The 224,004-nt window shown below is 60.8% G+C and carries 219 protein-coding genes and 4 tRNA genes (1 of these 223 only partly in view); 137 read left to right on the plus strand and 86 right to left on the minus strand.

The window, feature by feature from the left end:
• Nucleotides 1-149: 149 nt before the first annotated feature.
• The 50 genes from birA (at nucleotide 150) to bfr (ending at nucleotide 36,767) form a co-directional block, all read left to right on the plus strand.
• On the plus strand, nucleotides 150-1,103 hold the full coding sequence (birA, locus tag N8H74_RS17775; RefSeq protein WP_262149178.1) for a bifunctional biotin--[acetyl-CoA-carboxylase] ligase/biotin operon repressor BirA: 954 nt from the start codon (nucleotides 150-152) through the stop codon (nucleotides 1,101-1,103).
• Nucleotides 1,093-1,842, plus strand: coding sequence for a pantothenate kinase (locus N8H74_RS17780; RefSeq protein ID WP_217834828.1), 750 nt, complete (start codon nucleotides 1,093-1,095; stop codon nucleotides 1,840-1,842). The genes birA and N8H74_RS17780 overlap by 11 nt, the downstream gene beginning before the upstream one ends.
• Nucleotides 1,843-1,849: 7 nt before the next feature.
• Complete coding sequence (locus tag N8H74_RS17785) at nucleotides 1,850-2,284, plus strand: hypothetical protein (protein ID WP_262149181.1); 435 nt, start codon at nucleotides 1,850-1,852, stop codon at nucleotides 2,282-2,284.
• A gap of 143 nt (nucleotides 2,285-2,427) precedes the next feature.
• Nucleotides 2,428-2,512, plus strand: a tRNA-Tyr gene (locus N8H74_RS17790).
• A 25-nt stretch (nucleotides 2,513-2,537) separates the two neighbouring features.
• Nucleotides 2,538-2,611: transfer RNA gene (locus tag N8H74_RS17795), tRNA-Gly, on the plus strand.
• A gap of 26 nt (nucleotides 2,612-2,637) precedes the next feature.
• Nucleotides 2,638-2,713, plus strand: a tRNA-Thr gene (locus N8H74_RS17800).
• An 84-nt stretch (nucleotides 2,714-2,797) separates the two neighbouring features.
• Complete coding sequence (gene tuf, locus N8H74_RS17805) at nucleotides 2,798-3,991, plus strand: elongation factor Tu (RefSeq protein ID WP_262149183.1); 1,194 nt, start codon at nucleotides 2,798-2,800, stop codon at nucleotides 3,989-3,991.
• Nucleotides 3,992-4,044: 53 nt separating this feature from the next.
• Nucleotides 4,045-4,120 (plus strand) — tRNA-Trp (locus N8H74_RS17810).
• A gap of 45 nt (nucleotides 4,121-4,165) precedes the next feature.
• Nucleotides 4,166-4,534 (plus strand): preprotein translocase subunit SecE, encoded by a 369-nt coding sequence (gene secE, locus N8H74_RS17815; protein WP_007916493.1) that lies wholly within the window; start codon nucleotides 4,166-4,168, stop codon nucleotides 4,532-4,534.
• A 9-nt stretch (nucleotides 4,535-4,543) separates the two neighbouring features.
• Complete coding sequence (gene nusG, locus N8H74_RS17820; protein ID WP_217834789.1) at nucleotides 4,544-5,077, plus strand: transcription termination/antitermination protein NusG; 534 nt, start codon at nucleotides 4,544-4,546, stop codon at nucleotides 5,075-5,077.
• 117 nt (nucleotides 5,078-5,194) lie between these two features.
• Nucleotides 5,195-5,626, plus strand: a complete 432-nt coding sequence (gene rplK, locus N8H74_RS17825; RefSeq protein WP_217834790.1) for a 50S ribosomal protein L11 — start codon at nucleotides 5,195-5,197, stop codon at nucleotides 5,624-5,626.
• Nucleotides 5,626-6,321, plus strand: coding sequence for a 50S ribosomal protein L1 (rplA, locus tag N8H74_RS17830; protein WP_217834791.1), 696 nt, complete (start codon nucleotides 5,626-5,628; stop codon nucleotides 6,319-6,321). The genes rplK and rplA overlap by 1 nt, the downstream gene beginning before the upstream one ends.
• 197 nt (nucleotides 6,322-6,518) lie before the next feature.
• The gene (gene rplJ / locus N8H74_RS17835) at nucleotides 6,519-7,019 is read left to right on the plus strand and encodes a 50S ribosomal protein L10 (RefSeq protein ID WP_010220297.1); all 501 of its coding nucleotides are present in this window, start codon (nucleotides 6,519-6,521) and stop codon (nucleotides 7,017-7,019) included.
• Nucleotides 7,020-7,097: 78 nt separating this feature from the next.
• Nucleotides 7,098-7,463 carry a 50S ribosomal protein L7/L12 gene (gene rplL / locus N8H74_RS17840; protein ID WP_007957596.1) on the plus strand — a complete coding sequence of 122 codons (366 nt, stop codon included), beginning with the start codon at nucleotides 7,098-7,100 and terminating at the stop codon, nucleotides 7,461-7,463.
• A gap of 220 nt (nucleotides 7,464-7,683) precedes the next feature.
• Nucleotides 7,684-11,757: a DNA-directed RNA polymerase subunit beta gene (gene rpoB / locus N8H74_RS17845; RefSeq protein ID WP_217834792.1), complete on the plus strand. Its 4,074-nt coding sequence runs from the start codon at nucleotides 7,684-7,686 to the stop codon at nucleotides 11,755-11,757.
• A gap of 63 nt (nucleotides 11,758-11,820) precedes the next feature.
• Complete coding sequence (rpoC, locus tag N8H74_RS17850) at nucleotides 11,821-16,020, plus strand: DNA-directed RNA polymerase subunit beta' (protein ID WP_217834793.1); 4,200 nt, start codon at nucleotides 11,821-11,823, stop codon at nucleotides 16,018-16,020.
• Between the two features lie 216 nt (nucleotides 16,021-16,236).
• Complete coding sequence (gene rpsL, locus N8H74_RS17855; protein WP_003186084.1) at nucleotides 16,237-16,608, plus strand: 30S ribosomal protein S12; 372 nt, start codon at nucleotides 16,237-16,239, stop codon at nucleotides 16,606-16,608.
• A gap of 108 nt (nucleotides 16,609-16,716) precedes the next feature.
• Complete coding sequence (rpsG, locus tag N8H74_RS17860; protein ID WP_007957592.1) at nucleotides 16,717-17,190, plus strand: 30S ribosomal protein S7; 474 nt, start codon at nucleotides 16,717-16,719, stop codon at nucleotides 17,188-17,190.
• 30 nt (nucleotides 17,191-17,220) lie between these two features.
• Nucleotides 17,221-19,368: an elongation factor G gene (gene fusA, locus N8H74_RS17865; RefSeq protein ID WP_217834794.1), complete on the plus strand. Its 2,148-nt coding sequence runs from the start codon at nucleotides 17,221-17,223 to the stop codon at nucleotides 19,366-19,368.
• A gap of 34 nt (nucleotides 19,369-19,402) precedes the next feature.
• Nucleotides 19,403-20,596, plus strand: a complete 1,194-nt coding sequence (gene tuf, locus N8H74_RS17870) for an elongation factor Tu (RefSeq protein WP_262149183.1) — start codon at nucleotides 19,403-19,405, stop codon at nucleotides 20,594-20,596.
• A 156-nt stretch (nucleotides 20,597-20,752) separates the two neighbouring features.
• The gene (gene rpsJ, locus N8H74_RS17875; protein WP_003186070.1) at nucleotides 20,753-21,064 is read left to right on the plus strand and encodes a 30S ribosomal protein S10; all 312 of its coding nucleotides are present in this window, start codon (nucleotides 20,753-20,755) and stop codon (nucleotides 21,062-21,064) included.
• A gap of 80 nt (nucleotides 21,065-21,144) precedes the next feature.
• Nucleotides 21,145-21,780 (plus strand): 50S ribosomal protein L3, encoded by a 636-nt coding sequence (gene rplC / locus N8H74_RS17880; protein WP_003186059.1) that lies wholly within the window; start codon nucleotides 21,145-21,147, stop codon nucleotides 21,778-21,780.
• A 12-nt stretch (nucleotides 21,781-21,792) separates the two neighbouring features.
• On the plus strand, nucleotides 21,793-22,395 hold the full coding sequence (rplD, locus tag N8H74_RS17885) for a 50S ribosomal protein L4 (protein ID WP_003228735.1): 603 nt from the start codon (nucleotides 21,793-21,795) through the stop codon (nucleotides 22,393-22,395).
• Entirely contained in the window at nucleotides 22,392-22,691 is a 300-nt protein-coding gene (rplW, locus tag N8H74_RS17890; protein WP_002555488.1) for a 50S ribosomal protein L23, read from the plus strand. The genes rplD and rplW overlap by 4 nt, the downstream gene beginning before the upstream one ends.
• Before the next feature lie 14 nt (nucleotides 22,692-22,705).
• On the plus strand, nucleotides 22,706-23,530 hold the full coding sequence (gene rplB, locus N8H74_RS17895) for a 50S ribosomal protein L2 (protein WP_217830283.1): 825 nt from the start codon (nucleotides 22,706-22,708) through the stop codon (nucleotides 23,528-23,530).
• Nucleotides 23,531-23,546: 16 nt separating this feature from the next.
• Entirely contained in the window at nucleotides 23,547-23,822 is a 276-nt protein-coding gene (gene rpsS / locus N8H74_RS17900) for a 30S ribosomal protein S19 (protein ID WP_002555486.1), read from the plus strand.
• A gap of 11 nt (nucleotides 23,823-23,833) precedes the next feature.
• On the plus strand, nucleotides 23,834-24,166 hold the full coding sequence (rplV, locus tag N8H74_RS17905) for a 50S ribosomal protein L22 (protein WP_003103908.1): 333 nt from the start codon (nucleotides 23,834-23,836) through the stop codon (nucleotides 24,164-24,166).
• A 13-nt stretch (nucleotides 24,167-24,179) separates the two neighbouring features.
• Nucleotides 24,180-24,866, plus strand: coding sequence for a 30S ribosomal protein S3 (gene rpsC / locus N8H74_RS17910; protein ID WP_007924192.1), 687 nt, complete (start codon nucleotides 24,180-24,182; stop codon nucleotides 24,864-24,866).
• A 12-nt stretch (nucleotides 24,867-24,878) separates the two neighbouring features.
• Entirely contained in the window at nucleotides 24,879-25,292 is a 414-nt protein-coding gene (gene rplP / locus N8H74_RS17915) for a 50S ribosomal protein L16 (RefSeq protein WP_003228729.1), read from the plus strand.
• Complete coding sequence (gene rpmC, locus N8H74_RS17920) at nucleotides 25,292-25,483, plus strand: 50S ribosomal protein L29 (RefSeq protein WP_002555481.1); 192 nt, start codon at nucleotides 25,292-25,294, stop codon at nucleotides 25,481-25,483. The genes rplP and rpmC overlap by 1 nt, the downstream gene beginning before the upstream one ends.
• A 2-nt stretch (nucleotides 25,484-25,485) precedes the next feature.
• Complete coding sequence (rpsQ, locus tag N8H74_RS17925; RefSeq protein ID WP_217830279.1) at nucleotides 25,486-25,752, plus strand: 30S ribosomal protein S17; 267 nt, start codon at nucleotides 25,486-25,488, stop codon at nucleotides 25,750-25,752.
• Between the two features lie 23 nt (nucleotides 25,753-25,775).
• Nucleotides 25,776-26,144: a 50S ribosomal protein L14 gene (rplN, locus tag N8H74_RS17930; RefSeq protein ID WP_002555479.1), complete on the plus strand. Its 369-nt coding sequence runs from the start codon at nucleotides 25,776-25,778 to the stop codon at nucleotides 26,142-26,144.
• Between the two features lie 11 nt (nucleotides 26,145-26,155).
• Complete coding sequence (gene rplX / locus N8H74_RS17935) at nucleotides 26,156-26,470, plus strand: 50S ribosomal protein L24 (protein ID WP_003186046.1); 315 nt, start codon at nucleotides 26,156-26,158, stop codon at nucleotides 26,468-26,470.
• A 20-nt stretch (nucleotides 26,471-26,490) separates the two neighbouring features.
• Nucleotides 26,491-27,030 carry a 50S ribosomal protein L5 gene (gene rplE, locus N8H74_RS17940; RefSeq protein WP_003210069.1) on the plus strand — a complete coding sequence of 180 codons (540 nt, stop codon included), beginning with the start codon at nucleotides 26,491-26,493 and terminating at the stop codon, nucleotides 27,028-27,030.
• Nucleotides 27,031-27,043: 13 nt separating this feature from the next.
• Nucleotides 27,044-27,349: a 30S ribosomal protein S14 gene (gene rpsN / locus N8H74_RS17945; protein WP_007955639.1), complete on the plus strand. Its 306-nt coding sequence runs from the start codon at nucleotides 27,044-27,046 to the stop codon at nucleotides 27,347-27,349.
• A 208-nt stretch (nucleotides 27,350-27,557) separates the two neighbouring features.
• Nucleotides 27,558-27,950 carry a 30S ribosomal protein S8 gene (gene rpsH, locus N8H74_RS17950; RefSeq protein ID WP_217830277.1) on the plus strand — a complete coding sequence of 131 codons (393 nt, stop codon included), beginning with the start codon at nucleotides 27,558-27,560 and terminating at the stop codon, nucleotides 27,948-27,950.
• Between the two features lie 12 nt (nucleotides 27,951-27,962).
• Nucleotides 27,963-28,496, plus strand: coding sequence for a 50S ribosomal protein L6 (gene rplF / locus N8H74_RS17955; protein WP_217830275.1), 534 nt, complete (start codon nucleotides 27,963-27,965; stop codon nucleotides 28,494-28,496).
• Between the two features lie 10 nt (nucleotides 28,497-28,506).
• Nucleotides 28,507-28,857, plus strand: coding sequence for a 50S ribosomal protein L18 (gene rplR / locus N8H74_RS17960; protein WP_217830274.1), 351 nt, complete (start codon nucleotides 28,507-28,509; stop codon nucleotides 28,855-28,857).
• A 3-nt stretch (nucleotides 28,858-28,860) separates the two neighbouring features.
• A complete protein-coding gene (gene rpsE / locus N8H74_RS17965; RefSeq protein ID WP_007955637.1) occupies nucleotides 28,861-29,361 on the plus strand; it encodes a 30S ribosomal protein S5 in 501 nt (166 codons plus the stop codon).
• Between the two features lie 2 nt (nucleotides 29,362-29,363).
• Nucleotides 29,364-29,540 carry a 50S ribosomal protein L30 gene (gene rpmD, locus N8H74_RS17970; RefSeq protein WP_003176408.1) on the plus strand — a complete coding sequence of 59 codons (177 nt, stop codon included), beginning with the start codon at nucleotides 29,364-29,366 and terminating at the stop codon, nucleotides 29,538-29,540.
• Nucleotides 29,541-29,543: 3 nt separating this feature from the next.
• Entirely contained in the window at nucleotides 29,544-29,981 is a 438-nt protein-coding gene (rplO, locus tag N8H74_RS17975; protein ID WP_011336169.1) for a 50S ribosomal protein L15, read from the plus strand.
• A complete protein-coding gene (secY, locus tag N8H74_RS17980; protein ID WP_003228718.1) occupies nucleotides 29,982-31,310 on the plus strand; it encodes a preprotein translocase subunit SecY in 1,329 nt (442 codons plus the stop codon).
• A gap of 27 nt (nucleotides 31,311-31,337) precedes the next feature.
• Nucleotides 31,338-31,454, plus strand: coding sequence for a 50S ribosomal protein L36 (rpmJ, locus tag N8H74_RS17985; RefSeq protein WP_002555468.1), 117 nt, complete (start codon nucleotides 31,338-31,340; stop codon nucleotides 31,452-31,454).
• Between the two features lie 130 nt (nucleotides 31,455-31,584).
• Nucleotides 31,585-31,941: a 30S ribosomal protein S13 gene (gene rpsM / locus N8H74_RS17990; RefSeq protein ID WP_003186020.1), complete on the plus strand. Its 357-nt coding sequence runs from the start codon at nucleotides 31,585-31,587 to the stop codon at nucleotides 31,939-31,941.
• A 30-nt stretch (nucleotides 31,942-31,971) separates the two neighbouring features.
• Entirely contained in the window at nucleotides 31,972-32,361 is a 390-nt protein-coding gene (rpsK, locus tag N8H74_RS17995; protein WP_002555466.1) for a 30S ribosomal protein S11, read from the plus strand.
• Nucleotides 32,362-32,379: 18 nt separating this feature from the next.
• A complete protein-coding gene (gene rpsD, locus N8H74_RS18000) occupies nucleotides 32,380-33,000 on the plus strand; it encodes a 30S ribosomal protein S4 (protein WP_217830272.1) in 621 nt (206 codons plus the stop codon).
• A 26-nt stretch (nucleotides 33,001-33,026) separates the two neighbouring features.
• Nucleotides 33,027-34,028: a DNA-directed RNA polymerase subunit alpha gene (rpoA, locus tag N8H74_RS18005; RefSeq protein WP_003186012.1), complete on the plus strand. Its 1,002-nt coding sequence runs from the start codon at nucleotides 33,027-33,029 to the stop codon at nucleotides 34,026-34,028.
• Nucleotides 34,029-34,070: 42 nt separating this feature from the next.
• Nucleotides 34,071-34,457 carry a 50S ribosomal protein L17 gene (rplQ, locus tag N8H74_RS18010; protein ID WP_110965127.1) on the plus strand — a complete coding sequence of 129 codons (387 nt, stop codon included), beginning with the start codon at nucleotides 34,071-34,073 and terminating at the stop codon, nucleotides 34,455-34,457.
• Between the two features lie 238 nt (nucleotides 34,458-34,695).
• Nucleotides 34,696-36,150, plus strand: coding sequence for a catalase (locus N8H74_RS18015; protein WP_262149194.1), 1,455 nt, complete (start codon nucleotides 34,696-34,698; stop codon nucleotides 36,148-36,150).
• Nucleotides 36,151-36,299: 149 nt separating this feature from the next.
• Entirely contained in the window at nucleotides 36,300-36,767 is a 468-nt protein-coding gene (gene bfr, locus N8H74_RS18020; protein WP_065259514.1) for a bacterioferritin, read from the plus strand.
• 65 nt (nucleotides 36,768-36,832) lie between these two features.
• On the opposite strand, the gene uvrA is transcribed toward bfr, so the two are convergent.
• On the minus strand, nucleotides 36,833-39,667 hold the full coding sequence (uvrA, locus tag N8H74_RS18025) for an excinuclease ABC subunit UvrA (RefSeq protein WP_262149198.1): 2,835 nt from the start codon (nucleotides 39,665-39,667) through the stop codon (nucleotides 36,833-36,835).
• A gap of 191 nt (nucleotides 39,668-39,858) precedes the next feature.
• Between uvrA and N8H74_RS18030 the strand changes: the two genes are divergently transcribed.
• Entirely contained in the window at nucleotides 39,859-41,256 is a 1,398-nt protein-coding gene (locus tag N8H74_RS18030; RefSeq protein ID WP_217830269.1) for an MFS transporter, read from the plus strand.
• 9 nt (nucleotides 41,257-41,265) lie between these two features.
• Nucleotides 41,266-41,784: a single-stranded DNA-binding protein gene (locus tag N8H74_RS18035; protein ID WP_007966163.1), complete on the plus strand. Its 519-nt coding sequence runs from the start codon at nucleotides 41,266-41,268 to the stop codon at nucleotides 41,782-41,784.
• Between the two features lie 75 nt (nucleotides 41,785-41,859).
• Here N8H74_RS18035 and N8H74_RS18040 read toward each other — a convergent pair whose 3' ends face one another.
• The 7 genes from N8H74_RS18040 to N8H74_RS18070 form a co-directional block, all read right to left on the minus strand.
• Nucleotides 41,860-43,017 carry a glutathionylspermidine synthase family protein gene (locus N8H74_RS18040; protein WP_262149202.1) on the minus strand — a complete coding sequence of 386 codons (1,158 nt, stop codon included), beginning with the start codon at nucleotides 43,015-43,017 and terminating at the stop codon, nucleotides 41,860-41,862.
• Between the two features lie 2 nt (nucleotides 43,018-43,019).
• Nucleotides 43,020-43,706, minus strand: coding sequence for a DUF1190 domain-containing protein (locus N8H74_RS18045; RefSeq protein WP_262149204.1), 687 nt, complete (start codon nucleotides 43,704-43,706; stop codon nucleotides 43,020-43,022).
• 17 nt (nucleotides 43,707-43,723) lie between these two features.
• A complete protein-coding gene (locus N8H74_RS18050) occupies nucleotides 43,724-44,149 on the minus strand; it encodes a DUF350 domain-containing protein (protein ID WP_217830266.1) in 426 nt (141 codons plus the stop codon).
• A 15-nt stretch (nucleotides 44,150-44,164) separates the two neighbouring features.
• Nucleotides 44,165-44,815: a YjfK family protein gene (locus tag N8H74_RS18055; protein ID WP_262149207.1), complete on the minus strand. Its 651-nt coding sequence runs from the start codon at nucleotides 44,813-44,815 to the stop codon at nucleotides 44,165-44,167.
• Between the two features lie 211 nt (nucleotides 44,816-45,026).
• Complete coding sequence (locus N8H74_RS18060) at nucleotides 45,027-45,725, minus strand: PspA/IM30 family protein (RefSeq protein ID WP_217830260.1); 699 nt, start codon at nucleotides 45,723-45,725, stop codon at nucleotides 45,027-45,029.
• Between the two features lie 17 nt (nucleotides 45,726-45,742).
• Complete coding sequence (locus tag N8H74_RS18065; protein WP_262149210.1) at nucleotides 45,743-46,411, minus strand: DUF2170 family protein; 669 nt, start codon at nucleotides 46,409-46,411, stop codon at nucleotides 45,743-45,745.
• A gap of 154 nt (nucleotides 46,412-46,565) precedes the next feature.
• Entirely contained in the window at nucleotides 46,566-47,120 is a 555-nt protein-coding gene (locus N8H74_RS18070) for a cysteine hydrolase family protein (RefSeq protein ID WP_262149212.1), read from the minus strand.
• Nucleotides 47,121-47,219: 99 nt separating this feature from the next.
• Between N8H74_RS18070 and N8H74_RS18075 the strand changes: the two genes are divergently transcribed.
• The 3 genes from N8H74_RS18075 (at nucleotide 47,220) to N8H74_RS18085 (ending at nucleotide 50,272) form a co-directional block, all read left to right on the plus strand.
• Nucleotides 47,220-48,206, plus strand: a complete 987-nt coding sequence (locus tag N8H74_RS18075) for a GlxA family transcriptional regulator (protein ID WP_262149214.1) — start codon at nucleotides 47,220-47,222, stop codon at nucleotides 48,204-48,206.
• 208 nt (nucleotides 48,207-48,414) lie between these two features.
• Entirely contained in the window at nucleotides 48,415-49,524 is a 1,110-nt protein-coding gene (locus N8H74_RS18080; protein WP_262149216.1) for a DUF3182 family protein, read from the plus strand.
• The gene (locus tag N8H74_RS18085; protein ID WP_217830252.1) at nucleotides 49,514-50,272 is read left to right on the plus strand and encodes an alpha/beta fold hydrolase; all 759 of its coding nucleotides are present in this window, start codon (nucleotides 49,514-49,516) and stop codon (nucleotides 50,270-50,272) included. Before N8H74_RS18080 ends, N8H74_RS18085 begins: the two co-directional genes overlap by 11 nt.
• Before the next feature lie 54 nt (nucleotides 50,273-50,326).
• On the opposite strand, the gene N8H74_RS18090 is transcribed toward N8H74_RS18085, so the two are convergent.
• Genes N8H74_RS18090 through N8H74_RS18105 form a run of 4 tightly spaced genes read right to left on the minus strand, consistent with a single transcriptional unit; the run spans nucleotide 50,327 to nucleotide 54,313 of the window.
• Nucleotides 50,327-51,313 carry a lysylphosphatidylglycerol synthase domain-containing protein gene (locus N8H74_RS18090; RefSeq protein WP_217830250.1) on the minus strand — a complete coding sequence of 329 codons (987 nt, stop codon included), beginning with the start codon at nucleotides 51,311-51,313 and terminating at the stop codon, nucleotides 50,327-50,329.
• A complete protein-coding gene (gene clsB / locus N8H74_RS18095) occupies nucleotides 51,310-52,596 on the minus strand; it encodes a cardiolipin synthase ClsB (RefSeq protein WP_262149218.1) in 1,287 nt (428 codons plus the stop codon). The genes N8H74_RS18090 and clsB overlap by 4 nt, the downstream gene beginning before the upstream one ends.
• Nucleotides 52,593-53,390: an endonuclease/exonuclease/phosphatase family protein gene (locus tag N8H74_RS18100; protein WP_262149220.1), complete on the minus strand. Its 798-nt coding sequence runs from the start codon at nucleotides 53,388-53,390 to the stop codon at nucleotides 52,593-52,595. The genes clsB and N8H74_RS18100 overlap by 4 nt, the downstream gene beginning before the upstream one ends.
• A complete protein-coding gene (locus tag N8H74_RS18105) occupies nucleotides 53,387-54,313 on the minus strand; it encodes a DUF72 domain-containing protein (RefSeq protein ID WP_262149221.1) in 927 nt (308 codons plus the stop codon). Before N8H74_RS18105 ends, N8H74_RS18100 begins: the two co-directional genes overlap by 4 nt.
• A 181-nt stretch (nucleotides 54,314-54,494) precedes the next feature.
• Here N8H74_RS18105 and N8H74_RS18110 point away from each other — a divergent pair, with 181 nt between their 5' ends.
• Complete coding sequence (locus tag N8H74_RS18110) at nucleotides 54,495-56,609, plus strand: mechanosensitive ion channel family protein (protein WP_262149223.1); 2,115 nt, start codon at nucleotides 54,495-54,497, stop codon at nucleotides 56,607-56,609.
• 1 nt (nucleotide 56,610) lies between these two features.
• Here the strand turns inward: N8H74_RS18110 and N8H74_RS18115 are convergent, their stop codons facing one another.
• Complete coding sequence (locus N8H74_RS18115; protein ID WP_262149225.1) at nucleotides 56,611-60,909, minus strand: DEAD/DEAH box helicase; 4,299 nt, start codon at nucleotides 60,907-60,909, stop codon at nucleotides 56,611-56,613.
• A gap of 196 nt (nucleotides 60,910-61,105) precedes the next feature.
• Between N8H74_RS18115 and N8H74_RS18120 the strand changes: the two genes are divergently transcribed.
• The gene (locus N8H74_RS18120; RefSeq protein ID WP_262149227.1) at nucleotides 61,106-61,990 is read left to right on the plus strand and encodes an NAD(P)-dependent oxidoreductase; all 885 of its coding nucleotides are present in this window, start codon (nucleotides 61,106-61,108) and stop codon (nucleotides 61,988-61,990) included.
• On the plus strand, nucleotides 61,983-62,912 hold the full coding sequence (locus N8H74_RS18125; protein ID WP_262149229.1) for an NAD-dependent epimerase/dehydratase family protein: 930 nt from the start codon (nucleotides 61,983-61,985) through the stop codon (nucleotides 62,910-62,912). The genes N8H74_RS18120 and N8H74_RS18125 overlap by 8 nt, the downstream gene beginning before the upstream one ends.
• Before the next feature lie 251 nt (nucleotides 62,913-63,163).
• Here the strand turns inward: N8H74_RS18125 and N8H74_RS18130 are convergent, their stop codons facing one another.
• The 8 genes from N8H74_RS18130 to N8H74_RS18165 form a co-directional block, all read right to left on the minus strand.
• Nucleotides 63,164-63,862: an OmpW family outer membrane protein gene (locus N8H74_RS18130; RefSeq protein WP_065259536.1), complete on the minus strand. Its 699-nt coding sequence runs from the start codon at nucleotides 63,860-63,862 to the stop codon at nucleotides 63,164-63,166.
• 164 nt (nucleotides 63,863-64,026) lie between these two features.
• Nucleotides 64,027-64,545 (minus strand): DUF3299 domain-containing protein, encoded by a 519-nt coding sequence (locus N8H74_RS18135; RefSeq protein WP_217830237.1) that lies wholly within the window; start codon nucleotides 64,543-64,545, stop codon nucleotides 64,027-64,029.
• An 11-nt stretch (nucleotides 64,546-64,556) separates the two neighbouring features.
• Nucleotides 64,557-65,822 (minus strand): ABC transporter permease, encoded by a 1,266-nt coding sequence (locus N8H74_RS18140; protein WP_217830235.1) that lies wholly within the window; start codon nucleotides 65,820-65,822, stop codon nucleotides 64,557-64,559.
• Between the two features lies 1 nt (nucleotide 65,823).
• Nucleotides 65,824-66,534, minus strand: a complete 711-nt coding sequence (locus tag N8H74_RS18145) for an ABC transporter ATP-binding protein (protein ID WP_262149232.1) — start codon at nucleotides 66,532-66,534, stop codon at nucleotides 65,824-65,826.
• 92 nt (nucleotides 66,535-66,626) lie between these two features.
• A complete protein-coding gene (locus tag N8H74_RS18150) occupies nucleotides 66,627-67,220 on the minus strand; it encodes a DUF2796 domain-containing protein (protein WP_217830232.1) in 594 nt (197 codons plus the stop codon).
• A gap of 156 nt (nucleotides 67,221-67,376) precedes the next feature.
• Nucleotides 67,377-67,943, minus strand: coding sequence for a hypothetical protein (locus N8H74_RS18155; protein ID WP_262149235.1), 567 nt, complete (start codon nucleotides 67,941-67,943; stop codon nucleotides 67,377-67,379).
• Nucleotides 67,940-68,899: a CHAP domain-containing protein gene (locus N8H74_RS18160; protein ID WP_262149237.1), complete on the minus strand. Its 960-nt coding sequence runs from the start codon at nucleotides 68,897-68,899 to the stop codon at nucleotides 67,940-67,942. Before N8H74_RS18160 ends, N8H74_RS18155 begins: the two co-directional genes overlap by 4 nt.
• Complete coding sequence (locus N8H74_RS18165; RefSeq protein WP_262149239.1) at nucleotides 68,896-69,477, minus strand: PAAR domain-containing protein; 582 nt, start codon at nucleotides 69,475-69,477, stop codon at nucleotides 68,896-68,898. The genes N8H74_RS18160 and N8H74_RS18165 overlap by 4 nt, the downstream gene beginning before the upstream one ends.
• A gap of 125 nt (nucleotides 69,478-69,602) precedes the next feature.
• On the opposite strand from N8H74_RS18165, the gene N8H74_RS18170 reads away from it, so the two are divergent.
• On the plus strand, nucleotides 69,603-69,956 hold the full coding sequence (locus N8H74_RS18170) for a hypothetical protein (protein WP_262149241.1): 354 nt from the start codon (nucleotides 69,603-69,605) through the stop codon (nucleotides 69,954-69,956).
• Between the two features lie 46 nt (nucleotides 69,957-70,002).
• On the opposite strand, the gene trxA is transcribed toward N8H74_RS18170, so the two are convergent.
• Genes trxA through N8H74_RS18185 form a run of 3 tightly spaced genes read right to left on the minus strand, consistent with a single transcriptional unit; the run spans nucleotide 70,003 to nucleotide 72,032 of the window.
• Nucleotides 70,003-70,875 carry a thioredoxin gene (gene trxA, locus N8H74_RS18175; protein WP_217830228.1) on the minus strand — a complete coding sequence of 291 codons (873 nt, stop codon included), beginning with the start codon at nucleotides 70,873-70,875 and terminating at the stop codon, nucleotides 70,003-70,005.
• 39 nt (nucleotides 70,876-70,914) lie between these two features.
• Complete coding sequence (locus tag N8H74_RS18180) at nucleotides 70,915-71,571, minus strand: 50S ribosomal protein L11 methyltransferase (RefSeq protein WP_262149246.1); 657 nt, start codon at nucleotides 71,569-71,571, stop codon at nucleotides 70,915-70,917.
• Nucleotides 71,568-72,032 (minus strand): YbaY family lipoprotein, encoded by a 465-nt coding sequence (locus N8H74_RS18185; protein ID WP_217830226.1) that lies wholly within the window; start codon nucleotides 72,030-72,032, stop codon nucleotides 71,568-71,570. Before N8H74_RS18185 ends, N8H74_RS18180 begins: the two co-directional genes overlap by 4 nt.
• A gap of 128 nt (nucleotides 72,033-72,160) precedes the next feature.
• Here N8H74_RS18185 and nrdR point away from each other — a divergent pair, with 128 nt between their 5' ends.
• The 12 genes from nrdR (at nucleotide 72,161) to N8H74_RS18245 (ending at nucleotide 80,890) form a co-directional block, all read left to right on the plus strand.
• Nucleotides 72,161-72,625: a transcriptional regulator NrdR gene (gene nrdR, locus N8H74_RS18190; protein ID WP_007906838.1), complete on the plus strand. Its 465-nt coding sequence runs from the start codon at nucleotides 72,161-72,163 to the stop codon at nucleotides 72,623-72,625.
• Nucleotides 72,622-73,755 carry a bifunctional diaminohydroxyphosphoribosylaminopyrimidine deaminase/5-amino-6-(5-phosphoribosylamino)uracil reductase RibD gene (gene ribD, locus N8H74_RS18195; RefSeq protein WP_262149249.1) on the plus strand — a complete coding sequence of 378 codons (1,134 nt, stop codon included), beginning with the start codon at nucleotides 72,622-72,624 and terminating at the stop codon, nucleotides 73,753-73,755. The genes nrdR and ribD overlap by 4 nt, the downstream gene beginning before the upstream one ends.
• Nucleotides 73,756-73,802: 47 nt before the next feature.
• Nucleotides 73,803-74,465 carry a riboflavin synthase gene (locus N8H74_RS18200; protein ID WP_217830223.1) on the plus strand — a complete coding sequence of 221 codons (663 nt, stop codon included), beginning with the start codon at nucleotides 73,803-73,805 and terminating at the stop codon, nucleotides 74,463-74,465.
• A 30-nt stretch (nucleotides 74,466-74,495) separates the two neighbouring features.
• Nucleotides 74,496-75,587, plus strand: a complete 1,092-nt coding sequence (ribBA, locus tag N8H74_RS18205) for a bifunctional 3,4-dihydroxy-2-butanone-4-phosphate synthase/GTP cyclohydrolase II (protein WP_217830222.1) — start codon at nucleotides 74,496-74,498, stop codon at nucleotides 75,585-75,587.
• A gap of 91 nt (nucleotides 75,588-75,678) precedes the next feature.
• Nucleotides 75,679-76,155: a 6,7-dimethyl-8-ribityllumazine synthase gene (gene ribE / locus N8H74_RS18210; protein WP_003228649.1), complete on the plus strand. Its 477-nt coding sequence runs from the start codon at nucleotides 75,679-75,681 to the stop codon at nucleotides 76,153-76,155.
• A complete protein-coding gene (nusB, locus tag N8H74_RS18215; protein WP_217830220.1) occupies nucleotides 76,152-76,652 on the plus strand; it encodes a transcription antitermination factor NusB in 501 nt (166 codons plus the stop codon). Before ribE ends, nusB begins: the two co-directional genes overlap by 4 nt.
• A gap of 27 nt (nucleotides 76,653-76,679) precedes the next feature.
• On the plus strand, nucleotides 76,680-77,645 hold the full coding sequence (gene thiL, locus N8H74_RS18220; protein ID WP_262149252.1) for a thiamine-phosphate kinase: 966 nt from the start codon (nucleotides 76,680-76,682) through the stop codon (nucleotides 77,643-77,645).
• Nucleotides 77,642-78,145, plus strand: a complete 504-nt coding sequence (locus N8H74_RS18225; RefSeq protein ID WP_262149254.1) for a phosphatidylglycerophosphatase A — start codon at nucleotides 77,642-77,644, stop codon at nucleotides 78,143-78,145. The genes thiL and N8H74_RS18225 overlap by 4 nt, the downstream gene beginning before the upstream one ends.
• A gap of 42 nt (nucleotides 78,146-78,187) precedes the next feature.
• Nucleotides 78,188-78,919, plus strand: a complete 732-nt coding sequence (locus N8H74_RS18230; protein ID WP_217830217.1) for a transporter substrate-binding domain-containing protein — start codon at nucleotides 78,188-78,190, stop codon at nucleotides 78,917-78,919.
• Between the two features lie 137 nt (nucleotides 78,920-79,056).
• Nucleotides 79,057-79,674, plus strand: a complete 618-nt coding sequence (ribA, locus tag N8H74_RS18235) for a GTP cyclohydrolase II (protein ID WP_217830215.1) — start codon at nucleotides 79,057-79,059, stop codon at nucleotides 79,672-79,674.
• On the plus strand, nucleotides 79,671-80,090 hold the full coding sequence (locus N8H74_RS18240) for an MFS transporter (protein ID WP_217830214.1): 420 nt from the start codon (nucleotides 79,671-79,673) through the stop codon (nucleotides 80,088-80,090). The genes ribA and N8H74_RS18240 overlap by 4 nt, the downstream gene beginning before the upstream one ends.
• A complete protein-coding gene (locus N8H74_RS18245; protein ID WP_262149257.1) occupies nucleotides 80,090-80,890 on the plus strand; it encodes a cobalamin-binding protein in 801 nt (266 codons plus the stop codon). Before N8H74_RS18240 ends, N8H74_RS18245 begins: the two co-directional genes overlap by 1 nt.
• Nucleotides 80,891-80,954: 64 nt before the next feature.
• Here the strand turns inward: N8H74_RS18245 and N8H74_RS18250 are convergent, their stop codons facing one another.
• From N8H74_RS18250 to N8H74_RS18265, 4 genes are all read right to left on the minus strand, one after another.
• On the minus strand, nucleotides 80,955-82,814 hold the full coding sequence (locus tag N8H74_RS18250) for a TonB-dependent receptor (RefSeq protein WP_262149258.1): 1,860 nt from the start codon (nucleotides 82,812-82,814) through the stop codon (nucleotides 80,955-80,957).
• A gap of 146 nt (nucleotides 82,815-82,960) precedes the next feature.
• On the minus strand, nucleotides 82,961-84,859 hold the full coding sequence (gene dxs, locus N8H74_RS18255) for a 1-deoxy-D-xylulose-5-phosphate synthase (RefSeq protein ID WP_262149259.1): 1,899 nt from the start codon (nucleotides 84,857-84,859) through the stop codon (nucleotides 82,961-82,963).
• A gap of 91 nt (nucleotides 84,860-84,950) precedes the next feature.
• The gene (gene ispA, locus N8H74_RS18260) at nucleotides 84,951-85,838 is read right to left on the minus strand and encodes a (2E,6E)-farnesyl diphosphate synthase (RefSeq protein WP_262149260.1); all 888 of its coding nucleotides are present in this window, start codon (nucleotides 85,836-85,838) and stop codon (nucleotides 84,951-84,953) included.
• Entirely contained in the window at nucleotides 85,835-86,077 is a 243-nt protein-coding gene (locus N8H74_RS18265; protein WP_007894317.1) for an exodeoxyribonuclease VII small subunit, read from the minus strand. The genes ispA and N8H74_RS18265 overlap by 4 nt, the downstream gene beginning before the upstream one ends.
• Nucleotides 86,078-86,441: 364 nt before the next feature.
• Here N8H74_RS18265 and N8H74_RS18270 point away from each other — a divergent pair, with 364 nt between their 5' ends.
• From N8H74_RS18270 to lepB, 7 genes are read left to right on the plus strand one after another with little or no spacing between them, the layout of a single operon-like run.
• The gene (locus tag N8H74_RS18270; RefSeq protein ID WP_217830208.1) at nucleotides 86,442-87,233 is read left to right on the plus strand and encodes a DUF2135 domain-containing protein; all 792 of its coding nucleotides are present in this window, start codon (nucleotides 86,442-86,444) and stop codon (nucleotides 87,231-87,233) included.
• 38 nt (nucleotides 87,234-87,271) lie between these two features.
• A complete protein-coding gene (locus N8H74_RS18275; RefSeq protein WP_262149262.1) occupies nucleotides 87,272-88,984 on the plus strand; it encodes a DUF2138 domain-containing protein in 1,713 nt (570 codons plus the stop codon).
• On the plus strand, nucleotides 88,969-89,619 hold the full coding sequence (locus N8H74_RS18280; RefSeq protein ID WP_262149264.1) for a DUF1175 family protein: 651 nt from the start codon (nucleotides 88,969-88,971) through the stop codon (nucleotides 89,617-89,619). The genes N8H74_RS18275 and N8H74_RS18280 overlap by 16 nt, the downstream gene beginning before the upstream one ends.
• Nucleotides 89,616-94,190, plus strand: coding sequence for an alpha-2-macroglobulin (locus N8H74_RS18285; protein WP_262149266.1), 4,575 nt, complete (start codon nucleotides 89,616-89,618; stop codon nucleotides 94,188-94,190). The genes N8H74_RS18280 and N8H74_RS18285 overlap by 4 nt, the downstream gene beginning before the upstream one ends.
• A gap of 1 nt (nucleotide 94,191) precedes the next feature.
• Nucleotides 94,192-95,811 carry a DUF2300 domain-containing protein gene (locus N8H74_RS18290; protein ID WP_262149268.1) on the plus strand — a complete coding sequence of 540 codons (1,620 nt, stop codon included), beginning with the start codon at nucleotides 94,192-94,194 and terminating at the stop codon, nucleotides 95,809-95,811.
• A gap of 3 nt (nucleotides 95,812-95,814) precedes the next feature.
• On the plus strand, nucleotides 95,815-96,627 hold the full coding sequence (locus tag N8H74_RS18295) for a DUF2135 domain-containing protein (RefSeq protein ID WP_217830200.1): 813 nt from the start codon (nucleotides 95,815-95,817) through the stop codon (nucleotides 96,625-96,627).
• 48 nt (nucleotides 96,628-96,675) lie between these two features.
• Nucleotides 96,676-97,491 carry a signal peptidase I gene (gene lepB / locus N8H74_RS18300; RefSeq protein WP_262149271.1) on the plus strand — a complete coding sequence of 272 codons (816 nt, stop codon included), beginning with the start codon at nucleotides 96,676-96,678 and terminating at the stop codon, nucleotides 97,489-97,491.
• A gap of 3 nt (nucleotides 97,492-97,494) precedes the next feature.
• Here lepB and N8H74_RS18305 read toward each other — a convergent pair whose 3' ends face one another.
• From N8H74_RS18305 to N8H74_RS18360, 12 genes are all read right to left on the minus strand, one after another.
• Nucleotides 97,495-97,929, minus strand: a complete 435-nt coding sequence (locus N8H74_RS18305; RefSeq protein ID WP_217830196.1) for a hypothetical protein — start codon at nucleotides 97,927-97,929, stop codon at nucleotides 97,495-97,497.
• Nucleotides 97,930-97,971: 42 nt separating this feature from the next.
• Nucleotides 97,972-98,535, minus strand: coding sequence for a hypothetical protein (locus N8H74_RS18310; protein ID WP_262149274.1), 564 nt, complete (start codon nucleotides 98,533-98,535; stop codon nucleotides 97,972-97,974).
• Between the two features lie 169 nt (nucleotides 98,536-98,704).
• Complete coding sequence (locus N8H74_RS18315) at nucleotides 98,705-99,136, minus strand: hypothetical protein (protein ID WP_262149276.1); 432 nt, start codon at nucleotides 99,134-99,136, stop codon at nucleotides 98,705-98,707.
• A gap of 474 nt (nucleotides 99,137-99,610) precedes the next feature.
• Nucleotides 99,611-100,354 carry a helix-turn-helix transcriptional regulator gene (locus N8H74_RS18320; RefSeq protein WP_217830191.1) on the minus strand — a complete coding sequence of 248 codons (744 nt, stop codon included), beginning with the start codon at nucleotides 100,352-100,354 and terminating at the stop codon, nucleotides 99,611-99,613.
• A gap of 218 nt (nucleotides 100,355-100,572) precedes the next feature.
• Entirely contained in the window at nucleotides 100,573-101,100 is a 528-nt protein-coding gene (gene ppa, locus N8H74_RS18325; RefSeq protein ID WP_045881121.1) for an inorganic diphosphatase, read from the minus strand.
• A gap of 109 nt (nucleotides 101,101-101,209) precedes the next feature.
• On the minus strand, nucleotides 101,210-102,037 hold the full coding sequence (locus N8H74_RS18330; RefSeq protein WP_262149281.1) for a zinc-dependent peptidase: 828 nt from the start codon (nucleotides 102,035-102,037) through the stop codon (nucleotides 101,210-101,212).
• Nucleotides 102,038-102,041: 4 nt separating this feature from the next.
• Entirely contained in the window at nucleotides 102,042-102,692 is a 651-nt protein-coding gene (locus N8H74_RS18335; RefSeq protein ID WP_217830189.1) for a DedA family protein, read from the minus strand.
• Nucleotides 102,693-102,924: 232 nt separating this feature from the next.
• The gene (locus N8H74_RS18340; protein ID WP_262149283.1) at nucleotides 102,925-103,386 is read right to left on the minus strand and encodes a GNAT family N-acetyltransferase; all 462 of its coding nucleotides are present in this window, start codon (nucleotides 103,384-103,386) and stop codon (nucleotides 102,925-102,927) included.
• 116 nt (nucleotides 103,387-103,502) lie between these two features.
• A complete protein-coding gene (gene eutC / locus N8H74_RS18345; protein WP_217830187.1) occupies nucleotides 103,503-104,327 on the minus strand; it encodes an ethanolamine ammonia-lyase subunit EutC in 825 nt (274 codons plus the stop codon).
• 5 nt (nucleotides 104,328-104,332) lie between these two features.
• On the minus strand, nucleotides 104,333-105,727 hold the full coding sequence (locus N8H74_RS18350) for an ethanolamine ammonia-lyase subunit EutB (RefSeq protein WP_262149285.1): 1,395 nt from the start codon (nucleotides 105,725-105,727) through the stop codon (nucleotides 104,333-104,335).
• 90 nt (nucleotides 105,728-105,817) lie between these two features.
• Complete coding sequence (gene eat, locus N8H74_RS18355; protein ID WP_217830185.1) at nucleotides 105,818-107,188, minus strand: ethanolamine permease; 1,371 nt, start codon at nucleotides 107,186-107,188, stop codon at nucleotides 105,818-105,820.
• 290 nt (nucleotides 107,189-107,478) lie between these two features.
• Nucleotides 107,479-108,999, minus strand: coding sequence for an aldehyde dehydrogenase family protein (locus N8H74_RS18360; protein ID WP_262149287.1), 1,521 nt, complete (start codon nucleotides 108,997-108,999; stop codon nucleotides 107,479-107,481).
• A 298-nt stretch (nucleotides 109,000-109,297) separates the two neighbouring features.
• Here N8H74_RS18360 and N8H74_RS18365 point away from each other — a divergent pair, with 298 nt between their 5' ends.
• The 4 genes from N8H74_RS18365 to N8H74_RS18380 all read left to right on the plus strand — a co-directional run bounded on the left by N8H74_RS18365 (nucleotide 109,298) and on the right by N8H74_RS18380 (nucleotide 113,724).
• Nucleotides 109,298-111,223 carry a sigma-54-dependent Fis family transcriptional regulator gene (locus N8H74_RS18365; protein WP_217830183.1) on the plus strand — a complete coding sequence of 642 codons (1,926 nt, stop codon included), beginning with the start codon at nucleotides 109,298-109,300 and terminating at the stop codon, nucleotides 111,221-111,223.
• Between the two features lie 245 nt (nucleotides 111,224-111,468).
• Nucleotides 111,469-112,818 carry a UDP-N-acetylmuramate:L-alanyl-gamma-D-glutamyl-meso-diaminopimelate ligase gene (gene mpl, locus N8H74_RS18370; protein ID WP_217830182.1) on the plus strand — a complete coding sequence of 450 codons (1,350 nt, stop codon included), beginning with the start codon at nucleotides 111,469-111,471 and terminating at the stop codon, nucleotides 112,816-112,818.
• On the plus strand, nucleotides 112,815-113,447 hold the full coding sequence (ubiX, locus tag N8H74_RS18375) for a flavin prenyltransferase UbiX (protein WP_192559082.1): 633 nt from the start codon (nucleotides 112,815-112,817) through the stop codon (nucleotides 113,445-113,447). The genes mpl and ubiX overlap by 4 nt, the downstream gene beginning before the upstream one ends.
• Complete coding sequence (locus tag N8H74_RS18380) at nucleotides 113,440-113,724, plus strand: YceK/YidQ family lipoprotein (protein WP_217830181.1); 285 nt, start codon at nucleotides 113,440-113,442, stop codon at nucleotides 113,722-113,724. The genes ubiX and N8H74_RS18380 overlap by 8 nt, the downstream gene beginning before the upstream one ends.
• Before the next feature lie 43 nt (nucleotides 113,725-113,767).
• Here N8H74_RS18380 and N8H74_RS18385 read toward each other — a convergent pair whose 3' ends face one another.
• The 3 genes from N8H74_RS18385 to N8H74_RS18395 all read right to left on the minus strand — a co-directional run bounded on the left by N8H74_RS18385 (nucleotide 113,768) and on the right by N8H74_RS18395 (nucleotide 116,730).
• A complete protein-coding gene (locus N8H74_RS18385) occupies nucleotides 113,768-114,409 on the minus strand; it encodes an oxidoreductase (protein WP_217830180.1) in 642 nt (213 codons plus the stop codon).
• 27 nt (nucleotides 114,410-114,436) lie between these two features.
• Nucleotides 114,437-116,164, minus strand: coding sequence for a C13 family peptidase (locus N8H74_RS18390; protein WP_262149294.1), 1,728 nt, complete (start codon nucleotides 116,162-116,164; stop codon nucleotides 114,437-114,439).
• A 110-nt stretch (nucleotides 116,165-116,274) separates the two neighbouring features.
• Nucleotides 116,275-116,730, minus strand: coding sequence for a MaoC family dehydratase (locus N8H74_RS18395; RefSeq protein WP_007909575.1), 456 nt, complete (start codon nucleotides 116,728-116,730; stop codon nucleotides 116,275-116,277).
• Nucleotides 116,731-116,923: 193 nt separating this feature from the next.
• Here N8H74_RS18395 and N8H74_RS18400 point away from each other — a divergent pair, with 193 nt between their 5' ends.
• Genes N8H74_RS18400 through N8H74_RS18410 form a run of 3 tightly spaced genes read left to right on the plus strand, consistent with a single transcriptional unit; the run spans nucleotide 116,924 to nucleotide 118,603 of the window.
• Nucleotides 116,924-117,286, plus strand: a complete 363-nt coding sequence (locus tag N8H74_RS18400; RefSeq protein WP_217830178.1) for a CidA/LrgA family protein — start codon at nucleotides 116,924-116,926, stop codon at nucleotides 117,284-117,286.
• Entirely contained in the window at nucleotides 117,286-118,002 is a 717-nt protein-coding gene (locus tag N8H74_RS18405) for an LrgB family protein (RefSeq protein ID WP_217830177.1), read from the plus strand. The genes N8H74_RS18400 and N8H74_RS18405 overlap by 1 nt, the downstream gene beginning before the upstream one ends.
• Before the next feature lie 10 nt (nucleotides 118,003-118,012).
• Nucleotides 118,013-118,603, plus strand: coding sequence for an LON peptidase substrate-binding domain-containing protein (locus N8H74_RS18410; RefSeq protein WP_217830176.1), 591 nt, complete (start codon nucleotides 118,013-118,015; stop codon nucleotides 118,601-118,603).
• Nucleotides 118,604-118,615: 12 nt separating this feature from the next.
• Here the strand turns inward: N8H74_RS18410 and N8H74_RS18415 are convergent, their stop codons facing one another.
• From N8H74_RS18415 to N8H74_RS18430, 4 genes are all read right to left on the minus strand, one after another.
• On the minus strand, nucleotides 118,616-120,805 hold the full coding sequence (locus N8H74_RS18415) for a hypothetical protein (protein ID WP_262149296.1): 2,190 nt from the start codon (nucleotides 120,803-120,805) through the stop codon (nucleotides 118,616-118,618).
• Nucleotides 120,806-120,858: 53 nt separating this feature from the next.
• Nucleotides 120,859-124,299: a calcium-binding protein gene (locus N8H74_RS18420; protein ID WP_262149298.1), complete on the minus strand. Its 3,441-nt coding sequence runs from the start codon at nucleotides 124,297-124,299 to the stop codon at nucleotides 120,859-120,861.
• A 227-nt stretch (nucleotides 124,300-124,526) separates the two neighbouring features.
• Nucleotides 124,527-125,843, minus strand: coding sequence for a bifunctional DedA family/phosphatase PAP2 family protein (locus N8H74_RS18425; RefSeq protein ID WP_262149300.1), 1,317 nt, complete (start codon nucleotides 125,841-125,843; stop codon nucleotides 124,527-124,529).
• 80 nt (nucleotides 125,844-125,923) lie between these two features.
• Complete coding sequence (locus tag N8H74_RS18430; RefSeq protein WP_262149302.1) at nucleotides 125,924-126,622, minus strand: DNA-3-methyladenine glycosylase; 699 nt, start codon at nucleotides 126,620-126,622, stop codon at nucleotides 125,924-125,926.
• Nucleotides 126,623-126,799: 177 nt separating this feature from the next.
• Between N8H74_RS18430 and N8H74_RS18435 the strand changes: the two genes are divergently transcribed.
• The 13 genes from N8H74_RS18435 (at nucleotide 126,800) to N8H74_RS18495 (ending at nucleotide 139,371) form a co-directional block, all read left to right on the plus strand.
• Nucleotides 126,800-128,071: a glutamate-5-semialdehyde dehydrogenase gene (locus tag N8H74_RS18435; RefSeq protein ID WP_262149304.1), complete on the plus strand. Its 1,272-nt coding sequence runs from the start codon at nucleotides 126,800-126,802 to the stop codon at nucleotides 128,069-128,071.
• Nucleotides 128,040-128,762 (plus strand): nicotinate-nucleotide adenylyltransferase, encoded by a 723-nt coding sequence (nadD, locus tag N8H74_RS18440; RefSeq protein ID WP_262149306.1) that lies wholly within the window; start codon nucleotides 128,040-128,042, stop codon nucleotides 128,760-128,762. The genes N8H74_RS18435 and nadD overlap by 32 nt, the downstream gene beginning before the upstream one ends.
• A gap of 72 nt (nucleotides 128,763-128,834) precedes the next feature.
• Nucleotides 128,835-129,329 (plus strand): ribosome silencing factor, encoded by a 495-nt coding sequence (gene rsfS / locus N8H74_RS18445; RefSeq protein WP_217830170.1) that lies wholly within the window; start codon nucleotides 128,835-128,837, stop codon nucleotides 129,327-129,329.
• Between the two features lie 10 nt (nucleotides 129,330-129,339).
• Nucleotides 129,340-129,807 carry a 23S rRNA (pseudouridine(1915)-N(3))-methyltransferase RlmH gene (gene rlmH, locus N8H74_RS18450; protein WP_003185785.1) on the plus strand — a complete coding sequence of 156 codons (468 nt, stop codon included), beginning with the start codon at nucleotides 129,340-129,342 and terminating at the stop codon, nucleotides 129,805-129,807.
• Between the two features lie 10 nt (nucleotides 129,808-129,817).
• Nucleotides 129,818-131,713, plus strand: a complete 1,896-nt coding sequence (mrdA, locus tag N8H74_RS18455) for a penicillin-binding protein 2 (RefSeq protein WP_217830169.1) — start codon at nucleotides 129,818-129,820, stop codon at nucleotides 131,711-131,713.
• Nucleotides 131,714-131,744: 31 nt separating this feature from the next.
• On the plus strand, nucleotides 131,745-132,848 hold the full coding sequence (gene rodA / locus N8H74_RS18460) for a rod shape-determining protein RodA (RefSeq protein ID WP_217830312.1): 1,104 nt from the start codon (nucleotides 131,745-131,747) through the stop codon (nucleotides 132,846-132,848).
• Nucleotides 132,849-132,865: 17 nt separating this feature from the next.
• A complete protein-coding gene (gene mltB / locus N8H74_RS18465) occupies nucleotides 132,866-133,876 on the plus strand; it encodes a lytic murein transglycosylase B (protein ID WP_217830168.1) in 1,011 nt (336 codons plus the stop codon).
• Nucleotides 133,876-134,886: a septal ring lytic transglycosylase RlpA family protein gene (locus N8H74_RS18470; protein WP_217830167.1), complete on the plus strand. Its 1,011-nt coding sequence runs from the start codon at nucleotides 133,876-133,878 to the stop codon at nucleotides 134,884-134,886. The genes mltB and N8H74_RS18470 overlap by 1 nt, the downstream gene beginning before the upstream one ends.
• Nucleotides 134,887-135,074: 188 nt before the next feature.
• Nucleotides 135,075-136,232 carry a D-alanyl-D-alanine carboxypeptidase family protein gene (locus N8H74_RS18475; protein ID WP_217830166.1) on the plus strand — a complete coding sequence of 386 codons (1,158 nt, stop codon included), beginning with the start codon at nucleotides 135,075-135,077 and terminating at the stop codon, nucleotides 136,230-136,232.
• 80 nt (nucleotides 136,233-136,312) lie between these two features.
• On the plus strand, nucleotides 136,313-136,588 hold the full coding sequence (locus N8H74_RS18480; protein ID WP_217830165.1) for a DUF493 domain-containing protein: 276 nt from the start codon (nucleotides 136,313-136,315) through the stop codon (nucleotides 136,586-136,588).
• Nucleotides 136,588-137,235 carry a lipoyl(octanoyl) transferase LipB gene (lipB, locus tag N8H74_RS18485; protein WP_217830164.1) on the plus strand — a complete coding sequence of 216 codons (648 nt, stop codon included), beginning with the start codon at nucleotides 136,588-136,590 and terminating at the stop codon, nucleotides 137,233-137,235. The genes N8H74_RS18480 and lipB overlap by 1 nt, the downstream gene beginning before the upstream one ends.
• 25 nt (nucleotides 137,236-137,260) lie before the next feature.
• The gene (lipA, locus tag N8H74_RS18490; RefSeq protein ID WP_217830310.1) at nucleotides 137,261-138,259 is read left to right on the plus strand and encodes a lipoyl synthase; all 999 of its coding nucleotides are present in this window, start codon (nucleotides 137,261-137,263) and stop codon (nucleotides 138,257-138,259) included.
• A gap of 161 nt (nucleotides 138,260-138,420) precedes the next feature.
• Nucleotides 138,421-139,371, plus strand: a complete 951-nt coding sequence (locus N8H74_RS18495; protein ID WP_262149311.1) for an LD-carboxypeptidase — start codon at nucleotides 138,421-138,423, stop codon at nucleotides 139,369-139,371.
• Between the two features lie 92 nt (nucleotides 139,372-139,463).
• Here N8H74_RS18495 and N8H74_RS18500 read toward each other — a convergent pair whose 3' ends face one another.
• From N8H74_RS18500 to leuS, 5 genes are all read right to left on the minus strand, one after another.
• On the minus strand, nucleotides 139,464-140,786 hold the full coding sequence (locus tag N8H74_RS18500) for a lytic murein transglycosylase (protein ID WP_217830162.1): 1,323 nt from the start codon (nucleotides 140,784-140,786) through the stop codon (nucleotides 139,464-139,466).
• Between the two features lie 61 nt (nucleotides 140,787-140,847).
• Complete coding sequence (gene arfA / locus N8H74_RS18505; protein ID WP_128615297.1) at nucleotides 140,848-141,012, minus strand: alternative ribosome rescue factor ArfA; 165 nt, start codon at nucleotides 141,010-141,012, stop codon at nucleotides 140,848-140,850.
• A 172-nt stretch (nucleotides 141,013-141,184) separates the two neighbouring features.
• Complete coding sequence (holA, locus tag N8H74_RS18510; protein ID WP_262149315.1) at nucleotides 141,185-142,222, minus strand: DNA polymerase III subunit delta; 1,038 nt, start codon at nucleotides 142,220-142,222, stop codon at nucleotides 141,185-141,187.
• Between the two features lie 39 nt (nucleotides 142,223-142,261).
• Complete coding sequence (gene lptE / locus N8H74_RS18515; protein ID WP_217830160.1) at nucleotides 142,262-142,867, minus strand: LPS assembly lipoprotein LptE; 606 nt, start codon at nucleotides 142,865-142,867, stop codon at nucleotides 142,262-142,264.
• A gap of 87 nt (nucleotides 142,868-142,954) precedes the next feature.
• Entirely contained in the window at nucleotides 142,955-145,561 is a 2,607-nt protein-coding gene (gene leuS, locus N8H74_RS18520) for a leucine--tRNA ligase (RefSeq protein WP_217830159.1), read from the minus strand.
• Between the two features lie 254 nt (nucleotides 145,562-145,815).
• On the opposite strand from leuS, the gene N8H74_RS18525 reads away from it, so the two are divergent.
• Together N8H74_RS18525 and N8H74_RS18530 are read left to right on the plus strand one after the other, a co-directional pair.
• On the plus strand, nucleotides 145,816-146,139 hold the full coding sequence (locus N8H74_RS18525; RefSeq protein ID WP_217830158.1) for a hypothetical protein: 324 nt from the start codon (nucleotides 145,816-145,818) through the stop codon (nucleotides 146,137-146,139).
• 105 nt (nucleotides 146,140-146,244) lie between these two features.
• Nucleotides 146,245-147,024 (plus strand): YdcF family protein, encoded by a 780-nt coding sequence (locus tag N8H74_RS18530; protein WP_262149321.1) that lies wholly within the window; start codon nucleotides 146,245-146,247, stop codon nucleotides 147,022-147,024.
• A 72-nt stretch (nucleotides 147,025-147,096) separates the two neighbouring features.
• Here the strand turns inward: N8H74_RS18530 and lnt are convergent, their stop codons facing one another.
• The 5 genes from lnt to miaB all read right to left on the minus strand — a co-directional run bounded on the left by lnt (nucleotide 147,097) and on the right by miaB (nucleotide 152,442).
• Nucleotides 147,097-148,620: an apolipoprotein N-acyltransferase gene (gene lnt / locus N8H74_RS18535; protein ID WP_262149323.1), complete on the minus strand. Its 1,524-nt coding sequence runs from the start codon at nucleotides 148,618-148,620 to the stop codon at nucleotides 147,097-147,099.
• A gap of 16 nt (nucleotides 148,621-148,636) precedes the next feature.
• Entirely contained in the window at nucleotides 148,637-149,476 is an 840-nt protein-coding gene (locus N8H74_RS18540; protein ID WP_007909641.1) for an HlyC/CorC family transporter, read from the minus strand.
• 5 nt (nucleotides 149,477-149,481) lie between these two features.
• Nucleotides 149,482-149,976, minus strand: a complete 495-nt coding sequence (gene ybeY / locus N8H74_RS18545; RefSeq protein ID WP_262149325.1) for an rRNA maturation RNase YbeY — start codon at nucleotides 149,974-149,976, stop codon at nucleotides 149,482-149,484.
• The gene (locus N8H74_RS18550; RefSeq protein WP_217830154.1) at nucleotides 149,969-150,967 is read right to left on the minus strand and encodes a PhoH family protein; all 999 of its coding nucleotides are present in this window, start codon (nucleotides 150,965-150,967) and stop codon (nucleotides 149,969-149,971) included. The genes ybeY and N8H74_RS18550 overlap by 8 nt, the downstream gene beginning before the upstream one ends.
• A gap of 146 nt (nucleotides 150,968-151,113) precedes the next feature.
• Nucleotides 151,114-152,442, minus strand: coding sequence for a tRNA (N6-isopentenyl adenosine(37)-C2)-methylthiotransferase MiaB (gene miaB / locus N8H74_RS18555; RefSeq protein WP_217830153.1), 1,329 nt, complete (start codon nucleotides 152,440-152,442; stop codon nucleotides 151,114-151,116).
• Between the two features lie 133 nt (nucleotides 152,443-152,575).
• Between miaB and N8H74_RS18560 the strand changes: the two genes are divergently transcribed.
• Complete coding sequence (locus tag N8H74_RS18560; RefSeq protein ID WP_047736335.1) at nucleotides 152,576-152,905, plus strand: DUF1820 family protein; 330 nt, start codon at nucleotides 152,576-152,578, stop codon at nucleotides 152,903-152,905.
• A 122-nt stretch (nucleotides 152,906-153,027) separates the two neighbouring features.
• On the opposite strand, the gene N8H74_RS18565 is transcribed toward N8H74_RS18560, so the two are convergent.
• From N8H74_RS18565 to N8H74_RS18580, 4 genes are all read right to left on the minus strand, one after another.
• Nucleotides 153,028-153,582 (minus strand): tetratricopeptide repeat protein, encoded by a 555-nt coding sequence (locus tag N8H74_RS18565; protein ID WP_217830152.1) that lies wholly within the window; start codon nucleotides 153,580-153,582, stop codon nucleotides 153,028-153,030.
• Between the two features lie 225 nt (nucleotides 153,583-153,807).
• A complete protein-coding gene (hemL, locus tag N8H74_RS18570; protein WP_262149330.1) occupies nucleotides 153,808-155,091 on the minus strand; it encodes a glutamate-1-semialdehyde 2,1-aminomutase in 1,284 nt (427 codons plus the stop codon).
• Nucleotides 155,092-155,108: 17 nt separating this feature from the next.
• Nucleotides 155,109-155,732: a thiamine phosphate synthase gene (thiE, locus tag N8H74_RS18575; protein ID WP_217830150.1), complete on the minus strand. Its 624-nt coding sequence runs from the start codon at nucleotides 155,730-155,732 to the stop codon at nucleotides 155,109-155,111.
• An 18-nt stretch (nucleotides 155,733-155,750) separates the two neighbouring features.
• Nucleotides 155,751-156,548 (minus strand): hydroxymethylpyrimidine/phosphomethylpyrimidine kinase, encoded by a 798-nt coding sequence (locus N8H74_RS18580; protein ID WP_262149332.1) that lies wholly within the window; start codon nucleotides 156,546-156,548, stop codon nucleotides 155,751-155,753.
• 305 nt (nucleotides 156,549-156,853) lie between these two features.
• Between N8H74_RS18580 and N8H74_RS18585 the strand changes: the two genes are divergently transcribed.
• The 4 genes from N8H74_RS18585 (at nucleotide 156,854) to N8H74_RS18600 (ending at nucleotide 163,281) form a co-directional block, all read left to right on the plus strand.
• Entirely contained in the window at nucleotides 156,854-159,202 is a 2,349-nt protein-coding gene (locus N8H74_RS18585) for a hybrid sensor histidine kinase/response regulator (RefSeq protein WP_262149334.1), read from the plus strand.
• Between the two features lie 108 nt (nucleotides 159,203-159,310).
• Nucleotides 159,311-160,960: an acyl-CoA dehydrogenase family protein gene (locus N8H74_RS18590; RefSeq protein WP_262149336.1), complete on the plus strand. Its 1,650-nt coding sequence runs from the start codon at nucleotides 159,311-159,313 to the stop codon at nucleotides 160,958-160,960.
• Between the two features lie 113 nt (nucleotides 160,961-161,073).
• Nucleotides 161,074-162,573: an AMP nucleosidase gene (gene amn / locus N8H74_RS18595; protein WP_217830146.1), complete on the plus strand. Its 1,500-nt coding sequence runs from the start codon at nucleotides 161,074-161,076 to the stop codon at nucleotides 162,571-162,573.
• 141 nt (nucleotides 162,574-162,714) lie between these two features.
• A complete protein-coding gene (locus tag N8H74_RS18600) occupies nucleotides 162,715-163,281 on the plus strand; it encodes a pseudouridine synthase (protein ID WP_217830308.1) in 567 nt (188 codons plus the stop codon).
• Here N8H74_RS18600 and N8H74_RS18605 read toward each other — a convergent pair.
• Together N8H74_RS18605 and N8H74_RS18610 are read right to left on the minus strand one after the other, a co-directional pair.
• Nucleotides 163,276-163,485 carry a DUF2788 domain-containing protein gene (locus tag N8H74_RS18605; protein ID WP_003228500.1) on the minus strand — a complete coding sequence of 70 codons (210 nt, stop codon included), beginning with the start codon at nucleotides 163,483-163,485 and terminating at the stop codon, nucleotides 163,276-163,278. The two genes, N8H74_RS18600 and N8H74_RS18605, sit on opposite strands and share 6 nt — an antisense overlap.
• Nucleotides 163,486-163,614: 129 nt before the next feature.
• Complete coding sequence (locus tag N8H74_RS18610; RefSeq protein WP_008081091.1) at nucleotides 163,615-164,094, minus strand: Lrp/AsnC family transcriptional regulator; 480 nt, start codon at nucleotides 164,092-164,094, stop codon at nucleotides 163,615-163,617.
• A gap of 440 nt (nucleotides 164,095-164,534) precedes the next feature.
• Between N8H74_RS18610 and N8H74_RS18615 the strand changes: the two genes are divergently transcribed.
• Complete coding sequence (locus N8H74_RS18615) at nucleotides 164,535-165,623, plus strand: DUF6515 family protein (RefSeq protein ID WP_262149340.1); 1,089 nt, start codon at nucleotides 164,535-164,537, stop codon at nucleotides 165,621-165,623.
• Here N8H74_RS18615 and N8H74_RS18620 read toward each other — a convergent pair.
• Both N8H74_RS18620 and N8H74_RS18625 read right to left on the minus strand, forming a co-directional pair.
• A complete protein-coding gene (locus N8H74_RS18620) occupies nucleotides 165,617-166,525 on the minus strand; it encodes a cation diffusion facilitator family transporter (protein ID WP_262149342.1) in 909 nt (302 codons plus the stop codon). The two genes, N8H74_RS18615 and N8H74_RS18620, sit on opposite strands and share 7 nt — an antisense overlap.
• 15 nt (nucleotides 166,526-166,540) lie before the next feature.
• On the minus strand, nucleotides 166,541-166,960 hold the full coding sequence (locus tag N8H74_RS18625; protein WP_262149344.1) for a polyribonucleotide nucleotidyltransferase: 420 nt from the start codon (nucleotides 166,958-166,960) through the stop codon (nucleotides 166,541-166,543).
• A 109-nt stretch (nucleotides 166,961-167,069) separates the two neighbouring features.
• Between N8H74_RS18625 and hrpB the strand changes: the two genes are divergently transcribed.
• Nucleotides 167,070-169,586: an ATP-dependent helicase HrpB gene (hrpB, locus tag N8H74_RS18630; protein WP_262149346.1), complete on the plus strand. Its 2,517-nt coding sequence runs from the start codon at nucleotides 167,070-167,072 to the stop codon at nucleotides 169,584-169,586.
• A 47-nt stretch (nucleotides 169,587-169,633) separates the two neighbouring features.
• Here hrpB and N8H74_RS18635 read toward each other — a convergent pair whose 3' ends face one another.
• Nucleotides 169,634-171,043 (minus strand): amino acid permease, encoded by a 1,410-nt coding sequence (locus N8H74_RS18635; protein WP_262149347.1) that lies wholly within the window; start codon nucleotides 171,041-171,043, stop codon nucleotides 169,634-169,636.
• Between the two features lie 321 nt (nucleotides 171,044-171,364).
• Here N8H74_RS18635 and N8H74_RS18640 point away from each other — a divergent pair, with 321 nt between their 5' ends.
• From N8H74_RS18640 to N8H74_RS18675, 8 genes are all read left to right on the plus strand, one after another.
• A complete protein-coding gene (locus tag N8H74_RS18640) occupies nucleotides 171,365-172,384 on the plus strand; it encodes a TauD/TfdA family dioxygenase (RefSeq protein ID WP_217830133.1) in 1,020 nt (339 codons plus the stop codon).
• Nucleotides 172,385-172,388: 4 nt separating this feature from the next.
• Nucleotides 172,389-173,972: a phenylalanine aminomutase (D-beta-phenylalanine forming) gene (locus N8H74_RS18645; protein ID WP_262149349.1), complete on the plus strand. Its 1,584-nt coding sequence runs from the start codon at nucleotides 172,389-172,391 to the stop codon at nucleotides 173,970-173,972.
• The gene (locus N8H74_RS18650; RefSeq protein WP_262149351.1) at nucleotides 173,969-175,042 is read left to right on the plus strand and encodes a histidinol-phosphate transaminase; all 1,074 of its coding nucleotides are present in this window, start codon (nucleotides 173,969-173,971) and stop codon (nucleotides 175,040-175,042) included. The genes N8H74_RS18645 and N8H74_RS18650 overlap by 4 nt, the downstream gene beginning before the upstream one ends.
• 78 nt (nucleotides 175,043-175,120) lie before the next feature.
• Complete coding sequence (locus tag N8H74_RS18655) at nucleotides 175,121-175,861, plus strand: alanyl-tRNA editing protein (RefSeq protein ID WP_262149353.1); 741 nt, start codon at nucleotides 175,121-175,123, stop codon at nucleotides 175,859-175,861.
• On the plus strand, nucleotides 175,854-176,786 hold the full coding sequence (locus N8H74_RS18660) for a hypothetical protein (RefSeq protein ID WP_262149355.1): 933 nt from the start codon (nucleotides 175,854-175,856) through the stop codon (nucleotides 176,784-176,786). Before N8H74_RS18655 ends, N8H74_RS18660 begins: the two co-directional genes overlap by 8 nt.
• A gap of 107 nt (nucleotides 176,787-176,893) precedes the next feature.
• Nucleotides 176,894-178,276 (plus strand): FAD-linked oxidase C-terminal domain-containing protein, encoded by a 1,383-nt coding sequence (locus tag N8H74_RS18665; protein ID WP_262149357.1) that lies wholly within the window; start codon nucleotides 176,894-176,896, stop codon nucleotides 178,274-178,276.
• A gap of 38 nt (nucleotides 178,277-178,314) precedes the next feature.
• Entirely contained in the window at nucleotides 178,315-179,550 is a 1,236-nt protein-coding gene (locus N8H74_RS18670; protein WP_262149456.1) for an ATP-grasp domain-containing protein, read from the plus strand.
• Entirely contained in the window at nucleotides 179,547-180,728 is a 1,182-nt protein-coding gene (locus N8H74_RS18675; RefSeq protein WP_262149359.1) for an MFS transporter, read from the plus strand. The genes N8H74_RS18670 and N8H74_RS18675 overlap by 4 nt, the downstream gene beginning before the upstream one ends.
• Nucleotides 180,729-180,732: 4 nt before the next feature.
• Here N8H74_RS18675 and N8H74_RS18680 read toward each other — a convergent pair whose 3' ends face one another.
• Nucleotides 180,733-181,647 (minus strand): LysR substrate-binding domain-containing protein, encoded by a 915-nt coding sequence (locus N8H74_RS18680; protein WP_217830126.1) that lies wholly within the window; start codon nucleotides 181,645-181,647, stop codon nucleotides 180,733-180,735.
• Nucleotides 181,648-181,890: 243 nt separating this feature from the next.
• On the opposite strand from N8H74_RS18680, the gene N8H74_RS18685 reads away from it, so the two are divergent.
• The 5 genes from N8H74_RS18685 (at nucleotide 181,891) to N8H74_RS18705 (ending at nucleotide 187,745) form a co-directional block, all read left to right on the plus strand.
• The gene (locus N8H74_RS18685) at nucleotides 181,891-183,384 is read left to right on the plus strand and encodes an aldehyde dehydrogenase (RefSeq protein ID WP_262149361.1); all 1,494 of its coding nucleotides are present in this window, start codon (nucleotides 181,891-181,893) and stop codon (nucleotides 183,382-183,384) included.
• Between the two features lie 29 nt (nucleotides 183,385-183,413).
• Nucleotides 183,414-184,784 (plus strand): aspartate aminotransferase family protein, encoded by a 1,371-nt coding sequence (locus tag N8H74_RS18690; protein ID WP_217830124.1) that lies wholly within the window; start codon nucleotides 183,414-183,416, stop codon nucleotides 184,782-184,784.
• A gap of 345 nt (nucleotides 184,785-185,129) precedes the next feature.
• Entirely contained in the window at nucleotides 185,130-186,107 is a 978-nt protein-coding gene (locus N8H74_RS18695; protein ID WP_262149364.1) for an ABC transporter substrate-binding protein, read from the plus strand.
• Nucleotides 186,108-186,117: 10 nt separating this feature from the next.
• Nucleotides 186,118-186,921, plus strand: coding sequence for an ABC transporter permease (locus tag N8H74_RS18700; RefSeq protein WP_217830122.1), 804 nt, complete (start codon nucleotides 186,118-186,120; stop codon nucleotides 186,919-186,921).
• Nucleotides 186,909-187,745 (plus strand): ABC transporter ATP-binding protein, encoded by an 837-nt coding sequence (locus N8H74_RS18705; protein WP_217830121.1) that lies wholly within the window; start codon nucleotides 186,909-186,911, stop codon nucleotides 187,743-187,745. Before N8H74_RS18700 ends, N8H74_RS18705 begins: the two co-directional genes overlap by 13 nt.
• A 158-nt stretch (nucleotides 187,746-187,903) precedes the next feature.
• Here N8H74_RS18705 and N8H74_RS18710 read toward each other — a convergent pair whose 3' ends face one another.
• Together N8H74_RS18710 and N8H74_RS18715 are read right to left on the minus strand one after the other, a co-directional pair.
• The gene (locus N8H74_RS18710) at nucleotides 187,904-188,983 is read right to left on the minus strand and encodes an endonuclease/exonuclease/phosphatase family protein (RefSeq protein WP_262149367.1); all 1,080 of its coding nucleotides are present in this window, start codon (nucleotides 188,981-188,983) and stop codon (nucleotides 187,904-187,906) included.
• A 73-nt stretch (nucleotides 188,984-189,056) separates the two neighbouring features.
• Nucleotides 189,057-189,731 (minus strand): YciC family protein, encoded by a 675-nt coding sequence (locus N8H74_RS18715; RefSeq protein ID WP_217830119.1) that lies wholly within the window; start codon nucleotides 189,729-189,731, stop codon nucleotides 189,057-189,059.
• Between the two features lie 179 nt (nucleotides 189,732-189,910).
• Between N8H74_RS18715 and N8H74_RS18720 the strand changes: the two genes are divergently transcribed.
• The 3 genes from N8H74_RS18720 to N8H74_RS18730 all read left to right on the plus strand — a co-directional run bounded on the left by N8H74_RS18720 (nucleotide 189,911) and on the right by N8H74_RS18730 (nucleotide 191,947).
• Nucleotides 189,911-190,666 (plus strand): DUF2076 domain-containing protein, encoded by a 756-nt coding sequence (locus N8H74_RS18720; RefSeq protein WP_262149369.1) that lies wholly within the window; start codon nucleotides 189,911-189,913, stop codon nucleotides 190,664-190,666.
• Between the two features lie 148 nt (nucleotides 190,667-190,814).
• Complete coding sequence (locus N8H74_RS18725) at nucleotides 190,815-191,294, plus strand: NYN domain-containing protein (protein ID WP_217830117.1); 480 nt, start codon at nucleotides 190,815-190,817, stop codon at nucleotides 191,292-191,294.
• A gap of 41 nt (nucleotides 191,295-191,335) precedes the next feature.
• Nucleotides 191,336-191,947, plus strand: coding sequence for a 3'-5' exonuclease (locus tag N8H74_RS18730; RefSeq protein ID WP_262149371.1), 612 nt, complete (start codon nucleotides 191,336-191,338; stop codon nucleotides 191,945-191,947).
• A 35-nt stretch (nucleotides 191,948-191,982) separates the two neighbouring features.
• On the opposite strand, the gene N8H74_RS18735 is transcribed toward N8H74_RS18730, so the two are convergent.
• Entirely contained in the window at nucleotides 191,983-194,886 is a 2,904-nt protein-coding gene (locus tag N8H74_RS18735; RefSeq protein ID WP_262149373.1) for a KAP family NTPase, read from the minus strand.
• Nucleotides 194,887-195,030: 144 nt separating this feature from the next.
• The gene (locus N8H74_RS18740; protein WP_262149375.1) at nucleotides 195,031-195,483 is read right to left on the minus strand and encodes an Lrp/AsnC family transcriptional regulator; all 453 of its coding nucleotides are present in this window, start codon (nucleotides 195,481-195,483) and stop codon (nucleotides 195,031-195,033) included.
• A gap of 163 nt (nucleotides 195,484-195,646) precedes the next feature.
• Between N8H74_RS18740 and yedA the strand changes: the two genes are divergently transcribed.
• Together yedA and N8H74_RS18750 are read left to right on the plus strand one after the other, a co-directional pair.
• Nucleotides 195,647-196,582 (plus strand): drug/metabolite exporter YedA, encoded by a 936-nt coding sequence (gene yedA / locus N8H74_RS18745; RefSeq protein WP_262149377.1) that lies wholly within the window; start codon nucleotides 195,647-195,649, stop codon nucleotides 196,580-196,582.
• A 52-nt stretch (nucleotides 196,583-196,634) separates the two neighbouring features.
• Nucleotides 196,635-197,972 (plus strand): DEAD/DEAH box helicase, encoded by a 1,338-nt coding sequence (locus N8H74_RS18750; RefSeq protein WP_262149379.1) that lies wholly within the window; start codon nucleotides 196,635-196,637, stop codon nucleotides 197,970-197,972.
• Between the two features lie 197 nt (nucleotides 197,973-198,169).
• On the opposite strand, the gene N8H74_RS18755 is transcribed toward N8H74_RS18750, so the two are convergent.
• Nucleotides 198,170-199,411: a TIGR03862 family flavoprotein gene (locus N8H74_RS18755; RefSeq protein ID WP_262149381.1), complete on the minus strand. Its 1,242-nt coding sequence runs from the start codon at nucleotides 199,409-199,411 to the stop codon at nucleotides 198,170-198,172.
• Between the two features lie 271 nt (nucleotides 199,412-199,682).
• Nucleotides 199,683-200,603, minus strand: a complete 921-nt coding sequence (locus tag N8H74_RS18760) for a histone deacetylase (protein WP_217830111.1) — start codon at nucleotides 200,601-200,603, stop codon at nucleotides 199,683-199,685.
• Nucleotides 200,604-200,685: 82 nt separating this feature from the next.
• Here N8H74_RS18760 and N8H74_RS18765 point away from each other — a divergent pair, with 82 nt between their 5' ends.
• The 3 genes from N8H74_RS18765 (at nucleotide 200,686) to N8H74_RS18775 (ending at nucleotide 202,820) form a co-directional block, all read left to right on the plus strand.
• Nucleotides 200,686-201,255, plus strand: coding sequence for a GNAT family N-acetyltransferase (locus N8H74_RS18765; RefSeq protein ID WP_262149383.1), 570 nt, complete (start codon nucleotides 200,686-200,688; stop codon nucleotides 201,253-201,255).
• Between the two features lie 105 nt (nucleotides 201,256-201,360).
• Nucleotides 201,361-202,230 (plus strand): acyl-CoA thioesterase II, encoded by an 870-nt coding sequence (tesB, locus tag N8H74_RS18770; protein ID WP_085608733.1) that lies wholly within the window; start codon nucleotides 201,361-201,363, stop codon nucleotides 202,228-202,230.
• The gene (locus N8H74_RS18775) at nucleotides 202,227-202,820 is read left to right on the plus strand and encodes an HAD family hydrolase (protein ID WP_262149384.1); all 594 of its coding nucleotides are present in this window, start codon (nucleotides 202,227-202,229) and stop codon (nucleotides 202,818-202,820) included. The genes tesB and N8H74_RS18775 overlap by 4 nt, the downstream gene beginning before the upstream one ends.
• A 103-nt stretch (nucleotides 202,821-202,923) precedes the next feature.
• On the opposite strand, the gene N8H74_RS18780 is transcribed toward N8H74_RS18775, so the two are convergent.
• Nucleotides 202,924-203,877 carry an alpha/beta hydrolase gene (locus tag N8H74_RS18780; RefSeq protein ID WP_262149386.1) on the minus strand — a complete coding sequence of 318 codons (954 nt, stop codon included), beginning with the start codon at nucleotides 203,875-203,877 and terminating at the stop codon, nucleotides 202,924-202,926.
• Entirely contained in the window at nucleotides 203,878-204,765 is an 888-nt protein-coding gene (locus N8H74_RS18785) for a neutral zinc metallopeptidase (protein ID WP_217830107.1), read from the minus strand.
• Nucleotides 204,766-204,996: 231 nt separating this feature from the next.
• Here N8H74_RS18785 and N8H74_RS18790 point away from each other — a divergent pair, with 231 nt between their 5' ends.
• Both N8H74_RS18790 and N8H74_RS18795 read left to right on the plus strand, forming a co-directional pair.
• The gene (locus N8H74_RS18790) at nucleotides 204,997-205,773 is read left to right on the plus strand and encodes an IclR family transcriptional regulator (protein ID WP_217830106.1); all 777 of its coding nucleotides are present in this window, start codon (nucleotides 204,997-204,999) and stop codon (nucleotides 205,771-205,773) included.
• Nucleotides 205,774-205,912: 139 nt separating this feature from the next.
• The gene (locus tag N8H74_RS18795) at nucleotides 205,913-206,791 is read left to right on the plus strand and encodes a DMT family transporter (RefSeq protein ID WP_217830105.1); all 879 of its coding nucleotides are present in this window, start codon (nucleotides 205,913-205,915) and stop codon (nucleotides 206,789-206,791) included.
• Between the two features lie 48 nt (nucleotides 206,792-206,839).
• Here the strand turns inward: N8H74_RS18795 and N8H74_RS18800 are convergent, their stop codons facing one another.
• The gene (locus tag N8H74_RS18800) at nucleotides 206,840-208,186 is read right to left on the minus strand and encodes an MFS transporter (RefSeq protein WP_262149389.1); all 1,347 of its coding nucleotides are present in this window, start codon (nucleotides 208,184-208,186) and stop codon (nucleotides 206,840-206,842) included.
• A gap of 301 nt (nucleotides 208,187-208,487) precedes the next feature.
• Here N8H74_RS18800 and quiC point away from each other — a divergent pair, with 301 nt between their 5' ends.
• Nucleotides 208,488-210,389 (plus strand): 3-dehydroshikimate dehydratase QuiC, encoded by a 1,902-nt coding sequence (gene quiC, locus N8H74_RS18805; protein ID WP_217830103.1) that lies wholly within the window; start codon nucleotides 208,488-208,490, stop codon nucleotides 210,387-210,389.
• Between the two features lie 102 nt (nucleotides 210,390-210,491).
• Nucleotides 210,492-211,169: a TetR family transcriptional regulator gene (locus N8H74_RS18810; RefSeq protein WP_217830102.1), complete on the plus strand. Its 678-nt coding sequence runs from the start codon at nucleotides 210,492-210,494 to the stop codon at nucleotides 211,167-211,169.
• Between the two features lie 35 nt (nucleotides 211,170-211,204).
• Here N8H74_RS18810 and N8H74_RS18815 read toward each other — a convergent pair whose 3' ends face one another.
• The 5 genes from N8H74_RS18815 to N8H74_RS18835 form a co-directional block, all read right to left on the minus strand.
• Complete coding sequence (locus N8H74_RS18815; RefSeq protein ID WP_262149391.1) at nucleotides 211,205-212,059, minus strand: shikimate dehydrogenase; 855 nt, start codon at nucleotides 212,057-212,059, stop codon at nucleotides 211,205-211,207.
• Nucleotides 212,056-212,505 carry a type II 3-dehydroquinate dehydratase gene (aroQ, locus tag N8H74_RS18820; RefSeq protein ID WP_262149393.1) on the minus strand — a complete coding sequence of 150 codons (450 nt, stop codon included), beginning with the start codon at nucleotides 212,503-212,505 and terminating at the stop codon, nucleotides 212,056-212,058. The genes N8H74_RS18815 and aroQ overlap by 4 nt, the downstream gene beginning before the upstream one ends.
• Before the next feature lie 131 nt (nucleotides 212,506-212,636).
• Nucleotides 212,637-213,548, minus strand: a complete 912-nt coding sequence (locus N8H74_RS18825) for a LysR family transcriptional regulator (protein ID WP_262149395.1) — start codon at nucleotides 213,546-213,548, stop codon at nucleotides 212,637-212,639.
• A gap of 130 nt (nucleotides 213,549-213,678) precedes the next feature.
• Nucleotides 213,679-214,758 carry a tRNA (uridine(54)-C5)-methyltransferase TrmA gene (trmA, locus tag N8H74_RS18830; protein ID WP_262149397.1) on the minus strand — a complete coding sequence of 360 codons (1,080 nt, stop codon included), beginning with the start codon at nucleotides 214,756-214,758 and terminating at the stop codon, nucleotides 213,679-213,681.
• Nucleotides 214,755-216,050, minus strand: coding sequence for an NCS2 family permease (locus N8H74_RS18835; RefSeq protein WP_217830097.1), 1,296 nt, complete (start codon nucleotides 216,048-216,050; stop codon nucleotides 214,755-214,757). Before N8H74_RS18835 ends, trmA begins: the two co-directional genes overlap by 4 nt.
• A 221-nt stretch (nucleotides 216,051-216,271) precedes the next feature.
• On the opposite strand from N8H74_RS18835, the gene N8H74_RS18840 reads away from it, so the two are divergent.
• Together N8H74_RS18840 and N8H74_RS18845 are read left to right on the plus strand one after the other, a co-directional pair.
• The gene (locus tag N8H74_RS18840) at nucleotides 216,272-216,721 is read left to right on the plus strand and encodes a YolA family protein (protein WP_262149399.1); all 450 of its coding nucleotides are present in this window, start codon (nucleotides 216,272-216,274) and stop codon (nucleotides 216,719-216,721) included.
• A gap of 67 nt (nucleotides 216,722-216,788) precedes the next feature.
• Entirely contained in the window at nucleotides 216,789-217,340 is a 552-nt protein-coding gene (locus N8H74_RS18845; RefSeq protein WP_262149401.1) for a DJ-1 family glyoxalase III, read from the plus strand.
• A 5-nt stretch (nucleotides 217,341-217,345) separates the two neighbouring features.
• Here the strand turns inward: N8H74_RS18845 and N8H74_RS18850 are convergent, their stop codons facing one another.
• The 3 genes from N8H74_RS18850 to N8H74_RS18860 form a co-directional block, all read right to left on the minus strand.
• Nucleotides 217,346-217,633 carry a HigA family addiction module antitoxin gene (locus N8H74_RS18850; RefSeq protein WP_217830094.1) on the minus strand — a complete coding sequence of 96 codons (288 nt, stop codon included), beginning with the start codon at nucleotides 217,631-217,633 and terminating at the stop codon, nucleotides 217,346-217,348.
• 14 nt (nucleotides 217,634-217,647) lie between these two features.
• The gene (locus tag N8H74_RS18855; protein ID WP_217830093.1) at nucleotides 217,648-217,926 is read right to left on the minus strand and encodes a type II toxin-antitoxin system RelE/ParE family toxin; all 279 of its coding nucleotides are present in this window, start codon (nucleotides 217,924-217,926) and stop codon (nucleotides 217,648-217,650) included.
• A 106-nt stretch (nucleotides 217,927-218,032) separates the two neighbouring features.
• Entirely contained in the window at nucleotides 218,033-219,271 is a 1,239-nt protein-coding gene (locus N8H74_RS18860) for an MFS transporter (RefSeq protein WP_262149402.1), read from the minus strand.
• Nucleotides 219,272-219,673: 402 nt separating this feature from the next.
• On the opposite strand from N8H74_RS18860, the gene N8H74_RS18865 reads away from it, so the two are divergent.
• The 3 genes from N8H74_RS18865 (at nucleotide 219,674) to N8H74_RS18875 (ending at nucleotide 222,379) form a co-directional block, all read left to right on the plus strand.
• On the plus strand, nucleotides 219,674-221,107 hold the full coding sequence (locus N8H74_RS18865; RefSeq protein ID WP_262149403.1) for a cytochrome ubiquinol oxidase subunit I: 1,434 nt from the start codon (nucleotides 219,674-219,676) through the stop codon (nucleotides 221,105-221,107).
• 3 nt (nucleotides 221,108-221,110) lie between these two features.
• The gene (gene cydB, locus N8H74_RS18870; protein ID WP_262149404.1) at nucleotides 221,111-222,118 is read left to right on the plus strand and encodes a cytochrome d ubiquinol oxidase subunit II; all 1,008 of its coding nucleotides are present in this window, start codon (nucleotides 221,111-221,113) and stop codon (nucleotides 222,116-222,118) included.
• Between the two features lie 93 nt (nucleotides 222,119-222,211).
• On the plus strand, nucleotides 222,212-222,379 hold the full coding sequence (locus N8H74_RS18875; protein WP_217830089.1) for a DUF2474 domain-containing protein: 168 nt from the start codon (nucleotides 222,212-222,214) through the stop codon (nucleotides 222,377-222,379).
• Between the two features lie 75 nt (nucleotides 222,380-222,454).
• Here N8H74_RS18875 and N8H74_RS18880 read toward each other — a convergent pair whose 3' ends face one another.
• Nucleotides 222,455-223,579 (minus strand): class I SAM-dependent methyltransferase, encoded by a 1,125-nt coding sequence (locus N8H74_RS18880; RefSeq protein WP_262149407.1) that lies wholly within the window; start codon nucleotides 223,577-223,579, stop codon nucleotides 222,455-222,457.
• A 173-nt stretch (nucleotides 223,580-223,752) separates the two neighbouring features.
• Nucleotides 223,753-224,004, minus strand: partial view of an autoinducer binding domain-containing protein gene (locus N8H74_RS18885; RefSeq protein ID WP_262149409.1) — the 3' portion only. The gene runs 459 nt beyond the window's last position; the window shows 252 of its 711 coding nt (coding positions 460-711); its start codon lies off the right edge, out of view; the stop codon is at nucleotides 223,753-223,755.

Raw genomic sequence — 224,004 nt, forward strand, 5'->3', positions numbered from 1 at the left:
TAGGTCATCGTCAAGATTAAATTCCGAAACCCCAATTGCGAAAGCAGTTGGGGTTTTGTTTTGCCCGCAGGAAAGTTCGCCAACTTGATTTCTATGCAACGGCCCGGGGCATGGCTATCATTCGGGCCTCATTGTGAGGCGAAACCTGCATGCTGACGTTGTTGAATCTTTTGAAAGATGGTCGTTTTCACTCCGGTCAGGCTTTGGGTGAAGCCCTGGGGGTCAGTCGAAGTGCCGTTTGGAAACAGCTGCAGCACCTGGAGGCTGAACTCGGGCTGAGCATTCATAAGGTTCGCGGGCGAGGCTATCAGTTGACCAATCCGCTGACCTTGCTCGACCCTCTAAAGATCAGTTCGGGGGCTTTGGATTGGCCAATCTTTGTCTTTGACTCAATTGATTCGACCAATGCCGAGGCGCTGCGCGCTGTTGATCGTGGCCAGGCTGCGCCATTTCTGGTGATCGCTGAGCGTCAGGTGTCGGGACGAGGCCGAAGAGGGCGCAAATGGGTAAGCCCGTTCGCGGATAATCTCTACTACAGCCTCGTTTTACGCATCGATGGTGGGGTGCGTCGTCTTGAGGGGTTGAGTCTTGTTGTTGGTTTGGCTGTGATGAGTGCCTTGCGTAAGCTCGGTGTTTCAGAGGCGGGGCTGAAATGGCCCAATGATGTATTGGTTGGGCGAAAAAAAATTGCCGGTATTTTGCTTGAGCTTGTCGGTGATCCGGCGGATGTCTGTCATGTGGTTCTAGGCATTGGAATTAACGTGAATATGCAGGCGGCCAGCGAGGTTGATCAGCAGTGGACGTCTGTCAGGCTCGAGTCGGGCGTTAGTTGTGATCGTAACGTTTTGGCGGCTGAGCTGAGTCGGCAGTTGCGGGCTTATATGGCGAGGCACGAGTCTGAGGGTTTTTCGGCGCTCCAGGCGGAGTGGGAGAGAAATCATCTATGGCAAGGGCAGTCGGTTTCATTGATCGCGGGTGTCAGCCAGATCGAGGGTGTGGTGCAGGGCATTGATAGGCAGGGTGCGTTGCGCTTGAAGGTGGATGGTGTGGAAAAAGTCTTTAGCGGTGGTGAGCTCAGTTTGAGGTTGCGTGATGATTCTTGAGCTCGACTGCGGAAACAGTTTTATCAAGTGGCGAGTGCTGACTGGCGCCTCCGGTTCTGTGTTCTCGGAAGGGGTGGTTGACTCTGATCAGATGTTGCTCAGTGAGCTGAAAGCGCTTGCGGGATTATTTCTGCGCAAGTGCCGTCTGGTTAGCGTGAGAACGACGGAGGAAACCGGCGCGTTGATCGAGGCTCTTGAGCAGGCCTTCGGTGTTTCTGTTGTGTGTGCATCGCCTGCCCGTGAAATGTCAGGTGTCAGGAATGGTTATGACGATTTCGAGCGATTGGGGCTCGATCGTTGGGTGGCGATGCTTGGTGGGTTTCATCTCGCATCAGGAGCCTGTCTGGTGCTTGATTTCGGGACGGCGGTGACCGCTGACTTCATTGCGTCTGATGGCGAACACCTGGGAGGCTTTATCTGTCCTGGGATGCCGCTGATGCGCAATCAGTTGCGCACTCATACTCGAAAAATTCGCTATGGCGATTTGGCTGCCGAGCGTGCGCTGGCCAGTCAGGCACCAGGCCGGAGCACGGTTGAGGCCGTTGAGCGAGGCTGCGCTTTGATGCTGCAAGGGTTTGTGCTCACTCAGGTGGAAATGGCGCGCGGTTATTGGGGAGCGGATTTCATGGTCTTTATTACCGGTGGTGATGCGAACCTGGTTTCTGGGGTTGTCCCGCAGGCCAGGATTGTTCCCGATCTGGTGTTCGTCGGATTGGCTATGGCGTGCCCTTTGTCTTGAGGTTTGTATGCGTTGGTTGTTCCTGCTGTTGCTTGTTCTCAATGTGTTTTATTACGTTTGGCATCAGCAGGAGGCTCCTCTGCGCGCCAAAGACGTCACGCCGCTGAATCTGTATCGCGGATCCCAGCAGGACATTCGATTATTGAGTGAGGCGAGTGATGGCGTGCGGTCCAGGGCGGGAAAATCGCCGGACGAAGACTGCTTGTATGTGGGAGGGGTGGTGGGTCAGGAGTCTGTCCAGGCCTTGACTCGGCGACTGGTGGAGTCGGGTATCAAGTTTCAGCCATCGCAGGATGGCGCCTTGGGGGCTGGTTACTGGCTGCGTATCGCGCCAGAGAGCCAGCGATTGCTGGGGGATGCGCAGTTGCAAAACCTTTCCAAGGAATTCAATGAGTTAAAACATAAAATAATGCTGTGCGAGGGGGTTGCGCCTGCTGAATAGTTTGCATAGAATGGCGCCCGCTCCGCAGTGAAGACCTTTAACGGTTGAAGCAGCGGGGCGATGTCAATGCAGCTAACCTCAGGTTTTTAAATGAGAAAATGCTTGACACAGGGTTGGCATAGTATAGAATGCCGGCTCGATTAGGAGGGGTTCCCGAGCGGCCAAAGGGATCAGACTGTAAATCTGACGTCTACGACTTCGAAGGTTCGAATCCTTCTCCCTCCACCAGATTTTAGCGTGAGCTGCAGGCTCCGCGGGTATAGTTTAGTGGTAGAACCTCAGCCTTCCAAGCTGATGATGCGGGTTCGATTCCCGCTACCCGCTCCAAGTTTGCAGATTGTGCAAAGTGTTACGCTCTTGTAGCTCAGTTGGTAGAGCACACCCTTGGTAAGGGTGAGGTCAGCGGTTCAAATCCGCTCAAGAGCTCCATATAACAAGGCAGATATGAAAATATCTGCCTTTGTTTTAATGGTCAACGTAGTTCGCTTAATTCTACTCTCAGGGGTGATTTCGATGGCTAAGGAAAAGTTCGAACGTAACAAGCCGCACGTCAACGTTGGCACCATTGGTCACGTTGACCACGGTAAAACCACTCTGACCGCTGCTCTGACTCGCGTTTGCTCCGAAGTTTTCGGTTCCGCAGTTGTTGACTTCGACAAGATCGACAGCGCCCCGGAAGAGAAGGCTCGTGGTATCACCATCAACACTGCACACGTAGAGTACGATTCGAACATTCGTCACTACGCGCACGTTGACTGCCCGGGTCACGCCGACTACGTAAAAAACATGATCACCGGTGCTGCCCAGATGGACGGCGCGATCCTGGTTTGCTCGGCCGCTGATGGTCCGATGCCGCAAACCCGTGAGCACATCCTGCTGTCCCGTCAGGTAGGCGTTCCGTACATCGTGGTTTTCCTGAACAAGGCTGACCTGGTAGACGACGCTGAGCTGCTGGAACTGGTCGAGATGGAAGTTCGCGACCTGCTGTCCACCTACGACTTCCCGGGCGATGACACTCCAATCATCATCGGTTCGGCTCGTATGGCGCTGGAAGGCAAAGACGACAACGAGATGGGCACCACTGCCGTCAAGAAGCTGGTAGAAACTCTGGACAGCTACATCCCAGAGCCAGAGCGCGCTATCGACAAGCCGTTCCTGATGCCAATCGAAGACGTATTCTCGATCTCGGGTCGCGGTACTGTTGTGACCGGTCGTGTTGAGCGTGGCATCGTCCGCATCCAGGAAGAAGTTGAGATCGTTGGTCTGCGCGATACTCAGAAAACTACCTGCACCGGCGTTGAAATGTTCCGTAAGCTGCTCGACGAAGGTCGTGCTGGCGAGAACTGCGGCGTTCTGCTGCGTGGCACCAAGCGTGACGACGTTGAGCGTGGTCAGGTTCTGGTCAAGCCAGGTTCGGTTAAGCCGCACACCAAGTTCACCGCAGAAGTTTACGTTCTGAGCAAGGAAGAAGGCGGCCGTCACACTCCGTTCTTCAAAGGCTACCGTCCACAGTTCTACTTCCGTACTACTGACGTGACTGGTAACTGCGAGCTGCCAGAAGGCGTTGAAATGGTAATGCCAGGTGACAACATTCAGATGACTGTCACTCTGATCAAAACTATCGCGATGGAAGATGGTCTGCGTTTCGCTATCCGTGAAGGCGGTCGTACCGTCGGCGCTGGCGTCGTGGCCAAAGTCATCGAGTAAGTAGTTGTAATGTCTTTTTCGGGCCGGCATAATGGTCGGCCTGATTTTGTTTTAGGTCAGTAGCTCAATTGGCAGAGCGACGGTCTCCAAAACCGTAGGTTGGGGGTTCGATTCCCTCCTGACCTGCCAGATTCACTCGGTGTGTCTGGCTTTCTTTTCACAGGATCTTCATAGATGACTCCTAAAGCTGAAGCTCAAGGCTCTCGCTTCGATCTGCTCAAGTGGCTTGTAGTAGTTGCTTTAGTGGTTGTTGGCGTTGTTGGCAATCAGTATTACTCTGCTTCGCCGATCCTGTACCGCGTACTCGCACTGCTTGTCATTGCTGCCGTTGCTGCCTTTGTGGGCTTGCAGACTGCCAAGGGCAAGTCGTTCTTTGTATTGGTTAAGGAAGCTCGCACCGAGATTCGTAAAGTCGTATGGCCAACTCGTCAAGAAACCACGCAGACCACGCTGATTGTCGTGGCTGTTGTTCTGGTTATGGCGTTGCTGTTGTGGGGGCTTGATTCCCTGCTCGGCTGGCTTGTTTCCTTGATTGTCGGCTAAGGGTGTCCCGTGGCTAAGCGTTGGTACGTTGTGCATGCTTACTCGGGTTACGAGAAGCATGTCATGCGCTCGTTGATCGAGCGTGTAAAGCTGGCTGGCATGGAAGATGGCTTTGGCGAAATTCTGGTTCCCACTGAAGAAGTGGTTGAAATGCGTAATGGCCAGAAGCGCAAAAGCGAGCGTAAGTTCTTCCCAGGTTATGTGCTGGTTCAGATGGATATGAACGAGGGTACTTGGCACTTGGTCAAGGATACTCCTCGGGTGATGGGTTTCATCGGCGGTACCGCTGATAAGCCTGCGCCGATTACTGATAAAGAGGCGGACGCGATTCTGCGTCGTGTTGCTGATGGTAGCGACAAGCCTAAGCCGAAGACGCTGTTCGAGCCAGGCGAGACTGTACGTGTTATTGACGGTCCGTTTGCCGACTTTAATGGTGTTGTCGAAGAAGTTAACTACGAAAAGAGCCGGATCCAAGTGGCAGTGCTCATTTTCGGTCGCTCTACTCCGGTAGAGTTGGAGTTCAGCCAGGTCGAAAAGGTCTAGTTGAACAAGCATCCCAACCCCGCAGCCCTAGGCTGTGGGGTTTTGTCGTCACTGGGATAAACGCGCAAGTAACCGGGGAGCCTCTCGAGGCGTTCGAACCCGTAATTGGAGTGCCTCATGGCCAAGAAGATTACCGCTTACATCAAGCTGCAAGTGAAGGCCGCTCAGGCTAACCCAAGCCCACCTGTTGGTCCTGCTCTGGGTCAGCACGGCGTGAACATCATGGAATTCTGCAAAGCTTTCAACGCCCGTACTCAGGGTCTGGAAGCTGGCCTGCCGACTCCAGTGATCATCACTGTCTACAGCGACCGTAGCTTCACTTTCGAAACCAAATCCACCCCTGCTTCGGTTCTGCTGAAGAAGGCGGCCGGTCTGACCAGCGGTTCCGCTCGTCCGAACACCGTTAAGGTTGGCACCGTTACCCGTGCTCAGCTGGAAGAGATCGCTAAAACCAAAAAAGCGGATCTGACAGCAGCTGATATGGATGCAGCCGTGCGTACTATCGCCGGTTCTGCTCGTAGCATGGGCCTTAACGTGGAGGGTGTGTAATGGCTAAGCTGACCAAGCGTCAAAAGGCTATCGCCGACAAAATCGAAGCAGGCAAGTCCTACAACTTCGAAGAGGCCGCTAAACTGCTGGCCGAGCTGTCGACTGTCAAGTTCAGCGAGTCGTTTGACGTTGCTGTAAACCTGGGTGTAGACCCGCGTAAATCCGACCAGGTCGTTCGTAGCGCTACTGTGCTGCCACACGGTACTGGCAAGACTGTTCGCGTTGCTGTGTTCACCCAAGGTCCAGCTGCTGAAGCCGCTCTGGCTGCCGGCGCTGACCGCGTAGGCATGGACGACCTGGCTGCCGAAATGAAAGGCGGCGACCTGAACTATGACGTAGTCATCGCATCCCCGGATGCCATGCGCGTTGTAGGTCAACTGGGTCAGATCCTCGGTCCACGTGGCCTGATGCCTAACCCTAAAGTCGGCACCGTAACTCCAGACGTCGCTAACGCGGTTAAAAACGCCAAGGCTGGTCAGGTTCGTTATCGCACCGACAAAAACGGCATCATCCACACTTCCGTTGGCAAGATCGGCTTTGATGCCGTCAAGCTGAAGGAAAACGTTGAAGCCCTGATCGCTGATCTGAAGCGTATCAAGCCAGCTTCTTCGAAAGGTATTTACGTCAAGCGCGTTACCCTGAGCACCACCATGGGCCCAGGTCTGGTTATCGACCAGAGCTCGCTGAGCGCGTAAGACAAAATTGGTGCAAGCGATTGCACCAATTGAAAGATTGGGGTCCCTGCCTGGCGGGGGCTATCCAAGACCGTAGGCGGCGCAAGTCTTAAACCTCAAGCCTACGCAGATGGTGCTCCCGGTTCCTTACCGAATCAGACACCAAAACGACATCCGGCTACGGCCAGATGAAACGGTAACAAGCAGGAGTTAAACCCGTGGCAATTAAACTCGAAGACAAGAAGGCCATCGTCGCTGAAGTCAACGAGGCTGCCAAAGTCGCTCTGTCCGCTGTCGTGGCTGATGCCCGTGGTGTGACTGTAGGCGCAATGACCGGACTCCGTAAAGAGGCTCGTGAAGCTGGCGTATACGTACGTGTCGTACGTAACACCCTGCTCAAGCGTGCTGTTGCTGACACTGAATTCAGTGTTCTCAACGACGCCTTCACCGGCCCGACCCTGATCGCTTTCTCCAACGAACACCCGGGCGCTGCTGCTCGTCTGTTCAAAGAGTTCGCCAAGGGTCAGGACAAGTTCGAGATCAAGGCAGCTGCGTTTGATGGCAAGTTCCTTGCCGCTAACCAGATCGACGTGTTGGCTACCCTGCCGACCCGCGACGAAGCTATTGCGAAACTGATGAGCGTGATCCAAGGCGCTACCAGCAAGCTGGCTCGTACCCTGGCAGCCGTTCGCGACCAGAAAGAAGCTGCTGCAGCCTAAGGCGCAGTCAGACCTTTCAAAATCATATGTTTAATTTGATGGCTGCGTAAGCTGTCACCCCAATACAGGATTCAAGTCATGTCTCTGACTAACGAACAAATCATCGAAGCAATCGGCCAGAAAACCGTTCTGGAAGTTGTTGAGCTGATCAAAGCAATGGAAGAAACCTTCGGCGTGACCGCCGCTGTTGCTGCTGCTGGTCCAGCTGCTGCCGCTGCTGTTGTTGAAGAGCAAACCGAGTTCAACGTTGTTCTGGTTGAAGCCGGCGAGAAGAAAGTAAACGTGATCAAGGCAGTTCGTGAACTGACCGGTCTGGGCCTGAAAGAAGCCAAAGAGAAAGTCGACGGCGCTCCTCAGGTTGTAGCTGAAGGCGTTTCGAAAGAAGCTGCTGAAGACGCTAAGAAGAAGCTGGAAGAAGCAGGCGCTAAAGTCGAGCTGAAGTAAGCATCGACTTTGCTCCTCCAGCCCGAGCTTCAAGCGACAGGCTGATGGCTGGTGGCTTTTGCCACCGGCCTTTTTCCGTTATTGGCAGCCGACTCGGTCGGTGTCGGTAACGAGCTGTAACCATCCGATGTGATGGCGCAAACCATGGGGTTTGCACGATTTTCTGGCTGTTCCCGTCGGGAAGAGCCAAACAAGCAGGTGACCAAGCTGGGGAACGCTGATGGCTTACTCATATACTGAGAAAAAACGTATCCGCAAGGACTTTAGCAAGTTGCCGGACGTCATGGATGTGCCGTACCTCCTGGCCATCCAGCTGGATTCGTATCGTGAATTCTTGCAAGCGGGAGCGACTAAAGATCAGTTCCGCGACGTGGGCCTGCATGCGGCCTTCAAATCCGTTTTCCCGATCATCAGCTACTCCGGCAATGCTGCGCTGGAGTACGTCGGCTATCGCTTGGGCGAGCCGGCATTTGATGTCAAAGAATGCGTATTGCGCGGTGTAACTTTCGCCGTACCTTTGCGGGTAAAAGTGCGCCTGATCATTTTCGACAAAGAATCGTCGAACAAAGCGATCAAGGACATCAAAGAGCAAGAAGTCTACATGGGTGAAATTCCCCTGATGACTGAGAACGGTACCTTCGTAATCAACGGTACCGAGCGTGTGATCGTTTCCCAGCTGCACCGTTCCCCGGGCGTGTTCTTCGACCACGACCGTGGCAAGACGCACAGCTCCGGCAAACTGCTGTACTCCGCGCGCATCATCCCTTACCGCGGTTCGTGGCTGGACTTCGAGTTCGACCCGAAAGACTGCGTATTCGTGCGTATCGACCGTCGTCGCAAGCTGCCGGCTTCCGTGCTGCTGCGCGCGCTTGGCTATACCACCGAGGAAGTGCTGGACGCCTTCTACACCACCAACGTATTCCACGTGAAAGGCGAGAGCCTGAGCCTGGAGCTGGTGCCTCAGCGCCTGCGTGGTGAAGTTGCAGTCCTCGACATCCAGGACAACAACGGCAAGGTGATTGTCGAGCAGGGCCGTCGTATCACTGCCCGCCACATCAACCAGCTGGAAAAGGCCGGGATCAAAGAGCTGGAAGTGCCTCTGGACTACGTCCTGGGTCGCACCACCGCCAAGGTCATCGTGCATCCGGCTACCGGTGAAATCCTCGCCGAGTGCAACACCGAGCTGTCGACTGACGTCCTGGCGAAGATCGCCAAGGCTGGCGTTGGCCGCTTTGAAACGCTGTACACCAACGACATCGACTGTGGTCCGTTCATCTCCGACACCCTGAAGATCGACTCCACCAGCAACCAATTGGAAGCGCTGGTCGAGATCTATCGCATGATGCGTCCAGGTGAGCCGCCAACCAAAGACGCTGCCGAAACCCTGTTCAACAACCTGTTCTTCAGCGCCGAGCGTTATGACCTGTCTGCGGTCGGCCGCATGAAGTTCAACCGTCGTATCGGTCGTACCGAGATCGAAGGTTCGGGCGTGCTGTGCAAGGAAGACATCGTCGCGGTACTGAAGACTCTGGTCGACATCCGTAACGGTAAAGGCATTGTCGATGACATCGACCACCTGGGTAACCGTCGTGTTCGCTGCGTAGGCGAAATGGCCGAAAACCAGTTCCGCGTTGGCCTGGTACGTGTTGAGCGTGCGGTCAAAGAGCGTCTGTCGATGGCCGAAAGCGAAGGCCTGATGCCGCAAGACCTGATCAACGCCAAGCCAGTCGCTGCGGCGGTGAAAGAGTTCTTCGGTTCCAGCCAGCTGTCGCAGTTCATGGACCAGAACAACCCGTTGTCCGAGATCACCCACAAGCGTCGTGTCTCCGCACTCGGCCCTGGCGGTCTGACTCGTGAGCGTGCGGGCTTCGAAGTCCGTGACGTACACCCGACCCACTACGGTCGTGTCTGCCCGATCGAAACGCCGGAAGGTCCGAACATCGGTCTGATCAACTCCCTGGCCGCTTACGCGCGCACCAACCAGTACGGCTTCCTGGAAAGCCCGTACCGTGTGGTGAAAGAGGGTGTGGTCACCGACGATATCGTGTTCCTGTCCGCTATCGAAGAAGCCGATCACGTGATCGCACAGGCTTCGGCGACCATGGACGACAACAAAGTCCTGATCGACGAACTGGTAGCCGTACGTCACCTGAACGAATTCACCGTCAAGGCGCCGGAAGAAGTCACCTTGATGGACGTTTCGCCGAAGCAGGTAGTTTCGGTGGCTGCGTCGTTGATTCCGTTCCTCGAGCACGACGACGCCAACCGTGCGTTGATGGGTTCGAACATGCAGCGTCAGGCTGTACCAACCCTGCGTGCCGACAAGCCGCTGGTCGGTACCGGCATGGAGCGTAACGTGGCTCGCGACTCCGGCGTTTGCGTCGTTGCTCGTCGTGGCGGCGTGATCGACTCCGTTGATGCCAGCCGTATCGTGGTTCGTGTTGCCGATGACGAAGTTGAGCCGGGTGAAGCCGGTGTCGACATCTACAACCTGACCAAATACACCCGCTCGAACCAGAACACCTGCATCAACCAGCGTCCGCTGGTGAGCAAGGGTGATCGCGTTCAGCGTAGCGACATCATGGCCGACGGCCCGTCCACCGACATGGGTGAACTGGCGCTGGGTCAGAACATGCGCATCGCGTTCATGGCATGGAACGGCTTCAACTTCGAAGACTCCATCTGCCTGTCCGAGCGTGTGGTTCAGGAAGACCGTTTCACCACGATCCACATTCAGGAACTGACCTGTGTGGCGCGTGACACCAAGCTTGGCCCAGAGGAAATCACTGCGGACATCCCGAACGTGGGTGAGGCTGCACTGAACAAGCTGGACGAAGCCGGTATCGTTTACGTAGGTGCTGAAGTTGGCGCAGGCGACATCCTGGTTGGTAAGGTCACTCCGAAAGGCGAGACCCAACTGACTCCGGAAGAAAAACTGCTGCGTGCAATCTTCGGTGAAAAAGCCAGCGACGTTAAAGACACCTCCCTGCGTGTACCTACCGGTACCAAAGGTACTGTCATCGACGTGCAGGTCTTCACCCGCGACGGCGTTGAGCGTGATGCTCGTGCCCTGTCGATCGAGAAGTCCCAGCTGGACGAGATCCGCAAGGATCTGAACGAAGAGTTCCGTATCGTTGAAGGCGCGACCTTCGAACGTCTGCGCTCCGCACTGGTAGGCCATAAGGCCGAAGGCGGCGCCGGTCTGAAGAAAGGTCAGGACATCACCGACGAAGTACTCGACGGTCTTGAGCATGGTCAGTGGTTCAAACTGCGCATGGCTGAAGATGCTCTGAACGAGCAGCTCGAGAAGGCTCAGGCCTACATCGTTGATCGTCGCCGTCTGCTGGACGACAAGTTCGAAGACAAGAAGCGCAAACTGCAGCAGGGCGATGACCTGGCTCCAGGCGTGCTGAAGATCGTCAAGGTTTACCTGGCAATCCGTCGTCGCATCCAGCCGGGCGACAAGATGGCCGGTCGTCACGGTAACAAAGGTGTGGTCTCCGTGATCATGCCGGTTGAAGACATGCCGCACGATGCCAATGGCACCCCGGTCGACGTGGTCCTCAACCCGCTGGGCGTACCTTCGCGTATGAACGTTGGTCAGATTCTCGAAACTCACCTGGGCCTCGCGGCCAAAGGTCTGGGCGAGAAGATCAACCGGATGGTCGAAGAGCAGCGTAAGGTTGCTGAGCTGCGCGTCTTCCTGGACGAGATCTACAACCAGATCGGCGGTCGTAACGAAGACCTGGACAGCTTCTCCGACCAGGAAATCCTGGATCTGGCGAAGAACCTGCGTGGCGGTGTTCCAATGGCCACTCCAGTGTTCGACGGTGCCAAGGAAAGCGAAATCAAGGCCATGCTGAAACTGGCGGATCTGCCAGAAAGCGGCCAGATGCAGCTGACCGACGGCCGTACCGGCAATCAGTTCGAGCGTCCGGTTACCGTTGGCTACATGTACATGCTGAAGCTGAACCACTTGGTAGACGACAAGATGCACGCGCGTTCTACCGGTTCGTACAGCCTGGTTACCCAGCAGCCGCTGGGTGGTAAGGCACAGTTCGGTGGTCAGCGTTTCGGGGAGATGGAGGTCTGGGCACTGGAAGCATACGGTGCTGCTTACACTCTGCAAGAAATGCTCACAGTGAAGTCGGACGATGTGAACGGCCGGACCAAGATGTACAAAAACATCGTGGACGGCGATCACCGTATGGAGCCGGGCATGCCCGAGTCCTTCAACGTGTTGATCAAGGAAATTCGTTCCCTCGGCATCGATATCGATCTGGAAACCGAATAACACGTGACGCGATAGAGAGCGGGGCAGGATTGCCCGCTCTCTGCTCCGCCAGGAGGAAAGGCCTTGAAAGACCTACTGAATTTGCTGAAAAACCAGGGTCAAGTCGAAGAGTTCGACGCCATCCGTATCGGATTGGCCTCGCCTGAGATGATCCGTTCGTGGTCGTTCGGTGAAGTTAAAAAGCCGGAAACCATCAACTACCGTACGTTCAAACCTGAGCGTGACGGTCTGTTCTGCGCCAAGATCTTTGGCCCGGTAAAGGATTACGAGTGCCTGTGCGGTAAGTACAAGCGCTTGAAACATCGTGGTGTGATCTGCGAGAAGTGCGGCGTTGAAGTTGCACTGGCCAAGGTTCGTCGTGAGCGCATGGCGCACATCGAGCTGGCTTCGCCGGTTGCCCACATCTGGTTCCTGAAATCGCTGCCGTCCCGTATCGGCCTGCTGATGGACATGACCCTGCGTGATATCGAACGCGTTCTCTATTTCGAGAGCTATGTCGTTATCGATCCGGGCATGACCACTCTTGAGAAAGGTCAGCTGCTGAACGACGAGCAGTACTTCGAAGCGTTGGAAGAGTTCGGTGATGACTTCGACGCCCGCATGGGTGCCGAGGCTGTCCGCGAGCTGCTGCACGCTATCGACCTGGAGCACGAGATTGGCCGTCTGCGCGAAGAGATTCCGCAAACCAACTCGGAAACCAAGATCAAGAAGCTGTCCAAGCGTCTGAAGTTGATGGAAGCCTTCCAGGGTTCCGGCAACCTGCCAGAGTGGATGGTGCTGACCGTTCTGCCGGTTCTGCCGCCAGATCTGCGTCCACTGGTTCCACTGGATGGCGGTCGTTTCGCAACTTCCGACCTCAACGATCTGTATCGTCGAGTGATCAACCGTAACAACCGTTTGAAGCGCCTGCTGGATCTGTCCGCTCCGGACATCATCGTGCGCAACGAAAAGCGTATGTTGCAGGAAGCTGTCGATGCGTTGCTCGACAACGGTCGCCGCGGTCGCGCCATCACCGGTTCGAACAAGCGTCCTCTGAAATCCCTGGCCGACATGATCAAGGGTAAGCAGGGTCGTTTCCGTCAGAACTTGCTCGGTAAGCGTGTTGACTACTCCGGTCGTTCGGTAATTACCGTAGGCCCGACCCTGCGTCTTCACCAGTGCGGTCTGCCGAAGAAGATGGCTCTCGAGCTGTTCAAGCCGTTCATTTTCGGCAAGCTGGAAATGCGTGGTCTGGCGACCACCATCAAGGCAGCCAAGAAAATGGTCGAGCGCGAACTGCCAGAGGTTTGGGACGTTCTCGCTGAAGTGATTCGCGAACACCCGGTTCTTCTCAACCGTGCACCGACCCTTCACCGTCTGGGTATCCAGGCGTTTGAACCGGTACTGATCGAAGGTAAGGCTATCCAGCTGCACCCTCTGGTCTGTGCTGCGTACAACGCCGACTTCGACGGCGACCAAATGGCCGTGCACGTACCGCTGACGCTGGAAGCCCAGCTCGAAGCGCGTGCGTTGATGATGTCGACCAACAACATCCTGTCGCCAGCCAACGGTGAGCCAATCATCGTTCCGTCGCAGGACGTTGTATTGGGTCTGTACTACATGACTCGTGAAGCGATCAACGCCAAGGGCGAAGGTCGTGTGTTCGCGGATCTGCAGGAAGTCGACCGTGTGTTCCGTGCCGGCGAAGCCGCACTGCACGCCAAGATCAAGGTGCGTATCAACGAAACCGTCAACGATCGTGACGGCAACAGCGTGAGCAACACCCGTATCGTCGACACCACTGTCGGCCGTGCGCTGCTGTTCCAGGTTGTGCCAAAAGGTCTGTCGTTCGACGTCGTCAACCTGCCGATGAAGAAAAAGGCGATCTCCAAACTGATCAACCAGTGCTACCGCGTGGTTGGTCTGAAAGAGACCGTGATCTTCGCTGACCAGTTGATGTACACCGGTTTCGCTTACTCGACCATTTCCGGCGTTTCCATCGGTGTTAACGACTTCGTTATCCCGGACGAAAAAGCCCGCATCATCGGTGCTGCCACCGACGAAGTGAAAGAAATCGAGAGCCAGTACGCCTCCGGCCTGGTAACCCAGGGCGAGAAGTACAACAAAGTGATCGACCTTTGGTCGAAAGCGAACGACGAAGTCTCCAAGGCGATGATGGCCAACCTCTCGAAAGAGAAAGTCATCGACCGTCACGGCGACGAAGTCGAGCAAGAATCGTTCAACTCGATGTACATGATGGCCGACTCGGGTGCGCGGGGTTCCGCAGCACAGATTCGTCAGCTGGCCGGTATGCGTGGTCTGATGGCCAAGCCGGACGGTTCGATCATTGAAACGCCGATTACTGCGAACTTCCGTGAAGGTCTGAGCGTACTCCAGTACTTCATCTCGACTCACGGTGCTCGTAAAGGTCTGGCGGATACCGCGTTGAAAACTGCGAACTCCGGTTACCTGACTCGTCGTCTGGTAGACGTGGCGCAGGATCTGGTCGTGACCGAGATCGATTGCGGCACCGAACACGGTCTGCTGATGACTCCGCACATTGAAGGCGGTGACGTTGTAGAGCCGTTGGGTGAGCGCGTATTGGGTCGTGTCATTGCCCGTGACGTATTCAAACCAGGTACCGAGGACGTCATCGTTCCTGCCGGCACTCTGGTAGACGAGAAGTGGGTCGAGTTCATCGAGCTGAACAGCATCGACGAAGTGATCGTGCGTTCGCCGATCAGCTGCGAAACCCGCTACGGCATCTGCGCCAAGTGCTACGGTCGCGATCTGGCTCGTGGTCACCAGGTGAACATCGGTGAAGCGGTCGGCGTTATCGCTGCCCAGTCCATCGGTGAGCCGGGTACCCAGCTGACGATGCGTACGTTCCACATCGGTGGTGCGGCAAGCCGTACTTCCGCAGCCGACAGCGTTCAGGTCAAGAATGGCGGTACTGTCCGTCTGCACAACCTGAAACACGTTGAGCGCGTGGATGGCAACCTGGTTGCTGTGTCCCGTTCCGGTGAGCTGGCAATCGCTGATGACTTCGGTCGTGAGCGCGAGCGTTACAAGCTGCCGTACGGTGCTGTGATTTCGGTTAAGGAAGGTGACAAGGTCGACGCTGGCGCAATCGTGGCCAAGTGGGATCCGCACACTCACCCGATCGTTACCGAAATGAAAGGTACCGTGACCTACGTGGGCATGGAAGAAGGCATCACGATCAAGCGTCAGACTGACGAATTGACCGGTATGACCAACATTGAAGTGCTCGACGTCAAAGACCGTCCGGCTGCCGGCAAGGACATCCGTCCTGCGGTGAAGATGGTTGACGACAACGGCAAGGATCTGTTGCTGCCAGGCACTGACGTTATCGCTCAGTACTTCCTGCCAGCCAACGCCCTGGTCGGCGTGGCGGACGGTGCGAAGATCGCGATCGGTGATGTTATCGCTCGTATCCCGCAAGAGACTTCGAAGACCCGTGACATCACCGGTGGTCTGCCGCGTGTTGCCGACCTGTTCGAAGCCCGTCGTCCGAAGGAAGCGTCGATTCTGGCTGAAGTCAGCGGCACCATCGCGTTCGGTAAGGAGACCAAGGGCAAGCGCCGTCTGGTCATTACGCCGAACGACGGTAGCGATCCGTATGAAGAGCTGATTCCGAAGTGGCGTCACCTGAACGTGTTCGAAGGCGAACAGGTAAACCGCGGCGAAGTTATCTCCGACGGTCCGAGCGATCCGCATGACATCCTGCGTCTGCTGGGTGTGAGCGCGCTGGCCAAGTACATCGTGAACGAGATCCAGGACGTTTATCGTCTGCAGGGCGTGAAGATCAACGACAAGCACATCGAGACCATCCTGCGTCAGATGCTGCGTAAAGTTGAGATCTCCGAGTCCGGCGATTCCAGCTTCATCAAGGGCGACCAGATGGAACTTACCCAGGTGCTGGGTGAGAACGAGCGTCTGGCTTCGGAAGACAAATTTGTCTCCAAGTTCACTCGCGTGTTGCTGGGTATCACCAAGGCGTCGTTGTCGACCGAATCGTTCATCTCGGCGGCTTCCTTCCAGGAAACCACTCGCGTACTGACCGAAGCGGCAGTCACCGGCAAGCGCGATTACCTGCGCGGCCTGAAAGAAAACGTGGTCGTGGGTCGTCTGATCCCGGCCGGTACCGGTCTGGCATATCACAGCGAGCGCAAGCGTCGTCGTGATGCTGACAAGCCGTTGCGCGTAAGCGCCAGTGAAGTGGAAGCTGCACTGACCGAAGCGCTGAACTCGAGCGGTAACTGAGTTCTGCGATAAATGAGCGTAAGGCCCTGACCGCTCCGTTCATCGAATCGAGACAAATTGTCGAGGTTCGGTGGGTGGGGAGGTCGGGGCCTTGCCTTGACTGGGGGCAAGATCCTCTTTAGACTCTTGATCCCCTAAATTTGGCGGGAATCCGTTCCTGCCATTTTGCTTTTCTTGCAAGACAATAGCGTCGCAAGACAACAGTGGAGCTAGTAGATGGCAACTATCAACCAGCTGGTACGTCAGCCGCGTAAGCGTATCGTCGAGAAATCCGACGTACCTGCGCTGCAGAACTGCCCGCAACGTCGTGGCGTGTGCACCCGTGTGTACACCACTACGCCGAAAAAACCTAACTCGGCACTGCGTAAAGTATGCCGTGTGCGTCTGACCAACGGTTTCGAGGTTTCCTCGTACATCGGTGGTGAAGGCCACAACCTGCAAGAGCACAGCGTGGTACTGATCCGCGGCGGTCGTGTAAAAGACTTGCCAGGTGTTCGTTACCACACCGTTCGCGGCTCCTTGGATACTTCCGGCGTTAAAGGCCGTAACCAGGGTCGTTCGAAGTACGGTACCAAGCGTCCGAAGTAATCGGCCGTTTTGCAGATTTTCATTTTATTGAGTCGATAAGAGTAAGGTCGGGCACGCATCCAATGGGTCTGTCCCGAACTAACCTGAAGACCGTTTGAGGGCTTATCAATGCCAAGACGTCGCGTAGCAGCAAAGCGTGAGATTCTGGACGATCCGAAATACGGAAGCCAAATCCTCGCCAAATTCATGAACCACGTTATGGAAAGCGGCAAGAAAGCCGTTGCCGAGCGTATCGTTTATGGTGCCCTGGAAACCGTTGCGGCTCGTAAGACCGGCACCGATCCCCTGGAACTCTTCGAAAAAGCACTCGACGCCATCGCTCCGCTGGTCGAAGTGAAGTCGCGCCGCGTTGGTGGTGCTACTTACCAGGTTCCGGTCGAAGTTCGTCCGTCCCGTCGTAACGCTCTGGCAATGCGCTGGTTGGTAGACTTCGCCCGCAAGCGCGGCGAGAAGTCCATGGCTCTGCGTTTGGCTGGCGAACTGCTGGATGCTGCTGAAGGTAAAGGTGCAGCAGTTAAGAAGCGTGAAGACGTGCACCGTATGGCTGAGGCCAACAAAGCGTTCTCGCACTACCGCTTCTAATATCGGCATCACTCATTTTGCGAGGGCTTTATGGCTCGTACTACTGCAATCAACCGCTACCGTAACATTGGTATCTGTGCTCACGTTGACGCGGGCAAGACCACCACTACTGAGCGGATCCTGTTCTACACAGGTCTGAGCCACAAGATGGGCGAGGTGCATGATGGCGCCGCGACCACCGACTGGATGGTGCAGGAGCAGGAGCGGGGTATTACCATTACCTCCGCTGCTGTAACTACCTTCTGGAAAGGTTCCCGTGGTCAGTATGACAACTACCGCGTAAACGTTATCGATACCCCGGGCCACGTTGACTTCACCATTGAAGTAGAGCGTTCCCTGCGTGTACTCGACGGCGCCGTTGTAGTGTTCTGCGGCACCTCTGGTGTTGAGCCTCAGTCCGAAACCGTATGGCGTCAAGCCAACAAGTACGGCGTTCCACGTGTTGTCTACGTGAACAAGATGGACCGTGCCGGTGCGGACTTCCTGCGTGTTGTCGGCCAGATCAAAAACCGTCTGGGTCATACCCCGGTTCCGGTTCAGCTGGCGATCGGTGCAGAAGATGACTTCCAGGGTCAGGTTGACCTGATCAAGATGAAGGCCATCTACTGGAACGATGACGACAAAGGCACTACCTATCGCGAGGAAGAAATTCCTGCCGATCTGGTTGAGCTGGCTAATGAGTGGCGCAACAACATGGTTGAAGCTGCCGCCGAAGCCAGTGAAGAGCTGATGAACAAGTACCTTGAAGAAGGTGACTTGTCGGCTGAAGACATCAAGGCTGGTCTGCGCGCCCGTACTCTGGCGAGCGAGATCGTGCCTGCGGTCTGCGGTTCTTCGTTCAAGAACAAGGGTGTTCCTCTGGTTCTCGACGCCGTTATCGACTTCCTGCCTGCTCCTACCGAGATCCCTGCGATCAAAGGTATCCACCCGGATCTCATCGAGAAGCCGAAGGACGAGCTGCAAGAAGGTGACTACGACGAGCGTCATGCAGATGACTCCGAGCCGTTCTCCGCTCTGGCATTCAAGATCGCTACCGACCCGTTCGTTGGTACTCTGACTTTCGTGCGTGTCTACTCCGGCTTCCTGAGCTCGGGTGACTCCGTGATCAACTCGGTCAAGGGCAAGAAAGAGCGCGTTGGTCGTATGGTGCAAATGCACGCGAACCAGCGTGAAGAGATCAAGGAAGTACGTGCAGGCGACATCGCTGCCCTGATCGGCATGAAGGACGTCACCACTGGTGACACTCTGTGCGATCTCGACAAGCAGATCATTCTTGAGCGTATGGACTTCCCTGAGCCTGTAATTTCGGTAGCTGTAGAGCCGAAAACCAAGCAGGACCAGGAAAAGATGGGTATCGCACTGGGCAAGCTGGCTCAGGAAGACCCGTCGTTCCGCGTCAAGACCGACGAAGAGACTGGCCAGACCATCATCTCCGGTATGGGTGAGCTGCACCTGGACATCCTCGTTGACCGCATGAAGCGCGAGTTCAACGTCGAAGCCAACATCGGCAAGCCTCAGGTTTCGTACCGCGAGAAGATCAGCAAGAGCAACGTCGAGATCGAAGGCAAGTTCGTTCGTCAGTCCGGCGGTCGCGGTCAGTTCGGTCACTGCTGGATCCGTTTCTCGGAGCCGGACGTCGATGCGAACGGCAACATCACCGAAGGTCTGGTCTTCACCAACGAAGTTGTTGGTGGTGTGGTTCCTAAGGAATACATCCCGGCTATCCAGAAGGGTATCGAAGAGCAGATGAAGAACGGCGTCGTTGCCGGCTATCCGCTGATCGGCCTGAAGGCTACCGTGTTTGATGGTTCCTACCACGACGTCGACTCCAACGAGATGGCGTTCAAGGTAGCAGCTTCCATGGCGACCAAGCAGCTGGCCCAGAAGGGCGGCGGTGTTGTGCTTGAGCCGATCATGAAGGTTGAAGTAGTAACCCCAGAGGACTACATGGGTGACGTGATGGGTGACCTGAACCGTCGTCGTGGTCTGATCCAGGGTATGGACGACTCGGTGTCCGGCAAGGTTATCCGTGCTGAAGTTCCACTGGGTGAGATGTTCGGTTATGCGACCGACGTCCGTTCCATGTCTCAGGGTCGCGCGAGCTACTCCATGGAATTCTCCAAATACGCCGAAGCTCCGTCGAACATCGTCGAAGCTCTCGTTAAAAAACAAGGCTGATTTCAGTCCCCCTTTAGGCTAGGAGTTAATTGTCGTGGCTAAAGAAAAATTTGAACGTAACAAACCGCACGTCAACGTTGGCACCATCGGTCACGTTGACCACGGTAAAACCACTCTGACCGCTGCTCTGACTCGCGTTTGCTCCGAAGTTTTCGGTTCCGCAGTTGTTGACTTCGACAAGATCGACAGCGCCCCGGAAGAGAAGGCTCGTGGTATCACCATCAACACTGCACACGTAGAGTACGATTCGAACATTCGTCACTACGCGCACGTTGACTGCCCGGGTCACGCCGACTACGTAAAAAACATGATCACCGGTGCTGCCCAGATGGACGGCGCGATCCTGGTTTGCTCGGCCGCTGATGGTCCGATGCCGCAAACCCGTGAGCACATCCTGCTGTCCCGTCAGGTAGGCGTTCCGTACATCGTGGTTTTCCTGAACAAGGCTGACCTGGTAGACGACGCTGAGCTGCTGGAACTGGTCGAGATGGAAGTTCGCGACCTGCTGTCCACCTACGACTTCCCGGGCGATGACACTCCAATCATCATCGGTTCGGCTCGTATGGCGCTGGAAGGCAAAGACGACAACGAGATGGGCACCACTGCCGTCAAGAAGCTGGTAGAAACTCTGGACAGCTACATCCCAGAGCCAGAGCGCGCTATCGACAAGCCGTTCCTGATGCCAATCGAAGACGTATTCTCGATCTCGGGTCGCGGTACTGTTGTGACCGGTCGTGTTGAGCGTGGCATCGTCCGCATCCAGGAAGAAGTTGAGATCGTTGGTCTGCGCGATACTCAGAAAACTACCTGCACCGGCGTTGAAATGTTCCGTAAGCTGCTCGACGAAGGTCGTGCTGGCGAGAACTGCGGCGTTCTGCTGCGTGGCACCAAGCGTGACGACGTTGAGCGTGGTCAGGTTCTGGTCAAGCCAGGTTCGGTTAAGCCGCACACCAAGTTCACCGCAGAAGTTTACGTTCTGAGCAAGGAAGAAGGCGGCCGTCACACTCCGTTCTTCAAAGGCTACCGTCCACAGTTCTACTTCCGTACTACTGACGTGACTGGTAACTGCGAGCTGCCAGAAGGCGTTGAAATGGTAATGCCAGGTGACAACATTCAGATGACTGTCACTCTGATCAAAACCATCGCGATGGAAGATGGTCTGCGTTTCGCTATCCGTGAAGGCGGTCGTACCGTCGGCGCTGGCGTCGTGGCCAAGGTCATCGAGTAAGACTCTTTTAGAGTCTGCTTGATGAGTTGAAAAAGCCCCCGCTCAGCGGGGGCTTTTTTATTGGGTTGACACCTATATGGGGCGTCTATAGAATTGCGCCTCCTTTTAACGGGCGTATTGCGCCCGGTGGGAATAGCAGCCGGAGTCTGAAATCCAATGCAAAATCAGCAAATCCGTATCAGGTTGAAGGCTTTTGACCATCGCCTGATCGACCAATCAACCCAGGAAATCGTGGAAACCGCGAAACGTACTGGTGCTCAAGTGCGTGGTCCAATTCCACTGCCTACCCGTAAAGAGCGGTTCACCGTTCTGGTTTCCCCGCACGTCAACAAAGACGCGCGTGACCAGTACGAAATCCGCACTCATAAGCGCGTTCTGGACATCGTCCAGCCAACGGATAAAACCGTTGATGCACTTATGAAGCTTGATCTTGCGGCCGGTGTGGAAGTGCAGATCAGCCTCGGCTAAGACTCGGTCTTGGTCGTGTAACGCTCTGAAATGGGCGGCCATAGCGGGTGAAAGCCCCGTACACTCATGAGGTTTACAACATGACTATTGGTGTAGTCGGTCGTAAATGCGGTATGACCCGTATTTTCACCGAAGAAGGTGTCTCCATTCCGGTCACGGTCATTGAGATCGAGCCGAATCGCGTCACCCAGTTCAAAACTGAAGAGACCGATGGCTATCGTGCAGTGCAAGTCACTGTCGGCGAGCGTCGTGCTTCGCGTGTAACAGCTGCTCAGGCTGGCCACTTCGCCAAGGCGAACGTTGCCGCTGGTCGTACCGTAATGGAATTCCGCCTTGAAGAAGGCGAGTACCAGGCCGGCGATCTGATCAACGCTGAAATCTTCGCTGCTGGTCAACTGGTTGATGTAACCGGTCAGTCCAAAGGTAAAGGCTTCCAGGGTACGATCAAGCGTTGGAATTTCCGCGGGCAAGATAACACCCACGGTAACTCCGTATCCCACCGCGTCCCAGGCTCTATCGGCCAGTGCCAGACTCCTGGTCGTGTATTCAAGGGCAAAAAAATGTCCGGTCATATGGGCGCTGAGCGCGTGACCGTGCAGTCCCTGGAAGTAGTGCGCGTGGACGCTGAACGCAATCTGTTGTTGGTCAAGGGCGCTGTTCCTGGCGCTACTGGCGGCAACCTGGTTGTACGTCCAGCAGCCAAGGCTCGCGGTTAAGGGGAAGCTGACATGCAATTAAATGTAAATGACGCTCAAGCGATCGAAGTTTCCGAACTGACATTTGGCGGCGAGTTCAACGAGACGCTGGTTCACCAAGCAGTCGTGGCCTACATGGCCGGCGGCCGTCAAGGTAGCAAGCAGCAGAAGACCCGTTCCGACGTTCGTGGTGGCGGCAAGCGCCCATGGCGTCAGAAAGGTACTGGCCGTGCTCGTGCCGGTACTATCCGTAGCCCAATCTGGCGTGGCGGCGGTACCACTTTCGCAGCTCGTCCACAGGATCACTCCCAGAAGCTGAACAAGAAGATGTATCGCGCAGCAATGCGTTCCATCCTTGCTGAGCTGGTGCGTACTGATCGTCTGGTCGTGGTTCAGGATTTCGCAGTCGAAACTCCGAAAACCAAAGATCTGCTGGGCAAACTGAACAACATGAGCCTGACCGACGTTCTGATCGTGTCCGACGCTGTTGATCAGAACCTGTACCTGGCTGCTCGCAACCTGCCGCACGTAGATGTACGTGATGTGCAAGGTTCCGATCCAGTTAGTCTGATCGCATACGACAAGGTGTTGATCACCGTGTCGGCCGTGAAGAAATTCGAGGAGCTGCTGGGATGAACCAGGAACGCGTATTTAAAGTTCTGCTTGGCCCGCACGTTTCCGAGAAGGCTACGGTTCTGGCAGACAAGAAAGGCCAGTTCGTTTTCAAGGTTGCTACCGACGCAACCAAGCTGGAAATCAAGAAGGCCGTCGAAAGCCTGTTCAGCGTGAAAGTTGAGCGTGTTACTACCCTGAACGTTCTGGGTAAGAGCAAGCGCACCGCTCGCGGTCTGGGCAAGCGTAATGACTGGAAGAAGGCAGTTATCTCCCTTCAGCCAGGCCAAGATCTCGATTTCAGCAGCAGTGCTGAGTAAGGAAGGGGTGCATCATGGCAATCGTTAAATGCAAACCGACTTCCCCTGGCCGCCGTTTTGTGGTCAAGGTGGTCAACCAGGAGCTGCATAAAGGCGCTCCTCACGCACCGCTGCTCGAGAAAAAATCGAAGTCTGGTGGTCGTAACAACAATGGCCGTATTACCACTCGTCACATCGGTGGTGGTCATAAGCAGCATTACCGTATGGTCGACTTCCGTCGCAATGACAAAGATGGCATCGCTGCCACTGTCGAGCGTATCGAATACGATCCAAACCGTACTGCTCACATCGCACTGCTGTGCTACGCAGACGGCGAACGCCGCTACATCATCGCCCCTAAAGGCGTGAGTGCTGGCGACCAGCTGATCGCGGGTGCTCTGGCTCCAATCAAGCCAGGCAACGCTCTGCAACTGCGCAACATTCCGGTTGGTTCCACTGTACACGGCATCGAATTGAAGCCAGGTAAAGGTGCACAGATCGCTCGTTCCGCTGGTGCTTCGGCTCAGCTGATCGCTCGTGAAGGTGTGTACGTTACCCTGCGTCTGCGTTCCGGTGAAATGCGTAAAGTCCTGGCTGAATGCCGTGCGACCCTGGGCGAAGTCTCGAACTCCGAGCACAGCCTGCGTTCGCTGGGTAAAGCTGGTGCCAAACGCTGGCGTGGCGTTCGCCCAACCGTTCGTGGTGTTGCCATGAACCCGGTTGACCACCCACATGGTGGTGGTGAAGGTCGTACCTCTGGTGGTCGTCATCCGGTATCGCCATGGGGCTTCCCGACTAAGGGCGCGAAGACTCGTGGTAATAAGCGTACCGACAAAATGATCGTCCGTCGTCGCAAGTAAATAGAGGGATACGACAGTGCCACGTTCTCTGAAAAAAGGTCCTTTTATTGATCTTCACCTACTGAAGAAGATCGAAGTGGCGGCGGAGAAGAATGATCGCAAACCAGTTAAGACCTGGTCGCGTCGTTCCATGATCCTGCCACAAATGGTCGGTCTGACCATCGCAGTACATAACGGTCGTCAGCACGTCCCAGTTCTCGTTAACGAAGACATGGTCGGCCACAAACTGGGCGAGTTCGCCGGTACCCGCACTTATCGCGGGCACGTGGCAGACAAGAAAGCCAAGCGTTAAGGGGTAAGGAAATGGAAGTAGCCGCTAAGTTGTCGGGCGCTCGAATCTCCGCCCAGAAAGCCCGCTTGGTCGCCGACCAGATCCGCGGGAAGAAGGTGGGCGAAGCGCTCAACCTGTTGGCTTTCAGCAGTAAGAAAGCCGCCGAGATCATGAAAAAAGTGCTGGAGTCGGCCGTAGCCAACGCCGAGCATAACGAAGGCGCAGACGTTGATGACCTGAAGGTCAGCACCGTATTCGTCAACGAAGGGCGTTCGCTGAAGCGCATCATGCCACGTGCGAAAGGCCGTGCTGATCGCATCGTCAAGCGGTCTTGCCATATCACTGTCAAGGTTGCTGACAAGTAACGGAGTCGAAGAGATGGGTCAGAAAGTACATCCCATTGGCATTCGCCTGGGAATCGTCAAGGAGCACACCTCCGTCTGGTACGCAGACGGTCGGACTTATGCGGACTATTTGCTCGCAGATCTGAATGTGCGTGAGTACCTCCAAGACAAACTAAAAAGCGCGTCCGTAAGCCGTATCGATATCCATCGTCCGGCTCAAACTGCACGCATCACCATCCACACCGCTCGTCCAGGTATCGTTATCGGGAAGAAAGGTGAGGATGTTGAGAAACTGCGTCAGGACCTGACCAAGCAAATGGGTGTGCCTGTGCACATCAATATCGAAGAGATCCGCAAGCCGGAACTCGACGGTATGCTGGTTGCCCAGAGCGTAGCTCAGCAGCTGGAGCGTCGTGTGATGTTCCGTCGCGCCATGAAGCGCGCCGTACAGAACGCCATGCGCATTGGTGCCAAGGGCATCAAGATCCAAGTGAGCGGTCGTCTCGGCGGTGCTGAAATCGCACGTACTGAATGGTATCGCGAAGGTCGTGTGCCACTGCACACCCTGCGTGCCGATATCGACTATGCCACCTACGAAGCTCACACCACTTACGGTGTGATCGGTGTAAAGGTTTGGATCTTCAAAGGCGAAGTAATCGGTGGTCGCCAAGAAGAGCTGAAGCCACAAGCACCAGCGCCTCGTAAAAAAGCTGCTAAGTAAGGGGTACGCAAAATGTTGCAACCAAAGCGTACGAAGTTCCGCAAGCAGATGACCGGCCACAACCGTGGTCTGGCACTGCGCGGTAGCAAAGTCAGCTTCGGCGAGTTCGCGCTGAAGTCTGTTGCTCGTGGTCGTCTCACCGCTCGTCAGATCGAGTCGGCACGTCGTGCTCTGACCCGTCACGTAAAACGTGGCGGCAAGATCTGGATCCGTGTATTCCCGGACAAGCCTATTTCCAAAAAGCCTCTCGAAGTTCGGATGGGTAAAGGTAAGGGTAACGTCGAATACTGGGTTGCCCAGATTCAGCCAGGCAAAGTCCTGTATGAAATCGAGGGTGTTTCTGAAGAGCTGGCGCGTGAGGCTTTCGCCCTGGCTGCTGCAAAGCTGCCGCTCGCCACCTCCTTTGTTAAACGGACGGTGATGTGATGAAAGCGAATGAACTTCGTGAAAAATCCGCACAGCAGCTGAACGAGCAACTGCTCGGCCTGCTGCGCGACCAGTTCAATCTGCGCATGCAGAAAGCAACTGGCCAGTTGGGGCAGTCTCATCTGCTCTCGCAAGTTAAGCGTGACATCGCTCGCGTGAAAACTGTGCTCAACCAGCAGGCAGGTAAGTGATCATGGCTGAAGCCGAAAAAACTGTCCGTACGCTGACTGGCCGTGTTGTCAGCGACAAGATGGACAAAACCATCACCGTTTTGATCGAGCGTCGCGTTAAGCACCCGATCTACGGTAAATACGTTAAGCGTTCGACTAAGCTGCACGCGCACGACGAAACCAATCAGTGCCACATCGGCGACAAAGTCACTATTCGTGAAACTCGTCCGATGGCCAAGACCAAGTCTTGGGCACTGGTTGAAGTTGTCGAACGCGCTGTGGAAGTCTAAGGGCTAAGGGTCGGAGAAATTATATGATTCAGACTCAATCCATGCTCGATGTGGCCGATAACAGCGGCGCTCGCCGCGTTATGTGCATCAAGGTGCTGGGTGGCTCCCATCGTCGTTACGCTGGTATCGGTGACATCATCAAAGTTACCGTTAAGGAAGCAATTCCTCGCGGTAAAGTGAAAAAAGGCCAAGTGATGACTGCTGTTGTAGTCCGCACTCGTCACGGCGTACGTCGTGCTGATGGCTCCATTATCCGCTTTGATGGCAACGCTGCTGTTCTGCTGAACAACAAGCAAGAGCCGATCGGCACCCGTATCTTTGGGCCAGTGACCCGTGAACTTCGTACTGAGAAGTTCATGAAGATCGTCTCGCTCGCCCCAGAAGTGCTGTAAGGAGATCCGACATGCAAAAGATTCGTCGTGACGACGAGATCATCGTGATCGCCGGCAAAGACAAAGGTAAGCGCGGTAAGGTGCTGAAGGTTCTGGCTGACAACCGTCTGGTTGTTGGTGGTCTGAACCTGGTCAAGCGTCATACCAAGCCTAACCCGATGTCGGGCGTACAGGGCGGTATCGTCGAGAAAGAAGCGCCACTGCACGCTTCCAACGTCGCCATCTTCAACGGCGAAACCAACAAGGCTGACCGCGTTGGTTTCAAAGTAGAAGACGGTAAAAAAATTCGTGTCTTCAAGTCGACCCAAAAAGCGGTTGATGCTTGAACACTGCTAGGTAGAAGACCATGGCACGACTAAAAGAGATTTACCGGAAGGAAATCGCACCGAAACTTAAGGAAGAACTTAAGCTTTCGAACGTGATGGAAGTTCCGCGCGTTACCAAAATCACTCTGAACATGGGTCTGGGCGAAGCGATCGGCGACAAAAAAGTCATCGAGCATGCTGTTGCTGACCTGGAAAAGATCACCGGCCAGAAAGTCGTTGTGACCTACGCTCGCAAATCCATCGCAGGCTTTAAAGTCCGCGAAGGCTGGCCGATCGGCGTCAAAGTGACCCTGCGCCGTGAGCGTATGTACGAGTTCCTGGATCGTCTGCTGTCGATCTCCCTGCCTCGGGTTCGCGACTTCCGCGGCCTGAATGCCAAGTCCTTCGATGGTCGTGGCAACTACAGCATGGGCGTGAAAGAGCAGATCATCTTCCCGGAAATCGACTACGACAAGATCGATGCTCTCCGCGGTCTGGACATTACCCTGACCACCACTGCCAAGAACGATGACGAAGGCCGCGCTCTGCTGCGTGCTTTCAAATTCCCGTTCCGCAACTGATTGGAGTAGGAAAATGGCCAAGAAGAGCATGAAAAACCGTGAGCTGAAGCGTCAGCTCACTGTTGCCAAGTACGCCGTCAAGCGTGCAGCGCTGAAAGCTATCATCGTCGATCTGAACGCAAGTCCAGAAGCACGTTGGGAAGCTACCGTAGCTCTGCAGAAGCAACCACGTGACGCAAGCGCTTCGCGCATGCGTAACCGTTGCCGTCTGACCGGTCGTCCGCACGGCGTTTACCGCAAGTTCGGCCTGGGCCGTAACAAACTGCGTGAAGCGGCAATGCGTGGTGACGTTCCAGGTCTGGTTAAAGCCAGCTGGTAATCGCTGTCAAAGTCTCGACGGTCTGGCTCGCAAGAATCTGACCGTCGGTGCCTTGAGCTTGAATCAAGCCCCTTTTGGGGCTTGATTCATTTCTGGGGTATGTCTAGAATGACCGGCTCGCCTGAGCCCGTGTTTTTTGTACCCGGAATTTCTCGGCGACAAGTAGTAGCCGCAAGGCTAATTTTTCTGTTTTAGGAGCGTCTAGCCCATGAGTATGCAGGACCCGTTAGCGGACATGCTAACTCGAATCCGTAATGCCCAGATGGCTGAAAAGTCCGTCGTAAGCATGCCTTCTTCCACGTTGAAGGTGGCTGTAGCAAAAGTCCTGAAGGACGAAGGTTACATCGCGGGTTTTCAGATCAGCAGCGAATCCAAGCCACTGCTGTCCATCGAGCTGAAGTACTTCGAAGGCCGTCCGGTCATCGAGGAAGTGAAGCGCGTTAGCCGTCCAGGCCTGCGTCAGTACAAGTCCGTTGAAGATCTGCCAAAAGTACGTGGCGGTCTCGGCGTGTCTATCGTCTCCACCAACAAAGGTGTGATGACTGATCGTGCTGCGCGCGCTGCCGGTGTCGGCGGCGAAGTTCTTTGCACTGTGTTCTAAGGGGGGATAAGCATGTCTCGCGTCGCTAAGAACCCCGTTAAGCTGCCAGCCGGTGTCGAAGTCAAATTCGCAGGCCAACAGCTTTCGGTGAAGGGTGCCAAGGGTACTCTTGAACTGAACGTCCATTCGTCCGTTGAGATCGTTGAAGAAGCCGGTGAGCTGCGTTTTGCTGCTCGCAATGGCGATCAACAGACTCGTGCGATGGCTGGTACCACTCGTGCGTTGGTAAACAACATGGTCCAGGGCGTAAGCCAAGGCTTCGAGCGCAAGCTCCAGCTGATCGGTGTTGGTTACAAAGCGCAAGCAAAAGGTCAGGTGCTGAACCTGGCTCTTGGCTTCTCGCACCCAGTGGATTACGAACTGCCGGCAGGCATCACCGCTGAAACTCCTAGCCAGACCGATATCCTGATCAAGGGCATCGACAAGCAGCTGGTAGGTCAAGTGGCCGCCGAGATCCGCGACTTCCGTCCACCAGAGCCGTACAAAGGCAAAGGTGTGCGCTACGCGGACGAAGTCGTCCGTCGTAAAGAAGCCAAGAAGAAGTAGGGCATAGCAAATGACCGACAAAAAAGTTACTCGACTGCGTCGCGCTCGCAAAGCACGCCTGAAAATGCACGAACTCGAAGTCGTGCGTCTCTGCGTGTTCCGCTCTTCGCAGCACATCTACGCCCAGGTCATTTCGGCCGACGGCAACAAAGTCCTGGCAAGCGCCTCGACTTTGGATAAAGAACTGCGTGATGGTGCCACTGGCAACATCGACGCGGCCACTAAGGTTGGCAAGCTGGTAGCTGAGCGTGCGAAAGCCGCCGGTGTATCTCAAGTTGCCTTTGACCGTTCCGGCTTCAAGTACCACGGCCGCGTGAAAGCGCTGGCTGATGCTGCTCGTGAAGGCGGACTGGAGTTCTAAGTTATGTCAAATAACGACCAAAAGCGCGACGAAGGCTACATCGAGAAGCTGGTTCAAGTTAACCGCGTAGCAAAAACCGTTAAAGGCGGCCGTATCTTCACTTTCACCGCGTTGACCGTGGTTGGTGATGGTAAAGGTCGTGTTGGCTTCGGCCGTGGCAAGTCGCGTGAAGTGCCTGCTGCGATCCAGAAGGCAATGGAAGCTGCTCGCCGCAACATGATCCAGGTTGATCTGAACGGCACCACTCTGCAGTACGCAATGAAGTCCGCCCATGGCGCTTCGAAGGTGTACATGCAGCCTGCTTCTGAAGGTACCGGTATCATCGCTGGCGGCGCTATGCGTGCTGTTCTCGAAGTTGCTGGCGTTCAGAACGTCTTGGCCAAGTGCTACGGTTCGACCAACCCTGTAAACGTGGTTCACGCCACTTTCAAGGGTCTGAAAGCCATGCAATCTCCTGAATCCATTGCTGCCAAGCGTGGCTTGCGCGTTGAGGAGATCAAGTAATCATGGCTACCGTTAAAGTTACGCTGATCAAAAGCATGACCGGCCGCATCCCTAACCACAAACTGTGCGTTAAGGGTCTGGGTCTGCGTCGCATCGGTCACACTGTAGAAGTCCAGGATACTCCCGAGAATCGCGGGATGATCAACAAGGCTTACTACATGCTGCGTGTCGAGGGTTAATCGATGAAACTCAATGATCTGAGTCCAGCGCCGGGTTCCCGTCGCGAAAAGCATCGTCCGGGCCGTGGTATCGGTAGTGGTTTGGGTAAGACTGGTGGCCGTGGTCACAAAGGTCAGACCTCCCGCTCCGGTGGCACCATTGCTCCAGGCTTTGAAGGCGGTCAACAGCCGCTGCATCGTCGCCTGCCGAAATTCGGTTTCGTTTCCCTGAAAGCCATGGACCGCGCAGAAGTGCGTCTGTCCGAGCTGGCCAAAGTGGAAGGCGACATCGTCACCGTGCAGTCCCTGAAAGATGCCAACGTGATCAACGTCAACGTACAGCGTGTGAAAATCATGCTGTCCGGTGAAGTGGCTCGCGCTGTCACTATCGGCAAGGGAATCGGCGCCACCAAAGGTGCGCGTGCGGCTATCGAAGCAGCTGGCGGCAAGTTCGAGGAATAAATGGCTAAGCAAGGTGCTCTCTCTGCGCTCGGCAAAGGCGGTATGTCTGAACTCTGGGCTCGTCTGCGTTTTCTGTTCCTGGCGATTATCGTCTACCGAATAGGCGCACACATCCCGGTTCCAGGTATCAACCCTGACCGACTCGCGGACCTGTTTCGACAGAATGAGGGGACCATTCTTAGCTTGTTCAACATGTTTTCCGGCGGTGCGCTGGAGCGGATGAGCATCTTTGCACTGGGGATCATGCCGTACATTTCGGCATCGATCATCATGCAGCTGATGACCGCCGTCAGCCCACAGCTGGAGCAGTTGAAGAAGGAAGGTGAAGCTGGCCGTCGCAAGATCAGCCAGTACACCCGCTACGGCACCGTCGTCCTCGCTCTCGTTCAGGCCATTGGCATGTCCATTGGTCTGGCGGGGCAGGGCGTTGCGTTCACTGGTGACTTTGGCTTCCATTTCGTCGCGGTATCCACGTTTGTGGCTGGCGCGATGTTCATGATGTGGCTGGGTGAGCAGATTACTGAGCGTGGTGTAGGCAACGGTATCTCGATGTTGATTTTTTCGGGTATCGTCGCCGGTCTTCCGAGAGCAATCGGGCAGTCTTTCGAGTCTGCGCGTCAGGGTGATATCAACATCTTCGCCCTGGTTGCCATCGGTTTGCTGGCAGTAGCGATTATCGGTTTCGTGGTGTTCATTGAGCGTGGTCAGCGTCGTATCGCTGTTCACTACGCCAAGCGTCAGCAAGGCCGCAAGGTTTTTGCTGCGCAGACTAGCCACTTGCCGCTGAAGGTGAACATGGCCGGTGTTATTCCGGCTATTTTCGCGAGCAGCATTTTGCTGTTCCCGGCTTCGTTGGGTGCCTGGTTCGGTCAGTCTGAAGGTATGGGCTGGTTGCAGGACATCTCGCAGTCGATCGCTCCTGGTCAGCCGTTGAATATTCTGCTGTTTAGTGCAGGGATTATTTTCTTCTGCTTCTTCTATACGGCGTTGATGTTCAATCCGAAAGACGTAGCGGAAAACCTGAAGAAGTCCGGTGCCTTTATTCCGGGCATCCGTCCAGGTGAGCAGTCTGCGCGCTACATTGATGGCGTCCTGACTCGCTTGACCATGTTCGGTGCTCTTTACATGACGGCCGTGTGCCTGTTGCCCCAGTTCCTGGTGGTTGCAGCAAACGTTCCGTTCTACCTTGGCGGGACCTCGTTGCTGATCGTGGTCGTGGTTGTGATGGACTTTATGTCCCAAGTACAATCGCACCTCGTTTCGCACCAGTACGAATCCCTGATGAAGAAAGCCAACCTGAAGGGTTACGGCAGCGGCATGTTGCGCTGAGTACCCATAAGGTTCGAGGAGTTGGTGATGAAAGTTCGTGCATCGGTGAAAAAGCTGTGCCGTAACTGCAAGATTATTCGCCGCGAAGGTGTTGTTCGAGTAATTTGCAGCGCGGAACCGCGTCACAAACAGCGCCAAGGCTGAGTGTGATTGTGCTTCAAGCCCGGCAGCTAGTGTGCTGCCGGGTTGATTATTTGTTATTACAGCGATATTATCTCGCGCCCTATTTCTTGGCTTCCGGGGCGTAGGTAGCTGTCAATTGGAGTCCCACTGAATGGCCCGTATTGCAGGCGTTAACATTCCAGATAACAAGCATACTGTTATCTCGCTGACCTACATCTATGGTGTTGGTCGCACTACCGCACAGAAAATCTGTGCAGTGACTGGGGTAAACCCAGCTGCAAAGATCAAAGATCTGAGCGACGAGCAAATTGAACAGCTGCGTGGCGAAGTGGCGAAGTTCACCACTGAAGGTGACCTGCGTCGCGAAATCAACATGAAAATCAAGCGCTTGATGGACCTCGGTTGCTATCGCGGTCTGCGTCATCGTCGTGGTCTGCCAGTACGCGGTCAGCGTACCAAGACTAACGCGCGTACCCGTAAAGGTCCGCGTAAGCCGATCCGCAAGTAATCGCCCCAGCGAATCGACAGGAATTTAATCATGGCAAAACCTGCTGCTCGTCCTCGTAAAAAAGTTAAAAAGACAGTGGTTGATGGCATCGCCCACATCCATGCTTCTTTTAACAACACCATCGTGACCATCACCGACCGTCAAGGTAACGCTCTTTCCTGGGCTACCTCCGGTGGTTCGGGTTTCCGCGGTTCCCGCAAGTCCACCCCGTTCGCTGCTCAAGTAGCTGCTGAGCGTGCTGGTCAAGCTGCGCTGGAATATGGCCTGAAAAACCTCGACGTAAACGTCAAGGGCCCAGGTCCAGGTCGTGAATCCGCAGTCCGCGCTTTGAACGGCTGTGGCTACAAGATCGCCAGCATCACCGACGTGACGCCAATCCCGCACAACGGGTGCCGTCCGCCGAAGAAGCGCCGCGTGTAATCCAGGAGATCGTAAAGAATGGCTCGTTACATTGGTCCAAAATGCAAACTCGCTCGTCGCGAAGGCACCGATCTCTTCCTGAAGAGCGGCGTGCGCGCGATCGAATCGAAGTGCAACATTGAAGCTGCACCTGGTATCCACGGCCAGCGCCGCGGTCGCCAGTCCGACTACGGCACCCAACTGCGTGAAAAGCAGAAGGTCCGTCGTATCTACGGCGTTCTCGAGCGTCAGTTCAGCGGTTACTACAAGGCTGCTGCCAGCAAGAAAGGCGCAACCGGTGAGAACCTGCTGCAACTGCTCGAATGCCGTCTGGACAACGTTGTATACCGTATGGGCTTCGGTTCGACTCGTGCCGAATCCCGTCAGCTGGTATCGCACAAGTCGATCAGCGTTAACGGTCAGACCGTAAACGTACCGTCCTTCCAGGTTCGTGCTGGTGACGTGGTTGCTGTTCGCGAGAAGGCAAAGAACCAACTTCGCATTGTCCAAGCTCTCGAGCTGTGCGCCCAACGTGGCCGCGTAGAATGGGTAGAGGTAGATGCTGAGAAGAAGTCGGGCGTTTTCAAGAACGTTCCTGCTCGCAGTGATCTGTCCGCCGACATCAACGAAAGCCTGATTGTCGAGCTCTACTCCAAGTAAGTAAGGGCTAGAAAATAGGTGCATCCATGCAGATTTCGGTAAATGAGTTCCTGACACCCCGTCACATTGACGTGCAGGTTGTCAGTCCAACCCGCGCCAAGATCACTCTCGAGCCTCTCGAGCGTGGTTTTGGCCACACCCTGGGCAACGCGCTGCGCCGCATCCTGTTGTCCTCAATGCCCGGCTGCGCAGTAGTCGAGGCCGAGATTGACGGTGTGCTCCACGAGTACAGCGCCATCGAAGGTGTACAGGAAGACGTAATTGAAATCCTGTTGAACCTTAAAGGTCTGGCCATCAAGCTGCACGGTCGTGACGAAGTTACGCTGACCTTGTCGAAGAAGGGTTCGGGGGTGGTTACCGCTGCCGATATTCAGCTGGATCATGATGTCGAGATCGTTAATCCCGATCACGTAATCGCTAACCTGGCGTCTAACGGCGCCCTGAACATGAAGCTCACCGTAGCTCGTGGTCGTGGTTATGAACCAGCAGACTCGCGTCAGAGCGATGAAGATGAAAGCCGCAGCATTGGTCGCTTGCAGCTCGACTCTTCGTTCAGCCCGGTTCGCCGTATCGCATACGTGGTGGAAAACGCCCGTGTCGAACAGCGTACCAACCTGGACAAGCTGGTTATTGATCTGGAAACCAACGGTACTCTGGATCCTGAAGAGGCTATCCGTCGCGCTGCAACCATCCTGCAACAGCAGTTGGCTGCGTTCGTCGACCTCAAGGGTGACAGTGAACCAGTGGTTGTCGAGCAGGAAGACGAGATCGATCCGATCCTGCTTCGCCCGGTTGACGATCTGGAACTGACTGTACGTTCGGCTAACTGCCTTAAGGCGGAAAACATCTACTACATCGGCGACCTGATTCAGCGTACCGAAGTAGAGCTGTTGAAGACTCCGAACCTGGGCAAGAAATCCTTGACTGAAATCAAGGACGTTCTGGCCTCCCGCGGTCTGTCCCTCGGCATGCGCCTCGACAACTGGCCGCCTGCAAGTCTTAAGAAGGACGACAAGGCGACTGCCTGATCGTCGTAATCACCGAACGTAGTGTTTGGTAAGGAATGAACCATGCGTCATCGTAAAAGTGGTCGTCACCTGAGCCGCACCAGCTCGCACCGCAAGGCCATGTTCCAGAACATGGCGGTGTCGCTGTTCGAGCACGAGCTGATCAAAACTACTCTGCCAAAAGCCAAAGAACTGCGCCGCGTTGCCGAGCCGCTGATCACTCTGGCCAAGACAGACAGCGTTGCTAACCGTCGTCTGGCTTTCGACCGTACTCGTTCGAAAGCTATCGTTGGTAAGCTCTTCAACGACCTGGGCAAGCGTTACGCTACCCGTGAGGGTGGCTACCTGCGCATCCTCAAGTGCGGTTTCCGCGCTGGCGACAACGCGCCTATGGCGTACGTCGAGTTGGTTGATCGTGCTACCGGCGGCGAAGCTGTATCTGCTGAGTAAGACGTCAGTCTGAAACAAAAAGCCGGGCCTAGTGCCCGGTTTTTTGTGCCTGTAAGAAAAGCGCTTTTTGTACAAGCGTGCGACGCCATTCTGTTGTCACCATGTGTTGGGAGTCATCATTAGTAATTTTCTATCGATACCTGAAAATTAATGAATTTGTAGGTGTCACATTGATGATCAATACTCCCAACCAAGCCGACTAGCCGGCAGTTCAAGACCGACAGAGGAAGATGATCGCATGAGCCAAAACAAGACGCTTACGACCGCCAGCGGTGCACCCGTCGCTGACAACCAGAATTCTCGTTCCGCCGGCCCGCGCGGGCCGCTGTTGCTCGATGATTTTCATCTGATCGAGAAACTTGCCCACTTCAACCGTGAAAACATTCCTGAGCGCCGCGTCCACGCCAAGGGTTCGGGTGCTTACGGTACGTTCACCGTAAGCCGTGACATCACTCAATACACCAGTGCCAAGCTGTTTTCCGCTGTCGGCAAGCAGACTCCGACTTTCCTGCGCTTCTCCACTGTGGGCGGTGAGCGTGGTTCGGCTGATACCGAGCGCGATCCTCGTGGTTTTGCCCTGAAGTTCTACACCGAGGAAGGCAACTGGGACATCGTTGGTAACAACACGCCGGTGTTCTTCATTCGTGACCCGCTGAAGTTTCCAGACTTTATCCACACCCAAAAGCGCCTGCCGCAAAGCAACCTGAAAAGCGCACAGGCGATGTGGGACTTCTGGTCGCATTCGCCCGAGGCGCTGCACCAGGTAACGATTCTGTTCTCCGATCGCGGCATTCCTGACGGTTACCGTCACATGCACGGCTTTGGCAGCCACACTTACAGCCTGATCAACGCTCAGGGCGAGCGTCATTGGGTCAAGTGGCACTACAAGACCCTGCAAGGGATCAAGAACCTTGCGCCAGCCGATGCGGCGCGTCTCGCCGGCACTGACCCGGACTACGCTCAGCGCGATCTGTTTGAAGCCATTGAGCGCGGTGACTTCCCGAAATGGAGTGTGTGCATCCAGATCATGACCGAAGCCCAGGCTGCGGCTCACTACGAGAACCCGTTCGACGTGACCAAGACCTGGTCGCAGAAGGAGTTCCCGCTGATCGAAGTCGGCGAACTGGAGTTGAACCGTAATCCGCTGAACTACTTCGCCGAGGTCGAGCAAGCTGCGTTTGGTCCGAGCAACATGGTGCCAGGTGTCGGTCTGTCGCCGGATCGCATGCTGCAGGGCCGAGTGTTCGCGTACGCCGATGCCCATCGCTACCGTGTAGGCACCAATCACCAGCAGCTGCCGGTCAACGCTCCGCGCAGCCCGGTGAACACTTACCAGCGCGATGGTTCGATGGCGTTCGGCAGCAATGGTGGTGCGACGCCGAACTATGAGCCGAACAGCTATGTGGAGTCGCCGAAACAGGCACCGCACTACGCAGAGCCTGCCCTGGCGTTGAGTGGTGCAGCAGATCGTTACGATCACCGTGAGGACACCGACTACTACAGCCACGCAGGTGCGTTGTTCCGCCTGATGAGCGCCGAGCAGAAAGCGCTGTTGGTCAGCAACATCGCCGGTGCCATGGCTGGTGTGTCGAGTGATGTGATCGACCGTCAGTTGCAGCATTTCCACAAGGCCGACCCGGCGTATGGAGAAGCAATCGCAAAGCTGCTCAACGTACGGCTTAACGAAGTCTAAACGAGAAGCAGAACCGCCCTCATTAGGGCGGTTTTTGCGTTATTTAGGCTGCTTTTCTCAGAATATCTTCGCTTTTATTGCGCGAAGTGAGTGACCTTATGGTCAGGTTGGTTCAAACTACAGACTTTCAGGCAGGGAGATGTAGGGCGATGCAAGGCCACCCAGACGTTATCGATTACCTCAACACGTTGCTGACCGGCGAGCTTGCCGCGCGTGACCAGTATTTCGTTCACTCGCGGATGTATGAGGACTGGGGATTCACCAAGCTCTACGAACGAATCAACCACGAAATGGAAGAAGAAGCCGGTCACGCTGATGCGTTGATGCGCCGGATTCTGATGCTTGAAGGCACCCCGCGCATGCGTCCGGATGACCTGGATGTCGGCACCACGGTGGAAACCATGCTCGAAGCGGATCTGCGCCTTGAGTACAAGGTTCGCGCCGCACTCTGCAAAGGCATCGAGCTTTGCGAGAAGCATGGCGACTATGTCAGCCGCGATATTCTCAAGCTGCAGTTGCACGACACCGAAGAAGATCACACTTACTGGCTGGAAAAGCAGCTGGGTCTGATCAAACTGATCGGTATCCAGAACTACCTGCAGTCGCACACTTCCTGATTTCATCAGGTACAAAAAAGCCCCTGTCACTGACAACGTGACAGGGGCTTTTTCATGCCTGGCGATCAGGCCCGATCGCGGATCAACAACGGTTTGAGGTAATGACCGGTGTGAGATTGCTTCATCTCGGCGACTTCCTCCGGTGTCCCGGTCGCAATGATCTGCCCGCCCTTGGAGCCACCCTCAGGCCCGAGATCCACCAGCCAGTCGGCGGTCTTGATCACATCGAGGTTGTGCTCGATCACCACCACGGTGTTGCCGTGGTCGCGCAGGCGATGCAGGACGTCGAGCAGTTGCTGGATGTCCGCGAAGTGCAGGCCGGTGGTCGGCTCATCGAGGATGTACAGGGTCTTGCCGGTATCGCGTTTGGACAGCTCGCGGGACAGCTTGACCCGTTGCGCCTCGCCGCCGGACAGCGTCGTGGCTGACTGGCCGAGCTTGATGTACGACAGACCGACATCCATCAGCGTTTGCAGCTTGCGCGCCAGCGCCGGCACCGCATCGAAGAACTCCCGGGCTTCCTCGATGGTCATCTCGAGGGTTTCATGGATGCTCTTGCCCTTGTATTTGATCTCAAGGGTTTCGCGGTTGTAGCGCTTGCTCTTGCACACATCGCACGGCACGTAGATGTCCGGCAGGAAGTGCATTTCCACTTTGATCAGGCCGTCACCCTGGCAGGCCTCGCAGCGCCCGCCCTTGACGTTGAACGAGAAACGCCCCGGGCCATAACCGCGTGAGCGGGATTCTGGCACGCCGGCGAACAGTTCGCGGATCGGCGTGAACAGCCCGGTGTAGGTCGCCGGGTTGGAGCGTGGCGTACGCCCGATCGGGCTCTGGTCGATGTCGACGACCTTGTCCAGATGTTCCAGGCCCTTGATGTTGTCGTGGGCGGCGGCTTCGAGGGTGGTGGCGCCGTTGAGTGCGGTGGCGCTCAGCGGGAACAGCGTGTTGTTGATCAGCGTCGATTTGCCCGAGCCGGACACGCCGGTGACGCACGTCAGCAGGCCGATCGGAATTTCCAGGTCGACGTTGCGCAGGTTGTTGCCACGCGCGCCCTTGAGCGCCAGAACCTGCTTCTTGTTGCGCGGGGTACGCTTGGCCGGCACTTCGATCTTGACCCGCCCCGACAGGTATTTTCCGGTCAGGGAGTCCGGGTGAGCCATGACTTCATCCGGCGTACCCTCGGCCACGATCTGCCCGCCATGCACACCGGCGCCCGGGCCGATGTCCACCACGTAGTCGGCCAGACGAATCGCGTCTTCGTCGTGCTCGACCACGATCACCGTGTTGCCGATATCCCGCAGGTGCTTGAGGGTGCCTAGCAGGCGGTCGTTATCGCGTTGGTGCAAGCCGATCGACGGCTCGTCGAGGATGTACAGGACACCGACCAGACCGGCGCCGATCTGACTGGCCAGACGAATCCGCTGGGCCTCGCCGCCGGAAAGGGTGTCCGCGCTGCGATCGAGCGACAGGTAATCGAGACCGACGTTGACCAGAAATTGCAGGCGTTCGCGGATTTCCTTGAGAATCTTGTCGGCGATTTCGCCACGGCGGCCGGTCATCTTCAGCTCGCCGAAGTAGTCGCAGGCATCGCCGATCGGCAGGTTGGTCACCGCCGGCAGGGTTTTCTCTCCGACCCACACGTGCCGCGCTTCGCGACGCAGACGCGTGCCCCGGCAGTCCGGGCATGACTGGGTGCTGAGGAACTTCGCCAGTTCTTCGCGCACGCTGGCCGACTCGGTTTCGCGGTAGCGCCGCTCGAGGTTCGGCACGATGCCTTCGAACGGGTGCGAGCGTTTGACGATGTCACCCCGGTCGTTGAGGTATTTGAAGTCGACGTTCTGCGAGCCACTGCCGTGCAGGATGTACTTCTGCTGATCGGCCGGTAGTTCGTTGAACGGCTTCTCCAGGCTGAAACCATAGTGCGAGGCCAGGGAGCCGAGCATCTGGAAGTAATAGACGTTGCGCCGGTCCCAGCCGCGAATCGCGCCTTCGGCCAGGGTCAGGTCCCCGTTGACCAGGCGTTTGATGTCGAAGAACTGCTTCACGCCCAGGCCGTCGCAGGTCGGGCAGGCACCGGCCGGGTTGTTGAAGGAGAACAGCTTGGGTTCGAGTTCGCTGATCGCGTGGCCGCAGATCGGGCAGGCGAAGCGCGCGGAAAAGATCATTTCCTCGCCCGGTTCGTCGTCCATCGGCGCGACCAGGGCGATGCCATCCGCCAGCTTCAGCGCGGTTTCGAAGGATTCGGCCAGACGCTGCTGCAGATCGGCGCGTACCTTGAAGCGGTCGACCACGACTTCGATGGAGTGCTTCTTCTGTTTATCCAGCTTCGGCAGTTCATCGAGTTCGCACAGCCGGCCATTGACCCTGGCCCGGACGAAGCCCTGGGCGCGCAGTTCTTCGAAGACCGACAGATGCTCGCCCTTGCGCTCGCGGATTACCGGAGCCAGCAGCATCAGCTTGCTGCCTTCCGGTTGTGCGAGCACCAGGTCGACCATCTGGCTGACGGTCTGCGCTTCCAGCGGGATATCGTGATCCGGGCAGCGTGGCGTGCCGACGCGCGCATAGAGCAGGCGCAGGTAGTCGTAGATTTCGGTGATGGTGCCGACCGTGGAGCGCGGGTTGTGCGAGGTCGACTTCTGTTCGATGGAGATTGCTGGCGACAGGCCTTCAATGGTGTCGACGTCGGGTTTTTCCATCATCGACAGGAACTGCCGGGCATAGGCCGACAGCGATTCGACATAGCGGCGCTGACCTTCGGCATACAGCGTGTCGAAGGCCAGGGAAGACTTGCCGGATCCGGACAGGCCGGTGATGACGATCAGCTTGTCCCGTGGCAGGGTCAGGTCGATGTTCTTCAGGTTGTGGGTACGGGCCCCACGTATCAGGATCTTGTCCAAAGTGGCCTCGCTCGGCGGGCGTCGAAAACGTAGGAGTATACGACCAACTACTGGATGGATGCACACTATCGAATGAAGGTTTTTTTGCCGTTCATGAAGAGAGTTTCATCTGTACGCGTCAAAGCGTCGCGATATACCCCGTCTTCCGATGGGACTGGTAGAATCGCCGCCGGTTCACACGAGGTTTTTCCATGCACGATCCCCACAGCGAACGCATGAGTGGCAGCGAGACCCGCGCGGCGAGCGGTCTGGCTCTGGTGTTCGCTTTCCGTATGCTTGGCATGTTCATGGTGTTGCCGGTGCTGGCGACCTACGGCATGGATCTGGCGGGAGCGACCCCGGCCCTGATCGGGCTGGCGATTGGCGCTTACGGCCTGACCCAGGCGATTTTCCAGATTCCGTTCGGGATCATTTCCGACCGCATCGGCCGGCGTCCGGTGATTTACCTGGGGCTGATCGTCTTCGCGCTGGGCAGCGTGCTGGCGGCCCAGGCCGATTCGATCTGGGGCGTGATCGCCGGGCGGATCCTGCAAGGTGCCGGGGCGATTTCCGCGGCGGTCATGGCCCTGCTGTCCGACCTGACCCGCGAACAGCACCGGACCAAGGCGATGGCCATGATCGGCATGACCATCGGCCTGTCGTTTGCCGTAGCGATGGTGGTCGGCCCGCTGCTGACCCGCGCGTTCGGTCTGTCCGGCTTGTTCCTCGCCACCGGCGGCATGGCGCTGTTCGGCATCGTGATCGTGATGTTCATGGTGCCCAAATCCACCGGGCCTCTGAGCCACCGTGAATCCGGCGTGGCCCGTCAGGCGTTGATGCCGACGCTTAAACATCCGGATCTGCTGCGCCTGGACCTGGGCATTTTTGTGTTACATGCGATGTTGATGTCGAGCTTCGTCGCCTTGCCTCTGGCGCTGGTGGAAAAGGCCGGCCTGCCCAAGGAGCAGCACTGGTGGGTGTACCTCACCGCGCTGCTGATTTCGTTCTTCGCCATGATCCCTTTCATCATCTATGGCGAGAAGAAACGCAAAATGAAACGAGTTTTGCTCGGCGCCGTGCTGACGCTGATGCTCACTGAGCTATTCTTCTGGCAGTTCGGCGACAGCCTGCGGGCTCTGGTGATTGGCACGGTGATCTTCTTTACCGCGTTCAATCTGCTGGAAGCCTCCTTGCCGTCGCTGATCAGCAAGGTTTCACCGGCGGGTGGCAAGGGCACGGCCATGGGCGTGTACTCCACCAGTCAATTCCTCGGTTCGGCACTCGGCGGGATTCTCGGCGGCTGGATGTTCCAGCATGGCGGTCTGTCGGTTGTGTTCCTTGGATGTGCGGGACTGGCTGCACTTTGGCTGGCCTTTGCTGTTACCATGCGCGAACCTCCCTACGTGACGAGCCTGCGCCTGCCGTTGTCGCCTGAAGCGATACGCGAAGCGGGTCTGGTCGAGCGCCTCAAGGCCCTTGTAGGGGTAACGGATGCTGTGATTGTTGCCGATGAAGCGGCCATCTACATCAAACTGGACACCGAATTAATGGATCGCACCACTCTTGAACGCCTGGTGAACAACCCGGCGCAGACTGCGTGCGAAGCCTAGGAGAACGTTATGGCCCGTGGGGTTAACAAAGTCATCCTGGTCGGCACTTGCGGCCAGGACCCCGAAGTACGCTACCTGCCTAACGGTAACGCCGTGACCAACCTGAGTCTGGCGACCAGCGAGCAGTGGACCGACAAGCAGACCGGTCAGAAGGTCGAGAAGACCGAATGGCACCGTGTATCGATGTTCGGCAAGGTTGCCGAAATCGCCGGCGAATACCTGCGCAAGGGTTCGCAGGTCTACATCGAAGGCAAACTGCAGACCCGCGAGTGGGAAAAAGACGGTATCAAGCGTTACACCACTGAAATCGTGGTCGACATGCAAGGCACCATGCAACTGCTCGGCGGCCGTCCACAACAGGGCGACCAACAAGGTGGCGGCAACAACTATCAGCAGCAGGCGCCACGCCAGCAGGCTCCGCGTCCGCAGCAGTCGGCTCCGCAACAGCGTCCGGCCCCGGCTCCACAGCAGGCCGCACCGCAACCGGCTCCGGATTTCGACAGCTTCGATGACGATATTCCGTTCTGATCCGGCGCTACCGCCGATCTGAATGAAAAAGGCCCGTCGTTCGCACGACGGGCCTTTTTTGTGGGCGAGTTTTTTTCAATCCAGAATCAGATGCGGCAAAAACCGGCTCGAATCCTTGGTGATCAGACTGTTGTCCTCGCGCACGCCAATCCCCGCCGCCTGATCGCCAATCACCCAGGAACCGATCAGGGTGTAGCTGTCATCGAACTTCGGCAGCGGTGCCAATTCCTGCAGGATGAAGGGCGCGTCGGTGTAGGGGCCGTCTTCTTTCACCGTCAGGCCGTCGGCCGTCTGCAATTCGATGTTGGCGCCTTCCCGGGAGAAATACGGCTTTCGCACCCAGCCCTTGGGTACGGAAGAACCAGGGTTCGGATCGAGATGCGCAGCGAGCAGGTTTGGATGGCCCTTGTGCATTTCCCACAACAGCGGCAGAACGCCCTTGTTCGACAGGATGGCTTTCCATGCCGGTTCAAAAAACTGTGTATCGCACTGGGCGATCGCCGGGCCGAACGGTTCGTGGAAGATGAACTCCCAGGCATGCAGCTTGAACAGGTGCGGGATCCAGCGGTCTTCGAGGTCGACGAAACGCCCTTCGGCGGTCAGGCCGATGTCTTCGATGTCGATGTGGCGTGATTCGATGCCGACGGTTTCCGCGATCAGTCGCAGGTAATCCGTGGTGCCCTTGTCTTCGACCGAGCCTTTCATCGAGGCGAAGTAGAACGGCCGCTTCAACTGCAGCTCGGCGAAGGCCTGATGCAGCTTGGTGTCGATGCTGTTGAACTGATCGGCGCGGGCCGGCAGCAGGCCGCGTTCGATGCATTGTTCCAGCCAGCCCCACTGGAATGCCGATGCTTCGTAGAGGCTGGTCGGCGTGTCGTAGTTGAGTTCCAGCAGCTTGGCCGGGCCGTTGCCGCTGTAGGAAAAGTCCATGCGCCCGTACAGATGCGGATGACCTTCCAGCCAGGATGTGCGGATCATGTCGTAGTACGGCGCGGGGATGCTCAGGCGATCAAGCAGTTCCTCGCTGTGCACCACGCGGTCGACCAGATCCATGCATATCTCATGCAGTGCGGTGGTCGGATCCTCAAGATCGTTTTCAATCTGCGCGAGCGAGAACTGGTAGTAGGCGCGCTCGTCCCAATACGGCTCGTTATCGATGGTGTGGAACATGAAACCGAGGCTTTCGGCGGTCTGTTTCCAGTCGTGGCGCTCGGCACAGGGGATTTTCTTCATGATCAGCTGCTCGAGCGGCCCCAGCCACCCCAGCCGCTGCGGGCACTGGACTGGCTGCCAAAGCCGCCACGGGACGTCGAAGAGGCGACGTTGACCGGTTTACTTTTGCTGCTCTCGTAATCCTGGCTGCGCGGTGCCGATTCGATTTTTCGGTATTGGGTCGAGGTGTTGTAGGTCTGGCGGGTATCGCGGTCACGATAAACCGTGCGGTTCGAGCTGTTATTGCTCATCGCATTGCCAATCAGCCATCCGGTCAGCCAGCCGCTGCCGGCGCCACTGGAGGAGTGCGAGGTGCTCTGTGTGGTCTGGGTTGTTTGCGCGGCACTGGTATCGCCCGCCGGCATTTGCGCATCGGCGATCGCGTCGAGATCCTGCGCCGGCTCACCGACCTGCGGGATCTTGAAGCCGCCGAGTTTCGGCACGAAACGGCCGGCGGAATTTTTCTGACACCAGTTGGCGGCAAAGTCCGCGTCGCACGCAGCCTTGTCGTCGTAGGCCGGCGCGACGCGCCGATGTTCGGCGAGGGCGGCGACGTAGGCGTTGGAGCAGACGTCGGCCGCGACCTCGGCATCCACGCACTGTTCCACGCTCTGGAAGCTGCGCTGCTGCTCCTGCGCTGCCGCTTCGCCGGAAATCGCCAGCGCCACCGAAGCGGCCAGCGACAGTTGAACGTATTTGCTTCGTTTCATCACAGGCTTCCTGCCGGTCAGTTGGACGGTGTCATGCACGCGGCATTGAGCATGCCGACGCTGATTGCCACGGCCGCAACGTAGATGCCGGAAGCGACCTCACCGTTGGCGATACGCTGAGAGGTGCCCTTGAGTACCAGCCCGGTCGCGAGGAATGCCAGCAGTTGCACCACGGCAGCGATCACCGCCCACAGCACGAAATCGAGGACGTTGATCGAGTAGGCGATCACGTTGCTCGCCGGAATCGCGAAACCGATGATCGCGCCGGACAGGGCGATGGCGGCGGCGCTGTTGCCGGAGCGGATCAGCTCGAATTCCTTGTGCGGGGTGATGCGGGTGTAGACGAACTGAAACAGCATGAACAGCGCAACGGCGCCGATCAGGTAGACGACAAAACCGACCAGCGCGGTCTTGTTCAAGGAGACGGCAAGCATTTCCAGCATGAAAAACTTCCTTATTCAAATGGTGCTCAGGTCGGTCGTGTACAGCGAAATGCCCAGCGAAGTGCTCAGGCTGACCGTGCCTTCTTCATCCTGTTCGACCGAGAACAACAGCAATTCGCGGCGGTCGGTCAGGCCGGTGTCGCGGGCATAGAGCATCGAATGGTGTTCGATGGTGTAGGACTCGTCCGGGTTGATCACCTGTTCGGTCAGCGGCACCAGTTCGGTCTGGCCCTGTTCGGTGCCCCATTCGCGCGTGAACACAACGCCATTGTGGGTGTAGGAGGGCAGGCCGATCAGGCTGTTGGGACCGGCCAGGCGCTGCAATTCGGCGTCACTGTTGACGGTCACGTAGCTGAGGTAATTGAACAGCGTCACCGACTCGACCTGATCGTCACCGGTGACATGGATCTGCACCCAGAAATCTTCGTTGTTCAGGTAGTAGCGATGCAGTTTGTTCGACTGGCCGAGGTCGATCCAGCCTGCGCTCCAGATGGCCTGGGCGTCGGGAACCTGTACCGATGTGCTGCCGTCGAGCAGCAGGCCCAGGGTCGAGTCGAACCGGATCGCCTTGCCTTGCGCCAGGCCGAGCGGGCCACCGGCAACCTCGGGTGTCGGCGCGGAAGTCTGCCAGTTGCTGGTGCCCAGCAAGTCTTTAAACCATCCCATGGGTACGTTCCTTGAAGCGGGTGGAGGTGTTCGTCGGCAAAAACGCCGCTAGTGTACCGGGCGGCGGGCTGAACGAGCAGCAGGATTTGCGCGATGGAAAGCAAGTGGGAGCGGGCTCGCCCGCGAAGGCAATTTATCGGCCGACAGGAATGTCGACTGACGCACCGCCTTCGTGAGCAAACCCGCTCCCACAGGTTTTTCCTTCCAGTGATTACTGGGCGGACTTTTGCTTCAGACGCTCAAGGATCGCGTTGGCGCTGCCTTCGTTCGGGGTGATGCCGGCTTCGCGCAGTTTGCGGTCCAGGTCATTGCCGGTCGACGCATCAGCCAGTTCGTCCGCAGCACTCAGTTCGGCGGCGCGTTGCTGTTGCTTGGCTTGCAGACGGTTCAGGGTGCCGACGGCGGTTTCCAGTTTGCCGTTGGCACCGCCGCTGGCGATGGAGGCACTGACCTGGGCTTTCTGCACGCTTTCACGGGCCTTGGCCATGTCCACTTGCTGGCGCAGGCTCTTGATGCGCGCTTCGGCCTTGTTGATGTCCTTGCGCATGTTTTCGGCGTAGGTGCCGAACTCGTCGCTCTGCTTTTTCTCGGCGTCGAGGTCGTTGGTCAGGGTCGAAATCGCTTCGGCCACTTCCAGCGCCAGGTCTTCGCGGCCGGCGTTCAGGGCGGAAACAGCCTTGGCTTCCAGATCCTTGATCTTGGCGTCGTACTCGCTCACGCGGTCGGCGGACAGCTTGTGCTTGGCCATGATGGTGACCAGTTCGCGGCGGGCGTTGGAGAGTGCGCCGTCGGCGTCGCGGATTTCCTGGTCGAGGATGCGCAGGGCCTGTTGGTCGACGATCGCTTCGCCGACTTCATTGGCGCCGCCGCGCAGTGCGGTGAACAACTTGCTCCAGATGGACTGAGTCATTGGATTTTCCCTGTTGATTACTTGAAGAAGTGTTCGAAGGCTTCGCTGGCGCGCTGCACGTTGTCGACCAGGGTTTTGACCTCTGTGACCACGTTGGTCAGGCTCGAATCTGCGCTCAGCGCGCCGAACATGTTGTAGACGGTCTGGCCGTTGGGCATCGACTCGATGCCGATCGACGACAGCGGGAACATTTCCCGGCTGCGCAGCACGGCGTCGTTGAAGGCGCGCACGTCGGAGATCGAATCGACGTCCACCAGCACGGTGTCGACGATGATCTGCTGACCGGCGATGGCGATGTGAATCGGCAGGCCGCCGAATTCGTTCATCTCCAGTTTCAGGCTGGGCTCGGAACTCTGGATCAGGGACAGCGTGATGTCTTGCGAAGCCACCTCGTCCAGCGCCTTGAGTGCGGTGTAGAGGCTATCGATGTTCCAGTTGTTGCCTGCGCTCATGTAATTCTCCGACATGAAAGAGCCAGCCAGAATCGGTTGGCGTAGCTGTTGCTCCATTTGCTTGAGCAAGCTTCGGTTTTCGGGAAGCACCCAAGTTTCGTGTTTCACATAACCGGCGGCCGCCAGGCCCGCGCGCATCTGCTTCATATAGAAGCTCGACGGTTTTTTCGCGGACGGTGTCGAGCGCACTCCCTTCGGGTTGTCTGACGCAGCGGCCGGGGAGCGGCTTTTCATGGCAATGACTCCGTTATGAACATCTCACGCGTGGGCCACACTACAACCAATCCAGAACGTCAGCAATGACTCACGCGTGAGATTTTTATGACACACGCAAAAAGGCCCGCAGCGAGGCGGGCCGGAGGTATTGCGAAGTTTTTCCAAGCGGTGATTAACGGCTGGCGGTGAGGAATTCCCGGGTGGAGACCACGCTGGCGTAAGCAAAACCCAGAGCCGACATGAACGCGGCGTGAACCTGGGCAGCGGGTACGCTGACGCCGTTGAATTCCAGATCACGGGTGGCGCAGGCATCGTGGATCACCGTGACGGTGTAACCCAGATCCGCCGCCGCCCGGACGACGCCGTCGACGCACATGTGGCTCATGCTGCCGACCACCACCAGTTCCTTGATGCCTTGCTCGTCGAGGATCGCTTGCAGCTCGGTCTCGCGGAACGAGTTGACGAAATGCTTGAGCACCACCGGTTCGTCGGCCCGGTTGAGCACTTTGGGGTGCAGCTGCGCACCGTCGGAGCCGGGGGTGAAAAACGGTGCATCCGTGGAGGTGAATTCGTGGCGGATGTGAACCACTGAATCACCTGCCTCACGGAAGGCTGCGATCAACTGCGCGGCGTTGTCGGCGGCGGCATCGGCGCCGACCAGCGGCCACTTGCCTTGGGGGAAGTAGTCGTTCTGGATATCGACTACGATGAGCGCTTGCTTGGCCATGGGTGTGTCCTCGAAGTGTGGATGGGTGTGGCGCCAGTATTGGCGCCGGTCGCTGTTTCGAGGATTGGCCGCACCGACAATAGACAGGGGAAAACTGACATGGGCGCACAAAGGGCTGTCGCCGAACTGGGCGTGCTGATTTATCCCGGCGCGCAGATGGCGGCGGTGCATGGCTTGACCGATCTGTTCGGAGTGGCCAACCGGATTGCCTCCGAGCATGAGGCGGCGCAGTTGCCGTTGCTGCGGATCAGTCACTGGCAGGTCGCAGGCGATCAGCCGCCGGTACGGGTCTACGACAGTCATCCCGCTGCGGAAACCGGTTTGCTGGCGGTACTGATTCCGCCGTCCATCGCCGGGTTTTCCGCTGCGCACATGCCGGCCGGTCTGGTGCCCTGGCTACGCGAGCAACATGCTCGGGGCGCGACCCTCGGCGGGGTTTGTGTCGGCTCGTGGCTGCTGGCCGAAAGCGGTCTGCTCGATGGCCGCAGCGCGACCACTCACTGGACCTCGGCCAAGGCCTTCGCCGAGTGTTATCCGAAGATCCACCTCAAGGCCGATACGCCGATTGTCGATGACGGCGACCTGATCACCACCGCCGGGCTGATGGCCTGGTCGGAGTTGGGATTGCGTCTGGTCGACCGCTTGCTCGGGCCGAGCATCGCCAGCGGCACCGCGCGCTTTCTGGTGGTGGAACACAGCGACAGCGCCAGCGAGTGCGGGAGCAATTTTGCGCCGATCCTCAACCATGGCGACGGGGCGATTCTCAAGGTTCAGCATTGGCTGCAAGGCACCGGCGCGACCGATGTTTCGCTGACGGCCATGGCCGAGCGGGCAGGGCTGGAAGAACGGACCTTCCTGCGCCGCTTCCGTGCCGCGACCGGCCTGAAACCCACCGAGTATTGCCAGCACCTGCGGGTCGGCAAGGCGCGGGAACTGCTGGAGTTCACCAATGGCACCATCGATCATATTGCCTGGACGGTGGGCTATCAGGATCCGGGGGCGTTTCGTGCGACGTTCAAGAAAATCACCGGGCTGGCGCCGAGTGATTATCGCGGGCGGTTTGGCGTGACTCCATCGAAGTCCTGAATGGACTGCACTGGTGTGAGCGTTTTGTACATCAGTCGGATCGTGCAAATTGCCGGAGTCTTGCGCCCGGTCGTGCAGATTGAAACAGGCGCGATGCCATCAGGATTTTGCCAAACGATTGATTCGCTGAAGTTTTCCACAGATTCCCCATTGGCCTGATCTCTGCACCCCTCTACCCACATTCATCAAGCCGCTGGAAGGGGGACGCATGACCCCGACATCCCGCAGGAAACTGGTGGTCGCGCATTCGGTGCGTGCCGGCGCGCCGCAGCATGAAGTGCAGACCAACAAAGCCCTGGCCCGTTGGCTGGCGCAGATTCTCGGGCTCAACTTCGGCGGTCGTTACGAGCCGGAAAAACATCGCGGTCGCGAGCTGTACCTGCTGCCGACTCAAACGATTGTCGGTGCGACCCACGTCGAGGCGCTGGGCATCAACGGCCCGGACGACTTGTGGGGCGGTTACGTCGAACACGATTTCATCTGCACCAAGGCCATCAGCCACGGCCTGCGCAGTTATCAGGCCCGCGCGCCGCAAGGCTGGTCGCCGCTGTTTTCCGAGCGGGTACGCAATGTGGTGCTCGACGGCCTCAGCGTATTTGCCCTGGAGGACGCGCGGCCCGCTGCCGAGCATCTGTTGTACAGCGGCCCGATCCGGCTCAAGCCGATCCACGCCTGCGCCGGTCGTGGCCAGGAAGTGATCGACAGCCTCGACGCCTTCGACGAAATCCTCGCCCGCCCGGACGCTGAAAAACTGTTCAGCAACGGCGTGGTGCTGGAGCAGGATTTGCGCGAGGTGGTCACGCACAGCGTCGGTCAGTCGTTCATCGGCGATCGGGTGTTGAGTTACTGCGGCGATCAATACCTGACGAATGACGGGCAGGGCGAAGAGGTCTATGGCGGCTCCAATCTGCTGGTGGTGCAGGGTGGCTATGCCGAGCTGCTGGCGCTGGAGCTGCCCGACGACGTGCGCCTGGCGATCGAGCAGGCGCAGGTGTTCGACAGCGCCGCCGATGAGGCCTACCCGAATTTCTTCGCCTCGCGCCGCAACTACGACATCGCCCAAGGCCTCGACAGCGACGGCAAACCGCGCAGCGGCGTGCTCGAGCAATCGTGGCGCATGGGTGGCGCCAGCAGCGCGGAAGTCGCGGCGCTGCAAAGTTTCGTCAACGACCCGGCGATGCGCGCGATCCGTGTGTCGTCGGTGGAAACCTACATCGACGAGTCCCTGCCGGCCGATGCCATCGAGGTGTATCGCGGCCCGGCCGAGAACAGCGAATTTCTCCTCAAATACGTAACGGTCAAATCCTATGACGGCTAGAAGCGAAAGCGTTCAAATCGACATTGATGACGAACAGATGAGCGGGACGTTTCTCAGTCCCAAATCGAAGGTTCCCGGCGTGCTGTTCGTACACGGTTGGGGTGGCAGTCAGGAGCGTGATCTGGAGCGGGCAAAAGGTATCGCCGGTCTGGGTTGCGTGTGCCTGACCTTCGACCTGCGCGGGCACACCGGCGGCACCGGGATTCCGTTGACCCGGGTGACCCGCGAGGACAATCTGCGTGACCTGCTGGCGGCCTATGATCGACTGCTCGCGCACCCGGCGCTCGACACGTCGGCCATCGCCGTGGTCGGCACCAGTTATGGCGGTTACCTCGCATCGATCCTCACCTCGCTGCGTCCGGTGCGCTGGCTGGCGTTGCGGGTGCCGGCGCTGTATCGCGACGAACAATGGCACACGCCCAAGCGTGATCTGGACAAGTCCGACCTGCGCGACTATCGCGGCACTCTGGTGCGCGCCGACAGCAATCGCGCCTTGCACGCCTGTTCACAGTTCACCGGGGACGTGTTGCTGGTGGAGTCGGAAACCGATGACTACGTGCCCCACGCAACGATCATGAGTTACCGCGCGGCGTGCCAGCAGACCCACTCGCTGACCCACCGTATCATCGACGGCGCCGACCATGCGCTGAGCGAACCGGTATCGCAGCAGGCCTACACATCGATTCTTGTGGACTGGATCACCGAGATGGTGGTGGGCGAGCGGTTGAGCATCATTCAAGCCCAGTGACGGCAGTCGTGGGGGCTGGCTCGCTCGCGAAGGCGCTCTCGAAGGGCGCTGCGATCAGCCGGGTTTCTTCTCGATGCGCAACGCCTTGGCCTTGGCCTCCACCAGCAGATACATCACCACCGTGATCAGCAGCGGCAGCAGAAAATAGATCGCCCGATACGCCAGCAACCCGGCCACCAGACTGCCCCGCGACGCCTCGTGTTGCAGCAGCGCGACGAACACCGCTTCCAGCACCCCGAGACCCGCCGGAATGTGCGTGATGACCCCGGCGATCGCGCTGATCAACAGCACGCCGAGCACCAGCGGATAATCGAGTTTGCTCGGCAGCAAGGTGAAGATCACCGCTGCCATCAATGACCAGTTCAGTGCGCCGAGCAGCAGTTGCAGCACCGCCATGCGCAGCGACGGCAGGTTGATTTCCACGCCGCGAATCGACCATTCCCGACGCCGGGAAAACCGGCACGCCGCGAGATAGCCAGCACTGAGCAACAGCAACAGCACGCCGATTCCCTGCAACGCCGTGCTGTTGATTTTCCACCCCGGCGGCATGCTCACCAGACCACTGGCGAACACCGCCCCGGCGATGGTCATGTAGCCGAACCAATTGGTCGCCAGACTCAGCCCGAGGATCTTGGCAATGTTGCTTTTGCTCACTCCGAGCCGCGAGTACAGGCGATAACGCATGGCGATCCCGCCGACCCAGGCACTGAGGTTGAGATTGAACGCGTAGCTGATGACGCCCACTGGCAGGATCTGTTTCCAGGTCAGGTCCTGGCGGATGTAGGTGCGGCCGATCAGGTCGAAACTGGCGTACACCAGAAAACTCACCAGGGTCAGGCTGGAGGCGATGATCAGCGTGCGCACCTTGAAGTCGGCGAGGGTCTGCAACACTTCGGCCCATTCGATGCGCCGGGCAAACATCGTCAGCAGCACGATCAGCGCGAGGAAAAACAACAGGGTCAGCGGCCGCTTCCAGCGGCTCCAGCGCGAGTGGCTGGTTGCCGGTGAATGGGCGGCGGCACGGGCTTCGGAACGGCTCATGAAGGATCACCCCCTGCAGCACGGAAAAACGGTTTCAGCCGAGGTTTATGCGCCGGCAGCCAACCGGCCATGGCCGGAAAGTGACGCAGAAAGTGGAACACCAGAAAGCCCACCGTCATGTGCCAGATCCGCCCCCGTGGCGCGCTCGCCGGGTCCATCGCCTTGCAGTGATTGAGGCTGAGGTCTTCCAGGCGTTCGAACAGTTGGCGGTTGAATGTGCGATCGCGGATCAGCACGTTGGCTTCCAGGTTCAGCGCCAGGCTCAACGGGTCGAGATTGCTTGAGCCGACCGTGCTCCATTCGTCATCCACCAGCGCCACTTTGCCGTGCAATGGACGGTCGCAATATTCGTAGATCCGCACCCCGGCCTTGAGCAGATAGTCGTAGGTCATGCGCGCCGCGAGTTTGGCCACCAGCATGTCCGGCTGGCCTTGCAGAATCAGCCGCACATCGACGCCACGCCGTGCCGCGTTGCGCATTTCGCGCAGCAATCGGTAGCCGGGAAAGAAGTAGGCGTTGGCGATCACCACCCGGCGTCGAGCGTTGCGCAGCACCTGCAAATACACGTCCTCGATGTCGGTGTTGTGCTGGTCGTTATCGCGAAACACCAGGCGTACCTGGCCGTCGTGATCGTCGACGGCCATCTGCTCCCGCCGCTGGCGCCGACGCTGCCACCAGAACCGCGCCCGGCCGGGACGGCCGCTTTGCAGCAGGGCGAAGTGGTGGATGTCGGTCACCGCCGGACCCTGGACTTGCACCGAGTAATCCTGCTTGGCCTCGGGGCCGAAATCGGCCAGGTGGTCGCCGGAAAAATTGATCCCCCCAATGAACGCGACGAGGCCGTCGACCACCACGATCTTGCGGTGCAGGCGGCGGAACCAGTTGGTGCGAATGCCCAGGTGTTTGGGCGCCGGATCGAAAATTTGCAGATGCACCCCGGCGTCGCTCAGGGCAGTGAGGTAACCGGCGCTCAATTCGCCGCAACCGAAGCCGTCGAAGCTGACGGTGGTGCGCACGCCGCGCCGGGCGGCGTCGATCAGGATCTGCTGCAATTCGCGGCCGACCTTGTCTTCGAAAACGATGAAGGTTTCCAGGAGGATTTCACTCTTGGCCGCGCGCATCGCCTCGAACACCCGAGGGAAATATTCCTCGCCATTTTCCAGCAGCTCGACCCGGTTGCTGCCGTGCCAGCCGTATTCGACGTCGACGTGCCCCGGCTCGCGGATCGGCGGGGTAATGCTCAGCGGTTCCACGGCGGATTTTTCCAGCGGTGCGCTGCTCATATTTCGATCTCCACCGATAACGGCGCGTGGTCGGAAAGGTGCGACCACGGTCGGTTCGCCAGGACTTTCGGCTGACGGGCCTTGAGGTTGCGCACGTAGATGCGGTCCAGCCGCAGGGTCGGCAGGCGCGCCGGAAAACTGCGTGCCGGTTTGCCCTGATGGGCCGCGAACACTTCGCGCAGACCGCTAGGCTTGAGCAAGGCATCGGCGCGCTGGCGCCAGTCGTTGAAGTCACCGGCCACGATCACCGGGGCGTCATCCGGTAGCTCTGCCAAGCGTTTGCCGAGCAGTTTCAGTTGCGCGTTGCGGTGGCTCTCGCGCAGGCCCAGATGCACGCAGATCGCGTGCAGCTCGCGGTCATCGCCCGGCAGGCGCAACACGCAATGCAGCAGGCCACGGTTTTCATGCCCGCTGATCGACACGTCGAGATTGTCGTGGCGGATGATCTGAAATTTCGACAGCAGCGCATTGCCGTGATCGCCATCCGGATACACCGCATTGCGCCCGTAGGCGAACTGCGGCCAGAGGCTGTCGGCGAGGAATTCGTATTGCGGCATCGTCGGCCAATTGAGGTAGCGCTTGGGATGATGTTCGTGGGTGCCGTGGACTTCCTGGAGAAACACCACGTCGGCGGACACGCTGCGCACCGCTTCGCGCAGCTCCGGCAGGATGAAGCGCCGGTTCAGAGCGGTGAAACCCTTGTGGGTGTTGATCGTCAGCACGGTGAAACGGTTGATGGTGCTGACGACTTCGGTTTGCTCGTCGGTGACGCCGATGGGCTCGCGGATGCTCATGACAGCACTCCTTCGTTGGCCGGCTCGCCGGGGGTGGTGGCGAGGTCTTTATCGAGGTCGAAGCGATGCAGCAGGCTGCGGGCATCGAAAGGCGCGCGGACTTTGATGTCGTTGTCGAAGTAGCAGAACACCTCGCGGGATTGGCGTGCCCGGGGTTTCAGGCGTGGTGCGATCAAGTGTGCATCGCGGGGCTGCCGGCCGTGGTGCCAGGCATCGATGCGCTCGGCCCAGCTCTTGAGTGCTGTTTCCGAGTAGCCGCTGGCGTAGAGCTCTTCGGCACCGTGCAGACGCAGGTAGACGAAGTCGCTGGTGAGGTCTTCGCGGTACGGCCATTTTCCGGCGGTGTCGGCGATCACCAGGGCGGTGTTGTAGCGTTTGAGCAGGCGCACGAAATCGGCATCGAGAAAACTGTCGTTGCGGATCTCAACGGCATGGCGCAGCGGTTTCTTTCCGTATGCCTTGAGGCTGGCGTGGCCGTGCAGATGCGAGTCGTGCTGGCGGGCGAGGGCGGCAGCCGCTTCGGTGTCGTGGGGCAACAGAGCGAGGAAGTGTTCGAACAGTTCGGCGTCGAATTTGAAACTCGGCGGAAACTGCCAGAGGATCGGCCCGAGTTTTTCTTTCAGTTCCAGCACCCCGGAGGCGAAAAAGTTGGCCAGGGGTTTCTCGATGTCGCGCAGGCGACGGATGTGCGTGATGAACCGCGGAGCCTTGACGCTGAAAATGAAGTCGTCCGGGGTTTCGGCATACCACTGGGCGTAGCGTTCCGGCCGTTGCAGGGCGTAGAACGAGCCGTTGATTTCGATGCTGTTGACCGCCCGTGAGGCGAACTGCAATTCGCGTTTCTGCGTCAGCCCCTTGGGGTAGAAACCGCCCCGCCAAGGGGCGTAGCGCCAGCCTGAAATACCAATGTGAATCGCCGCCATGCCGCCCTCCCGTGGAATGTCCTCGCGCTGCCTCTGTTTGTGGATGACTGTGGGCGGGGCGGGAAAGTTTCGGTGGGGGTACGGGTGGTCGCTGAGGGGCTTTGATTTCCATTCAAAACCGAACTTGTCCGCCATTCACCGATCAGTTCCTTACAGGTTCACCCAAAGGGAGATCGGAGTTTTGATCAAGTTCAGGATCGTCATTCTGCTGGGAGCACTGCTGTTTCTCGGCGCCAGTGAACTGGATGCCGCCACGCTGCCGGGCGTTCCGGCCACTGCGCAAAAGCCCGCCGAACCCGAGCCGCTGGTGCAGGGCGGACTACTCGGCGCCATCAGTTCCAGCATCGACGACGTACAGGACAAACTCGATCTCAACGAACATCTGGTCGATGCCTGGCGCCTGCGTGCCGACCGGGCGGCGGATGAAGTCGACAGGCTGGTCAATCAGCCGTCGGACCGCTCTGGGTGGAGCGTGACTGGCGATTTCCTGATGCTGTCGGGGGTGTGGCTCGGCACCTTCGCCCTGTTGACCGTGCTGGGCAGTTTGCTCGGCAAGCGTCTGCGCGAAGGCCGCTGGTTGCGCAGTCGCCAGCGCAGCCAGGATCTGCTCGGCTACCTGCTGCCCTACACCTTGCCGGCACTGATCTGCCTGCCGCTGACCCTGTACGTCAGCCATTTCCTGCCGGTCTCGGTCGGCCGCGCACTGGCGCTGTGTTTTGCCTACGCCACCAGCAGCGGGATCTTTTCCACCTCGATGCTGTTGTGTGTGGTGGTGATGTTCAACGTCGGCCATAAGCGCCGGGCGGTGCAGATCATTCGTGACTACTGCCCGAAACCGCTGTTCCTGATCGGCTTCCTCGCGGCCCTCAGCGATGCCCTGACCAGTCCGCAGATCGCCCGGCAACTGGGCGGCAATATCACCAGCAGCATCGCTGTGTTCACGGGCTTGCTGGCGTCGATCATCTTCGGTCTGCTGGTGATCCGCCTGCGCCGGCCGGTGGCGCATCTGATCCGCAACCGCTCGCTGGTGCAGCGTCTGAAACAACCGTCGTTGCAGGAATCGCTGCGGATTTTTTCCGGACTCTGGTACTGGCCGATCGTGCTGATGGTGCTGGTGTCGGCGGTCAATCTGATCGGCATCGGCGAGGACAACCAGAAAGCCTTGCGCTGCGCGTTGTTGACCACGGTGCTGCTGATCGGCACGGTGTTTCTCAGCACCGTCCTGCAACACCTGTTCAAGTCGCGCCGGGCCGAGGCGATCCAGCGCAGCAGCGCCTACAAGGAACGCTTTCTCAGTCTGCTGCATGCCTTGCTGCGGATCGTCATCGCAATTGCATTCATCGATATTCTCGGGCGGATCTGGGGCGTGTCGCTGATCGACTTCGCTCAGAGCAGCACCGTCGGTCGGGCGATCAGCAATGCCTTGAGCAGCATCGGCCTGATCTTTCTGGTGACGTGGCTGCTGTGGGTGGTGCTCGACACAGCAATCCAGGAAGCGTTGAAACCACCGCTCAACAAACGTGCATCGCGCCAGCCGAGTACGCGGGTGAAAACCATCCTGCCGTTGCTGCGCAATGCGATCAAAATCATTCTGGTGGTGATCTGCGCGATCACCACCATGGCCAATCTGGGGATCAACGTCGCGCCGCTGCTGGCGGGTGCCGGGGTCGTGGGGCTGGCCATCGGTTTCGGTTCGCAGCAACTGGTGCAGGACGTGATCACCGGGCTGTTCATCATCATCGAAGACACCCTGTCGATCGGCGACTGGGTGGTGCTCGACTCCGGGCATGCCGGCACGGTCGAAGGCCTGACCATTCGCACCCTGCGCCTGCGTGACGGCAAGGGGTTTGTGCATTCGGTGCCGTTCGGCCAGATCAAGGCCGTGACCAATCAATCGCGGCAGTTTGCGTTCGCGTTTTTCTCGGTGCAGTTCACCTATGACACCGATGTCGAGAAGGCCATCGAGCTGATCCGCCAGGCCGGGGACTCGATCCGCGAAGACCCGTTTCTCAAGTACAACCTGCAAGGGCCGCTGGATGTGTTCGGGGTGGACCGGATGGACCTCAACGGTGTGGTGCTGACGGCGCAGTTCCGTACCGTGTCGGGCGGGCAATATGCGGTGAGCCGGGCGTTCAACCAGCGTTTGAAAAAGCTTGTGGATAACAGCCCGTGGGTGCATTTCGCGCAGACTTATCCACAACAGGTTCTGTTGCCGAAGCGGCAAGGTGTGGACGTTGAAGACCCAGTGCCTGAGTCATCGCCGGTTGTGTTGCCGCAGCAGGCCCGGACTCCATAGATCAATGCCGAATCAGTTTGTCGCGTACCTCGGCCATCACCGATTGCTCCAGCTCCACCCAGAATTGTGGTTTGCCGGCAATTTCCGCCGCCACCGGCAAGCCGTCCCGATACACCAGCCGATTGCTCGCCAGCGCCGGTACTTTTGCGCCCGGCAACAAGGTGCCGGCGAGGTTCAGCGGATCCACCCCGCACACGGCGATCAGGCTGCCGTCATGGGGGCGGCGACGGACTTCGCGCAGCAACGGGATCGCTTCGGGCAGGGCAAATTGCTCACCCGCCAGACCACTGACAAACCGCCCGCCCCGGATCTCGCCACGGGCCTCCAGGCGATGGAACGTGCGCAGCAGTTCGCGCCAGTTCGGCAACCAGTCCGCCTCGCGCTCGAGCAAGCGCCAGAACACCACGCCGTAACGGCGCAACAGAGTCATGGCGATGTGTTCCAGGGTTTCCGGAGCGGGTTTGTCCACCACCGCAACCGATCCTCGGCGCAGCAACGCCCAACGCCCGGCATCATCCATTCCGCCGACAAACGCCCCGCGTCCGCGCCGACTGCTGCGTTGCTGGCGCTTGCTCGCCGGGGTGATCAGCGCCCGCAGTCCGGCGAAGCTGTCGGCGTTGACCAAACCGGCGCCGACCAGTTCCTGCAAGGCGATTTCCAGTTCCGTGCGCAGCAGGTGTGCCTCATGCACCAGTTCGTCGAAAAACAGTGCGCCGTGTTGGCTGAGCGCCTCGAAAACCTTCTGCGCTTTTGGTGTCAGTTCGTTCTCCGGTGTTTGTTCGGCCAGCGTGCTCCACAGGCCGACGTGAGTGCGTGGCAGCAACACGATGGGCGTGCTGCGCAACGCCGTGCCGCCGCTCTTCTGTCGGGCGCTGAGGCGCGTCCATACCAGTTTGCCGTTGCGACACAGATCATCCAGCCAGCCCGGCGAGTAGTCCTTGAGCCGCGCCGGGAGGATGTCGCTGTCCCACGCCGAAGCCGCTGCCGGGTAGCCTTCGAACTGGCCGACAATCGTCGGCAACACGGCACTGCCCTGGCCTCGGGTCGCTGTAGATAAGTGCTGCCAGTCGAACAGGAAACGCATGAAATCCTGCAGCGCCACCGGTTCGATTTCCCGGCGCAGGCGCTTGACCGTGTAGCGATGAATTCGCGCCAGCAAATGCCGTTCGCACCATTCCTCGACATCCAGCCCCGGCGTGAAGTGGCCGCGCAGCACATAGCCCTCGCGCTCCAGTTGCGCGAGGGCCTGATTGACACGGGTTGTGGCCAGCGCCAACGGTGCGGCAATGGCGGGCAGCGGCAACGGGCCGAACGCACCGAGCCGTGCGCGGATCACTTCCCGCAGCGCGTCCTCGGCTGTCCACGCCTCGTCGAATCCGCGCAGCGCTTGCAGCGCGGGCTCAACGGCAGCCTGTGGATACAGCGCTTGCAGGCAAGTCAGGCGCTCCCGGGGCAACCAGAGCGAATGCGCCGGGTCGACCGGCAAGCGACACGCGCGGCCAGTGTCGGCCAGGGTTTGCAGCCATTCAGGCCAATGTTCGTTGGCCGCCACTTCGGTAGCGCTGATGCACGCCAGGCTCATCAGCGCTTCGTGCATTTCATCGACGTTGCCCGGCGTCGGCCAGGCCTCTTCCCGCACGGCGCTGATCGCGTCGGCGTCCAGCGCGCCGAGGTCATCGGTGGATTGCGGATCGCTCCAGCGACGGTTGAGCACGGCTTGGGTGCGGCGTTCTTCCAGCGGTGCGTCGTCGAGAAAGGTGTAGGGGCGGGCGCTGAGGATTTCTGCCGCCAGCGGTGACGGCGCGGGGAGGTCGCGGCTGATCAAACGCACGTCGCCGCGCTCCATGCGCCGCAGCAGATCGAGCCAGCCTTCGCTGTCCATCGCCTCATGCAGGCAATCGTCGAGGGTTTGTTCCACCAGCGGATGCTCGGGGATTTCCCGTTCGCCGGCGAGGTTTTCCAGGCAGGCGATCTGGTCGGGAAACACGCTGGCGATCAGGTCTTCGCTTTTCATTCGCTGCAGTTGTGGCGCGACTTTGCGCCCGCCGGTAAAACGCGGCAGCGCCAGCGCGACACCGGCATTCCAGCGCCAGCGCACGCCGAACAGCGGCGCCTCCAGCACGGCTTGAATCAGGATGTGTTCGGCGCTGTGGCTGTGCAGGTAGCGCCAGACTTCGTCGAGTTCGAAGCTGTGGCTGGTGGACAGCGACAGCACGATCGCGTCTTCGCTGGCGGCGGCCTGCAATTCGAAGTTGAACGTGCGGCAGAAACGCTTGCGCAGGGCCAGGCCCCAGGCGCGGTTGATGCGGCTGCCAAATGGCGAGTGGATGATCAACTGGGTGCCGCCGGACTCGTCGAAAAAACGCTCCATCAGCAGCGTGTCTTGCGAGGGCAGCGCGCCGAGGGCCTGGCGGGCGCGGGCCAGGTAGTCCACCAGTTGTTCGGCGCTGGCCGGGTTCAGGCCGAGGGTGCCGGTCAGCCAGTCGAGGGCCGGTTGCAGATTGCCGGGGCTGGCGCCGAGCAATTCATCGAGCTGCGCTTGCAGGCGGGCCACCGCCGCCGACAGTTCATCGCTGCGTCCCGGCGCTTCGCCGAGCCAGAACGGAATGGTCGGCGACTGGCCCTGGGCATCCTCGACCCGGACCTTGCCGGTTTCCACCCGCAGGATGCGATAGGAGGTATTGCCGAGCTGGAACACATCGCCGGCAATGCTTTCCACGGCGAAGTCTTCGTTGACACTGCCGATGTTCAGGCCCTGGGGCTCCAGCAGGACGCTGTAGTCGGCGTTGTCCGGGATGGTGCCGCCACTGGTCACCGCCGTCAGTCGCGCGCCGCGTCGACCGCGCAGGGTCCGGCTCACGGCGTCGCGGTGCAGGTAGGCGCTGCGGATGCCCTGGCGACCGTTGTAGCCTTCGGCAAGCATGCTCAGCAGGGCCTGGTAGTGACGCTCGTCGAGACCGGCGTAGGGTTCAGCCTGACGGAACAGCGCCAGCAGCGCGTCTTCCGACCATTCCTGGCAACTGACTTCGGCGATGATCTGTTGCGCCAGCACGTCCAGGGGCGCCTGGGGAATGTGCAGGGTGTCGAGTTCGCCCCGGCGCACGCAGTCGAGCAGGGCGGCGCATTCGATCAGGTCGTCGCGGGTGGTGGCGAACAGGCGGCCCTTGGGCGTGCCGCCGACCTGGTGCCCGGAGCGGCCGACCCGTTGCAGAAACCCGGCAATCGAACGCGGCGAGGCGATCTGGCAGACGAGGTCGACTTCGCCGATGTCGATCCCCAGCTCCAGCGAGGCGGTGGCGATCAAAACCTGTAGTTCGCCGCGCTTGAGCCGTTGTTCGGCGTCGAGGCGAAATTCCTTGGCCAGACTGCCGTGGTGGGCGGCGACCGCGTGCTTGCCGAGGCGCTCGCTCAGGTGTCGGCTCAGGCGTTCGGCGAGGCGTCGGGTATTGACGAAAATCAGCGTGGTGCGGTGTTCGCGGGCCAGCACGGCGAGGCGGTCGTAAACCAGTTCCCAGACATCATTGGCCATCACCGCCGACAACGGCACCGGCGGCACTTCGATGCCCAGATCCCGTGGCCGGGCGTGGCCGATGTCGACGATTTCGCAGGGGCGTCGATGACCGACGAGAAACCGTGCCACCGCGTCGATCGGTTTTTGCGTGGCTGATAGACCGATCCGGGTCAGCGGTTCCGGACACAGGGCTTGCAACCGTTCCAGGCTCAACGCCAGGTGACTGCCGCGCTTGCCGGCGGCGATGGCGTGGATCTCATCGACGATTACCGTGCGCGTGGTGCCGAGCATTTTGCGGCCGGATTCCGAGCCCAGCAGCACGTAGAGCGATTCCGGGGTGGTCACCAGAATGTGCGGCGCGCGCTTGCGCATGGCGGCGCGGTCTTTCTGCGGGGTATCTCCGGTGCGCACGGCGGTGGTGATTTGCAGCTCCGGCAAATCGAGCTGGCGCAATTGTCCGGTGATTCCCGCCAATGGATTCTGCAGGTTGATGCGGATGTCGTTGGACAACGCCTTGAGCGGCGAAACGTAGACCACCAGGGTTTCATCCGGCAGACCGTCCGGGGTTTCCAGGCCACGGTGGACGAGGTCGTCGATGACGGCGAGGAAGGCGGTGAGGGTCTTGCCCGAGCCTGTAGGGGCGGCGATCAGCGTCGAACGGCGCTGGCGGATCAACGGCCATGCGCGGGCCTGGGCGGCGGTGACCGTCGCGAAGGTCTGGCTGAACCAGGCGCTGACGGCAGGATGGAAGCCTGCCAGGGCGCTGCCGGCGGGGAGAGGCAGATTCATGGGTTCAGTTATGCGGGCGCGGGCGGGAAGATGCAAGTACCGCTCGGGGCGCCGTAAAAATTGACGATCTACACTTTACGGGTGACGGTTGCGCACTAAACCCGCAAAATGCAACGATTCCGGCAATTATCGACGTCGGTGCCACAAGCGCCGTCGCCAAAGCCATCGTTCCAATCAGACTGGGCCTGCTGACTCTATGCGAATGCGCCTTATGTTACTGGGCGGCGGAAATGCCCTTGGGCAGGCGCTGATTCGCCTCGGTGCGGAGGAAGACATCGGTTTCCTCGCCCCCCGCCCGCCAGAAGACGGCTGGGATGCCGCGAGCCTGACACAACTGCTCGACGACACCCGTCCCGATGCGTTGATCAACCTTGCCTATTATTTCGACTGGTTCCAGGCCGAGACCGTCAGCGAAAGCCGTCTGGCCGGGCAAGAGCGAGCGATCGAGCGTCTGGCCGAGCTGTGCCAGCACCACAACATCGTGCTGGTACAACCGTCCAGCTACCGGGTGTTCGACGGCTCGCGCGCCACCGCCTACAGCGAAAAAGACGAACCGGTGCCGCTCGGCCTGCGCGGTCAGGCGCTGTGGCGGATCGAGCAAAGCGTCCGCGCGACCTGCCCGCAACACGTGTTGCTGCGTTTCGGCTGGCTGCTCGACGACAGCCCGGACGGCACCCTCGGGCGCTTCCTCGCCCGTGCCGAGCAACCGGACGAACTGCTGCTGGCCGATGACCGCCGGGGCAATCCGACGCCGGTCGACGACGCGGCACGGGTGATCATCTCGGTGCTCAAGCAACTCGATTGCGCGGCGCCTCTGTGGGGCACTTACCACTACGCCGGACACGAGGCGACCACCTCGCTGGCACTTGGGCAGGCGATCCTCACCGAGGCGCGCAGCCTGCATCAACTGGCCATCGATGAACCGACCGCCCAGGCCCACGCCGCGCGTCCGGACGCCGCCGAAGAGCCGCAGCATGCGGTGCTCGCCTGCAAAAAAATTCTGCACACCTTCGGGATCAAGCCGCGCGCCTGGCGTGCCGCGCTCCCGGGCTTACTGGATAGGTTTTATCGCCATGGCTGACGGCCCTGTTTTAATCACCGGCGGCGCCGGTTTCATCGGCTCGCACCTGGCTGATGCCTTGCTGGCCAAGGGATATTCGGTACGGATTCTCGATGACCTGTCGACCGGCAAGCGCAGCAACCTGTCGCTGGACAATCCCAGGGTCGAACTGATCGTCGGTGATGTCGCCGATGCCGCATTGGTCGCGCAAGCGATGCAAGGTTGCAGCGCGGTCGCGCACCTGGCGGCCGTGGCTTCGGTGCAGGCTTCGGTGGACGATCCGGTGAAGACTCACCAGAGCAACTTCATCGGCACCCTCAACGTCTGCGAAGCGATGCGCCAGGCCGGCGTGAAGCGTGTGCTGTTCGCCTCGAGTGCAGCGGTCTACGGCAACAACGGCGAGGGCGAGTCGATCGACGAGGACACACCAAAGGCGCCGCTGACGCCTTACGCCTCGGACAAACTGGCCGGTGAGCACTACTTCGATTTCTACCGCCGCCAGCATGGCCTGGAGCCGGTGATTTTCCGTTTCTTCAACATCTTCGGCCCCCGCCAGGATCCATCCTCGCCGTACTCCGGGGTCATCAGCATCTTCAGTGAGCGCGCGCAGAAAGGCCTGCCGATCAGCGTGTTCGGCGATGGCGAGCAGACCCGGGATTTCCTCTACGTCGAAGATCTGGTGGATGTGCTGGTGCAGGTGTTCGAAAAGCCTGAAGTGGAAATCGGTGCGGTGAACGTCGGCTGGAATCAGGCGACCAATCTCAAGCAGATGCTTGAAGCGCTGGAGAAAGTCGTCGGTGAATTGCCACCGGTCAGTTATGGCCCGGCGCGGGCTGGCGACATTCGTCATTCGCGGGCGAACAATGCGCGGTTGCTGGAGCGTTTTGTGTGCCCGCAGCCGACGCCACTGAGCGTGGGGCTGGCGCGGCTGCTGGGACGCTAGCGTCAAAAGCCCCTCTCCCGGAGGGAAAAGGCTGGGGTGAGGGACCGATTCGCAACGCATTTGCAGCAGACATGAAAAAGGCGCCCTTCAACAGGCGCCTTTTTCACGGCCGGAATTCCGTTACAACCCTGGAAAATCCTGTGGCAAGGGAAATTATCCCCGTGCGACCGCAGAGCCGTCGCCGTCAGTTCTAAGCCTGCTCACCATTGAGCCTCATTCACCACCACGTGAACGTTCTTTTGAATCGAGGCTTAGAACTTGTAGCCCAGACCGACCATGTACACAAATGGATCGACATCCACATTCACCTTGGCGCGGGTGCCGGGGGCGACCGCGTTGTTCTCGACGGTGGCGCGGGTGTCGATGTCGATGTAGCGCACCTGGGCGTTGAGCATGATGTTGTCGGTCAGCATGTAGTCGGCGCCGACCTGCCAGGCCAGGCCCCAGGAGTTTTTCGCCTTGAAGTTGCTGAAACCGTTGGACTGGGCTTCGCTGCCGACGTGTTCGTCGTAGATCCAGGTGTAGTTGATGCCGCCGCCGATGTACGGCTGGAACGCCGACTTCGAGTCCAGCGGGTAGTAGACGACGCTGAGGGTCGGCGGCAGGTGTTTCAGGGTGCCGAGCTTGCCGTTGGCAGCCGGCAGGGCGGTGCCCTTGAGCTTCACGTCATGCTCGAATGGCGTGGCAGCCAACAACTCGATACCGATGTTGTTGGTGAGCATGTAGGCGAAGTTGAGGCCCAGTTGGGTGTCGCTGCTCATGGTCGCCTTGCCGCCCAGGTTGGTGCCGCTCAGCGGACCCTGATCGACCTTGACGCTGGAGCTGTCGGCCTTCGGGTTGACGGTGATCGCACCGGCGCGAACGATGATGTCGCCGGCTTCGTGGGCATGGGCGAGCGGGGCTGCAAGCGCGAGGGCAAACAGCGAGGCGCTGAGCAAGGACTTGTTCATGGAAGCTCCCAAAGGACGTTAAAAATGTTTGATGTCCTATGGTACGAATCCGTCTGATACGGTCTTTTGACTCAGCTCAATGAAACAGTGATGACAGGTTTTTCGCTGGAACTTTGTGGGTTTGCCCGCGAACTCGACGGATCACACAGCACAAAACTGCCGGATCACTCCGGCAGCTCATACACATAAATCTTGTCCGCCTCCATCTGATACCCGGCATCGGCCAGTTCGCTGGTGGACTGCTTGACCTGCAACGGCCCCTCGACCCAATACGGCTGATACAGCTCGTCGAGTTTCACCCCCAGCTCGCTTTTCACATGCACGATCTGGTTCGACGGCGGTGGCGGTACGTGGATGCAGGCGCCGAAATACGGCACCAGCAGGAAATCGGTCGTGCGGCCTTCTTCGCTGACTTCCAGCGGCACGATATAGCCCGGCAGACGGACGTTCTGCCCGTCCAGGCTCTGCACCACCGGGGCGTTGGGCATGTCCTGTTTGGCGGCGGGTGCCGACTCGGCGGACAGCGCATCGCCCATCTTCGACAGGTCGTGCAGCGGGGTCATGTTCGGCACTTCCGGCGCGGCGTCCGGCGGGATCATCTCCGACCAGGTCAGGTCTTTCGGTGCGGCCGCCCACACGGGCAGGGCGACCAGCAGCAACAGCGCGAGCACGGCGCGGGGCATGGTGAACATCCTCATAAACGGATCGACAGGCCATCGGCCAGGGATTGGCGATACGCGCGCCAGGCCGGTACGCTGCCCATCAGCAGCGCGGCCGCCAGAATGCCACCGAGCAGCGTCCATTCATACTCGCTCGGCCATGCCAGCGGCAGATACAGACCGTAATTGGCCTGCACATAACCCTGGGCGGCGGCGATGCCGATGTACAGCAACCCCAGCCCGGCGATCACCCCGGTCAGCGCCAGGGCAAAGGCTTCCAGCACCAGCAGGCTCGCGATGTGCCAGGGGCGTGCGCCGACCGAACGCAGAATCGCCATCTCCCGGCGCCGCTCATTGAGGCTGGTGAGAATCGCCGTGAGCATGCCGATCAACCCGGTCAGCACCACGAACAGCGACACCACGAACAACGCTTTTTCGGCGGTGCTCATCAGGCTCCACAACTCCTGCAAGGCCACGCCCGGCAGGATCGCCAGCATCGGCTCGCCACGGAACTCGTTGATCTCCCGTTGCAGGGCGAAGGTGGAAATCTTGCTGTTGAGACCAAGCATGAACGCGGTGATCGCTTGCGGCGTCAGGTCCATGTTGCGCGCCTGATCAGCAGTGATCCGGCCATTGCCCCGGGCCGGCACACCGTTGTGCCAGTCGATGTGAATCGCCTCCATGCCGCCGAGGCTGATGTGCAGCGTGCGATCCACCGGCGTGCCGGTGCGCTTGAGAATGCCGACCACGGTGAACGGCTTGTCGTCGTGCTTGACCAGACTGATCGCCGCCACGCCATGGGCCAGCACCAGTTTGTCGCCGAGCTTGTAGTGCAGCGCGTCGGCGACTTCGGCGCCGAGTACCACTTCGAACGGATCGCTGGCGAAGGCGCGGCCGTCCGCCAGTTCCAGATGTTGCTGGCGGCCGTACTGGTAATGCTCGAAATACGCTTCGGTGGTGCCCATCACCCGGTAGCCGCGATGGGAGTCGCCGAGGGACATCGGGATTGCCCACTTCACCTTCGGATCGTTGGCGAAGTGTTCGAAGCTGTCCCAGCGGATGTTGTTGGTGGCGTTGCCGATGCGGAACACCGAGTACAGGAGCAGGTTCACCGATCCCGAGCGGGCGCCGACGATCAGGTCGGTGCCACTGATGGTGCTGGCGAAGCTCGCCTTGGCCTCGGTGCGTACCCGTTCCACCGCGAGCAGCAGGCACACGGAAAGGGCGATCGCGAAGGCAGTCAGCAGTGCGGTGAAACGGCGGTTGGCCAGGCTGGCCATGGCCAGACGGAGCAAATACATCTCAGACCTCGGCAGACGTGGCGGCGCGATTGAGCTCGGCCAGGGACAGATGACGGTCGAACAGCGGCGCCAGGCTCTGGTCGTGGCTGACGAACAACAGGCTCGAACCGGCCTCGCGGCATTCGGCGAACAGCAGGCGAATGAAGTTTTCCCGGGCGTCGTAATCCAGTGCCGAAGTCGGCTCGTCGGCAATCACCAGTTCCGGCTGGCCAATCAGCGCACGGGCCGCAGCGACCCGTTGTTGCTGGCCGATCGACAGCGAGTCGGCGCGGCGCCCGAGGATGTTTTCATCCTGCAGACCGAGGTGGGCGAGCAGGGTGGCTGCCGCCTGATCGATACTGCCATGACGCTGCTTCGCCCGCTCGGCGCGCAGTTTCGAGAAGTGGCACGGCAGTTCGACGTTCTCGCGCACCGAAAGAAACGGCAGCAAGTTGAACTGCTGGAAGATGTAGCCGGTGTGATCGACCCGAAAGCGATCGCGCGCGCCGGCACCGAGTTCGGTCAGCTCCTGGCCGAGCAGGCGGATGCTGCCGCGACCGGGCTTCTGCACCCCGCCGAGCAGGCCGAGCAGGGTGGTCTTGCCACTGCCGCTCGGGCCTTTGAGGAACAGGGTTTCGCCCGGTTCCAGGCGAAACGCCGGGATGTCCAGCAGCGGCGGGTGACCGGGCCAGTTGAAGCCCAGGTCGGACAGTTCGATGAGTGCTTGGGTCATGGCGCGGTTTTCATGGGATCGGGTGGTGTCTCACTCAACATAATCCCCTGTGGGAGGGGGCAGTCCCTTCCCACAGGGAGTCTTCATGCCGTTCAGAACTTCAGGGCTGGTGCCTTGGAGGTGACTTCCGTGCCCTGCTGGCCGCTGGCGCTGATCAGTTGTACCTGGACTTTCTGGGTCGCCGGGAAAGTGTTGAAGATGTTCGCCAGATCCAGCGTCTTCAACGCGCCCGGAGTCGCGCAACTGAACTGGTAATGCGCGTGGATTTCGCTGTGGTCGTGGTGATGCTCGTGACCGTCCTTGTTCGCTTCTTCATCGTCATGGTCGTCGGCGTCCGGCTTGTCGCCGAACAGCGGGCTCTCCAGTTCCTGACTGACGACCTTGCAACCGGCGGCGGCTGGCAAGTTGAACAGCGCCAGCGGCTTCTCCAGTTGCGCACGGGCGGCGGCGACCTTGGCTTTGTCGGCGTCGCTGGTGGCGGCATGTTCGAAGCCGACAAGGTTCATCGCCGGACTTTCCAGCTCCAGTTCCAGGGTTTGCCCATCCAGCGCGGCATTGAGGCGACCGACGCCATGTTCATGGGCGCCGAGGCTGCCGTGTTCATGATCGTGGTCATGTTCGTCGACGGCATGGGCAACGGCCAGCGGCAACAGGGCAAACGGCAAAGCGAGCAGCAGACGACGCATGGCGGTCTCCGGGAAGTAAAGTGAAGAGTTTGTTATGTAATCTTATAACGAAAGTGCGCAGAGTTTGCCCGCCTGTCCCACTTTGCGCAAGACGTGACTAGGCACCGCCCGGAAGCTTGCGGGGCGGCGCGTAGATTGGAGGTCACGATTTTTGAGTCAGTAGCCTACGCCGGGGTAGTCGAACCAGTAGTGTCCCGATAGCACTTGCCTGATCAGATTTGCATCCAGGATGCTCGGCGCATCGCGAGCAAAGCGCTCGCGCCAGGCCGGCAGCCACCAGTAGTTGAGGGCTGTTCCGCGCGGAAGTGTCACCAGTTTCATAACTTCCCGGTCTATTTTGCCCTCAGCGTAGAGTTGATGGCTGCGATCCATGAGCCCCATGTATTGACCGATCGGTAACTCGAACATCAACGCAGTGGTGAAGATTTTTTCACTCTGACTGAACGCCGGGCTTTGTAGTATCTGCAGTGCTTCGCAGGTGTACGGCTTGGGTTCGCCAGCGATTTTCTGGCCTTCGGGAGTAGAGAGTATGTCGAAACGGTCGTCCATATCCCGCCAGTCGATACGGCTGTTACCCTCAAAATAATTGCGGATCACGGCGGTGAGCGGACCCGGCGCTGTGTTCTGGTAGGTACAGGCTGAAAGGTTGGCGGGCGACCAAAATCGCCATGCCACAATCAGTAAAAGTGAAGCAGTCAGGACTATCCAGAGAAGACGTTTCATTGTGGTGTGCTGTATTTGTATCGCCGAAAGATGGTGAAGTCGTGATCGCTGGCATGGGCGTTGCCGGACCTCTGACGGAAGCCGACATCGTTGACTTCGATTTTCTCCCAGCCAGCAGAAATGCATACGCCCTGAATCAAGACAAAACCAACATGTCCGCTGGCATCCGAATAATTGACAGCATATGCACCGACGTCGCCGGGTAGAGGTGAGCGTTGCACGCTCCAGCTCTTAAGCAAACGATTTTCGTCAGCCCACTCTCCGGCCAACGGCGGGCCGACTTTTGAGTATCCAGGAATGTATTTCGACTTGCCGTGTTCGATCAGTGCCACGTTGATTCCCACGGCGGTCAGCACGTCATAAACGAAGAGGTTGCATTTGTGGGTGTTGGCGGGGAATTCGACGCTTTTGCTGGACTCATCGGCGGTCCTGTGCGGCAAGGACTTTTTACTCCGATCGCCAGCCCAGACTGTGGAGTTGCGATGCGAGAGCGCCTCTAACAGTATCTTGCGTGGCAGATCCTGAATGACAACTTTCACTGTATTGGTCTTGTTTTGGCGCTTCACGCCGTATTCCACTTCATAAAACATGTCCTGGGTAACGGCACCGGTGTTGGACAGGGGGACCTTCACCCAGGGTGATACTGCAACGATTGTCAGCAGATTACCCGGGGTCAGCGTGGATTCGTTGACGGCCTTTTTCGTGCCGGAAACACCGATGATCTGGATGACCACGTCGTGGGTCTTGCGGTTTTTGATCGACGGCAGCTTCTTCGCATCGTCGCGGGTGATAACGGTTTGCTCTTTGTCTGAAACAAGGGAGTAGGTAAAGGGGGTGTCCTTCTTTTGGACAATGTTGTCATCGACGACCTGCCCATCAATCAACATTTGAAACTTTACACCTCCTGGTGGCTGCATCAGGAAGTCTTTAAAGACCAGCTTGATTTCCGATTTCATGACAGATCCTGTTTCAGCGGTTCTTCATAGGAGTAGAACGTCCATTCGGCTTCCTCTCCGACCATGAGCGTGTCGTAATCCTCAGGGTTTTCGACCCGGTGCTCGCAACCTTCACCGGTAGCAGTGCAGGTGCTGTCCTGCAGGACGGCGATCTTTTTCTTGTCTTTGAGCTTGTAGGCCAGCCCTGGTTTTTTCGTATCGTCCTGGCGTTCGATGATCACTTGCAGATAACGATGCGCAGCCAGGGCCGCAATTGCTGGGCCCATATCGATGGGGGCGGGACGACCAATGCCGGCGAAGCCGCTGTGTTGCTGGGTCAGCAGCTTGTTGGCCATGGGCGGACAGCCGCAGGCGACGTAGTCTCCTTCCAGCGCGGCCGGACCGGCGGGCAGAATCAGGGTTCTTTCGCCCACCGCTACGATCGGGCCTTTGCCTGGGCTGCACGCCGGACAACTGGCGAGTTGTCCGATAGAGGCAATAATTTCTCCCTCGATCAGGAGATTTTCATTTCCCTCGAGAATCACGCCGCCCGTCGAAGTCGGGCCTCCCTTCGACGCCAGTTTTCGTCCTGAAGACATGGGCATCCTTTCCCTGAAAAAAGAAAAAATGTAGTCGATAGCCAGTCATGCGTGCCGTCTGGACACTTGGTGTTACACAAGACTCATGGGAGCATGCAGGTCAGAAATGTGCAGGAGCGAACCCCATGTTGCGTATACGCGGAACCGTCGGCGACTTGCCGGTGGACTTGACGCTGGAGCTGGATGAGAGCGACTGGGCGCGGCTCGGCTCGCAGTTCGGTATGTCGGTGCAGACGGCTCAACCGGCCACCACAACGCCCACGGCGAAGCCGCAGAATCAGGACGATGCGTTGTGGCAGGTGGCGAGGGATCTGTTGCGCAAGGCCGGGCAACTCAGCGGGCCGGATCTGCTGGATCAACTGGAAGGGCTGACCGGCAGTGCGGTGGCGGGCAAGCGTTTGCTGGTGCGCTTGCGCCACAGTGCGGACGTGAAAGTCGCGAATGGCGGGGATACGCCGCTCTATAGCTGGATCGAGTAAGCGGCAAAAAGATCGCAGCCCGTTGCAGGCTGCGATCTTTAAATCTTCAGTAAAGCGCCGCGAACACCTTGCGCCGGTAGGCAGTCACCAGCGGGTGATCGTTGCCCAGCAGCTCGAACACTTGCAGCAAGGTCTTGTGCGGCAGGCCCTCGCCGTAGCTGCGGTTGCGGATGAACAGCTTGAGCAGCGCGTCCAGCGCCGCTTCGTACTGCTGACGGGCCAGTTGCTGGATCGCCAGTTGGTACACCGCCTCATCGTCCTGCGGATTCTGCGCCAGACGACTTTTCAGGTCGGCGGCGTCCGGCAAGTCCCGGGCCAGGCCGAGGAACTTGATCTGCGCCTTGGCGCCGGCCAGCGCGGCTTTGTGCTCATCGGTCTTGACCGCGTCGAGCACGGTTTGCGCCTCGCCCAGTTCGCCACGTTCGGTCAGGCAGCGGGCGTAGAGAATCAGCGCCTTGGCGTTGGTGTTGTCTTCGCCCAGCAGCACCACCAGCACCGCTTCGGCATCGGCGAAGCGGCCGTCATCGAACAGCGCCTGGGCCTGTTCCAGCGGATCGGCGGCGGCCGGTGGCGGCATTTGCACATGGGGTTCGAGCAATGCACGCACGGCGGACTCCGGCTGCGCCCCGGCGAAACCGTCGACCGGTTGCCCGTCCTTGAACAGCACCACGGTCGGCAGGCTGCGGATACCGAAGCGGGCGACGATGTCCTGCTCGATGTCGCAGTTGACCTTGGCCAGCAGCAACTCGCCCTGATAGCTCTCAGCGATGCCTTGCAGCATCGGCATCAGCGCCTTGCACGGCGCACACCATTCGGCCCAGAAATCCACCAGCACCGGTTTTTGGAAGGAGGCTTCGATCACCGACTGGTCGAAATCGGCCGTCGTGGCGTCGAAGATGTACGGCGTTTGCTGACTCATGGGGCATCTCGTAAAAGCGTGAATGGGGCAACTATACGGTCAGGCACGGGCCGCATGGTAGAGGCTGACATGCCGAAACTCTTGCGGCTCGGCCAGATCCGGCAGGGTCATGGCTTCGAGCATTTCGATGCGCCGATACAGCGGATGACGAAAATCCCGCACCCGGGAATCCGCCACCAGCGCTTCGCGGCCACGGCTTAGAAACGCATCGAGCAACGGCAGGTTTTCCCGGTCGTACAACACGTCCGCCACCAGGATCAGATCGAAGCGATCCTGCTCGGCAAAGAAGTCCGTCGAGTAATTCATGTGCACGTCGTTGAGTTCGGCGTTCGCCCGGCACGCGGCAATCGCCAGCGGATCGAGATCGCAGGCCACCACTTCCAGCGCACCGGCCTTCACGGCGGCAATCCCGGCGATTCCGGAACCGGCGCCGAAATCCAGCACCCGTTTGCCCCGGACCCATTCGGGAAACTCGGCCAGATAACGCGCTACCGCCAATCCACTGGCCCAGCAGAAACTCCAGTAGGGCGGTTCATGGAGAATCCGCCGGGTTTCGTCCGGGGTGAATTCCCGGGCCATGTTGTCGCCGTCGATCAGCCACAGTTGCAGATCGGTGTCCGGCAACGGGCAGGCGACCAGACGCGCATCGCCGAGCAGTTCACCCAAGGCCCGTTGCAGGTCGAGCGGTGCATTCATGGTGCTTTGACAAATTGCAGTTGGCCCAGGGCCTGGGTGGTCGGCTGGGTGATGGTTTGCGACGGCAGATGCAGGATCAACTGCCCGGACTGACTGGCGCGACCGCGCAGTTCAACCCGCGCACCGGCCGGGAAGGCTTCGGGGTTGAAGCGCAGATGAAACGGCAGGATCTGGTTGTTGCCGATCAGGCTGGAGCTGGCGAGCAATTGTTGCGGGCGATCCTTTTCATCGATCACCAGCAGCGCCAGTTCGACTTCGGCGCCGGCCGGCACGCCTTGCAGGGTGCCGCTCAGCTCACGTTGATAGGCCGGCAGCGGGCCGAGGTCGGCGGCTTCCCGGGCTTTCTTCTGCGCCTGCTGCGGCGCCGGGCCGGGTGTCGGCGGCTGAGGCTTGGGTGCGTCGCTGCCACAGGCCACCAGAAGGGTGAAAAGGCTGAGCAAAACGAGCGGACGTAACGGCATTGGCAGCTCCGGCAAAATGAAATCCATGGATCAAACGATCATGGCAGTCTGTATACCGCAAAGCCTATGGCTTGTCTTGCCACCGGGATGCGCTACCATGGCCCTCCCTTTTTTTGTTGCCAGCCACCATGCACTGTCCCTTCTGCGGTGCCAACGACACCAAGGTCATCGACTCGCGTCTGGTCGCCGAGGGCGAGCAGGTGCGCCGCCGGCGTGAATGCCTGGCCTGCGGCGAGCGTTTCACGACGTTCGAGACGGCCGAACTGGTGTTGCCGCGCCTGATCAAAACCGATGGCAGCCGCCAGCCGTTCGACGAAGAAAAACTCCGCGCCGGCATGCAGCGCGCCCTGGAAAAACGCCCGGTGAGTGTCGAGCGTCTCGAATCCTCGCTGGTCCACATCAAGCACAAGCTGCGCGCCACCGGCGAGCGCGAGGTCAAATCCCTCGTGGTCGGCGAACTGGTGATGGCCGAGCTGAAGAAGCTCGATGAAGTGGCCTACATCCGTTTCGCCTCGGTCTATCGGCGCTTTCAGGATCTCAACGAGTTCCGCGAAGAGATCGACCGTCTCGCCCGCGAGCCGGTGAAAGAATGACCAGCACCGCCGAGCAGGCCATCCTCGACGCCCATTTCATGGCTCGCGCCCTGGAGCTGGCGCGCAAGGGTCACTACACCACTCATCCCAATCCACGGGTCGGCTGTGTGGTCGTGCGCGACGGGCAGATCGTCGGCGAAGGCTGGCACGAACGCGCCGGCGAACCGCACGCCGAAGTCCACGCCCTGCGCGCTGCCGGTGATCTGGCCCTCGGCGCCACCGCTTACGTCACGCTCGAACCTTGCAGCCATCACGGCCGCACGCCGCCGTGCGCCGATGCGCTGGTAAAGGCCGGCGTCGGGCGGGTGGTCGCGGCGATGCGCGATCCCAATCCACAAGTCGCCGGACGCGGTTTGCAGCGTCTGGCCGATGCCGGCATCGCCACTGAAAGCGGCGTGCTGGAAGCCGAGGCGCGCAAGCTCAACCAGGGTTTCCTGAAGCGCATGGAGCACGGCTTGCCGTTCGTGCGGGTCAAGTTGGCGATGAGTCTCGACGGCCGCACGGCGATGGACAGTGGCGAAAGCCAATGGATCACTGGTCCGGCCGCCCGTTCGGCGGTGCAGCGTTTGCGCGCCCAGGCCAGCGTGGTGCTGACCGGTGCCGATACGGTACTGGCCGATGGCGCCCGTTTGACCGTGCGCGCGGACGAGTTGGGACTGGATGCCGGGCAGACCGCGCTGGTTATGAGCCGTCCGCCGCTGCGGGTGCTGATCGACGGGCGTCTGCGGGTGCCGCTGGATGCGCCGTTCTTCAAGGCCGGCCCGGCGCTGGTCGCCACCTGCATGGCGGTCGAAGAACAGTACGCCAACGGTCCGGAGTGCCTGAACGTGCCGGGCGCGGACGGTCAGGTCGATCTGCATCAATTGCTGGTCGAGCTTGCCAACCGTGGCGTCAACGAAGTGCTGGTCGAGGCCGGCCCGCGATTGGCCGGTGCGTTTGCCCAGCAAGGGCTGGTCGATGAGTTCGTGATCTTCATCGCCGGCAAGTTTCTTGGCTCGACGGCACGGCCGCTGCTCGACTGGCCGCTGGCGTACATGAAAGACGCGCCAGAGCTGAAAATCAGTGAAATTCGTGCGGTGGGCGATGACTGGCGAGTCACTGCCATCCCTGTGCCATCGACGAGCGTATAATTTTCGGCCATCGCGTTAGCGCTGGCTTCGTTCTCAAGGAGAACCCCATGTTTACCGGCATCATCGAATCCATCGGCAGTATCCGCGCACTGACCCCCAAGGGCGGTGATGTACGGGTGCATGTCGAAACCGGCAAGCTCGACCTGAGCGACGTCAAACTGGGCGACAGCATCGCCGTCAACGGCGTCTGCCTGACCGCCGTCGAGCTGCCGGGCAACGGCTTTGCCGCCGATGTCAGTCGCGAAACCCTCGACTGCACGGCCATGAATGACCTGAAAAGCGGCAGCCCGGTCAATCTGGAAAAAGCCCTGACGCCGACCACCCGTCTCGGCGGGCATCTGGTCAGCGGTCACGTCGACGGTGTCGGCGAGGTGGTTTCGCGCAGCGACAATGCCCGCGCCGTGGAATTTCGCATCCGCGCGCCGAAGGAGCTGGCCAGGTACATCGCCCATAAAGGCTCGATCACCGTTGACGGCACCAGCCTGACCGTGAACGCGGTCGACGGCGCCGAATTCCTCCTGACGATCATCCCCCACACCCTGAGCGAAACCATCATGGCGTCGTACAAGCCTGGCCGCCGGGTGAACCTGGAAGTCGACTTGCTGGCGCGCTATCTCGAGCGTCTGCTGCTGGGCGACAAGGCGGCCGAGCCGACGTCCGGTGGCATCACCGAAAGCTTTCTGGCCCAAAACGGCTATCTCAAATCCTGAAGCTCAAATTCCCAAAGAAGGGGGTGCCTTGTGGCGCTCAATAGCATCGAAGAACTGGTTGAAGACATCCGCCAAGGCAAGATGGTCATCCTCATGGATGACGAAGACCGCGAGAACGAAGGCGACCTGATCATGGCCGCCGAATGCTGCAAGGCCGAGCACATCAACTTCATGGCCAAGCACGCCCGTGGCCTGATCTGCATGCCGATGAGCCGCGAGCGCTGCGAAACCCTCAAGCTGCCGCTGATGGCCCCGCGCAACGGTTCCGGCTTCGGCACCAAGTTCACCGTCTCGATCGAAGCCGCCGAAGGCGTGACCACCGGTATCTCCGCCGCTGACCGCGCCCGCACCGTGCAGGCGGCCGCCGCGAAAGACGCCAAGGCCGAGGATATCGTCAGCCCTGGCCACATTTTCCCGCTGATGGCCCAGGCCGGCGGCACCCTGGCCCGTGCCGGCCACACCGAAGCGGCATGCGACCTGGCGCGCATGGCCGGTTTCGAGCCGAGCGGTGTGATCTGCGAAGTGATGAACGATGACGGCACCATGTCCCGTCGCGCCGAACTCGAAGCATTCGCCGCCGAACACAACATCAAGATCGGCACCATCGCCGACCTGATCCACTACCGGATGATCCACGAACGTACCGTTCAGCGGATTGCCGAGCAGCCGCTGGACAGCGAACTGGGCCAATTCAACCTGGTGACCTATCGTGATTCGGTGGAAGGCGACGTACACATGGCCCTGACCCTGGGCAATGTCTGCGCCGAAGAACCGACCCTGGTTCGCGTACACAACATGGACCCGCTGCGTGACCTGCTGATGGTCAAACAACCGGGCCGCTGGAGCCTGCGCGCCGCCATGGCTGCGGTTGCCGAGGCCGGCAGCGGCGTGGTGCTGTTGCTCGGGCACCCGCTCGACGGTGACGTGCTGCTGGCGCACATCCGTGAAACCGGCGATCAGGCAGCGGTGAAAAAACCGACCACCTACAGCATCGTCGGTGCCGGTTCGCAGATCCTGCGCGACCTCGGTGTACGCAAAATGCGCCTGATGTCGGCACCGATGAAGTTCAATGCGATATCCGGTTTCGATCTGGAAGTTGTAGAATACGTGCCCTCCGAATAATGACCGGGTGTTTCCGGCCGAACGTTCGCGGTAAATAAATCACTGAGGGGCGCGTAACAGACGCGTCCCGGCTCTTTAAGAGATCTGACGAATGACCCTGAAGACCATCGAAGGTACCTTCATCGCCCCTAAAGGCCGCTACGCTCTGGTAGTGGGCCGTTTCAACAGCTTCGTGGTTGAAAGCCTGGTCAGCGGTGCAGTTGATGCCCTGGTTCGCCATGGCGTTAGCGAAAGCGACATCACCATCATCCGCGCACCTGGCGCCTTCGAAATCCCGCTGGTTGCGCAGAAAGTCGCCCAGAAAGGCGAGTTCGCGGCAATCATCGCCCTGGGCGCGGTCATTCGTGGCGGTACTCCGCACTTCGAATACGTGGCGGGCGAATGCACCAAGGGCCTGGCCCAGGTGTCCATGGAGTTCGGCGTACCGGTCGCGTTCGGCGTCCTGACCGTCGACTCCATCGAGCAAGCCATCGAGCGTTCCGGCACCAAGGCCGGCAACAAAGGTGCTGAAGCTGCCCTGTCCGCTCTGGAAATGGTCAGCCTGCTGGCGCAGTTGGAGGCCAAGTGATTAGCGACGATAGCGATCGTTTCAACCCGCGCGATCCGAAACCTGCGGATGCCGGCAAGCCATCGAAAAGCGCCAAGCGCCGCGAAGCCCGTCAGCTCGCGACTCAGGCCCTGTATCAATGGCACATGGCTAAGGCTTCGCTGAACGAGATCGAAGCGCAATTCCGGGTCGATAACGATTTCAGCGATGTCGACGGCGCGTATTTCCGCGAAATCCTGCACGGGGTTCCGGCCAGCCGCACCGAAATCGACACCGCGCTCAAGCCTTGCCTGGACCTGGCGATCGAAGAGCTGGACCCGGTTGAACTGGCGGTTCTGCGCCTGTCCACCTGGGAACTGCTCAAGCGCGTCGACGTGCCTTACCGCGTTGTGATCAACGAAGGTATCGAACTGGCCAAGGTCTTCGGTTCCACCGACGGCCACAAGTTCGTCAACGGTGTGCTCGACAAGCTGGCCCCGCGCCTGCGTGAAGCTGAAGTGAAGGCGTTCAAGCGCTGATCGGCGCTTGAACGCTTTATCTCAGCCATGGGCGAGTTTGAGCTGATCCGCAATTTCTTCGCCGCCGCGCCTTGTGCGCAGGGCGGCGAGGGCGTTGCCCTGGGGATCGGCGATGACTGCGCCTTGCTGGCGGTTCCCTCCGGGGAGCAACTGGCGGTTTCCACCGATACGCTGGTGGCCGGTGTGCATTTCGCCGACCCCTGCGATCCGTTTCTGCTCGGTCAGCGCTCGCTGGCCGTGGCGGTCAGCGATCTCGCTGCCATGGGCGCCACGCCCGTTGCCTTTACCCTTGCCCTGACCCTGCCGAAGGTGACCGCCGATTGGCTGCAAGCCTATGCCCGTGGTTTGAACCGCATGGCGCAGAGCTGCGGCGTGGCGCTGGTCGGCGGCGACACCACCCGTGGGCCATTGAGCCTGACCGTGACCGTGTTCGGTCGGGTCCCGGCCGGCCAGGCCCTGACCCGCAGTGGCGCCCGACCGGGTGACCTGCTGTGCGTCGGCGGTGAGCTGGGCAATGCCGCCGGGGCCTTGCCGCTGGTGCTCGGTCAGCGAGACGCTGCGCCGGGCATCGCGCAGCCGTTGCTCGATCATTACTGGTCGCCGCAACCGCAACTGGCCCTCGGCCAGGCCCTGCGCGGCAAGGCCACTTCGGCCCTCGACATCTCCGATGGCTTGCTCGCCGACTGCGGCCACATCGCGCTGGCCTCCCAGGTACGCCTTGAGGTTGAACGCGAGCGCGTGCCGTTGTCGGATGCTCTGGTGAGCTTTCTTGGCCAGCGCGGTGCCGAACGTGCCGCGCTGAGCGGCGGTGACGATTATGTGCTGGCCTTCACCTTACCGTCTGTCGAGTTGTCGGCACTGCTGGCAGATGGCTGGCCTGTCCATGTAATCGGGCAGGTGACCGAGGGGCAGGGCGTGGTGCTGCTGGATCGCGACGGCCATGACATCACCCCGCAAATCCGGGGTTATCAACATTTTCAGGAGACACCGTGACCGATCACCCGAAACAGGTTCCGGCCGAATTCGTCCCGCCTTCTGTCTGGCGCAATCCCTGGCATTTCCTCGCCTTCGGTTTCGGCTCGGGCACCTTGCCCAAGGCGCCGGGCACGTGGGGCTCGTTAGTTGCGCTACCCTTTATTCCGTTGTGGCAGATGCTGCCCGACTGGGGCTACTGGCTGATGCTCGGGATCACCATGCTGTTCGGCTTCTGGCTGTGCGGCAAGGTGGCCGACGATCTGCGGGTGCATGACCACGAAGGCATCGTCTGGGACGAGATGGTCGGGATGTGGATCACCCTCTGGCTGGTGCCGGAAGGCTGGTACTGGTTGCTCGCGGGGTTTGTGGTGTTCCGCTTCTTCGACATTCTCAAGCCATGGCCGATCCGCTGGATCGATCGTCATGTGCATGGCGGCGTCGGCATCATGCTCGACGACGTGCTGGCCGGCGTGTTCGCCTGGCTGGCGATGCAAGGGCTGGTATGGATTTTCACCTGATCTTGCGGATTTAGATAAGGGATGCATGTGGGAGAACTAGGGATGGCCCGACGCTGGTTGGCGATAGTGGTATTTACCTTGCTCGGTGCGGCGGCATGGGCACAGGATGCGCCCCCTTCGGTCATTCATCTGGCCAGCGAGGACTGGGAAGACTACACCGCCGCCGACGGTCACGGACTGGCTTGGGATGTGCTGCGCAAGGTGTTCGAGCCGGCGGGTGTGCAACTGGATATCCGCACCGTGCCATACACCCGCTCGGTGGGACTGGTGCAGTTGAAGGAAGTCGATGCGCTGGTCGGCTCCTATCGCGATGAAGCCGAGAAAGTCCTGTACCCGCAGTGGAATTTCGACTCCGACCACATCTACGCCCTGGGCCTGGCGAGCAATCCGATACCGACCCTGGCGACGCTGGGCAAGTATCGCCTGGCCTGGGTGCGCGGCTATCGCTATGAAAACTATCTGCCCAATATCAAGCGCTACAACCAGATCGAACGCCGCACCGGCATCCTGCCGATGCTCAGGCAGGGGCGTGCGGATTACTACATCGATGCGCTGACGGAAGTCGAAGCGGTGGTCCGGGATGCCGCCGATCCCGGGCAATATCGCTACTCGCATCTGGCCGAGTTGCCGCTGTTTCTCGGCTTCGCCGACACCCCGCAGGGGCGCGCATTGCTGGCGCTCTATGACCAGCGCATGGAGCTGCTGGTGAAAAGCGGCGAGCTGAAACCGATATTCGAGCGCTGGAAGCAGCCGTATCCGTTTGACGCGAAGTGATTCCAGCACTCCCGCGGCAGGGCAGTCATCAAACTTTTTGATCGTTATGGCCGATAATTCAGCCTAAGCGCCTGCGGGAACCTGCTGTTACAATGCCGGCCTGCGAATCTTCAGACTTTTAGATCAGGAGCACACCGGTGCCTGTCGTTTTTGTCGCCGCTTCCAAGCTGCCAACGCCTTTTGCGCAATTCACCATGCACGGTTTTCTCGATGAAGCCACCGGCCGCGAGCACGTCGTGCTGAGCCTGGGTGAGGTTGCCGACGGTGCCCCGGTACTCGGCCGGTTGCACTCCGAATGCCTGACCGGTGATGCCTTGTTCAGCCAGCGTTGCGACTGCGGCTCGCAACTGGAAGCCGCCCTCAAGGCGATCGCCCGTGAAGGTCGTGGTGTGTTGCTGTACTTGCGCCAGGAAGGTCGTGGCATCGGCCTGCTGAACAAGATCCGCGCCTATGAATTGCAGGACGGTGGCGCCGACACCGTGGAAGCCAACGAGCGCCTGGGCTTCGCCGCTGACCAGCGTGAATACTCCATGTGCCTGCCGATGCTCGAGCATCTGGGCGTGAAGTCCGTGCGTCTGATGACCAACAACCCGCGCAAGGTCAAAGCATTGACCGATATGGGTGTGGTGGTCGCCGAGCGCGTGCCGCTGCACACCGGGCACAATCCGCACAACAAACTCTATCTGGCGACCAAAGCCGACAAGCTCGACCACATGATGGGCAACGAGCATCAAGGCGAGGTCGATCATTCGTGACGCGTGGACAGGTTCGCCGCCGCTTGTCGGTCGCCTGGTGGAAATACCTCGCGCTGGCGCTGGTGCCGCTGTTCGTGCTCAACGGCTTGTTCGGCCAGGGAGAAGGGATTCTGCCGATGCTGGCGATGCCGTTGTTCATCGCCGGCGTGGCCTCGATGTTTGTCAGCCTGAAGTTTTTCGGCCGCTACAAACATGCACTGATCGCCACGCAAAAATCCCTCGATACCCCCGCTGAGCCCGCTGCCTGGATTGAACTGGCGGCCCGTCGTCGCACGGCGTTTCTCGCCGCGGCGCTGCCGGCGTGGATCGGTGCGCTGGCGGTGTTCGTCGGCCTCGAGGCGGTGCCGGTGATGCTGCTGGCGCTGTCCACTGCGGTGCTGTTCTACCTCTACCGTATCCCGCGTCAACTCGGCTGATGCGTCGCCTGTGGCTGGCGGTTCTGCTGCTGGCCGCAAGCGCGCCGAGCCTGGCCGCGCTGCGGGTGGTCAGCCTCGCGCCGTCCCTGTCTGAAATCGTTGTTGAGCTGGACTCCGCCGACCTGCTGGTAGGCGTGCTGGATGCCGGCGAACGTCCGGCCGCGCTCAAGGATGTGCCTTCGGTGGGCCGCTACGGTCAGCTCGATATCGAACGTCTGCTGAGCCTGAAACCCGATCTGGTGTTGCTCTGGCCCGGCAGTGTCGGGCCGGCCCAGCGCGATCAGCTCAAGCGTCTGAACATTCCCACCTACGTCGCCGAACCCCATGACTTCGACCAACTGACCACGCAGATTGAAGGTATTGCCGGACAATTGGGCCGCCCCGAGCGCGGGCTGAAACTGGCGACGGATCTGCGCCAGCGGCTGAGCGAACTGCGCCAGCGCTATCGCCGGGACACGCCGTTGCAGGTGTTCTACCAGGTCTGGGACAAGCCGCTGTACACCGTGGGGGGCGGGCAGATTATCAGCGCTGCGCTTGATGTCTGCGGCGCAAGCAATGTGTTTGCCGATCTGCAACTGCCGGCGCCGCAGGTTAGCGTCGAAGCGGTGTTACAGCGTAATCCCGAGGTGATTCTGGCGGGGGATCAGGCTCAACTCGACGCGTGGAAAGCCTGGCCACAAGTGGCGGCGGTGAAGCGCGGGCAGTTGCTGTTGGTGACCGATAAAGGTCTGGAGCGGCCGAGCGGACAGATGATTGAAGCAACGGCCAGGCTCTGCCAATTGATCGCGCCTGGGCGCTGAAACCGCGCGGCCTCTTCGCGAGCAAGTCCGCGAAGAGGCCAGTCCTGACGATGCAGATTCCCGGTCAGATTTCCGGCGTCCAGGTCACCCCGAACATAAAGGCCCGACCTTCTTCGCGATAGCCGTACTGACTCCCGTCATGGCTGTACAGCGCGCGGCTGTAATTCTTGTCCAGCACGTTGTCGACCTTCAGATCCAGTTTGATCTCACGGCTCAGCGCCCAACTGCCACGCAGTCCGAACAGGGCATAGCCGCCCAATCGCCGGGTGTTGTCGATATCGTCGTAACTGCCGCTCACGGCCTGCCAACTGGCGCCGAGGCCGAGGCGGTCGAATTGCCGATCCAGATCCCAGCTCACTGTGCGGCGGGCCCGACGGGTGAGGGTGTGGCCGCTGTCACGGTCGCGGGGATCGATGATTGCCACGCCGAGGTTGCTCTGCCAGTCGAACAGTTCCTGTTTCAGCGCCGCTTCAAAACCGTTGATTCGCGCCGAGGCAACGTTCTGCGGACGTGAGTCGCTGCCGAAGATGATCGCGTCCTGCAGATCGGTCCGGTACAGCGAAGCTTCCAGGCGGCTGCTGTCGCTGAGCTGGCTGCGCCATTGCAGTTCGTAGCTTTTCGATGTCTCCGGTTTCAGATTCGGGTTGCTGAAAAGCGGGTAATACAGGTTGTTGAAGGTCGGCGCGCGAAAGCCTTCGCTGTAGCTCAGCAACACATCGTTGTCCGGGTTCAGCGGCAGGGTGAACGTGCCGCTCCAGGTGTTCTGGCTGCCGAACTGCTGGTTGTCGTCGTGACGCAGGCCCAGTTCCGTGGAGAAACTGTCGGCCTGATAACGGTGCTGGATAAACGCGGCGCGGTTCCAGCGGCTGTCCTCGTCGAACGCGGTGCTGCTGTTGACCCGGTCTTCGTACCAGTCGCCGCCCAGGATCAGGCTGTTGCGTGCGTCCAGGGTCAAATCGTTCTGCCAGGTCACCGAGTCGCGGTAGGTGTTGAACACCGAGCGTTCGTCGCTGAGCTTGTCGAGGGTCTTTTCGCGGTTTTCGCTGTGGCCGAACTCGAGGCGGGTTTTCCAGGTTTCGTTGACCCGGGCATCGACGTAGCTGCTGAGGCTGCTGACGTCGAAATCGCTGTAGGGCTGCTGCTGGGACGGCCCGAATGGGCTGTCGAATTCGCTTTTGCCGTGGTTATCCAGCAGGTTGGCGCCGATTTCGATGTCGTCGCTCAGCGCATGGCTAAGGCTCAGGCTGACCGACCGGTTGCGGTAGGCATCGTGATCGCTGTCGCTGGGATAGGACTGGTGCGAGCGGTCGATTCCGGCGGTTTCATCGAGGCTGGCGCCGAGGTTGAAGCGGGTTTGCTCGTCGCCACCGGACAGACCGAGGCTGCGCTCCCAGGTCTGGTTGCTGCCGAAACCGATGTGCATCCGTGGCTGCAAGCCTTGTTCGCTGCCGCGCCGGGTGAAGATCTGAATCACCCCGCCAATCGCGTCGCTGCCGTAAATCACCGAGCGTGAACCGCGCAACACTTCAACCCGTTCGATCTGCTCGATGTTGAGATGTTGCAGGTTGCTGTCGCCGGAAGTCGCGTTGCCGATACGCTGGCCGTCCACCAGCACCAGGCTCTGCGCCGATTGCGTGCCGCGAATGTAGATCCCCGGCAGACTGCCACGCCCGCCGGCCTGCGCCACTTGCACGCCCGGCACGCGCTGCAGCAGGTCGGTGACACTGCGCGGTTGCAGGCGGTCGATGTCCTCGCGGGTGAATACGGTGTTGGCCGCGCTGCTGTCGTTGCGCGCCTCGACCTGGCGATTGGCGCTGATCACCACGTCCGGCAGCTTCAGGGCCTGATCGCGCTCGAAGGTGTCGGCGAGGACATTGGTGGCAGGCAGCAGGAAGAGGGGCAGGGCGTAGCGCGGGAGGTTCATCGGTGATCCGTGAGGCGAATTGAATTTTGGAGGCTGCACAAACGACTGTGGGAGCGGGATTGCTCGCGAAAGCGGTGTGTCAGTCCAGATTGTTTCGACTGACCGTCCGTCTTCGCGGGCAAGCCCGCTCCCACAGGGTTTCGTGTTTACTTGTCGAGCAGGGCCAGGCGTTCGCGGATCGAGGCTTCGATCCCGGCTTCGTCCAGTCCGCACTCGGCGAGCATCTGCGCCGGTTTGGCGTGCTCGACGTAGATGTCCGGCAGGCCCAGGTGCAGCATCGACTTGAGGATGTTCTCCCGCGCGAGGAACTCGCTGACCGCGCCACCGGCGCCGCCCATGATCGCGTTCTCTTCGAGGGTCACCAGCAGGTCGTGGCTGTCGGCGATTTCAAGCACCAGGGCTTCATCCAGCGGTTTGACGAAACGCATGTCGACTACGGTCGCATCGAGTTTCTCGGCGACTTTCAGCGCTTCGGCCAGTTGCACGCCGAACACCAGCAGGGCGACCTTGCTGCCCTGACGGCGCACCACGCCCTTGCCGATTTCGATCGGTTCAAGGTCTTTCTCGATGGCCGCGTTCGGGCCGCTGCCGCGCGGATAACGCACTGCCGCCGGGCCGTTGTACAGGTGGCCGGTGCTGAGCATCTTGCGCAGTTCGTTCTCGTCGCTCGGGGTCATGATGACCATGCCCGGGATGCAACGCAGGAACGACAGGTCGAAACTGCCGGCGTGGGTCGGGCCGTCTTCGCCCACCAGACCGGCGCGGTCGATGGCGAACAGCACGTCGAGGTTCTGCACGGCCACGTCGTGGACCAGTTGGTCGTAGCCGCGTTGCAGGAATGTCGAGTAGATCGCCACCACCGGTTTCGAGCCTTCGCAGGCCATGCCGGCGGCCAGAGTCACCGCGTGCTGTTCGGCAATCGCCACGTCGAAGTAGCGCAGCGGGAAGCGTTCGCTGAACGCCACCAGGTCCGAGCCTTCCTTCATCGCCGGGGTGATGCCCACCAGACGCGGATCGGCGGCGGCCATGTCGCACAGCCACTCACCGAACACCGCCGAGTACTTCGGCCCGCCAGCCTTCTTCGGCGCGGCGGCCGGGGCGTCCAGCGGTTCGAGCTTGGTGATCGCGTGGTAGCCGATCGGGTCGACTTCCGCCGGGGCGAAGCCTTTGCCTTTCTTGGTGACGATGTGCAGGAACTGCGGACCTTTCAGATCGCGCATGTTGCGCAGGGTGGCGATCAGGGTCGGCAGGTCGTGGCCGTCGATCGGGCCGATGTAGTTCCAGCCCAGCTCTTCGAACAGGGTGCCGGGAACCAGCATGCCCTTGGCGTATTCTTCGGTGCGGCGGGCGATTTCCCAGGCGCCGGGCAGGCGCGAAAGGACTTTCTTGCTGCCCTCGCGCATGCTCGCGTAGGTGCGGCTGGAAAGGATTTTCGCTAGATAGTTCGACAGACCGCCGACGTTGCGCGAGATCGACATGTCGTTGTCGTTGAGGATCACCAGCATGTTGGCGTCGACTTCAGGCGCGTGGTTCAGCGCCTCGAACGCCATGCCGGCGGTCAGCGCGCCGTCACCGATCACGGCGATCGCCTTGCGCTCGCTGTTTTGCAGACGGGCGGCGATTGCCATGCCCAGCGCAGCGCTGATCGAGGTACTGGAGTGACCGACGCCGAAGGTGTCGTACTCGCTCTCGGAACGGCGCGGGAAAGCGGCGATGCCGTCTTTCTGACGCAGGCTTTCCATGCGCTCGCGGCGGCCGGTGAGGATCTTGTGCGGATACGCCTGATGCCCGACGTCCCACACCAGCCGGTCGTCCGGGGTGTCGAAGACGTAATGCAACGCGATGGTCAGCTCGATGACGCCCAGGCCGGCACCGAAATGCCCACCGGTCTGGCCGACCGTGTAGAGCAATTCCAGGCGCAACTCATCGGCCAGGGTTTCCAGCTCGGCTTCGCCTAACCGGCGCAGGCCGTCCGGCGTCTTCGCGCGGTCGAGCAGGGGCGTGGTCGGGCGCTTGCGGGGAATCTCATGAAACGTCGTGGGCATCAGGCGAATCGTTATAGGTATAAAAGATGCGGCAGTTTACCTGATGCATCGCCCCCTGCCCACGCGTTGGTCTTTTTTGGCGCAATCGCCTTCAGTGGCGGCGATCGACGATATAACGGGCCAGATCGCGCAAGGGTTCGGCGGCCGCGTCAAACGGTCGCAGTGCGTGCAGGGCCTGATCGCGCAGTTCCAGGGCATAGGCCTTGGCCGCGTCGAGGCCGAGCAGGGCCGGGTAGGTGGGTTTGTCGCGGGCGATGTCGGCGCCCTGGCGTTTGCCGAGGGTTTCGGTATCGCTTTCGACGTCGAGAATGTCGTCCTGCACCTGAAACGCCAGACCGATGGCCTGTGCATAAGTTTGCAGAGACTTGAGTTCGTCCTTCTCGGCACGGCCGCTGGCCAGGGCGCCGAGTTTGACGCTGACTTCGATCAGCGCGCCGGTCTTGTGCCGGTGCATCTGTTCGAGAGCTTTCTGATCGAGTTTCAGGCCGACCGAACCGAGGTCGATCGCCTGGCCGCCGACCATGCCCGCCGGGCCGGCGGCGTGGGCCAGCGCGGTGACCATCTGCAAACGAATGTCCGCGTCGAGGTTGCTCAGGCGCGGATCGAGCAGGGCACTGAACGCCAGGCTCTGCAAGCCGTCACCGGCGAGGATCGCGCAGGCTTCGTCGAATTTCTTGTGGGTGGTGGGCTGGCCGCGACGCAGATCGTCGTCGTCCATCGCCGGCAAATCATCGTGCACCAGCGAATACGCGTGGATCAGCTCCACCGCGCACGCCGCGCCGTTGGCCTGTTCGGCCTTGCCGCCGAGGGCTTCGCACGCGGCATAGGCCAGCAGTGGACGCACCCGTTTGCCGCCGATCATCACGCTGTAGTGCATGGCCTCGTAAAGACGCGCCAGTTCCGGCAGCGGTGCTTTGAACAGAAGCTCCAGGGCGGCGTTGACCCGCGCCTGGCTGGTGGCCGAATACGCTGCAATCATTCTGGCTGATCCGCATCGAAGGGTTCTTCCGCCAGTTCGCCATCGCGCTCCAGCAACACCTGGACTTTCTGCTCGGCCTGGGCCAGCGCCGCCTGGCAGTCACGGGTCAGACCGATGCCCTGCTCGAAAGCGGTCAGCGAGTCCTCCAGCGACAATTCACCATTCTCCAGACGCTCCACCAGCGTTTGCAGGTCGGCGAGGGATTGTTCGAAATCCAGTGCAGCTTTTTTGCGGGCCATGGCGGCTAATTCCGGTTGACGTTAAACCGGCGCGACACTAGCAGATAGGGGGTTTATGGGCAAATGAGCGGGGTTCTTGCGGCCGCTGCCGCCGGACGGATAGCGGGTTTTGAAAGTGGCAGAAATTATTCGGCTCATTTTGTGAGCCGAATAATTCGGCTATTCGGCTCACGCCCAGCAAAAGTGCGTGATTCCCACCGCAGATCCAGATGTATCCGATTGTTAAAATACTGCCGAATCGCTAATCTTCGCGCCTTCTACGACCCGATAGTCACGGGTCTTTCAGACGAAACGCAGGGTTGACCGCTGTGAAGCGCCGAGGATCGGGTGCAAGGTTTCGTTCAGGCATGGCAGGAGGCGTCACATGCGTTCATTTCTTTTGCTGCTGATCGGGCTTGCCTGCGCGCCCGCGCTGCTGGCTGCGCCAAGTGCCGAGCTGTCCGAGCCGGTGGGTGGCTGGCGTTATCACGGCTTGCTCGACCGCACGGAAAATCCGCAGGTCGCCTACCCGACGCCGCCCATTGATCGCGGCATTCAACGCAATCGCACGATGATCCAGGGCCAGCTCAAGGCCATCGGTCACATGCGCCCGCCCCACAGCCTGGCGGTCAATGGCAATCCACTGAATCTGTACACCGACGACGAGGGGCGTTTCGCCCGGCCGTATGCGTTCGGCGCCGGTTCCAACAGCGTCGAAGTGATCAGCGCCGAGGGCCAGTCGCTCAAGCGCGTGCAATTCTACGAAGCCAACAATTTGCGCACCCCGGCGCGAATCCGCGTGGTGCTGGGCTGGGACGATCCTAAAGCCGAACTTGACCTGCACGTCATTACCCCTGACGGCCAGCACGCCTTTTGGGCGCGGCCGGCCATGAGCAATGGCGGCGGCCTCGACCCGGACGGTGTCGACGGCCCCGGCCCGGAAATGTTCACCATGACCGCGCCGCTGCATGGCACTTATCTGGTTTACGTCAACTATTGGGGCAACTTCGGCAACGGCGGCTATAACTTCGAGGAGACCAGCAACCAGAACGAGGTCATCACCTCGCAAATCACGCTGGTGCTCAACGAAAACACCGTCGACGAAAAACGCGAAACGTTCATCGTGCCCCTGCGGGCCATCGGTGATCTGCTGCTGGTCAAGACTTTCAACTATTAAGCATCCCGCTCCACGGATGAACTTCGGGTTTTGTGAACATGAGTGATAACGCTGCTTCTCCGGCCGTCCCGACACCTGCCGGCCCATCTCCCCGGCGCTGGCCGTTGCTGTTGGCCGGGCTGTGCCTGGTGGCTGGCGTGGCCGGTGGTCTTGGCTGGTTTATGCACAAGCCGAAGACTCCGGCGGCGGAGCTGGCCAGTGACAAGCTCGGCCTGAGCCGCCCGGACGCCCTGCTGGAAACCCGCTCCCTGAGCCAGTTGCCCAAGGACCTGCTGGCGGTACCGTTCCTCAAGGCCACGCTCACCGAAGATTTCGTTTTCTATTACGAAACCCACGCCGATCGCCTCGGCCTGATCGGCAGCCTGCGCCGGATCATCTACGAACACGACCTGAAGTTGCAGGACAGCCTGATCGAGCAACTCTTCGACCAACCGGCGGACGTCGCACTGTGGCGCGGGGCTGACGGGCGCTTGAAGGATTTTCTGCTGGTGATGGATCGCGGCGGCCTGGCCAAAGTGCTGGAGCCATTGGCGAAAGTGGCGCTGGATGATTCGCAACTGAGCCAGTTGGGCGAGCTCAAGGTCGGCGGCGACAGCGTGGCGCTGTACCAGCTCAGCTATAACGCCAGCAAATCGCTGCTGTTCGCCTCTCACGGCGACAAACTGGTGGTGCTGTCGAACCCGGCCAAGTACTACGAGCCGGACAGCGGCCCCTCTGACGAGCCGGGCCATGTCTCGCCGCAAGCGCTGGCGGCGCTGCTCGGCGGCGAAAAATTGTTCCCCGAAGCGTTCGGCCTGCCGGCCAAAAAACCGGAAATCAAACAGCGCCTGTCGGTCAACTCAAGCGTGCTGGCGATGGGTTACCAGCGTTTCATTCCGAATTTCGCCGGCGTGCGTTTCGACATGGATGACAAGGGCTGGCACAGCTTTCTCGCCATGGATGAACTGGAAGACCAGCCGGACTTCGACTTCAAACCGGTCTGGCAAGCCATGCCGCTGGGCGCCAGTGCCTGCGTGACCCTGCCGGTCGCCGCCGAACCGCAGAAACCGTTGCTGGTGAAGCTTGGCGCCGACGAAGCGGTGGCGCAGAAGCTCACCGAGCATGTGGCCGGCGCGGCGGGCCTGTGCTGGTACGCCGACTCGCGGCTGTACACGCCATTGCTGGTCGCCAGCCTGAAGGACGAGGACAGCAGCCAGCTCGATGGCGACCTCGGCACGCTGTTCGGTTCGATGGTTGGCGCCTATGAAAGCAATGTCGATGAACATGCGTTCCCGGTGGTCGAGAAACAACAAGGCCAAAGCCACCTGTGGCAGCGTCAGGTCAGTTCGAACTTCGGCCCGTACGCGGCCAAGGATGCCGAGAACCCGGACGCGATCAGTGGCCGCGCCTTCATGAAAGTCAGCCTCGCCCGGCACGGTTCGACGCTGCTGTTTTCCCTCGACGACAAACTGGTCGACAAGGCCCTCGGCACCCTCGACAAGCGCTTCCCGCCGATGGCCGACGTGCTGCCGAAGGATGTGCTGATGCCGATCTACTTCGGCCCGGACTCCATCGCCCAACTGATGCAGCAGGAAACCCTCGATAGTCTGCCGCAGGACATGGAGCCGGTGTTCTACAACGCCGCGCAAACCTACCTGATCCCGAAACTGCGCACCCTCGGCGGCTACGGCAAATACGCCCTGACCCTGCCCGAAGGCAGCGAGCCTGACGGCCACTGGCAATGGCTGCCGCTGGAATGGAAAGCGCTGTGACGACACTGATCCGCAGCCTTGGCCTGCTGGCGCTGCTGTTGAGCGCCACTGTCCGCGCGACTGAAGCGCCCGCACTGGACCCGGCACAGTCGCAGGTGTTCCGCGCCTGGTTCGTGCGCATCGCCCAGGAGCAATTGAGCCAGGGGCCGAGCCCGCGCTGGTATCAGCAGGACTGCGCGGGCCTGGTGCGTTTCGCCGCCAATGAAGCGCTGAAAGTCCATGACGACAAATGGCTGCGCAGCAATGGCCTGTCCAATCGTTACCTGCCGCCGGAGCTGTCGCTGAGCAGCGAGCAACGCAAGCTCGCCCAGCAATGGCAGCAGGGCGGCGGCAAGGTCGGGCCGTACGTCAACGCGATCAAGTTGATTCAATTCAACAGTCATCTGGTCGGCCGCGACGTGTCCCAGGCACGTCCCGGCGATCTGATGTTTTTCGATCAGGGCGACGACCAGCACCTGATGATCTGGATGGGCCGCTACATCGCCTATCACACCGGCACCACGACCCCCACTGACAACGGCATGCGTTCGGCAGGCCTGCAACAACTCATGACATGGAAGGACACCCGATGGATACCCGACGCAGCCAACCCCAACTTCATCGGCGTCTATCGACTGAACTTTCTCACCCAATGACCGGTGCCCGCATGCTGCGCATTTGCTCAAAAATTTCTTTGCTGCTGGCGCTGTTGCTGCCACTGGCGACCGTCAACGCCGAAGACTCGGTGGAGCCGAGCGGTTATACGCCGGTGTCCGGTGAGAGTTTCTTCCTGCTGGCCGACAGCAGCTTTGCCAGCGACGAACAGGCGATGGTGCGCCTCGAAGCGCCGGGCCGCGATTACCGCCGCTTCCGCATGGAGCCTTATGGCGGCGCCGACATCCGCGTGTACCGGATCGACAAGCCGCTGGACTTCCTCAAGCGCCAGAAGAACCTGCATCGGGTGGTCAGCGACGGTCAGTTCAAGGGCGAAGGCCTGTCCAACACCCTCGCGTACCTGTGGGACAACTGGTATCGCAAGTCCCGTCGGGTAATGCAGCGGGCGTTTTCCTACGAATCGCGTAAGCAAGTCACCGAAGAAGTGCCGGAGCTGAAGATGGGCAATGCCATCGCCGCGCCGACGCCTTACGACGCGCAACCGCAATTCGCGCTGATTCCGGGTCTGCCGGTGGTCAGCCAGTTCCGTTATCCGCTGTGGCAGGCCAAACCGATCCAGCCGCCGGAAGGGGTGAAACTGGCCGGGTCCTCCAGCGAGTTCGTCAGCGTCGCGCCGGGCAACGTGTATATCCCGCTGGGGCAGTTGAAACCGGGGCTGTATCTGGTTGAAGCGCTGGTCGGCAAATACCGCGCGACCACCATGGTCTTCGTTTCCAACACCGTGGCGGTGAGCAAGATTGCCGGCGATGAACTGCTGGTGTGGGCTGCGCGCAAGCACGAAGGCAGTTCGGTGCCGAAGGTCAATGTGCTGTGGACCGACGGCCTCGGTGTGATGAGCAGCGGCGCCACCGACACCGATGGTTTGCTGCGCCTGAAACACGTCAGCCCCGAGCGTTCGTTCGTGATCGGCGAGGACGAAGAGGGCGGGGTGTTCGTCTCCGAGAACTTCTACTACGACAGCGAAATCTACGACACCAAACTCTATGCCTTCACCGACCGGCCGTTGTACCGGCCGGGGGATTGGGTGTCGCTGAAAATCGTTGGCCGCGAGTTCAAGAATGCGCGGGATTCGGTCGCGCCGGGCGCGGCGGATGTCAGCGTCAGCGTGCTCGATGCCACTGGCACCGAGTTGCAGCGCCTCGATCTGAGTCTCGATTCCAAGGCGGGTACGCAGGGCCGGTTCCAGTTGCCGGACAACGCCGTGGCCGGTGGTTACGAGATCCGGTTCAACTACAAGGATCAGGCCTACAGCAGCGCCTTCCGCGTGGCCGAGTACATCAAGCCGCATTTCGAAATTTCGCTGAACCTGGCCAAGCAGGATTACCGCACCGGCGAGCCGGTGAAGGGCAGCCTGGTGCTGCTGTACCCGGACGGCAAACCGGTGGCGAACGCCAAACTGAGCCTGAGCCTGCGTGCCCAGCAGTTGTCGATGGTCGACAACGAGTTGCAATACCTCGGGCAATTCCCGATCGAGCTGACCAGCACCGAGCTGACCACCGACAGCAAAGGCAACGCGAGCCTCGACCTGCCGGCCGCCGATAAACCGAGCCGTTACATGCTCACCGTGTTTGCCAGCGATGGCGCGGCGTATCGGGTCAAGACCACCAAGGAAATCCTCATTGACCGTGGCGCCGCGAGTTTCCGCCTGAGCGCGCCGCAGCGTTTCAGTGCGGCCGGTGACAAGGTTGCGTTCAGCTACGCCAACGAGGGTGGCAGCGAGCAGGCCAAAGCGGTGACCCCGAGCAGCTACAGTTGGGTGCGCCTGGAAGACCAGAGCACCGGCGAAGGCAAACTCGCGGCGACCGACAAAGGTTTCAGCGTGGCCTTCGAGCGTCCGGGCACGTACAACCTGACACTCAAGGATCAACATGGCCGGGTGCTCGGGGCCACCGGGCATTCGGTCACTGGTGAAGGCGTCAAAGCCGTACCGGGCACCGTGGAAATCGTTCTCGACAAACCCGAGTACAAGGCCGGCGACGAAGCGCTGGCGCTGATCACTTTCCCGGAGCCGGTGAGCGATGCGCTGCTGTCGCTGGAACGTGACAAGGTCGAAGCCACCGCGCTGCTGGCCAAAGGTGCCGACTGGCTGAAACTGGAAAAGCTCAGCGACACCCAATACCGCGCACGCATTGCGGTAAAGGACAACTTCGCACCGAACCTGACCTTCTCCGTGCTCTACACCAAGGGCGGTCAGTACAGCTTCCAGAACGCCGGGATCAAGGTCGTCGCGCCGCAGATCGATGTGGCGATTAGCACCGATAAACCGGTCTATCAGCCGGGTGACACCGTCACCGTCGACCTGACCACACTGTTCGCCGGCAAAGCGGTGCCGGCGCACCTGACGGTCAGCGTGGTCGACGAAATGGTCTATGCGCTGCAACCGGAAGTCGCGCCGACCATCGACCAGTTCTTCTACCACCCGCGTCGCAACAACGTGCGCACCAGCGCCAGTCTGTCGTTCATCAGTTACGACGTCGCGCTGCCGGGCAGTCCCGGCGCGCCGGGCAAGGCCAATCGCAGCGAACGCGGGGTGAAAGTGCTGGAGCGGCCGCGTCGTGAAGACGTCGACACCGCCGCGTGGCAGCCGGAGTTGCTGACCGACGCCAACGGCAAGACCCGTTTCACCTTCAAGATGCCGGACTCGCTGACCCGCTGGCGCATCACCGCGCGGGCGATTGCCGACGACGGTCAGGTCGGGCAGAAGAAGCAGTTCGTCCGCTCGGAAAAGCCGCTGTACCTGAAGTGGAGCGGGCCGAGCAAATTCCGCCAAGGCGACCAGCCGCAGCTCGGCGTGTTCGCGTTCAACCAGGCGGAAAAACCGGTCAAGGCTGAACTGGTGACCCACTACGCCGGTGCCGAACAGCGCCTGCCGGTGACGCTCAACAGCGGCATCAATTACCTGCCGCTGCCTGCGTTTGCCCTGGCGACCGGCGAGTGGACGGCGGAACTGGTGCAGGACGGCAAGACCGCTGACGCCCTCGCCGTGCGCCTGACCGCGACCGGCGAAGGCTGGCAAGTCACCCAGACCCAGAGCCTCGATGTGGCGAGCGGCGATACGCCGTTGAGCCTGCCGGCGGACGCCACCGATATTCGCCTGCGCCTGGACGACAGCCCGCAAGCGCTGTTCCGTTCGGCCCTCGATGATCTGCTGAGCTATCCGTACGGCGGCGTCGAGCAGACCGCCAGCCGTTTGCTGCCGCTGAGCATCGCTTATCCGTCGCTGGCGTCGAGTCCGCAGACCCGTGACCGCCTGCGTTTGATCATGCAGAACAGCCGTCTGCGGCTGGTGCAAATGGCCGGACCGTCGGCGAGCTTTACCTGGTGGGGTTATGACGGTGAACCGGATGCATTCCTGACCGCCTACGCCTATTACGCCGACTGGAACGCCAGTCGGGTGCTGGAGCTGACCCTGCCACCGGAACATTGGCAGCGAGTGCTGGAGGTCTACGCCAAACAGGCGCCGAATACGCCGCTGTTGCAACGGGCGCTGATTCTGTCGTTCGCCAGGCAGATGCATCTGCCGGTCAACACCCTGCTCAGCGGTTTGATGGACGATCTGGCGAAGGCCGGTGAAGGCACTGCCGAAACCCTGATGGACGACGGCGAAGACAGTCTGGTGATGGGCGATCCGGATTCCGCGCTCGGGCTGGCGGCGGCGCGGGTGCTGACGGCTTCGTTGGCAGCGCAGTCGAAAGTCGCTTTGCCGGACGCGTTCAATCGTCAGGTGGGCGCCGCGCAACAGCGTCTGTCGGTCAGTTCGCAGCCGTTTGCCGAGGCGCTCAACCTGTCGCTGCAAGCGTTCGATCAGGCGCGTGCGACGGCGCTGCTGCAACGTCTGCTGCCACAACAATCGACCCTGGAGCGCGCGCTGGCGCTGACCTGGCTGCAACGCAGCATCGCCCAGGCCTCGCCGACCATCGCGCTGGCACCGGGCGAAGGCTGGAAGAAAAACTACGGCGCGACCGGCGAGATGTATTGGACGTGGCAGGGCACCACGCCAGTGCCGAGCGTGTTGTCGGTGTCCGGCACTCAAGAGCGTCCGCTACGCGCGGCGCTGAGTTTCCAGACGCGGCAAGCGGCCGCCGAGCCGGTGCCGGTGACCATCACCCGTCGCTTGTCGCGTCTGGTGCCGGGCGACGAAGCGTTCACCTTCAAACTGGAACCGGTCGGCAACAAGCCGTTGTCCAGCGACAGTCTGTACCTGGACGAAGTGATCCTCACCGGCAAAGCGGCGAAACCGCTGCGCTACGGCATGCTCGAAGTGCCGCTGCCGCCGGGCGCCGATGTCGAGCGCACCACTTGGGGCATCAAGTTGCAGGGCAAGGACGGCACCGAGCCGACGGCGCTGGAGAAGGCGCGCTTCGAGCCGGGGCAACTGGCCTACGCGGTGCCGGTGGACGCGCTGAGCGGTGAGTTGCGTCTGCGCCATCTGGTGCGTTTCTCGCAGAAAGGCCAGTTCAACCTGCCGCCGGTGCGGTTCACTCAGGTCTATGCGCCAGAGCATCAGGCCCAGGAAGCGAAAGCCGCCCTCGGCCAGGTCACGGTCAACTGACATGACCCGGCCACTGGTCTGGCTGCTGCTGTGTCTGATTCCTGCGCTGGCGACGGCGCAGGATGAACCGTTGCGGCTGGCCTACAAAGGCGAATTGCTGTCGCTGAGCCGCACGCAGTTGACTGCTCGCGAGCCCTTGCCCGATACGCTGCAAACGCCACTTGGCAGCCTGTGGAAGCTGTTCGTCTATGCGTGGCTGGTGGACACCGGCGCGCGGGAGCCGGCGTACGAGTGTCGCGGGCAGTCGAAAGAGGAAGTCTATTGCTGCTCGGCGGGGGGTAAGGTCGAGCGCGATCAGGCGTTGGTGAAATCCTGCGGGTTGTACTTCGAACCGGCGCGGTTGGGCATCGTGGCGGCTGATTGGCGAACCTATTGGCAGGCACGGCAAGCGCCGTCGTGGCTGCTGGATTTGCCTGCGGTGCAACCGGCTACGCGTGTTTCCGTAGCAGATTTGCTGAAGGTGTTGTCTGTGTTGCCGGCTCAGGATCAGATGCGCCGGGTACTACTTGATGTGGTGCTGAACGCGGCGGACGGCAATGTCGTCGGTGAACTGGGCGGACGTCTGCGGGTGAAAACCTGGAGCTGGCTCGGTGATCAGGATCCGCAATCACGGCAGGGCGGATTCGCCGGCTGGACGGTTGATGGCGCGCCCGTATGGGCCGGCGGGCGTGGCACCAGTCAGATCGTTCTGCGTCAGTACGGGCAGGCGCTGGCGACGGTGTTGCCGGCAGCCTGGCCGGCGGAGGCGGGGCGTTGCGTTGAGGTCGGACTGTTTTCGCGCTACCCGGTTACGCGGGTTCTGGCGGCTGATCGCGCGGCGATTTCCGGCCCGTTGCGGGGCGACTATCGCGTCGAGTTTGCCAACGGCAATGCGCTGGATATCCACAGCGACGGCGAACTGTTCCTGCTCAACGACAAACTGGTCGCACGTCTTGATCGCGAGGAATACGTTGCCCGCGTCCTCGAGCGCGAAGCCAAACCCGAACCTGCCGAAGCCGCCAAAGCCTTGGCCGTGGCGATCCGCACCTACCTGCTGCAAAACGCCACGCGCTATGGCGAGTGCCTGAGCATCGATGACAGCAGCAACCGCCAGCGTGTCGCGCCGCGTCCGGCCTCGGCCGAATCCCGCAGCATTGCAGCGTGGACGGCGGATCTGGTGCTGGCCGGCAGCACTGTCACTTATCACTCCGACCAACCCGGCCCGGACAAGCTCGCCTGGCAACAAGCGGTCGAGCAAGCCAATGCCGGCCAGCGTTATGACGCGATTCTGCTGCACGCTTACCCGCGCGCCAGCCTCAGCCGCTGGGACAACCCGGTGGCGTCCTGCGAAGCGCTGCCCGTCGCCCAGGACTGGCTGCAAAAACAGCGACGCGGCTGGCGTCCGAGGCTCGAGAGCGAAACCGGCTACAACGAAGTCGGCACGTTCGCGGTGTGCAAACTTGCCTTCGGCCGCCCCTTCGTCGACCGCGAACGACAGCGCATCTACGTCCGCGGCGTGCTGACGCTGCAGGATCGTCTCGACCTGACTCACGAATACCTGCACCTGGCCTTTGAGGCACACCCCAATGGCCAGGATGAAACCTACATCGAAGGGCTCGCCCGTCATCTCTTGCTGGAATAGACCATGCCACTCCGTTATCCACAGGTCTTGCTGTTGCTCTGCGCATTCGCCGCGATATCGCCGACGATGGCCGCAGACGGCGTCAAACTCGACACCCCGGTCGGCGGCTGGCGCAGCGGCGCGCCAGACGGCGAGGGCGAAAGCTTCCGCCAGACCGTCAACTACCCGGCCTCGTCGGTGAACACCCCGGTCGGCCAGGCCAACACCGCGCGGATCAGCGGGCAGATCGCCGCCACGCCAAAGAATAACGAGCCTGGCAGGTTGATCGTCAACGGTGTGAGCATGCCGCTGAAAATCGGTGATGGTGGCCGTTTCGACCGCCCGTTTTCCTTCCCCAATGGCAGCAACAGCGTCGAAGTGCGCAGTCCCGACGGCCAGCAACGCCATCGCACGCAGTTCCTCAACACCAGCGGCGGCGCGACCCCGGCCAAGCTGCGGGTGCTGCTGGCCTGGGACAGCGACGGCACCGACCTCGACCTGCACCTCATCACCCCGGACGGCGCGCACATCTGGTACGGCGACCGCACCGCCCCCAACGGCGCCGCCCTCGACGTTGACGTCACCACCGGCTACGGCCCGGAAATCTTCGCCATGCCGGCGCCGCTCAAGGGGCAGTATCTGGTGTATGTGAATTATTTTGGCGGGGGCTATCGCGGGGATGATGAGGGTGGGGACGAGGCGGTGCAGCCACTGACCACGGCGCAGGTGACGGTGATTACCGAAGAAGGAACGCCGAGCGAGAAGATGGAGACTTTTCTGGTGCCGATGCGGGCGGTGGGGGAGCTGACGTTGGTGAAGTCGTTCAGTTATCCGTGATCTGCGCCGATAAGAGAAGCAACTGAAAATACTGGGTAAGGGTTGATCGTGAAGCTCCAAAAGAATCCGTTGCAGGCGTTTGTGATGTCCTGTCTGGTAGCCGGCTGGGGGCTGGTGTATGTCGGGCGCATCAAATGGGCGCTGCGGGTCGCGGCGTTGCTGTATCTGGGGGTCATCGCCCTGGGGGCTTTCGGGTTGATCGCCAGTCCGAAGGGGCTGTACGCCTTCGCCGGCTTCGTCATCCTGGTCAAACTGATTTCGGCTATCGCAGCTGCAAGACTGGCGCGCCATGGCAATGCTGACGTGGCAATGCCAAGCACCCGGTTCCATGTGCTTTATGTACTGGCTCTGGCGATTGTCACGCTGGTACTGCTGGTGCCGCTTCGAACGCCGTTACTTGGTTACAAAAACTACTTCATTCCATCAGGTTCGATGAGCCCGACATTGTCCATCGGTGACTACGTGGTGTCTGACATCCGCCCTGGCGAGATCAGGGTCGGCGATATCGTGGTGTACGCCTGGAACGGTACGGAAGCGGTCAAGCGCGTTGCCGGTGTTGCCGGTGATGTCGTGCAGATCAGTGACGGAAACCTGATTAACAATGGTGATAGCCTCGGGCTGTTTTACGCGCCTGCCGACCGGGTAAAAAAGGACTACTCGTTAACGCTCGCCCCACTGAAAGTCGAGCCGAACCACGTTTATCTGTTGGGCGACAATCGCGATGTCAGTAATGACAGTCGTTTCATGGGACAAGTTGAACTCAAGGATATCCGTGGCCGGATTACCGGCATCTGGTTCTCGAATGAGCGCTCGAGGATCGGCACCACGTTTCCCCGAATCGATCGCGACGCGAAACATCACTGATGGCTAGAACCCGGGTGGAATGTAACCGGGCACAAACGGGACGTTGATGCACTTGCCATGAATGATCTTGCCGTCCTCGATGCGGAACAGCACGATCTTTTTGGCTTTATTGACCGTGGCTTCCAGTTTGCAATCGGAGCTGTGACCGACGGTTTCGTAGTACTCGGTGTACACCATGCCGTTGCCGGTATGATTCATTGACGTGCCGGCCGCTTCGGTAGTGGTCCAGCTGGCGGATTTGTACCAGGTCAGCACGGCAAGGTTTTCGCCATTGGCGCCGGCCTGTTTCTTCATCGAGTCAGGCCGGCCGAACAGGTCCAGCGCCTCCTGGACATCGCGTCCTTCCCAGCGTGACTGCGCGATCAAATGGCAGCCGCCGGCCAGCAACATCATGGGCGTCAGCAGCAGCGCCGCCAGGGTTTTAGTCCATTGATTCATCATGACTCCCAGTGTCATGGCCAGAGCGAGGAAAGGGGCGGCTTACGGCTTGTTGCCCAACATGGCATCGAGGTCGTCCATCATCTGGTTCTTCTGCTGGACCGGCGCCAGTCTGGAAAACATGTACTGCACGGTCTGGATCATCTGCAGATGCGGCATCTTGCCCATCGCCACCATGTCCTTGGCATTGCGTGCGCAGACAAACGCCTGCGTGCGCTGGACCCAGAAGTCCCTCGGTGTCTGCCACTGCTCGGATACTTTCAGATGACGCAGGGTGTACGCCAGACGCTCGACGGATTGCCCATTGAGAAAACGCACCTTGTTGGTCGAACACTGCACTTCCATGTTGTAGACATCGATCATCGGCTTGCCCGGTTCTTCATAAACCAGCGTCACTGCAACCAGCTTCGCGCCCTTGGTGTGGTTCGAGGGCACCACCGAAGTGGTGTCAGCCACATACATGATGTTTTTGTTTGGCACACCGTTGCCGTAGATGATCCACCAGTCGCCTATGGGCGTCGCTTCTTCAGCGAACGCCGGGCTGGAAGTGATTAACAGGGCTGTCAGCAGGGGCAGGGTTTTATTGAGCTTGAAGAGCGCAGACATGGTGTTGCTCCATTCCTTGGGTTTTTGTGCGTTGTTGTATGGCGCAGGGCGTTTGTTGTGCACAAAACTGGAGTGGAGATTCTGCGGGGAGTGTGGGATGGGGGGCAATTAGGGCGGATGTGCTAGTGGCGCAGTGAAATCTCGGCGGGCGAGTTTTCGGGTGATGAACTCAGTCAGGAAAGACACCGCAAATGGCGTTGCCCTGGTAACCATGAATGATTGGTCCGAGCACCATGAACGGACCGCAGGCATATAACGGCGAAGGGACTTTCTGTTGTGAATAGAGCAGCAATGTTTCATCCCCGAATTCATCGTTACCGAAAGACTGCTCGGAATAAGAGCTGCATACCGGCAACTTCATTGGAACCGGTATGACCGCCACCCAGACAGTAATGCCGCACCATTCGCGAGTGAGTGGCGATCGTGTCGTTCTGGTGATTGGCGGTGATGACGACTGAGGGTCCAATGCTCTGAAAGCCTCGGTTTTTCTGGTTGTCGTCTCTGGAAGCGAGACAGTTACACCGACACAACCAGCCAGAAAAAGACATGGCAGCGCTGTGGCGATCGCAGACTTCAAGCGGGCAGGGGCGATGGTTGGCATCGTGTTGGTCATCCTTGAGTGTCATTTCTGCAAGCGCCCGTTGCACAGGTTTTTACCTGCGGTACTCGTATATGCATTCCATTGGCGTGATACGGCGCAACCTGCAAATGCGCCTGTAAAAACCGGTTTCCGACAGGCATTAAAAAGCCGGCTTGTGGCCGGCTTCTCGGGGACTGGCTTGGTTCATTTTTGGTAAACCGCGCCAGCCTTCAAAACGTACATCCGGATCTTGCGTCCGGCTGTGGGACTTGGTCAGACAGTGGTCTGCCGCGTCAGGCGTCATCTGGCCGCAGGGCGGGCGATGCGCGAATGTGGGGCGCAGGATACTGATTTCCGCGCCCGATTCCCAGCCCGATGTGCGGATTAGAGCGATTTCTATGCCGCCGCTGAGGAATTTGTACTGATTATCCGGGCCTCTTCGCGGGCGAGCCCGCTCCCACGGGGGCGGTGTCAGCCGGCTCAGCGGTGCAACGCTCAGAGAAACGGCACCACCGGCCGCCGTTTGCTCAATGTCGACCACCAGAACACCCAGCCCAATATATGAATCCGTTGCTCTTCGATCTGCGCGGCGCGGAATATTTCGTCCGGGTATTCGGCGTTGTTGTGGCTGCGCAGGCGCAGGGCGTTGCCGGGCATGCGGTGCAGGTATTTGATGCGCAGCATGCCGTCGTGTTCGATGGCGTAGATTTCGCCGTCCACCACTTGGGTCAGGCCACGGTCGATGGCGACGATGGAGCCGTCTTCGATGCGTTCGGACATGCTGTTGCCGATCATGTGGGCGCAGATGGCGTCGGCGTGTCGGATTTCCAGTTGATCGAGGTGGGCGCGGGGCAGGCGGGTGGTTTGGTCCGGGTCCTGGATGACGTGGGTTTTGCCGGAGCCATTGGTGAGTGGAGTTTCCTTGAACAACGGCAGTTCGATGTCGTTGGGGTCGATGACCGTGTAAATGCCCCGGACGGAGTGGGCGTCGAAGGTGTCGCCGTTGCTGGCAGCCTGCAGGCGTGGCAGCTCTTTTACCCCTTCGCCGGTTTTCAGCCAGTCGCTGTTGACCGACAGCAGGCGTGAGACTTCTTCCATGCGATACGCCGGGACACCCCGGGTGTACCAGTTATGAATATTTTGGGCTTCCGTGCCCCAGAACTTCGCGAAACCGGTGGTGGTGATGTTCGCTTCTTCCAGGAGTGCCTTGAATCGTGGACCGCTAGTGTTCTTTCTCATGCACACGAGTCTAAGTGCGGGTCAGAGCGGTTTGAATAAACCTCGCGTTCAAAATCGGCACTAATTTTGAGACAGGATGTAAGGCATTCTTGTGAGAAATTAGACAGAGCAAAACCGCGTCGTAATGAATTTAAACGACCTGTTGAAAGCACAATCACCGGACATAAAAAAACCCCGGATCAACCGGGGTTCTTTTCAAGCGTCCTGCAATCCGTCGCTCAGCCTTTGTAGGCGGCAACCGACTTGGTGATCGCTTCGCGGGCGGCGTCTGCGCCGGCCCAGCCTTCGATTTTCACCCACTTGCCTTTCTCGAGATCCTTGTAGTTCGCGAAGAAGTGCTCGATCTGCTGGATCAGCAGCGGCGGCAGGTCGGTGTATTCCTTCACGTCCACGTACAGCTGGGACAGCTTGTCGTGTGGAACAGCGATGACTTTGGCATCGCCGCCGCCGTCGTCGGTCATGTTCAGAACGCCAACCGGACGGGCGCGGATAACCGAACCTGGAGCCACCGGGTAAGGGGTCACGACCAGCACGTCGAGGGGATCACCGTCGTCAGCCAGGGTGTTCGGGATGAAACCGTAGTTGGCCGGGTAGAACATTGGGGTGGCCATGAAACGGTCAACGAACAGGCAATCGCTGTCTTTGTCGATTTCGTATTTGATCGGCGCGTGGTTGGCCGGGATCTCGATCGCGACGTAGATGTCGTTCGGCAGGTCTTTGCCAGCCGGAATCTTGCTGTAGCTCATTGGGCTTTGCCCCCGTAGTTGACCAAAAACACTTGGCCGGATTGACCAAAAAGTGGCGGCGATTATAGGCATATTCTGCCGTGGACGCCATGTGCCGAAAGTCGCGTGTCTAGTCGTGCAGACCGTGTTCGTGCGCCTGATAGACCGGGTTCGTGGCCTGAAGTTGCCGCAGTCTGCCCAACGGATCCTGCCGGTAGAAAAGCCGCAGTTGCGCATACACCTGTGGATAACTCTCGTGCAGCAGATCGGGCGCGCTGAAAAAGTATTCGCTGGTGACGGCAAAGAACTCGGCCGGATTCTCTGCCGCATAGGGGTCGATGGCGGTTTCGGCGTCGGGATTGCGGTCGAGTTGGCGGTTGAGATCGTCGTAGGCCGCTTGCATGACGTGCGCCCAGTCGCTGACCCGCATGTCGGCGTGCAGTGGCGGCAGGCCATTGGCGTCGCCGTTGAGCATGTCGAGCTTGTGCGCCAGTTCGTGGATCACCAGGTTGTAGCCTTCCCAGCCACCACTGGCCATCACGCCTGGCCAGGCGAGGATGATTGGCCCCTGTTGCCAGGCTTCGCCGCTGTGTTCGCCGTCCCATTCATGTTCGACGCCGCTGGCATCGCGATGGCGCTGGGGGCTGAGGAAGTCGTCGGGATAAAGGACGATCTCATGAAAACCCTGATACCAGTTCAGATCGCCGAGGTGCAAAAGCGGCAATTGCGCTTGGGCGGCGAGCAGCAGGCGTTGTTCCTGATGCAGTTCGACACCGGGCAGGGCGGTCAGGTGTTTGTCGTCGAGAAACAGCACGCAGGCTTCGCGCAACCACTGATCCTCGGCGGTGCTGATGCCGTCAAGGAAGCTCAGGTGATGGCGCACCCGTTGCCACAGGTCGTCGGCAATCGGGTGCCTGGCCAGGATGCGCCGGCGTCGCCAGGCGCTCAGTGACCACATCGACTTAATGCGATTGTGCTTTGGCGCCGCCGAAACGGCTGCGAACCACGCCAATGATCATCGGCACTAGCGACAGCAGAATGATGCCGACCACCAGCAACGACAGGTTTTTCTTGATGAACGGCACGTTGCCGAAGAAGTAGCCCAGGGTCACCAGACCGCCCACCCACAGCACGGTGCCGAAGACGCTGAACGCGAAGAAGCGTGGATACGGCATCTTCGCGACACCGGCGACGAACGGTGCAAAGGTGCGGATGATCGGCAGGAAGCGCGCCAGGGTCACGGTTTTGCCGCCGTGCTTGTCATAGAAGTCGTGGGTCTGTTGCAGGTAATCGCGCCGGAAGATTTTCGAGTTCGGGTTGCTGAACAGTTTTTCGCCTGCCGTTCGTCCGATCACGTAGTTGGTGCTGTCGCCCATGATCGCCGCGAGCATCAACAGACCGCCCAACAGCACCGGGTCCATGCCGCCACCCGCCGCCACGGCGCCAGCGATGAACAACAGCGAATCGCCCGGCAGGAATGGCATCACCACCAGACCGGTCTCACAGAAAATCACCAGAAACAGGATGGCGTAGATCCATGGCCCGTAATTGTTCACCAGCAGGTCGAGGTAAACGTCGAGATGCAGGATAAGGTCGAGCGGGTTGAAATCCATGGAGGGCACCTGTGTGACGGCCCGACTCGGCAGGCCTGTGCGGATGACTTCGTGAAAGCCTACAGACGGGTGTAGTTTTTCTTACAAGCCGGAAAGCTCGGGATTATACGGTTTGAGAGGTGAAAAGCGTGTCGGTTTTGTAGCGGGGAATGTCGGGGTGTGAATATTTGTCGGGTAGGGCTGGATCGTGGGGAGGGAGCAGGCTTGCTCCTCCCACAAGCGATCCGGGCGATCAGAGCGAGTCGCTGATCGGCAGTACGTAGTTCTTGAACTCGGTGTCTTCCTTGAACCCGATGGATTCGTAGGTTTTCTGCGCCGCTTCGTTGTCGCTGCTGGTGGAGACGCGCATACGCACGGCCTGGGTTTCCTTGGCCATTTTCTTCGCGGTGCGGATCAGGTGGTCGGCGACCAGTTGGCGGCGGGCGTCTTCGGCGACATAGATGTCGTTGAGGATCCACACGCGTTTGAGCGATAGCGAGGAAAAGCTTGGGTAGAGCTGGCAGAAGCCCATCAATTTCTTGTCGTCGTCATCGGCCAGGGCCAGGTAGATCACCGATTCCTTGCGTCGCAGGCGCTTTTCAAGGAACGCACGGGACGAGTCCGGATACGGCAGCGAGCCGTAGAACTCGCGGTATTTGACGAACAACGGGGTCAGCAAATCCAGGTGTTCGAGGGTCGCTTGGATAATCCGCATGGTAGGTCTCGTCCTTCAAGTGGCTGTCTTCACGTGCTCTGACGGCAATGGGAAACCCGGGCGGCCGTGCGTCGATCCTGCCTGAAACCGGCGCGTAAACGCAATGCGGAACCGGTTCAGGATTTCGACTGATCGAGTAGGAAGTTGCCTTTCATATCCGCACCGGTTTCCGACTCCAGCGTCTGAACCTGTGCTTCGTCCTTCAGATTGACCCCCGACAGCTGCCGCCGACACGCTTCGCGCATCAGATACAGCAAGCGATGGGCCGCCATGCCGTAGCTCAAGCCTTCGAGCCGCACATTGGAGATGCAGTTGCGGAAGGCATCGGTGAGACCGACCTTTGGATTGTAGGTGAAATATAAACCCAGGCTGTCGGGCGAACTGAGGCCGGGACGCTCTCCGATCAGCATCACCACCATTTTTGCCCCGAGCAACTGGCCGATTTCATCACCAATCGCCACGCGGCCCTGCTCCACCAGAATCACCGGGGCGCTGGACCAGCCGTCGGCGCTCATTTGCTCTTCCAGGCGGGTGAGAAACGGCAGGGTATGGCGATGCACCGCCAAGGCCGACAAGCCATCGGCCACGACAATCGCCAGATCGACGCCGCCCGGATGCGCCTGCGCGTGTTCGCGCAGGGTCTGCGCCGAAGCATCGCTCAACTTGCGTCCCAGATCGGGGCGTTGCAGGTAGCTGTTGCGATCCACCGCCGCGCTGTGCAGCAGCAGGCTGTCACGCCCGCGTTCGTGCAATTGCGTGCTGATACCCGCGTGATCGAACGGCAGATGCACGGCGTCCCGGGCCTGGGCATGGGCGTACTGGAAGTCCAGTTGGGCGCGGGTCGGCAGGCTGGTGCCGGTACGGCCAAGGGCGATGCGCGCCGGGGTCAGGCGGCGCAGCTCCAGCCACGGGTTTTGCGGGTCGACGGGCGGTTTTTCCATAAGGCTCATCCCAGTTGCGCCAAGGCCTGGCGGAAGGCCGGCGGCAGGTTGTTGCCGAAGCGGACCTTGCCGTCCGCCTGGGTGAAGATGCCCATGTTCGCCAGCCATTGTTCGAACTCCGGCGCCGGTTTCAGGCCCAGGGTCTGGCGTGCGTAGAGGGCGTCGTGGAACGAAGTGGTCTGGTAATTGAGCATGATGTCGTCGGAACCGGGGATGCCCATGATGAAGTTGATCCCGGCCACGCCGAGCAGGGTCAGCAGGGTGTCCATGTCGTCCTGGTCGGCTTCGGCATGGTTGGTGTAACAGATGTCGCAGCCCATCGGCATGCCGAGCAGCTTGCCGCAGAAGTGGTCTTCGAGGCCGGCGCGGATGATCTGTTTGCCGTTGTAGAGGTATTCCGGCCCGATGAAGCCGACGACGGTGTTCACCAGAAACGGCTTGAAATGGCGTGCCACCGCGTAGGCCCGGGTTTCGCAGGTCTGTTGATCGACGCCGTGGTGGGCGTTGGCCGACAGCGCGCTGCCCTGACCGGTTTCGAAATACATCAGGTTCTGTCCGAGGGTGCCGCGATTCAGGCTCAGGCCCGCGTCGTAACCTTCCTGGAGAATGTTCAGGTTGATGCCGAAACTGGCGTTGGCCGCTTCGGTGCCGGCAATCGACTGGAACACCAGATCCAGCGGCACGCCCCGGTTGATGGCCTCGATGGACGTGGTGACGTGGGTTAGCACGCAGGCCTGGGTGGGGATGTCGTAGCGCTGAATGATTGCGTCGAGCATCTCCAGCATCGCGCAAATCGAAGCGATGCTGTCAGTGGCCGGGTTGATGCCGATCATTGCGTCGCCGTTGCCGTACAGCAGACCGTCGAGAATGCTCGCGGCGATACCGGCCGGTTCGTCGGTCGGATGGTTCGGTTGCAGGCGTGTCGACAGGCGCCCGCGCAGACCGAGGGTGCCGCGAAACTTCGTCACCACGCGGATTTTCTGCGCCACCAGCACCAGATCCTGCACACGCATGATCTTCGACACGGCAGCGACCATTTCCGGAGTCAGGCCAGGCGCGAGGGCGCGCAGGCTCTGTTCATCGGCGGCGTCGCTGAGCAGCCAGTCGCGGAAACCGCCGACGGTGAAGTGGCTGACCACGGCGAAGGCCTGTTTGTCGTGGCTGTCGATGATCAGTCGGGTGACTTCATCGGTTTCGTAGGGAATCAGCGCTTCTTGCAGGAAATGGCTGAGCGGTATGTCGGCCAGCGCCATTTGCGCGGCCACCCGCTCGCCGTCATTGAGCGCGGCGACGCCGGCCAGGAAATCCCCGGAACGCGCCGGGCTGGCCTTGGCCATTACGTCCTTGAGGCTGTCGAAACGGTAGGTCTGGGCGCCGACGGTATGGGCAAATGCGGCCATGGGGCGGTGTCCTCCTGTCTGTACTGCAATGAATGTCGATGCACCTCAATATTGCAGACACCGGGCATCAAGCCCGGTGCCGGTGCAACCTCAGATACCTTCGAGCATAGCGTCCGACGGCGCTTCGGAGCGTTGTTTGGCGGTCAACTGGAAATACAGATAGCCGGCGGCCATGAAACCGAGGAACACACCACCGATCAGGGTGTTGAACCAGGCCATCGCCACCAGGCACACCAGCGCCAGGAACAGCGCGATGGCCGGCACGATCGGGTAGCCCGGTGCGCGGAAGGTGCGCTCCAGGTTCGGCTCGGTTTTGCGCAGTTTGAACAGGCTGAGCATGCTGATGATGTACATCACGATGGCGCCGAACACCGACATGGTGATCATCGCTGCCGTCAGGCTCATGCCTTGCAGGTTGACCAGACCGTCGCTGTAGATCGCCGCGATGCCGATCACGCCACCCGCCAGGATCGCCCGGTGCGGGGTCTGGAAGCGCGAGAGCTTGGCCAGGCCTTTGGGCAGGTAACCGGCGCGGGCGAGGGCGAAGAACTGGCGCGAGTAACCGAGGATGATCCCGTGGAAGCTCGCCACCAGGCCGAACAGGCCGATCCACACCAGCATGTGCATCCACGTCGAGTTATTGCCGACCACCGCTTTCATCGCCTGGGGCAACGGATCATTGATGTTCGACAGTTGACGCCAGTCGCCGACGCCACCGGCCATCACCATCACGCCGATCGCCAGGAATACCAGAGTGAGAATCCCGCTGACGTAGGCCTTGGGAATGGTGCGTTTCGGGTCCTTGGCTTCCTCGGCGGCCATGGCCGCGCCTTCGATGGCGAGGAAGAACCAGATCGCGAACGGAATCGCCGCGAAAATCCCGGGAATCGAGCCGAGGGTAAACTCGTTGGCGCCCGACCAGCCGTTGAGCACGAAGTTGCTGAAACTGAAGCCCGGCGCGACCACGCCCATGAACACCAGCAATTCGGCGACCGCCAGCACGGTGACCACCAGTTCGAACGTTGCGGCGATGCTGACGCCGAGGATGTTCAGGGTCATGAACACGAAGTAGGCGCCGACCGCCGCGATCTTCGGATCAAGCTCCGGGTATTGCACATTGAGATACGCGCCGATCGCCATGGCGATGGCCGGTGGGGCGAAGACGAACTCGATCAGGGTGGCGATCCCGGCGATCAATCCGCCTTTCTCGCCGAACGCCCGACGGCTGTAGGCAAACGGCCCGCCCGCATGGGGAATCGCGGTGGTCAGTTCGGTGAAACTGAAGATGAAGCAGGTGTACATGGTCGCGACCATCAGGGCGGTGACCAGGAAACCCAGGGTTCCTGCGGTGCCCCAGCCGTAGCTCCAGCCGAAGTATTCGCCGGAAATCACCAGGCCGACGGCAATGCCCCAGAGGTGCAGGGTGCCGAGTGTGGGTTTGAGCTGTGTGGTGGAAGTCATAAGTCCTCGCTGTCTGTTTTTTGTTCGATCTGTTGGACTTTCGGGTGCAACGTTCGGGTGGATGGAGGCTGCGCACGCGGCGGCGGTGGTAGCGAAAATCCTGAATGACGCGTACGCAAGGGCCGTGCCAGAGCGGCCAGGCCAATAAAGTCGTTTCATTCAGGGCGCTTTCGCGGGTAGGCCCGCACACACAGGGGACGTGTGCCGACCCACAAATCCATTGTGGGAGCGGGCCTGCTCGCGAAAGCGATGGAGCGGGCTGCAGGGCAATCCCCGTGCAGCCCCGGTTTTTAGAAGAAGCCCAGCGGGTTGATGTCGTAGCTCACCAGCAGGTTTTTGGTCTGCTGATAGTGATCGAGCATCATCTTGTGGGTTTCACGACCGACGCCGGACTTCTTGTACCCACCGAACGCGGCATGCGCCGGGTACAGGTGGTAGCAGTTGGTCCACACGCGACCGGCCTTGATGGCGCGGCCCATGCGATAGGCGCGGTTGATGTCGCGGGTCCAGAGGCCGGCGCCGAGGCCGAACTCGGTGTCGTTGGCGATGGCCAGGGCTTCGGCTTCGTCCTTGAAGGTGGTGATGCTCACCACCGGGCCGAAGATTTCTTCCTGGAACACGCGCATCTTGTTGGTGCCCTTGAGCAGGGTCGGCTGGATGTAATAACCGGAGGCCAGGTTGCCTTCGAGTTTTTCCACCTTGCCGCCGGTCAGCAGCTCGGCGCCCTCGCCCTTGGCGATTTCCAGGTACGAAAGGATCTTGTCGAATTGCTGCTCGGAAGCCTGGGCGCCGACCATGGTGTCGGTGTCCAGCGGGTCGCCACGCTTGATCTGGCTGACCTTTTTCATCACCGCCTGCATGAAGTCGTCGTAGATCGACTCTTGTACCAGCGCGCGGGACGGGCAGGTGCAGACTTCGCCCTGGTTGAAGAACGCCAGCACCAGGCCTTCGGCAGCCTTTTCAATGAAGCTTGGCTCGGCCTGCATGATGTCTTCGAAGAAGATGTTCGGCGACTTGCCGCCCAGCTCCACGGTGGACGGAATGATGTTCTCGGCGGCGCATTTCATGATGTGCGAGCCCACCGGGGTCGAGCCGGTGAAGGCGATCTTGGCGATGCGCTTGCTGGTGGCCAGGGCTTCGCCGGCTTCTTTGCCGAACCCTTGCACCACGTTGAGCACGCCCGGCGGCAGCAGGTCGCCGATCAGCTCCATCAGCACGCAGATGCCCAGCGGGGTCTGCTCGGCAGGCTTGAGCACCACGCAGTTGCCGGCGGCCAGGGCCGGGGCGAGCTTCCATGCGGCCATCAGCAGCGGGAAGTTCCACGGGATGATCTGGCCGACCACGCCCAGTGGTTCATGGATGTGATAGGCCACGGTGTTGCCGTCGATTTCGGCGGCGCTGCCTTCCTGGGCGCGCAGGCACCCGGCGAAATAACGGAAGTGATCGGCGGCCAGCGGAATGTCGGCGTTGAGGGTTTCGCGGATGGCTTTGCCGTTGTCCCAGGTTTCGGTGATCGCCAGCAGTTCGAGGTTCTGTTCGATGCGGTCGGCGATTTTCAGCAGGATCAGCGAGCGTGCCTGGGCGGATGTGGCACCCCACGCATCGGCAGCGGCGTGGGCGGCGTCCAGCGCCTTGTCGATGTCTTCGGCAGTGGAGCGCGGGAATTCGGCAATCGGTTGGCCATTCACTGGCGAGGTATTGGTGAAGTACTGACCTTTGACAGGCGCGACGAACTCGCCGCCGATGTAGTTACCGTACTTGCTCTTGAACGAGACTTTGGCGCCTTCAGTACCGGGGTGAGCGTAACGCATGATGTTCTCCTTGGCTTTGTACTTATTAGAGAAACGCGCAAGTGCGCTTGCTATAAGCGTAGAGCAAAGGTCGGGCCACTGCCGTGCAGGTCAGGCAAATCAAGGCCTTGCGTGATTTTTGTCGGACGGACGGGCGGCACCTGTGGCGCATTCGGTACAGAGGTCGTGACAGTTTGTACCGCTTCTGGCACAGCCCGTGACCGAGCGGTCTTGCCAGCATTGCAATGCGCCGGTGGCTGGAGGATGCTGGGCACCACTTCACGCATGGGCCAACGAGCCTCGGGGAGAACAATAAGAAATGCACGACAACCATTTGAGTCGCCATGCCCAACAGGTTCTCACCGTCACCCAGGGCAAACCGCACCTGCACGGGCCGGGTGCCGATCCGTCGATTGCCCGTTCGTGGCTGCGTTGTCTTGAGGACTATCACCTCGACCCGGCCCTGAGCATGGCACCGACGGTGCTCGAACACGGGCGCGTCCTTGAAAGCCGCGAGCGCCTGCAGCAGGTGTTGCAGATCGCCGGCAATGAAATGAGCAGTCTGCATCAGCAACTGTCCGGCGCCGGCCATGCGGTGCTGCTGACCGACGCCCGTGGGGTGATCCTCAACTGCGTGACCGCCCCCGCCGAGCGCAAGATTTTCGAGCGCGCCGGGCTGTGGCTGGGTTCCGACTGGAGCGAAGCCTGCGAAGGCACCAACGGCATCGGCACCTGTCTGGTCGAGCGCCAGGCTCTGACCATTCATCAGGATGAACATTTTCGCGGCCGCCACACCGGCCTGACCTGCTCGGCGAGCCCGGTGTTCGACCCGCACGGCGAGCTGCTGGCGGTGCTCGATGTGTCCTCGGCGCGGCCGGATGTGTCGCGCCAGAGCCAGTTCCACACCATGGCGCTGGTCAATCTGTCGGCGAAGATGATCGAAAGCTGCTACTTCCTGCGCTGCTTCGATAATCAATGGCTGCTGCGCTTTCATTTGCAGGCCGAGTCCGTTGGCTTGTTCAGCGAAGGGCTGCTGGCGTTCGACGGCGAAGGGCGGATCAGTGCGGTCAACCAGAGCGCATTGAATTTGCTCGGACACATTCGTGGCGGTTTGCTCGGCCAGCCGGTGGAAGCGTTTTTCGATTGTTCGCTGGATGAGCTGCTTGGCCGGGCCAGCGCCAATGCCAGCGCCAGTTGGCCGCTGCGCACCCGGGATGGACGACATCTGTTTGCGGTGTTGCGCGGTGAGGCGCGGCGCCCGTTGCCGGTGATGCCGGCGGCGGTTGCGCTGGCCCCCGAAGCACCACGGCTGTCGGGTATCTGCCTGGACGATGCCGCGTTGCAGGCAGATTTTCGCAAGGCGCTGCGGGTGTTCGAGCGTGACGTGCCGCTGTTGATCAATGGCGAAACCGGTTCCGGCAAAGAAGCGTTCGCCAAGGCAGTGCACCACGCCAGTCAGCGCGCCGGCAAAGCCTTCGTCGCCCTCAACTGCGCGGCGATTCCCGAGAGCCTGATCGAGAGCGAACTGTTCGGCTATCGCGGTGGCAGCTTCACCGGCGCGCGCAAGGACGGCATGCGCGGCAAGTTGCAGCAGGCCGATGGCGGTACGTTGTTCCTCGATGAAATCGGCGATATGCCGCTGGCCTTGCAGACCCGCTTGCTGCGGGTGCTGGAGGATCGTCAGGTGGTGCCGATCGGCGGCGAGCCGGAAGCGGTCAACGTGCGGATCATCAGCGCCACCCACCGCAATCTGCTGGAGCGGGTCGAGGATGGCAGTTTTCGCGAGGATCTGTATTACCGGCTCAATGGCCTGGAGGTGGCGCTGCCCGCGTTGCGCGAGCGCGGTGACAGGGCGCAGTTGCTGGATTTCCTGCTGGCCGAAGAGGCGGGCGGCGAAACGATCTTGATCGATGAGCCGGCGCGGCAAGCGTTGCTGGCCTTCAACTGGCCGGGGAACGTGCGGCAATTGCGCAATGTGCTGCGCACGCTGGCGGCGTTGTGTGATGGCGGACGGATCGGGATGGAGGATTTACCGGCGATGATCCGGCAGGCGCGGCCGGCGGTTTTGGAGGTTTCTGCGTCATCGTCGGAGCATCCGCTGGACGATGCGGAACGACTGGCGTTGCTCAATGCACTGGAGCATACGCGCTGGCACATGACCCACACGGCGGAGCAGCTTGGGGTCAGTCGCAATACGCTATATAGAAAGCTGCGCAAGCATGGGATCGAGCGGCGCGTCAGCTAGGAGCCTCTCTCCCTGAGGGAGAGGGGACTGACCGAGTCGTCCTTGCAAACTTCGCCAACCCTGCAAGTTCCGAGTCGAACCCGGTTTTGAATTTCACGAGGATCGGCTCCCTCTCCCTTCGGGAGAGGGTAGCGATTCTGAGCCAGGTCTGGACCCAGCGGCCCACCCCATCCGAGCCCCTCACCTAAAGAGTGCCATTTCCCCCTCCCTGCGCTAACCTGCGGCCATGTTTTACGAGGTCGACTATGCACATTCATATTCTGGGTATCTGCGGGACTTTCATGGGCTCGATGGCGGTTCTGGCCAAAGAGCTGGGCCATCATGTCACGGGCTCCGACGCCAACGTTTATCCGCCGATGAGCACTCAGCTCCAAGCCCAGGGCATTGAACTGACCCAGGGTTACGACCCGGCCCAGCTCGATCCGGCGCCGGATCTGGTGGTGATCGGCAACGCCATGTCCCGTGGCAACCCGGCGGTGGAATACGTGCTGAACAAAGGCCTGCCGTACGTCTCCGGCCCGCAGTGGCTGGCCGATCATGTGCTGCAGGGGCGCTGGGTCCTGGCCGTCGCCGGCACTCACGGCAAGACCACCACCAGCAGCATGCTCGCCTGGGTGCTGGAACATGCGGGCATGAGCCCGGGGTTCCTGATCGGCGGCGTGCCGCAGAACTTCTCGGTGTCCGCGCGCCTGGGTGGCACGCCGTTCTTTGTGATCGAGGCGGACGAGTACGACAGCGCGTTCTTCGACAAGCGTTCGAAATTCGTCCACTACCGCCCACGCACCGCGATCCTCAACAACCTTGAGTTCGATCATGCCGACATCTTCCCCGATCTGCCGGCCATCGAGCGGCAGTTTCACCACTTGGTGCGTACTATCCCGAGTGAAGGCCTGGTGATCCATCCGACCACCGAACCGGCCTTGCAGCGCGTGATCGAAATGGGCTGCTGGACCCCGGTGCAGACCACCGGTGCCGGCGGCCAGTGGCAGGTCAAATTGCTCAAGGACGACGGTTCGGCGTTCGAAGTGATGTTCGAAGGCGTGTCTCAAGGCGTGGTCGAGTGGGAGCTGACCGGTCAGCACAACGTTGCCAACGCCCTGGCCACCCTGGCAGCCGCGCGTCATGTCGGTGTCGTGCCGTCGATGGGCATTGCCGGGTTGAGCGCGTTCAAGAGCGTGAAGCGGCGGATGGAGAAGGTCGCCGAAGTGCGCGGCATTACCATCTATGACGACTTCGCCCACCACCCGACCGCGATTGCCACCACCCTGGATGGCCTGCGCAAACGTATCGGCGATGCGCCGTTGATCGCGATCATCGAGCCGCGTTCGAACTCGATGAAGCTCGGCGCGCATCGCGACGGTCTGCCGGACAGCGTGGTCGATGCAGATCAGGTGATCTGGTACGCCCCGGCCAACCTCGGCTGGGATCTGGCGGGTACGGCGGCGTTGTGTACGGTGCCGTCGATTGTCAGTGATTCGCTGGAAGGCATCATCGAGCGCGTGAAGAGTCAGGCCCAGCCCGGCACTCATGTCGTGATCATGAGCAACGGCGGCTTCGGCGGCCTGCACGGCAAACTCGCCGAGGCGCTGAAATGAGCAACGGCCCGGAACGCATCACGCTGGCGATGACCGGCGCGTCCGGCGCCCAGTACGGTTTGCGCCTGCTCGATTGCCTGGTGCGGGAAGATCGCGAGGTGCATTTCCTGATCTCCAAGGCCGCGCAACTGGTGATGGCCACCGAGACGGACGTTTCGTTGCCGGCCAAGCCGCAGATGATGCAGGCCTTTCTTACCGAATACACCGGCGCCGCCGCCGGGCAGATCCGCGTGTATGGCAAGGAAGACTGGATGTCGCCGGTGGCTTCCGGTTCCGGTGCGCCGGCGGCAATGGTCGTGGTGCCGTGCTCGACCGGCACCCTGTCGGCGATTGCGACCGGCGCCTGCAACAACCTGATCGAACGCGCCGCCGACGTCACGCTGAAGGAGCGCCGCCAGTTGATCCTGGTGCCTCGTGAAGCGCCGTATTCGAGCATTCATCTGGAGCACATGCTCAAGCTGTCGAACATGGGCGTGACCATCCTGCCGGCGTCGCCGGGTTTCTATCACCAGCCGCAGACCATCGATGACCTGATCGATTTCGTGGTCGCGCGGATCCTCAATCTGCTGGGCATTCCCCAGGACATGCTGCCGCGTTGGGGCGAACATCATTTGAGCAGCGATGAATAAGCTCTTGGCGATTCTGTTGGCGCTGCAACTGACCGGCTGCGCCACGGCGCGCACGCTGGATGCGGCCAAACCGGGGGCGCCCGTGGTGTATTCGGGGACGCGGCTGGACCTGTATGCAATGAATGGCGGGTGTTGCGCGAAGGATCGGTTCGGGGCCGAGGCACCGGGTTATCCGGGTGTCGATCTGCCGGCCAGTGCATTGCTCGATACGCTGTTGTTGCCGTTGTCGTTACTGACGGTGCTTGGCGTCGGGTTTCAGGCTACCGGGGGATTGTAGGGGAGCGCTGCGCGCTCCCGCCTCGGAGGGTGTCACCACACCGTTACTTGCCGAGCTTCCTCAGCTCATCCGACTCGACAATCCGCACCCCATCCTGTTCTTCCAGCGCCAGCCGCCACATCGCCCGGGCCAGTTGGCAGGCTTCGATGCCACGGTACTTGCCGGGAATCAGTTTCGAGAACGGCGCGGCCAGTTGTTCTCCCAGGCGCGGTTCGCTGCGTTCCCCGAGCAGCAGCGATGGCCGGCAAATGGTCAGTTGCGGCCAGTCCTGCGCGCGCAGTGCGTATTCCATCTCACCCTTTACCCGGTTGTAGAAAATCGATGATCGGCGATCTGCCCCCAGGGCACTGATCACGATCAGATGCCGCGCGCCCATTTCCCGGGCGCGTTTGGCGAATGCCACCACCATGTCCAGATCCACGGCGCGGAACGCTTCTTCGGAGCCGGCCTGCTTGATGGTGGTGCCGAGGCAGCAATAGGCGATGTCGACGCGCCCGGCGAGCTGCGGCAGGAATGCCTGTGGGTCGCCGACCGGGTTTTCCAGATGCGGATGCTCGGCCAGCGGCCGGCGTGAAGGGGCGAGAACACGGGTGATCGTCGGCTCGTTGAGCAGACGGTCGAGTAGATGTTCCCCGGTCAACCCGGTGGCTCCGGCAAGCAAGACATGCTGAGGCGTCAAGTACATAGTGTCTCTCCCTTGATACTGTTCAGCTTAGTTGCTCTTTGTCGTCCCGTCGTTCAACGCAGCGCTTTGCAATGCTTTTCGTGCTTGCTGCTTGCGCAGCAGTTGCCAGTGCGAGAGTACGGTTTTCGGCGCCCAGATCTGCGGCTCCGAGGCTTCGAAATTGTCCGCCAGTTCGCGCTCGGCGACGGTGGCCTTGGCCAGCTTGAAGGCTTGTTCCAGGTCGTCGGTCTGGTTCAGCGCCTGGGCGAACAGGGCGTCGCCGAAGTAGGTGAAGTTGGCTTCTTCCGAGCAGCCGAAGGACACGCGGTCGGCGCGCGAGGCGGTCATGATCAGCGTGCGTTCATCCTTGAGCGCCGGAATGAACCCGCCGGAGTAGCACGACGAAATCACGATGATCTTGTCGCGATTCTTCAGCGGCGCCAGCACGGCGGCGAGTTCGTCGGCGGGCAGGTCGGCCAGTTCCATGCGCGGCTGGTCGAGCACCAGTTCGTGTTCGGCGGTGCCGTGGCTGGTCAGGTAGATGAACAACAAGTCTTCCGGGCCGCTGCGTTCAGCGAGGGTCTGCGCGGCGCGGCGCAGGTTCTCGCGGGTGGCCATCGGCCGGTCGGTGAGGTGGTCGCGATGGTTGACCAGACGGATCTGGCCGTAGGCGCCAAAGCGGGTGGCGAGCATGTTGGCCACGTAATCGGACTCACGCAGGAACACGCTCTGCTTGCCGTCGCCACCGAGGGTCAGGGTGTACAGCTCCACGGCTGGGGTCGAGACGGGCACACTGGCCAGCGCATCGTCGAGCAGGCGGCCCTGGGCGAGCAGGCCGGTTTCGAGGGTATCGGGCAGCAGTTTGCCGTCGGCATCGCGTACCCGCTGGCCGTTGATCCAGGTGCCGGTGAGCACCGTGCCATCGGTCAGGACCAGGGTGCCGCGCCCGGCGTAGCTGTCGCTGTCGAACTGGCCGATATAGAAACTGCCGTCGGACAGGTTCAGACGGCCCTGGCCGCTGAAGCGCCAGTCGCTGAACGAGCCGATGTAATGGCTGCCGTCGGCGCCGATCAGTTCGCCCTTGCCGGTCAGTGCGCCTTCCTTGAACTGGCCGAGCCACACGTCGCCGTCAGCGTTTTCGTAGCGGCCCTTGCCGTGCAGTTGATTGTTCTTGAAGCCGCCGACATAGATGTCGCCGTCGGCGCTGTTGAAGGTGCCGTTGCCTTCCAGTTGGCCGTTGATGAAGTGGCCGCTGAACTGATTGCCGCTGGCGTCGCCACGCTGGCCTTCGCCGTTGGGTTTGCCGTGGGCGAACTGGCCCTGATAGGAGCTGCCGTCATCGAGTTCCAGGCGCCCGAGCCCGGAATACTGGTCGGCCTTGAACTCGCCACGGTAGGTCATGGCGTTTTCCTTGAGGGTGCCTTCACCTTCGCGTCGGCCCAGCTTGAAGCCGCCGGTGTAGCTGCTGCCATGGGTGGTCAGCGTGCCCTGGCCGTCGAACAAGCCTTGCTGGAACTGGCCGCGATAGACCTCGCCGTTACTGCCGTGCCACTCGCCCTGACCGTGCCACTGCCCCTTGTCGAACTGCCCGGCGTACCAACTGCCGTTGGGATAGTCGACCCGCCCCTGACCCTGCAGCAGGCCGTTGACCAGCTCGCCGCGATAGCGTCCGCCGTCGGGCAGGCGCGCATCCGGTGGCAACAGCGATTCGCCGTCGCCGCAAGCGGCCAGCAACAGGGTCAGGGCAAGAGGGGCGAGCGGAGCGAATGAGCGCATAGCGGGATCCGGGCAATTAGGCGACCGAGTATGCCGCAGCTATGTGACCTTATACAGCCGCCGGAAGGGCGCGGATGCGAAACAGCGTGAGCCGTTTCGCATCCAGGCGCTTAAACGAAGCAGAGCGACAGCGGTTCGGCGATGTAGGCCGGTTTGTCCGAGCCTTCTATCTCAAGGGTGGCGGTGGCCTTGAGTAGCCACTGACCGGGTTTTTTCTCGGTCACCTCACCCAGGTCGACCTTGAGGCGGACCTTGGAATTGACCTTGACCGGCTGGATGAAACGCACGCTGTCCAGACCGTAGTTGACCACCATCTTCACGCCTTGCGGCAGGATCAGGATGTCTTCCATCAGTTTGGGAATCAGCGACAACGACAGGAAACCGTGTGCAATGGTGCTGCCAAATGGCGTTTGCGCGGCTTTGACCGGATCGACATGGATGAACTGATAATCCCCGGTGGCTTCGGCGAACAGGTTGATGCGCTCCTGATCGATGGTGAGCCATTCGGAACGTCCGAGTTCCTTGCCGACATAATCTTTGAGCTCTGCAACTGGAACATAGGGCATTGAGACTCTCCTTGGGTTCATCGTTTTTTTAGTTTTTCAGGTGGGGGATAAAACCGCCCTGCGAACCACTGTAGATCATCATGACGATTTGCTCAGGTCAACCGACCATGCTTTTGGCGAATGCCGGTTCATAGCGTTCGCGTGCTTATAATGGCCGGCCCGTGCTTGTCGGGAAGTCGGACGGAGATGACGGATGTTGTTACGTGGCCTGACCATGCTGGTGCTGTTTCAATTGCTCGGCACGGCCCTCAACCATTTGCTGTTGCCGGTGCTGCCGGGGCCGATCATCGGCCTGCTGCTGTTGCTGGTGTTCCTGATCGTTCGAGGTGAAGTGGGCGAGCCGCTGAACCTCGCGGCCGGCAGCCTGCTGCGTTATCTGCCGTTGCTGCTGGTGCCGCCGGCGGTCGGTGTGATGGTCTACGCCACGGCGATTGCCGCTGACTTCTGGGCGATTGTCGGCGCGCTGGTGGTGTCGTTGATTCTGTCCATGGCGTTTGCCGGGGTGCTGATGCAACGCCTGGTCAAGCGTCACGCCGCCCGGTCGGAGGCGTCCTGATGCTGTTTGACTGGCAAGGCGCCTGGGCGTCGGTGATCCACCATCCGCTGTTTGGCATCGGCATCACCCTGGGGGCTTATCAACTGGTGCTGGCGGCGTTCGAGAAAACCCGCTGGATCTTCCTGCAACCGGTGCTGGTGTCGATGCTGCTGGTGATCGGTGTACTGGTCGGTTGCGGCCTGACCTATGCCGAGTACCGCAAGAGCACGGAAATCCTCAGCATTCTGCTCGGCCCCGCGACCGTGGCACTGGCGGTGCCGCTGTACCTCAATCTGCGCCGCATCCGCCAATTGTTCTGGCCGATTTTTACTACGCTGGTGATAGGCGGCGTGGTCGCCACGGGCATGGGCGTGGCGCTGGGCTGGTGGTTCGGTGCCGAGCACATGATCCTGATGACCATGGCGCCGAAGTCGGTGACCTCGCCGATCGCCATGCTGGTGGCCGAACAGATCGGTGGCGTCGCGGCGCTGGCGGCGGTGTTCGTGTTGATCACCGGGGTGATCGGCGCGATTTTCGGCCCGGCGCTGCTGAACCGTCTTGGCGTCCACAGCCCCGAGGCGCGCGGCATGGCGCTGGGCATGACGGCGCATGCGGTCGGCACGTCGGTGGCGTTGCAGGAAAGCGATGAGTGCGGCGCCTTCGCGGCGCTGGCGATGAGTCTGATGGGCGTGGCCACGGCGGTGTTCCTGCCGTTGGCGGTGTCGATGGTGGTCTAAGGAAATGTCTATGAGTCTGCCGCTTTTTCCGCTGAACACGGTGCTGTTTCCCGGCTGCAATCTGGATTTGCAGATCTTCGAGGCACGCTACCTGGACATGATCGGCCGTTGCATGAAGCAGGGCGGCGGGTTCGGGGTGGTGTGCATTCTCGAGGGCAGCGAAGTCGGCGTTGCGCCGCAAGGTTTTGCCCTGGTCGGCTGCGAGGCGCGGATCACCGATTTCCAGCAACAGGACAACGGCCTGCTGGGCATTCGCGTGCAGGGCGGACGGCGTTTCCATGTGTTGCGCACCGAGGTGCAGCGCGATCAGTTGCTCGTCGCCGAGGTCGACTGGCTGGACGACGAACCCGAGCAACCGTTGCAGGACGAAGACGCCGATCTGATGGCGCTGCTCAAGGCCCTGGCCGAACATCCGATGGTCGAGGCGCTGAACATGGGCACCGACGCGGCCGGGCAACAGTCGCTGGCCAATCAGCTGGCCTACCTGCTGCCATTTGCCGAAGAGGACAAGCTCGACCTGCTGCAACTCGATGATCCGCAACAGCGCCTGGATGCGATCCAGGCGCTGCTCGACGAGCTGCAGGGCGAGCTGTTCGCCTGAGTCCGGGGCCGGTTATTCGGGCCAGACGATGTCATTGGCAAAGGTATCGAATCCCTTCACCATCCGCAGAACCGGCTTGCCGGCCCTGGCCGCCGCGTTGATCAAGGCGTCGTACTGAGCCTGGTTGTACTGGCCGTTGTGGGTGTTGTCTTCGATGCTGCGGCGCAACGAGTAATCGGCCTGTTCGGCGATGTCATCGATTTTTGCCGCGCGGCCGAGGGTGGAATCCAGCAGCCAGATACGCTGGGAACCAATGCCCCGTCGCGAGGCCGAGAGCAAGGCTTCGTTTTCATCCTCGGGGAAGTTCGCCCCGTTTTTTTCCGCGCTGCCGTTGAGCAGGATGTTCTCTTCGCGCAACACCACTTCCAGGTTGCGGGTGTCGATGAGGTAGATGAAGTTGATCTTCTGCTGGTGGCGGATGGTTTCGTAATTGCGCTCGGCATCCAGCTCCACGTCCGAGGCCTCGGACCATTCGTTGTCGGATTCGCCGGAGTCATTGTCGGATTCGCCCGGTCGCTTGCCGGGGTATTTGTTCTTCTGATTGTTGTAGCGCAGGTGCTCCGGGTCGGGCGCGGTCGTGCCTTTGCCGGCGTAGGTCCAGACCAGTTGCAGGCCGACCGTCGCGCTGATCGGCTTCTCGCTGGTGCCACCCTTGGCGTGGGTCATGCGCGGCAGCATCCGGCCGTCGTCGACCAACTCGAACAGCGTGCGCTCATCGGCCCTGAACAGCGCCGGAATGTCGGTGCGGTACAGGCAGTTTGAGGTGTTGCGCCGGTAACCCAGGCGATTGACGAAGGCCTCGAGAAAATCCCGGGTGACCATTTTGTCCAGGCCATGCAGACCCTTGAGCGTGAGGGTGCCGTTGCGCAACGGCAGCAACAACGGTTCGATTTCCTGTTGCATGGCGGCAAACCGGCTCGGTTCGTTTGCGTCCAGCGAGCGCAGTTTGTGCTGCTCGGCCCATGGCGGAATGACGCGCGGATTGTCGAGCAGATCCTGACGCAACCGGGCGTGCTGGCCGGGTGACAGGTTGTAGGCGCGTAACCGGGTGCTCAGTTGTTCGCGGGTCATTTGTGGATACAGCCAGCGCAACGAATCCCTCAGCAGCTCCTTTCGCGGGTTGCCGAACTTCACCGGCCTGGCCCACTCAGGCCGTGTGCCGCTGGCTTGTGCATCGGCGCGAAAACGCGGGATGTCCGCGCCATGCAGGCGGTAGAGGCGCCAGATTTCATGATCGGTCCAGCCTGTCAGGTGGCGGGGGCGGGCATCGATCCCGGCCACGGGCGGGTCGACTTTGACCAGATGGTCGTTGGCATCCTTGAAGCCGTAAAGGGTGTACGACGTGTCGCTGGCCGCGTCGGTCTTGATCGCGATCCGGTAGTAGCCTTGGCCGTCGGGACCGGGTTTGGCGGCGGCGTAATACATCAGGTCATCCCAGCTCGTGTGCTGTTTCGGGCCTCGCACGTATTCAGGTGGCGGGGCGTCGAGAAGGATGCGCTCGCCGTCCTTTTCGTAGCCATAGAGGAAGCTCGGCTCGCCGTCGCCGGACTGGCTGAGGCGCATCCGAAAGTAGCTTCGAGCGTAAATCGTCAGCGGGTAGACGGTGGCGACGGCCGGGCGCAGCGCTTGATCGGATGCTGGATTCGCCGGTCGCTTGCTGCCGGGTTGATCGCCAGCGTCGTCCGCTGACGGCCGCTTTTGTGCGGCCCGAGTCTCCGGGGAGGAGGACGGCAGCAGGCTCCAGGTCGGCTCTCCGTCATTCCGAAACAGAACCGGCCCCGGCGGCAGTTTGTTGTAGAGGTCCCGCGCGCGATAGGCGCCCGCCGTCGCATCGAATTCCACGTACACCGTGCCCAGGTCTTTGATATCGACGAACCTGCGATTGACGATAAAGCGAAAGCCCTCGGTATCGGCAGCCTGCAGGTTACGCAGAAAGGCCTGATTCAGCAGGTAACCGTTCAGTCCGGCGCTGGTTTCGGGCCGGACGGTGGGCAGGTCGGAGACCGCGACGCGGGGCACTTCGGCAGGGTCGCCGGGGCGGATGGCATGTCCCGGTTCCGGGTTGGCGGTTGGCCGGGTTGGCGTGCCTGAGACTGGAGGGTGGATCAGCGGCAGGTCGGCGTCCGGGCGTAATCGGCCGGGTCCCGGCGCGGGCGGGTTCACTTTGGGCACGTTGGGGGCGGGCGGTGGTTTTGGTCGCATGGTGTCATTCCTTGACGGTTGAAGAGAGGGGTTGAAAAACGATCAGTCCGTTGTCAGGTGGTTTGCGGTTTGGGGACTTCTCCAATGATCAGGTGCTCGGGGTTGATCGGACGCGACGGCTTGCTGGCGAGGCTCCAGCGCTCGGTGACCGCGTTGTAAAAGACCTTGCCGGCCGGGGAGTCCGGCAGCCGGATGTTCTCGACCAGCACCTCATCGCTCTCCAGCTCATTGCGTTTTTTGTGCGTATGGATCAGTTCGATAACCCTGGGCAGCGTGGCGCAAGCCAGGGCATTGACTGCGCAGAGACCGATCACCTCGAACAGCGGATTGATCCGGTAGCGATGCCCGGCGGACACCACCACGTCCACGGTTTCCAGCGGCAGCGACGGGTCGCGGCTGTCCGGTAGATGGACATGGATGCTGCCGATAATCAGCAGGTTGTCGGCGATGCTCAGTTGCTCCCGTCCGATGTGTTCCGTCAGGGCCGTGGTGTAAATCCGCCAGGTCGAGGAGCCGCTGATGCTGGCGTCCGCCATTGCGGTTGAAAGCCGCAGCGTCATGTTGCTGGCCGGGAACATCTCGTAGTAGGCGGATCGACCTTCCAGCGAATACGTGGCGCTGTGCGCAATGGCGCGGAAGTCGATGCGTTGCGCGGTCCGCTTCAGCCGGCGTGTTACCTCGGCGGGGTGGACGAAGAGGTATTTGCCGGCCCGCTCGCGCAGCGGTTCGCGGCTGCGGACGACGTTGTAACCGGGTTTTTGCGCATCCTCCCGATAATTGTTGCGGGGCAGGTCGAGGTGGTAGGACACGCCATCGCGCATCACCAGGGTGAAGGGATGGGTGATCTGCCACGGCGAGGCGAGGATCCCGGCGACGCTCTCGGTTTTGTTGCCGGGTTTTTCGCTCACACCGCCGTGCAGCGAAAGCAGTTTGCCGCCGCCGATGAATGTCAGGATGAAGTGGATCTGCTGATAGCTCACGACCCGATAGGCACCGCGCTCGGTGACGTCTACGGTGTAGACCGACCTGAGTTCGTCGATTTCCGTGCTGTCGAAGTCGACATACAAGGTGCTGCGATTGTCCTTGTCCTGCTTGCCGGCCCGCAGCGTCGTGTAATGACTGTCACGGGATACGAAGTAGGACGAGTGCTGGTTGGCGAGTGCCGTTTGCGGGGTGTCGTGAAGCAGGAAAGGCGAGGCTTTGCCGATGCCGGCCACGACCACGATGGCATTCAACTCCTGATCGTTCAGATCTGCCGTTTCGGCCGGCCAGTCCGGTTGCAGGTGATAGCCGTCCTCGGTGATGAACATCCATTTGTCGTTGCGCAGTGAACGCTTGCCGTCGAGCGTCTGGTACACCGCCTCCAGAATCAGCTCTCGACGCGGCGTTTGCGGATCATCGCTGCGCAGGGTCTCGATCAGCAGATCGTTGTCATGGATACGCCAGGACTGGATCGCCTCCAGCGCCACGCCCAGGTAAACCTTGCTCGGCTCCCCGGCGTCTTCGCTGATCGACACCCGCAGGCCCATCCGATCGATGTGGTAGGCGTCGGCTCCACTGCCGCCATCGACCACGGCATGGCTGCCCCGGACGAAAACCTGATCGTCACCGGGGCCGGCGTCGACCCGGTCGTCGCCATTGGCGGTGATCAGGTTGTTGCCGGCGCCACCCCGGACCCGATTGGTCGCGCCGGCGAGTGTCTCGACCTTTTCGAATCCGTCGAGGGTCGAGTGCAGTACGGGTTCGACGCCGGCATCCGCCGAGCGCAATCCGAGCTGGTGCTTGACCAGGTCGATGTCGTAGCCGACGAAGCGCGGTGCGTCCGGCCCGTGGTCCTGGCCGAGGTGCTTGCCTTGCAGCCACAGCAGATCCGCGCCGCGGCCGCCTTGCAGATAACTGACCTTGTCGGGCGCCGAGGCGAGCGCCGCCGCGGCCGACTGGAAGACAAAGGTGTCGTCCCGGTCGCCACCGTTCAGACGTTTCTGGCCGGCGCCGTAGTTGAAGTGGTTGGGTTTGTCCCGAACGCCGAGGACGCTGTCGTTGCCACCGCCGAGTTTCCACAGAATGCCTTTGCTGGCGTCGCCGGGGCGGCTGACGATGTTGGCGTTCGCAGAGGGCAGGCCGTTTCTGGCGTCGTAATGATCGTCGGTTTCCTCGATGAGCGGCGTGTCGACCGTGGAGAAGGCTGATTCGCCCGTGGCGTCATCCCACTGGTATTTGTAGACCCGGGCAGGTTGCAGTTTCACCTCGATGCGGCCGTTGACCACGGCCTCGATGCTGCCCTTGAGTTCATGGTCGAGCCAGCCGTTGCTGCGGGTTTGCAGGGCCTTGGCGTAATCGCTGTAGGTCTTGGCGGTGGTGAAGCGATCCATCAGCGACTTGTCCTGATCCTGGCCGGTGAACGCAAACCAGCCGGCGCGCCAGCGCTCGTTGACGCTCAGTTCGATGTAGTCGTCGATATCGTCGACCACGCGCACGGCGCTGTAGACCCGCGCGCCGACAATCAGGATCGCGGCGGCGGCAATCCCGATCGGGCCGGCGGCCTGGAATCCCATCAGCGAGGCGGTGGCCAGCATCAGTGACAGACCTGCACTGAACACACTCAGGCCACCGGCGACGTACAGATCCTGAGCCTCCTTGCCCTGGGCGTGGGCGGCGTCGCTGAAGGACTTGATGGCGGTGTAGATGTCGAACGGCAGCGTCAGCGCGCTGGCGATCAGCCCGGCGCTGCGGCACAGCCATTTGCCCATGGTGGTCTTGCCGAAGTGCTCGAAGGTCAGCGCGCCCTGGCGGATCATTTTTTCGCCCGTGCGGGTCAGGGCGTATTCCAGGCCCAGCGAGCCGATTTCTGTCACGCCGCCCCCGGCATTGACCAGTGCTTCGCCGAGCTGGCCCTTTTTCAGCGCATCGATCATGCCCGTGTAGGCGCTGTACAAACCGTAGGCCTGCAACCCCGCACCCATGCTGGTCATGCTCCGGCTCTTGGCGAGATCGACCCAGCCCGGCAGATGCGCGGGCAACGGGTTTTTGCGGATGTCCACGCGCTGCGTGGCGTTGAGCAGACGAGTGATTCTGTCCATGAGCGGTTCAGCGGCGGCTACCGGTATCTGGCGCAATAATGGCGCAGCGTCCGGCGAGCGCAGCGTGACTATTTCATAGAGCAAGGTTGAAACCAGTTCGCTCGCCGTGGCGTCGGCGGAGCGGATACGCTGCTCGACTTTGACCGGGTCAAACTCGAGGGCGTCGATGAACGTTTGATCGGGTTCGGAAAAGTACACCGTTGCCGGGGTGAGGGTTTCACCGTCGAGCGTGGCACCCAATACGTAAAGTTCTTGCCGACTGACACTGAGCTCGCCGATCGGCAGGGGGCCGAACAGTTTGTCCAGAGCGTTGAGGTCAGGTGTTTTACCGGGGAGGGGAGAGAGGACCGGATTAATGTCGGAAATTTTTATTGGCGGATAAGTGTCGCGATTATTATTGCTGTCGAGGGTCATGGGCGTGAACTTTCATAAAGAGAGTTAATTATCTTCAAGTGATAATTGGGACGCCCACGGTGTCATGAAGTAGCGAATGATTCAGGTGGTTTTGTTTTTCTGTATATGTGATGTCTTTATATGTAGAAGAACTAACAGAGCCAAAGTTGCCGTTATATAAAGTCAAACTTGAATAAAAACACCCGTCACTTTTAAGTTGACGGGTGTTTTTGTCGGCGCAGGTGTCGTCAGTAGGCGTAGCGCAGCAAGGTGTGCGGCAAGTGGCGCAATACGAAGAAGCCGAACAACGCCACCAGCGCTGGCAGCACCAGCCACCAGACTTTCTGCGGCATGGGTTCGAGCGGTTCGCGGCGCTGGATAAACCACAGGCTGGCCGCGCAGACGCACGCCGCGAGCATCGCGCCGGCAATCACGTCGGTCGGCCAGTGCGCGCCGAGATAGACCCGCGACAACGCGATCGACAAGGCCGGCAGACAGCCGAGCAGCAGCCAGGTCAGGCGCATCCGGGGTGGCTGGCCGCGTCCGGCGAGAACCGCGAGGGTCAGGAACAGCGCGAACGACCCCGAGGCGTGACCGCTGGGCATGCTGTAACTGGTCAGCGGATCGGTCAGCACTTCCGGCCGGACCCGGGCGAAAAACAGCTTGGTGCCGGTGTTGGCGAGGGCCGTGCAGAGCAGGGTGGCGCCGGTGAAAATCGCCTGGCGCCATTGTCGGCAGACCAGCAGCAGGATAGTCAGCAGGGCGCTGAACAGCAGCATGTTGCGAAATTCGCCGATCAGGGTCAGCACCACCGCAACCTCATCGAGGGCCGGGCTGCGATGTTCCTGCACCAGTGTCATCACGCCCTGATCGAGCGCGGTCAGGTACGGATAGCCGAAGAACATGCCGATCAGGATCAACAGGCTCATGCTGCTGATCCACAGCGTTGCGCGACGATGGCGACGCAGGCTGCTGTTGGCGCTCAACCCGACCATGACCGCGATGGCGCCGGCGACGATGCCGGCCTGCAGCCAGAAACCTTCGGGCAGCGGCAGACGGATCGCCGCCCCGGTGGCCCAGCCCGGCAGCAGATAGGCCAGGCTCCAGCCGGCGGCAGCCAGCAGGCTGACGGCGGCGAAGCGCGGGAAGGGCATGTCGAACATGCCGGCGACCATCGGCAGCATCGGGCGCAGCGGGCCGATGAAGCGGCCGACCAGCAGGCTGGCGATGCCGTAGCGCTGGAAGTAGGTTTCGGCCCCGCCAATCCACTCCGGATGATGGCGCAGGCCAGGCAGGCGGCGGATGTTCTGGTGGAAATGGCGACCGAGGAAGTAGGAAATCACGTCACCGAGAATCCCCCCGAGAAAGCCCAGCAACAGGGTTTCGCTCAGCGACAGCGCACCGCTGCCCGCCAGCACCGCCACGGCAAACAGCAGCACCGTGCCGGGCACGATCAGCCCGGCAATCGCCAGGCACTCCACGAAGGCCACGATGAACACCGCAGCGGCCAGCCACTGCGGATTGGCTGCCAGCCAGCCGGTCACGCTATCGAGCCATTGGCTCATATGAACAACTCCATTCAATTGTGGGAACGGGCTTGCCCGCTCCCACGGGGGATTTCTTCGAACTCAAGTCCCGAGTGCTTTCAGGGCAACAAAAAATAATCGCGACCTTCGACCTGACCCCGCCGCAGCGGGTTCCGCGTACACCATTGTGCGTAGGCGGCATCGACGAAGCGGTACATCAGGTGTTCGTCGCGACCGTGGGGAATGCCCAGGCGGGTGGTCTGGATGACGTGAGCCGGCGCAGGGCCGGTGTCTTCCACCAGCAGCACTTCATGGTCGAAGCGCTTGGCGTCCCATACCGGCACTTTCAATCCCAGTGCCTTGCACAGCAACGTCTGTCCGGCGCAGAGCTTCTGCGACGGGCGCGGGCGACCCTGGGCGTCGGGATTGTTCAGGAGCATTTGCGCCAGGCTGGCCGGGCCGCTGATTTCATCGACCCACGGATAAGCCGATTTGATCAGTACCGCATTGCCCGGACCCTGGGCGCTGAAGTTCAGCGAATCGCCGCCCCGGGCGTAGTACATATAGATGTGGCCACCGTCCAGAAACAAAGCCTTACGCTTTTCTGTGTAGCCGAGGGAGGCGTGGCTGCCTTTTTCCGCGCAGTAATAGGCCTCGGTTTCGATGATCCGGGCGCTGAGCCAAAGATCGCCGACCCGATGACGGATGACTTTGCCGAGCAGATCCCGCGCCAGCGTCTGTGCGTCACGGTCGAAAAAACTGTCTGGAAGTCCCACAGGCAGGCGCGTGGCGGTGGCGCGAACGGTCAGGTTGGACATGGCAAGCGGCATTTGTTCCGGCTGAAGAGGTCGTGATGATAACAATCGCTGGCTTAATTACGGCTGAACGTCGGCAAATCACTGTCCATTTCGACCATCCGCCCGTCACCGCTGTTAGTCCCGGGACGTGACAGCTATAATCTGCCGCTTTCCTCTTTGCCAAGACCCCAGCAGACCATGACTGAGTCCGTTCTTGACTACATGACCCGATTGGGTCGCGCCGCCCGCGAAGCTTCCCGGGTCATCGGCCGTGCCAGCACCGCGCAGAAAAACCGCGCCCTGCTGGCTGCCGCCAATGCCCTGGACGCGGCTCGCGCGGAGCTTGCGGCAGCCAATGAACAGGACCTGGCCGCCGGTCGCGCCAACGGTCTGGAGCCCGCGCTGCTGGAACGCCTGGAACTGACCCCGGCGCGGATCGACGGCATGATCGTCGGTCTGCGGCAGGTCGCGGCGCTGCCGGATCCGGTGGGTGCCATCCGCGACATGAGTTTTCGTCCGTCGGGGATTCAGGTCGGCAAGATGCGCGTGCCGCTGGGCGTGATCGGGATCATCTACGAATCCCGGCCGAACGTGACCATCGACGCCGCCAGCCTGTGCCTGAAGTCCGGCAACGCGACCATCCTGCGCGGTGGCTCCGAGGCGATTCATTCCAACCGGGCGATTGCCGCGTGCATCCAGCGTGGCCTGGCCGAGGCCGAACTGCCGGCCGCCGTGGTGCAAGTGGTGGAAACCACCGACCGCGCCGCCGTTGGCGCTTTGATCACCATGCCCGAGTACGTCGACGTGATCGTGCCGCGCGGCGGCCGTGGCCTGATCGAGCGCATCAGTCGTGACGCCCGGGTGCCGGTGATCAAGCACCTGGATGGCATCTGCCACGTCTACGTCAGCGCCCACGCCGACTTGCCGAAAGCCCAGCGCATCGCCTTCAACGCCAAGACCTATCGCTATGGCATCTGCGGGGCGATGGAGACGCTGCTGGTCGATCAAAGTGTTGCGAAGGATTTCCTGCCGTCGATGGCTGCCCAGTTCCGCGAAAAAGGTGTCGAACTGCGTGGTTGCGAGCGCACCCGGGCGATCATCGAGGCCGTTGCGGCCACTGAAGACGACTGGAGCACCGAATACCTGGCGCCGATCCTGTCGATCCGCGTCGTCGACGGCCTGGATCAGGCCATCGAACACATCAACCGCTACGGCTCCCACCACACCGATTCGATCGTCAGCGAAAACCTCGCCGACACCCGGCAGTTCGTGGCGCAGGTCGACTCGGCGTCGGTGATGATCAACACGCCGACCTGCTTCGCCGACGGATTCGAATACGGATTGGGTGCCGAGATCGGCATTTCTACTGATAAGCTGCACGCCCGTGGGCCGGTGGGCCTGGAAGGACTGACCTGCGAGAAGTACATCGTGGTCGGTGATGGCCAGTTGCGCGGCCAGGCGACGGTCTGACTTGACCGACCTCGACCTGACAGCGCCGCATACCGGCAGCGAGTCGCGCCCCCTGCGCATCGGCGTGTTGGGCGGAACGTTCGACCCGGTTCACGTCGGCCATCTGCGCGGCGCGCTGGAAGTCGCCGAAGCGCTGACGCTCGACGAGCTGCGCATGATGCCCAGCGCCCGACCGCCGCATCGCGATGCGCCGCAGGTGTCGGCGCAGGACCGGCTGGCGATGGTCGAGTGTGCGGTGGCCGGAGTGCCGCCGCTGGTGGTGGACGCCCGCGAATTGCAGCGGGACAAGCCGTCCTGGACCATTGATACCCTGGAGTCGATGCGTGCCGAAATGGCCGCGGACACCCAGGTTTTTCTGCTTTTGGGCTGGGACGCATTTTGCGGCCTGCCCACTTGGCACCGCTGGGAAGAGTTGCTCCAGCATTGCCACATCCTGGTGCTTCAGCGCCCGGACGCCGACAGCGAACCGCCGGATGCCTTGCGCAACCTGCTGGCAGCGCGTTCGGTGAGCGACCCGCTGGCCCTCAAGGGGCCGAGCGGACAGATTGCATTCGTCTGGCAGACACCGCTCGCGGTTTCCGCCACCCAGATCCGTCAACTGCTGGCCAGCGGTAAGTCGGTACGTTTCCTGGTGCCCGACGCGGTCCTGGCCTACATCGATGCGCACGGTCTGTACCGTGCGTCGAACTGAACAAGGCGTGCTTCACTGATACGGACAAACGTGTCGCCAAGCCGCCGAATACATGAGCAAAACGAGTTTTATATGACTGACAAAGACGTAGCTAAAGTAAAGCGCAAAGGCACATTCAAGAGTGCGCCGCTGCCGGAACCGGTCAACACCAACGAGCCGCTCAACGGTGACGAACTGGTCAAGGTCGCCGTGGCAGCCCTGGAAGACGTCAAGGCCCAGGACATCCAGATCATTGATGTTCGCGACAAGCAGAGCATCACCGACTACATGATCATCGCGACCGGTACTTCCAATCGCCAGATCAACGCGATGCTGGAAAAGGTCCGCGAAGAAGTCAAAAAGAAAGGCGCCCGTCCACTGGGTGAGGAAGGCAAGGGCGACAGCGACTGGGTGCTGCTGGACCTGGACCTGGTGATCGTACACATGATGACCGCCTCGGCTCGTCAGTTCTACGACCTGGAACGTCTGTGGGCCGGTGCCGAGCAAAGCCGTGCGGCGGACGCCAAGCACCACAGCCCGGAAAACACCCACGAGCATTTCACCAAGCTCAACAAAGACCAGCAGTAAGGGTAGCGCTGTGCGACTGCGACTGATCGCCGTCGGTTCACGCATGCCCAAATGGGTGGAAGAAGGCTGGCATGAATATGCCAAGCGTCTTCCGTCCGAACTGGCGCTGGAACTGGTGGAAATTCCGCTCAATACCCGTGGCAAGAATGCCGACGTGGCCCGCTTCATCCGTCAGGAAGGCGAAGCCATGCTGGCCAAGGTCGGGCCGAACGAGCGGATCGTCACCCTCGAAGTCCACGGCAAACCGTGGAGCACCGAGCAACTGGCGGTCGAACTCGATCGCTGGCGGCTGGACTCGCGCACGGTCAATTTCATGGTCGGTGGCCCGGAAGGGCTGGCGCCGGAAGTCTGTGCCCGCGCCGATCAGCGTTGGTCGTTGTCGCCGTTGACGCTGCCGCACCCGCTGGTGCGGATCCTCATCGGCGAACAGTTGTATCGTGCCTGGACCGTGTTGTCCGGCCACCCTTACCACAAGTAATCCTGCCCTCATGTCCCAGCCGATCCGCATCAAGGACCACGAAAAAGACGCACGCCTAGTGCGTAGCCGCGTCGTTTTCGGGGCCATTGCGGTCGTGTTGCTGATCTGTGTGCTGATCGCCCGGCTGTATTTCCTCCAGGTGATCCAGTACGAGTACCACTCGACGCTCTCGGAAAACAACCGCGTCCATGTGCAGCCGATTCCGCCGACCCGTGGCCTGATCTTCGATCGCAACGGCGTGGTGGTGGCGGACAACCGTCCGAGTTTCAGCCTGAGCATGACCCGCGAGCGTTCCGGCGACTGGCAGCAAGTGCTCGACGTGATCGTCGAAGTGTTGGGGCTGACGCCCGAAGACCGGGTGATTTTCGAGAAGCGCATGCGTCAGGGGCGCCGGCCGTTCGAGCCGGTGCCGATCCTGTTCGAGCTGACCGAGGAACAGATCGCCCGCATCGCGGTGAACCAGTTCCGCCTGCCGGGTGTTGAAGTGGTCGCGCAACTGGTTCGGCACTACCCGCAGGGCGCGCACTTTGCGCACTCGGTGGGTTACATGGGGCGGATCAACGAGAAAGAGCTGAAAACCCTCGATCCGGTGAATTACAGCGGCACCCACCACATCGGCAAGACCGGCATCGAGCGCTTCTATGAGGCCGAGTTGCACGGGCAGGTGGGTTACGAGGAAGTCGAGACCAACGCCCGGGGCCGCGTGTTGCGCGTGCTCAAACGCACCGATCCGGTGCCGGGCAAGGACATTGTCCTGAGTCTCGACATCAAGTTGCAGGAAGCCGCCGAGGCCGCACTGGGCGGGCGTCGCGGCGCGGTCGTGGCGCTGGATCCGAACACCGGCGAAGTGCTGGCGATGGTCAGCCAGCCGAGCTTCGACCCGAACCTGTTCGTCACCGGTATCAGCTTCAAGGCTTATTCCGAGTTGCGCGACTCCATCGACCGGCCGCTGTTCAATCGCGTGCTGCGCGGTCTGTATCCGCCGGGCTCGACGATCAAACCGGCGGTGGCGATTGCCGGTCTGGACGCGGGCGTGGTGACGGCGTCGAGCCGGGTGTTCGACCCCGGCTACTACATGCTGCCCAACTACGATCACAAGTACCGCAACTGGAACCGTACCGGTGACGGTTTCGTCGACCTCGACACGGCGATCATGCGGTCCAACGACACCTACTTCTATGACCTGGCGCACAAGCTGGGCATCGATCGGCTGTCGGCTTACATGAACAAATTCGGCATCGGCCAGAAGGTCTCGCTGGACATGTTCGAAGAATCCCCCGGCCTGATGCCGTCCCGTGAATGGAAACGCGCGACCCGCCGGCAGGCGTGGTTCCCGGGCGAAACACTGATTCTGGGGATCGGCCAGGGCTACATGCAATCGACCCCGCTGCAACTGGCCCAGGCTACGGCGCTAGTGGCGAACAAGGGCGTGTGGAACCGGCCGCACCTGGCCAAGACCATCGAAGGCGAGAAGCCGAAGGACGAAAACCCGATGCCGGACATCGTCCTGCGCGACCCGTCGGACTGGGCCAAGGTCAACCACGGCATGCAGCAGGTGATGCACGGTGCCCGAGGCACCGCGCGCAAGGCTTCGATCGGCGCGCAATACCGGATCGCCGGCAAGTCGGGTACGGCCCAGGTGGTCGCGATCAAGCAGGGCGAGAAATACGACCGCTCCAAGGTGCAGGAACGCCATCGCGACCACGCTTTGTTCGTCGGGTTTGCGCCGGCGGACAATCCGAAAATCGTGGTGTCGGTGATGGTCGAGAACGGTGAGTCCGGTTCCGGTGTCGCCGCGCCAGTGGTACGTCAGGTCATGGATGCCTGGCTTCTGGATCAGGACGGACGCCTGAAGGCCGAATACGCCAGCCCTATCAGTGCGGAGGCTACGGCCCGTGAAGAATAATTTCGATCGCATGCTCTCCAGCGAGGATGTGATGCGTCGCCGCGCGACGCTGCTGCAACGCCTGCATATCGATGGCCCGTTGTTGATCCTGCTGCTGATCCTGGCCGCCGGCAGCCTGTTCGTGCTGTATTCGGCCAGCGGCAAGAGCTGGGATCTGCTGGGCAAACAGGCCACCTCGTTCGGTATCGGCCTGGTGTCGATGATCGTGATCGCCCAGTTCGAACCCCGGTTCATGGCCCGTTGGGTGCCACTCGGCTATGTGTTCGGGGTGGTGTTGCTGATGGTGGTGGACATCATGGGCCACAACGCCATGGGCGCGACCCGCTGGATCAACATTCCCGGGGTGATCCGCTTCCAGCCCTCGGAGTTCATGAAGATCCTGATGCCGGCGACCATCGCCTGGTATCTGTCCAAGCGTACGCTGCCGCCGCAGCTCAAGCATGTGGTCATCAGCCTGGGGTTGATCGGGGTGCCGTTCGTGCTGATCGTGCGCCAGCCGGACCTCGGCACTTCGCTGCTGATCCTGGCCGGCGGCGCGTTCGTGCTGTTCATGGGCGGGCTGCGCTGGCGCTGGATTCTCAGCGTGCTCGCCGCCGCCGTCCCCGTGGCGATCGCCATGTGGTTCTTCATCATGCACGACTACCAGAAGCAGCGGATCCTGACCTTCCTCGATCCGGAAAGCGATCCGCTGGGCACCGGCTGGAACATCATCCAGTCGAAAGCCGCCATCGGCTCCGGCGGGGTGTTCGGCAAGGGCTGGCTGCTGGGCACCCAGTCGCACCTGGACTTCCTGCCGGAAAGCCACACCGACTTCATTATTGCGGTGCTGGGTGAAGAGTTCGGCCTGGTGGGCATCTGCGCGCTGCTGCTGATCTATCTGTTGCTGATCGGTCGCGGGCTGGTGATCACCGCGCAGGCGCAGACGCTGTTCGGCAAATTGCTGGCCGGCGCGCTGACCATGACGTTTTTTGTTTATGTTTTCGTCAACATCGGTATGGTCAGTGGCCTGTTGCCGGTCGTGGGGGTGCCGTTGCCGTTCATTAGCTACGGAGGAACTTCGCTGGTGACGCTGCTGTCAGCGTTTGGGGTTTTGATGTCGATCCATACCCATCGCAAGTGGATCGCACAGGTTTGAATAAGGTGAAGAGTTCAATGCAAGCAGTGCGTGACTGGGCGACTCGATATGCGCCGTGGGTCGGCCTGGTGGGCATCCTTGGCAGCGTGCAGGAAGCGCTGGCCGGCGATTACGAAGGCTCGCCCCAGGTGGCCGAATTCGTCGGTGAAATGACCCGCGACTATGGCTTCGCCGGTGAGCAGCTGATGAGCGTGTTCCGCGAAGCCGAGCGCAAGCAGTCGATTCTCGACGCCATCTCCAAGCCGGCCGAGCGGGTCAAGCAGTGGAAGGAATACCGGCCGATGTTCATCACCGACGCGCGCATCGCCCGTGGTGTGGACTTCTGGCGCCAGCATGAAGCCACCCTGGCTCGCGCCGAGCAGGAATACGGCGTTCCGGCCCAGGTCATCGTGTCGATCATCGGCGTTGAGACCTTTTTCGGACGTAATACCGGTAATTTCCGGGTAATCGATGCCTTGTCCACCCTCGGTTTCGACTATCCTCCCCGTGCCGAATTTTTCCGCAAGGAACTGCGTGAGTTCCTGCTGCTGGCCCGGGAAGAGCAGGTCGACCCGCTGACCCTCAAGGGCTCCTACGCCGGGGCGATGGGTTTGCCGCAGTTCATGCCGAGCAGCTTTCGCGCCTATGCGGTGGATTTCGACGGTGATGGTCACATCAATATCTGGAACAATCCGGATGATGCGATCGGCAGCGTCGCCAGCTATTTCAAGCGTCACGGCTGGGTCGCCGGGGAGCCGGTGGTCAGCCGCGCCGATGTCCGGGGCGAGCAGGTCGACGAAGGCCTGACCACAGGCATCGAGCCGACAAAAACCGTCGGGGAGTTGCGAGCGCTGGGGTGGTCGAGTCATGATGCGCTGCGCGATGACATGCCGGTCACCGCGTTCCGCCTGGAAGGCGACAATGGCCCGGAATACTGGATGGGCCTGAAGAATTTTTACGCGATCACGCGTTATAACCGCAGCGTGATGTACGCCATGGCCGTACATCAGCTATCTGAACAGCTGGTACAAGCACGGGGCGTCAAGTAATGCGGGCATTGCCTATCAACAAACCCCTGAAGCTGGTGGCATTCGCTGCGTTGGCAGTGCTGGTCGCCAGTTGCTCGACCAGCCGCTCGCCGAGCCAGAAATCCTCTTCCACCGCCGTTCGCTCGCAACCGGGGCTGGACATCAATCGTGCCCACAAGGATGGCGCGCCGTGGTGGGACGTCGATGTCTCGCGCATTCCCGACGCCACGCCGACCCTGCACACCGGCCCGTACAAGGCCAACCCGTACACCGTGCTGGGCAAGACCTACTTCCCGTTGCAGGAATCCAAGACTTACGTCGCCTCGGGCACCGCGTCCTGGTACGGCACCAAGTTTCACGGTCAGAACACCGCCAACGGCGAGGTGTATGACCTGTACGGCATGAGCGCCGCCCACAAGACACTACCGCTGCCAAGTTACGTTCGGGTGACCAACCTGGACAATAACAAGAGCGTGATCCTGCGGGTCAACGACCGAGGGCCGTTCTACTCGGACCGGATCATCGACCTGTCCTACGCGGCGGCGAAGAAGCTCGGTTACGCCGAAATCGGCACCGCACGGGTCAAGGTCGAAGGCATCGATCCGCAGCAATGGTGGGCCGCCAAGGGCCGTCCGGCGCCTTTGATGCTCAACGAGCCGCAAGTCGCGCAGAATAGCGCTCCGGTGATCACGGCCTCGGCCGGTACGGTCGAGCAATGGACCCCGCCGCCGCAGCAGCACGCTGCGGCCGTCGTGCCGGTTCAGCTCGACGCAAAAAAAAACGCTTCTGCACCAGCGTCTGGCCAGTATCTGCAGGTGGGCGCGTTCGCCAACCCGGACGCTGCCGAGCTGCTGAGGTCGAAGCTCAGCGGGATGGTGAGCGCTCCGGTGTTCATCAGCTCGATCGTGCGCAATCAGCAGACCCTGCATCGGGTGCGCCTGGGACCGATCGGTTCTCCGGGTGAGATTGCGCAAGTGCAAAACAGCGTGCGCCTGGCCAATCTCGGTTCGCCGAGCGTGGTCACCGAGTAAGCAGTACGTAGGACTTGATTGACGATTCACCAGCGATTGGGGGGTGGATCAGGTTGTTGGCTCGTCGAAGAACAAAAGCCCGGCAAAGGGTGACTGGAGTGAGCAACTGAACACGCGATGGCCCTTTAGAAGGCTGTCTGAATAGTTTTGCCCTTAGGCAAGTTTCCATTAGCGATTTCGAGAGACGGATGAACATCACCACCTTTGCCAAACGCCTGTGCCTGCTAGTCCCGCTGCTCCTCTCGCCAGCCGCTTTCGCGGCCGAGATGATGCCGTCGCCACCACAACTGGCCGCCAAATCCTACGTTCTGATGGACGCCGCCAGCGGCAACGTACTGGTGGAGAACAACGGTGACCAGCGCCTGCCACCGGCCAGCCTGACCAAACTGATGACCGCGTACATTGCGACGCTGGAAATCCGTCGCGGCCAGATCGGCGAAAACGACCCGGTGACCGTCAGCGAAAACGCCTGGCGTACCGGCGGTTCGCGGATGTTCATCAAGGTCGGCTCGCAGGTCACGGTCAGCGACCTGCTGCACGGCATCATCATCCAGTCCGGCAACGACGCCAGCGTGGCGCTGTCCGAGCACATCGCCGGCAGCGAAGATGCGTTCGCCGACCTGATGAACAAGACCGTGACCGATCTGGGCATGAGCAACACCCACTTCATGAACCCGACCGGTCTGCCGAACCCTGAGCACTATTCGTCGGCGCACGACATGGCGATTCTGGCTCGCGCGATCATCCACGAAGACCCGGCTCACTACGCGATCTATTCGCAGAAAGAGTTCTTCTGGAACGGCATCAAGCAGCCTAACCGCAACCTGCTGCTGTGGCGCGACAAGACCGTTGACGGTCTGAAAACCGGTCACACCGACGAAGCCGGCTACTGCATGGTGTCCTCGGCCGTACGTGATGGCCAGCGCCTGATCGCCGTGGTGTTCGGCACCAACAGCGAAGTGGCCCGTGCCGCCGAAACCCAGAAGCTGCTGACCTACGGTTTCCGCTTCTTCGAAACCCAGACCTTCTACCAGAAGGGCACCGAACTGGCCCAGGCTCCGGTGTGGAAAGGCACCACCAGCCAGGTCAAGGCCGGTCTGGCTGAAGACCTGACCATGACCCTGCCGAAAGGCCAGCTGAAGAAGCTCGCTGCCAGCATGACCATGAACCCGCAACTGACCGCGCCAATCGCCAAGGGCGACGTGATCGGTAAAGTCGAAGTGAAACTGGAAGACAAGGTGGTACACAGTGCCGACCTGATCGCCCTGGACGCTGTCGAGGAGGGTGGTATCTTCCGTCGCATGTGGGATAGCATCCGTCTATTCTTCTACGGCTTGTTCAACTGATTCAGTGTTGACCTGCATGGCCCCGCTCCCACCCGGAGCGGGGCCATGCTCGTTGGCACGGCTTACGAGGCCGTTACGCCATGAGCGATACCGAAGTAAAGGCGCCAAAGATCGAATTTCCCCAGGTCGATTACCCGGTTAAGGTGATCAGCGACACCGGTGTGGGAAACAAGGACAAGATCATTGCGATCGTCCAGAAACACGCAAAGATCAATGACGAGCGTATCGACGAGCGTCAGAGCAGCAACGGCAAGTACACCACCATTCAGTTGCACATCGTCGCGACTGACCAGGATCAGCTGTACAACATCAACAGCGAACTGCGGGCGACCGGCTTCGTTCATATGGTGTTGTGATGCCGGGCACGCTGGGCTTTCGCGAACTTGGCCAGATGGCTTACGAGCCGGTCTGGCATGCCATGCAACGCTTCACCAACGAGCGCGGCACCACGGCCGCCGACGAGATCTGGCTGGTCGAGCACCCACCGGTGTTCACCCAGGGCCAGGCCGGCAAGGCCGAGCATCTGTTGCTGCCGGGGGATATCCCGGTAGTGCAGGTCGACCGGGGCGGGCAGGTGACCTACCACGGTCCAGGCCAACTGGTGGCCTATCTGCTGCTGGACGTGCGCAAGCTGGGTTTCGGCGTGCGTGATCTGGTCAGCCGCATGGAGCAGTGCCTGATCGAATTGCTGGCCAGCTACGGCGTGACCGCCGCAGCCAAGCCTGATGCTCCCGGCGTTTACGTCGACGGAGCGAAAATCGCTTCTCTGGGTTTGCGGATTCGCCACGGTTGTTCCTTTCACGGCCTGGCCCTGAACGTGGATATGAACCTGGAGCCGTTTCGACGGATTAATCCCTGCGGCTATGCCGGGCTGGCCATGACCCAGCTGAGCGATCACGCAGGATCGATTGAATTTGCCGAGGTAAGTGCCCGGCTGCGCGCGCAGCTCGTCAAACACCTCGACTATGCTGAGCAGACGACCCTGACGGGCGGAATCGACTGATATGACTACTGATGCAGTGCAAACCATGATCCCGACGCTCGACGTGACCGAGCGCCCGGCCCCGCGTCCCAAGGTTGAAGCCGGCGTCAAGCTGCGCGGCGCCGAGAAGGTTGCACGCATCCCGGTGAAGATCATTCCGACCACCGAACTGCCGAAGAAACCCGACTGGATCCGCGTGCGTATCCCGGTTTCCCCGGAAGTCGAGCGGATCAAGAGCCTGCTGCGCAAACACAAGCTGCACAGCGTCTGCGAAGAAGCCTCCTGCCCGAACCTGGGCGAGTGCTTCTCCGGCGGCACCGCGACCTTCATGATCATGGGCGACATCTGCACCCGTCGTTGCCCGTTCTGCGACGTCGGCCACGGTCGTCCGAAGCCACTGGACGTCAACGAGCCGGAAAGCCTGGCGATCGCCATCGCCGACCTCAAGCTCAAATACGTGGTGATCACCTCGGTTGACCGCGACGACCTGCGTGACGGCGGTGCCCAGCACTTTGCCGACTGCATCCGCGAAATCCGCAAGCTGTCGCCGAACGTGCAGCTGGAGACCCTGGTCCCGGATTACCGTGGCCGCATGGACATCGCCCTGGAAATCACCGCCGCCGAGCCGCCGGATGTGTTCAACCACAACCTGGAAACCGTGCCGCGCCTGTACAAGGCCGCGCGTCCGGGTTCGGACTACCAGTGGTCGCTGACCCTGCTGCAACGCTTCAAGCAGATGATGCCGCACGTACCGACCAAGTCCGGCCTGATGCTGGGTCTGGGCGAGACCGACGAGGAAGTCATCGAAGTCATGAAGCGCATGCGCGAGCACGACATCGACATGCTGACCTTGGGGCAGTACCTGCAACCGTCCCGCAGCCACTTGCCGGTGCAGCGTTTCGTGCATCCGGACACCTTCGCCTGGTTCGCCGAGGAAGGTTACAAGATGGGCTTCAAGAACGTGGCGTCCGGTCCGCTGGTGCGTTCTTCGTACCACGCCGACGAGCAGGCGAAACTGGTCAAGGCCGAGCTGCTCGGTTCCTGATCGACGCTTGATGAACAATGCCCGCCGAGGCTTCGACGCCCGGCGGGCATTTTTTTGTCCGCAATCTGACTGAGCTTTTCATAGACCAACGGAGCCGGGCTTTTGTTTGTCGCCGTTCCTGACTACTGTGTGCTCACGACTTCACGCTGGGAGATCCATGGATGACCGTTCGACCGACTCACACCCTTTGTCCGCACAAACCGGTGCCGGCGCTGCCGTCCGAGGGTCTGATCGGCGTCATTGCGCCCGCCGGCCCCGGCGCCCTGGACACCGACAAGGCGGTGCAATGGATGCGTGCCCGGGGTTACGGGCTGCGAGTGTTTCCCGGTGTCTACGAGAAGGACGGTTATCTGGCCGGCAGCGACGACGTGCGGCTCAACGATTTGCACGCGGCATTCGCTGACCCGCAGGTCGACGCGATCATTTGCCTGCGTGGCGGCTACGGCACGCCCCGTCTGCTCGACCGGATCGATTACGACTTGCTGGGCCGGCACGCCAAGCCGTTCATCGGCTACAGCGACATCACCGCGCTGCATCTGGCGATCAGCCGTTACGCCGGGTTCGTGACCTTTCACGGGCCGTTGCTCAACGCCGACTTGCTGGGTGACAAGGAGCCACCGACCGTCACCTCGTTTTTTGCCATGCTGCGCGGGCAGATGCAGGCGGGGAGCGTGTTGGCTCACCCGGCGGCCTACCCGTTGACCACCGTCGAGCCCGGCATCGCTCACGGGCGTCTGTTGGGCGGCAATCTGGCGATGATTGCCGCGACCCTGGGCACACCCTATGAGATCGACGCCGAAGGGGTGATTCTGCTGATCGAAGACATCAACGAGCCGTTGTATCGCATCGACCGTCTGCTGACCCAGATGCGCCTGGCCGGCCATCTGCACAAGTTGCGTGGGGTGTTGGTGGGGGATGTGGCCGGGGTCGAAATCGGGGCGCTGAACCGCTTGCTCAAGCAGACCTTCGAACCGTTGCGGATTCCGGTGCTGTCCGGTTGGCGCAGCGGGCATTGTGATCCGAACCTGACGTTGCCACTGGGGGCGCTGGTTCGGCTGGACGCGGGGAAGAAGGAATTGCTGCTGGAGCAGGACGTGGTGGTAAAGGCTTGACGATCTGCTGACTGACAGTCTGCCTTCGCGGGCAAGGCCGCTCCCACGGATTCAATACAGATCCGGTGGGAGCGGGCTTGCCCGCGAAGCGTTTACTGGCTGCGCAGACTCTCAAGCAGCTTGTGCGTCGGATAACCGTCCGCCGGCCAGCCAAACGACTGTTGCGCGCTACGAATCGCCTTGCGCGTATTCGCGCCGATGATGCCGTCGGCAGTGCCGGCGTCGAAGTTGCGCGCGCTCAGCAGGTTTTGCAGTTCCATGCGTTCGGTGCGGCTCAGCGGCAGGTCGTCTTTCGGCCAGGTGCCGTTGATCAACCCGGCGCCATTGAAGCGCTCGGACAACAGACCGACCGCCAGGGCATAGGACGACGAGTTGTTGTATTTGAGGATCGCCCGGAAATTGTCGAGGATCAGGAACGCCGGGCCGCGATAACCGGCTGGCAGCAGCAGGGCGGCGGACAGTTGTTCGGTGCCGGCGGGGGCCTGACCGCCGTTGGGCAGGATCACGCCCATTTGCCGCCATTCGGCGACGCTCTTGCGAATGGCACCGTCCGCCAGCGTGTAGTTGAAACCGCTCGGCAGTTGCACTTCGAAGCCCCATGGCTGGCCGCGCTGCCAGCCGGAGCTTTGCAGGTAGTGCGCGGTCGAGGCCAGGGCGTCGGCGGCACTGCCCCAGATGTCGCGGCGGCCATCGCCGTCAAAATCCACGGCGTGGGTGTTGTAGGTGGTCGGGATGAACTGGGTCTGGCCCATGGCGCCGGCCCAGGAACCGAGCATCTTCTCCGGCGTGATGTCGCCCTGTTGCAGGATTTGCAGCGCGGCGATCAGTTGCGCGTGGGCAAAGCCCGGACGACGGCCTTCATAGGCCAGGGTCGCCAGCGAGTTGATCACCGACTTGTTGCCCTGGAACTGGCCGAAGTTGCTTTCCATCCCCCACACCGAGACCAATGCCTGGCGATCGACGCCATAACGCTGTTCGATGCTTTGCAGAATGTCGGCGTATTGGCTGATCAGCGCCTGGCCCTTGCGAACCCGCAGTGGCGACAGGGCACCATCGAGGTATTCCCAGACGGGGCGGGAGAATTCGGGTTGGCTGCGGTCGGCGCGGATCACGCTGGCATCGAAGCTGACGTTGGCGAAGGCGCGGTCGAACAGGTCGGCGCGGATCCCGGCGGCCAGGGCATCCTTGCGGAAACCGGCCTGCCATTCGGCGAAGGTCTGGGTGGGTTGAAGATCGAGATTGTCGGCGGACGGCACTACCGGCGGAATGATCGCTGGGGCCGTGGCGACGGGGACAGTCTGGAGCGGTTGCGCGTCGGCGGCGGTGGGTTTTTCCGCGCAGGCGACAAGCAGGGCGAAGCTTGTGGCGGCAATCAACTGGCGAACAGGCCAGCGACGGGAAAGACAAAGGGGCATGCACAGGTCCAGGGAGTACGAATCAGGTGCAGACCTTAACATGAGGAAGGGGTGCTGTGCTTCAGGCGGCCAGAAAGTAAGAAGCCTCCCAGTTGTCAGACTGGAAGGCTTCGCGGCGGTAGCTGCCTTTGCCCTTGGCGGGACGTTCCTGGCGGCTGCGGAACAGGGGCTGGGCGACGATGGATTTGGCCTTGTTAGGGCCATGTTTCGATGGCTTTTTGCTCATGAGGATTCTCGCGAGTGAGTGGATTGCGTCGCGCATATTCTGCTCAAGTTGCGCGTCTGTCCATAGGGCAAATGCAGGTGGAGTTTGTGGGAAAAAAGATCACAAAGTCGCAGCCGGCGGCAGTTCCTGCATAAGGTGGCGCAGGTGCTGACGAAAGCTGCGGTCTTTTGTCTTATTCAGCGGGCAATGGCAGACGCTGGCCGGCCATCAACAGCGCCAGCCGGCTCAGGCTCATCCATGGCGAACCGGCCGCCTGACCCTTGATCTGCGCATCGATGCGCTGGGCTTCGAGCAACAACTGCGCCCAGCGTTGCGCCGAGTAGCGTTGCAGGGCTTTGTTCATCAGTGGCTTGCGCTTGTCCCAGACGGGCGGTTTGGCCTGGCTGAATGCCTTGTCCAGCGGCGTGCCCTGGCTGTATTGCAGGGAGATGTTCGCCAGCAGACGCAACTCCCGGGCCAGCGCCCAGAGGATCACCGGCGGTTCGACCCCTTCACCGCGCAACCCTTCGAGCATGCGCAGCGCGTGGGACGGTTCGCCGTTGAGGACGGCGTCGGTCAGGCCGAATACGTCAAAGCGTGCGCTGTCCGCCACGGCGGCCTGCACGGTTTCGACGGTGATCTGCCCGCTCTCGGCCATCAGCTTGAGCTTTTCGATTTCCTGCGCGGCGGCGAGCAGGTTGCCCTCCACGCGCGCCGCAATCAGTTCAACCGCGTCCTGACTCGCCGACAGCCCGGCCTGGGACAGGCGTTGGCGAATCCAGCTCGGCAACTGGTTGGCATCCACCGGCCAGATCTGGATGAACTGGGTTTGCGGGCCTTCGACCAGCGCCTTGCCCCACTTGGTTTTCTGCGCGCTGCCATCGAGCTTGGGCAGGCTGATCAGCAGCAGCGTGTCCTCGGCCGGGCGCGAGCAGTATTCAATCAGGGCGGCCGCGCCTTTGTCGCCGGGCTTGCCCGAAGGCAGGCGCAGCTCCAGCAGGCGTTTTTCGGCGAACAGTGACAGGCTGGCGCCGGCCAGCAGCAGACTGCCCCAATCGAAATTGGCGTCGGCGGCGAACACCTGGCGTTCGTCGAAACCCTGTTGGCGGGCGGCGGTGCGAATGGCGTCGGCGGCTTCCTGGCACAGCAACGGATCATCACCGCTGATGACGTAGACCGGCGCGAGGGCGCCTTGCAGGTGCTTGCCGAGTTGCGCGGGAGCGAGCTTCATAAGAAATGGCGAACGGGGCGCCTGAGCGCCCCGAACGTCTTACTGCTGCGGCAGTTCGAGCGGCGACTGACGCGGAGTTTCCGCTTCAGCCTTCTGCGCCGCTTCCAGCGCGTCGGCTTCAGCCTTGGCGCGGTCGTTGGCGGCTTGTTGCAGCTGTTGCAGTTGACCCGGGGTCAGCTGTTGCAGGCGCAGCATCATGCGTTGAACCAGCTCGCGGCGGGTTTCGCGACGGGCGTCGTTGGCTTCCTGGTCAGAGCCGACGAGGTTGTTGCCGTCGTGGATGAACACCTTCTGCACTTCGAGCTTGTCGCTCAGCAGGGCCAGGTTGCGGTCGCCACGGATGTCATAGTTCAGAACGGTGCTGACCTGATATTCGCCAGTACGGCCGGCACCGGCGTAGCTAAGGATGCGCTGGGTTTCCTGCTCATCCGACAGGTACAGCTTGTACGGCGCGCCGGTGTAAACCTTGACGCCGCTGGCCTCCAGCGTCTGACGCAGCTGGGTGACGGTTTCGCCATAGGCGTTGCGGGCACTCAGGTCGAGTTCCTTGATCGTCAGTTCGCTGGTGCCAGTACCGCGCAGATGGAAACCGCAGGCGCTCAACAGGACCGCGAGGCCCATCACCAGCAGATTGCGTTTGATCATTGTGTTGCTCCCCTTGAAACCATGTGGGCCGACCCTGCGGCCCGAAAGGTTTTACTGGACGCCAGGCCGACCTGGCGCCCGATCCAATTAGCTGGCGACGATATTGACCAGTTTCCCGGGCACTACGATCACTTTGCGAATCGTCAGGCCGTCGACGAAGCGCAGCACGTTCTCATTGGCGCGCGCAGCGGCTTCGACTTCCTCGCGGCTGGCGCTGGCCGGCATTTCGATCTGGCCGCGCAGCTTGCCGTTCACCTGAATGACCAGCTGCAGCGTGTCCTGGACCAGTGCGCTGTCATCCTGCACCGGCCAGCGGGCATCGATCACGGCGTCGGCGTGGCCCAGCTTGTTCCACAGTTCGTGGCTGATGTGCGGAGTGATCGGCGCCAGCAGCAACGTGACGGTTTCCAGACCTTCCTGAATCAGCGCGCGATCCTGTTCGGTGCCTTGCGCGGCTTTTTCCAGCACATTCATCAGCGTCATCACCTGGGCGATGGCGGTGTTGAATTTGTGGTTCTGGCCGACGTCCTGGCTGGCTTGCTTGATCGCCAGGTGGATCGAGCGACGCACGGCTTTCTGCTCGTCGTTCAGGCTGGCGATGTCCAGCTTGCCCGGCAGACCCTGAGTGATATGGGCCTGCGCCAGACGCCAGACGCGCTTGAGGAAGCGGTGCGAACCTTCCACGCCGGAGTCGGACCATTCGGCGCTCATGTCGGGCGGCGAGGCGAACATCATGAACAGGCGGCAGGTGTCGGCGCCGAACTGGTCGATCATCGACTGCGGGTCGACGCCGTTGTTCTTCGACTTGGCCATCTTCTCGGTGCCGCCGATTTCCACCGGCAGGCCATCGGCGATCAGCTTGGCGCTGATGACCTTGGCCTTGCTGTCACGCTCGAGTTCGACATCCGCCGGGTTGAACCAGGTGTAGGCGCCGTTGGCTTCGCGACGGTAGTAAGTCTCGGCGACCACCATGCCCTGGGTCAGCAGGTTCTTGAACGGCTCGTTGGAGTTCACCAGGCCTTCGTCGCGCATCAGCTTGTGGAAGAAACGCGCGTAGAGCAGGTGAAGAATTGCGTGTTCGATACCGCCGATGTACTGATCCACCGGCAGCCAGTGGTTGGCGGCGGCCGGATCGACCAAGCCACCTTGGTAGTGCGGCGAGGCGTAGCGGGCGTAGTACCACGACGACTCGACGAAGGTGTCCATGGTGTCGGTTTCACGCTTGGCAGGCTGGCCGCATTTCGGGCAGGTGCACTCGTAGAATTCGGGCATGCGCGCCAATGGCGAACCGGCGCCGTCCGGCACCACGTCCTCTGGCAGCACGACCGGCAACTGGTCTTCCGGCACCGGTACGTCGCCACAGCTGTCGCAGTGGATGATCGGGATCGGGCAGCCCCAGTAGCGCTGGCGGCTGATGCCCCAGTCGCGCAGGCGGAACTGGGTGCGCGAGGCGCCAAGTTCTTTCTTGATCAGGGCGACTTCCATGGCGTCGAACGCGCCGGCGAAGTCCAGACCGTCGAATTCGCCGGAGTTGATCAGCGTGCCGTGCTCGCCGTAGGCGTCTTGCCACGGGGCCGGGTTGGTGTCACCGGAGCTGGTGCGCACCACCGATTTGACCGGCAGGTTGTACTTGTGGGCGAATTCGAAATCGCGCTCGTCGTGGGCCGGCACAGCCATTACCGCGCCATCGCCGTAGTGCATCAGCACGTAGTTGGCGACCCAGACCGGCAGTTTCTCGCCGGTCAGCGGATGCTCGACGAACAGGCCGGTCGGCAGGCCTTTTTTCTCTTGGGTGGCGACGTCGGCTTCGGCGACGCTGCCGCCCTTGCATTCAGCGATGAACGCTTGCAGCTCGGGATTGTTCTGTGCGGCCAGGGAGGCCAGGTGGTGCTCGGCGGCCACGGCGACGTAAGTCGCGCCCATCAGGGTGTCCGGACGGGTGGTGAAGACTTTCAGAGTGCCGGTTTCGCCGATGGAGTCGACGTTGTACGGGAACTGCACTTCCATCCCGCGCGACTTGCCGATCCAGTTGCGCTGCATGGTCTTGACCTGTTCCGGCCAGCCCGTCAGTTCGTCGAGGCTCTCCAGCAGCTCATCCGCGTAGGCAGTGATCTTGAAGTAGTACATCGGGATTTCGCGCTTCTCGATCAGCGCGCCGGAACGCCAGCCGCGACCGTCGATCACCTGCTCGTTGGCCAGTACGGTCTGGTCGATCGGGTCCCAGTTCACGGTGCCGTTCTTGCGGTAGATCACGCCTTTTTCGAACAGGCGGGTGAACAGCCATTGTTCCCAGCGGTAGTAATCCGGTTTGCAGGTGGTCACTTCGCGGGACCAGTCCACCGCCAGGCCCAGGCTGCGCAGCTGGGACTTCATGTAGGCGATGTTTTCGTAGGTCCATTTGGCGGGTGCCACGTTGTTCTTCATCGCGGCGTTTTCCGCCGGCATGCCGAAGGCGTCCCAACCCATCGGTTGCAGGACGTTCTTGCCTTGCATGCGCTGATAGCGGGAGATCACGTCGCCGATGGTGTAGTTGCGCACGTGCCCCATGTGTAGCTTGCCGCTGGGGTAAGGGAACATCGACAGGCAGTAGTAAGTCTCCTTGCCTGGCTGTTCACTGACTTCAAAGGACTTTTGCTCGTCCCAGAACGACTGGGCGGCGGCTTCGATTTCACGGGGCTGATATTGTTCGTGCATGGCTACTTTTGTACTGGATAGGGGTGGCCTAATCCTCTTCAATGCGACATCCGGGGCGGCCCGGACGAGCTGGAAGTGGAGTTACAGGAAGCGCCGTAGCATACATGACCGCCCTTGGCCTAGGGAAACCCTGATTGCAGCCGTTCGGACCCCGAAAACCGTGGCGAGGGCCGTTGGTCGCGGCGTGCAGCCGGTTTGTGCAGCGAAGCTAAGCTCTAACTGGGGAGTGAGTCTTATCTTCAATGAGGTGAGGGATGGTGGAGTCACAGCAAAAAAACGTAACCAAACCCGAGTTGTACGAGCGGTTGATCGACCGTCTGGGCATGGCCCTGGACGCTGCAAAAACCGCTGGCCGGCTGCGCGACGAGCGCCCCCTGGAGCTGGAATTGCGTGGCTTGAGCCCCGCCGAGTTCAAACTGGTCAAGGCCTATCTGGATCGCAGTGAGCGTGAAACCCACGGATATCTGTCTCAAGCAGTGAAGCAACTCGATGCAGCACATTCAGCCAAGGTCATCTGGCTCAAGGACAAGGCGCCCGGCAGAGACACCGTCAAGGTTCGCTCGCTGCAGGCCAAGTAAACGCATGGCAGGTCAAGAAACGGATCTTTTTCAACGGGATCCGCCCCTATCGGTTGTCGCGCTGCATTAACCCACTTAGGCTTCGGGCATCTCTGGAGATGCCCGATGTTATTCCGTTACTTCATCAAACAACTTCTGCTGCCGCCCGGCATTCTTTTTCTGCTGTTGCTGATCGCCTGGTGGTTGCGCCGTGCCCGCCCGCGACTGGCCGGCCTGTGCTTCGCCCTGGGGCTGGGCGGGTTGTGGCTGATGAGCCTGCCGGTGGTCGTGCAATGGAGTGCCAAGGCGCTGGAACGCGAGCCGCCGCTGGCCCGGGAAGAATGGGCCGGCCTGGCCCGGCGTGCCGACGCGATCGTGGTGCTGGGGTCCGGCCGCGAGCGCGGCGATCTGGCCTGGGGCGAGGATCAGCCGACCGGTGTGGGGCTTGAGCGTCAACGTTATGCGGCGCGTCTGGCCAAGGCGTCCGGACTGCCGATTCTGACCAGCGGCGGCTTGCATTACGGCACGCCGCCGACGGAAGCGAAGCTGATGGCCGATTCGCTGCGGGACGATTTCGATGTGACGGTTCGCTGGCAGGAAGGCAAGAGCCGCACGACCTGGGAAAACGCGCTGTTCAGTGCCGATATGTTGCTGCCGGAAGGCGTCAAGCGTGTGGTGGTCGTGACCCAGGCCTGGCACATGCCGCGCGCGGTGTGGAGTTTTCAGCAGGCTGGGTTCGAGGTGGTGCCGGCGCCGGTGGGATTCCTCGGCACCGACAACGCCCGGCCGTTCGGCGGCTGGCTGCCGGAGTTCAAGTCGATCTGGCAGAGCGGGCAGTTGCTGAACGAAGCGGTGGGGCAGGTGGGGTATTCGATGTTCTATCGAGGTGGTGAAACCCCGGACTGATCCGCTGTCGCAGATGCCGTCTTCGCGAGCTGGCCCGCTCAGTCTGGGGGAGCGGGCTGGCTCGCGAAGCGTTTACAGGGTCTTGGACATCCGGCCTGTCATCAAAGCCCAGCCAAACAGCAGCACGCACAGAATGATCAGCGGCCACGAGCGCCATTGCAGGTACGGCGTGAGGTTGTGCATCGGCACCACTTCGCCGTACAGCACGCCCTGTTCGAACTGCGGAATGCGCTCGGTGATCTGCCCGAACGGGTTGATCAGGCCGGTCACGCCGTTGTTGGTGGCGCGGATCATCCAGCGACCGGCCTCAAGAGCGCGCATCTGCGCCATCTGCAAGTGTTGCAGCGGGCCGATGGAGGTGCCGAACCAGGTGTCATTGCTGATGGTCAGCAGCAGATCGCTGCGTGCGGCCAGACCGGCGGCAAACTCTGGATAGACCACTTCGTAACAGATGAACGGCGCAATCTGATAACCCTTGGCCTGCAGCAGCGGCTGATCGGCCGGGCCACGGGCGAAGTCGGACATCGGCAGGTCAAAGAACGCGATCAGGCCACGCAGGAGGTCCTGCAACGGCACGTACTCGCCGAACGGCACCAACTTCTGCTTCAGATAGGTGCCATCGCCTTCGCCGACCACGGTGATGCCGTTGAAGAAGCGTTTTTCGTGACGAACCATTTCGCGAATCGGCACGCCGGTAATCAGCGCCGATTTACGCTCGGCGGCGAAGTTGCCCATCATGCTCAGGTAGCCCTCGGCGGACTCCTTCAGCACCGGGACGGCGGTTTCCGGCCAGATCAGCAGATCCACCGGTCTGGAACGGAAGCTCAGGTCGCGGTACAGCGCCAGTTGCGCGTTGAGCTGCGCCGGATCCCACTTCATGCTCTGTTCGACGTTGCCCTGAATCGCCGCAACGCTCAGCGGTGCGCCGGCCGGGCTGGTCCAAGCGTGGCCCTTGAGCGCGATGCCGGCGCCCCATGGCCCGATCAGCAACACCAGACCGGCGGCGACAAAGCCCTTGCGGCCGGATTGCAGCAGGCGTGGTGCGTTGTAGATCAGCGCAGCGGTCAGCGCGAGGACGAACGACACCAGCCACATGCCGCCCACCGGAGCGAGCCCGGCCAGCGGGCCGTCGAGCTGGCTGTAGCCGGAGTACAGCCACGGGAAGCCGGTGAGGAACCAGCCGCGAAACGCTTCCTGGCCGACCCACAGCGCCGCGAATGCCAGGGCATCGGCCAGTGGCGCTTCGTTACGCCGCAGCCAGCGCGCCCAGAGCCACGCGGGCAGGGCGAAAAACCAGGCGATCGCCGCCGTGAAAATCAGCATCAGGAACCCGGCCAGCAGCACCGAGGCGCCGCCGAAGTGGTGGATGCTGTAATAGATCCAGCTGGTGCCGGCGCCGAACAGACCGAAACCGAAGCACCAGCCACGACCCAGGGCCTGGCGCGGACTCAACTCCCGCAGGCCGGCGTAGAACAGGCCGACCGCCAGCAGGGCCAGCGGCCAGATGTCGAACGGCGCCAGAGCGAAGGTGGTGATTGCACCGGCCGCCACGGCCAGCAGGTTACCGGGCCAGCCGGGGCGGGTTGTCCAGCGCATTTCGATCCTTAAAAGATTACCGGGCGATTGGCGTGAGTCGCAGCAAATGAATCCGACGGCTGTCGGCGTTCAGGATGCGGAAACGATAGGCGCCGATTTCAGTGATTTCGTTGCGTTTTGGCAAGTGCCCGAACGCGCTCATCACCAGGCCGCCAACGGTGTCGAACTCGTCGTCGGAGAACTCGCTGTCGAAAAACTCGTTGAAGTTCTCGATCGGCGTCAGGGCCTTGATCAGGAAATCACCGCTGGGCAGCGGCTTGATGTAGCTGTCTTCTTCGACGTCGTGCTCGTCTTCGATGTCGCCGACGATCTGTTCCAGCACGTCTTCGATGGTCACCAGGCCCGCCACGCCGCCGTATTCGTCAATGACGATGGCCATGTGGTTGTGGTTGGCGCGGAACTCGCGCAGCAACACGTTCAGGCGCTTGGACTCCGGCACGAAGGTGGCCGGGCGCAGCAGATCCTTGATGTTGAAGCTGTCGCCGTTCTCCTTGAGGATCAGCGGCAGCAGATCCTTGGCCAGCAGCACGCCCATCACGTCGTCGTGGCTTTCGCCGATGACCGGGTAGCGCGAGTGGGCCGAGTCGACCACCGCCGGGAGGAATTCGCGAGGTGTCTGGGTCGCCTTGATGCTGATCATCTGCGAACGCGGCACCATGATGTCGCGTACTTGCAGGTCAGCCACCTGGATGGCACCTTCGACGATGGCCAGCGCTTCGCTGTCCAGCAGTTTGTTCTGATGTGCATCGCGCAGCAGCTCCAGCAGCTCCTGGCGGTTCTTCGGCTCGTGGGCAAAAGCCTGGGTCAGTTTACCCAGCCAGGACTTCTGCCCGTTGCTCGATCGATCTTCGCTCATAGCGATTACTCTGAATCCTTTGTTGTAACGATAGGGGATGTTTCGGTTTCGTCGTCCGCGTACGGATCGGGGTAGCCCAGTTCGGCAAGCAACTCGCGTTCCAGTGCTTCCATTTCTTCGGCTTCTTCGTCATCTATATGGTCGTAACCAAGCAGATGCAAGCAGCCGTGAATGACCAGATGTGCCCAGTGGGCCTTCAGTTCCTTGCCCTGCTCGGTGGCTTCGCGCTCGACCACCGCCACGCAGATCACCAGATCGCCGAGCAGCGGGATGTCGAGAAACTCGTCGGGCACTTCGGCCGGGAAGGACAGGACGTTGGTCGCGTAATCCTTGTGGCGCCAGGTGTGATTGAGTTCGCGGCCTTCTTCCTCGTCAACCAGACGAATGGTCATTTCCGAGTCGGCAGTGCGCTGGCGCAGGGCCAGCTCGCACCATTGGCGGAATTCGGCTTCGTTCGGCGCGCGCGCTTCGGTCGCGATTTGCAGATCCAGCTCAAGCATCGCGTGAGGCTTCCCTGGCGGCTTCGGCATGGGTTTCGAAGCGCTCGTAGGCCTCGACGATACGTTGAACCAGTGGATGGCGCACCACGTCCTTGGGCTGGAAGTGGGTGAAGCTGATGCCCGGCACGTCTTTGAGGACTTCGATCACGTGATGCAGCCCGGACTTGGTGCCGCGCGGCAGGTCGACCTGGGTGATGTCACCGGTGATCACCGCCGTGGAGCCGAAACCGATCCGCGTCAGGAACATTTTCATCTGTTCGACGGTGGTGTTCTGGCTCTCATCGAGAATGATGAAGCTGTTGTTCAGCGTGCGACCGCGCATGTAGGCCAGCGGGGCGACCTCGATCACCTGGCGCTCGATCAGCTTGGCCACGTATTCGAAGCCGAGCATTTCGTAGAGCGCGTCGTAGAGCGGGCGCAGGTACGGGTCGATCTTTTGGGCCAGGTCACCGGGCAGGAAGCCGAGCTTTTCACCCGCCTCGACCGCCGGACGCACCAGCAGGATGCGGCGGATCTGCTCGCGCTCCAGGGCATCCACCGCGCAGGCCACGGCCAGATAGGTCTTGCCGGTGCCGGCCGGGCCGATGCCGAAGTTGATGTCGTTGCCGAGGATTTCCTTCACGTAGCGCAACTGATTCAAGCCCCGTGGGCGAATCATGCCTTTCTTGGTGCGCAGGGCGACGGAGGCTTCGGCGGGGGCGTGATTGTCCAGCTCGACGACGGACGATTCCTGCAGGAACAGGTGAACCATATCCGGCGACAGCTCTGAACCCTTGGTTTCCCGGTACAGGCGGCGAATCAGATGTTCGGCGGAGGTGGTGAGCTTGGGTTCGCCGATCAGCTCGAACTGGTTTCCGCGATTGCGGATCTCGATGGCCAGGCGTTGTTCGATCAGGCGCAGATGCTCGTCGAACTGCCCGCACAGATTGGCGAAGCGGCGAGCTTCAAACGGCTCGAGGATAAAACGATGGGGTTCTATGGGTGCGTTCAAGGTCGTATTTAGCCGCCCTGGGGCAATTGGAATGAAATCAAGAATAACGCCAGTGGCGTGGGCGCGAAAGCTCTTAAATATCGCCAGCCGATTCCGGCCTCTGGCACTGCAGCCGTGGGAGCGGGCTCCCACGGGAATCTTCGGTGTTACTGGATCAGCGAGCCGCGTAGCGAGTGCGGTTGTGCCGAATCAATGTGTACGTCGGCGAACTGACCGATCAGGGTCGGATTGTCGCAGCGGAAGTTGACGATACGATTATTCTCGGTGCGCCCTTGCAGCTCGCCAGGGTCTTTCTTCGAGTAATCGGTCACCAGAATCCGCTGGATCGAACCGACCATTTGTCGGCTGATCTCGAAACCTTGCTGATTCAAACGGTGCTGAAGGGCGTTCAGACGTTCTTTTTTCAGCTCTTCCGACGTGTCGTCGGCGAGGTCAGCGGCCGGGGTGCCCGGACGCTGGCTGTAGACGAACGAGTAGGAAAAGTCGAAGCCGACGTCGGCAATCAGCTTCATGGTCTGCTCGAAATCTTTCTCGGTTTCGCCGGGGAAACCGACGATGAAGTCCGAACTGATGCTGATCCCTGGCACTGCCGCACGTAGTTTGCGCAGCTTGGATTTGTATTCCAGGGCGGTGTGGTTGCGTTTCATCGCCGCGAGAATCCGGTCCGACCCCGATTGCACCGGCAGATGCAGATGCTTGACCAGCTCCGGTACTTCGGCGTGGGCCTGAATCAGGCTGTCGGAGAACTCCAGCGGGTGCGACGTGGTGTAGCGGATGCGGTCGATGCCATCGACAGCGGCGACCACGCGGATCAGCTCGGCCAGATCGGCCAGGCGTCCATCATGGGTCAGGCCGCGATAGCCATTGACGTTCTGCCCGAGCAGGGTCACTTCGCGCACGCCGTTTTCGGCGAGGTGGATGATTTCGGCAATCACGTCATCGAACGGACGGCTGACTTCTTCGCCACGGGTATAAGGCACCACGCAGAACGTGCAGTACTTGCTGCAACCTTCCATCACCGACACATAGGCGCTCGGGCCATCGATGCGTGGCTCGGGCAAATGGTCGAACTTTTCGATTTCCGGGAACGAGACGTCGACCTGCGGCAGCTTGCTGACGCGCGCGGCATCGATCATTTCCGGCAGACGGTGCAGGGTCTGCGGGCCGAAGACCACGTCGACATACGGCGCGCGATCGCGGATCGCCGCGCCTTCCTGGCTGGCCACACAACCGCCGACGGCGATGACCATTTCCGGGTTGGCCAGTTTCAGTTCGCGCCAGCGGCCGAGCTGGGAATACACCCGATCCTGCGCACGTTCGCGGATCGAGCAGGTGTTGAGCAGAATCACGTCGGCGTCTTCGGCACGGGCGGTCACTTCCAGGGCCTGGTGTTCGCCCAGCAGATCGACCATGCGCGAGCTGTCGTACTCGTTCATCTGGCAACCGTGGGTTTCGATGTATAGCTTCTTGGCCATGGAATAGGGTCGTCACGTGATTCAAAGAACCGCGCATTATAGGGAACATGTCCCCAGGTTCCTACCGCTGCGCGTCTGGTGGCTATGCTATAGTTCGCGCCCTCATTTTTATCCCCGATGCTGTCCGCCCGCCATGACCAAACGCGAAGCTCCAATCTACAAGGTGATTTTCCTCAACCAGGGCCAGGTGTTCGAAATGTACGCCAAGCAGATCTATCAAAGTGATCTGTGGGGTTTCCTGGAAGTGGAAGAGTTCGTCTTTGGCGAGCGCACGCAAGTGGTCGTCGATCCGAGCGAAGAAAAGCTCAAGGCGCAGTTCGAAGGCGTGGTACGCAGCTTTGTGCCGATGCATTCGATCGTGCGCATCGACGAAGTGGAGCGCCTCGGCACGCCGAAAATCAGCGAGGCCCGGGCCGGGGTTGGCAACGTGATGCCGTTCCCGATGCCGATGCCTGAGAAGTAAGGCTCAGGGTCCAGTCGCCTCATTCGCGAGCAAGCCCGCTCCCACAAGGGATCTTCAGTGGCTAGAAGATTTCAGGTGGGAGCGGGCTTGCTTGCGAATGGGCCAGAAAAACCAGCGCTGATTCAAGGCAGAGGCGAGAAGGGCGTACGTCCGTCTGCGCTTTGCAGTTCCATCAGGTATTTACGGAAAATTTGCCCGAGCACCTGGGTGGCGGTTTCGAGGTCTTCGCGGGACATTTTTTCAGAGACTTCGTCGGCGGTGTCCAGTGCATCTTCGGCACCGTTGACCGCCGCCATCTTCAGCACGATGTACGCCTGAATGTTGTTGGCCTGCACACCTTCACCGTGGAAGAACATGGTGCCGAGTTTGAATTGCGCCTGGGCGTGGCCTTGCAGCGAGGCCTTTTCGAAATAGCTCAAGGCTTGATTGAGGTCGCGCGGCGCGTTCTTGCCGTCGTAGTAGAACTCACCCAACTCGTATTGCGCTTGCGCATCCCCCTCATCCGACGCTTTCTGACAGGCGGCGAGTGCCTGCGTGACGTCTTGCGGCTGAGTATTGAGGGTGCAGCGACCCATCGCCGGGATCAACAACGAGTTGCCGCCTGCTTGTGCGTGCGCGAGCAGGGGCTGAAGGAGCAACAGGCAGCCCAGTGCAAGGGTGCGGCCGGTGCGGTTCATGGGAATCGACTTACCTCTGAAGGGCGCGCGGACCCGCCGAGGGATCCAATAAGCGCGCATTATGAAATAAGCAGGGCCAACCTTACAAAGTCTTTACTCGATTTTCTGCTGCGTGGGAAACATATCACCCAATTTGCTGGGGATTTTTAGCAGCCGCGTCGGAAAAAGCGGGGAGATGTAGGTAAATGCTGACGTTGGCACAGGCCAACGTCAGCGATGTGGCGCTTACTTCAGTGCGGCGAAGGCGCGTTCGGCGGCGTCGAGGGTCAGTTTCAGCTCGGTTTCGCCGTGGGCGATGGAGGTGAAACCGGCTTCGAAAGCGCTCGGCGCCAGGTACACGCCACCTTCGAGCATCAGGTGGAAGAATCGTCCGAACAGTGCGGCGTCGCTGGCCATCACGTCGTCAAAGGTGACGATGTCGTCAGCGCCGCTGAAGTACAGACCGAACATGCCGCCGGCCTGGGTGGTGACGAACGGAATGCCGGCCGCATCGGCGCGTTGTTGCAGGCCGTCGAGCAGGCGCGTGGTGTAGTCGGTCAGCTCGGCGTGGAAGCCCGGGCGGCTGATCAGGCGCAGGGTGGTCAGGCCGGCGGCCATCGCCAGCGGGTTGCCCGACAGCGTGCCAGCCTGGTAGACCGGACCCAGCGGCGCGATCTTCTGCATGATTTCACGCTTGCCGCCGAAGCAGCCGACTGGCATGCCGCCACCGATGATCTTGCCGAACGTGGTCAGGTCCGGGGTTACGCCGTAGTAGGCCTGGGCACCGCCGAGGGCGACACGGAAACCGGTCATCACTTCGTCGAAAATCAGCACCACGCCATGTTTGTCGCACAGGCTGCGCAGGCCTTCGAGGAAGCCCGGCGCCGGTGGTACGCAGTTCATGTTGCCGGCCACCGGCTCAACGATGATGCACGCCACGTCCTGACCGACTTCGGCGAGCATTTTTTCCACGGCGTCGATGTCGTTGAACGGCAGGGTCAGGGTGTGTTTGGCGAATGCCGCCGGCACGCCCGCCGAGCTCGGTACGCCCTGGGTCAGCGCGCCGGAACCGGCCTTGACCAGCAGGCTGTCGGAGTGGCCGTGGTAGCAGCCTTCGAACTTGATGATGCTGTCACGGCCGGTGAAACCACGGGCCAGACGGATCGCGCTCATGGTCGCTTCGGTGCCGGAGCTGACCATGCGCACCATGTCCATCGACGGCACCAGCGAGCAGACCAGATCGGCCATCTCGGTTTCCATTGCGGTCGGCGCGCCATAGGACAGGCCGTGCTCCAGTTGCTTGCGTACCGCGTCCAGCACATCCGGATGGCTGTGGCCGAGGATCATCGGCCCCCAGGAACCGACGTAATCCACATAGTGCTTGTCGTCTTCGTCGGTGACGTAGGCGCCTTCGGCGTGCTTGAAGAACAGCGGCGTGCCGCCGACGCTCTTGAACGCGCGAACCGGCGAGTTCACGCCACCGGGAATGTGTTTCTGGGCATTGGCAAACAGGGTTTCGGAACGGGACATGATCGGGCTCTCAAATTTCAGGATTTGAACAATTCATTGAATGCGCGGGCGCGGCGGGTGACCTCGGTGGTGCTTTCGGCCCCGAACAGGCCATGCACCACGGCCAGCAGGTCGACGCCATGGGCCACCAGCGGCGCAGCGTTATCGAGGGTGATGCCGCCGATCGCGCAGATCGGCAGTTGCAGTGTGCGGCGGGCGTCATCGAGCAGACCCAGACTGCAACTCGGCGCACCGGGTTTGGTGCTGGAATTGAAGAAACGCCCGAAGGCGACGTAACTCGCGCCTTCTTTGGCGGCCTGTTCGGCCAGCGCCAGTTGCGCGTGGCAGGTCGAACCGATGATCGCTTTCGAGCCCAGCAGGGCGCGGGTCGGCGACAGCGGGCCGTCGGTCTGGCCCAGATGCACGCCGACGTTCAGGCGCGCGGCCAGTTCGGCGTCATCGTTGATGATCAGTTGCGTCTTGTAGCGTTCGCACAGATCGCGCAGCGCTTCGGCCTCGCGCAGACGCCGGGCCTCGTCGCTGCTCTTGTCGCGGTATTGCAGAAGGGTGACGCCGCCTTCCAGCGCCGCCTCCACGTAAGACAGAAACTTGCCTTCCAGCAACGTGCTGTCGGTGATGGCGTACAGGCCACGGAGTTTCATCAGGCAGACCTCACGACGTTACGAGCAGAAATCCAGCGGCAGGCGACGCGGCACGTACTGGCCTTTGCCCAGTTGTTCGGCATCGCGCAGGGTACGCCAGGTGTAATCCAGTGCGCTGCGAACGGCACTGGCCAGATGTTCACCCTGGGCCAGACGGCCGGCCAGGGCGCTGGCCAATGTACAACCGGAGCCGTGATAGCTGCCCGGCAGACGCTGGCAGATGAAGGTTTCACGCAGGCCGTCGCGGCTGTACACGCGGTTATGGATTTCGGTTTCGTCGCCGTGACCGCCGGTGATCAGCAGATTCTTGACGAACGGCAGGAGTTTTTCCGCGCACTCGTCCGCCGTGCCGTCGGGCAGTTCGGCGAGGATCCGTGCTTCGGGAAGATTGGGAGTGGCGATGATCGACAGCGGCAGCAGGCGTTCGCGCATGGCGTAGCCGACTTCGTCCTTGCCCAGGCGTCCGCCGCCGCCGGCGCGCAGCACCGGGTCGCAGACCACTGGCAGGTGCGGGTGCGCCGAAAGCAGTTCGACGACGGTGTCGACCATTTCCAGCGAACCGAGCATGCCCAGTTTCACCGCCGCGACTTCGGAGTCGTTGAGCACGGCATTGGCCTGGGCCAACACCCACTCGCGGTCGAGGACGCGAAAGTCGGTGACGTTGACCGTGTCTTGCACGGTCAGGGCGGTGACGGCCGGAGCCGCATGGCAACCCTGGGCGAGCAGGGCTTCGATATCTGCCTGCAAGCCGGCGCCACCACTGGGGTCGTGGCCGGAGAGACAGAGGACAACGGGGCGAGAGCTGTAGATATTCATGGTGCGCGAGCTTACCACCAAACCTGTTTTTCGGGTGTTGTGGCGATCAGCTCGGCCGATAACCCGGACAGTGGATGGCGACGCTGTTGTCACAACCTGACCAAGTCAACAGCTCTAGCTCGCAGCTTTGCTCTGAAACGCCCGTTCTAGAGCTGTTGTAGGAAAAATTTCCATGGTGCTCAATGGCCATCAACGGCTATGCTAGAGTGGATCCAAACCAATAACAGGTAATACCGGTTTTACGTCTGCTCAAAGGGAAATGGGGGGCTTCCTGACACAACCGGACAAGCCACGCTGGGGCTTCAATGCGCTATTTGTTGATGTTGCTGTTCTGTTTGCCCCTCCTGGCAAACGCTGTCGAGTTCGACGAGTTCACCCAGAGCCTTCCTTTGGGCCGCTCCCTGCAAGTGTTCGAAGATGCGAGCGGTGAGGCGACGCTGGCCGACGTCCGCGCCGAGGCCGCTGCGGGAAATTTCAAGACCCACGACAAAGCCACGCTCAATGCCGGTTATTCGCGTTCGGCGTTCTGGCTGAAGATCGACCTGCGTTACCTTCCGAGCAATCCGACAGCACAGCGCACCTGGCTGCTGGAGCTGGCCTATCCGCCCCTCGATCATCTCGACCTGTATCTGGCCGACGCCAATGGCAATTACCGCCTCGCGCGGCAGACCGGTGACGCTTTGCCGTTCGCCAGTCGCGAGATCCGTCAGAACAACTATCTGTTTGACCTCAGCTTCGAGCCCGGACAGCAGCAAACCGTCTACCTGCGGCTGGCCAGCGAAGGTTCGATCCAGGCTCCGGTGACGTTGTGGTCGAGCACCGCCTATCTCGAAGACCAGCCGGTACGCCTGTACGTGCTGGGCATTATTTATGGCGTGCTGCTGGGGATGGTGGTCTACAACCTGTTCATCTACCTCAGCGTGCGCGACACCAGCTACCTCTATTACATCTTCTATATCGCCTCATTCGGCCTCTATCAATTGTCGGTGAACGGCGCGGCGGTGGAGTATTTCTGGCCGGACAACCCGTGGTGGGCCAACGCCGCCACACCGTTTTTCATTGGTTGCGCGGGGTTGTTCGGCAGCCAGTTCGCCCGCAGCTTCCTGCAAACCCGGCAGCACAGCCGTTGGCTCGACCGTGTGCTGATTGCCCTGATCGCGTTTGGCGCATTGGTGGTCGGGTTGTCGCTGATGACCAGTTACGCGCTGGCCCTGCGTCTGGCAACGACCCTGGCACTGACCTTCACCGTGGTGATCTTTACCGCCGGGCTTCTCGCCTGGTGGCGCGGCTTGCGGGTGGCGCGTTATTTCATCATTGCCTGGTCGGCGTTTCTGCTGGGCGGCGTGATCAACACCCTGATGGTGCTGGGCTTGCTGCCGAACGTGTTCCTGACCATGTACGCCAGCCAGATCGGCTCGGCGATCGAAGTGGCGCTGTTGTCGCTGGCGCTGGCCGACCGGATCAACGCGATGCGTGAGCAACAGGCGCAGACCCTGTTCGATGCCGGGCAGAAACTCGAAGTGCTCAACCAGCAACTGGCCCGCAGCAACAGGCTCAAGGATGAATTCCTCGCGACCCTGACCCACGAACTGCGCACGCCGATGAACGGCGTGATCGGCTCGCTGGAGCTGATGCAGACCGTGGAACTGGACCCGGAGCTTGAGCAATACCAGCAGACCGCCGCCGGTTCCGCGCGGGACATGATGCGCATGGTCAACGGCATCCTCACCCTGACCGAATTGCAGGCCGGCAAGCTCAAGGCCACGCCCGGCAGTTTCAGCCTGCGCGGGGTGATCGAGACGTTGCGTGGTCAATTCGAGAACAATGCGACGAGCAAGTCGCTGGACTTCAAGGTCGACGTGCTGCCGACCCTGCCGGATCGCCTGCATGGCGACAGCGCGAAACTGGCGCAATGCCTGGAGTGCCTGCTGGACAACGCGATCAAGTTCACCCGCGTTGGCGGTCTGGCCCTGCGGGTCACCGGCAAACCTTCGCCGGACAATCGCCTGGCGCTGTCCTTTGCGGTGATCGACACCGGCATCGGTTTCACCGATCTGGGGGAGGCGACGATGTATCAGCGCTTCTTCCAGCTCGACGGTTCGATGACCCGCGAATACGGCGGCCTCGGTGTTGGCCTGGCGATCTGTCGGCAACTGGTGGAATTGCTCGGCGGCAAGCTCACTCATCGTTCCGAACCGGGGCGCGGCAGTCGTTTTCAGCTGGATGTCGAGTTCGAACTGCCATCGGTCGAGCCGGCGCCGGCGATCATCCGCGATAGCGGGCGCTCGCCCCAGGACTGCACCGTGTTGCTGGTGGACGACAACAGCGTCAACCAACTGGTGATTCGCGGCATGTTGCTCAAGCTCGGTTTCCGCGTGCGCACCGCTGACACTGGCGCAGCGGCGCTCGAATGTTTGCAGCGCGAGATGTTCGACGCGGTGCTGGTCGATTGCCAGTTGCCGACCCTCGATGGCGCCTCGTTGTGCGGCCAGATCCGCGACCTGCCGGGGTGTGCGCATCTGCCGGTGTTCGTCGTTGCGCCGGGCGTCGATCGCGAGTTCTGCGTCAGCGGCGCGCTCATCGATTACCTGAACAAACCGGTGAAATTCGAAGACCTGCAAGCGGCACTGGAGCGACGGGTGCTCTGCTACTGATGGAATCAGTGATGGGGTGAAAGCGCCGCCAATTAGGCGTAAATGACACTTTGATCGACCCGGAGGCGGTGCTTAACTGACCCCATGGTCGAGCAAAGGAGCCCCGTCATGAACCTGCATCAGTTCGCCGAAACCCACGAAGTCACCAACCAGCCGCCTTCCCTGGACGGCACCAACCTGTACCGCATCGACCTGCCGTTGCAAGAGTGGTCGCGCCGGTTCGGCGCCGGTTGGGCCGAGTCGCGGATCGACACCTACGGCGCCCTGGCCGGTGGGCCATTGATGGAAGCAGGATTCCTCGCCAACCAGAACAAACCGGTGTTCGCCAGCCATGACCGCTACGGTCATCGCATCGATCTGGTGGAGTTTCACCCGGCCTATCACCAGTTGATGCGCACCGCCATCGAACACGGCCTGACGTCGTTGCCCTGGGCTCATCCCCAGGATGGCGCGCATGTCGCTCGCGCGTCGATGACGTACCTGCACAGCCAGGCCGAGGCCGGCAGCGGATGCCCGTTGACCATGACCTTCGCCAGCGTCCCGGCGATGCGCCTGCAGCCGAATCTGGCCGAGCAGTGGCTGCCGAAGATCCTTGCCACCGAATACGACCCGCGTAACGTCGGCATGGCGCACAAGGCCGGGGTCACCATCGGCATGGCGATGACCGAGAAACAGGGCGGCACCGACGTGCGCGCCAATACCACCAAGGCTTATCCGGTGGGCGCCAGCGGCCCGGGCCAGGCGTATGAGCTGGTGGGGCACAAGTGGTTCTGTTCGGCGCCGATGTGCGATGCGTTCCTGACCCTGGCGCAGACTGACAAGGGGCTGAGTTGCTTCCTGCTGCCGCGTCATCGTCCGGACGACACGCGCAACCAGTTCTACATCCAGCGCCTGAAAAACAAACTCGGCAACGTTTCCAACGCCTCCAGCGAAGTGGAGTTTCGTGGCGCGCTGGCGTGGATGGTCGGCGAAGAAGGACGCGGCGTACCGACCATCATCGAGATGGTGGCCATGACCCGTTTCGACTGCATGGTCGGCTCCAGCGCGCTGATGCGCCAGGCGCTGACCCAGGCCAGCCATCACTGCGCGCACCGCAAGGTCGGCGGCAAACTGCTCAGCGAACAGCCGTTGATGCAGAACGTGCTGGCCGACCTGGCGCTGGAAAGCGAAGCCGCGCTGGCCCTGAGCCTGCGCATGGGCAAGGCGCTGGATCATCTGGACGATCGCCACGAAGCACAATTCGCCCGACTGGTGACAGCGGTGGGCAAATACTGGATCTGCAAACGCGCGCCGGGAATGATCAACGAAGCCGCCGAATGCATGGGCGGCGCGGGGTATGTCGAGGACAGCATCCTGCCGCGTCTGTACCGCGAGGCGCCGGTGAACTCGACGTGGGAGGGCTCCGGCAACGTGCAATGCCTCGACGTGTTGCGCGCCTTGTCGAAAGAGCCGGGCGTGCTTGATGTGCTGTTCAGCGAACTCGGCGACGGCCATGGCGACAAACGCCTGGCCGCGCACATTCAGCAATTGCAGGCACAGTTCAAGGACACCGGCGACATTCAATACCGCGCGCGGCAATTGACCGAGGACATCGCGCTGGGGCTTCAAGCCAAATTGTTGCTGGAGGCCGGCAACTCGGCGGTGAGCGATGCGTTCATCGCCAGTCGTCTGAATGGCGGTGGACGAGTCTACGGTGCGCTGCCCCGTGGGCTGGACGTCGAAGCCATCGTCGCCCGCTCGACACCGCGGGGTTTCTGAAGCAGCGGACTTTTCTTGTGGGAGCAAGCCTGCTCCCACATTGCTTTTGATGTCCGCATCAATAGCGCAAAGCCAACATGCCACTGTTCCCGTCGCGCCACGATGCAGGCAAGATGAAGCTCTGCAAGTCAGAACACAGGAAGCTGATCGTGACCGAAGCGTTTATTGTCGTTCAAACCGCTGAACAAGCCGTGGATCGTCTGGCCGAGCTGCATGAGCGGGCCACCACGGCGCTGAGTTCGGCGCTCAAGCGTTACCTCAAGGATCGCGTCGAACCCGACGCCGAGCAGCGCGCCCTGTTCCGTTATCCCGAATTGCGTCTGACCTACCATTGCCAGGGCGAAGTCCCGCAGACCACCCGCGCCTATGCCAAGGTGCAGTTGCCGGGCACCTACAGCGTGACCGTCACCCACCCGAAGGCCTTCGGCAAATACCTGCTGGAACAACTGACGCCGCTGATGCACGACTTCACCGTGACCGTGGAAGTCGGCGTCAGCGAGCAGAACATTCCGTATCCGTACGTGGTCGAGCAAGGCGATGAACTGGCCGGCTCCGGCGTCACCGCTGCCGTGCTGGCGCGGGTGTTCCCGAGTACCGACCTGTCCGCCGCCACCGATGGCATCGCCGACGGCCTCTACGACTGGGAAAACACCGACCCGTTGCCGCTGGCGCTGTTCGACGCGGCGCGGGTGGATTTCTCCCTGCGCCGATTGGTGCATTACACCGGCAGCGACTGGCGGCATGTGCAGCCGTGGATCCTGCTGACCAACTATCATCGCTACGTCGACCAGTTCATCGTCCACGGCCTGGAACAACTGCGCAAAGACCCGCGTTTCGTGCGCATGGTGCTGCCGGGCAACGTGATCATCGAAAAGACCATGGACCACGGCGAAGCTTCGGCGATTGCCGCCGGGGTGGTCTGGCACCGCTACCAGATGCCGGCGTATCACCTGATCGCCAGCGATGGCCATGGTGTGACGTTGATCAACATTGGCGTCGGCCCTTCCAACGCCAAGAACATCACTGACCACCTGGCGGTGCTGCGTCCGCATTGCTGGCTGATGATCGGTCACTGTGGCGGCCTGCGTCAGTCGCAGACCATCGGCGACTACGTGCTGGCTCACGCTTACATGCGCCGTGACGGCATTCTCGACCGGGTGGTGCCGCCGAACATCCCGATCCCGGCGCTGGCCGAAGTGCAGCTTGCACTCCAGCAGGCAGCGGCGAACATCACCGGCGAGAAGGGCGACGACCTGAAAAAACGCCTGCGCACCGGCACCGTGCTGACCTACGACGACCGTAACTGGGAGTTGCGCTGGGCTCAGGAGCGTCCGCTGATCAACCTGTCCCGCGCCGTGGCGGTGGACATGGAAAGCGGCACCATCGCCGCCCAGGGGTATCGCCTGCGGGTGCCGTACGGCACGTTGCTTTGCGTTTCCGACAAGCCGCTGCACAGCGAAATCAAACTGCCGGGCTCGGCCAATGCGTTCTACGAGCGCGCGGTCAGCCAGCATTTGAAGATCGGTATCGAAGCGGTGGACCTGCTGCGCACCGAACTCAACTCGTTGCACTCGCGCAAACTGCGCAGCTTCGACGAGCCGCCGTTCCGTTAACGGTTAGTCGTGGTCATTTGGCGGTCAGGCTACTAGCATTAGCAGCCCTGACCGTCAGATGTTGTTTTGCCCATGTCCCGTCCCCCGCGTCCTCCTTCCCGCCGCCCCGGTGCGAAGCCATCCCCCCATGCTCCCCGCCGCGTGGCCAAGGCACCGCCGGCCGAGCCGAAGCTGATCCTGTTCAACAAACCGTTCGACGTGCTGACGCAATTCAGCGACGGCGAAGGGCGGGCGACGCTCAAGGACTTCATCGATGTGCCCGGCATCTATCCGGCCGGACGTCTGGATCGCGACAGCGAAGGCTTGCTGCTGCTGACCAACGACGGCCAGTTGCAGGCGCGGATTGCCGATCCGAAACACAAACTGGCGAAAACCTATTGGGTGCAGGTTGAAGGCGTGCCGACGGCCGAGCAGTTGCAGCGTCTGCGTGACGGCGTCGAACTGAATGACGGCATGACCTTGCCCGCCGAGGCGCGGCAACTGGATGAGCCGCAGCTGTGGCCGCGCAATCCGCCGGTGCGCTTTCGCGTGACCGTACCGACTAGCTGGCTGGAACTGGTGATTCGCGAAGGGCGCAACCGGCAGGTTCGGCGGATGACCGCAGCGGTCGGGCTGCCGACGCTGCGACTGGTGCGGGTCAGGATCGGCGACTGGACGATCGAAGGGCTCGATCAGGGCCAGTGGAAAGAGGTGCCGGCGCGCTTATAAGGCGCCGGATTCGATCAGGCCGATCACCACGCTCTTGATGATGAACGCGGCCACGCCCAGGCCCAGCACGAAGAACAGAATGAACGAGCCGAAGCGCCCGGCCTTGGACTTCTTCGCCAGATCCCAGACGATGAAACCCATGAAAATGATCAGGATGCTGACCAGACCAGTCATCATCCACTCTTCAAATACTGCTGGATCCATCGGGCATCTCCGGCGCGGACGCGGCTGAAAGGGCGGCGGGGAGTATACGCCAGCGCGGATCGCCGGCGCATTGACCTGCGTCGGCGTGTCGCGGTCATTGGTCGGTTGGGCGGCGCTCCGATTGGGGGATCAGTTGCGCAAATGAGTGAGCGGCAACTCAGTACTGTTCAGCACCTGATTCAGCACAAAACTCGACCGTACACTCGTCACCCCTTCAATCCGCGTCAGATGCCCCAGCAGCAGTTTCTGATAGTGATCCATGTCCGGCACCACCACTTTCAACTGATAGTCGGCGTCCACCCCGGTCACCAGGCTGCATTCCAGCACCTGCGGCAAGGTGCGGATCGCCGCCTCGAAGTTCTCGAAACGCTCCGGCGTGTGCCGGTCCATGCCGATCAGCACGTAGGCGGTCAGGCTCAGGCCGAGCATCTTGCGATCGAGCAGGGCGACCTGGCGCGAGATGTAGCCGTCGTCCTCCAGTTGTTTGACCCGACGCGAGCACGGGGAGGGCGACAGACCGATGCGCTCGGCCAGCTCCTGGTTGGAGATGCGGGCGTCGCGCTGCAATTCCGCCAAAATGCTCAGGTCGTAACGGTCGAGTTTGCTCATCAAACGGTCCTTTGTTCTAACTATTGCGGCGGATTATCTATCCAGGGTTAAAAATTGCGCAAGTGATGTTTATTTGAGCAATCTTCGCAATCATCTGTCGCGGTCTCGAGCCTATTCTTATCACCAGAATCACTGCTCGGTAACACAGTCCACAGCGGCCCGCCCTATCCGGCCTGCCGCGACCGCCACCCCCACCGGGGTCGTGCCGGTCCCCGAGCTGCACACTGTCCAGAAGACGGCGTGAGGTGAGCCGACGTCAAAAGCGTCGAGCCAGGACGAAGTTCACTAGAGGGGAGACCGACGGGTCTCCCCTTTTTCTTGCCCGCGATTTGACCCTTTCCCGCTCAATAAATAAATCCCGCGACTGATAACCTGTAGCAGAACCCGGTGTGTAGATTCCCGGTCTTAGCTACAAGCCCTAACCCGCAGTGAGGAAAAGCATGAAGTCGCGCATCTGGCGTCTGGCCGGTGTTGGTTTGTTGTGTGTGAGTGTCACTGCGCAAACGCTCGCCGATGAGTCCGAGAATCATGGCCCGAACGGCGGCGGACGCGGGCCTGAGCACCAGGGCAATAATCAGGGCCACGGCAACAACAATCAGCCGCGCCCGCAAAATAATCCGCAGCAGAATCAGCCGCGCCCGCAGAACAACGAGATCATCCGTGGCGACAACAGTCGCCAGTTCGAACACAACGGCCAGCAGCACAACAATGGCCAGTGGCAGAACCATGATCAGAACCAGTGGCAAAACCACGATCAGAACCAAAATCGCGAGCGTCCGGCCTACAACCCCAACCCCGTGCGCCAGCCACCACCGCCACCACAACTGCCGGCCAACAGCCTGCCGATCCAGTCTCGCCCCGACACCGTGCGCCAGACCCAGGAACCGCGCCAGGGCTACTACCGTGACGAGCGCCCGCAGAACGGCGGCTACCATCCGCAATGGCAGACCGGCAACCGTCCCGATGACCATCGCTGGCCAGGACGTCCGGACGGGCATGGCAACGGTTGGGGGCCAGGTCCGCAATATCGGCCGGGGCATGTGATCGATCGCTTCCCGGATCGGGATTTCCGCGTGCCGTATCGCGGCCAGGACTACTTCTATTCCGGCGGTTACTGGTATCGCCCGCAAGGCCCGCGCTACATCGTGGTGCAGCCGCCACGGGGGATCCGCATCCAGTACCTGCCCGATTACGCCCGTGAAGTGTGGATCGGCGGCGCGCTGCTGTTCCTCGCCGCCGGCTCGTACTACGCCTATCAGGAGGCGACCCAGGATTACGAAGTGGTCGAGCCGCCGGTGCAGCCCGCGCAACCGGCGAGCAACGGCTATGACGTTGTGGCGTACCCGGCCAACGGCCAGTCGCCGGAGCAGGTTCAGCGTGACGGCTACGAGTGCTATCAGTACGCGGTGCAGCAAAGCGGTTTCGATCCGCGCACCGCGACCTACCAGCCTGCGCCGGAAGTGGTGCAGGCCTACCGCCAGGCCCAGGGCAATTGCCTGAGCAGTCGCGGTTATCAGGTCAGCTACTGAACGGGGTGCCCGGCCCGCGCGGTCAGCACCACTTCCTGCGGGTCGGCGTGTACCAGCACTTCGGCCCGTGGGTAGGCGGTATGGATCGCCGCCGCCGCCTGATCGCTGATGCCGTGGGCGACTGACAAAGTCAGCTCCCCCGGCAATTCCAGGTGCAGTTGCACGAACCAGTGATTGCCGGAAATCCGCGTGCGCAAGTCATGCGCTCCCAACACGCCCGGCACGCCGCACGCCAGTTCGAGCATGTGCTGGCTGACGTCTGGCGGCAGCTCTTCATCCATCAACACCGAAAAACTCTCGCGGGCGATCTGGATCGCGCTCCACAGGATGTAGACCGCGATTCCCAGGCCGAACCACGCATCCAGTTGCTGAAAGCCGAGCCCGGCCAGAATCAACGCGATCAGGATGCTGCCGTTGAGCAGCAGGTCCGAGCGGTAATGCAGCGAGTCCGCGCGCACGGCGTTGGAGCCGGTCTGTTTGATCACCCGATGTTGCAGGGTCAGCAGCGCCGCCGTCAGCACAAGGGAAAACACGATTACGCCAATGCTGAGCCACGGCGCGCCGAGCGGCTCCGGTGTCTTCAAGCGCTCGAACGCCTGAAACGCAATCAGCACCGCACTGCCGCCGATGAACAGCGCCTGCGCCATCCCGGCCAGGGACTCCGCCTTGCCGTGGCCGTAGCGGTGATCGTCATCCGCCGGGCGCAGTGCGTAATGCACCGCCAGCAGATTGAGCAACGAGGTGACGCCATCGAGAGCCGAGTCGGTGAGGCCGGCGAGCATGCTCACCGAACCGCTCAGCCACCAGGCGATGGCTTTGGCGGCGATCAGCGTACAGGCCACCGCCACCGAGGCGCGGGTTGCCAGCCGCAGCAGGCGGGCGTGTTCGGGGCTGGAGGTCATGGGGTTGCGGATTCCTCAGGCGGCGGGTTGCAGGCCGAACATCGCCAGTTGCTGGGTGCTGCCCTTGTGCTGGATCAGGCGCGGGTCGTCCAGCGGCAGGTTGCGGCCCAGTTCGCTTTCGAGAATAGCCTGAAGCTTGAGGTTATCGACCCGGCCATCCGGATCGACCGCCTGCTTGAGCTTGGCCGGATCGATTTGCGCGGTGTGGCCCGGTTCGAAATAGATCGCGCCGGTGGCGAAGTCCACGGCAAACGCGATCACGCCTGGGATGATGTAGAACAGCAGGCCCACGGCATCGAGCACGGCAATCGCCGGGTCAATCTTGCCGTCGATCTGGCCACGGCGGTCGGGATAGAAAATCGAACCGCAGGCGGTCAATTGAGTGAGCAGGGTGGCAACCACTACACCGCCGATCAGGCGAGAAGGTAGGCGCATGGGAAAATCTCCTGAATCATCTGATAACGAAGCAACGTCGGTAAAGTTAAGACCCTGACGAACGCCCGGCAGTTCGCCGTTATACTCGGCCCTCAGTTTTGGAGCCAGCATGATTTCCTTGCCAATCGATGAAGTTTTACCCGCCCTGCGTGAAGCGTTGGCGACACGCCACGAAGCCGTGCTCGAAGCACCGCCCGGCGCCGGTAAAACCACCCGCGTGCCCTTGGCCCTGCTTGATGAGGCGTGGCTGGCCGGGCAGACCATCCTCATGCTCGAACCGCGCCGGCTCGCTGCACGCGCGGCCGCCGAACGCCTGGCCAGCGAGCTGGGCGAGAAGGTCGGCGAAACCGTCGGTTACCGCATCCGCCTCGACAGCAAGGTCGGCCCCGATACCCGCATCGAAGTCGTCACTGAAGGCATCCTCACCCGCCGCTTGCAGGACGATCCGGCACTGGAAGGCGTGGGTCTGCTGATCTTCGACGAATTTCATGAACGCAGCCTCGACGCCGATCTGGCGCTGGCCCTCAGTCTGAACGGTCGCGAGCTGTTCCGGGCTGAACAGCCGCTGAAGATTCTGCTGATGTCCGCGACCCTCGAAGGCGAGCGTCTGGCCGGGCTGCTCGACGATGCGCCGATCCTGCGCAGCGAAGGACGGATGTTCCCGGTGACGATGCGCTGGGGGCGGCCGTTCCAGCCTGGCGAATATATCGATCAGCGAGTGACCCAGACCGTGCTCGAAGCCCTGCACGATGAAACCGGCAGCCTGCTGGTGTTCCTGCCGGGGCAGGCGGAAATCCGTCGGGTCCATCAACAACTGAGCGATGCCATCGGTGAGCGTCACGATGTCCTGTTGTGCCCGCTGCACGGCGAGCTGGACCTGAATGCCCAGCGCGCCGCCATCGATCCGGCCCCGGCCGGCCAGCGCAAGGTGGTGCTGGCGACCAACATCGCCGAGACCAGCCTGACCATCAACGGTGTGCGCGTGGTGATCGACGCCGGGCTGGCGCGAGTGCCGCGTTTCGATCCGGGCAGCGGCATGACCCGCCTCGATACCCAACGCATTTCCAAGGCCAGCGCCACTCAACGCGCGGGCCGGGCCGGGCGTCTGGAGCCGGGGGTGTGTTATCGCCTGTGGTCGCAGGATCAGCACGAACAACTGGCGGCCTATGGCAGCGCGGAAATTCTCTCGGCGGATCTCGCCGGGCTCGCGTTGCAACTCGGGCGCTGGGGTGTGGCGCCGGACGAATTGGTCTGGCTCGATGTGCCGCCAGCCGCCGCGTATGCACAGGCGCAGGATTTGTTGGCGCGTCTTGGCGCGCTGGACGGGCAGAGCCTGAATGCGCACGGCCAGGCCATGGCCGGGTTGCCGGCGCATCCACGCATTGCGCATCTGTTGCTGCGCGGTCAGGCGCTGGGACTGGCGAGCATGGCGTGCGACGTCGCCGCGTTGCTGGGTGAGCGCGATATTCTGCGCGGTGCCGGCGCGGATCTGCACAGTCGCCTGGTGCTGTTGTCCGGCGAAGAACGAGCAGCGCGCGGTGCCCAGGGTGGCGTGCAGCGCGCCCGACAGTTGGCGAAGCAATATCGCGGCTATCTGCGCGGCAAAGCGACTGAACCCGTGGCCGATCCCGATCATCCACGCTGGCTCGGCGCGCTGCTGGCGCTGGCCTACCCGGATCGCGTCGCCCAGCAGCGCCGTGCCGGCGGTGCCGAATATCGTCTGGCCAATGGTCGTGCGGCGTTGTTCGCCGAGGCCGACAGCCTGATGAAGGAGGCCTGGATCGTCATCGCCGACCTCGGCAGCCGACAGGGCCAGCGCGAGGAACGGATTTATCTGGCGGCGGATTTTGATCCGGCGCTGTTCGACTCAGTGCTGGCCGAACAGGTGCACCGCGTCGATCAACTGGACTGGGACGAGCGCGAAGGCGTGTTGCGCGCCGAGCGTCAGCGCAAGGTCGGCGAACTGATCCTCAGCCGCGAACCGCTGACCGGCCTGGATGAAAACGCCCGCAGTCAGGCGCTGGTCAATCTGGTGCGACGCAAAGGTCTGGAACTGCTGCCGTGGACGCCGGAACTGCGCCAGTGGCAGGCCCGCGTGGCGTTGTTGCGGCAACTGGATCTGGACGCCAAGGGCGAAAGCCAATGGCCGGATGTCAGCGACGCGACGTTACTCAAGACCCTTGAACACTGGCTGATGCCGTACCTGGGCAAAGTCTCGCGCCTGAGCCATTTCGCCAACCTCGACCTGTCGAGCATCGTCCGTAATCTGCTGCCGTGGCCACTGCCGCAGCAGCTCGATGAACTGGCCCCGCATCACCTGAGCGTACCGTCGGGCTCGTCGATTCGTCTGGACTACAGCGAACAGCCGCCGATTCTCGCGGTGCGTTTGCAGGAGCTATTCGGCCTGGCCGAGACGCCACGGATTGCTGGCGGCCGGCAGGTGGTCAAATTGCACTTGCTGTCCCCGGCCCGCCGTCCGGTGCAGGTGACCCAGGATCTGGCGAACTTCTGGCGCAGCACCTATGCCGAGGTGAAGAAGGATTTGAAGGGGCGCTATCCGAAGCATTACTGGCCGGATGATCCTTTGGTGGCTGAAGCGACGGCGCGGGCCAAGCCGCGCAAGTAAGGGGAGGGCCAGCCTCCCCTCCAGGCTTCAGATGAGAACACCGCTGATCAGGCCTCCCCGTAGAGTGCCTGGGCAGCACTGCGTTTGTGTTTGATGCCGTAACAGATCCACATCAGGGCAATCCACAGCGGAATCGCATACACCGAAATCCGGTCGACCGGATCCATCAGCATGACACCCAATATGAACACCACGAATGCCAGGCAAACGTAGTTGCCGTAGGGGTGCCACAAGGCCTTGAACAGGGGTGTCTGTCGGCTGCGGGTCATGTGCTGGCGAAACTTGAGATGAGACAGGCTGATCATTGCCCAATTGATCACCAGCGTCGCAACCACCAGTGACAGCAGCAATTCCAGGGCATATTGCGGGATCATGTAGTTCATCACCACGGCGAGCAGGGTGACGGCGGCCGACGCGAGGATCGAGCGCACGGGGACGCCGCGTCTGTCGATCCTGACCAGGCCTTGCGGTGCGTCGCCTTGCTCGGCCAGACCCAGCAGGATACGGCTGTTGCAGTAGGTGCCGCTGTTGTAGACCGACAGCGCGGCAGTCAGCACCACGAAGTTGAGAATGTGCGCCGCCGTGTCACTGCCCAGCATCGACGACACCTGGACGAACGGGCTGGCGCTGTAGGTATCGCCAGAGGCGTTGAGCGAGGTCAGCAGGCTGTCCCACGGCGTCAGCGACAACAGCACGACGAGCACGCCGATATAGAAAATCAGGATGCGGTAGATCACCTGGTTGATGGCCTTGGGAATCACCGTGCGAGGCTTTTCGGCTTCGGCGGCGGTGAAACCGAGCATCTCCAGGCCGCCGAAGGACAGCATGATCACCGCCATGGACATCGCCAGTCCGCCCACACCATGGGGCAGAAAACCGCCGTGAGCCCACAGGTTGCTCACCGACGCTTGCGGTCCGCCGTTGCCGCTGACCAACAGATAGCTGCCCATGGCGATCATGCCGATCACGGCCAGCACCTTGATGATCGCAAACCAGAACTCGGCTTCCCCGAAAATCCTCACGTTAATCAGATTGATCGCATTGATCAGCACGAAGAAGACGGCGGCTGATACCCAGGCCGGAATCTCCGGCCACCAGTAGTGAACGTACTTGCCCACGGCCGTCAGTTCCGACATGCCCACCAGGATGTACAGCATCCAGCAATTCCATCCCGACAGGAAACCGGCGAAGCCGCCCCAGTATTTGTGGGCGAAGTGGCTGAACGAGCCGGCGACCGGCTCCTCGACGATCATTTCGCCCAGTTGCCGCATGATCATAAAGGCGATCAGGCCACAGATGGCGTAGCCGAGGATCATGGCCGGTCCGGCGGCCTTGAGGGCGCCCGCCGAACCCAGGAACAGGCCGGTGCCCACCGCTCCTCCGAGGGCGATCAGCTGGATGTGGCGATTTTTCAGGCTGCGCTTCAGTTCGCCTGAGGGCGCGTTGGATCCGCTCATGAGTAGGGCTCGCGTCAGTTTGATGAATGGCGTTGCAGGGGGCTTGAAGCGCTACTACTCACGCGGCATCGATGAAGCGCCTGCGCCTGCAACGAATGGTTCGGTTTTTCAACGGTTTCAAAGCTTTTCGAGTCTGGAATTTTTCTTTTTTACATCAACAGGTTGGCGAGGTTTCACGTGCCGGCGTCGGTAGCGTTTTGCGAATTCGACCAATAAATCTTGTGGAAGAAACATATTTCTATCTGTTGAATTTGTAAATGGGGAGTGGTACTTAATGCACCGCAGAAGGAAGTGCCGACGATTCCAGGGACGTGAGGAGTGATGGACGTGAAGGGCAGCGAGACAGCAGGAACATTCGATTTTGTGGTCAGCGGATACGCTGATCCGCAACGCTATTTTTCAGGCGCCGCAGACGACATCCGTGCCCGGTTGCTGAGTGAGGGGGCCGTTGTGATTCGTGCCGCCGATCAGTGCCGGGACCCGGGCGTTTTTGAAACGGCCATTGGCGCGCTGGGCTTTGAGACCCGGGACTACGTCGGCGGGAGTTCTCCGCGCTCGACCATTCAGGGAAAAGTCATGGAGGCGACTCGCACGCCTGCGGACTGGTCGGTGATCCTTCACCAGGAAATGGCCTATGTGAAAAGCCCGCCCGAGATCATTGCATTCGTCTGCGTGGAGCCTGCCGGCAAGGGCGGCGAGTCGGTCATCGGGGACATGCGCAAACTGGAGCGGTTGATTGATCCGAAGACGTTGCAGCAACTGACGGATCGCGGTCTCAAATTGCGCAGAACCTTGCCCGACCAGGCGCGGGTCAATCTCAAGCCGGGTGTGAAGAAAAGCTGGCAGGAGACATTTTCCACCGCCAGCGTGGCCGAGGCAGAAGTGCTCTGCCGGGCACGGGGCTGGGATTTCGAATGGAGCGGTGAAGACTTGATCCTCTGGCAGGACTGCATCTCGCCGTTGCGCCAGCATCCCCTGAAGGCGGCAAGCATCTGGTGCAATCAGGCGCACTTCTGGGGCGCGGCCGCGATGATCGAGTGGGCACGGATCGACGGTCGGGAGCAGGACGCAAGCGAGCTGATCAACGCGCACCGCCGCAGCCCGCAACTGCTCGAGGCCATGTGCTTTGGTGACGGCGAACCGCTTGCGCAGGATCTCACCCTCGAGCTGTTTCATACCGTCAGAGGGCTGGAGCGCGACGTCGATCTGGCACAGGGCGATATTTTACTGCTCGACAATGTTCAGTACGCCCATGGCCGGCGCGCTTTTTCGGGCAATCGGAAACTCAACGTGATCATCGCCGATTGGGCGGCTGGTCAGTCACACGCAGTTCAGGGATGAAAAAATGACGATTCAGGAAAAGAACTTCACGTCGGATGACGCATTTGTCCTCAACCCCGGTGTCGATGTCGGCCTCGCGGACCTGATCAGGTTCTCCCGGCCCGGAAAGAAAATCGTCGCATCGCAGGCCACGCGGCAACGGGTCCAGGCCTCGCGGGAAGCCCTGGAAAACCTGGTCGCGCAAGGGGCGGTGATCTATGGCGTGAATACCGGAATGGGTGGCTTCGTCGACCATCTGGTGCCGATCGAGAAAGCCCACGAACTTCAGTCCAACCTCATTCAGGGTGTCTCGACCAACGTCGCCGAGCGTTTTTCCGACAGCATTGCCCGTGCGACGATGTTTGCGCGAATCGTCTCCTTGTCTCGCGGGAACTCGGCGATCTCCCTGGAGAATTTCGACCGCTACATCGCCATCTATAACGCGGGGCTGATTCCCGAGATTCCGAGCAAGGGTTCCCTCGGCACCAGCGGCGATCTGGGGCCGCTGGCGGCAGTCGCGCGGATGCTGACCGGGGACGGATTCGCCTATCTGGCCGGCACCCGGATCCCGGCGGCGCAGGCACTTGAACAGTTGGGGCTGGAACCGCTTCACCTGAGCTACAAGGAAGGTCTGGCCCTGATCAATGGCACCTCCTGCATGGTCGCTGTCGCTGCGATGAATGTGGTCGAGGCCAGAAGCCTGCTGGAGCAATACACCTCGATCTCAGCGTTTTCGTTCGAGTCGCTGCAGGCGCGGGTGCGTCCTTTCCACCCTGATGTCCATCGGTTGAAGCCGCATCTGGGGCAGCAAAAGATTGCGCAGGCCATCTGGAGCCATCTTGAAGGATCGGAACTGGCCATCGACGATCTTGAACTCTCCTCGCAATTGAGCGCGCTGCGCACCGATCAGGTTCGCCAGGAAGACATGCCCATCGAGGATGCCTACTCGATTCGCTGCACACCGCAGATTCTGGGGCCGGTTCTGGAAACCATCGAGTTCGTCGAGCGCGTGGTCGCCAACGAATTGAACTCCTCGAACGACAATCCACTGGTCACCCCCGAGAATGGCGAGGTTTTCCATAACGGGCACTTTCACGGGCAGTACATCGCCTCGGCCATGGACTATCTGACGATTTCCATGATCACCCTGTGCAACCTCTCCGATCGCCGGATCGACCGCTTCCTGACCAAAGCCAACAGCAATGGCCTGCCGTCGTTCCTGTGCGCTGAGAATGGCGGTCTGCGTTTCGGTCTCATGGGCGGGCAATTCATGTCGGCCTCGCTGACGGCGGAAAACCGCTCGCTCGCCACGCCCGTGTCGATCCAGACCCTGACCACCACCGGTGATTTCCAGGACGTGGTGTCCTTCGGCCTGGTGGCCGCGCGCCGTGTCGCCGAAGTCCTGCAGAACACCCGTTACGTCATCGCTTTCGAATTGATCTGTGCCGCTCAGGCCGCCGATATCAGAGGCAGTGCGAAGTTGGGTCCCAAGGGCCGCGCCTGGCATGCGCAGGTGCGGGAGCGGGTGCCTTATCTTGATCGTGACATCGCCCTGACCGGGTATCTGGAAACGATCGTCGCCCAGGTTCTGGGAGGGCATGCCCGATGAGTTCGGCAGGCAAGGATCATTTGCTCGAGGGTGCGCAACCTGTGGCGGAAACCGGTAATGTCCGCTTGAATGCCAACGAAAACCCGCTTGGCCCGTCGGGGCTGGCACTGCACCTGTGCCAGTCGATGCCGCAGTTGCTGAGTGAATATCCCGAAGTGACTTACAAGGCCTTGCGCTCGGCGATCGGCGAGCGGTGGCGCGTCGATCCGCAGCGGCTGGTGGTCGGCGCGGGTTCCGATGAGTTGATCGATATTGCACTGCGCAGCCTGTTGAAGCCCGGCAGCCGCATCGTGGCGCTGCACCACAGCTTCAAGATGTACAAAATCCGCTCGGCGTTGCTGGGAGCTGACTACAGCGAGATTTTTCCGGACGCCGGGGACAGCTATGAAACGGCGTTGAAGATCGCTCTGGAAAAACAGCCCGACGTGGTGGTGCTGGTGAACCCGTCCAATCCTCTGGGGGATTACCTGTCGCCCGCGCAGTTGTTATCGCTGGTGGCGGCGATCCCGGAAAGCACGACGGTCATCATCGATGAAGCGTATGCCGAGTTTGCGCCGGATCGTGAAAACTCGCCGGGCGTGCAAATTGTGAACACCCGGGAAAACGCGCTATGCCTGCGGACTTTTTCCAAGGCCTACGGCATTGCCGGACTGCGCCTTGGCTGGGCTTATACCAGCGCGGATCTGCTCCCGGTGCTTCAGGCCCGACGGGCACCGTATAACGTCAGTTCGTTCTCGGCCCTCGCGGGAGAATACGTTCTCAAGGACTCCGAACATCTGGAGCAGACCGCCGAGCATTGTCGTGTCTGGGGGCAGAGGCTGGTGGCCCTGTTCGAGGCCGTTGGCATCCGGGCCAGAAGCCGGTATGTCAACTTTGTGTTCGTGGAGTTCGCCAGTCAGCACCACTGCCAGGCGTTGCACGATTATCTGCAAAACCAGGGTTTCCTGACGTCGCCGTTGACCGATTACGGCCTCGACACCTGCCTCAGAATCTCGTTTGGCAACGAGGCTCAGATGACCCGGCTGTGCAGTGTGCTGCGCACGAAACTGGAATCCCAAACATGGGATTGATGTGAAGGGCTCATGCCGGCCCGGGTGCCTGGCCCAGGGTCGGCATCTCAATTCAGTGACACCGTACTCGAGGTAAACATGAGCGACACGCTGCCTTTATTTCACGAAAAGCCGTATCTGAAGCAACTGGAATGCCGCGTCGATCTGCTTGAGCGGGATGACGCCGGTCTGCCTTTTGCGCTCCTTGGCGAGACAGTTTTCTACCCGCAAGGAGGCGGACAGCTCGGAGATCGAGGTTTGCTGAACATCCAGGGCTCAGGGACGAGTGACGCGTTGCAGGCGTTGGAGATCGTGGCGACCCGCAAAAGGGACGATCAGATCAGGCACTACCTGAGTGTCGACGACGAGGCGTTCGCGCAGCTCAAGGAGCGGTTGATCGGCCAGCAGGCCACGGCAACGCTCGATTGGCCGTTGCGATATCATCAGATGCGTTTGCACTCGGCCATGCACTTGATGCACTGCATGCTTGAGGAGACGGTCGGGCGAGCCATTGCGCATCCGGTACGCTCTCCGCTGAGTGATGTCGGTGGGGAAAACCAATACGAATTCATCGGCGAATTCGACGAGGAAAGTCTGAGGCGGGCGACCGCTGCCTTGAACACGTTTTGCTCTGCAGGTCATGAGATTCGTACGGAAGCGGATACGAGCAAGGGACAGGGATTTCGTTGGTGGCAATGTGCGAACTGGTCGATCCCCTGCGGGGGCGTTCATGTGCGCAATACCCGGGAAATTGGCGTGGTAACTTCCAGTATGAAAATCAAGAAAAATACGACCAGAGTAATGGTCACCGTGTCGGCAGGGGCTGAAGAGCTTGGATAGTAAAAAGGCGTTTGGCGCGTTTCTCATGCAATGGCGGATCGAAACCGGGCATCTGAAGATCTCGACGTTTCTCGAGGAGGTCAATATCCCGTTTTCGGCCAACTACTACCGTGATGTCGAGGCCGGGAGAAAGTACCTGAGCATCGATGCGGCCGTTGAGTTGCATGACCATTTGGGTATCGACGCTTCAAGCAAAGTCAGCTTTGATTATTTTTGGCATTACTTCAGAGACCTGTTGCCTGCACACGTCCACGAGATGCTGTTCGGCAAGGGCGTCGAGGTCACGGACCTTTCCTCCAGGCTCGAGCTTCGGGAGCATGATTCGAAAATCCTGCGCCGGGCCTTGAGCCTGAGTCGCTATGAGCGAGAGTTCATCATCACCGAAGAAGTCATCGCGGCATTCGAAGAGAACTTCGAACTGCTGCCGCTGATGACGTATCTGTACATGGTGGACAGCGCTTCCGTCGCCGAAATCCGCCTGGTCTGCCATCAGCTCGGCCTGGTCTACGATCAGCGCACCGAGGACTTCTTGAACCTGGTCTCGAAAGAGCGCACGGCGCCTGAAGACCCGTTCGTTCGCCATGCGCCGACGTTGCGCATGCCTCGAACGGCCAGTGCGTTGAAGTTGAAGGATCAGTTCCTGCGTCATGAACTGGAGCGCTCGCTGCTCAAGCCCGAAAGAAGTGAATACTTCGATGTGTCGGGCTCTTTCAAATACAGCTCGATGGTGACCCTCAAGGACGCGGAAATCGAACAGATCCAGGATCGTCTGGTGGACCTGTTTTCTGTGATCGAAGTGCACAACAAGTCCGGCAGCCAGCTCGAGGACCCAGGCGCCCAGCCTTACTTCTTCGGACTGATCGTTTCCGGTCGTCCGGAGTATGACGGGCGCGCGGGACGTACAAAAAAGAAACCCGGGACCTGATCAATGATCCTCGCCATCGACCGCTCACAGGAGTGCGCGGAATGGCGCGGCGATCCGGCAGACCCAAAGAACTCTGGCAGTGATCAGTTAGAACAGGGACGAGACTAATGAATACTCTGGTTGTTGAAAAACTTCGTCAGTTGTTTGGCGAGCGCCTGAAGCTGGAACCCGGCATCCGCAAGCAATTCTGTCAGGCGCCGCCGGGGGTCGATCTGAGCCCACCCGATGCGGTCGTGAGCGTTTTCAGTGAAGAGGAAATCGTTCAGGTGGTGCGGCTGTGTCGCCAGCATGGCGTACCCCTGATCCCGGCCGGCGCGCGCTCATCCCTCGAAGGGCAGATCAACGCGCCCTGTGGCGGGGTGTGTATCGATTGTTCGCAGATGAACGCGATTCTCGACGTGAACACCATCGACATGACCGCCACCGTTCAGCCGGGCGTCACTCGGGAGCAACTCAACAGTTATCTGCGCGAGACGGGGCTGTTCTTTTCAGTCGATCCGGGTGCCAATGCCTCCATGGGCGGAATGGCGGCAACGCGCGCCTCGGGCACCAACTCCGTTCGTTACGGGACGATGGCCGCCAATGTCAAAGCGGCGCGCTGGGTCATGGCGGACGGGGCGGTGGCGCAAATCGGTTCCCGGGCACCGAAGTCGGCCATGGGCCTGGATCTGCTGGCAATCGCCGTGGGATCGGAAGGCACCCTCGGCATCTTCAGTGAGCTGGAAGTGCGGCTGCACCCCCAGCCGGAAGCCATCGTGGCCGGTGTCTGCGCATTTGACTCGGTCGACAACGCCGTACTGACCGTGGCCGGTGCGCTCGGCCAGGGCCTGTCGATTGCCCGCATCGAGTTGCTCGATGTCACGGCGGTTCGTGCGTGCAATGCCTATTCCCCCGCGCTGGATCTGCCGCAAACGCCCCATCTTTTCCTCGAGTTCCATGGGGACAGAGCCACTGTCGCAAGCAGCGTCGAGGCGTTCACCGATTGCGCCCGCGAGAACGGCGGACACGTCAGGATTTCCGAACGGCTTGAGGAACGCACTGCCTTGTGGAAGGCCCGACATGACGCCTGGTGGGCCTTCCACGCCTTCTACCAGGGGCGCAAGGGACTGGCCACCGATGTCTGCGTGCCGCTGTCGTGCCTGAGTGCCTGCATCAGCGCCACAGCGGCGGACATCGCCGACTCCGGCCTCGACGCGCCGCTGATCGGTCATGTCGGGGACGGCAATTTCCACCTGCTCATCATGCTTCAGGAAGGCGCGGATGAAAGCGAGGAAATCCAGGCGTTCCTCGCGCGGCTGTCGAGCCGGGCGCTGGCATTCGGCGGCACGGTCAGTGGCGAACACGGCGTCGGTCAGGGGAAAGTGAAATGGATGTCGGCGCAACACGGCGCCGCGCTGCCATTCATGCAGGCAATCAAGTCGGCACTGGATCCGGAGAACATTCTGAACCCCGGCAAGATGTATCAGTCACTGGCCGCCAGTGCCCGCTAGTTCTCGATTTTTCATTTTTAGGGATGGATGTGAAAGATATGCGTCAGATTCTGATCGTTGGCATCAACAAGGTTTCCATCAAATATGTTTGCGCGGCGATTCGCAGTGCGGGGTTCGAGCCGATCCTGTCCGTTGACCCTGCAGGTTTTCACGCGACGGCGAAAGCGGTGTTCGAAGGCGTGACCTGCATTCCGGCGTTCGCCGACAAAGAAGCCTTGTCCGCCTACTTGCGGGCCAATCAAGAGTTGGTCAGCCGGATTCACAGCATTACCACGTTCTTCGACGAGCTGTTCCCGATGGTCTCGGCGATTGCCGAGACGTTCGGCTTCAACGCGCCGCCAGCGGTATTTGCAAAGCTGTCGGCAAAGGAGTTCGTGGGCAGCCTGATACCCGAGCATGTGCCGGCCGAGTCCTGCCTTTCACTGGCAGACGGCGACTTCGTAATTCCCTGGCTGACACCGGGCGTGGACAACGACGTTGTCCTGAAACCTTCACTCGGCTCCGGCGCGGTGGCCACGACCCTTCTGTCGATCAAGGCGAATGATGATCCGGTCAGCGTGATCAGGTCCGCCATCCTCAACAGTGGCATTGAGGCTCCCGAGAGCATCGCCTGGATTGTCCAGGCGCATTGCGTGGGCGATCTCGTGAGCCTGGAGGGTTTCGTTCAGGAGGGACGGGTGGTTTTCCTCGGGCTGTCCAAGCGCGATCGTGTCGGCTTCACCGAGGTCGCCAACCGGTTTCCGGCCCACTCGCTGATTGCCCCGGACGTTCGCTCGAAAATCGAGACAGCGGTGCGGGACCTGATTTCGCGCTCGGGATTCGACAACGGGTTCTTTCATTGCGAGTTCATCGCGACGCCGTCCACGGCGTATCTGATTGACGCCAACATGGGCCGGCTGGGCGGTGCGAGCATCGTCGAGCAAATTGCATTGGCCTATGAACTGGACCCCGCAACCGTGCTCCAGCAGGTGGCGCTGCTGCCCTTGCGACTGCTCGAAAGCCGGCTCGAATACAAACCCGTCGAGCAGTGCCGCCCGACCCTGAGCTACTGGTATTGCCTGGACCACGAAGCCATCGTGCATGACTGGGAGCTGCCGCAACTGGCCTCCATTCACACGCCGATTGCCAATGTCGGCAGCGTGATCCAGCCCATCGGCACCTCTGACTATGCCTGGATCGGCATGCTCACCGGTTACGCCGAAGTCGTCGCGCGGGAGATCGGCCAAGTGCTTGTCCATACCGATCGTGGCCCTAGAAGTCCGGTATTCAAATGATCTATTTCGTCCGCTTTCTTTCGTCAGCCGCCTGGAGTTGTTTCTATCCGTTCATGGCCATCTGGCTCAATACCGCCGTAGGCCTGAGCACCAGCGCTGCCGGTATCGTCGTCGGGTTCGCGATTGTCTCGAACCGGATCGGCGCGCTGGCCTTTCAAGGGCTTCTGGACCGGGTCGACCGCCGCCGGGAAATTGCCCTGGCGTTAGCCTGTGTGGCCGTGGCGGCGCTGCTGATGCTGCTCACGGCGGCGATGGCGATCACCAACGTGTTCATCTGGGTGGCGCTGGTCGTGGTGTTTGGCGTGGCCAATTCGGTCGCCACGATTTCGCAGATCTCCTACATCGTTCAGTACTTTCGCGAGGGCGAACACGAGCGCGTGCTCTCCTACGAGAACGTCGCCGCGAACGCTGGCGCCGGTGTCGCGCCTTTTGTCGCTTCGTTGATCCTGGCCGGCGCCGGTTACTGGTTCGTGGCACTGCCATTGCTGTTGGGCGTGCTGGCGACCGCTTCCACGACGTTGATCCCTCATGTGGCGCGGTCGATGGGCCTGGCATCCGGTGGGGCTTCCACGCTGGATGGCGTTGAAACGTCCCCCAAAGTGATCGCATTCCTGGCGATCAATTTTCTGACCATGATTGGTTACGCGCAGTTTTATTACGTGTTTCCAACCTATGCGACCGAACGCTTTTCCAGCGAGCTGGTGGGCGTGCTGTTTCTGGTGGCCAGCGGGATCATCATTTTCACTCAGGTCTATGTCACGGCGCTTTCGCAACGGGTGTCGCGGCTGTGGCGGGTGATCGTCTCGAACCTGTTGATCGGAGCCGGATGCCTGTTGCTGATGATTTCCGCGCAAGCCCAGGCGATTCTGTTTGTCGTGGTGGTCTTCATCGTGATCGGCGAGATGATCTGCGGCCCGTTGTATCAGGCCCAGGCCGTAAAGATATGGCGAGGGCGCAGCTCGGTCGCCATGGCTGTGCAGACCTGTGTCTGGGGGGCGGCGGAGGCCACCGCCGCCGTGCTCGGGCTGCTGGCGGTGGCTCGGGAACTCAGCTTCATGTCCTTCCTGCTGGGATTCACCGCTTGTGTGGTCGCCGCCGTGGGGGCGTGGGTATCGATAGCCCTGAAGCGCCCGCTTATCGGCATCGAACTCGAGCAGCGTTCGCCCCAGGTTTCCTGAGGGGTCAGGCACTGGCCTGGGCGGTCAGTTGTTCCCGACAATAGTCGGCGAACAACTGCGCCGGTTTGGTCAGTTGCCCGCGCTTCAACCACGCCGCCACCAGCCCCGATCCGGTGACGTCTTCGACGATGTCCACGCACACGACTTTCTTGCCGTCGTAGGTGCATTCCGAGTGCGGTCGGGTCACCAGGATCGAGAAGCCGAAACCCTGGCCGACCATGCCGCGCACCATTTCGATCGACGGCGAGCTGAACTCGATACGGGGCGCCAGGCCCAGTTCTTCGAACAGGCTGACGAAGTAGGTGCGGCTCGGTTGCACGTCGAGCAGGATCATCGGTTCCAGGCACAGGTCGCGCAGCGACACTTGTTTGTGCTGGGCGAAGCGATGATCGGCCGGGAGCAGCGCGTAAGGCCGTTGCGCGGGCATCAGCGGTTCGGTTTCGATGGTGGCGTCGAGGTCGTGCTTGTACAGGATCGCCAGGTCGAATGCGCCCGAGGTCAGGCCTTGCACCAGCTCCTGTTGTTCGCCGTCGCGGATGCGGATCTTCACCCCCGGATACAGCGCCGAGAACCCGGCGATCAACTGCGGCAGGTACAGCGGTGCCACGGTTTCGAAGCAGCCGACGTCGATCTGCCCGGCCACCACGTCGTTGTCGGCCAGGGCGTTCTGTTCGAACTCTTTGGCCATGCGCAGCAGCTCCTGAGCCTTGCGGAAAAACCGCGCGCCGCTGGGTGTCAGGGACACCCCCTGGGCGTGATGACGGATCAGCAGTTGCACGCCGAAGCTGTCTTCCAGCCCTTTGATCGCCGTGGAAATCGCCGGCTGGGCGATGTACAGCTTGCGTGACGCTTCGGCGACGCTGCCGCACTCGACGGTGGTGATGAAGTATTTCAACTGACGCAAGTTGTAAGCGGCCACGGTAAACCTCAGGTCGAACGGATCTCGACATCCACGCAATTCATGTGCCGCCATCCTCCGTTCCAGCGACGCTATTTTTGTCCCTGAACAATAGCCTCATACGCGCGCGAGGGGGTTATCCACTGGTTAGCTTTTTCATTGTCTGCGAAGACATTTTTACTGGTTTTGCCTTGAGCGGGCCTGAGCGACTATCGATCACACAAGAAAAGGCTTCACCCCAAAAAGTCCAGGGAGCATCCGATCGTGTTCGAGCTTGCAGATTGGCAGCGCAAGGCCGCTGAGTTGAAGTTTCCCGCCCATGCCGTGATCGATGGCAAACACCGGGCGGCGCAGTCGGGGCAGACCTTTGCCGCGATCAACCCGGCGACCGGCCAGCGTCTGGCCGATGTCGCGGCATGTGGCGAGGAGGAGGTCGACGCGGCGGTGCGCAATGCGCGGCAGGTATTCGAAGCCGGCACCTGGGCCGGGCGATCGCCGGTGGAGCGCAAGCAGGTGTTGTTGAAACTGGCCGATCTGATCATGGCCAACCGCGAAGAGCTGGCATTGCTCGATTCGTTGAACATGGGCAAACCGGTGATGGACGCCTTCAACATCGACGTGCCGGGCGCCGCCGGGGTGTTTCGCTGGTACGCCGAAAGCCTCGACAAACTCTACGATCAGGTCGCGCCCAGTGCCTCGAACGTATTGGCGACCATCACCCGCGAAGCGCTGGGCGTGGTCGCCGCGGTAGTGCCGTGGAATTTTCCGCTGGATATGGCCGCGTGGAAACTCGCCCCGGCGCTGGCGGCGGGCAACTCGGTGATTCTCAAACCCGCCGAACAATCACCGTTTTCCGCATTGCGGCTGGCCGAGCTGGCGCTGGAGGCCGGGCTGCCGGCCGGTGTGCTGAACGTGCTGCCGGGGCTCGGCGAGCAGACCGGCAAGGCGCTGGGTCTGCACCCGGATGTCGATTGCCTGGTGTTCACCGGTTCGACCCAGGTCGGTAAATATTTCATGGAGTATTCGGCGCACTCCAACCTCAAGCAGGTGTGGCTGGAGTGCGGCGGCAAGAGCGCCAATCTGGTGTTCGCCGATTGCCAGGATCTGGATCTGGCGGCGCAGAAAGCCGCGTTCGGCATCTTCTTCAATCAGGGGGAAGTCTGTTCGGCCAACTCGCGGTTGCTGGTACAGCGTTCGATTCACGATGCGTTCGTCGAACGCCTCAAGGCCCAGGCCGAACGCTGGTTGCCGGGCGATCCGCTGGACCCGGCCAGTGCCGCCGGCGCCATCGTCGACGAGCGCCAGACCGCGAGTATTTTGCGTTTTATCGCCGAGGCCGAACGCGAAGGCGCGACCCGCGTCTGCGGCGGTCGACAACGGCACTTCAACGGTTCGGGCAACTTCATCGAACCGACGATCCTGACCGGCGTGCAGCCCCACATGCAGCTGTTTCGCGAAGAGGTGTTCGGCCCGGTGCTGGCCGTCATCCCGTTCGATGACGAGGCCCACGCCTTGCAACTGGCCAACGACAGCGTCTACGGTCTGGCGGCATCGTTGTGGACCGACGATCTGCACCGCGCGCACAGGGTGGCGCGGCAATTGCGAGCCGGAACGGTGTCGGTCAACAGCGTCGATGCACTGGACGTGACCGTGCCGTTCGGCGGCGGCAAGCAATCCGGTTTCGGCCGCGACCTGTCGCTGCATTCATTCGATAAATACACCCAGTTGAAAACCACCTGGTTTCAGCTGCGCTCATGAGCCGCTCATAAAAAGAAGGAGATCCGGCGATGACCAACCCACGTGAAACCCGCGACTACCAGGCCGCCGATGCAGCGCACCACATTCATGCGTTCGTCGACCAGAAGGCCCTCAACGACGAAGGCCCACGGGTGATGGTGCGCGGTGAGCGCCTGCATCTGTGGGACAACGACGGCCGGCGTTACCTCGATGGCATGTCCGGGCTGTGGTGTACCAACCTGGGTTACGGACGCCAGGACCTGAACGCCGCCGCGAGCCGGCAACTGGAGCAGTTGCCGTACTACAACATGTTTTTCCACACCACCCACCCGCAGGTCATCGAGCTGTCCGAGCTGTTGTTCAGCCTGTTGCCGGGGCACTACAGCCACGCGATCTACACCAACTCCGGTTCCGAGGCCAACGAGGTGCTGATCCGTACCGTGCGCCGTTACTGGCAGGTGCTGGGCAAGCCCGAGAAGAAAATCATGATCGGCCGCTGGAACGGTTACCACGGTTCGACCCTGGCCGCGACGGCGCTGGGCGGCATGAAATTCATGCACGAGATGGGCGGGATGATTCCCGACATCGCCCACATCGACGAGCCGTACTTCTTCGCTCACGAAGGCAACCTGACCCCGGCGGAGTTCGGTCTGCGTGCGGCCCGGCAACTGGAAGCGAAGATCCTCGAACTGGGCGCGGACAAGGTCGCCGGTTTCATCGCCGAACCGTTCCAGGGCGCGGGCGGGATGATCTTCCCGCCAGAGAGTTACTGGCCGGAAATCCAGCGCATCTGCCGCCAGTACGATGTGCTGTTGTGTGCCGACGAAGTGATCGGTGGCTTCGGCCGTACCGGTGAGTGGTTCGCCCACGAACACTTCGGTTTCCAGCCGGACACCCTGTCGATCGCCAAGGGTCTGACCTCCGGTTACATCCCGATGGGTGGCTTGATTCTGTCGAAGAAAATGGCGGATGTGCTGGTGGAGCAGGGCGGCGTCTTCGCCCATGGCCTGACCTATTCCGGGCATCCGGTGGCGGCAGCGGTGGCGATCGCCAACCTCAAGGCGTTGCGTGATGAAGGGGTGGTGACACGGGTCAAGGATGACATCGGCCCGTACCTGCAACAGTGCCTGCGCGAGGTGTTCGGCAATCACCCGCTGGTCGGCGACATTCAGGGCACCGGCATGGTCGCGGCGTTGCAACTGGCCGAGGACAAGGCCAGCCGCAAGCGTTTCGCCAATGAAAACGACATTGCCTGGCGCTGCCGCACGATCGGTTTCGAGGAAGGGGTGATCATTCGCTCGACGCTCGGGCGGATGATCATGGCGCCGGCGTTGATTGCCAGCCGCGAAGAAATCGATGAGCTGGTGGGCAAGACGCTGAAGGCGGTGGATCGTACGGCGCAGGAGTTCGGCCGGCTCTGAAACGCCTGCAAGGCTCAAGGGCCTCTTCGCGGGCAAGCACACTCCCCTGTGGGAGCGGGCTTGCCCGCGAAAGCGGTTGTCCGTTCGCCCGGTTTCCAACGTCTTGCACCTTCCTCGGGCACCCCCGCCTGTCGCGCCTTTTCGCAGTGCGCACTACCCAGTTTTTTCATCGTTCCCAGCCAACTATTTCCTCGTTTTCCTGAAGCCGGGCCTGGGTCAACATCGATTTCGCCAGCGCCATCGCTTGCCCCGCCAGAGTCCAACAGAGACCGCAGCAGGCAATCACCCGATGACCGCCGGCCGTACTGCCCATGACAACTAAATCAACAGCGTTGGGAGTGCTCCATGAACAAGTCCTTGTTTACCCGTCTTGCCTGTCCTCTGGCGGTTTCCGCCCTTTGCGCCACCGGCGCCCATGCCGGCACCTTGTCGATCGGCCATACCACCTGGGTCGGTTACGGCACGCTCTATCTGGCCCAGGATCTGGGCTACTTCAAGGAAAACGGCCTGACCGTCGAATTGCCGGTGGTCGAAGAAGCCTCGATGTACATGGCCGCCCAAGCCTCGGGCGAATTGTCCGGCTCGGCCTCGACCATCGACGAAGTGCTCAAGTACCGCCCGCAATTCTGCTTCAAGGCCGTGGCGGCGCTGGATGACAGCCACGGCGGCGACGGCGTGCTGGTCGGCAAGAATGTGAAGAGTCTGCAAGAGCTCAAAGGCCAGGCGGTGGCGGTCAATGAAGGTTCGACCTCGCAGTTCTGGCTGTCCTACCTGCTGAAAAAGAACGGCATGAGCATGAGTGACATCACCGTGCAGAACATGACCGCCGATGACGCCGCCACTGCGTTCATCGCCGGTCGAGTGCCGGCGGCGGTGACCTGGGAGCCGCATCTGTCGATGGTGCACGACAAGCAGCAGGGCAAGGTGCTGATCGACAGCAGCAGTACGCCGGGGGTGATCGTCGATGTGGTCGCGCTCAATTGCTCCGTCATCGAGAAGCAGCCGGAGGATGTGAAAGCGCTGGTCGCCGGTCTCTACAAGGCGGTGCAGTACACCAAGGATCACCCTGAGAAAGCCTACGAAATCATGGCCAAGGGGGTTGGCGGTTATCTGGCCGATCCCAAGGAGCTGGCCGCTGCCGCCAAAGGCGTGCGCTTCTACGATCAGGCGATGAGCGAAAAACTGCTCGGCGCACCGGGCAAGCCCGGCGACAGTGAACCGCTGATCAAACTCGCCAACGAGACCGCCAGCGAATTGCAGGGCAAGCCCTACAACGTCAGCAACGACGATCTGGTCGACAACCGTTTCGTCAGCCCGCTCTAGGAGGCCCGTCATGTTCAAGCGCAATTCATGGCTGAGCCGCTGCATCACGCCCAAGACCGGTTTGCCGGTGTCGGTGGTGTGGAGCGCCAGCGGCCTGGCCTGGGTGTTGTTGGTCGGCCTGTGGGCCGGGTTGTCCTACGGTGGCATCGTGCCGGGGATGTTTCTGCCGACGCCGGGGGCGGTGGTTGAAGCCGCCCTGCGCCTGACCCGCGACGGGACGCTGGGCCTGCATGTGTGGGCCAGTGTCGAAGTGGTGATGGTCGGGTTTATCGTGTCGTCGCTGGTGGCGGTGCCGCTGGGGCTGCTGATGGGCAGCTTCCGCATCGTTCAGGCGTTCCTCGAACCGCTGGTGAACTTCATCCGCTACCTGCCGGTGACCTCGTTCGTGCCGCTGTTCATCCTGTGGATCGGCATCGGTCTGGAACAGCGGGTTTCGGTGATTATCTTCGGCGTGTTCTTCCAGCAACTGGTGATGGTCGCCGACGTCTCCAAAGGCATCTCCAAGGATCTGATCAACGCCTCCTACACCCTCGGCTCCAATCGCCGCGACGCGGTGTTGCATGTAATCGCTCCGGCGTCCCTGCCGGGCGTGCTCGACACCCTGCGGGTGACCATGGGCTGGGCCTGGACCTACCTGGTGGTCGCTGAACTGGTCGCCGCCTCCAGCGGCCTGGGTTATCTGAGCCTGAAGGCCATGCGCGGTTTTCAGGTCGATGTGATTTTTCTCGCCATCGCGATCATCGGCCTGCTGGGCCTGGTCACCGATCAACTGTTCCGCTTTCTGCGTTTGAGGATTGCCGCATGGGCTCAGTAACCGCCGCCAATCATCGTTTCATCGAGCCTGTCGTGCAGCCGGCACACGCGGCCCCACGGTTGCAGGTGGACAAGGTCAGCCTGAGTTACACCAAGCCCGGCGGCGGCACGTTTACCGCGCTGGAGCAGGTGTCGTTCGAAGTGCCGGATCAGCAGTTCGCGGTGCTGGTCGGGCCGTCGGGTTGCGGCAAGTCGAGCCTGCTGTATCTCACCGCCGGTCTGGCCGAGCCGACGTCCGGCGAGATCTACGTCGGTGGTCAGCAAGTGCAGGGGCCGGGTGCGGATCGCGGGATGGTGTTCCAGAGCTACACGTTGTTTCCGTGGCTGACGGTGCGGCAGAACGTCGAGTTCGGCCTCAAGCGCCGGGGCATGCCGGCGGCGAAGCGCAAGGAAATCGTCGATCACTACGTTCACGAAGTCGGCCTCGACGGCTTTGCCGACAACTACGCCAAGCAGTTGTCCGGCGGCATGATGCAACGGGTGGCGATTGCCCGGGCGCTGGCCAACGATCCGCAGATCCTGCTGATGGACGAGCCCTTCGGCGCCCTCGACAGCCAGACCCGCTTGCAGATGCAGCAACTGCTGTTGCGGGTGTGGGGCAACAGCAAGAAAACCGTGCTGTTCGTCACCCACGACATCGACGAGGCGATCCTGCTCGGCGACCGGGTCTACGTGATGGGCGCGAGGCCTGGGCGGATCAAGCAGATTCTCGATGTGCCGATCGAACGACCACGCACGCTGGACATGGTCATGGAGCGCTCATTCATCGACATGAAGCGGCAGATCTTCGGCCTGCTGCACGACGACCTCGAAGAGACCCACTAAGGCACCCGTGGGAGCTGAACAGATAGTCGGTGTGGCCCCGGAACCCGTGGGAGCGAGCTTGCTCGCGAAGGCGTCGGGTCAGCCAATATGGATGTTGAATGACAGGACGCCTTCGTGGGCAAGCCCACTCCCACATGGAGCGGAGAGGATGCTTTGTTCTAGGGCGCAGCGGGCAGGAGGAATCGGGCGATCACCGGCAAATGGTCGGAGATGCGCAGGGTGTCGTCCTGGCGCACGGTGGCTTCGACCCGTTTGATCTTCGGGCTGTAGAACAGGTAGTCGACCGTGCGATCCGGGCCGTTGAGGCCCGGGTCGTTGGGGTAGTGGGTCAGCCAGTTGGCGCGGTCGATGCCGCTGGCTTCGTTGTTGGTCGGGATCATCGGGTATTTGTCCCACAACAGGTGCAGCGCGCTGTCGACGGAGTAGGGCGTGCGCTGTTCGGCGGGCAAACGTTGGTACTGGCCGAGCGGCAGCAGGTTGAAATCACCGCCGATCAGCCATGGCAGGCCGTGGCTCTCATACTTGTCGAGTACCTTGGTCACCGCCGCGACTTGTTTCTGCAAAGTGTCGTCGGGCTGGCTGGCGCGATCCAGATGAGTGTTGAGCACGGTCAGTTGTCCGCCATCGCTGAGCGGCAGGGTGGTGACCAGCAGGGCATCCTTGGGCTGGAACTGACGGCTGATGACATTGGCCGGCGCAACCGGCAACTGCACGCGTTCGGCATGCTCGATGCGATAACGGCTGAGGGTGGCGAGTTGTCGGCCGACGCTGCCGAAGACATGCGGATCGGGGACGAAGTCGGCCTTCCAGTCGAAGGCGTGGGCGCTGCACGGATACAGATCGGCGACCCGTTCCTGCAACAGTTTCAACTGGTTTTGATAGTCGCTGGCCTTGGCGCCGTCATCCAGCTCCTGCAACAGCACCACATCCGGTTGCTCATCGCGGATCACCCGCGCCACTTCGTCGAGGCTGAACGCCATGTCTTCGGGTGTCGGTGCTTCATCGTCGCCCTGGGCCAGATCATTCCAGAACACATAGCGCTTGCCCGCCAGGTACTGCACGTTCCAGGTCATCACTTTCAGCGCCTGGCCGGGCACCAGCGTCGGCGGTTTGCCGGTGCAACTGACCGGCAGGGTTTCCCGGGCGTCGGGGCGCCAGGTCAGGCTGAAAATCGCCAGTCCGGCGACGATGATGGCCAACACAACGAACAGCAGCAGGTAGCGCAGTAGACGGGTCATGGCTCGGCTTATAGCGATACGAAAGTGCTCCCGAGCATACCCGAGTGAGCCACAGCGCCCAAGGCCGAAGCGGTCAGGCCGATCCGATCCGTTTGTCAGGCAATTCGCTGATCAACATGAACAGGCGGAACAGCACCACGCTGGTGAACAGTTGCAGGAAGCTGTGGCCGCTGTCGATCAACACCGCCAGCAACGGGTTCTGCGGCTCGGGATAGAGTTGCAGGGTCAAACCCTTGAGCAGCCACAGCGGCCCCATCACACACAGGATGCACACCAGAATCCGCAGGAAATGCCCACGGCTCAGGCGCAGGCTTTCCTTCATTGCCTGCAACGGATTGAGGCCGCGCAGCACCAGCAGGTATTCGCCGAACGCCAGCGTCACCATCAGCCACAGGCCCGGCAGGAAATACAGCGACAGGCCCAGCAGGATCAGCAACGTATTGAGGGCGGTGAGCAACGCGAAGCGTGGCCACAGACGCGCGGCCATCGCCAGCAGGTCGAGGGTGGCCGGGGATTCGCCACGGGTGCGGGCGTCGAGGAACAGAATCAGCGCGCCGGTGTACAGCGGATAGACCAGCAGGCCGACGATCACGCTGATCGCCGAATAACCGTCCGGGTCGCTGGCGCGATCCACCACCTGTTGCAGCGCCGCTTCGAAAATCACCAGCGGCAGGCACAACTGGACGATACGGCCCAGGTGGCGTTTGAAGAAATACAGAGAGTCGCGCAGCACATCAAAGGCATTCATACAGGGGTAATCGCAGGTCAAAAGCAGTGGCCCACTTTAACCGATGATTCGCGAGGCGTCGCAAACGTAAACGTTCGGTAAAGACCATTGAAACATCCTGTCACCGTCTCCATTACGGATAAGCACCTGGTCCAGCGTGGACGAGGGCAACGTTATCCCCGGCAATCTACGAGGTCGCCATGAACAGCGAAGAGCAAACCCTGATCGATGGACTGTTTTCCCGGCTGCAACAGGCCGAAACGGAGGCAGCCCCGCGCGACGCCCAGGCCGAGGCGCGGATCAAGGAACACCTGACGCGCCAGCCGGCGGCAGGTTATTTCATGACTCAGGCGATTCTGGTGCAGGAGTCTGCCCTCAAGAGCCTCGATGAACAGAACAAGCAACTGACCCAGCAAGTCCAGCGTCTGCAGGCCGAACTGCAAGCGGCCAAGGCCCAGAGTGCGGCCCCGGCGTCGAGCGGCGGTGGTTTCCTGTCGAGCATTTTTGGCGGCAGCCCGCGTCCGGCGCCGGCCCAGACGCCTGCGCCGTCCTCCGGTGGCTGGCGTGAGCCGGCACCGCAGCAGAACTTCGCGGCGCCTGCACCGCAACAGAACTTCGGCGCCGCGCCACCCAACTACGCCCCGCAACAAGCGGCCCCGGCGGCGGGCAGCAGCTTCCTCGGCGGCGCGCTGAAAACCGCTGCCGGCGTCGCGGGTGGCGTGATGCTGGCACAAGGCATCAGCAGCCTGTTCAGCCACCACCAGCAGCCAGAGGAAATCGTCGAGGTCATCAAGGAAGAGCCGGCCCAGGTCAACGACCAGGGCAACAACGGTTGGGGCGATGACCAGCGCATGGCCAACAACGACGCCTGGAACAATAACCAGGGCGGCTTTAGCGACACCGACTACAACGATGACAACTCATCGTTCTTCGATGACGACGACTCCTTCGTCTGATTCATCGCGTAACCTGCGGTGAGGGCCGGCGCCCTCACCGCACGGCCGATTATTCGCGGAACCTTCCTTCGGGCTGGCATACTGAGCGCCTTTTTCGGGCCTGGCGCCTGATCCCGCTTCGAGCGCTTGTGCGCCCACAGGAACTCCGGTGAAAAAAATCGCAGTGTTCGCCGACGTGCAGAACCTCTACTACACCGTGCGTCAGGCCTATGGTTGCCATTTCAACTACGCGGCGCTGTGGGCGGACATCAGTAAGCAGGGCCAGATCGTCGAGGCCTACGCCTACGCCATCGATCGCGGCGACAGCAAACAACAGCAGTTCCAGCAGATCCTGCGCAACCTCGGTTTCACCGTAAAACTCAAACCCTACATCCAGCGCAGCGACGGCTCGGCCAAGGGCGACTGGGACGTGGGCATCACCCTGGACATCATGGACGCCGCCGATCACGTCGACGAAATCGTCCTGGCCTCCGGTGACGGTGATTTCGACATGCTGCTGGAACGCATCATCAATAAACACGGCGTACAAGCCGTGGCCTACGGCGTACCCGGCCTGACCGCCAACTCGCTGATCCGCGCCGCCAGCCGTTATGTGCCGATTGAAGGCGCACTGCTGTTGAAAAATTGAGCACAAGCTCAAGCATTGATTTGAACGGAGTACCACCCGGTTTGGAACGCATTGCAGTCATCGACTTTGAAACCACCGGCATCTCGCCAAGCAGCAGCTGCCGGGCCACGGAAATCGCCGTGGTCATGCTGGAAAACGGCCGCATCGTCGAGCGTTACCAAAGCCTGATGAACGCCGGCGTGCGTGTCCCGGCCTTCATCGAACAACTGACCGGCATCAGCAACGCCATGCTGCGCACCGCGCCCTCGGCCGAGCAGGTGATGAACGAGGTCAACGAATTCGTCGGTTGCACCCCGCTGCTGGCGCACAACGCCGCGTTCGACCAGAAGTTCTGGGATTTCGAACTGGGCCGGATCAGACGCACACGCCTGCAGAACTTCGCCTGCTCGTTGCTGCTGGCCCGGCGGTTGATGCCGGCGGCGCCGAATCACAAGCTAGGCACACTGACGACCTACGCTCGTCTGCCCCACACCGGCCAGGCGCACCGGGCGATGGCGGATGCGGAGATGGCGGCGAACCTGCTGGCACATTTAGCTGAAGAGTTGCGTCACAAGCACGGCGTGCGGGAGTTGAGCCATGATCTGCTTTGCAAGTTGCAGAAGGTGCCCGCCGCCAAAGTCGGCGAGCACTTGCAGCGCTATCGTGGTTGTTAGAGTCTGCGAAATCTTACAAAGTTGAAACTCCCCAGCTATTTCCCTGCTTCGCTGGGAAGGAATTTACGCTCTAGTGCTCGGAAAATCGGAGGCAAGTCGTAATGAAAACTGAGTGTCGAGTGGGTCTTATGCACCGCTCTTTCGGAGGATTTTGAAAGCTCTCTTTTTATGCTTTTGTAGTGCGTCATCCAGTAAGTTTCAAGGTCGTCTTTTTCGATATTATTGAGGATGGTAGATAGACTGGTTTCGTAAGTGTTGTCGTCGGAATCTCTTGTGGTATTGCTTGTGAATAGCAAAAGGTATTCCGCAAAATAAATGTAACCATTCGGGGTTGTAGGATTAAAGCAAGTGGAAAACAAGTAATTGGAAAATTTTCTTGAAATACCATATTCGTCAGCGTTTCCGCTTTCGTCATAGACCCCGAAATCTCCGATAATTCTATTGCCCAGCTGGCTGGTGATAGAAAGTTTTATTTCACATCTCTTCTGTTCCGCTTTTAACTCCCACGAGCTGGTGTCGTCGAGAGATTTTATGTCGTGCCCAAGAAGTTCCTCAATTGTTATGGAGCTTATTTCGTCAAAAATATTTATCTTGTTGTCGATGTACTGGCGTCGGAAAATACTGAATATAGTATGGCTAAGCTCTCTGGCTTGATTTTTTTGTGTGTCGTATTTTGAGGCTAAAGTCTGACTTTCATTGCCGTGGATGTAGAGGGAACGCCAAAGATTTTCATGCTTGGTCTGGACGGTGCAATGGTATCGGATGTTCAGAAGGTCGTGAAAACCAAGTAGTCCTCGACTCTCTTTGGCGATCCTGTCAATGATCCCAGGTTGACTATTATTTTTATCCCCGTATAAGAGGTTGATGATGGAAAGTTCGGCAGTTGAGAGCCTGGGATGAGTTTTTTTATCCGGGCTTGTAATGCACTCATCAAGGATTTTTGTTATCAGGTTGGCAGCAGTGGTTCGGAATTCGTTGAAGTGTTCGTTGCGTAATAAAGAATAGTTTGGAAGTTTTTCTATAAAGTAAGTAATAAGTTTTTTTGCTTGTTCTGTCTCAAGTGAGGAAAAGTGATTTGAGACTATTCGCCAAAGCTCCTCTTGCCCCTTTTCATTATTCAGTGGGGCGTTTTTTGATATTTCGTCAAGATATGATTTTAAATTTTTGGTTTTGAATATTTCGTCTTTCTTATTTAAGTGTGAGCGGTGGGACTTCTCGGACATTGGTCTGGAAATTTTTGCGATGAGGTCAAGGTAGTTCTCAAGGGGGCGTCGCTGTCCTTGGAAAAACGCCCTTGAAGCACGATCAGGCTCTGTGAAGGAGGCGTTTGAAGAGTCTGGCATTTCAAATGTCTTGGTAAGCAGAAAAATCTGATTTGGATGATTCAAACTGCTCTTGTATTCATTGTAGAAAGTTGAATGCTGCAGGTTGTTTTCGTGCGTTGAGCTGAAGTTTCCATATTTTCCGCTGGTCTCAGTGTCATGGATTTTTCGGAAGATTGCAGGGTAGTAAATATATAGAAAGACTAGATGAAGCAGGTCGCGCGGGTTGAAGTCGTGCTCGTTGAAGTCAACTTTATCAATGTCCAGCAACATTAACGTATTGATGACTCGTTTTATTTTTCGAATGTCACCGATGAATGGTGTGTATAGATGAGAGTCCCTGCTCGTTATAAGGGTGGAAATCTCATTGGTTACCCGTTTGAGTTGGGCGCTCGCTTCGTTGGAAAGGTTGAATACGTTGTTAACGGATTGCCCGAAGTAGCGAGCTACGAAGTTGGTAAGGTCTTGAGCATTGAGAAACAGGCTGGTTTTTATATTTACAAATTTTTCGAGGAATTCTAGGGTTTTCTCTGAGTCAGGGTTTTCTGCAGAGGCGATAATGTTGGTGGTGTCATAGCAAAGCACATAAGAGATATTTGATAGTTTGAAGCTGCGTTTTATAGAAAATAATATGCTTTTGATGGATGACCAGTGCAGTCGATCTAAGTCGTCAATAATGACGATAACTCGTGTGTTGAGATTTTTTAGCGTTTTTTCCAGCTCCTTGAGCGTTGAGTCTATGGTGTCGTTGTTGAGTGATAGTGTTCTTTTTATGTCCAGAAGTGAGATGTGTTTTTTATCTTTTACAAGGTTCTCGTAACGTTTGAAGAGGGGGCGCAAGGAAGGAGCGAATACGTGCTGCTGAATTGTTCCGATAAGGTCGTCAATGAATTTTTCAGTGAGATCTACGCCTTCTTCGTAACGTAGAGGTTCAAAGCGGTGAATGATAGGAGGGCTTTTTGGTCGCTTTTTCCAATGGTCGCAGCAAAAATTTACGAAAGTTGATTTACCTGATCCCCATGGAGCATCTATACCAAAAACCAAGCTTTCCGAGGAACCACCATTCAGTACTCGGTCCGAAAAAATATAGGCCCGCTCCTTTAAATCCAGCAGATCATCCTCTATTTTTTCGAGTTCGCGGTCACTCATGAAGTAAGGGGTGCTTTCCTTATTTTTAATCAGGCGCAATGAGGCTTTAGTCATCGTAACCCAAGCAATGATCAGGGGGGAGATAGCGATGCAGGTAAGTTGTGAGAAGTTCAGTTTCTCCAGATGCTTTGCATAGAGTTCATTTCCGAGTCCGTCACTGCTATAGGATAGATAAACACCCAGCGAAAAAGCTGCTGCCAGATCTACCCGTGCGCTCTTGTACAGTTTTCCAAGTTCCAGGCAGGCGCCTCGACTGGCCGCGTAAAGCAGGCAAGTGAATAAAGCAAGCCCCGAAATTAGTAGAACGTAAACGCTTAGATCCGTGGTCGACAGATGCTTATTCAACAGGATGCCGATGATCTTGCCGACGGTCCAGGCTTCCCCACTAAGTATCCCCGCGAAGAAAAATTGCAGCAATGGCGTGATCTCGCTGGCACGGAGTTCTTTGCTGTATTCCGAAAAGCGCATTCTCTTTCCCTGTGAATTGGTAGTTTTCGCTTGAGCGGGCGATTAGGTTGCTATCTTTGCACCAATCGTGAATGTTATCTGTGCCATCACACTTTCCAAAGTCGCAAAAAATGCAAATGTTGAAGCATGACCGCAGACGAGTTGCTATCGATTACCTCCTTCGATATGCGCCAGCGGCACCCGCTTCTCTATCGCACTCGACAACACAATCGATGTCTTGCTGAACCCGAATTTCGCCACCCGGTTGATCAGCTCTTCCAGCTCGATCATCGAACCCACCGCCGCCTGCATGATCACGCACGGATCACCTGTGACCCGGTGGCACTCTGTCAGTTGCGGAATTCTGATCAGTTCGTCATACACCTTCGGGTTGCCGTGCTGGTTCAGGCGCAGTTCGATGACGCACTGGATCGGCAGGCCGAGTTTGGCCATGTCGACTTTCGCCTGGTAGCCGGTGATCACGCCAGAAGCCTCCAGCTTGGCCACGCGCTCGGCCACGGCGGGGGCAGAAAGGTTCACTTTGCGCGCCAGGTCGGCGTAGGACGCGCGACCGTTTTCCAGCAGGGCGCTGAGCAGCATGCGATCGTATTTGTCCATGGTGAACTTCCTGAAAACGCCAGACTTTCGAAATCGTGGTTTATGCCGCCGATCTCCGTGATTTCAAAAGTGTACCGGCGCTATAAACAGGTTTTGTAACTTATTTTTGCTGCTGAGCCTTTTTAGAATAGCCATTCTCCCTGCCTTGATGTCGAGTTGCCCCATGTCTGCCGTGCGCCGTTTTTCCTTGCCGCTGATCGCCGCGTTTTTTGCGCTGTATGTGATTTGGGGATCGACCTATCTGGTGATCCGCATCGGCGTTGAATACTGGCCGCCGCTGATGCTCGGTGGTGTGCGCTTCGTCATCGCCGGCAGCCTGATGTATGCCTTCCTGCGCTGGCGCGGGGCGCCGGCACCGACCTGGGCGCAATGGAAGGCGGCGGGGATCATCGGCATTCTGTTGCTCAGTTTCGGTAACGGTGCGGTGACGTTGGCCGAGCACAGTGGGGTGGCATCGGGTGTTGCCGCGCTGGCGGTGGCGACGGTGCCGCTGTTCACCTTGCTCTGTGGTTATTTCTGGGGCGCGCGCAATACTCGCCTGGAATGGGCCGGGGTAGCGATGGGGATACTCGGTATCGCGATGCTCAACATGGGCTCCAACCTGCAATCGAGTCCGCTGGGGGCGGCGTTGCTGATTTTCGCGGCGGCGAGTTGGGCGTTCGGTTCGGTGTGGAGCAAACACTTGCCGTTGCCCCAGGGCGCGATGGCCAGTGCCGTGGAAATGCTGGTCGGCGGTGTGGTGCTGCTGATCGGCAGCGCGGCCAGCGGTGAACACCTGCAGGCCATGCCGCCACTGGAAGGCTGGCTGGCGCTGGCCTACCTGATTTTCTTCGGCTCGATCATCGCCTTCAACGCTTACATGTATCTGTTGAAAAACGTCCGTCCGGCGGCAGCCACCAGTTATGCCTACGTCAACCCGGCGGTGGCGGTGTTGCTGGGGATCGTGTTTGTCGGTGAAACCATCGGGATCGAAGAGGCGCTGGCGATGCTGGTGATCATCGGTGCGGTGGTGCTGATCGGCCTGCCACAGTGGCGTCGCCCGGCGCAGCCGCCAGTCGTAGCGCCGACAGCCGTGCCGACGGAACAGCGTGTGAATTAGGGTAAACTGCGCGCCATCGCACACTTGCTCTGATTTTTCCTACGGTATTCCCATGACTTTCGCCACCCTTGGCCTGATCGAACCCTTGCTGCGCTCCCTCGAGACGCTCGGCTACCAGACCCCGACGCCGGTGCAGGCGCAAGCCATTCCGGCGGTGCTGGCCGGCCGCGACCTGATGGCCGCCGCCCAGACCGGCACCGGCAAGACCGCCGGTTTCGCCTTGCCGCTGTTGCAGTTGCTGGCGATGGAGGGGCCGAAAGTCGCGCCTAACTCGGTGCGTGCACTGATTCTGGTGCCGACCCGCGAGTTGGCTGAGCAAGTCCATGAAGCGGTGCGTCAGTACGCCGAAAACCTGCCGCTGCGCACTTACGCGGTATACGGCGGCGTCAGCATCAACCCGCAGATGATGAAGCTGCGCGGTGGTGTCGATCTGTTGGTGGCGACGCCGGGGCGTCTGCTCGACCTGTTCCGCCAGAACGCGCTGAAGTTCAACCAGTTGCAGACGCTGGTGCTGGACGAAGCGGATCGCATGCTCGACCTGGGCTTTTCCGAGGAGCTGGCGAACATTTACCGCGCCCTGCCGAAGAAACGCCAGACGCTGTTGTTCTCCGCGACCTTCTCCGACGACATCCGCCTGCTGGCCGGACAGATGCTCAACGATCCGCTGAGCATCGAAGTCAGCCCGCGCAACGTCGCCGCCAACACCGTCAAGCAGTGGATCGTGACGGTGGACAAGAAGCGCAAGCCGGAACTGTTCGTGCACCTGATGCGCAAGAACAAGTGGAAGCAAGTGCTGGTGTTCGCCAAGACCCGCAACGGCGTGGATGCGCTGGTGGAAAAGCTACAGGGCCTGGGCGTGAATGCCGACGGCATCCACGGCGACAAGCCGCAAGCCACGCGCCAGCGGGCGCTGGATCGTTTCAAACTCGGTGAAGTGCAGATGCTGGTCGCGACGGATGTGGCGGCCCGTGGTCTTGATATCGAAGATCTGCCACTGGTGGTCAACTTCGATCTGCCGATCGTGGCTGAGGATTACATTCACCGGATCGGCCGGACTGGCCGTGCAGGCGCGACCGGGGAGGCGATTTCTCTGGTGTGTGCCGATGAGGTGAACCTGCTGTCGGCGATCGAGATGCTGACCCGCCAAGCCTTGAAGCGCCAGAACGAGCCGGAGTTCGAACCTGAGCATCGCGTGCCGGACACCGACGCCAGCGGTCAGGTGATCAAGAAGCCGAAGAAACCGAAAAAGCCGAAGACTTCCGGGGGCGGCGGCAAGCGCAACCTGGGCAAGTGGGTGGACAGTGGGGATACCCAGGCGCCGGAGCCGACGATCAAGCCTGTGCGCAAGGTGCCGGCGTTCAATACCGGGCCGCGCAAGCGCAAGCCTTAAAGATCAAGAGCCCCTCACCCTAACCCTCTCCCGGAGGGCGAGGGGACTGAGCGGGGGATGCTCGCGATGCCCGCCGACCTGATGTTTTTGCTGTGAATCCATCATCGACCCGGTCTTTCACGTCGATGTATAGCGCCGGACACCTCGGTCGGCTCCCTCTCCTGGGGGAGAGGGCTGGGGTGAGGGCAAGGGGCAGCTCAATTCCCGCTCCGTAACCACTCCAGCATCCCGAATCCCGCCGCCCGTCCACTGGCGAAGCAAGCGGTGAGCAGGTAGCCGCCAGTCGGCGCTTCCCAATCGAGCATCTCGCCCGCGCAGAAAACTCCTGGCAAGGCCTTGAGCATCAACCGCTCATCCATCGCCTCGAACGTCACCCCACCGGCGCTGCTGATTGCCTCGTCCAGCGGCCGGGTCTTCACCAGCGTCAGCGGCAAGGTCTTGATCGCCTGGGCCAGCGAAGCCGAGTCGGCGAAGGTTTCGGCGGACGTCAGCTCACGCAATAACGCCGCTTTCACCCCATCAATCCCCAACTGACTGTGCAGATGCTTGGACATCGAACGCGATCCGCGTGGCTTGCTCAACGCCGCTTGAATCTTATCCACAGGCCGGCCGGGCAGCAGATCGATATGCACCAGGGCGGCGCCATCGCGGTTGATTGCTTCACGGATCGGTGCCGACAGGGCATAGATCAGACTGCCTTCGATCCCGGTCGCGGTGATCACGCATTCACCCAAACGCGGAATGTCATCGTTCAAACCGATGGCGATATTTTTCAGCGGCGCACCGGCGAATTTGCTGACGAGCAGATCGCTCCAGGCCTGCACCTCGAATCCACAATTGCTCGGCTGCAACGGCGCCAGTCCTACGCCGCGCTGTTCCAGCGCCAGCATCCATGCGCCATCGGAACCCAGCCGCGACCAACTGCCGCCGCCGAGGGCGAGCAAGGTCGCGTCAGGTTTGAGGGTTTTCTCACCGTCCGGGCTGTCGATGCGCAGCGCGCCGTGTGCATCCCAGCCGAGCCAGCGGTGGCGGGTGTGGATAACCACGCCGCTGTCACGCAGGCGCTTGAGCCAGGCACGCAGCAGCGGCGCGGCTTTCATGTCGGTGGGGAACACCCGGCCGGAGCTGCCGATGAAGGTTTCGATGCCCAGGTCATGAATCCACTGGCACAGGGCATCGGCGTTGAACGCGCGCAGCAGCGGGGCGATCTGCGGCGCTCGTTCGGCGTAGCGCGAAAGGAACGCCGGGTAGGCTTCGGAGTGGGTGATGTTCATGCCGCCGACCCCGGCCAGCAGGAACTTGCGGCCCACCGAGGGCATGCCGTCGTACAGGTCGACGCGCACTCCGGCCTGGCTCAGCACTTCGGCCGCCATCAGGCCGGCGGGGCCGCCGCCGATGATGGCGATGTGAGCGGGGAGGGGGGCGGAGGTCTGGGTCATGGCGTGCGCTGCGGTATGGCGGAATAGCCGCGCATTCTAGCAGCCCTGATCTTTGTGGGAGCGGGCTTGCTCGCGAAGCGGATATCTCGGCCCGCATCCATGTGGATTGTTCTGCCGCATTCGCGGGCAAGCCCGCTCCCGCTCGGGGGGATCAAAGGCTGGTTAAAAAATGACCATCGCGCTGCAGGCCATGTTCAGCATGGGCTGTAGTCCCTTTCACTCAGGTTATCCACAGGCCGTTCCACAGCCATTGTGGGTAACGCAGCACAACTCAATGACAACCCTGTGAATCCCAGACCCGCTGCGCGCTGTGGTGGAGGATGCCGTGGCGCCGGGCCAGAGCCTGGCGATCCTTGCTGTAACCGCCGCCGATAACCCCGACCACAGGAATGTCGCGACCCAGGCAGTGGCGCATCACGCTTTCATCACGGGCGGCGACGCCGGCGTCGGTCAGTTGCAGATAACCGAGGGCGTCGTCCTTGTGTACATCGACACCGGCGTCATACAGCACCAGGTCCGGTTGATACAGCGGCAGCAGATAGTTGAGCGCATCGTCGACGACCCGCAGGTAATCGGTATCGCCCATGCCTTTGGGCAGCGGAATGTCCCAGTCGCTTTCGGCTTTGCGTGCGGGAAAATTCTTTTCGCAGTGCAGGGAAACGGTGATCGCTTCCGGCGTGTCATGCAGGATCCTCGCGGTGCCATCGCCCTGATGCACGTCGCAATCGAAGATCAATACACGGTTGACCCGACCGCTTTGCAGCAGGTAGTGGCTGATGATTGCCAGGTCATTGAAGATGCAGAAACCGGCGGGATAGTCGTAGTGCGCGTGATGAGTGCCGCCAGCCAGGTGGCAGGCCAGGCCATGTTCCAGCGCCTTTTCCGCCGCCAGCAGCGAGCCGCCGACCGCACGCACGGTGCGTCGGGCCAGCGCTTCATTCCACGGCAAGCCCAGGCGCCGCTGGTCTTCGCGGGACAACTCGCCGCTCATGTAGCGTTCGATATACGCGCGGTCATGGGCGAGGGCGAGAATGTCCGCCGGGCACAGCTGCGGGCGCAGCAGGTCGGCGTCGCGGGTCAGGCCGCTGTCCACCAGGTGATCGCGCAGCAGGCGGAACTTGTCCATCGGGAAGCGGTGATCCGCCGGAAACTCGGGGCTGTAGTCTTCGTGGTAGATCAGCGGCACTGGCATAACGAATTCTTGTAGGACGGTAGGGAAAGAGTGAAGGATCCTACCAGCGATGTAGACTTGCGGCATGGAAACGGAGGGCACGATGGAGCCGATACTGGAACTGGAAAGCGCAAGGCTGGTGATGCGTCAGTGGCAGGACGAGGATTTGCCGGCATTTGCGGCGATGTGTGCCGATCCGCAGGTGATGCGTTACTTTCCCGCGCCCTTGAGTCGGCTGGAAAGCGCCGCGCTGATCGGTCGGGTGCGCGGCCATTTTGCCGAGCACGGCTACGGTCTGTGGGCGCTGGAGCGCAAGGACAGTGGCCAGTTCATCGGTTTCACCGGGCTCGGCGTGGTCGGTTTCGATGCGCCGTTCACCCCCGCCGTGGAGATTGGCTGGCGTCTGGCCCGCGAGCACTGGGGCCTGGGGTACGCCAGTGAAGCGGCGTGGACTGCGCTGCGTGCAGGCTTCGACCGGATCAAGCTGGACGAGGTGGTGTCGTTCACCAGCGAAACCAACCTGCCGTCACAGAAGGTCATGCAAGCCATCGGCATGCATCACGCCCCCGACGATGATTTCGACCACCCGCGCGTTGCGGAGGGTCACCCGTTGCACCGGCATGTGCTGTATCGCATCACCCGCGAGCAGTGGCTGGAAACCTTGCATGGATAAGCAGGCACGGACGTTTACAATGGCCGCCACATTGGTGTCGGTCAGAACCTGAATCCCCGCCGCAGCCAAGACTGCGCGGCATTGCTTTGTGTGAGGAGAGTCTGAATGAGCCAAGTGTTGGAAGATCTGGTGGATCTGCTGACCCTCGAGCCGATCGAGGAAAACCTGTTTCGTGGACGCAGCCAGGACCTGGGTTTTCGCCAGTTGTTCGGCGGTCAGGTGCTCGGTCAGTCGCTGTCGGCGGCCAGTCAGACCGTAGAGGAAACCCGTCATGTGCATTCGATGCACGGTTATTTCCTGCGTCCGGGCGATGCCAAGCTGCCGGTCGTCTATTCGGTTGACCGCGTGCGCGACGGCGGCAGTTTCAGCACCCGCCGGGTCACGGCGATCCAGAAGGGGCATCCGATTTTCACCTGCAGTGCGTCGTTCCAGTACGACGAGGAAGGCTTCGAGCACCAGAGCCAGATGCCGCAAGTGGTCGGCCCGGAAAACCTGCCGTCGGAGCTGGAACTGACCCAGCAACGTGCGCACCTGATCCCGGAACACATGCGCGAAAAACTGCTGTGCCCGAAACCGATCGAAGTGCGCCCGGTCACCGAAAAAGACCCGTACAACCCGCAGCCGGCAGATCCTGTCAAGTACGTGTGGTTCCGTGCCGACGGGGCGCTGGCCGACATTCCGGCCCTGCACAAATACCTGCTGGCCTACGCCTCGGACTTCGGTCTGCTGACCACGTCGATGCTGCCTCACGGCAAATCGGTGTGGCAGAAGGACATGCAGGTCGCCAGCCTCGATCACGCGTTGTGGTTCCACAATGACCTGCGCGCCGATGACTGGCTGCTCTACGCCATGGACAGCCCATGGGCCGGCAACTCCCGGGGCTTCTCCCGGGGCAGCGTGTTCAACCGCGCCGGGCAACTGGTGGCCTCGGTGACCCAGGAAGGCCTGATCCGCCATCGCAAGGACTGGGCATGAGCCTGACCGAGGTGAAGCATTGGGTGTTCGACATGGATGGCACCCTGACCGTCGCCGTGCATGATTTCGCGGCGATCCGGGTGGCGCTGGCGATCCCGCCGCAAGACGACATCCTCACCCATCTCGCAGCCTTGCCGGCGGATGAGGCGGCGGCGAAACATGCGTGGTTGCTGGAGCATGAGCGCGATCTGGCGCTTGGCTCGATCCCGGCCACCGGCGCGGTGGAACTGGTGCGCGAACTGCACCAGCGAGGGTATCGCCTCGGCATCCTCACCCGTAATGCCCGTGAGCTGGCGCATGTGACCCTGCAAGCGATCGGTCTTGCCGACTGCTTCGCCGAAGAGGATGTGCTGGGCCGCGACGAAGCGCCGCCCAAGCCGCATCCCGGCGGATTGCTGAAACTGGCCGAGGCTTGGGCGGTGCCGACGAGCGAGATGGTGATGGTCGGCGATTACCGCTTTGATCTGGATTGTGGTCGGGCGGCGGGCGCGCACACGGTGCTGGTGAATCTGCCGGACAACCCGTGGCCGGAGCTGACCGACTGGCATGCGCAGGATTGCGTTGAGCTGCGGCGGATGCTTATGGCCTGAGTGACGGGGCGTCTGGGCGGGGGCCTTCACGGGCACCCGCCCCCACAGGGGCTTTGCATTCCAGGGTGGGAGCAAGGGCAGGCCGGCTCAGCCGGCAGAAAACCTACTGATCGAACAACACCTTCAGTCCTTCCGGCGACGTCAGCATCCCGTCACCGTTATGCCCAACCCCGGGCACTTCCACCAGCCGCTGGTTCACGCCTTCGGGATGGCGGCGCAGCAGGTAGCTGAAAAACAGTTTCCCGCGCGTCAGTCGATAGGCGCCTTGCGCTTCGGCGGCGCAACTCTTGTCCAGCGCCGGGTGCTGCGGGTCGATGTCCTGCTGGCCGAGCAGATAAATCACCTCGCGTTTGACGTAACTTCCTTCAAGTTGCGCAGGCGTTTGCCCACCGGCGTAGATCGGCGGATCTGCCAGGCCGTACTTCCAGCGATTGAAACCCGGGCACTGCGCGTGATCGAACGCCACCGGCCGCTGTTCGTTGAAGTAGGCATACGACGACGGGTTGGCCACCACATAACGCAAGCGGATGCCTTCGCTCTTCAGCGCCGGTTGGTCTTTGGCGAGCAGGGCGTAGCGCTGCACCACCTGACCGCCGCCGGAATGGCCGAAGATGACGATCTGCTTCACATCCGGAAACTGTTTGCGGTCACTCAGGCGCGCGATGATTTCATCGAGGGCGGCATAGGAACTCAGCGGGTTCGGGCCTGTGGATAACCCACCGCCCATCCACTCATTGCCTTTCCAGCGCAGCGTTGTGGCGGGCAACGAATACAGGGCGACATCGCTTTCATTGAGAAACTGCGGAGCGATCACCAGGGTGTTGGCGGTCTGCCCGGCCAGCTCGGTCGCGGTTTCACCACTCTTGCGATAGGTTTCGGCGTTGCGCAGACGGCCATGAACGACGATCAGCACCCGTTCGATTTTCGCTGGCGCCGGCCCGATGCCCACCGCCATTTCCCCGGCCTGCAATTGCAGGCGTCCGGGGCTGATCGCATCGACACCGGCCGCTTGCGCCGTGCCGCCAATAAGCAGGAAAACCAACCACCATTTATGCATTTACAGGTTTTTCGCCGCAAAGGTATCGCACTGGCCGACCTGGCCCTGGGCGAATCCGGTTTTGAACCAGCGCACCCTTTGCGCCGACGTACCGTGAGTGAACGAGTCCGGCACCACGCGGCCCTGACCCTGTTGCTGCAAGCGATCATCACCGATGGCGTTCGCTGCGTTCAAGGCCTCTTCGATGTCGCCCGGTTCCAGCCAGTTCAAACGCTTCTGCGCGTTGTAGGCCCAGACGCCGGCCAGGCAATCGGCCTGCAATTCCTGGCGCACCAGCAAACCGCCGTCGCCTTGCATCTGCCGACCTTGCTGGCGGGCTGCCTGAATTTTTGCCGAGACGCCGAGCAACGTCTGTACATGGTGTCCGACTTCGTGAGCGATCACGTAGGCCTGAGCGAAGTCACCGGCAGCCTTGAAGCGTTGGGACATTTCCTGGAAAAACGCCATGTCCAGATAGACCTTCTGGTCGGCCGGGCAGTAGAACGGGCCGGTGGCGGAGGTCGCCAGGCCACAGGCGGAGTTGACCCGGTTGCTGAACAGCACCAGGGTCGGGTCTTTATATTGGCGGCCCGCCTGCTGGAAGATCGCGCCCCAGGTGTCTTCGGTGTCGCCGAGGATCGAGCGGACGAATTCAGCCTGTTCATCATTAGCCGGCGGCGCCTGACGGGTTTGCGAGGAGGGTGCCGATTGCTCGGACATCTGCCCGGTGAGCTGGCCGAGGATCTGCAACGGATCCTGGCCGGTGATCCAGCCAATGCCGACGATCAGCAAAATCGCGCCGAGGCTCAGGCCCTTGCCGCCCCCGAAACGCATGCCGCCACCACCGCCCATGTCATCGCCACGCGCATCGACGACGTTGTCACTGCGTCGGCCTTTTCTCCATAACATGTGGGCATCCTCTGTTCGTCTGTGGTGATGAGTGTTGCTGGTGTGTGAGTGTGGCGCCAGTCCGGCCGTCCGTCTATTCGCACGCGGGGGTGGGAAGTCGGGCCTGTTATGGACGATCTGGCGTGCTGTGAATTCAATCCGCAGGTGAATTTATTTCGAGTGGATGGTTCCAGATTTTGCGTATGGGTGGATATATTTTAGAATTAGCCGACATTTCATTCGGATCTCTCCATGGCCGGCAGTCAAATCGAACGGGTTTTCAGCGTGCTGGAAAACCTCACCCATGATCCGCGCGGGATGCCGATGCAGGCCCTCGCCGAGCAACTGGACATCCCGAAAAGCGCGACCCATCGCTTGCTCGCCGAGCTGATTCGCCTGGGGTACGTGCGGCAGAATGCGGAAACCCTGCGTTATCACCTGTCGACCAAACTGGTCGCGATGGGCTTTCGTTATCTGTCGAGCAGCGGCGCCGACATCGTGCAGCCGGTGCTTGATCGACTGGCCAGGGAAACCGGCGAGCTGGTGCGCCTCGGCGTGATCGAGGGCGAGCGGCAGATCTGGATCGCCAAGGCCCAGGGCGCCCGCACCGGGCTGCGCTACGACCCCGACATGGGCCGCGATGCGCCGTTGTTCTATACCGCTTCGGGGCATGCATGGCTGGCCTGCATGAGCGATGCCGAGGCGTTGTCGCTGGTCGAGCGCCAGGGCGCGCCAATGCCGGCGGACATCGGGCCGAATGCCCCGCGTTCCAACATCGAATTGCTGGAGCGTCTGCGGCTGGCGCGGGAGCAGGGGTATGCCTGCGTCGAGGAGAGTTCGGCGGTGGGAACTTCGGCGATTGCGGCGGTGGTCAAACATCCCGCCGATGACCGGGTGATTGGCGTACTGAGCATCGCCGGGCCGAGTGCGCGGATGCCGGGCGCACGGTTGCATGAGTTGGCCCCGCTGCTGTTGACGTTCACTGAAGAGTTGTCGGCGGCGAGCCTGGCTTCGGAGTTGTTCATATAGTCCGGGCCCGCTCCCCCAAGGGGAAACGGAAAGTTGTGCGCTGTTCGCCCACTTTTTAGTGTGGCAGGTGTCGGAATCTGGAACCCGGTTCTAAATTATCCGCAAGGTTTATGAAATCGATGCGGTACAAGGAAAAGCAATGACCGTCAGCACTCCGCTCTCCGGTGTCAATCAACCCTTTAAGGGGATCTTGCTGATTGTCGTGGCGACGTTCCTGTTCTCCAGCCATGACGCCTTGTCGAAGTACCTCTCCGGGTTCTATCCGATCGTCATGGTGGTGTGGGCGCGGTATGTGGTGCACACGTTGTTGATGGCGGGGATTTTTCTGCCGCAGTCGGGGCTGCGTGTCCTGCGTACCAAACGACCGTTATGGCAGTTGGCGCGGGCATTGTGCCTTCTGGGCACCAGCCTGTTTTTCACCACGGCGCTTTTGTACATCCCGCTGGCCGAAGCCACGGCGGTCAACTTTCTTGCGCCGGTGCTGGTGACGGCGCTGTCGGTGCCGCTGCTCAAGGAGCGGGTATCGCGGGGGCAATGGATTGCGGTGATCTGCGGATTCGTCGGCGTACTCATCATTGTCCACCCGGGGGGTGAACTGTTCACCCCGGCGATTCTGCTGCCGTTCTGCTCGGCGCTGTTTTTCTGCTTCTATCAATTGCTCACGCGCAAGCTCGCCGAGGTCGACAGTCCGACCACCAGCAACTTTTTTGCCGGGTTGTGCAACACGTTGGTGATGAGTGCGCTGGTGCCATTCTTCTGGCAGGTGCCGACGCTGACTCACGCCGGGCTGATGCTGGCGCTGGGCAGTTGCGGGATGACCGCGCACCTGTTTCTGACCCAGGCTTTCCGCCATGCCGCACCGGCGTTGCTGGCGCCGTTCGGTTATTGCCAGATCGTGTTCGCGGGGTTGTTGGGCTGGCTGCTGTTCAATCACACACCGACCCTGATGACCGTGATCGGAATCGCCGTGATCTGTTGCAGCGGTCTGGCGGCAGCCTGGCAGCAGCGCCGAAGCTGAAATGAAAACCGGCCTGAAGTCAGGCCGGTTTGAAGCAGGCGGGGTGAGTCAGGAAGGTGACTCGGTGAGGGTCGGAATCTTGCGCGGCGCCATGAAGTACATCCAGGTCAGCGCGATGAAGTACATCGCCGGAATCAGAGTGAACAACACCGTGTAGTTGTTGTGGGTGACGGTCAGGATATGGCCGACGATCTGGGTCATGAACATCCCGCCGATCGCCGCGCACATGCCGCCGAAACCGAACACGGTGCTCATCATGTGCTTGGGCGTGTAATCCATCACCAGACTCCAGATGTTGGCGGTCCAGGCCTGGTGCGCGCCGATGGCCAGGGAGATGGCCGCCACGGCGACCCACAGATTGCTGGAGCCGGCCGCCATGACCACGCCGATGATGCAGCAGGCGAACAGGAACATCGACAGCAGCCGTGCCTTGATCGGATTGACCCCGCGACCGATCAGGAACGAGGACAGAATCCCGCCGCCCACGCTGCCGAAGTCAGCAGTGACATAGATGATGATCAGCGGAATGCCCATCTGGGTCACGTTGATGCCCAGGTTGTATTGCTGGTTGAGAAACGGCGGCAGCCAGTACAGGTAGAACCAGAACACCGGTGCGGTCAGCGAATAGGCAAGGGCGAATGCCCAGGTGCCGCGCATGCGCAGGATCTTCGAGAACGGCACGCGGGCCTGCTCCGGTTCGACTTCTTTCTGGATGTATTCCAGCTCCGATTGTTTAACGCTCGGGTGATCTTCCGGATTGAAATACTTCAGGCCCCAGAACAGCAGCCAGATCCCGCCCAGTGCCGACATGCACAGGAACGCGGCCTGCCAGCCCCACACATGCAGGATCAGCGGCAGCAGCATCGGAGTAAACATCGCGCCGACGTTGGTGCCGGCGTTGAAGATGCCGGTGGCCACCGCGCGTTCACCGGCCGGGAACCACAGGCGCGTGGTCTTGACGCAGGCCGGGTAGTTCGCCGCTTCGGTCAGGCCGAGGATAAAGCGGCAGACCATGAAGCCCACCGCCGAAGTCGCCAGGCCATGGGCGCCGGTCGCCAGGCTCCAGAGCAGCACCGCACAGAAGAACACGCGCTTGACCCCGACCCTGTCGATCAACCGGCCTTGCAGCACGAAGCCGATGGCGTAGCCGACCTGAAACCAGAAGTTGATGTTGGCGTAGTCCATCGCCGTCCAGCTCATTTCCTTGGCGAGGATCGGCTGCATGACGCCGAGGGCGGCGCGGTCGATGTAGTTCAGCGTGGTGGCGAAAAACACCAGCGCCAGCATGCCCCAACGGGTCGTGCCGACAGTCATGGCGCCACGGATCTTGGCGCCGATGCCACCGGTGGCAGTGCTCACGGCCGGGGCCATGCGGGAAGTCTGTGAAGGAATCATGTGTTCCACCCGTTTTTGAATTTGTTATGTGGTGTTCTTTTTTGTCGAACACTGCGACCGGTGGTTCATGTCCGGACTCAATGTGCGATGGATGTTGGGCAGCGGACGAAAAATCGTCAATTCGTCAAATCGGCATTGTGTTCGATAATCGCACGAAAAACTAACCGGGTAGTACACTTTAAATTGCCGCCTGCGACGATGCAGCCAATAATTTCCCTCACGATAAAAATGACCCCTGCAGGTGCCGCCGAAGGCTGTTCCTGCACAGAGGCGGCGTAGCCCACGAAGCCGGAGTTCAAGCATGCAGCGATCCATTGCCACCGTTTCCTTGAGCGGCACCCTGCCGGAAAAACTCGAAGCCATTGCCGCCGCCGGGTTTGACGGGGTGGAGATCTTCGAGAACGACCTGCTGTATTACGACGGCAGTCCCCGGGAAATCAGGCAGATGTGCGCCGATCTCGGAATCGCCATCACCCTGTTCCAGCCATTTCGTGATTTCGAAGGCTGCCGCCGTGACCGGCTGGAGCGCAATCTGGAACGGGCCGAGCGCAAGTTCGACCTGATGCAGGAACTGGGCACCGATCTGGTGCTGGTGTGCAGCAATGCTTCGCCCGACAGCATCGGCGATCAACAGATTCTGGTCGATGACCTGCGCCTGCTGGCCGAACGGGCCGGCGCGCGCGGGCTGCGCATTGGCTACGAAGCCTTGGCCTGGGGCCGTCACGTCAACACGTATCAACAGGTCTGGGACATCGTGCGTCAGGCCGATCACCCGAGTCTGGGCGTGTTGCTCGACAGTTTCCACACCCTGTCGCTCAAGGGCGATCCGCGTGGGATTGCCGAGATCCCCGGCGACAAGATTTTCTTCGTGCAAATGGCCGATGCGCCGATCCTGGCCATGGATGTGCTGGAGTGGAGCCGGCATTTCCGCTGCTTCCCGGGGCAGGGCGAATTCGATCTGCCGGGCTTTCTCGCGCCAATCATCCAGAGCGGTTACACCGGGCCGCTGTCGCTGGAGATCTTCAACGACGGGTTCCGCGCCGCGCCGCCTCGGGCCAACGCCGCCGACGGTTTGCGTTCGCTGCTGTACCTGGAGGAGAAAACCCGCCAGCGTCTCGAGCAGCCAACCGCGCCCGTCGCCAATCGTGAAATCCTTTTTGAAACGCCCAAGGCCAGCGAATACAACGGTGTCGAGTTTCTGGAGTTCGCCGTCGACGAAGCCCTCGGCGCCAAGCTGTCGAACTGGCTGGAGCGTCTGGGTTTCGTCAAGGCCGGCCAGCATCGCTCGAAAAGCGTCAGCCTGCTGCGCCAGGGCGATATCAACCTGATCCTCAACTCCGAGCCTTATTCGTTCGGCCACAGCTTTTTCGAAGCTCACGGCCCGTCGCTGTGTGCCACCGCCGTGCGAGTCAAGGACAGCGCCAGCGCCCTGGCCCGCGCCGTTGCCTACAAGGGCCAGCCGTATCGTGGCCTGGTCGGCCCCAACGAACTGGAACTGGCGGCGGTCCGCGCACCGGACGGCAGCCTGATTTATCTGGTGGATGAAGCGGCGGATGTCTACGGCACCGACTTCAATCTGCAACCGGGCGCGGAGGCCCGTGGCGGGCTCAAGCGCATCGACCACATGGCCATGGCACTGCCGGCGGACAGCCTCGACAGTTGGGTGCTGTTCTATAAGAGTCTGCTGGATTTCGAGGCCGACGACGAAGTGGTGCTACCCGATCCTTACGGTCTGGTGAAAAGCCGCGCGTTGCGCAGCCGCGACAGTTCGATTCGTCTGCCGCTGAACATTTCCGAGAACCGCAACACCGCGATCTCACACGCGCTGTCGAGTTATCGCGGCTCGGGGGTGCATCACATCGCCTTCGATTGTAATGACATCTTCGCCGAAGTCAGTCGCGCGAAAGAGGCGGGTGTGCCGCTGCTGGATATCCCGCTCAACTATTACGATGACCTGGCGGCACGCTTCGATTTCGATGACGAATTCCTCAGCGAACTGGCGTACTACAACGTGCTCTATGACCGCGACGCCCAGGGCGGCGAACTGTTTCATGTGTACACCGAGCCGTTCGAGGGGCGTTTCTTCTTCGAGATCATCCAGCGCAAGAACGGTTACGCCGGCTATGGCGCGGCCAACGTCGCGGTGCGGCTGGCGGCGATGGCCAAATCCCGCAGTGGCGCGGTGCGCCAGGCGAAGTTGTAGGAATTTCGTAAACGCGGGATTAAACACGGGCTGCGCGGCTTCCTTCACTGTGTCGCGCAGCCCATAATCGCCAGCTTATGCAGTGATGGCCGTGAGCCCGCAATGACAATGACTTCAGAACTTTCCGCAGCCCCCGTCGAACCCGCCGCAGAGCCGCGCAAAAGTCGCAAGAACAACCCGGAAAAAACCCGTGAAAACATTCTGCAGGAGGCGATCGTCGAATTCGTCCAGCAGGGTTTGTCCGGCGCCCGCGTCGACGCGATCGCCGAGCGCATCCACACCTCCAAACGCATGATCTACTACTACTTCGGCAGCAAGGAGCAGTTGTACGTCGAGGTGCTGGAGAAACTCTACGGCGATATCCGCAGTACCGAAAGCCGTCTGCATCTGGCCGAGTTGCCACCGGTGGACGCGATCCGGCGGCTGGTGGAGTTCACCTTCGATCACCACGACCGCAATGTCGATTTCGTGCGCATCGTCTGCATTGAAAACATCCACAACGCCGAGTTCGTGAAGCGCTCCGACGCGATCAAGGCGATGAACAACACCATCCTCGACTCCCTTGGCGAGATCCTGCGTCGCGGTGCCGATGAGGGGCTGTTCCGTAAAGGCCTCGATGCCCTGGATGTGCATCTGCTGATCAGTTCGTTCTGCTTCTATCGCGTGTCGAACCGTCATACCTTCGGTGAGATTTTTCAGATTGATCTGCCGGACGAAAGCGTCAAGCAGCGTCATCGCGAGATGATTTGCGAGTCGGTTCTGCGCTATCTGCAAGCCTGAAAAAGTGCCTGCCCCTGTCGGAGCAGGCGCGATATTCAGTCGTTCATGCCTTGGAAGTGCGCGAGCATCCGCTGCGCATCCGCCGCCACACCGCTGAACAACTCGAACGCCTTCACCGCTTGAAACACCGCCATGTTGCCGCCGTCCAGGGTTCGGCAACCCAGCGCCCGGGCATTGCGCAGCAGTTCGGTTTCCAGCGGGAAGTACACGATTTCCGCCACCCATAACGCTGAGCGCAACAACTCCACCGGCACCGGCATGCCCGGCAACTTCGCCATGCCCATCGGCGTGGTGTTCACCAGACCGTCAGCCTTGTTCATTGCCTGCGGCAAATCATGCCCGGCCACGGCCCGACCGCTACCGAAATGCTGGTTGAGGTTGTCCGCCAGACTTTGCGCGCGGCTGACATCCACGTCGAAAATGCTCAGTTGCTGTACGCCTTCGCTGAGCAGCGCGTGGGCCACTGCTGCGCCCGCGCCGCCAGCGCCCATCTGGACTACACGCTCGCGGGCGGCATCCTTCAGGTTGCGGCGAAAACCCTCGGCGAATCCCAGGCAATCGGTGTTGTGACCGACGCGCTTGCCATCCTTCAACACCACCGTATTCACAGCGCCGATGCCCGAGGCTTCCGGCGACAGCTCGTCCAGCAGCGGGATGATCGCCTGCTTGCACGGGAACGTGATGTTCAACCCGGTGAAGTTCATGCGTTGGGCGGCGAGCAGCAGGTCGGGCAGGGCACTGACGTCCAGTTGCAGTTGATCAAGGTCGATCAGGCGATACAGATAGCGCAGGCCTTGGGCGTCGCCTTCATGTTCATGCAGCGCCGGGGTGCGGGAAGCCTGGATGCCGGCGCCGATCAGGCCGGCCAGAATCGCGGTGTCGCGGCTCATGCGGTTTTCCCCAGCAGGCGTTGGCTGAAATGTTCCAGGGCCAGGCGATAGCCGTGGCTGCCGAAGCCGCACATCACGGCGGTGGCGATGGCCGAGACGAACGAGTGATGGCGGAACGGTTCGCGGGCGTGGACGTTGGACAGATGCACTTCGATCACCGGCAGTTCGCTGGCGATCAGTGCATCGCGGATGGCGACCGAGGTGTGCGTCCAGGCGGCCGGATTGATCACGATCCCGGCGCAACGGTTGCGGGCGCCGTGAATCCAGTCGAGCAACTCGCCTTCGTGGTTGGTCTGGCGAAACTCCACGGCGAGCCCGAATTCATCGGCGGCGCGCCCGCACAGGGCGGAAATGTCGGTCAGGGTTTCGTGACCGTAGGTGGCCGGTTCACGGGTGCCGAGCAGGTTCAGGTTCGGGCCGTTGAGCACCAGAACGATAGGGGGCATGGGACAGACTCCACTTATTGTTTTTGGCATTGGCCGAGGGTTTCGGCCTGTGGAGATAAAATGTACCAGTCGGTTACTTTAAGCAATTGATCGGTGGCAGGCGAGAAGGGTTCTGTTCGGTAATCGCACAGTCAGCGCGGCAACTGCTCCACCAGAAAATCAATGAACGCGCGAACCCGCAACGGCATATGGCGGTTCTGCGGATACAGCAGGGTGAACGGCCGCGACCGCCCGCCATAGGGTTTGAGTACTTCCACCAAGGAACCCTCGGCCAGTTCTTTTTCGACGATGAAGCGATAGGTCTGGAACAGCCCGGCACCGTGTCTGGCCAGGGTGACACCGCCGAGCACGTCATCGGAGCAGCAGAAATTGCCCTCGGCGAGAATCTCCCGGGGGATGTCCTGATCGAAAAACAGCCAGGTAATCCGCCGCCCGCTGCTGGGCAATTCGAACTGGATGCACTCGTGTTGTGCAAGGTCGTCGAGGGTCTGCGGCGTGCCGGCGCGTTTCAGGTACTCGGGGCTGGCGACCATCACCAGCGCCGCATCTTCCAGGTGGCGGGCAATCAGCGCTGAATCGGGAATCGCCCGCACGCGGATCGCCATGTCATAGCCTTCGCCGACGAAGTCGATGTTGCGATTGCTGATGTGCATCTCGACCTTTACCTGCGGGAAGCGCATGCGAAACGCCGGGAGCAGTGGCAGGATCCGGTGATGGGCGTAGGTCGTGGGAATACTGATGCGCAGGGTGCCGGACGGTTCCTGCTGGCGGCCCATGACCTCCCGCTGAGCCTCGACCAGTTGCGCCAGCGCCTGACGACATTCCTCGTAATAGCGCCGGCCACTGTCGGTCAGCTTGACGCTGCGCGTCGTGCGCGCGAACAGCCGCACCCCCAGGCGTTCTTCCATCCGCGACACCGAGCGACTCACCGCAGCCGGCGTCACCGCCGCCGCGAGCGCCGCCCCGGTAAAACTCCCGGCCTCGGCGGCCAGACAAAACAGCTCGATGCTGCCCAACTGAAGATCGTCGAAATGTCGCTGCATGATTGATTACACCGGGGATCAAATGGACGGCAATGCCTCGAATATAGGGCGTATCAATGGTTGATTCAAAACCTGAGGCGCACAAAAAAGCCGTCAATCACGACGGCTTTCTTGTCTCAGGCATCGGCGATCAACGCCGGGTCAGCAGCACACCCGATTCCATGTGGTGAGTCCACGGGAACTGGTCGAACAGCGCACAGCGGGTGATGCGGTGGGTGTCGTGCAGTTGGGCGATGTTGGCCGCGAGGGTTTCCGGGTTGCAGGAGATGTACAGGAGGTTGTCGAAGCGTCGGGTCAGTTCGCAGGTGTCCGGGTCCATGCCGGCCCGTGGCGGGTCGACGAACACGCTGCCGAACTCGTAGCTTTTCAGGTCGATGCCGTGCAGGCGGCGGAACGGCCGCACTTCGTTCAGCGCTTCGGTCAGTTCTTCAGCGGACAGACGCACCAGGGTGACGTTATCCACAGCATTTTCGCTGAGGTTGCTCAGCGCAGCGTTGACCGAGGTCTTGCTGATTTCGGTGGCCAGCACTTTGCGCACACGGGTTGCCAGCGGCAGCGTGAAGTTGCCGTTGCCGCAGTACAGCTCCAGCAGATCGTCGCTGCGATCGCCGAGTGCTTCGTAAGCCCAGTTGAGCATTTTCTGGTTCACGGTGCCGTTGGGCTGAGTGAACGCGCCTTCCGGCTGGCGGTAGCTGAAGGTGCGACCGCCGACGTCGAGTTTCTCCACCACGTAATCGTGGCCGATCACTTCGCGTTTGCCCTTGGAACGACCGATCACACTGACGTCGAGGTCCTTCGCCAGTTGCGTCGCGGCCGCGTGCCAGTGCTCGTCCAGTGGACGGTGATAGCACAGGGTAATCATCGCATCGCCGGCCAGGGTGGTCAGAAACTCCACCTGGAACAGCTTGTGGCTCAGCGCCGCGCTGGCTTGCCATGCTGCCTTCAATTGCGGCATCAGTTGATTGATGCGCAGGCTGGCGATCGGGAATTCTTCGATCAGGATCGGCGTGCGTTTGTCGTCCTGGGAGAACATTGCGTAGTGTCGCTCGCCGCCTTCGCGCCACAGGCGGAATTCGGCGCGCAGGCGGAAGTTCTGCAGCGGCGAGTCGAACACCGCAGGTTCCGGTGCATCGAACGGGGCCAGCAGGTCACGCAGGCGCGTGACCTTGTCTTCGAGTTGCGTGGCGTAGGCCTGGGAATCGAAAGTCATGCGTTGAACCAACCCAGCTTGATCACGAACAGAATCGACAGAATCACCAGCGCCGGGTTCAGCTCACGGGCGCGGCCGGACAGCAGTTTGATCGCGGTCCAGGCGATGAAGCCGAAGGCGATGCCGTTGGCGATGGAATAGGTGAAGGGCATTGCCAGCGCGGTGACTACGACCGGCGCGGCAACGGTGATGTCTTCCCAGTCTATTTCCGCCAGGCCCGAAGTCATCAGCACGGCGACGAACAGCAGCGCCGGTGCGGTGGCGAAGGCCGGTACGCTGGCGGCCAGCGGCGAGAAGAACAACGCCAGTAGGAACAGGATCGCGACCACGATCGCGGTCAGGCCGGTGCGGCCTCCGGCGCTCACGCCGGCAGCGGATTCGATGTAGCTGGTGGTGGTCGAGGTACCCAGCAGGGAACCGGCCATCGCGGCGGTGCTGTCAGCGATCAGCGCACGACCCATTTTCGGCATGTGGCCGTCCTTGCCCATCAGGCCGGCGCGCTTGGCGACGCCGATCAGGGTGCCGGAGTTGTCGAACAGGTCGACGAACAGGAAAGCGAAGATCACGCTGACCAGACCGATGTCCAGCGCGCCCTTGATGTCCAGCTGCAGGAAGGTCGGGGCCAGCGATGGTGGCATCGATATCACGCCGCCGAACGCGGTAACGTTCATCAGGATCGAGACGACGGTCACCGCCAGAATCCCGATCAGTACGGCACCGCGCACTTTCAGGGCTTCCAGGGCGACGATCAGGGCGAAGCCGAGGGTGGCGAGAATCGGTTCCGGTTTCTTCAGCTCACCAAGGCCGACCATGGTATTGGGGTTGCCAACCACGATGCCGGCGTTGTGCAGGGCGATCAGTGCCAGGAACAGGCCGATACCGGCGGCAATCGCCGAGCGCAGCGGCAGCGGGATGCTGTTGATGATCCATTCACGGATGCGGAAGATCGACAGCAGGAAGAAGCACACCGCCGAAATGAACACCGCGCCCAGCGCCACTTGCCAGGTGTGGCCCATGTGCAGCACGACGGTGTAGGTGAAGAACGCGTTCAGGCCCATGCCCGGAGCGAGGGCGATCGGGTAGTTGGCGATCAGGCCCATGACCGTGGAGCCGATGGCGGCTGCCAGGCAGGTGGCGACGAACACTGCGCCCTTGTCCATGCCGGTCTCGCCGAGAATGCTCGGATTGACGAACAGAATGTAGGCCATGGCCAGGAACGTCGTGACGCCCGCCAGAATCTCGGTCCGCACGTTGGTGTTGTGTGCCTTGAGTTGAAACAGCCTTTCCAGCATCTCTGCTCCCCGTGGCGCGCATGGCGCCGTGAATGTATCGACCTCAACAGCAAAGCACAGACCGTACCAGGCGCCTGGAAATTTGTGGTGGGTCGGAAAAAGCCGCGCATCATACCAGCAGCGTGAAGAATATGGCGGTTGTTGGCGGCGATCGTCGGCGAAGTTTTGCGCCGGGGACAAGTGCGCCATACTGCGCGCTGTTTTTTTCGGGGATGGATCGCATGAACAAGCGTTGGATGACGACCTGCGGGTTGATGGCCTGGCTGTTGAGTGGAGTGCCGGCGGCGTTCGCGGCGTCGGCGCCACCGCTGAGCGAGGTGAAAGTCATCAAGGTGCAGTCGGCGTCCTGCGGGCTGGAAGACATCACCGATGGCCAGACGCAGACCCGTTGCGATCACGGCGGTCCGGAGATCAAGGTCTACGTGCTGGAAATCGGCTACGGCCAGAGCCAGCCTCAGGCAACGCTGGATGGCTTTGAGGTGAACGGCACGCGCAGTCCGGTCTGCGCCTTCGATACCGGCAATCTGACCGAGTGCTCGCCTGGCCGCAAAACCGTCGGTTCTCTCTATACTTTCGACCTGGCGGGCAAGCAGGAGGGCACCTTCAGCTTCAGCAACACCTCGATCAACGCGCCGCGCAACACCCTGTCGACCCAGCTTTACATCAAGTGACAGCCGCTACCGAACGGGACGGGGCAAAGCTGGCTACGCTTTAAAGATCACCCAGCGGATAGTGCTTATGACCTTTAGAGCCCTGATTACCCTCGCCGAGGGCATCGATGATCTGCAAAGCGTGACCCTGATCGACGTGTTGCGCCGCGCGGGCATCGAGATGGTGGCCGCCAGCATCGAAGGCCGGCGCATGCTGACCTGCGCTCGCGGTACTCGCCTGACGGCGGACGGCATGCTGGTCGACGTGCTGGCGCAAGCCTTCGATCTGATCGTCCTGCCCGGCGGCACCGTCGGTGCACAGCACCTGGCGGCCCATCAACCCCTGCAACAACTGCTCAAGGACCAGGCCCGTGCCGGACGCCTGTTCGCCGCCATTGCCGAATCCCCGGCCGTGGCACTGCAAGCCAGCGGCGTATTGCGCCAGCGCCGGATGACTTGCCTGCCGAGTGCCAGCCATCAATTGTCGGGTTGCACCTTCATCGATCAACCGGTGGTAGTCGACGGCAACTGCATCACCGCCCAAGGCTCCGGCGCAGCGCTGGAGTTTGCCCTGACGCTGGTCGAACAACTGGCCGGCAAAGCCGTCAGGGCGAAAGTGGCGGGGGAGTTGTTGATCTGAACGCCTCAGGCGTGAGCTGCGATGGGTTCGATCACCGGTTGTTCCCGATGCTCGGCTTGCCAGAGATCGTAATCGGTTTGAACGCCTAGCCAAACGCGGGCTTTACCGATGCCTGCCCGCTCCAGCCGTACCGCCAGATCCGGACTGATCGGCGCGTGCCCGTGCAATACACGAGAAAGGTGAGGGCGAGCGAACCCGAGGTGTCGTGCCAATTCGGTGACGCTGATGCCCAGTTCGGGCAAGACATCCATCAGCAGTGTTTCACCGGGGTGTGGCGGGTTGTGCATGGGCATGGGCCTGCCTCCTGTCAGTGGTAGTCCAGATAATCAATCAACTCGATATCCGAACCTGCAAATCGAAAGATAACCCGCCAGTTTCCGGAAACACTGAGCGACCAATACTCGGCAAGCTCCCCCTTCAGTGGATGCAGGCGCCAACCGGGGAGGTCCAGGTCTGTGGGAGCCGCTGCGCGATCCATGAACTGGAGCATGCGCGACAACCGTTTTGCGTGGTCGGCGCGAATCCCGCGAGTCGAACCTGTTTCATAGAAGCCACGAAGGCCTTTGTGCTGAAAGGATTTGATCATGCGGCGAGTGTAAGGCGATACCTTACACTCAATGCGGTATCTATGTACCGCACCTCGCCGACTAATTTGTGCCTGGCTTGCCGTTTGGCGGGATGAAGTCCTGTAACTAGGCCTTCACTTCCTCCACCGGCACATGCATCCGGTCGCGGCTGGCGAGCGTCGGGAACAGTTTGATCCACGTTCCGGTCACCACCAGGGTGCCGATTCCGCCCATGACCACCGCCGGCACGGTGCCGAACCAGTGGGCGGTGAGGCCGGATTCGAATTCGCCCAACTGGTTCGAGGCGCCGATGAACAGGCCGTTCACCGCGCTGACCCGGCCGCGCATTTCGTCCGGGGTTTCCAGTTGGACGAAGGAGGCGCGGATCACCATGCTGATCATGTCCGCCGCGCCGAGTACCACCAGTACCGCCAGCGAGAACCAGAACGAAGTCGACAGGCCGAACGCGATGGTGGCCACGCCGAACACGCCGACGGCGGTGAACATCACGCGGCCGACGTGGCGCTCCACGGCAAATCGCGCGAGGAACAGCGACATCCCCAACGCGCCCACGGCCGGTGCCGAACGCAGCAGACCGAGGCCCCACGGGCCGGTCAGCAGAATGTCCTTGGCAAACACCGGCAGCAACGCCGTGGCGCCGCCGAGCAGCACGGCGAACAGATCCAGCGAGATCGCCCCGAGAATGTCCGGGCGGCTGCGAATGAAGCGAATCCCTGCCAGCAACGAATCCAGGGTGGCCTTGCCCTTGTTCAACGGTGTCTGCCGCGCGGGCAGGTTGAGCATCAGCGTGCAGGCGATGACATACAGAATCACCGTCGGGCCATACACCCAGACGCTGCCGAAGGCGTAGAGCAGGCCACCGAGGGCCGGGGCGACGATGGTTGCCGATTGCTGAGCCGACTGAGCGGCCGCCACCGCCCGTGGAAACAGCGCACTGGGCACGATGCTCGGCAGCAGTGCCTGGGTGGTCGGCATCTCGAAGGAGCGCGCCGCGCCGAGCAGGAAGGCGAGGATGAAGATCATTTCCCGGGTGACCTGATCGGTGGCGCTGCCGATGACCAGGGAAAGTGCGATCAGCGCCTGCAAGGACTGGCAGATAGCCGCGACCTTGCGCCGGTCATAACGGTCGGCGACATGCCCGGTGTGCAGCATGAACAGCACGCGCGGGGCGAATTCCACCAGACCCACCAGACCCAGATCGAGCACGTTGCCGGTCAGTTGATAGAGGTTCCAGCCGATGGCCACAGTGAGCATCTGAAAACCGCTGGCGGTGAAGATCCGGGCCAGCCAGAACGCGAGAAACGGACGATGGTGACGTAACAGCAAAGGCGCTTGGCTGGGCATCTGGAGGCAGGTCTGGTTCGTGGGGGAACCGCGAGGTTATCACCAGTCTGTAACAGGAAGTTGCTATGAAAAAAAATTTAATTAGCCAGACATCGATTTTCCCGAAACCATCATCGATTCGACCCTGGGATGTATTTCAGAGCGTTGCAGGCGTTATGAGGCAACTTGTCACGCGGCAAAAGACCACGCGGTTCGTCGTCGGAAATGGGACTACTCTTTCTACGTTGATTGATCCAGATCAAGACCCATCACGGAATTGACCCGGCCACCAGTCGGCAGGAACCCTGCGTTGCGATGCCTGTAAAAAAAAGAACGAATCCGAATTCGCCGCACTCCATACCCGTGGGGGCAGTGGTGCAAGGCCAGCCAGCCTTGTAACCGTTATCTGATAGAGGAAAGCTTATGTTCGGTTTAGAGGCTCTGGATCTCGCCCGAATTCAGTTCGCGTTCACCATCTCGTTCCATATCCTGTTTCCGGCAATCACCATCGGCCTGGCGAGTTACCTGGCGGTACTCGAAGGTCTGTGGTTGAAGACCGGCAACAACACCTACCGTGACCTCTACTATTTCTGGTCGAAGATCTTCGCCGTCAACTTCGGGATGGGCGTGGTTTCCGGTCTGGTCATGGCCTATCAGTTCGGCACCAACTGGAGTCGCTTCTCGGATTTCGCCGGCTCCGTCACCGGGCCGTTGCTGACCTATGAAGTGCTCACGGCGTTCTTCCTCGAGGCGGGGTTCCTGGGGGTGATGCTGTTTGGCTGGAACAAGGTCGGGCGCGGTCTGCACTTCTTCTCCACGGTGATGGTGGCGATCGGCACGCTGATCTCGACCTTCTGGATTCTCGCCTCCAACAGCTGGATGCAGACGCCGCAAGGCTTCGAAATCGTCAACGGCCAGGTCATCCCGACCGACTGGCTGGCGATCGTGTTCAACCCCTCGTTCCCGTATCGCCTGATGCACATGGCGACTGCCGCGTTCGTTGCCACTGCCTTCTTCGTCGGCTCGTCGGCGGCCTGGCACTTGCTGCGCGGCAAGGACAACCCGGCGATCCGCACCATGCTCTCGATGGCGATGTGGATGGCGCTGATCGTCGCGCCGATCCAGGCCGTGATCGGCGACTTCCACGGCCTCAACACCCTCGAACATCAGCCGGCGAAAATTGCCGCGATCGAAGGCCACTGGGAAAACGTCGGCGACGAAGCCACGCCGCTGATTCTGTTCGGCTGGCCGGACATGAAAGAAGAGAAAACCAAATTTGCCGTCGAAATCCCGTACCTCGGCAGCCTGATCCTGACTCATTCGCTGGACAAACAGGTGCCGGCGCTCAAGGAGTTTCCACCGGAGGACCGGCCGAATTCGACCATCGTGTTCTGGTCGTTCCGGATCATGGTCGGTCTCGGTTTCCTGATGATTTTCACCGGCCTCTGGAGCCTGTGGCTGCGCAAGCGCGACACGCTCTACACCTCGCGGCCGTTCCTGTACCTGGCGTTGTGGATGGGGCCATCCGGCCTGATCGCGATCCTCGCCGGCTGGTTCACCACTGAAATCGGCCGCCAGCCATGGGTGGTCTATGGCTTGATGCGCACGGCGGATGCTTCGTCGAATCACAGCTTCATGCAGATGAGCATCACCCTGATCATGTTCGTCGTGGTGTATTTCGCGCTGTTCGGCGCAGGCCTGGGCTACATGATGCGCCTGGTGCGCAAAGGGCCGAAAACCGACGAAGGCAAGGAAACCAACCACGGCGGTCCTGGCCAGAAACGCACGCCGGCTCGTCCGCTGTCTGCTGCTGACGACGATGTCGAGCACAGCCCCAGCCTGACCAAGGAGATTTGAGTCATGGGTATTGATCTTCCGCTGATCTGGGCCGTGATCATCATCTTCGGCATCATGATGTACGTGGTCATGGACGGCTTCGACCTGGGGATCGGGATTCTTTTCCCGTTCATTCCGGGCAAGACCGATCGCGACGTGATGATGAACACCGTCGCCCCGGTCTGGGACGGCAACGAAACCTGGCTGGTACTGGGCGGCGCGGCGTTGTTCGGCGCGTTTCCGCTGGCCTACTCGGTGGTGCTTTCGGCGTTGTACCTGCCGCTGATCTTCATGCTGGTGGGGCTGATTTTCCGGGGTGTGGCGTTCGAGTTCCGCTTCAAGGCCAAGGACGACAAGCGCCACTTGTGGGACAAGGCGTTCATCGGCGGTTCGGTGGCGGCGACGTTCTTCCAGGGCGTGGCACTCGGCGCGTTCATCGATGGCTTGCCGGTGGTCAACCGCCAGTTCGCCGGCGGCTCGCTGGACTGGCTGACACCGTTCACGATGTTCTGCGGCGTCGCGCTGGTGGTGGCGTATGCCTTGCTCGGCTGCACCTGGCTGATCATGAAGACCGAAGGCAAGCTCCAGGAGCAGATGCATGACCTGGCCCGGCCGCTGGCGTTCGTGCTGCTGGCAGTGATCGGCATCGTCAGCATCTGGACGCCGCTGGCCCATCCGGAAATTGCCTCGCGCTGGTTCAGCCTGCCGAACCTGTTCTGGTTCATGCCGGTGCCGATTCTGGTACTGGTGGCGATGTATGGCCTGATCCGCGCGGTGGCGCGCAATGCCAACTACATGCCGTTCCTGCTCACTCTGGTGCTGATCTTCCTCGGCTACAGCGGCCTGGGCATCAGCCTGTGGCCGAACATCGTGCCGCCGTCGATCTCGATCTGGGACGCCGCCGCACCGCCGCAGAGCCAGGGCTTCATGCTGGTCGGCACACTGTTCATCATCCCGTTCATCCTGGGCTACACCTTCTGGAGCTATTACGTGTTCCGCGGCAAGGTCACCCATGAGGACGGCTATCACTAGTCTGTAGAGCCCTGTTGGAGCGCGCCTGATGCCCGGCGCGTTCCGACGATGGCATCGGTTGCGACGCCATCGTTCTGGAAGAGGATCGAAGCAATGAGCGGCAAACATTCCCTGCACGACATTGAAGAAGCCGAAAAAAAGCCGCTGTGGCAGCGGCTCGGCTGGTTGGCCCTGATCTGGGTGGGTAGCGTCGGCGCTCTGTTCATCGTCGCCAGCCTGATGCGCATGTTCATGAACGCGGCCGGCCTGACCACTCACTGACACACCGCACATCCCACCCCGCTGCCTATGGCGGGGATTTACGACCCTCCGTCTGGAGGGTTTTTTTTGTCCGGATTATTTGCGCGCCTTGAGGATCACGAACTTCGGTGTCGCCGCCACTTGCTCGACACCCCGAAACAGCCGCGCCAGTTTGCTGTGATAACCCAGATGACGGTTGCCGACGATGTATAGCGCGCCGCCCACCACCAGCGCTTCGCGGGCCTGCTGGAACATGCGCCAGGCGAGAAAGTCGCCAACCACTTGCTGTTGGTGGAAGGGCGGGTTGCACAACACCACGTCCAGCGATTGCGCCGGTTGTCCGGCCAGACCGTCACCGGCACGCACGGTGACGTCACGTTCGCCCAGCGCTGCACGCCAGTTTTCGGCCGCCGACTGCACGGCCATGAACGACTCGTCCACCAGCGTGTAATGGGCATCGGGGTTGTGCAGGGCGCTGGCGATGGCCAGCACGCCATTGCCGCAACCGAGGTCGGCGACGCGCGCAGCTCCGAGGTTTTTCGGCAGGTGCGGGAGGAAGGCGCGAGTGCCGATGTCCAGGCCTTCGCGGCAGAACACGTTGGCGTGGTTGAGCAGCTCGATCGCTGGCTCATCGAGGCGATAACGGCTCGGATAGGGCGACACGGCGGGCGTTTTGTCTTCTGGCGTGGCGATCAGCAAGCGTGCCTTCTTCACCGCCAGCGAAGCCTGCACCGGCCCGATGTAGCGTTCCAGCAGATCACCGGCCGCACGTGGCAAGTGCTTGATCATTGCCGCCGCGATGACCTGGGCGCCGGGCGCCAGTTGGCCTTGCAGGCGAATCAGTTGTTCCTCCAGCAGCGCCAGCGTCTTCGGGACGCGGATCAGCACCCGGTCGAACGGCCCGACCAACGGCTCGCTGGCCGCAATCGCGCGTACCGCGTCGAAGGCCTGACCGTTGCGCAGCAGGTTTTTCTCCAGCCCCTGGAAGCCGAGAAACGAATCGCCGCTGCTGCTGACCTGCACCTTGCCCGTCAGGCTGATGGCGAGGGCGCCGAAACTGTCGTTGAGCACCAGTACCCGGGTCTGCGCGGTCGGCTGCTGTGCGGCCAGATGATTGAGCAGATACTCGTCGGCGGCATCGAAAGCCTGCAGCGGCTCGTTCTGCTGTTCGGGCTGGCGGATCAGGTCGAGTTGGGCGAAGGGGGTATCGAGCAAAGGCATGGGGCGGGGACTCTGGGTAATCGACGGATGTCCCGCGGCCCAGGGTGTCGTGCGGCGGAACCGTCTGAGTGGACTTCGGCGTGCGGGGCACGTCATCACTCAGAGAGGCTGCGAATGGTACGTTTTTTTTGGGGCTAATACTCGTCTGTTTTAAGAGATGAAAGGGAAAACGGCTAGATGATTCCGGCCTTGGCGGCGGCGATAACGGCGGAGATCTTGTTGCAGACGTTGAGCTTCACGATCATGTTCTGTACGTGATAGTTCACGGTGCGTTCGCTCAGATTGAGGATTCTGGCGGTTTCGTAGGCGGTCTTGCCGGAGGCACACAACTTCAGCACCTCGATTTCCCGGGGCGATAACCGCGCCTGGCGGTTTCTGCTCGAGCGCATGGGCAGCGTGCGGGCGAACAACTCGCTCAGGTGGCT

It is taken from the genome of Pseudomonas sp. B2M1-30 (assembly GCF_025447575.1).
In the GTDB taxonomy this organism is placed as follows: Bacteria; Pseudomonadota; Gammaproteobacteria; order Pseudomonadales; family Pseudomonadaceae; genus Aquipseudomonas; species Aquipseudomonas botevensis.

Excerpts from the sequence above, each read along its gene's own strand:
- birA (WP_262149178.1), top strand. The coding sequence starts at position 150 with ATGCTGACGTTGTTGAATCTTTTGAAAGATGGTCGTTTTCACTCCGGT.
- N8H74_RS17780 (WP_217834828.1), top strand. The coding sequence starts at position 1,093 with ATGATTCTTGAGCTCGACTGCGGAAACAGTTTTATCAAGTGGCGAGTG.
- N8H74_RS17785 (WP_262149181.1), top strand. The coding sequence starts at position 1,850 with ATGCGTTGGTTGTTCCTGCTGTTGCTTGTTCTCAATGTGTTTTATTAC.
- tuf (WP_262149183.1), top strand. The coding sequence starts at position 2,798 with ATGGCTAAGGAAAAGTTCGAACGTAACAAGCCGCACGTCAACGTTGGC.
- secE (WP_007916493.1), top strand. The coding sequence starts at position 4,166 with ATGACTCCTAAAGCTGAAGCTCAAGGCTCTCGCTTCGATCTGCTCAAG.
- rplK (WP_217834790.1), top strand. The coding sequence starts at position 5,195 with ATGGCCAAGAAGATTACCGCTTACATCAAGCTGCAAGTGAAGGCCGCT.
- rplA (WP_217834791.1), top strand. The coding sequence starts at position 5,626 with ATGGCTAAGCTGACCAAGCGTCAAAAGGCTATCGCCGACAAAATCGAA.
- rplL (WP_007957596.1), top strand. The coding sequence starts at position 7,098 with ATGTCTCTGACTAACGAACAAATCATCGAAGCAATCGGCCAGAAAACC.
- rpoB (WP_217834792.1), top strand. The coding sequence starts at position 7,684 with ATGGCTTACTCATATACTGAGAAAAAACGTATCCGCAAGGACTTTAGC.
- rpsL (WP_003186084.1), top strand. The coding sequence starts at position 16,237 with ATGGCAACTATCAACCAGCTGGTACGTCAGCCGCGTAAGCGTATCGTC.
- rpsG (WP_007957592.1), top strand. The coding sequence starts at position 16,717 with ATGCCAAGACGTCGCGTAGCAGCAAAGCGTGAGATTCTGGACGATCCG.
- fusA (WP_217834794.1), top strand. The coding sequence starts at position 17,221 with ATGGCTCGTACTACTGCAATCAACCGCTACCGTAACATTGGTATCTGT.
- rpsJ (WP_003186070.1), top strand. The coding sequence starts at position 20,753 with ATGCAAAATCAGCAAATCCGTATCAGGTTGAAGGCTTTTGACCATCGC.
- rplC (WP_003186059.1), top strand. The coding sequence starts at position 21,145 with ATGACTATTGGTGTAGTCGGTCGTAAATGCGGTATGACCCGTATTTTC.
- rplD (WP_003228735.1), top strand. The coding sequence starts at position 21,793 with ATGCAATTAAATGTAAATGACGCTCAAGCGATCGAAGTTTCCGAACTG.
- rplW (WP_002555488.1), top strand. The coding sequence starts at position 22,392 with ATGAACCAGGAACGCGTATTTAAAGTTCTGCTTGGCCCGCACGTTTCC.
- rplB (WP_217830283.1), top strand. The coding sequence starts at position 22,706 with ATGGCAATCGTTAAATGCAAACCGACTTCCCCTGGCCGCCGTTTTGTG.
- rplV (WP_003103908.1), top strand. The coding sequence starts at position 23,834 with ATGGAAGTAGCCGCTAAGTTGTCGGGCGCTCGAATCTCCGCCCAGAAA.
- rpsC (WP_007924192.1), top strand. The coding sequence starts at position 24,180 with ATGGGTCAGAAAGTACATCCCATTGGCATTCGCCTGGGAATCGTCAAG.
- rplP (WP_003228729.1), top strand. The coding sequence starts at position 24,879 with ATGTTGCAACCAAAGCGTACGAAGTTCCGCAAGCAGATGACCGGCCAC.
- rpmC (WP_002555481.1), top strand. The coding sequence starts at position 25,292 with ATGAAAGCGAATGAACTTCGTGAAAAATCCGCACAGCAGCTGAACGAG.
- rpsQ (WP_217830279.1), top strand. The coding sequence starts at position 25,486 with ATGGCTGAAGCCGAAAAAACTGTCCGTACGCTGACTGGCCGTGTTGTC.
- rplN (WP_002555479.1), top strand. The coding sequence starts at position 25,776 with ATGATTCAGACTCAATCCATGCTCGATGTGGCCGATAACAGCGGCGCT.
- rplX (WP_003186046.1), top strand. The coding sequence starts at position 26,156 with ATGCAAAAGATTCGTCGTGACGACGAGATCATCGTGATCGCCGGCAAA.
- rplE (WP_003210069.1), top strand. The coding sequence starts at position 26,491 with ATGGCACGACTAAAAGAGATTTACCGGAAGGAAATCGCACCGAAACTT.
- rpsN (WP_007955639.1), top strand. The coding sequence starts at position 27,044 with ATGGCCAAGAAGAGCATGAAAAACCGTGAGCTGAAGCGTCAGCTCACT.
- rpsH (WP_217830277.1), top strand. The coding sequence starts at position 27,558 with ATGAGTATGCAGGACCCGTTAGCGGACATGCTAACTCGAATCCGTAAT.
- rplF (WP_217830275.1), top strand. The coding sequence starts at position 27,963 with ATGTCTCGCGTCGCTAAGAACCCCGTTAAGCTGCCAGCCGGTGTCGAA.
- rplR (WP_217830274.1), top strand. The coding sequence starts at position 28,507 with ATGACCGACAAAAAAGTTACTCGACTGCGTCGCGCTCGCAAAGCACGC.
- rpsE (WP_007955637.1), top strand. The coding sequence starts at position 28,861 with ATGTCAAATAACGACCAAAAGCGCGACGAAGGCTACATCGAGAAGCTG.
- rpmD (WP_003176408.1), top strand. The coding sequence starts at position 29,364 with ATGGCTACCGTTAAAGTTACGCTGATCAAAAGCATGACCGGCCGCATC.
- rplO (WP_011336169.1), top strand. The coding sequence starts at position 29,544 with ATGAAACTCAATGATCTGAGTCCAGCGCCGGGTTCCCGTCGCGAAAAG.
- secY (WP_003228718.1), top strand. The coding sequence starts at position 29,982 with ATGGCTAAGCAAGGTGCTCTCTCTGCGCTCGGCAAAGGCGGTATGTCT.
- rpmJ (WP_002555468.1), top strand. The coding sequence starts at position 31,338 with ATGAAAGTTCGTGCATCGGTGAAAAAGCTGTGCCGTAACTGCAAGATT.
- rpsM (WP_003186020.1), top strand. The coding sequence starts at position 31,585 with ATGGCCCGTATTGCAGGCGTTAACATTCCAGATAACAAGCATACTGTT.
- rpsK (WP_002555466.1), top strand. The coding sequence starts at position 31,972 with ATGGCAAAACCTGCTGCTCGTCCTCGTAAAAAAGTTAAAAAGACAGTG.
- rpsD (WP_217830272.1), top strand. The coding sequence starts at position 32,380 with ATGGCTCGTTACATTGGTCCAAAATGCAAACTCGCTCGTCGCGAAGGC.
- rpoA (WP_003186012.1), top strand. The coding sequence starts at position 33,027 with ATGCAGATTTCGGTAAATGAGTTCCTGACACCCCGTCACATTGACGTG.
- rplQ (WP_110965127.1), top strand. The coding sequence starts at position 34,071 with ATGCGTCATCGTAAAAGTGGTCGTCACCTGAGCCGCACCAGCTCGCAC.
- N8H74_RS18015 (WP_262149194.1), top strand. The coding sequence starts at position 34,696 with ATGAGCCAAAACAAGACGCTTACGACCGCCAGCGGTGCACCCGTCGCT.
- bfr (WP_065259514.1), top strand. The coding sequence starts at position 36,300 with ATGCAAGGCCACCCAGACGTTATCGATTACCTCAACACGTTGCTGACC.
- N8H74_RS18030 (WP_217830269.1), top strand. The coding sequence starts at position 39,859 with ATGCACGATCCCCACAGCGAACGCATGAGTGGCAGCGAGACCCGCGCG.
- N8H74_RS18035 (WP_007966163.1), top strand. The coding sequence starts at position 41,266 with ATGGCCCGTGGGGTTAACAAAGTCATCCTGGTCGGCACTTGCGGCCAG.
- N8H74_RS18040 (WP_262149202.1), bottom strand. The coding sequence starts at position 43,017 with ATGAAGAAAATCCCCTGTGCCGAGCGCCACGACTGGAAACAGACCGCC.
- N8H74_RS18045 (WP_262149204.1), bottom strand. The coding sequence starts at position 43,706 with ATGAAACGAAGCAAATACGTTCAACTGTCGCTGGCCGCTTCGGTGGCG.
- N8H74_RS18050 (WP_217830266.1), bottom strand. The coding sequence starts at position 44,149 with ATGCTGGAAATGCTTGCCGTCTCCTTGAACAAGACCGCGCTGGTCGGT.
- N8H74_RS18055 (WP_262149207.1), bottom strand. The coding sequence starts at position 44,815 with ATGGGATGGTTTAAAGACTTGCTGGGCACCAGCAACTGGCAGACTTCC.
- N8H74_RS18060 (WP_217830260.1), bottom strand. The coding sequence starts at position 45,725 with ATGACTCAGTCCATCTGGAGCAAGTTGTTCACCGCACTGCGCGGCGGC.
- N8H74_RS18065 (WP_262149210.1), bottom strand. The coding sequence starts at position 46,411 with ATGAAAAGCCGCTCCCCGGCCGCTGCGTCAGACAACCCGAAGGGAGTG.
- N8H74_RS18070 (WP_262149212.1), bottom strand. The coding sequence starts at position 47,120 with ATGGCCAAGCAAGCGCTCATCGTAGTCGATATCCAGAACGACTACTTC.
- N8H74_RS18075 (WP_262149214.1), top strand. The coding sequence starts at position 47,220 with ATGGGCGCACAAAGGGCTGTCGCCGAACTGGGCGTGCTGATTTATCCC.
- N8H74_RS18080 (WP_262149216.1), top strand. The coding sequence starts at position 48,415 with ATGACCCCGACATCCCGCAGGAAACTGGTGGTCGCGCATTCGGTGCGT.
- N8H74_RS18085 (WP_217830252.1), top strand. The coding sequence starts at position 49,514 with ATGACGGCTAGAAGCGAAAGCGTTCAAATCGACATTGATGACGAACAG.
- N8H74_RS18090 (WP_217830250.1), bottom strand. The coding sequence starts at position 51,313 with ATGAGCCGTTCCGAAGCCCGTGCCGCCGCCCATTCACCGGCAACCAGC.
- clsB (WP_262149218.1), bottom strand. The coding sequence starts at position 52,596 with ATGAGCAGCGCACCGCTGGAAAAATCCGCCGTGGAACCGCTGAGCATT.
- N8H74_RS18100 (WP_262149220.1), bottom strand. The coding sequence starts at position 53,390 with ATGAGCATCCGCGAGCCCATCGGCGTCACCGACGAGCAAACCGAAGTC.
- N8H74_RS18105 (WP_262149221.1), bottom strand. The coding sequence starts at position 54,313 with ATGGCGGCGATTCACATTGGTATTTCAGGCTGGCGCTACGCCCCTTGG.
- N8H74_RS18115 (WP_262149225.1), bottom strand. The coding sequence starts at position 60,909 with ATGAATCTGCCTCTCCCCGCCGGCAGCGCCCTGGCAGGCTTCCATCCT.
- N8H74_RS18120 (WP_262149227.1), top strand. The coding sequence starts at position 61,106 with ATGCGAATGCGCCTTATGTTACTGGGCGGCGGAAATGCCCTTGGGCAG.
- N8H74_RS18125 (WP_262149229.1), top strand. The coding sequence starts at position 61,983 with ATGGCTGACGGCCCTGTTTTAATCACCGGCGGCGCCGGTTTCATCGGC.
- N8H74_RS18130 (WP_065259536.1), bottom strand. The coding sequence starts at position 63,862 with ATGAACAAGTCCTTGCTCAGCGCCTCGCTGTTTGCCCTCGCGCTTGCA.
- N8H74_RS18135 (WP_217830237.1), bottom strand. The coding sequence starts at position 64,545 with ATGCCCCGCGCCGTGCTCGCGCTGTTGCTGCTGGTCGCCCTGCCCGTG.
- N8H74_RS18140 (WP_217830235.1), bottom strand. The coding sequence starts at position 65,822 with ATGTATTTGCTCCGTCTGGCCATGGCCAGCCTGGCCAACCGCCGTTTC.
- N8H74_RS18145 (WP_262149232.1), bottom strand. The coding sequence starts at position 66,534 with ATGACCCAAGCACTCATCGAACTGTCCGACCTGGGCTTCAACTGGCCC.
- N8H74_RS18150 (WP_217830232.1), bottom strand. The coding sequence starts at position 67,220 with ATGCGTCGTCTGCTGCTCGCTTTGCCGTTTGCCCTGTTGCCGCTGGCC.
- N8H74_RS18155 (WP_262149235.1), bottom strand. The coding sequence starts at position 67,943 with ATGAAACGTCTTCTCTGGATAGTCCTGACTGCTTCACTTTTACTGATT.
- N8H74_RS18160 (WP_262149237.1), bottom strand. The coding sequence starts at position 68,899 with ATGAAATCGGAAATCAAGCTGGTCTTTAAAGACTTCCTGATGCAGCCA.
- N8H74_RS18165 (WP_262149239.1), bottom strand. The coding sequence starts at position 69,477 with ATGTCTTCAGGACGAAAACTGGCGTCGAAGGGAGGCCCGACTTCGACG.
- N8H74_RS18170 (WP_262149241.1), top strand. The coding sequence starts at position 69,603 with ATGTTGCGTATACGCGGAACCGTCGGCGACTTGCCGGTGGACTTGACG.
- trxA (WP_217830228.1), bottom strand. The coding sequence starts at position 70,875 with ATGAGTCAGCAAACGCCGTACATCTTCGACGCCACGACGGCCGATTTC.
- N8H74_RS18180 (WP_262149246.1), bottom strand. The coding sequence starts at position 71,571 with ATGAATGCACCGCTCGACCTGCAACGGGCCTTGGGTGAACTGCTCGGC.
- N8H74_RS18185 (WP_217830226.1), bottom strand. The coding sequence starts at position 72,032 with ATGCCGTTACGTCCGCTCGTTTTGCTCAGCCTTTTCACCCTTCTGGTG.
- nrdR (WP_007906838.1), top strand. The coding sequence starts at position 72,161 with ATGCACTGTCCCTTCTGCGGTGCCAACGACACCAAGGTCATCGACTCG.
- ribD (WP_262149249.1), top strand. The coding sequence starts at position 72,622 with ATGACCAGCACCGCCGAGCAGGCCATCCTCGACGCCCATTTCATGGCT.
- N8H74_RS18200 (WP_217830223.1), top strand. The coding sequence starts at position 73,803 with ATGTTTACCGGCATCATCGAATCCATCGGCAGTATCCGCGCACTGACC.
- ribE (WP_003228649.1), top strand. The coding sequence starts at position 75,679 with ATGACCCTGAAGACCATCGAAGGTACCTTCATCGCCCCTAAAGGCCGC.
- thiL (WP_262149252.1), top strand. The coding sequence starts at position 76,680 with ATGGGCGAGTTTGAGCTGATCCGCAATTTCTTCGCCGCCGCGCCTTGT.
- N8H74_RS18230 (WP_217830217.1), top strand. The coding sequence starts at position 78,188 with ATGGCCCGACGCTGGTTGGCGATAGTGGTATTTACCTTGCTCGGTGCG.
- N8H74_RS18245 (WP_262149257.1), top strand. The coding sequence starts at position 80,090 with ATGCGTCGCCTGTGGCTGGCGGTTCTGCTGCTGGCCGCAAGCGCGCCG.
- N8H74_RS18250 (WP_262149258.1), bottom strand. The coding sequence starts at position 82,814 with ATGAACCTCCCGCGCTACGCCCTGCCCCTCTTCCTGCTGCCTGCCACC.
- dxs (WP_262149259.1), bottom strand. The coding sequence starts at position 84,859 with ATGCCCACGACGTTTCATGAGATTCCCCGCAAGCGCCCGACCACGCCC.
- ispA (WP_262149260.1), bottom strand. The coding sequence starts at position 85,838 with ATGATTGCAGCGTATTCGGCCACCAGCCAGGCGCGGGTCAACGCCGCC.
- N8H74_RS18265 (WP_007894317.1), bottom strand. The coding sequence starts at position 86,077 with ATGGCCCGCAAAAAAGCTGCACTGGATTTCGAACAATCCCTCGCCGAC.
- N8H74_RS18270 (WP_217830208.1), top strand. The coding sequence starts at position 86,442 with ATGCGTTCATTTCTTTTGCTGCTGATCGGGCTTGCCTGCGCGCCCGCG.
- N8H74_RS18275 (WP_262149262.1), top strand. The coding sequence starts at position 87,272 with ATGAGTGATAACGCTGCTTCTCCGGCCGTCCCGACACCTGCCGGCCCA.
- N8H74_RS18280 (WP_262149264.1), top strand. The coding sequence starts at position 88,969 with ATGGAAAGCGCTGTGACGACACTGATCCGCAGCCTTGGCCTGCTGGCG.
- N8H74_RS18285 (WP_262149266.1), top strand. The coding sequence starts at position 89,616 with ATGACCGGTGCCCGCATGCTGCGCATTTGCTCAAAAATTTCTTTGCTG.
- N8H74_RS18290 (WP_262149268.1), top strand. The coding sequence starts at position 94,192 with ATGACCCGGCCACTGGTCTGGCTGCTGCTGTGTCTGATTCCTGCGCTG.
- N8H74_RS18295 (WP_217830200.1), top strand. The coding sequence starts at position 95,815 with ATGCCACTCCGTTATCCACAGGTCTTGCTGTTGCTCTGCGCATTCGCC.
- N8H74_RS18305 (WP_217830196.1), bottom strand. The coding sequence starts at position 97,929 with ATGAATCAATGGACTAAAACCCTGGCGGCGCTGCTGCTGACGCCCATG.
- N8H74_RS18310 (WP_262149274.1), bottom strand. The coding sequence starts at position 98,535 with ATGTCTGCGCTCTTCAAGCTCAATAAAACCCTGCCCCTGCTGACAGCC.
- N8H74_RS18315 (WP_262149276.1), bottom strand. The coding sequence starts at position 99,136 with ATGCCAACCATCGCCCCTGCCCGCTTGAAGTCTGCGATCGCCACAGCG.
- N8H74_RS18320 (WP_217830191.1), bottom strand. The coding sequence starts at position 100,354 with ATGAGAAAGAACACTAGCGGTCCACGATTCAAGGCACTCCTGGAAGAA.
- ppa (WP_045881121.1), bottom strand. The coding sequence starts at position 101,100 with ATGAGCTACAGCAAGATTCCGGCTGGCAAAGACCTGCCGAACGACATC.
- N8H74_RS18330 (WP_262149281.1), bottom strand. The coding sequence starts at position 102,037 with ATGTGGTCACTGAGCGCCTGGCGACGCCGGCGCATCCTGGCCAGGCAC.
- N8H74_RS18335 (WP_217830189.1), bottom strand. The coding sequence starts at position 102,692 with ATGGATTTCAACCCGCTCGACCTTATCCTGCATCTCGACGTTTACCTC.
- N8H74_RS18340 (WP_262149283.1), bottom strand. The coding sequence starts at position 103,386 with ATGCGGATTATCCAAGCGACCCTCGAACACCTGGATTTGCTGACCCCG.
- eutC (WP_217830187.1), bottom strand. The coding sequence starts at position 104,327 with ATGGAAAAACCGCCCGTCGACCCGCAAAACCCGTGGCTGGAGCTGCGC.
- N8H74_RS18350 (WP_262149285.1), bottom strand. The coding sequence starts at position 105,727 with ATGGCCGCATTTGCCCATACCGTCGGCGCCCAGACCTACCGTTTCGAC.
- eat (WP_217830185.1), bottom strand. The coding sequence starts at position 107,188 with ATGACTTCCACCACACAGCTCAAACCCACACTCGGCACCCTGCACCTC.
- N8H74_RS18360 (WP_262149287.1), bottom strand. The coding sequence starts at position 108,999 with ATGCGTTACGCTCACCCCGGTACTGAAGGCGCCAAAGTCTCGTTCAAG.
- N8H74_RS18365 (WP_217830183.1), top strand. The coding sequence starts at position 109,298 with ATGCACGACAACCATTTGAGTCGCCATGCCCAACAGGTTCTCACCGTC.
- mpl (WP_217830182.1), top strand. The coding sequence starts at position 111,469 with ATGCACATTCATATTCTGGGTATCTGCGGGACTTTCATGGGCTCGATG.
- ubiX (WP_192559082.1), top strand. The coding sequence starts at position 112,815 with ATGAGCAACGGCCCGGAACGCATCACGCTGGCGATGACCGGCGCGTCC.
- N8H74_RS18380 (WP_217830181.1), top strand. The coding sequence starts at position 113,440 with ATGAATAAGCTCTTGGCGATTCTGTTGGCGCTGCAACTGACCGGCTGC.
- N8H74_RS18385 (WP_217830180.1), bottom strand. The coding sequence starts at position 114,409 with ATGTACTTGACGCCTCAGCATGTCTTGCTTGCCGGAGCCACCGGGTTG.
- N8H74_RS18390 (WP_262149294.1), bottom strand. The coding sequence starts at position 116,164 with ATGCGCTCATTCGCTCCGCTCGCCCCTCTTGCCCTGACCCTGTTGCTG.
- N8H74_RS18395 (WP_007909575.1), bottom strand. The coding sequence starts at position 116,730 with ATGCCCTATGTTCCAGTTGCAGAGCTCAAAGATTATGTCGGCAAGGAA.
- N8H74_RS18400 (WP_217830178.1), top strand. The coding sequence starts at position 116,924 with ATGTTGTTACGTGGCCTGACCATGCTGGTGCTGTTTCAATTGCTCGGC.
- N8H74_RS18405 (WP_217830177.1), top strand. The coding sequence starts at position 117,286 with ATGCTGTTTGACTGGCAAGGCGCCTGGGCGTCGGTGATCCACCATCCG.
- N8H74_RS18410 (WP_217830176.1), top strand. The coding sequence starts at position 118,013 with ATGAGTCTGCCGCTTTTTCCGCTGAACACGGTGCTGTTTCCCGGCTGC.
- N8H74_RS18415 (WP_262149296.1), bottom strand. The coding sequence starts at position 120,805 with ATGCGACCAAAACCACCGCCCGCCCCCAACGTGCCCAAAGTGAACCCG.
- N8H74_RS18420 (WP_262149298.1), bottom strand. The coding sequence starts at position 124,299 with ATGACCCTCGACAGCAATAATAATCGCGACACTTATCCGCCAATAAAA.
- N8H74_RS18425 (WP_262149300.1), bottom strand. The coding sequence starts at position 125,843 with ATGAGCCAATGGCTCGATAGCGTGACCGGCTGGCTGGCAGCCAATCCG.
- N8H74_RS18430 (WP_262149302.1), bottom strand. The coding sequence starts at position 126,622 with ATGTCCAACCTGACCGTTCGCGCCACCGCCACGCGCCTGCCTGTGGGA.
- N8H74_RS18435 (WP_262149304.1), top strand. The coding sequence starts at position 126,800 with ATGACTGAGTCCGTTCTTGACTACATGACCCGATTGGGTCGCGCCGCC.
- nadD (WP_262149306.1), top strand. The coding sequence starts at position 128,040 with ATGGCCAGTTGCGCGGCCAGGCGACGGTCTGACTTGACCGACCTCGAC.
- rsfS (WP_217830170.1), top strand. The coding sequence starts at position 128,835 with ATGACTGACAAAGACGTAGCTAAAGTAAAGCGCAAAGGCACATTCAAG.
- mrdA (WP_217830169.1), top strand. The coding sequence starts at position 129,818 with ATGTCCCAGCCGATCCGCATCAAGGACCACGAAAAAGACGCACGCCTA.
- rodA (WP_217830312.1), top strand. The coding sequence starts at position 131,745 with ATGCGTCGCCGCGCGACGCTGCTGCAACGCCTGCATATCGATGGCCCG.
- mltB (WP_217830168.1), top strand. The coding sequence starts at position 132,866 with ATGCAAGCAGTGCGTGACTGGGCGACTCGATATGCGCCGTGGGTCGGC.
- N8H74_RS18470 (WP_217830167.1), top strand. The coding sequence starts at position 133,876 with ATGCGGGCATTGCCTATCAACAAACCCCTGAAGCTGGTGGCATTCGCT.
- N8H74_RS18475 (WP_217830166.1), top strand. The coding sequence starts at position 135,075 with ATGAACATCACCACCTTTGCCAAACGCCTGTGCCTGCTAGTCCCGCTG.
- N8H74_RS18480 (WP_217830165.1), top strand. The coding sequence starts at position 136,313 with ATGAGCGATACCGAAGTAAAGGCGCCAAAGATCGAATTTCCCCAGGTC.
- lipB (WP_217830164.1), top strand. The coding sequence starts at position 136,588 with ATGCCGGGCACGCTGGGCTTTCGCGAACTTGGCCAGATGGCTTACGAG.
- lipA (WP_217830310.1), top strand. The coding sequence starts at position 137,261 with ATGATCCCGACGCTCGACGTGACCGAGCGCCCGGCCCCGCGTCCCAAG.
- N8H74_RS18495 (WP_262149311.1), top strand. The coding sequence starts at position 138,421 with ATGACCGTTCGACCGACTCACACCCTTTGTCCGCACAAACCGGTGCCG.
- N8H74_RS18500 (WP_217830162.1), bottom strand. The coding sequence starts at position 140,786 with ATGCCCCTTTGTCTTTCCCGTCGCTGGCCTGTTCGCCAGTTGATTGCC.
- arfA (WP_128615297.1), bottom strand. The coding sequence starts at position 141,012 with ATGAGCAAAAAGCCATCGAAACATGGCCCTAACAAGGCCAAATCCATC.
- holA (WP_262149315.1), bottom strand. The coding sequence starts at position 142,222 with ATGAAGCTCGCTCCCGCGCAACTCGGCAAGCACCTGCAAGGCGCCCTC.
- lptE (WP_217830160.1), bottom strand. The coding sequence starts at position 142,867 with ATGATCAAACGCAATCTGCTGGTGATGGGCCTCGCGGTCCTGTTGAGC.
- leuS (WP_217830159.1), bottom strand. The coding sequence starts at position 145,561 with ATGCACGAACAATATCAGCCCCGTGAAATCGAAGCCGCCGCCCAGTCG.
- N8H74_RS18525 (WP_217830158.1), top strand. The coding sequence starts at position 145,816 with ATGGTGGAGTCACAGCAAAAAAACGTAACCAAACCCGAGTTGTACGAG.
- N8H74_RS18530 (WP_262149321.1), top strand. The coding sequence starts at position 146,245 with ATGTTATTCCGTTACTTCATCAAACAACTTCTGCTGCCGCCCGGCATT.
- lnt (WP_262149323.1), bottom strand. The coding sequence starts at position 148,620 with ATGCGCTGGACAACCCGCCCCGGCTGGCCCGGTAACCTGCTGGCCGTG.
- N8H74_RS18540 (WP_007909641.1), bottom strand. The coding sequence starts at position 149,476 with ATGAGCGAAGATCGATCGAGCAACGGGCAGAAGTCCTGGCTGGGTAAA.
- ybeY (WP_262149325.1), bottom strand. The coding sequence starts at position 149,976 with ATGCTTGAGCTGGATCTGCAAATCGCGACCGAAGCGCGCGCGCCGAAC.
- miaB (WP_217830153.1), bottom strand. The coding sequence starts at position 152,442 with ATGGCCAAGAAGCTATACATCGAAACCCACGGTTGCCAGATGAACGAG.
- N8H74_RS18560 (WP_047736335.1), top strand. The coding sequence starts at position 152,576 with ATGACCAAACGCGAAGCTCCAATCTACAAGGTGATTTTCCTCAACCAG.
- N8H74_RS18565 (WP_217830152.1), bottom strand. The coding sequence starts at position 153,582 with ATGAACCGCACCGGCCGCACCCTTGCACTGGGCTGCCTGTTGCTCCTT.
- hemL (WP_262149330.1), bottom strand. The coding sequence starts at position 155,091 with ATGTCCCGTTCCGAAACCCTGTTTGCCAATGCCCAGAAACACATTCCC.
- thiE (WP_217830150.1), bottom strand. The coding sequence starts at position 155,732 with ATGAAACTCCGTGGCCTGTACGCCATCACCGACAGCACGTTGCTGGAA.
- N8H74_RS18580 (WP_262149332.1), bottom strand. The coding sequence starts at position 156,548 with ATGAATATCTACAGCTCTCGCCCCGTTGTCCTCTGTCTCTCCGGCCAC.
- N8H74_RS18585 (WP_262149334.1), top strand. The coding sequence starts at position 156,854 with ATGCGCTATTTGTTGATGTTGCTGTTCTGTTTGCCCCTCCTGGCAAAC.
- N8H74_RS18590 (WP_262149336.1), top strand. The coding sequence starts at position 159,311 with ATGAACCTGCATCAGTTCGCCGAAACCCACGAAGTCACCAACCAGCCG.
- amn (WP_217830146.1), top strand. The coding sequence starts at position 161,074 with ATGAAGCTCTGCAAGTCAGAACACAGGAAGCTGATCGTGACCGAAGCG.
- N8H74_RS18605 (WP_003228500.1), bottom strand. The coding sequence starts at position 163,485 with ATGGATCCAGCAGTATTTGAAGAGTGGATGATGACTGGTCTGGTCAGC.
- N8H74_RS18610 (WP_008081091.1), bottom strand. The coding sequence starts at position 164,094 with ATGAGCAAACTCGACCGTTACGACCTGAGCATTTTGGCGGAATTGCAG.
- N8H74_RS18615 (WP_262149340.1), top strand. The coding sequence starts at position 164,535 with ATGAAGTCGCGCATCTGGCGTCTGGCCGGTGTTGGTTTGTTGTGTGTG.
- N8H74_RS18620 (WP_262149342.1), bottom strand. The coding sequence starts at position 166,525 with ATGACCTCCAGCCCCGAACACGCCCGCCTGCTGCGGCTGGCAACCCGC.
- N8H74_RS18625 (WP_262149344.1), bottom strand. The coding sequence starts at position 166,960 with ATGCGCCTACCTTCTCGCCTGATCGGCGGTGTAGTGGTTGCCACCCTG.
- hrpB (WP_262149346.1), top strand. The coding sequence starts at position 167,070 with ATGATTTCCTTGCCAATCGATGAAGTTTTACCCGCCCTGCGTGAAGCG.
- N8H74_RS18635 (WP_262149347.1), bottom strand. The coding sequence starts at position 171,043 with ATGAGCGGATCCAACGCGCCCTCAGGCGAACTGAAGCGCAGCCTGAAA.
- N8H74_RS18640 (WP_217830133.1), top strand. The coding sequence starts at position 171,365 with ATGGACGTGAAGGGCAGCGAGACAGCAGGAACATTCGATTTTGTGGTC.
- N8H74_RS18645 (WP_262149349.1), top strand. The coding sequence starts at position 172,389 with ATGACGATTCAGGAAAAGAACTTCACGTCGGATGACGCATTTGTCCTC.
- N8H74_RS18650 (WP_262149351.1), top strand. The coding sequence starts at position 173,969 with ATGAGTTCGGCAGGCAAGGATCATTTGCTCGAGGGTGCGCAACCTGTG.
- N8H74_RS18655 (WP_262149353.1), top strand. The coding sequence starts at position 175,121 with ATGAGCGACACGCTGCCTTTATTTCACGAAAAGCCGTATCTGAAGCAA.
- N8H74_RS18665 (WP_262149357.1), top strand. The coding sequence starts at position 176,894 with ATGAATACTCTGGTTGTTGAAAAACTTCGTCAGTTGTTTGGCGAGCGC.
- N8H74_RS18670 (WP_262149456.1), top strand. The coding sequence starts at position 178,315 with ATGCGTCAGATTCTGATCGTTGGCATCAACAAGGTTTCCATCAAATAT.
- N8H74_RS18675 (WP_262149359.1), top strand. The coding sequence starts at position 179,547 with ATGATCTATTTCGTCCGCTTTCTTTCGTCAGCCGCCTGGAGTTGTTTC.
- N8H74_RS18690 (WP_217830124.1), top strand. The coding sequence starts at position 183,414 with ATGACCAACCCACGTGAAACCCGCGACTACCAGGCCGCCGATGCAGCG.
- N8H74_RS18695 (WP_262149364.1), top strand. The coding sequence starts at position 185,130 with ATGAACAAGTCCTTGTTTACCCGTCTTGCCTGTCCTCTGGCGGTTTCC.
- N8H74_RS18700 (WP_217830122.1), top strand. The coding sequence starts at position 186,118 with ATGTTCAAGCGCAATTCATGGCTGAGCCGCTGCATCACGCCCAAGACC.
- N8H74_RS18705 (WP_217830121.1), top strand. The coding sequence starts at position 186,909 with ATGGGCTCAGTAACCGCCGCCAATCATCGTTTCATCGAGCCTGTCGTG.
- N8H74_RS18710 (WP_262149367.1), bottom strand. The coding sequence starts at position 188,983 with ATGACCCGTCTACTGCGCTACCTGCTGCTGTTCGTTGTGTTGGCCATC.
- N8H74_RS18715 (WP_217830119.1), bottom strand. The coding sequence starts at position 189,731 with ATGAATGCCTTTGATGTGCTGCGCGACTCTCTGTATTTCTTCAAACGC.
- N8H74_RS18720 (WP_262149369.1), top strand. The coding sequence starts at position 189,911 with ATGAACAGCGAAGAGCAAACCCTGATCGATGGACTGTTTTCCCGGCTG.
- N8H74_RS18735 (WP_262149373.1), bottom strand. The coding sequence starts at position 194,886 with ATGCGCTTTTCGGAATACAGCAAAGAACTCCGTGCCAGCGAGATCACG.
- N8H74_RS18740 (WP_262149375.1), bottom strand. The coding sequence starts at position 195,483 with ATGGACAAATACGATCGCATGCTGCTCAGCGCCCTGCTGGAAAACGGT.
- yedA (WP_262149377.1), top strand. The coding sequence starts at position 195,647 with ATGTCTGCCGTGCGCCGTTTTTCCTTGCCGCTGATCGCCGCGTTTTTT.
- N8H74_RS18750 (WP_262149379.1), top strand. The coding sequence starts at position 196,635 with ATGACTTTCGCCACCCTTGGCCTGATCGAACCCTTGCTGCGCTCCCTC.
- N8H74_RS18755 (WP_262149381.1), bottom strand. The coding sequence starts at position 199,411 with ATGACCCAGACCTCCGCCCCCCTCCCCGCTCACATCGCCATCATCGGC.
- N8H74_RS18760 (WP_217830111.1), bottom strand. The coding sequence starts at position 200,603 with ATGCCAGTGCCGCTGATCTACCACGAAGACTACAGCCCCGAGTTTCCG.
- N8H74_RS18765 (WP_262149383.1), top strand. The coding sequence starts at position 200,686 with ATGGAGCCGATACTGGAACTGGAAAGCGCAAGGCTGGTGATGCGTCAG.
- tesB (WP_085608733.1), top strand. The coding sequence starts at position 201,361 with ATGAGCCAAGTGTTGGAAGATCTGGTGGATCTGCTGACCCTCGAGCCG.
- N8H74_RS18775 (WP_262149384.1), top strand. The coding sequence starts at position 202,227 with ATGAGCCTGACCGAGGTGAAGCATTGGGTGTTCGACATGGATGGCACC.
- N8H74_RS18780 (WP_262149386.1), bottom strand. The coding sequence starts at position 203,877 with ATGCATAAATGGTGGTTGGTTTTCCTGCTTATTGGCGGCACGGCGCAA.
- N8H74_RS18785 (WP_217830107.1), bottom strand. The coding sequence starts at position 204,765 with ATGTTATGGAGAAAAGGCCGACGCAGTGACAACGTCGTCGATGCGCGT.
- N8H74_RS18790 (WP_217830106.1), top strand. The coding sequence starts at position 204,997 with ATGGCCGGCAGTCAAATCGAACGGGTTTTCAGCGTGCTGGAAAACCTC.
- N8H74_RS18795 (WP_217830105.1), top strand. The coding sequence starts at position 205,913 with ATGACCGTCAGCACTCCGCTCTCCGGTGTCAATCAACCCTTTAAGGGG.
- N8H74_RS18800 (WP_262149389.1), bottom strand. The coding sequence starts at position 208,186 with ATGATTCCTTCACAGACTTCCCGCATGGCCCCGGCCGTGAGCACTGCC.
- quiC (WP_217830103.1), top strand. The coding sequence starts at position 208,488 with ATGCAGCGATCCATTGCCACCGTTTCCTTGAGCGGCACCCTGCCGGAA.
- N8H74_RS18810 (WP_217830102.1), top strand. The coding sequence starts at position 210,492 with ATGACAATGACTTCAGAACTTTCCGCAGCCCCCGTCGAACCCGCCGCA.
- N8H74_RS18815 (WP_262149391.1), bottom strand. The coding sequence starts at position 212,059 with ATGAGCCGCGACACCGCGATTCTGGCCGGCCTGATCGGCGCCGGCATC.
- aroQ (WP_262149393.1), bottom strand. The coding sequence starts at position 212,505 with ATGCCCCCTATCGTTCTGGTGCTCAACGGCCCGAACCTGAACCTGCTC.
- N8H74_RS18825 (WP_262149395.1), bottom strand. The coding sequence starts at position 213,548 with ATGCAGCGACATTTCGACGATCTTCAGTTGGGCAGCATCGAGCTGTTT.
- trmA (WP_262149397.1), bottom strand. The coding sequence starts at position 214,758 with ATGACTTTCGATTCCCAGGCCTACGCCACGCAACTCGAAGACAAGGTC.
- N8H74_RS18835 (WP_217830097.1), bottom strand. The coding sequence starts at position 216,050 with ATGCTGGAAAGGCTGTTTCAACTCAAGGCACACAACACCAACGTGCGG.
- N8H74_RS18840 (WP_262149399.1), top strand. The coding sequence starts at position 216,272 with ATGAACAAGCGTTGGATGACGACCTGCGGGTTGATGGCCTGGCTGTTG.
- N8H74_RS18845 (WP_262149401.1), top strand. The coding sequence starts at position 216,789 with ATGACCTTTAGAGCCCTGATTACCCTCGCCGAGGGCATCGATGATCTG.
- N8H74_RS18850 (WP_217830094.1), bottom strand. The coding sequence starts at position 217,633 with ATGCCCATGCACAACCCGCCACACCCCGGTGAAACACTGCTGATGGAT.
- N8H74_RS18855 (WP_217830093.1), bottom strand. The coding sequence starts at position 217,926 with ATGATCAAATCCTTTCAGCACAAAGGCCTTCGTGGCTTCTATGAAACA.
- N8H74_RS18860 (WP_262149402.1), bottom strand. The coding sequence starts at position 219,271 with ATGCCCAGCCAAGCGCCTTTGCTGTTACGTCACCATCGTCCGTTTCTC.
- N8H74_RS18865 (WP_262149403.1), top strand. The coding sequence starts at position 219,674 with ATGTTCGGTTTAGAGGCTCTGGATCTCGCCCGAATTCAGTTCGCGTTC.
- cydB (WP_262149404.1), top strand. The coding sequence starts at position 221,111 with ATGGGTATTGATCTTCCGCTGATCTGGGCCGTGATCATCATCTTCGGC.
- N8H74_RS18875 (WP_217830089.1), top strand. The coding sequence starts at position 222,212 with ATGAGCGGCAAACATTCCCTGCACGACATTGAAGAAGCCGAAAAAAAG.
- N8H74_RS18880 (WP_262149407.1), bottom strand. The coding sequence starts at position 223,579 with ATGCCTTTGCTCGATACCCCCTTCGCCCAACTCGACCTGATCCGCCAG.